Annotated in this window: 195 protein-coding genes (2 of these 195 cut by a window edge); 124 read left to right on the top strand and 71 right to left on the bottom strand. The window is 61.5% G+C overall.

The features are described 5' to 3' along the window. The 3 genes in view from F0M18_RS02970 to F0M18_RS02960 are tightly spaced (at most 16 nt apart) and all read right to left on the bottom strand, a layout consistent with a single transcriptional unit that may run on beyond the window. Positions 1-848, bottom strand: partial view of a sensor histidine kinase gene (locus tag F0M18_RS02970; protein WP_149609879.1) — the 5' portion only. Its footprint begins 682 nt before the window's first position; the window shows 848 of its 1,530 coding nt (coding positions 1-848); it begins with the start codon at positions 846-848; its stop codon lies beyond the left edge, outside the window. 16 nt (positions 849-864) lie between these two features. After that, on the bottom strand, positions 865-1,236 hold the full coding sequence (locus tag F0M18_RS02965; protein WP_149609878.1) for a response regulator: 372 nt from the start codon (positions 1,234-1,236) through the stop codon (positions 865-867). Beyond that, the gene (locus F0M18_RS02960) at positions 1,233-2,678 is read right to left on the bottom strand and encodes an adenylate/guanylate cyclase domain-containing protein (protein WP_149609877.1); all 1,446 of its coding nucleotides are present in this window, start codon (positions 2,676-2,678) and stop codon (positions 1,233-1,235) included. Before F0M18_RS02960 ends, F0M18_RS02965 begins: the two co-directional genes overlap by 4 nt. A 187-nt stretch (positions 2,679-2,865) precedes the next feature. Between F0M18_RS02960 and F0M18_RS02955 the strand changes: the two genes are divergently transcribed. Then, positions 2,866-3,513 (top strand): Crp/Fnr family transcriptional regulator, encoded by a 648-nt coding sequence (locus F0M18_RS02955; protein ID WP_149609876.1) that lies wholly within the window; start codon positions 2,866-2,868, stop codon positions 3,511-3,513. Positions 3,514-3,558: 45 nt separating this feature from the next. On the opposite strand, the gene xseA is transcribed toward F0M18_RS02955, so the two are convergent. After that, the gene (xseA, locus tag F0M18_RS02950; protein WP_149609875.1) at positions 3,559-4,932 is read right to left on the bottom strand and encodes an exodeoxyribonuclease VII large subunit; all 1,374 of its coding nucleotides are present in this window, start codon (positions 4,930-4,932) and stop codon (positions 3,559-3,561) included. Between the two features lie 82 nt (positions 4,933-5,014). Here xseA and guaB point away from each other — a divergent pair, with 82 nt between their 5' ends. The 3 genes from guaB (at position 5,015) to F0M18_RS02935 (ending at position 10,917) form a co-directional block, all read left to right on the top strand. Next, positions 5,015-6,484 carry an IMP dehydrogenase gene (gene guaB, locus F0M18_RS02945; protein ID WP_149609874.1) on the top strand — a complete coding sequence of 490 codons (1,470 nt, stop codon included), beginning with the start codon at positions 5,015-5,017 and terminating at the stop codon, positions 6,482-6,484. A 162-nt stretch (positions 6,485-6,646) separates the two neighbouring features. After that, positions 6,647-8,224, top strand: a complete 1,578-nt coding sequence (gene guaA / locus F0M18_RS02940; RefSeq protein WP_149609873.1) for a glutamine-hydrolyzing GMP synthase — start codon at positions 6,647-6,649, stop codon at positions 8,222-8,224. A gap of 332 nt (positions 8,225-8,556) precedes the next feature. Further along, positions 8,557-10,917, top strand: coding sequence for a TonB-dependent receptor (locus F0M18_RS02935; RefSeq protein ID WP_149609872.1), 2,361 nt, complete (start codon positions 8,557-8,559; stop codon positions 10,915-10,917). A gap of 93 nt (positions 10,918-11,010) precedes the next feature. Here F0M18_RS02935 and F0M18_RS02930 read toward each other — a convergent pair whose 3' ends face one another. Beyond that, complete coding sequence (locus F0M18_RS02930; RefSeq protein WP_149609871.1) at positions 11,011-12,192, bottom strand: acyl-CoA dehydrogenase family protein; 1,182 nt, start codon at positions 12,190-12,192, stop codon at positions 11,011-11,013. A 242-nt stretch (positions 12,193-12,434) separates the two neighbouring features. On the opposite strand from F0M18_RS02930, the gene tadA reads away from it, so the two are divergent. Then, positions 12,435-12,893, top strand: a complete 459-nt coding sequence (gene tadA, locus F0M18_RS02925) for a tRNA adenosine(34) deaminase TadA (protein WP_149609870.1) — start codon at positions 12,435-12,437, stop codon at positions 12,891-12,893. 28 nt (positions 12,894-12,921) lie between these two features. Here tadA and mltF read toward each other — a convergent pair whose 3' ends face one another. Beyond that, positions 12,922-14,349, bottom strand: a complete 1,428-nt coding sequence (gene mltF / locus F0M18_RS02920) for a membrane-bound lytic murein transglycosylase MltF (protein WP_149609869.1) — start codon at positions 14,347-14,349, stop codon at positions 12,922-12,924. A gap of 142 nt (positions 14,350-14,491) precedes the next feature. On the opposite strand from mltF, the gene purL reads away from it, so the two are divergent. Then, positions 14,492-18,388: a phosphoribosylformylglycinamidine synthase gene (purL, locus tag F0M18_RS02915; protein ID WP_149609868.1), complete on the top strand. Its 3,897-nt coding sequence runs from the start codon at positions 14,492-14,494 to the stop codon at positions 18,386-18,388. A gap of 6 nt (positions 18,389-18,394) precedes the next feature. Here purL and F0M18_RS02910 read toward each other — a convergent pair whose 3' ends face one another. Beyond that, positions 18,395-21,043 carry an NHL repeat-containing protein gene (locus F0M18_RS02910; RefSeq protein WP_188109564.1) on the bottom strand — a complete coding sequence of 883 codons (2,649 nt, stop codon included), beginning with the start codon at positions 21,041-21,043 and terminating at the stop codon, positions 18,395-18,397. A gap of 302 nt (positions 21,044-21,345) precedes the next feature. Here F0M18_RS02910 and secD point away from each other — a divergent pair, with 302 nt between their 5' ends. Further along, positions 21,346-23,223 carry a protein translocase subunit SecD gene (gene secD / locus F0M18_RS02905; RefSeq protein ID WP_149609866.1) on the top strand — a complete coding sequence of 626 codons (1,878 nt, stop codon included), beginning with the start codon at positions 21,346-21,348 and terminating at the stop codon, positions 23,221-23,223. Then, the gene (gene secF / locus F0M18_RS02900) at positions 23,223-24,137 is read left to right on the top strand and encodes a protein translocase subunit SecF (RefSeq protein ID WP_149609865.1); all 915 of its coding nucleotides are present in this window, start codon (positions 23,223-23,225) and stop codon (positions 24,135-24,137) included. Before secD ends, secF begins: the two co-directional genes overlap by 1 nt. A gap of 139 nt (positions 24,138-24,276) precedes the next feature. Here the strand turns inward: secF and F0M18_RS02895 are convergent, their stop codons facing one another. Next, complete coding sequence (locus F0M18_RS02895; protein ID WP_149609864.1) at positions 24,277-25,071, bottom strand: inositol monophosphatase family protein; 795 nt, start codon at positions 25,069-25,071, stop codon at positions 24,277-24,279. Between the two features lie 135 nt (positions 25,072-25,206). On the opposite strand from F0M18_RS02895, the gene trmJ reads away from it, so the two are divergent. The 28 genes from trmJ to F0M18_RS02755 all read left to right on the top strand — a co-directional run bounded on the left by trmJ (position 25,207) and on the right by F0M18_RS02755 (position 49,202). Next, the gene (gene trmJ, locus F0M18_RS02890; RefSeq protein ID WP_149609863.1) at positions 25,207-25,998 is read left to right on the top strand and encodes a tRNA (cytosine(32)/uridine(32)-2'-O)-methyltransferase TrmJ; all 792 of its coding nucleotides are present in this window, start codon (positions 25,207-25,209) and stop codon (positions 25,996-25,998) included. Between the two features lie 76 nt (positions 25,999-26,074). Next, positions 26,075-26,548, top strand: coding sequence for a Fe-S cluster assembly transcriptional regulator IscR (gene iscR / locus F0M18_RS02885; RefSeq protein WP_149609862.1), 474 nt, complete (start codon positions 26,075-26,077; stop codon positions 26,546-26,548). Between the two features lie 24 nt (positions 26,549-26,572). Next, positions 26,573-27,787 (top strand): IscS subfamily cysteine desulfurase, encoded by a 1,215-nt coding sequence (locus tag F0M18_RS02880; protein ID WP_149609861.1) that lies wholly within the window; start codon positions 26,573-26,575, stop codon positions 27,785-27,787. Between the two features lie 10 nt (positions 27,788-27,797). Further along, a complete protein-coding gene (gene iscU / locus F0M18_RS02875; protein WP_149609860.1) occupies positions 27,798-28,184 on the top strand; it encodes a Fe-S cluster assembly scaffold IscU in 387 nt (128 codons plus the stop codon). Continuing rightward, a complete protein-coding gene (gene iscA, locus F0M18_RS02870; protein ID WP_149609859.1) occupies positions 28,184-28,507 on the top strand; it encodes an iron-sulfur cluster assembly protein IscA in 324 nt (107 codons plus the stop codon). Before iscU ends, iscA begins: the two co-directional genes overlap by 1 nt. A gap of 28 nt (positions 28,508-28,535) precedes the next feature. Further along, the gene (gene hscB / locus F0M18_RS02865; protein ID WP_188109563.1) at positions 28,536-29,075 is read left to right on the top strand and encodes a Fe-S protein assembly co-chaperone HscB; all 540 of its coding nucleotides are present in this window, start codon (positions 28,536-28,538) and stop codon (positions 29,073-29,075) included. After that, a complete protein-coding gene (hscA, locus tag F0M18_RS02860) occupies positions 29,075-30,955 on the top strand; it encodes a Fe-S protein assembly chaperone HscA (protein WP_149609857.1) in 1,881 nt (626 codons plus the stop codon). The genes hscB and hscA overlap by 1 nt, the downstream gene beginning before the upstream one ends. Further along, entirely contained in the window at positions 30,952-31,290 is a 339-nt protein-coding gene (fdx, locus tag F0M18_RS02855; RefSeq protein ID WP_149609856.1) for an ISC system 2Fe-2S type ferredoxin, read from the top strand. The genes hscA and fdx overlap by 4 nt, the downstream gene beginning before the upstream one ends. Positions 31,291-31,304: 14 nt before the next feature. Continuing rightward, entirely contained in the window at positions 31,305-31,499 is a 195-nt protein-coding gene (iscX, locus tag F0M18_RS02850; RefSeq protein ID WP_149609855.1) for a Fe-S cluster assembly protein IscX, read from the top strand. Between the two features lie 199 nt (positions 31,500-31,698). Then, a complete protein-coding gene (ndk, locus tag F0M18_RS02845; RefSeq protein ID WP_149609854.1) occupies positions 31,699-32,124 on the top strand; it encodes a nucleoside-diphosphate kinase in 426 nt (141 codons plus the stop codon). Positions 32,125-32,133: 9 nt separating this feature from the next. Next, positions 32,134-33,291 carry a 23S rRNA (adenine(2503)-C(2))-methyltransferase RlmN gene (gene rlmN, locus F0M18_RS02840; RefSeq protein WP_149609853.1) on the top strand — a complete coding sequence of 386 codons (1,158 nt, stop codon included), beginning with the start codon at positions 32,134-32,136 and terminating at the stop codon, positions 33,289-33,291. Positions 33,292-33,313: 22 nt separating this feature from the next. Beyond that, complete coding sequence (pilW, locus tag F0M18_RS02835) at positions 33,314-34,078, top strand: type IV pilus biogenesis/stability protein PilW (protein ID WP_149609852.1); 765 nt, start codon at positions 33,314-33,316, stop codon at positions 34,076-34,078. 1 nt (position 34,079) lies between these two features. Next, entirely contained in the window at positions 34,080-34,568 is a 489-nt protein-coding gene (locus tag F0M18_RS02830) for a helix-turn-helix domain-containing protein (RefSeq protein WP_188109562.1), read from the top strand. Further along, entirely contained in the window at positions 34,558-35,688 is a 1,131-nt protein-coding gene (gene ispG, locus F0M18_RS02825; protein ID WP_149609850.1) for a flavodoxin-dependent (E)-4-hydroxy-3-methylbut-2-enyl-diphosphate synthase, read from the top strand. Before F0M18_RS02830 ends, ispG begins: the two co-directional genes overlap by 11 nt. 25 nt (positions 35,689-35,713) lie before the next feature. Next, complete coding sequence (hisS, locus tag F0M18_RS02820; protein WP_149609849.1) at positions 35,714-37,006, top strand: histidine--tRNA ligase; 1,293 nt, start codon at positions 35,714-35,716, stop codon at positions 37,004-37,006. A gap of 19 nt (positions 37,007-37,025) precedes the next feature. Next, positions 37,026-37,763 carry a YfgM family protein gene (locus F0M18_RS02815; RefSeq protein ID WP_149609848.1) on the top strand — a complete coding sequence of 246 codons (738 nt, stop codon included), beginning with the start codon at positions 37,026-37,028 and terminating at the stop codon, positions 37,761-37,763. A 3-nt stretch (positions 37,764-37,766) separates the two neighbouring features. Continuing rightward, entirely contained in the window at positions 37,767-38,939 is a 1,173-nt protein-coding gene (gene bamB / locus F0M18_RS02810; protein ID WP_149609847.1) for an outer membrane protein assembly factor BamB, read from the top strand. Beyond that, positions 38,939-40,354 carry a ribosome biogenesis GTPase Der gene (gene der, locus F0M18_RS02805; protein ID WP_149609846.1) on the top strand — a complete coding sequence of 472 codons (1,416 nt, stop codon included), beginning with the start codon at positions 38,939-38,941 and terminating at the stop codon, positions 40,352-40,354. Before bamB ends, der begins: the two co-directional genes overlap by 1 nt. 164 nt (positions 40,355-40,518) lie before the next feature. Then, positions 40,519-43,074, top strand: a complete 2,556-nt coding sequence (locus F0M18_RS02800; protein ID WP_149609845.1) for a hypothetical protein — start codon at positions 40,519-40,521, stop codon at positions 43,072-43,074. Positions 43,075-43,092: 18 nt separating this feature from the next. After that, positions 43,093-43,473, top strand: a complete 381-nt coding sequence (locus F0M18_RS02795) for a group III truncated hemoglobin (RefSeq protein WP_149609844.1) — start codon at positions 43,093-43,095, stop codon at positions 43,471-43,473. A 124-nt stretch (positions 43,474-43,597) separates the two neighbouring features. Beyond that, the gene (locus F0M18_RS02790; RefSeq protein WP_149609843.1) at positions 43,598-43,795 is read left to right on the top strand and encodes a hypothetical protein; all 198 of its coding nucleotides are present in this window, start codon (positions 43,598-43,600) and stop codon (positions 43,793-43,795) included. A gap of 9 nt (positions 43,796-43,804) precedes the next feature. Continuing rightward, positions 43,805-44,113 (top strand): hypothetical protein, encoded by a 309-nt coding sequence (locus F0M18_RS02785; RefSeq protein WP_149609842.1) that lies wholly within the window; start codon positions 43,805-43,807, stop codon positions 44,111-44,113. Beyond that, positions 44,114-44,926 (top strand): GIN domain-containing protein, encoded by an 813-nt coding sequence (locus F0M18_RS02780; protein ID WP_149609841.1) that lies wholly within the window; start codon positions 44,114-44,116, stop codon positions 44,924-44,926. A 14-nt stretch (positions 44,927-44,940) separates the two neighbouring features. Then, positions 44,941-45,315 (top strand): GntR family transcriptional regulator, encoded by a 375-nt coding sequence (locus tag F0M18_RS02775; protein WP_149609840.1) that lies wholly within the window; start codon positions 44,941-44,943, stop codon positions 45,313-45,315. Further along, positions 45,312-46,169: an ABC transporter ATP-binding protein gene (locus F0M18_RS02770; RefSeq protein ID WP_149609839.1), complete on the top strand. Its 858-nt coding sequence runs from the start codon at positions 45,312-45,314 to the stop codon at positions 46,167-46,169. Before F0M18_RS02775 ends, F0M18_RS02770 begins: the two co-directional genes overlap by 4 nt. Next, positions 46,166-47,248 carry a hypothetical protein gene (locus F0M18_RS02765; RefSeq protein ID WP_149609838.1) on the top strand — a complete coding sequence of 361 codons (1,083 nt, stop codon included), beginning with the start codon at positions 46,166-46,168 and terminating at the stop codon, positions 47,246-47,248. The genes F0M18_RS02770 and F0M18_RS02765 overlap by 4 nt, the downstream gene beginning before the upstream one ends. Beyond that, positions 47,238-48,482: an Nramp family divalent metal transporter gene (locus F0M18_RS02760; RefSeq protein ID WP_188109561.1), complete on the top strand. Its 1,245-nt coding sequence runs from the start codon at positions 47,238-47,240 to the stop codon at positions 48,480-48,482. Before F0M18_RS02765 ends, F0M18_RS02760 begins: the two co-directional genes overlap by 11 nt. Positions 48,483-48,686: 204 nt before the next feature. Further along, a complete protein-coding gene (locus F0M18_RS02755) occupies positions 48,687-49,202 on the top strand; it encodes a nuclear transport factor 2 family protein (RefSeq protein WP_149609837.1) in 516 nt (171 codons plus the stop codon). Positions 49,203-49,332: 130 nt separating this feature from the next. Here F0M18_RS02755 and F0M18_RS02750 read toward each other — a convergent pair whose 3' ends face one another. After that, positions 49,333-51,318 carry an SDR family oxidoreductase gene (locus tag F0M18_RS02750; protein WP_149609836.1) on the bottom strand — a complete coding sequence of 662 codons (1,986 nt, stop codon included), beginning with the start codon at positions 51,316-51,318 and terminating at the stop codon, positions 49,333-49,335. Positions 51,319-51,476: 158 nt separating this feature from the next. Here F0M18_RS02750 and F0M18_RS02745 point away from each other — a divergent pair, with 158 nt between their 5' ends. Next, positions 51,477-52,196: a dienelactone hydrolase family protein gene (locus tag F0M18_RS02745; RefSeq protein WP_149609835.1), complete on the top strand. Its 720-nt coding sequence runs from the start codon at positions 51,477-51,479 to the stop codon at positions 52,194-52,196. A gap of 18 nt (positions 52,197-52,214) precedes the next feature. Here the strand turns inward: F0M18_RS02745 and F0M18_RS02740 are convergent, their stop codons facing one another. Beyond that, positions 52,215-53,282, bottom strand: coding sequence for an AraC family transcriptional regulator (locus tag F0M18_RS02740; protein WP_149609834.1), 1,068 nt, complete (start codon positions 53,280-53,282; stop codon positions 52,215-52,217). A 164-nt stretch (positions 53,283-53,446) separates the two neighbouring features. Between F0M18_RS02740 and F0M18_RS02735 the strand changes: the two genes are divergently transcribed. From F0M18_RS02735 to F0M18_RS02705, 7 genes are all read left to right on the top strand, one after another. Then, complete coding sequence (locus tag F0M18_RS02735; RefSeq protein WP_149609833.1) at positions 53,447-55,126, top strand: class I adenylate-forming enzyme family protein; 1,680 nt, start codon at positions 53,447-53,449, stop codon at positions 55,124-55,126. Between the two features lie 652 nt (positions 55,127-55,778). Beyond that, positions 55,779-57,374, top strand: a complete 1,596-nt coding sequence (locus F0M18_RS02730) for an isocitrate lyase (RefSeq protein WP_149609832.1) — start codon at positions 55,779-55,781, stop codon at positions 57,372-57,374. A gap of 122 nt (positions 57,375-57,496) precedes the next feature. Next, positions 57,497-57,874, top strand: a complete 378-nt coding sequence (locus tag F0M18_RS02725) for a hypothetical protein (protein WP_149609831.1) — start codon at positions 57,497-57,499, stop codon at positions 57,872-57,874. Positions 57,875-57,994: 120 nt separating this feature from the next. Further along, positions 57,995-59,308 carry a TolC family protein gene (locus tag F0M18_RS02720; RefSeq protein WP_223177890.1) on the top strand — a complete coding sequence of 438 codons (1,314 nt, stop codon included), beginning with the start codon at positions 57,995-57,997 and terminating at the stop codon, positions 59,306-59,308. Next, on the top strand, positions 59,305-60,795 hold the full coding sequence (locus F0M18_RS02715) for an efflux RND transporter periplasmic adaptor subunit (RefSeq protein WP_149609830.1): 1,491 nt from the start codon (positions 59,305-59,307) through the stop codon (positions 60,793-60,795). Before F0M18_RS02720 ends, F0M18_RS02715 begins: the two co-directional genes overlap by 4 nt. Next, a complete protein-coding gene (locus tag F0M18_RS02710) occupies positions 60,792-63,905 on the top strand; it encodes an efflux RND transporter permease subunit (RefSeq protein ID WP_149609829.1) in 3,114 nt (1,037 codons plus the stop codon). The genes F0M18_RS02715 and F0M18_RS02710 overlap by 4 nt, the downstream gene beginning before the upstream one ends. Before the next feature lie 158 nt (positions 63,906-64,063). After that, entirely contained in the window at positions 64,064-65,635 is a 1,572-nt protein-coding gene (locus F0M18_RS02705) for a thioredoxin family protein (protein WP_149609828.1), read from the top strand. Here the strand turns inward: F0M18_RS02705 and F0M18_RS02700 are convergent. After that, positions 65,628-66,329: a LolA family protein gene (locus tag F0M18_RS02700; protein WP_149609827.1), complete on the bottom strand. Its 702-nt coding sequence runs from the start codon at positions 66,327-66,329 to the stop codon at positions 65,628-65,630. The genes F0M18_RS02705 and F0M18_RS02700 overlap by 8 nt on opposite strands. A gap of 74 nt (positions 66,330-66,403) precedes the next feature. Next, on the bottom strand, positions 66,404-67,285 hold the full coding sequence (locus F0M18_RS02695) for an AraC family transcriptional regulator (protein ID WP_149609826.1): 882 nt from the start codon (positions 67,283-67,285) through the stop codon (positions 66,404-66,406). 133 nt (positions 67,286-67,418) lie between these two features. Here F0M18_RS02695 and F0M18_RS02690 point away from each other — a divergent pair, with 133 nt between their 5' ends. From F0M18_RS02690 to F0M18_RS02650, 9 genes are all read left to right on the top strand, one after another. Continuing rightward, complete coding sequence (locus F0M18_RS02690) at positions 67,419-68,915, top strand: CoA-acylating methylmalonate-semialdehyde dehydrogenase (RefSeq protein ID WP_149609825.1); 1,497 nt, start codon at positions 67,419-67,421, stop codon at positions 68,913-68,915. Between the two features lie 173 nt (positions 68,916-69,088). Next, positions 69,089-70,249, top strand: coding sequence for an acyl-CoA dehydrogenase family protein (locus tag F0M18_RS02685; protein ID WP_149609824.1), 1,161 nt, complete (start codon positions 69,089-69,091; stop codon positions 70,247-70,249). Further along, entirely contained in the window at positions 70,246-71,034 is a 789-nt protein-coding gene (locus F0M18_RS02680; RefSeq protein ID WP_149609823.1) for an enoyl-CoA hydratase, read from the top strand. The genes F0M18_RS02685 and F0M18_RS02680 overlap by 4 nt, the downstream gene beginning before the upstream one ends. Next, on the top strand, positions 71,034-72,146 hold the full coding sequence (locus F0M18_RS02675; protein WP_188109560.1) for an enoyl-CoA hydratase/isomerase family protein: 1,113 nt from the start codon (positions 71,034-71,036) through the stop codon (positions 72,144-72,146). Before F0M18_RS02680 ends, F0M18_RS02675 begins: the two co-directional genes overlap by 1 nt. Before the next feature lie 239 nt (positions 72,147-72,385). Further along, positions 72,386-73,270 carry a 3-hydroxyisobutyrate dehydrogenase gene (gene mmsB / locus F0M18_RS02670; protein WP_149609821.1) on the top strand — a complete coding sequence of 295 codons (885 nt, stop codon included), beginning with the start codon at positions 72,386-72,388 and terminating at the stop codon, positions 73,268-73,270. Positions 73,271-73,466: 196 nt separating this feature from the next. After that, positions 73,467-75,038, top strand: coding sequence for a winged helix-turn-helix domain-containing tetratricopeptide repeat protein (locus tag F0M18_RS02665; RefSeq protein ID WP_149609820.1), 1,572 nt, complete (start codon positions 73,467-73,469; stop codon positions 75,036-75,038). A gap of 103 nt (positions 75,039-75,141) precedes the next feature. Continuing rightward, positions 75,142-75,609, top strand: a complete 468-nt coding sequence (locus tag F0M18_RS02660; RefSeq protein WP_149609819.1) for a GFA family protein — start codon at positions 75,142-75,144, stop codon at positions 75,607-75,609. Positions 75,610-75,626: 17 nt separating this feature from the next. Continuing rightward, positions 75,627-76,445, top strand: coding sequence for an alpha/beta fold hydrolase (locus F0M18_RS02655; protein ID WP_188109559.1), 819 nt, complete (start codon positions 75,627-75,629; stop codon positions 76,443-76,445). Between the two features lie 18 nt (positions 76,446-76,463). Then, positions 76,464-77,231, top strand: a complete 768-nt coding sequence (locus F0M18_RS02650; protein WP_149609817.1) for a methyltransferase family protein — start codon at positions 76,464-76,466, stop codon at positions 77,229-77,231. Between the two features lie 36 nt (positions 77,232-77,267). Here the strand turns inward: F0M18_RS02650 and F0M18_RS02645 are convergent, their stop codons facing one another. Together F0M18_RS02645 and F0M18_RS02640 are read right to left on the bottom strand one after the other, a co-directional pair. Further along, entirely contained in the window at positions 77,268-77,939 is a 672-nt protein-coding gene (locus F0M18_RS02645) for a glutathione S-transferase family protein (RefSeq protein WP_149609816.1), read from the bottom strand. Positions 77,940-78,061: 122 nt separating this feature from the next. Then, positions 78,062-79,033: an integron integrase gene (locus F0M18_RS02640; RefSeq protein WP_149609815.1), complete on the bottom strand. Its 972-nt coding sequence runs from the start codon at positions 79,031-79,033 to the stop codon at positions 78,062-78,064. 337 nt (positions 79,034-79,370) lie between these two features. Here F0M18_RS02640 and F0M18_RS02635 point away from each other — a divergent pair, with 337 nt between their 5' ends. From F0M18_RS02635 to F0M18_RS02615, 5 genes are all read left to right on the top strand, one after another. Then, positions 79,371-79,769 (top strand): hypothetical protein, encoded by a 399-nt coding sequence (locus F0M18_RS02635; protein ID WP_149609814.1) that lies wholly within the window; start codon positions 79,371-79,373, stop codon positions 79,767-79,769. A 410-nt stretch (positions 79,770-80,179) separates the two neighbouring features. After that, positions 80,180-80,686, top strand: coding sequence for an HNH endonuclease (locus F0M18_RS02630; protein WP_149609813.1), 507 nt, complete (start codon positions 80,180-80,182; stop codon positions 80,684-80,686). Between the two features lie 91 nt (positions 80,687-80,777). Next, complete coding sequence (locus F0M18_RS02625; RefSeq protein WP_149609812.1) at positions 80,778-81,242, top strand: GFA family protein; 465 nt, start codon at positions 80,778-80,780, stop codon at positions 81,240-81,242. Positions 81,243-81,367: 125 nt separating this feature from the next. Further along, entirely contained in the window at positions 81,368-81,757 is a 390-nt protein-coding gene (locus tag F0M18_RS02620; RefSeq protein WP_149609811.1) for a DUF2306 domain-containing protein, read from the top strand. Between the two features lie 118 nt (positions 81,758-81,875). After that, the gene (locus tag F0M18_RS02615; RefSeq protein WP_149609810.1) at positions 81,876-82,265 is read left to right on the top strand and encodes a RidA family protein; all 390 of its coding nucleotides are present in this window, start codon (positions 81,876-81,878) and stop codon (positions 82,263-82,265) included. A 206-nt stretch (positions 82,266-82,471) separates the two neighbouring features. Here F0M18_RS02615 and F0M18_RS02610 read toward each other — a convergent pair whose 3' ends face one another. The 4 genes from F0M18_RS02610 to F0M18_RS02595 all read right to left on the bottom strand — a co-directional run bounded on the left by F0M18_RS02610 (position 82,472) and on the right by F0M18_RS02595 (position 86,067). Continuing rightward, the gene (locus tag F0M18_RS02610) at positions 82,472-83,101 is read right to left on the bottom strand and encodes a MarC family protein (protein ID WP_149609809.1); all 630 of its coding nucleotides are present in this window, start codon (positions 83,099-83,101) and stop codon (positions 82,472-82,474) included. A gap of 228 nt (positions 83,102-83,329) precedes the next feature. Continuing rightward, positions 83,330-83,779, bottom strand: a complete 450-nt coding sequence (locus tag F0M18_RS02605) for a cupin domain-containing protein (RefSeq protein ID WP_223177889.1) — start codon at positions 83,777-83,779, stop codon at positions 83,330-83,332. Between the two features lie 130 nt (positions 83,780-83,909). Further along, positions 83,910-84,413 (bottom strand): carboxymuconolactone decarboxylase family protein, encoded by a 504-nt coding sequence (locus F0M18_RS02600; protein WP_149609808.1) that lies wholly within the window; start codon positions 84,411-84,413, stop codon positions 83,910-83,912. A gap of 226 nt (positions 84,414-84,639) precedes the next feature. Beyond that, complete coding sequence (locus tag F0M18_RS02595; protein ID WP_149609807.1) at positions 84,640-86,067, bottom strand: wax ester/triacylglycerol synthase family O-acyltransferase; 1,428 nt, start codon at positions 86,065-86,067, stop codon at positions 84,640-84,642. A gap of 349 nt (positions 86,068-86,416) precedes the next feature. Here F0M18_RS02595 and recA point away from each other — a divergent pair, with 349 nt between their 5' ends. Together recA and F0M18_RS02585 are read left to right on the top strand one after the other, a co-directional pair. After that, a complete protein-coding gene (recA, locus tag F0M18_RS02590) occupies positions 86,417-87,460 on the top strand; it encodes a recombinase RecA (protein WP_149609806.1) in 1,044 nt (347 codons plus the stop codon). A gap of 94 nt (positions 87,461-87,554) precedes the next feature. Further along, a complete protein-coding gene (locus F0M18_RS02585; protein WP_149609805.1) occupies positions 87,555-88,046 on the top strand; it encodes a regulatory protein RecX in 492 nt (163 codons plus the stop codon). A gap of 99 nt (positions 88,047-88,145) precedes the next feature. Here F0M18_RS02585 and F0M18_RS02580 read toward each other — a convergent pair whose 3' ends face one another. Beyond that, positions 88,146-89,024, bottom strand: coding sequence for a LysR family transcriptional regulator (locus tag F0M18_RS02580; protein WP_149609804.1), 879 nt, complete (start codon positions 89,022-89,024; stop codon positions 88,146-88,148). Between the two features lie 86 nt (positions 89,025-89,110). Here F0M18_RS02580 and F0M18_RS02575 point away from each other — a divergent pair, with 86 nt between their 5' ends. Genes F0M18_RS02575 through F0M18_RS02550 form a run of 6 tightly spaced genes read left to right on the top strand, consistent with a single transcriptional unit; the run spans position 89,111 to position 97,685 of the window. Continuing rightward, complete coding sequence (locus tag F0M18_RS02575) at positions 89,111-90,298, top strand: MFS transporter (protein WP_149609803.1); 1,188 nt, start codon at positions 89,111-89,113, stop codon at positions 90,296-90,298. A gap of 16 nt (positions 90,299-90,314) precedes the next feature. Next, entirely contained in the window at positions 90,315-91,940 is a 1,626-nt protein-coding gene (locus F0M18_RS02570; protein WP_149609802.1) for a M1 family metallopeptidase, read from the top strand. Next, positions 91,940-93,367, top strand: coding sequence for an amidase (locus F0M18_RS02565; RefSeq protein WP_188109558.1), 1,428 nt, complete (start codon positions 91,940-91,942; stop codon positions 93,365-93,367). Before F0M18_RS02570 ends, F0M18_RS02565 begins: the two co-directional genes overlap by 1 nt. Before the next feature lie 45 nt (positions 93,368-93,412). After that, positions 93,413-94,819, top strand: coding sequence for a Na+/H+ antiporter NhaC family protein (locus F0M18_RS02560; protein WP_149609800.1), 1,407 nt, complete (start codon positions 93,413-93,415; stop codon positions 94,817-94,819). A 5-nt stretch (positions 94,820-94,824) separates the two neighbouring features. After that, positions 94,825-96,108, top strand: coding sequence for an amidohydrolase (locus tag F0M18_RS02555; protein WP_149610109.1), 1,284 nt, complete (start codon positions 94,825-94,827; stop codon positions 96,106-96,108). Positions 96,109-96,110: 2 nt separating this feature from the next. Continuing rightward, on the top strand, positions 96,111-97,685 hold the full coding sequence (locus F0M18_RS02550; protein WP_149609799.1) for a tetratricopeptide repeat-containing sulfotransferase family protein: 1,575 nt from the start codon (positions 96,111-96,113) through the stop codon (positions 97,683-97,685). A 56-nt stretch (positions 97,686-97,741) separates the two neighbouring features. Here the strand turns inward: F0M18_RS02550 and F0M18_RS02545 are convergent, their stop codons facing one another. Beyond that, positions 97,742-100,060: a TonB-dependent receptor gene (locus tag F0M18_RS02545; RefSeq protein ID WP_149609798.1), complete on the bottom strand. Its 2,319-nt coding sequence runs from the start codon at positions 100,058-100,060 to the stop codon at positions 97,742-97,744. Between the two features lie 102 nt (positions 100,061-100,162). Next, positions 100,163-101,191 carry a S66 peptidase family protein gene (locus F0M18_RS02540; RefSeq protein ID WP_223177887.1) on the bottom strand — a complete coding sequence of 343 codons (1,029 nt, stop codon included), beginning with the start codon at positions 101,189-101,191 and terminating at the stop codon, positions 100,163-100,165. A 65-nt stretch (positions 101,192-101,256) separates the two neighbouring features. Here F0M18_RS02540 and F0M18_RS02535 point away from each other — a divergent pair, with 65 nt between their 5' ends. From F0M18_RS02535 to F0M18_RS02495, 9 genes are all read left to right on the top strand, one after another. Beyond that, complete coding sequence (locus tag F0M18_RS02535) at positions 101,257-101,919, top strand: M15 family metallopeptidase (protein WP_188109557.1); 663 nt, start codon at positions 101,257-101,259, stop codon at positions 101,917-101,919. 161 nt (positions 101,920-102,080) lie between these two features. Further along, a complete protein-coding gene (locus F0M18_RS02530) occupies positions 102,081-102,794 on the top strand; it encodes an SDR family NAD(P)-dependent oxidoreductase (protein ID WP_188109556.1) in 714 nt (237 codons plus the stop codon). An 87-nt stretch (positions 102,795-102,881) separates the two neighbouring features. Continuing rightward, positions 102,882-103,853, top strand: coding sequence for an autotransporter outer membrane beta-barrel domain-containing protein (locus F0M18_RS02525; protein WP_149609794.1), 972 nt, complete (start codon positions 102,882-102,884; stop codon positions 103,851-103,853). Further along, on the top strand, positions 103,853-104,242 hold the full coding sequence (locus F0M18_RS02520; protein WP_149609793.1) for a hypothetical protein: 390 nt from the start codon (positions 103,853-103,855) through the stop codon (positions 104,240-104,242). Before F0M18_RS02525 ends, F0M18_RS02520 begins: the two co-directional genes overlap by 1 nt. Before the next feature lie 118 nt (positions 104,243-104,360). Further along, positions 104,361-105,059 (top strand): Crp/Fnr family transcriptional regulator, encoded by a 699-nt coding sequence (locus F0M18_RS02515; protein WP_149609792.1) that lies wholly within the window; start codon positions 104,361-104,363, stop codon positions 105,057-105,059. Between the two features lie 123 nt (positions 105,060-105,182). Beyond that, entirely contained in the window at positions 105,183-105,992 is an 810-nt protein-coding gene (locus F0M18_RS02510) for an acetoacetate decarboxylase family protein (protein WP_262500802.1), read from the top strand. After that, positions 105,992-107,182 carry a 3-hydroxyacyl-CoA dehydrogenase NAD-binding domain-containing protein gene (locus F0M18_RS02505; RefSeq protein ID WP_149609791.1) on the top strand — a complete coding sequence of 397 codons (1,191 nt, stop codon included), beginning with the start codon at positions 105,992-105,994 and terminating at the stop codon, positions 107,180-107,182. The genes F0M18_RS02510 and F0M18_RS02505 overlap by 1 nt, the downstream gene beginning before the upstream one ends. Further along, positions 107,175-108,008: an SDR family oxidoreductase gene (locus F0M18_RS02500; protein WP_262500801.1), complete on the top strand. Its 834-nt coding sequence runs from the start codon at positions 107,175-107,177 to the stop codon at positions 108,006-108,008. Before F0M18_RS02505 ends, F0M18_RS02500 begins: the two co-directional genes overlap by 8 nt. Further along, entirely contained in the window at positions 108,001-109,422 is a 1,422-nt protein-coding gene (locus tag F0M18_RS02495) for an MFS transporter (RefSeq protein ID WP_149609790.1), read from the top strand. The genes F0M18_RS02500 and F0M18_RS02495 overlap by 8 nt, the downstream gene beginning before the upstream one ends. A gap of 18 nt (positions 109,423-109,440) precedes the next feature. Here the strand turns inward: F0M18_RS02495 and F0M18_RS02490 are convergent, their stop codons facing one another. Further along, entirely contained in the window at positions 109,441-111,801 is a 2,361-nt protein-coding gene (locus tag F0M18_RS02490; RefSeq protein WP_149609789.1) for a TonB-dependent receptor, read from the bottom strand. Positions 111,802-112,093: 292 nt separating this feature from the next. Here F0M18_RS02490 and F0M18_RS02485 point away from each other — a divergent pair, with 292 nt between their 5' ends. Further along, positions 112,094-113,128 carry a medium chain dehydrogenase/reductase family protein gene (locus F0M18_RS02485; protein WP_149609788.1) on the top strand — a complete coding sequence of 345 codons (1,035 nt, stop codon included), beginning with the start codon at positions 112,094-112,096 and terminating at the stop codon, positions 113,126-113,128. A gap of 209 nt (positions 113,129-113,337) precedes the next feature. Here F0M18_RS02485 and F0M18_RS02480 read toward each other — a convergent pair whose 3' ends face one another. From F0M18_RS02480 to F0M18_RS02465, 4 genes are all read right to left on the bottom strand, one after another. Beyond that, positions 113,338-114,375 carry an ABC transporter ATP-binding protein gene (locus tag F0M18_RS02480; protein ID WP_149609787.1) on the bottom strand — a complete coding sequence of 346 codons (1,038 nt, stop codon included), beginning with the start codon at positions 114,373-114,375 and terminating at the stop codon, positions 113,338-113,340. A gap of 1 nt (position 114,376) precedes the next feature. After that, entirely contained in the window at positions 114,377-116,044 is a 1,668-nt protein-coding gene (locus F0M18_RS02475; protein WP_223177886.1) for an ABC transporter permease, read from the bottom strand. Beyond that, complete coding sequence (locus F0M18_RS02470; RefSeq protein WP_149610105.1) at positions 116,035-117,090, bottom strand: Fe(3+) ABC transporter substrate-binding protein; 1,056 nt, start codon at positions 117,088-117,090, stop codon at positions 116,035-116,037. Before F0M18_RS02470 ends, F0M18_RS02475 begins: the two co-directional genes overlap by 10 nt. A gap of 108 nt (positions 117,091-117,198) precedes the next feature. Continuing rightward, positions 117,199-118,305: a glutathione S-transferase family protein gene (locus tag F0M18_RS02465; protein ID WP_149609786.1), complete on the bottom strand. Its 1,107-nt coding sequence runs from the start codon at positions 118,303-118,305 to the stop codon at positions 117,199-117,201. 78 nt (positions 118,306-118,383) lie between these two features. On the opposite strand from F0M18_RS02465, the gene F0M18_RS02460 reads away from it, so the two are divergent. Continuing rightward, entirely contained in the window at positions 118,384-119,262 is an 879-nt protein-coding gene (locus F0M18_RS02460) for a LysR family transcriptional regulator (RefSeq protein WP_149609785.1), read from the top strand. Positions 119,263-119,388: 126 nt separating this feature from the next. Beyond that, a complete protein-coding gene (locus F0M18_RS02455) occupies positions 119,389-120,360 on the top strand; it encodes a glutathione S-transferase family protein (protein WP_149609784.1) in 972 nt (323 codons plus the stop codon). 121 nt (positions 120,361-120,481) lie between these two features. On the opposite strand, the gene F0M18_RS02450 is transcribed toward F0M18_RS02455, so the two are convergent. Beyond that, a complete protein-coding gene (locus F0M18_RS02450; protein WP_149609783.1) occupies positions 120,482-122,974 on the bottom strand; it encodes a penicillin acylase family protein in 2,493 nt (830 codons plus the stop codon). Between the two features lie 56 nt (positions 122,975-123,030). Next, positions 123,031-124,530 (bottom strand): alpha/beta hydrolase domain-containing protein, encoded by a 1,500-nt coding sequence (locus F0M18_RS02445; protein ID WP_223177885.1) that lies wholly within the window; start codon positions 124,528-124,530, stop codon positions 123,031-123,033. 149 nt (positions 124,531-124,679) lie between these two features. On the opposite strand from F0M18_RS02445, the gene F0M18_RS02440 reads away from it, so the two are divergent. The 6 genes from F0M18_RS02440 (at position 124,680) to F0M18_RS02415 (ending at position 129,745) form a co-directional block, all read left to right on the top strand. Continuing rightward, positions 124,680-125,252 (top strand): SOUL family heme-binding protein, encoded by a 573-nt coding sequence (locus tag F0M18_RS02440; protein ID WP_223177884.1) that lies wholly within the window; start codon positions 124,680-124,682, stop codon positions 125,250-125,252. Positions 125,253-125,267: 15 nt separating this feature from the next. Continuing rightward, complete coding sequence (locus F0M18_RS02435; RefSeq protein WP_223177883.1) at positions 125,268-126,179, top strand: TIGR01777 family oxidoreductase; 912 nt, start codon at positions 125,268-125,270, stop codon at positions 126,177-126,179. 98 nt (positions 126,180-126,277) lie between these two features. Then, entirely contained in the window at positions 126,278-126,961 is a 684-nt protein-coding gene (folE, locus tag F0M18_RS02430) for a GTP cyclohydrolase I FolE (protein ID WP_149609782.1), read from the top strand. Between the two features lie 27 nt (positions 126,962-126,988). Continuing rightward, on the top strand, positions 126,989-127,234 hold the full coding sequence (locus F0M18_RS02425) for a YgaP family membrane protein (protein ID WP_149609781.1): 246 nt from the start codon (positions 126,989-126,991) through the stop codon (positions 127,232-127,234). 115 nt (positions 127,235-127,349) lie between these two features. Beyond that, positions 127,350-128,216, top strand: coding sequence for a formyltetrahydrofolate deformylase (purU, locus tag F0M18_RS02420; RefSeq protein ID WP_149609780.1), 867 nt, complete (start codon positions 127,350-127,352; stop codon positions 128,214-128,216). A gap of 125 nt (positions 128,217-128,341) precedes the next feature. After that, positions 128,342-129,745, top strand: coding sequence for an MBL fold metallo-hydrolase RNA specificity domain-containing protein (locus tag F0M18_RS02415; RefSeq protein ID WP_149609779.1), 1,404 nt, complete (start codon positions 128,342-128,344; stop codon positions 129,743-129,745). Here F0M18_RS02415 and F0M18_RS02410 read toward each other — a convergent pair. After that, positions 129,739-130,902: an MFS transporter gene (locus tag F0M18_RS02410; protein ID WP_149609778.1), complete on the bottom strand. Its 1,164-nt coding sequence runs from the start codon at positions 130,900-130,902 to the stop codon at positions 129,739-129,741. The two genes, F0M18_RS02415 and F0M18_RS02410, sit on opposite strands and share 7 nt — an antisense overlap. Before the next feature lie 179 nt (positions 130,903-131,081). On the opposite strand from F0M18_RS02410, the gene F0M18_RS02405 reads away from it, so the two are divergent. Further along, positions 131,082-132,227, top strand: a complete 1,146-nt coding sequence (locus F0M18_RS02405; RefSeq protein ID WP_149609777.1) for a pectin acetylesterase-family hydrolase — start codon at positions 131,082-131,084, stop codon at positions 132,225-132,227. A gap of 47 nt (positions 132,228-132,274) precedes the next feature. Here F0M18_RS02405 and F0M18_RS02400 read toward each other — a convergent pair whose 3' ends face one another. Further along, positions 132,275-134,011, bottom strand: a complete 1,737-nt coding sequence (locus tag F0M18_RS02400; protein WP_149609776.1) for an N-acyl-D-amino-acid deacylase family protein — start codon at positions 134,009-134,011, stop codon at positions 132,275-132,277. A gap of 185 nt (positions 134,012-134,196) precedes the next feature. Here F0M18_RS02400 and F0M18_RS02395 point away from each other — a divergent pair, with 185 nt between their 5' ends. Beyond that, positions 134,197-134,967: a glucose 1-dehydrogenase gene (locus F0M18_RS02395; RefSeq protein WP_149609775.1), complete on the top strand. Its 771-nt coding sequence runs from the start codon at positions 134,197-134,199 to the stop codon at positions 134,965-134,967. A gap of 13 nt (positions 134,968-134,980) precedes the next feature. On the opposite strand, the gene F0M18_RS02390 is transcribed toward F0M18_RS02395, so the two are convergent. Next, a complete protein-coding gene (locus F0M18_RS02390; protein WP_149609774.1) occupies positions 134,981-136,657 on the bottom strand; it encodes a TonB-dependent receptor in 1,677 nt (558 codons plus the stop codon). Continuing rightward, a complete protein-coding gene (locus F0M18_RS02385) occupies positions 136,654-137,625 on the bottom strand; it encodes a heme-dependent oxidative N-demethylase family protein (protein ID WP_149609773.1) in 972 nt (323 codons plus the stop codon). Before F0M18_RS02385 ends, F0M18_RS02390 begins: the two co-directional genes overlap by 4 nt. A 190-nt stretch (positions 137,626-137,815) precedes the next feature. On the opposite strand from F0M18_RS02385, the gene F0M18_RS02380 reads away from it, so the two are divergent. Continuing rightward, positions 137,816-138,949: a hypothetical protein gene (locus F0M18_RS02380; protein ID WP_149609772.1), complete on the top strand. Its 1,134-nt coding sequence runs from the start codon at positions 137,816-137,818 to the stop codon at positions 138,947-138,949. An 18-nt stretch (positions 138,950-138,967) separates the two neighbouring features. Here the strand turns inward: F0M18_RS02380 and F0M18_RS02375 are convergent, their stop codons facing one another. Then, complete coding sequence (locus F0M18_RS02375; RefSeq protein ID WP_188109555.1) at positions 138,968-139,636, bottom strand: energy-coupling factor ABC transporter permease; 669 nt, start codon at positions 139,634-139,636, stop codon at positions 138,968-138,970. Positions 139,637-139,652: 16 nt separating this feature from the next. After that, a complete protein-coding gene (gene arfB, locus F0M18_RS02370) occupies positions 139,653-140,072 on the bottom strand; it encodes an alternative ribosome rescue aminoacyl-tRNA hydrolase ArfB (RefSeq protein WP_149609770.1) in 420 nt (139 codons plus the stop codon). Between the two features lie 263 nt (positions 140,073-140,335). On the opposite strand from arfB, the gene F0M18_RS02365 reads away from it, so the two are divergent. Next, a complete protein-coding gene (locus tag F0M18_RS02365; RefSeq protein ID WP_149609769.1) occupies positions 140,336-141,937 on the top strand; it encodes a sulfatase-like hydrolase/transferase in 1,602 nt (533 codons plus the stop codon). Between the two features lie 34 nt (positions 141,938-141,971). Here the strand turns inward: F0M18_RS02365 and recQ are convergent, their stop codons facing one another. Further along, on the bottom strand, positions 141,972-143,774 hold the full coding sequence (gene recQ, locus F0M18_RS02360) for a DNA helicase RecQ (RefSeq protein WP_149609768.1): 1,803 nt from the start codon (positions 143,772-143,774) through the stop codon (positions 141,972-141,974). Positions 143,775-143,938: 164 nt separating this feature from the next. Here recQ and F0M18_RS02355 point away from each other — a divergent pair, with 164 nt between their 5' ends. After that, positions 143,939-145,105 (top strand): hypothetical protein, encoded by a 1,167-nt coding sequence (locus tag F0M18_RS02355; protein ID WP_149609767.1) that lies wholly within the window; start codon positions 143,939-143,941, stop codon positions 145,103-145,105. Between the two features lie 105 nt (positions 145,106-145,210). On the opposite strand, the gene F0M18_RS02350 is transcribed toward F0M18_RS02355, so the two are convergent. After that, positions 145,211-145,888, bottom strand: a complete 678-nt coding sequence (locus F0M18_RS02350; protein WP_188109554.1) for a response regulator transcription factor — start codon at positions 145,886-145,888, stop codon at positions 145,211-145,213. 412 nt (positions 145,889-146,300) lie between these two features. On the opposite strand from F0M18_RS02350, the gene F0M18_RS02345 reads away from it, so the two are divergent. Together F0M18_RS02345 and F0M18_RS02340 are read left to right on the top strand one after the other, a co-directional pair. Next, on the top strand, positions 146,301-146,990 hold the full coding sequence (locus tag F0M18_RS02345) for a YccT family protein (RefSeq protein WP_149609766.1): 690 nt from the start codon (positions 146,301-146,303) through the stop codon (positions 146,988-146,990). A gap of 165 nt (positions 146,991-147,155) precedes the next feature. After that, the gene (locus tag F0M18_RS02340; RefSeq protein WP_149609765.1) at positions 147,156-148,142 is read left to right on the top strand and encodes a hypothetical protein; all 987 of its coding nucleotides are present in this window, start codon (positions 147,156-147,158) and stop codon (positions 148,140-148,142) included. 326 nt (positions 148,143-148,468) lie between these two features. Here the strand turns inward: F0M18_RS02340 and F0M18_RS02335 are convergent, their stop codons facing one another. Beyond that, on the bottom strand, positions 148,469-149,593 hold the full coding sequence (locus F0M18_RS02335) for a porin (protein ID WP_149609764.1): 1,125 nt from the start codon (positions 149,591-149,593) through the stop codon (positions 148,469-148,471). A 606-nt stretch (positions 149,594-150,199) separates the two neighbouring features. Here F0M18_RS02335 and F0M18_RS02330 point away from each other — a divergent pair. From F0M18_RS02330 to F0M18_RS02305, 6 genes are all read left to right on the top strand, one after another. Then, positions 150,200-150,469, top strand: a complete 270-nt coding sequence (locus F0M18_RS02330; protein WP_149609763.1) for a DUF4212 domain-containing protein — start codon at positions 150,200-150,202, stop codon at positions 150,467-150,469. Between the two features lie 11 nt (positions 150,470-150,480). Then, positions 150,481-152,217: a sodium:solute symporter family protein gene (locus tag F0M18_RS02325; protein WP_149609762.1), complete on the top strand. Its 1,737-nt coding sequence runs from the start codon at positions 150,481-150,483 to the stop codon at positions 152,215-152,217. A gap of 193 nt (positions 152,218-152,410) precedes the next feature. Beyond that, a complete protein-coding gene (locus tag F0M18_RS02320; protein ID WP_149609761.1) occupies positions 152,411-152,875 on the top strand; it encodes a hypothetical protein in 465 nt (154 codons plus the stop codon). An 8-nt stretch (positions 152,876-152,883) separates the two neighbouring features. After that, entirely contained in the window at positions 152,884-154,791 is a 1,908-nt protein-coding gene (locus F0M18_RS02315) for a DUF294 nucleotidyltransferase-like domain-containing protein (protein WP_149609760.1), read from the top strand. Beyond that, positions 154,791-155,459 carry an exonuclease domain-containing protein gene (locus F0M18_RS02310; RefSeq protein WP_149609759.1) on the top strand — a complete coding sequence of 223 codons (669 nt, stop codon included), beginning with the start codon at positions 154,791-154,793 and terminating at the stop codon, positions 155,457-155,459. Before F0M18_RS02315 ends, F0M18_RS02310 begins: the two co-directional genes overlap by 1 nt. 182 nt (positions 155,460-155,641) lie before the next feature. Beyond that, on the top strand, positions 155,642-157,693 hold the full coding sequence (locus F0M18_RS02305) for a glycoside hydrolase family 2 protein (protein WP_262500812.1): 2,052 nt from the start codon (positions 155,642-155,644) through the stop codon (positions 157,691-157,693). 33 nt (positions 157,694-157,726) lie between these two features. On the opposite strand, the gene F0M18_RS02300 is transcribed toward F0M18_RS02305, so the two are convergent. Beyond that, entirely contained in the window at positions 157,727-158,503 is a 777-nt protein-coding gene (locus F0M18_RS02300; RefSeq protein WP_149609757.1) for an NAD(P)-dependent oxidoreductase, read from the bottom strand. After that, entirely contained in the window at positions 158,500-159,099 is a 600-nt protein-coding gene (locus F0M18_RS02295; protein WP_149609756.1) for a TetR/AcrR family transcriptional regulator, read from the bottom strand. The genes F0M18_RS02300 and F0M18_RS02295 overlap by 4 nt, the downstream gene beginning before the upstream one ends. A 115-nt stretch (positions 159,100-159,214) precedes the next feature. Between F0M18_RS02295 and F0M18_RS02290 the strand changes: the two genes are divergently transcribed. Together F0M18_RS02290 and F0M18_RS02285 are read left to right on the top strand one after the other, a co-directional pair. After that, entirely contained in the window at positions 159,215-161,215 is a 2,001-nt protein-coding gene (locus F0M18_RS02290) for an NADPH-dependent 2,4-dienoyl-CoA reductase (RefSeq protein WP_149610100.1), read from the top strand. 310 nt (positions 161,216-161,525) lie between these two features. Then, positions 161,526-162,062: a PadR family transcriptional regulator gene (locus F0M18_RS02285; protein ID WP_149609755.1), complete on the top strand. Its 537-nt coding sequence runs from the start codon at positions 161,526-161,528 to the stop codon at positions 162,060-162,062. Here F0M18_RS02285 and F0M18_RS02280 read toward each other — a convergent pair. From F0M18_RS02280 to F0M18_RS02250, 7 genes are all read right to left on the bottom strand, one after another. Next, positions 162,059-163,363, bottom strand: coding sequence for a serine hydrolase domain-containing protein (locus F0M18_RS02280; RefSeq protein ID WP_149609754.1), 1,305 nt, complete (start codon positions 163,361-163,363; stop codon positions 162,059-162,061). The two genes, F0M18_RS02285 and F0M18_RS02280, sit on opposite strands and share 4 nt — an antisense overlap. Before the next feature lie 67 nt (positions 163,364-163,430). After that, positions 163,431-164,837, bottom strand: coding sequence for a hypothetical protein (locus tag F0M18_RS02275; protein WP_149609753.1), 1,407 nt, complete (start codon positions 164,835-164,837; stop codon positions 163,431-163,433). Beyond that, positions 164,834-165,937, bottom strand: a complete 1,104-nt coding sequence (locus F0M18_RS02270; protein ID WP_149609752.1) for a hypothetical protein — start codon at positions 165,935-165,937, stop codon at positions 164,834-164,836. The genes F0M18_RS02275 and F0M18_RS02270 overlap by 4 nt, the downstream gene beginning before the upstream one ends. 102 nt (positions 165,938-166,039) lie before the next feature. After that, entirely contained in the window at positions 166,040-167,272 is a 1,233-nt protein-coding gene (locus F0M18_RS02265) for an HD-GYP domain-containing protein (RefSeq protein WP_149609751.1), read from the bottom strand. Between the two features lie 107 nt (positions 167,273-167,379). After that, complete coding sequence (locus tag F0M18_RS02260; RefSeq protein ID WP_149609750.1) at positions 167,380-168,294, bottom strand: DMT family transporter; 915 nt, start codon at positions 168,292-168,294, stop codon at positions 167,380-167,382. After that, on the bottom strand, positions 168,291-169,751 hold the full coding sequence (locus tag F0M18_RS02255; RefSeq protein ID WP_149609749.1) for a M48 family metalloprotease: 1,461 nt from the start codon (positions 169,749-169,751) through the stop codon (positions 168,291-168,293). Before F0M18_RS02255 ends, F0M18_RS02260 begins: the two co-directional genes overlap by 4 nt. Before the next feature lie 39 nt (positions 169,752-169,790). Then, complete coding sequence (locus F0M18_RS02250) at positions 169,791-172,040, bottom strand: patatin-like phospholipase family protein (protein WP_149609748.1); 2,250 nt, start codon at positions 172,038-172,040, stop codon at positions 169,791-169,793. A 225-nt stretch (positions 172,041-172,265) separates the two neighbouring features. On the opposite strand from F0M18_RS02250, the gene F0M18_RS02245 reads away from it, so the two are divergent. Both F0M18_RS02245 and F0M18_RS02240 read left to right on the top strand, forming a co-directional pair. Continuing rightward, complete coding sequence (locus F0M18_RS02245; RefSeq protein ID WP_149609747.1) at positions 172,266-173,996, top strand: ExeA family protein; 1,731 nt, start codon at positions 172,266-172,268, stop codon at positions 173,994-173,996. A gap of 3 nt (positions 173,997-173,999) precedes the next feature. Then, a complete protein-coding gene (locus F0M18_RS02240) occupies positions 174,000-174,878 on the top strand; it encodes a general secretion pathway protein GspB (protein WP_149609746.1) in 879 nt (292 codons plus the stop codon). Here F0M18_RS02240 and F0M18_RS02235 read toward each other — a convergent pair. Next, positions 174,868-176,298: an alkaline phosphatase gene (locus tag F0M18_RS02235; RefSeq protein ID WP_149609745.1), complete on the bottom strand. Its 1,431-nt coding sequence runs from the start codon at positions 176,296-176,298 to the stop codon at positions 174,868-174,870. The two genes, F0M18_RS02240 and F0M18_RS02235, sit on opposite strands and share 11 nt — an antisense overlap. 257 nt (positions 176,299-176,555) lie before the next feature. On the opposite strand from F0M18_RS02235, the gene F0M18_RS02230 reads away from it, so the two are divergent. The 3 genes from F0M18_RS02230 (at position 176,556) to F0M18_RS02220 (ending at position 179,323) form a co-directional block, all read left to right on the top strand. Next, the gene (locus F0M18_RS02230; protein WP_149609744.1) at positions 176,556-176,894 is read left to right on the top strand and encodes a P-II family nitrogen regulator; all 339 of its coding nucleotides are present in this window, start codon (positions 176,556-176,558) and stop codon (positions 176,892-176,894) included. Between the two features lie 14 nt (positions 176,895-176,908). Then, positions 176,909-178,213 carry an ammonium transporter gene (locus tag F0M18_RS02225; protein ID WP_149609743.1) on the top strand — a complete coding sequence of 435 codons (1,305 nt, stop codon included), beginning with the start codon at positions 176,909-176,911 and terminating at the stop codon, positions 178,211-178,213. A 129-nt stretch (positions 178,214-178,342) separates the two neighbouring features. Beyond that, on the top strand, positions 178,343-179,323 hold the full coding sequence (locus F0M18_RS02220) for an alpha/beta fold hydrolase (RefSeq protein WP_149609742.1): 981 nt from the start codon (positions 178,343-178,345) through the stop codon (positions 179,321-179,323). Positions 179,324-179,337: 14 nt separating this feature from the next. Here F0M18_RS02220 and F0M18_RS02215 read toward each other — a convergent pair whose 3' ends face one another. Beyond that, positions 179,338-180,846 (bottom strand): Ppx/GppA phosphatase family protein, encoded by a 1,509-nt coding sequence (locus tag F0M18_RS02215; RefSeq protein WP_149609741.1) that lies wholly within the window; start codon positions 180,844-180,846, stop codon positions 179,338-179,340. 90 nt (positions 180,847-180,936) lie between these two features. Next, the gene (locus F0M18_RS02210) at positions 180,937-183,006 is read right to left on the bottom strand and encodes a DUF3604 domain-containing protein (protein WP_149609740.1); all 2,070 of its coding nucleotides are present in this window, start codon (positions 183,004-183,006) and stop codon (positions 180,937-180,939) included. A gap of 183 nt (positions 183,007-183,189) precedes the next feature. Here F0M18_RS02210 and F0M18_RS02205 point away from each other — a divergent pair, with 183 nt between their 5' ends. Continuing rightward, the gene (locus F0M18_RS02205) at positions 183,190-183,582 is read left to right on the top strand and encodes a DUF805 domain-containing protein (RefSeq protein WP_149609739.1); all 393 of its coding nucleotides are present in this window, start codon (positions 183,190-183,192) and stop codon (positions 183,580-183,582) included. Between the two features lie 55 nt (positions 183,583-183,637). Then, the gene (locus F0M18_RS02200; RefSeq protein WP_149609738.1) at positions 183,638-184,039 is read left to right on the top strand and encodes a hypothetical protein; all 402 of its coding nucleotides are present in this window, start codon (positions 183,638-183,640) and stop codon (positions 184,037-184,039) included. A gap of 32 nt (positions 184,040-184,071) precedes the next feature. Here F0M18_RS02200 and alr read toward each other — a convergent pair whose 3' ends face one another. From alr to F0M18_RS02165, 7 genes are all read right to left on the bottom strand, one after another. Further along, a complete protein-coding gene (gene alr, locus F0M18_RS02195) occupies positions 184,072-185,157 on the bottom strand; it encodes an alanine racemase (RefSeq protein WP_149609737.1) in 1,086 nt (361 codons plus the stop codon). Beyond that, the gene (locus F0M18_RS02190; RefSeq protein WP_149609736.1) at positions 185,157-186,014 is read right to left on the bottom strand and encodes a D-amino acid aminotransferase; all 858 of its coding nucleotides are present in this window, start codon (positions 186,012-186,014) and stop codon (positions 185,157-185,159) included. The genes alr and F0M18_RS02190 overlap by 1 nt, the downstream gene beginning before the upstream one ends. Before the next feature lie 67 nt (positions 186,015-186,081). Then, positions 186,082-186,927: a DUF4392 domain-containing protein gene (locus tag F0M18_RS02185; RefSeq protein WP_149609735.1), complete on the bottom strand. Its 846-nt coding sequence runs from the start codon at positions 186,925-186,927 to the stop codon at positions 186,082-186,084. Continuing rightward, the gene (locus F0M18_RS02180) at positions 186,924-187,862 is read right to left on the bottom strand and encodes a 5-oxoprolinase subunit C family protein (RefSeq protein WP_149609734.1); all 939 of its coding nucleotides are present in this window, start codon (positions 187,860-187,862) and stop codon (positions 186,924-186,926) included. The genes F0M18_RS02185 and F0M18_RS02180 overlap by 4 nt, the downstream gene beginning before the upstream one ends. Then, positions 187,859-188,536, bottom strand: a complete 678-nt coding sequence (pxpB, locus tag F0M18_RS02175) for a 5-oxoprolinase subunit PxpB (protein ID WP_149609733.1) — start codon at positions 188,534-188,536, stop codon at positions 187,859-187,861. Before pxpB ends, F0M18_RS02180 begins: the two co-directional genes overlap by 4 nt. After that, positions 188,536-189,270, bottom strand: coding sequence for a 5-oxoprolinase subunit PxpA (locus F0M18_RS02170; protein ID WP_149609732.1), 735 nt, complete (start codon positions 189,268-189,270; stop codon positions 188,536-188,538). Before F0M18_RS02170 ends, pxpB begins: the two co-directional genes overlap by 1 nt. Positions 189,271-189,288: 18 nt before the next feature. Continuing rightward, positions 189,289-190,074, bottom strand: a complete 786-nt coding sequence (locus F0M18_RS02165) for a putative hydro-lyase (RefSeq protein WP_149609731.1) — start codon at positions 190,072-190,074, stop codon at positions 189,289-189,291. A gap of 101 nt (positions 190,075-190,175) precedes the next feature. Here F0M18_RS02165 and F0M18_RS02160 point away from each other — a divergent pair, with 101 nt between their 5' ends. Both F0M18_RS02160 and F0M18_RS02155 read left to right on the top strand, forming a co-directional pair. Continuing rightward, on the top strand, positions 190,176-191,015 hold the full coding sequence (locus F0M18_RS02160; RefSeq protein ID WP_149609730.1) for an acyl-CoA thioesterase: 840 nt from the start codon (positions 190,176-190,178) through the stop codon (positions 191,013-191,015). Positions 191,016-191,084: 69 nt separating this feature from the next. Beyond that, positions 191,085-192,641, top strand: a complete 1,557-nt coding sequence (locus F0M18_RS02155) for an acyl-CoA synthetase (protein WP_149609729.1) — start codon at positions 191,085-191,087, stop codon at positions 192,639-192,641. A gap of 259 nt (positions 192,642-192,900) precedes the next feature. Here F0M18_RS02155 and F0M18_RS02150 read toward each other — a convergent pair whose 3' ends face one another. Further along, entirely contained in the window at positions 192,901-195,954 is a 3,054-nt protein-coding gene (locus F0M18_RS02150) for an efflux RND transporter permease subunit (RefSeq protein ID WP_149609728.1), read from the bottom strand. Further along, the gene (locus F0M18_RS02145) at positions 195,951-197,024 is read right to left on the bottom strand and encodes an efflux RND transporter periplasmic adaptor subunit (protein WP_149609727.1); all 1,074 of its coding nucleotides are present in this window, start codon (positions 197,022-197,024) and stop codon (positions 195,951-195,953) included. The genes F0M18_RS02150 and F0M18_RS02145 overlap by 4 nt, the downstream gene beginning before the upstream one ends. A gap of 264 nt (positions 197,025-197,288) precedes the next feature. Between F0M18_RS02145 and F0M18_RS02140 the strand changes: the two genes are divergently transcribed. Genes F0M18_RS02140 through F0M18_RS02125 form a run of 4 tightly spaced genes read left to right on the top strand, consistent with a single transcriptional unit; the run spans position 197,289 to position 202,462 of the window. Then, positions 197,289-198,959, top strand: a complete 1,671-nt coding sequence (locus tag F0M18_RS02140; RefSeq protein WP_149609726.1) for a DUF3336 domain-containing protein — start codon at positions 197,289-197,291, stop codon at positions 198,957-198,959. A 55-nt stretch (positions 198,960-199,014) separates the two neighbouring features. Next, on the top strand, positions 199,015-199,797 hold the full coding sequence (locus F0M18_RS02135) for a hypothetical protein (protein WP_149609725.1): 783 nt from the start codon (positions 199,015-199,017) through the stop codon (positions 199,795-199,797). A 4-nt stretch (positions 199,798-199,801) separates the two neighbouring features. Next, a complete protein-coding gene (locus F0M18_RS02130) occupies positions 199,802-202,000 on the top strand; it encodes a sodium-translocating pyrophosphatase (RefSeq protein ID WP_149609724.1) in 2,199 nt (732 codons plus the stop codon). A gap of 33 nt (positions 202,001-202,033) precedes the next feature. After that, positions 202,034-202,462: a CBS domain-containing protein gene (locus F0M18_RS02125; protein ID WP_262500800.1), complete on the top strand. Its 429-nt coding sequence runs from the start codon at positions 202,034-202,036 to the stop codon at positions 202,460-202,462. 3 nt (positions 202,463-202,465) lie between these two features. On the opposite strand, the gene F0M18_RS02120 is transcribed toward F0M18_RS02125, so the two are convergent. Continuing rightward, the gene (locus F0M18_RS02120; RefSeq protein WP_149609723.1) at positions 202,466-204,007 is read right to left on the bottom strand and encodes a long-chain-fatty-acid--CoA ligase; all 1,542 of its coding nucleotides are present in this window, start codon (positions 204,005-204,007) and stop codon (positions 202,466-202,468) included. Positions 204,008-204,203: 196 nt separating this feature from the next. Between F0M18_RS02120 and F0M18_RS02115 the strand changes: the two genes are divergently transcribed. Continuing rightward, entirely contained in the window at positions 204,204-205,181 is a 978-nt protein-coding gene (locus tag F0M18_RS02115; protein WP_149609722.1) for an LLM class flavin-dependent oxidoreductase, read from the top strand. Positions 205,182-205,203: 22 nt separating this feature from the next. Then, positions 205,204-206,097, top strand: coding sequence for an HpcH/HpaI aldolase/citrate lyase family protein (locus tag F0M18_RS02110; RefSeq protein WP_149609721.1), 894 nt, complete (start codon positions 205,204-205,206; stop codon positions 206,095-206,097). On the opposite strand, the gene F0M18_RS02105 is transcribed toward F0M18_RS02110, so the two are convergent. Continuing rightward, positions 206,076-206,891: an SDR family NAD(P)-dependent oxidoreductase gene (locus tag F0M18_RS02105; RefSeq protein ID WP_149609720.1), complete on the bottom strand. Its 816-nt coding sequence runs from the start codon at positions 206,889-206,891 to the stop codon at positions 206,076-206,078. The genes F0M18_RS02110 and F0M18_RS02105 overlap by 22 nt on opposite strands. Before the next feature lie 94 nt (positions 206,892-206,985). Next, positions 206,986-208,452 (bottom strand): flavin-containing monooxygenase, encoded by a 1,467-nt coding sequence (locus F0M18_RS02100; RefSeq protein WP_149609719.1) that lies wholly within the window; start codon positions 208,450-208,452, stop codon positions 206,986-206,988. A 188-nt stretch (positions 208,453-208,640) separates the two neighbouring features. Between F0M18_RS02100 and F0M18_RS02095 the strand changes: the two genes are divergently transcribed. Further along, positions 208,641-208,964: a hypothetical protein gene (locus F0M18_RS02095; protein ID WP_149609718.1), complete on the top strand. Its 324-nt coding sequence runs from the start codon at positions 208,641-208,643 to the stop codon at positions 208,962-208,964. A gap of 4 nt (positions 208,965-208,968) precedes the next feature. On the opposite strand, the gene F0M18_RS02090 is transcribed toward F0M18_RS02095, so the two are convergent. Further along, entirely contained in the window at positions 208,969-210,279 is a 1,311-nt protein-coding gene (locus F0M18_RS02090; protein ID WP_149609717.1) for a DUF2254 domain-containing protein, read from the bottom strand. Positions 210,280-210,429: 150 nt separating this feature from the next. On the opposite strand from F0M18_RS02090, the gene F0M18_RS02085 reads away from it, so the two are divergent. Both F0M18_RS02085 and F0M18_RS02080 read left to right on the top strand, forming a co-directional pair. Beyond that, the gene (locus F0M18_RS02085) at positions 210,430-211,398 is read left to right on the top strand and encodes an alpha/beta hydrolase (RefSeq protein ID WP_188109553.1); all 969 of its coding nucleotides are present in this window, start codon (positions 210,430-210,432) and stop codon (positions 211,396-211,398) included. Between the two features lie 3 nt (positions 211,399-211,401). Then, complete coding sequence (locus tag F0M18_RS02080) at positions 211,402-212,256, top strand: SDR family NAD(P)-dependent oxidoreductase (protein WP_223177882.1); 855 nt, start codon at positions 211,402-211,404, stop codon at positions 212,254-212,256. 5 nt (positions 212,257-212,261) lie between these two features. Here the strand turns inward: F0M18_RS02080 and F0M18_RS02075 are convergent, their stop codons facing one another. After that, positions 212,262-213,968, bottom strand: coding sequence for a class I adenylate-forming enzyme family protein (locus F0M18_RS02075; protein ID WP_149609714.1), 1,707 nt, complete (start codon positions 213,966-213,968; stop codon positions 212,262-212,264). 276 nt (positions 213,969-214,244) lie between these two features. Further along, positions 214,245-214,613, bottom strand: a complete 369-nt coding sequence (locus tag F0M18_RS02070; protein ID WP_149609713.1) for a hypothetical protein — start codon at positions 214,611-214,613, stop codon at positions 214,245-214,247. Between the two features lie 510 nt (positions 214,614-215,123). On the opposite strand from F0M18_RS02070, the gene F0M18_RS02065 reads away from it, so the two are divergent. The 3 genes from F0M18_RS02065 (at position 215,124) to F0M18_RS02055 (ending at position 217,892) form a co-directional block, all read left to right on the top strand. Further along, the gene (locus F0M18_RS02065; protein WP_149609712.1) at positions 215,124-216,143 is read left to right on the top strand and encodes an MBL fold metallo-hydrolase; all 1,020 of its coding nucleotides are present in this window, start codon (positions 215,124-215,126) and stop codon (positions 216,141-216,143) included. Between the two features lie 151 nt (positions 216,144-216,294). Then, positions 216,295-217,413, top strand: coding sequence for an alkene reductase (locus F0M18_RS02060; protein WP_149609711.1), 1,119 nt, complete (start codon positions 216,295-216,297; stop codon positions 217,411-217,413). Between the two features lie 59 nt (positions 217,414-217,472). Continuing rightward, positions 217,473-217,892 (top strand): nuclear transport factor 2 family protein, encoded by a 420-nt coding sequence (locus F0M18_RS02055; RefSeq protein WP_149609710.1) that lies wholly within the window; start codon positions 217,473-217,475, stop codon positions 217,890-217,892. Positions 217,893-217,973: 81 nt separating this feature from the next. Here the strand turns inward: F0M18_RS02055 and F0M18_RS02050 are convergent, their stop codons facing one another. Genes F0M18_RS02050 through F0M18_RS02035 form a run of 4 tightly spaced genes read right to left on the bottom strand, consistent with a single transcriptional unit; the run spans position 217,974 to position 221,910 of the window. Next, positions 217,974-218,843: an alpha/beta fold hydrolase gene (locus tag F0M18_RS02050; RefSeq protein ID WP_149609709.1), complete on the bottom strand. Its 870-nt coding sequence runs from the start codon at positions 218,841-218,843 to the stop codon at positions 217,974-217,976. A 7-nt stretch (positions 218,844-218,850) separates the two neighbouring features. Continuing rightward, positions 218,851-220,086, bottom strand: coding sequence for an acetyl-CoA C-acetyltransferase (locus F0M18_RS02045; RefSeq protein WP_149609708.1), 1,236 nt, complete (start codon positions 220,084-220,086; stop codon positions 218,851-218,853). An 11-nt stretch (positions 220,087-220,097) separates the two neighbouring features. Further along, the gene (locus F0M18_RS02040) at positions 220,098-220,868 is read right to left on the bottom strand and encodes a crotonase/enoyl-CoA hydratase family protein (protein ID WP_149609707.1); all 771 of its coding nucleotides are present in this window, start codon (positions 220,866-220,868) and stop codon (positions 220,098-220,100) included. A 22-nt stretch (positions 220,869-220,890) separates the two neighbouring features. Then, positions 220,891-221,910 carry a phosphotransferase gene (locus F0M18_RS02035; protein ID WP_149609706.1) on the bottom strand — a complete coding sequence of 340 codons (1,020 nt, stop codon included), beginning with the start codon at positions 221,908-221,910 and terminating at the stop codon, positions 220,891-220,893. Positions 221,911-222,093: 183 nt separating this feature from the next. Between F0M18_RS02035 and F0M18_RS02030 the strand changes: the two genes are divergently transcribed. Further along, positions 222,094-222,609: a SprT family zinc-dependent metalloprotease gene (locus tag F0M18_RS02030; protein WP_149609705.1), complete on the top strand. Its 516-nt coding sequence runs from the start codon at positions 222,094-222,096 to the stop codon at positions 222,607-222,609. 6 nt (positions 222,610-222,615) lie between these two features. On the opposite strand, the gene F0M18_RS02025 is transcribed toward F0M18_RS02030, so the two are convergent. The 3 genes from F0M18_RS02025 to F0M18_RS02015 form a co-directional block, all read right to left on the bottom strand. Further along, positions 222,616-225,423, bottom strand: a complete 2,808-nt coding sequence (locus F0M18_RS02025) for a DUF748 domain-containing protein (protein WP_149609704.1) — start codon at positions 225,421-225,423, stop codon at positions 222,616-222,618. A 168-nt stretch (positions 225,424-225,591) separates the two neighbouring features. Continuing rightward, entirely contained in the window at positions 225,592-226,599 is a 1,008-nt protein-coding gene (locus tag F0M18_RS02020) for an AraC family transcriptional regulator (RefSeq protein ID WP_149609703.1), read from the bottom strand. A 3-nt stretch (positions 226,600-226,602) separates the two neighbouring features. After that, positions 226,603-227,775, bottom strand: a complete 1,173-nt coding sequence (locus F0M18_RS02015) for a GGDEF domain-containing protein (RefSeq protein WP_149609702.1) — start codon at positions 227,773-227,775, stop codon at positions 226,603-226,605. A 127-nt stretch (positions 227,776-227,902) separates the two neighbouring features. Here F0M18_RS02015 and F0M18_RS02010 point away from each other — a divergent pair, with 127 nt between their 5' ends. The 3 genes in view from F0M18_RS02010 to F0M18_RS02000 are tightly spaced (at most 36 nt apart) and all read left to right on the top strand, a layout consistent with a single transcriptional unit that may run on beyond the window. Next, complete coding sequence (locus tag F0M18_RS02010; protein WP_149609701.1) at positions 227,903-229,078, top strand: acyl-CoA dehydrogenase family protein; 1,176 nt, start codon at positions 227,903-227,905, stop codon at positions 229,076-229,078. 36 nt (positions 229,079-229,114) lie between these two features. Then, entirely contained in the window at positions 229,115-229,888 is a 774-nt protein-coding gene (locus F0M18_RS02005) for an SDR family NAD(P)-dependent oxidoreductase (protein WP_149609700.1), read from the top strand. A 10-nt stretch (positions 229,889-229,898) separates the two neighbouring features. Next, positions 229,899-230,686, top strand: the 5' portion of a protein-coding gene (locus tag F0M18_RS02000) for a CaiB/BaiF CoA transferase family protein (RefSeq protein ID WP_149609699.1). 364 nt of this gene lie beyond the right edge of the window; only the first 788 of its 1,152 coding nucleotides appear in the window; the start codon lies at positions 229,899-229,901; the stop codon falls past the right edge of the window.

Below are 230,686 nucleotides of genomic sequence, written 5' to 3'. Positions count from 1 at the left end.
AGTTCGTGGGAAACATTGGCCAGGAAAATGCTTTTGGCGGCATTGGCCTCGTCTGCCGAGTCGCGCGCCTTGCTGACGTCATACATGGCATTGCGCAGCTTCTCTGACATTTCATTGAAGGCGTTGGCCAGGTCGCCCAGTTCGCCGCTGTCATCGATGTTGTCTATGCGGTAATTGAGGTCACCGCTACCGATGCGTTCTGTGCCTCGCTTGAGGTGCTTCAATGAGCGGTTGGTGTAGCGGACCAGGAAAAACCCGAGGATGGCGGTGAGGAAGATTGAGGCGATAAAACCGATAACCGTGATGCGGTCGGTCAGAGCGATGGTGCGGTCGATGATGTTGGCACGCTGTACAGAAATGAAGGCCTGGCGCTGCTCCAGTTCCTTCAGGTGTTCGCTGGTCTGCAGGTAGGGGACCGGGTCATTGACTTCGGAACCGAATTCCGGGTTGTTGTAGTTTTCATAAAACGCCATCCACTGGTCGAGCAATGTGTTGCTGCTTTCCTGCAGGCGATCGTAATGCAGGCGTGTCACATCGTGGCTGACGCGACCCAACTGGCGTATGCGTTGGCGAATGGCCTCGAGCTGCTCCCGGGCCTGCAGCAGTTCGCCCTCGTCCAGTTCATCGTCGGTGTTGTCCCTGATGGTATCCAGCACCAGGATGGTTTGCCGCTTGTCGTTCAGCAGTTGCTCTACCTCGGTGGACAGCTGGGCGGCTGTCACCGAGTTGCGGTAGGCCTCCATACTTTCGTTACGAGCGAAGCTGCCCCAGAAATGGGTGCCCACGTTGATCGAGAACAGGATCAGGATGGTGACCAGCGACAGCGTTAATCGACGGCGAAGGCTCATGGGGTTCCTGTGTCTCTCAATCGGGGTCGGTGAGTTTGGCTATCTTGATCAGCAGGCCGGGAAAATCCACCGGCTTGGTGGCGTAATCATCGCAGCCTGCCTCCAGTGCATTGAGCCGGTCGGCGTCTGATGCATGAGCGGTGAGGGCAATGATGGGAATATGGCTGATGGAGGCGTCTTCCCGGGCCTGGCGACAGGCGGTCCAGCCGTCCATGACGGGCAGGTTCATATCCATGAGCACCACTGCCGGCTGTTCGCTGCGCATCATGTCCAATGCCTGCTGGCCATCCCCTGCAGGAATGACCTCCAGCCCGGCCCGGTTGAGACGGCGCATCAACATGTCACGGTTGAGTTCGTTGTCTTCCACCAGCAGGATGACGCCGTTCACAGCTGCTCTCCCAGTACCGGATGGACGGTGAGCAGCTCATCGATGCCCTTGACCTTCAGTTCGCGGCCCGGGCCGGTGCGGTAATCCCCTTGCAGGGCCTCCAGGGTGCTGGCCGCGATCAGGATTTCCCCGCCATCACTGGCGTCTTCTATGCGAGAGGTGACATTCATGGGGTGACCGACGAATCCGTACTTGCTGCGGCGCTCGGAGCCGATGTTGCCGGCAATCACGTCGCCGGTGTTGAGCGCTATGCCGGTACTGATTTCCGGGAGGCCCTCCTCGCGATTGCGCCGATTGATATCGGCCATGGCATCCTGCATCGCCAGCGCGCAGCGCACGGCGCGGTCGGCGTCGTCGTCCCGTCGTTGCGGAGCACCGAAAACCGCGAGAATGGCATCGCCGATAAACTCATCGATGGTGCCCTGGTGGGCCATGATGATGTCGGTCATGGCGCCGAGGTAGCGGTTGATCAGGGTGACCACCTGGGCCGGGGCCAGCTGCTCACTGATAGTGGTGAAGCCGCGGATATCCGACATCATGATGGTGACCCGCCGCAGGTCTCCGCCGAGTTCGAGTCCCTCGGGGCGCTCGAGGATATCGGTGACGATCTCATCGGACAGGTAGCGGCCAAAGGTGGCACGGATAAACTTCTCGTTGCGCTCCAGCTGTTGCCGGTACAGCTCTTCGCGGTCGTGCCAGCGTTTGCGTTCTATCCCAGCCTTGATGCGCGCCTGTAGCAGGACAGGATTGAAGGGCTTGAACAGGTAGTCGTCGGCACCGGCTTCTATACACTCGATGATGCCATCCATGTCCTGGCGCCCGGAAATGACAATGACCGGCGTGGCCCGCCATTCCGGATGCTCCTTGATACGCCGCAACACTTCGTGCCCGTCCATATCCGGCATCATCAGGTCCAGCAGCACGACATCGACATCGGCCTGGTCGAGGGTTCGCAGCGCCTCTTCGCCGCCACTGGCAGTAACCACGATATGGCCGGACCGGGATAGATACCGCGCTGCGAGCTCCCGGTTCTCCTGCAGGTCATCCACCGCGAGAATGAAGCCGGGCTCCGAGGTGATGGTGCGGCGAGCGCGGGCAGGCTGGTCGGTGCTGGCTGATTCGTTGTTTGCGGAATCCACGGCTTTTAACAGCCGTGACAAGGCCGCATCGATATCGGGCTGTACTGTGCCCAGGTCCTCGCGCAGCATCTCGCTGTAGCCGCGAATCGCCGAAAGCACATTCATGACGTCATGGCGGTTGCTGTCGGGGTCGCGCAGCATCTCGTTGAGTTTGCCCGCGCCGTCAAACAGCTTCTCGAAATCGTCCCGGGAGTGTGCTTCCAGCTGCGCGCTCGCCGCGTTGTACTGCTCGCGCAACTCCGCCATGTTGCGCAGCAACAAGTCGCTCCACGGGGCGCTGGTTTGCCTGGGGCCTGAAGACACTGGGTGACGGTATCCTGATTTGATGCCAGCGCTGAGTATAACGGGGTCTAACCGGTTAGGGTATTGCGGCGTCAGTCTGCTGAGGCGGCGTTTTTTGCGCTCCGATGGTGCGCTTTTGTGAAAGTTTGGGTTACTATTGAGCGCACAGGTTCAGGGGCCAGGGCGGGCAAAGGGGTCAGGTGCACAGATGTTGCAGCAAGTAGAGATATTTCAGGGGCTTTCTCAGGAAGAACTGGATGCGCTCGCGGCAAGCAGTTCAAGCCGCTCTTTCCCGAAAAACACCGTGGTGATTCACGAAAATGATCCGGCGGACTCGCTGTTCATTATCGAAAGCGGCAAGGTAAAAGTTTACTGCTCTGACAAGAACGGCAAGGAATTCATCATGAATACCCAGGGCGCCGGGGATTATTTCGGTGAGCTGGCCCTGCTTGACGACTCCACCCGCTCGGCATCCGTGCGCACGGTAGAAAAATCCAGCTTCTGCATCATCTTCAAGGACGATTTCAATCGGGTGCTTGATGAGCATCCCAATATTGGTCGCCAGTTGATCAGGAACCTGGCCCAGCGGGTGCGCAAGCTCACCGCCGATGTGAAGAGCCTGGCGCTGCAGGATGTCTATGGCCGTGTTGCCAACGTGCTGATGGATCTGTCGGAAGAGCGTGGCGATGGCACGCTGTATATTCCTGAGAAGCTGACCCAGCAGGACATCGCTGACCGCGTGGGTGCCTCTCGCGAAATGGTTGCACGTATCCTCAAGGACCTCACCATCGGCGAGTACATTCGCTTTGAGGGGCGGCATATCATCATCAACACGCGGCTGCCCGCCAAATACTAGTTCCCCTGGCGTGCGCCTGGCGGGTATGCCAGTCGCCGTTGTCTGTCATTCCTCACTCGTTTCCGTATCGGTCACTGTGACCGACAGCTGGCCTCGCGCCAGCCGCGCCGTCAGGGTGTCGCCGACCTGCACATCTTCTGCCTGGGTGACCACGGCTCCGGAAGGCCTGCTGACAATGGCGTAACCACGGGACAGGGTGTTCAGTGGGCTCAGCGAGTCCAGCAGCCTGGCCAGATGCGTCAGCCGTTCCCGCCCCTCCAGCAGCCTCGTGCGCATGGTACCCTGTAGCCTGGTTTGCAGGGCCGTGAGTTCTTTCTGTGTTTGCTGGACGCGCTTGCCCGGATGACGGGCGAGAAACCGCGATTCGATCAGGCGCAGCTCGCCGCGCTTTTGCGCCAGCAGGTTGGCCTGGGCACGCAGCAGTCGCTGTTCAGCGCTGTCGAGGCGCTGCGATTGCTCCCGCAGCAGGGCGCCCGGGTGCTTGAGGCGCGCCCGCAGGTGGTTGATCCGCGTATAGCTGTCAGCCAGCCGGCGACGCATCTGGCGCACCAGTTCCGCCTCCAGCTGAAGCAGGCGCTGGCGTTGTTCCTGCTGGTCGGGGCTCAACATTTCCGCCGCTGCGGACGGCGTGGCGGCGCGCTGGTCTGCCGCCATGTCGGCGATGGTGAAGTCCACCTCATGGCCGACCGCTGATACGATCGGCAGGGTGCTGGCGGCGATGGCGCGTGCCACAATCTCCTCATTGAACGCCCACAGGTCTTCCATCGAACCGCCGCCCCGGCCGACGATCAGGGCGTCCAGCTGTATCTTGCCGTCTCGCTGCAGCTGGTTGGCCCGGGCGATCGCTGCGGCGATCTCACCGGCGGCGGCTTCGCCCTGAACCGCCACCGGAAAGATCGATACCTCGATGGCAGGACAGCGGCGCTGCAGCACCGTGAGGATGTCATGTATGGCGGCACCGGTCGGTGAGGTGACCACGCCGAGATGGGCGATATGCTCTGGCAAAGCGCGTTTGCGTGCGCTGTCGAACAGCCCTTCCGCGAGCAGTTTCGCCTTCAGTTTTTCGAAGGCTGCCTGCAGGGCACCGGCGCCCGCCAGTTCCATGTGTTCAACAATGAGCTGGAATTCTCCCCGCCCCTCGTACAGCGAGACTCGGCAGCGCAGGCGGATGTGGTCACCGTTTTCCGGCGCGAAGCGCACGCGCTGGTTGCGACCACGAAACATGGCGCAGCGCACCTGCGCGCTGCCGTCCTTGAGCGAAAAGTACCAGTGGCCCGATGACGGTACCGCCAGGTTGCTTATTTCCCCCTCTACCCAGACAAAGTCGAAGTGGCTCTCCAGCAGGTTGCGGGCCTGGCGGTTGAGCTGGCTGACGGTGAGCGCGACGGGTTGCGAGGCGTTGTGAAACGGGTTGGTCACAGTGAACTTCTATTTACTGGAGGCGAGCCGGAAAGCTATAATTGCACGTTTAATTTTAACCCGCCAGCCGGAGACGCCCCCAATGCTGCGTATCGCCCAGGAAGCCCTGACCTTCGATGATGTCCTGCTACTGCCAGGCTACTCGGAAGTCGTGGCGACAGACGTTTGCCTGAAGTCCCGGCTCACGCGTGAAATCGAGCTCAACATCCCGCTGGTCTCCGCGGCCATGGATACCGTGACGGAATCCCGTCTGGCGATCGCGATGGCCCAGGAAGGTGGCATCGGCATTATCCACAAGAGCATGTCCCTGGAGGATCAGGCCGAGCAGGTGCGCAAGGTGAAAAAGTTTGAAAGTGGCGTGGTCAAGGACCCCATCACTATTCAACAGTCAGCCACCATAGCCGAGCTGCTGGAGCTGACCGCATCGCACGGCATCTCCGGGGTGCCGGTGCTCAATGGCGAGGACCTGGTGGGGATCGTCACGCGCCGTGATCTGCGGTTCGAGTCAGACCACACCAAACTGGTGTCGGATATCATGACCCCCAGGGACCAACTGGTCACCGTGAAAGAGGGCGCCGGTGCCGAAGAGGTGCAGGGGCTCCTGCATCGCCATCGCATTGAGAAAATTCTCGTGGTCAATGACGCCTTCGACCTGAAAGGGATGATCACCGTCAAGGACTTCGACAAGGCAGAGAGCTTTCCCAACGCGTGCAAGGATTCCTACGGCCAATTGCGCGTTGGAGCGTCTGTCGGTACCAGCCCGGACACAGACGATCGTGTCGAGGCGCTGATCAACGCCGGAGTGGATGTGCTCGTTGTGGACACAGCGCACGGCCACTCGCGCAACGTGATCGACCGGGTACGCATGATCAAGGCGGCCTATCCCTTCATGCAGGTGATCGGGGGCAATATCGCCACCGCAGAGGCCGCCGTGGCACTCGCCGAAGCGGGCGCCGATGCCGTCAAAGTGGGGATCGGCCCCGGCTCCATCTGTACCACGCGGATTGTGACCGGCATCGGTGTGCCGCAGATTTCTGCCATTGCCAATGTGGCCGAGGCACTCGCACCAAGGGGCGTGCCACTGATAGCGGACGGCGGCATTCGCTTCTCTGGCGATATCGCCAAGGCCTTTGTTGCCGGGGCGCATTCGGTGATGATGGGCAGCATGTTCGCGGGCACCGAGGAAGCTCCAGGAGAGGTAGAGCTTTACCAGGGGCGAACGTACAAGGCCTATCGCGGCATGGGCTCACTGGGCGCCATGTCCAAGACCCAGGGCTCCTCGGACCGTTATTTCCAGGACGCCAGCAAAGGCGCTGAGAAACTCGTGCCAGAAGGTATTGAAGGGCGCGTGCCCTACAAAGGCCCGGTCACGGCTATCGTGCATCAGTTGATGGGCGGTGTAAGGTCTGCCATGGGCTACACCGGCAGCGCCGACATGGACACCATGCGCACGCGCCCCGAGTTCGTGCGAGTGACTGCTGCAGGCATGTCCGAGAGCCATGTGCACGATGTATCCATCACCAAGGAAGCCCCCAATTATCCGGTGCGGTAGAGATTTACCAGGGGCCTGCCGCCATTCCCGCGCGGGCGGTGGTCCGCCATGGCGGAATCCAGCGGCGTGTAGTCGAGTATTGTGGGCCCCAGCCTGCGAGGGCGCGATGAGGCCGAGGTCGAGTACGCAGTCCCGCAACAAGCATCCAATTCAGGAACAGACATGAGCGCAGATATCCACGCCCAGAAAATACTCATACTGGACTTTGGCTCCCAGTATACGCAGCTGATTGCGCGCCGCGTGCGCGAGGTCGGGGTATACAGCGAAATTCGCGCCTACGACATGAGCGAAGAGGAGATCCGCGAATACAATCCCCGCGGAATCATTCTCTCGGGTGGTCCGGAATCAGTGGCCGCAGATGCCTCACCGCGGGCTCCCAGCCTGGTATTTGAGCTGGGCGTGCCGGTGCTGGGAATTTGCTATGGCATGCAAACCATGGCGGAGCAGTTCGGTGGCAGGGTGCAGGGTTCGCCGGTGAGCGAATTCGGTTACGCACAGATACGGCAGGTTGGTAATGGTGGCTTGCTGCACGATATTCGCGACCACATTGACGATGCCGGCAATGCACTGCTCGATGTGTGGATGAGCCACGGAGACAAAGTGGTCGAGCTGCCACCGGATTTCGAGCTGATCGCAGAAACCGAAAGTTGCCCTATCGCCGGCATGGCGCACCGGGAGAAGCCGTTTTTTGGTATCCAATTTCACCCGGAAGTGACGCACACCCTGCAGGGCAAGCGCATTTTCGAGCATTTTGTACTGGAGCAGTGCGAGTGCAAAGCACTGTGGACGCCGGCCAATATTGTAGAGGATGCCATAGAGCGGGTACGCGCCACAGTGGGCGACGACAAGGTCCTGTTGGGGCTGTCCGGCGGCGTGGACTCCTCCGTGGTCGCGGCCCTGCTGCACCGGGCTATAGGCGACCAGCTTACCTGTGTGTTCGTTGACAACGGCCTGTTACGGCTGCACGAGGGTGACCATGTCATGGATATGTTCGCCCGCAATATGGGCGTCAAGGTGATCCGGGCTGATGCCGAAGAGCTGTTCCTCGGTAAGCTCAAGGGAGTGGCTGACCCGGAAGCAAAGCGCAAAGTCATCGGCAATACCTTCATCGAGGTGTTCGATGAGCAGGCCGCGAGCATACAGGACGTGAAGTGGCTGGCGCAGGGAACCATCTACCCTGACGTGATTGAATCTGCCGGCGCCAAGACCGGCAAGGCGCACGTGATCAAGTCCCATCACAACGTGGGTGGCCTGCCTGAGGATATGGAACTGGAGCTGGTGGAGCCGCTGCGCGAGCTGTTCAAGGACGAGGTGCGCCAGATCGGCCTGGAGCTGGGGCTGCCTTACGACATGGTGTACCGCCATCCCTTCCCCGGGCCGGGCCTCGGTGTGCGCATCCTGGGTGAAGTAAAGAAAGAGTACGCTGACCTGCTGCGTGAGGCAGATGCCATCTTTATCGAGGAACTGCGTAAGGAAGGCTGGTACGAGAAGACCAGCCAGGCCTTCGCCGTGTTCCTGCCAGTCAAATCGGTGGGCGTGGTGGGTGATGGCCGACGCTACGAATACGTGATCGCCCTGCGTGCAGTGGAAACCGTGGATTTCATGACCGCGCGCTGGGCACACCTGCCCTACGAGTTGCTGGAGCGGGCATCTAACCGGATTATCAACGAGATCTCCGGCGTATCGCGCGTCACCTACGATGTGAGCAGCAAGCCCCCGGCTACGATTGAATGGGAGTGACCTTCCCACGGAGTTGACCTCTTTTGCGCAAGACGGGAGGTTTGGCTCATGTGACGCAGCCAGTTTGAACTGGCACTGAGTCATTACAGGAAACCCACCGCGAGGCGTCTCGCGGTGGGTTTTTTGTTCTGTCCCGGGCGGCGGGGATTTCCCCGCCACTGCGCCGCTGCATTGGCGAGGTTGTGGGCATTGGCGCGCGCCCTGGGTTCTTTTTCAGCGTAATTATTTCGCTGTACGAATTTGCTGCCCCCTTGCTAGTCTTTTCACTCCGCAGGCGGGCGCGTAGCCGTGTCGTGCCTAATAAAAATAACAGCACAGTAGGGAAGTTAACCATGCAGCATTTCAACAGGACTGCGCTCGCGCTCTCAATAGCCGCGGTGTCGGCTGTCGCCAGCATGCCGGCATCCAGCCAGGCTCTCGAGGAAGTTGTGGTCACCGCAACCAAACGTGTCGAGGGCTTGCAGGATGTACCCATCGCCATCAGTGTGATGAGCGGCGAGGCCATTGAAGAGCGGGGCCTGAGCAGTCTTGAAGACCTCACCGTGTATATGCCCAATATCCATGTAGCAGAAGGTGGCGCAGGCACCCAGTTGTTCATCCGCGGTATCGGCTCGGGAATCAACTACGGTTTCGAGCAGTCGGTGGGTACCTTCATAGACGGGGTTTACTATGGTCGCGGCCGCAGTGCACGGGGCAAATTCCTGGATATTGAGCGTGTTGAGGTACTCAAGGGGCCCCAGTCAACGCTGTTTGGCAAGAATACTATCGCGGGCGCCATCAACATCACTACAGCACGGCCCACAGACGAGTTTGAGTCCTTCCTCGAGGTGGGTTATCGCACCGAGTTGGATGGATTTGGCATCACCGGCATGGTCTCTGGTCCGTTTACGGACAATCTGCGTGGACGCCTGGTGGCCAAGAAGTACGACGACGACGGTTATGTCGAGAACAAGGCAAAAGGCGGTGAAGATGGCCCCCAGCAGGACAACCTTTCAGTGCGTGGTGTTCTCGAATGGGACGCCACCCAGGATTTGAACTTCCTGTTGAAAGTTGAGCACAACACCAATGATGTGGATGGCCGGCAGCAGGTTATTTCGCTGGCCAGCCCCACAGCTACCGCCCTGTACCAGGGCTTTGGCGATCCCGGCTTCCGCGCGGGTTTTGATTACGAACAGTACGATCTCGGTTTTGAAGAGACTGGCCTGTTTGATGATACCGAGTCCAATGTTGCGCAACTGACTGTGGAATGGGCGCTGGGTGAGCATACGTTGCGCTCCATCACTGCCTACACCGAGTATGAATTCACCAATGAACTCGACACCGATTACAGTCCGTTGCGCTTTCTGAATCGCGGCCGGACCGAGGAGCATGAGCAGTTCAGCCAGGAACTGCTGTGGTCCTCACCCACAGGGGGCTTCGTCGAGTTTCTCGCCGGGGCCTATTACCAGACCGAGGAACTGAGTAACGACCGTCACACCTTCGTCGTGTTCAGCAACGTGCCACCTATTGAATCGCAGATCTTTTCCAACCCGGTACTGGCGCCGCTCAACCTGCCCTCTACCTCCATAGACGGCGATGGCAAGAACCAGTTTTCACAGGATACCGATTCCTGGTCTGTATTTACCGAGTTCACCTGGAATTTGACTGATACGCTGCGTTTAACCACCGGTATTCGATACTCAGAAGACGACAAGGACGTGGAGAAAGTCGGTACCCTGGATAATCTCAGCGGGCTGCTACCCGATCCGTTCTTTGCTTTCCTGTGGGGGCCTGCTGCCCTCAACCTGGGCACGGAACACGCTTACGAGAAGTCCCGCTCCGAGGATCACACCACTGGCAACGTCAACCTGCAATGGGATGCGACTGACGACATTATGCTTTACGCCAACTGGGCCAATGGCTACAAGGCCGGCGGGTTTGATGAGGATAACAGCCTTGGTCGCGAATTCGATGAGACCCTGGGCAGGGATGTTTCCACCTATGAGGACGAGGAGGTCGACTCATGGGAAGTGGGCGCCAAGATAATACTCATGGAAGGCCGGGGCCGGCTCAACATGGCCTATTTCCAGAGTGACTACGAGGATGTCCAGGTCAGCACCTTCGATGGCAACGCCGCGTTCGTGGTCGGTAATGCCGCGGAAACAGAAGTGGAGGGCTTCGAAGCGGATATCGAGTTTGCCGTGAGCGACGCCCTGGTGCTCAACGCGGCCGCGGCGTGGCTGGACGCGAACTACAAGTCGTTTAAAGATGCCGCCTGTAACGAAGACCAGTTCCTGGAGCAGATAGCGGAAACCGGCTCCAGGGCGGGTTGTACCCAGGACCTGTCCGGCAAGCCATTGCAGTTTGCACCTGAATACACGTTCAATCTTGGCGCGCGCTATGACACGGCGATCACTGATTCCCTGGACCTGGGTCTCGGCCTAGACTACCTGTGGTCAGATGAGGTGGTGGTGGCAAATGACCTTGATGAACACCTGATCCAGGACAGCTATGGCAAGTGGAATGCGCGTGTTTCACTCGCGTCCAGCGATGGCACCTGGATGGTTGCGCTGATCGGCAAAAACCTCGGGGACGAAAAAACGTTCACCTGGGGCAACGACGTGCCGCTGGCGAACTTCGGTTTCTCCAAGACCTACTTCAGGCATATTGACCCGCCACAGACCTTCGAGCTGATGGCTCGCTATAACTTCTGAGTGCGGGGCCGGTCATCTGGCCGGCCGAGCACAAGAGAAGCCCCAACCCTTCAGTGGGTTGGGTAAAGCCGGTTGTATGCTCCTGCCCGTGGCCTAGACAAACATGTCCTGGTTGTCGGCTCCCAGGCTGATGCTGCCGAGGTTGCGGGCAAAGGACGTCGGGTTGTTGGCCACATGCGCCCGTGCCGTGTGAATATCGAGGAAGCGTTGCTGTATTTCTGCGCCCTGGAATACGGATGACCCGCCGGCAGAAGAGAACAGGCTGTCGATGACTGCCATCGATTTCTCGATCACCAGTGAGGCCTGGTAGCGGTACTTGACCCGGTCCGTCACCTGCACCGTCTCGCCCGCGTTGACGAGCGCCATCATGTCATCAAAATTGCGGTACAGGATGCATTCCATCTCATCGATCGCATTCATCGCCGCGGCCACACGTTCCGTGGTACTGGTGTCGCCTGACAACTTGGTGGGGTCGCCGCTGGCCTTGCCGACTACGGTTTCGCAGTAGAGGTTTAAGCCCGCCCTGGCGGCACCGATGGCCGGCGTCGACACCACGCGAATAAAGGTCTGCGCCCACGGCAGGCGGTACAGGGGTGCGCTGCTGTCATCGATACCCGGGTTGTTGCCGGTGAAGCCATCTACCTGCTTGTGGGTGCGGTAGTCGGGGACGAAGACGTCCTCCACTTCGATGTCGTTGGAGCCGGTGCCCTGCAGCCCCATCGAGTGCCAGGTGTCGATGATGTTGTAGTCTGAGCGCGGTACCAGGAAGGTGCGATAGCCCTCGCCCGGGACGATCGCCCCGAGCAGGGCCCAGGTGCAATGATCGCAGCCAGAGCTCCAGCCCCAGCGGCCGCTCAGGCGGAAGCCGCCTTCTACTGTCTCTACCTTGCCCATCGGCGCGTATGAAGACGAGACCCGGGTGTGGATATCATCCCTCCAGACGTCCTGCTGGGCGCGTCGGTCCATCAGGGCGATCTGGAACGCGTGCACGGCGACAATGCCACTGGCCCAGGCCGTGGACATGCAGGCTTCGGCGATCTTGCACTGCATGCGGAAGAAATCCTGTGGATCGAGTTCATATCCGCCCCACTGCCGGGGCTGCAGGGCGAGGAAAAAGCCAGCTTCCTGCAGCTCGTTGATGCTTTCCTGGGGTACGCGGCGTTCCTGCCTGGCCTGCCCTGCTCGTTCCCGCAGTGCCGGGACCAATGCCTCTACAGCCGCTAACATGGCGGCAGCGCGATCGTGCTTGTTCTCTGTTTGTTGGATTGCATTCATCGTAAGTTCTCCCTGGATTACACGTTATAAGTGAAATACGGCGATGCAGACGCCCCGGTTTTAGCCCATTTGAGGTAAATTCATCGGTATCCGGGCAGGGGCGTCATGACGAGATCGCCTTGCTGGCGGGTCAGGGGCCGGCCAGCCCCTGCCGCTGCGGATTTCAGGGCCACGCAACTGTGCAGGGCAGTTGCTGTTATGCTCTTACCTTTTTTGGTGATGGTGTTTACGGAGGCGCTTACGTGTCATCGATAGCGGAGCACGAGCAGTGGATGCGACGTGCACTGGCATTGGCGGATCGTGCTGAAAACGAGGGCGAGGTGCCGATTGGTGCTGTGGTCGTGCGTGACGGGGAACTGCTTGGGGAAGGTTGGAACTCGGTCATTTCTCTGTCGGACCCCACGGCGCATGCCGAGATTGTCGCCATGCGCGACGCGGCCAGGATGGTGGGTAACTATCGCCTGCCGGGGGCCTCGATCTACGTCACCCTGGAACCGTGCACCATGTGCGCGGGTGCCATGATTCATGCGCGTATCGCCAGGCTGGTGTTTGCAGCGCGCGAGCCCAGAGCGGGGGTTGTCTGCAGTACCTGCGCGCTGCTGGACGAACCTCGCTACAACCACCGGGTCGAATGGCAGGAGGGCATACTGGGCCAGGAGAGTAGCCAGCGTCTGCGCGATTTCTTCCGCCGGCGCCGCTAGCCTGGCCTCTTGGCCGCTGCGTCGGGCCCTAAAGGGCTTTCAATTCAAGACCACGCATTGACCGCGGTAGCAAGGCCTGTGGCTGAATGGGCGCGATGGGTTGGCGCTGTGCGATATCCTGCCATTCCAGGATGCCGAGGTAGTGGCGGATATTCTGCACGTAGGTCACGGCCTCATTACCGCGGGCGTAACCGCGTTTCACGGTCTGGTAATACTTGCTGTTCTGCAGCAGTGGCAATGCCTCCATGACGTCGCTCCACAGGTGAGGGTCACCACCCCGGCGCTCGGTCAGCACCCGTGCATCCTCAAGATGACCGCGGCCGATGTTGTAGGCCGCCAGCGCCATATAGGTGCGGTCGGGCTCGTAAATATCGTCGGGCAGGCGGCGCTTGATCTGCTTGAAATAGCGGGCGCCGCCGCGCAGGCTTTGTCCGGGGTCGGTGCGGTTGGTGACGCCCATTTCGCGGGCCGTAGGCAGCGTTAGCATCATCATGCCGCGCACGCCCGTTGGCGATTGTGCCCGCGGGTTCCAGTGTGACTCCTGGTAGGCGATGGCCGCCAACAGGTGCCAGTCCATCTGGTATTCTGCAGCCACTTTGCGAATGAGGTCCTCGTAGCGGGGCAGCACCCGTTGCATATTGAGCGTAAAGGTGTGGGAGCCGATGCGGGAAATGATCCGGCTGTGCCCGAATTGCGCGTCGCGAATGGCTGCAATGGTGCCGTCTGCCTGCAGCTCGCCCAGAAATTCGTTGATCACCGCCAGCAGGCGGGTGTTGTCCCGGTCGGGGGGCAAGTACCACACCATATCCTGGCTCGAGCCCAGGTCGAAAGCGACTTTAAGGCGCGGGTACAGACGCTGTTGCACGGTGAATTCATTGGAATCGACGATAGCCAGCTCGACCTCGCCGGCATCGACCAGTTCGAGCAGCTCCATGGAGTCCACCTCTGCCACTTCACGCCAGGAAATCTCGGGGAAGCCCCCCTGCTTGAGCGCCTGTAAATAGCCGCTGTGATTGGAGCCGGCCAGCACCGCGATGGACATGTTACGCAGATCTGCGACTTCTCTCGGGCGGTAGTTCCCGGCCATGTAGATCACCTGCGGGCGCAACTGGTAATAGGGCACGCTATGTGGATAGCGGCTCTCCCAGTCCCCCGTGAGCGCAAGTCCGGCGGCGGCGAGGTCCGCATCGCCGCGGTCCAGTTTCACGAAGATTTCGTCGAGGCTGTAGGCGGGAACGATGTTCAGTTCCACACCGAGCCGGTCCGCCAGTCGCTGGGCCAGCGCGTACTCGAAGCCGGTGTCACCCTGCTTGTCGATGTACCAGGTGGTAGGGCTGTTGCGGCTCACCACAGTCAGGCGGCCGCTGTCCAGGACATGATCCAGGCTGTCACGCGGCTCACAGCCCGCCGCGAAGGGCAGCAGTATCAACAGCAGGCGACTGAGTAGGTTGCGCATAGCCGCATTCTAGCTAACCCGGAAACCCTTCGAACAGTGATAATTACCGTGGTGTCCGGGGGCAATTTCAGTTAACGGGCGACTGCCAGATACAGTACAATGGCGCCTCGTCGAACCACCCCCTCCTGGAGCAATCCACAGCATGCTTACCCTGCGCGGCGCACCGGCCCTTTCCGCTTTCCGTCTGGACAAGTTGTCACGGAAACTCACCGCTGTTCATCCCGATATCAAACTGTTGCACACTGAATTTATGCACTTTGCGGATGTCGCCGCACCCCTTGCTCCCGAGCGCGAGGCGGTCCTCGCCAGCCTGCTGGAATACGGGCCGACCATCAGCGAAGCCGGGCACGTGGCGAGCGCTGACAGCAGCTCCCTGTTGCTGGTGGTGCCCCGGCCAGGGACGATTTCGCCCTGGTCGAGCAAGGCCACTGATATCGCCCACAACTGCGGCCTCGACGAGGTAAAGCGCATCGAGCGTGGCGTGGCCTACCAGGTCTACCTGCCGCCCGCGCTGGAGCAGGACAGGCTGGACGCCGTCCTGGGATTGTTGCACGACCGTATGACGGAAACCGTGATCACCACGGTGGAGCAGGCGGAGCAGTTGTTCGTCGAGGCTTCCCCGGCGCCGATGATGTCGGTAGACATACTGGAAGGTGGGCGCGAGGCCCTGGAGCAGGCGGACCGCAGCCTCGGCCTGGCGCTTGCCGATGATGAAATCGACTACCTTGTGGACAGCTTTACCGCGCTGGGGCGCAACCCCAATGACGTGGAGCTGATGATGTTCGCGCAGGCGAATTCCGAGCACTGTCGCCACAAGATATTCAACGCCAGCTGGAGCATCGATGGTGAGGAGCAGCCGCTGTCGTTGTTCGGCATGATCCGCAACACCAATGAGCAGGGCGGTGAGAACGTGCTGTCCGCATACTCCGACAACGCCGCCGTGGTAGTGGGCCACAGGGCGGGGCGTTTCTATCCCGATCCCGAGGACTGTGAATACCGTTTCAGCCAGGAAAACATCCACCTGCTGATGAAGGTAGAAACCCACAACCACCCCACGGCGATTGCACCCTTTCCCGGCGCCGGTACCGGTTCCGGTGGCGAAATCCGGGACGAGGGCGCCGTGGGCCGCGGTTCCAAGCCCAAGGTGGGCTTGACCGGCTTTTCGGTTTCCAACCTGAATATTCCCGGCTGCGTGCAACCCTGGGAGAATGACTACGGCAGGCCCGGCCGTATCGTTTCCGCCCTGGACATCATGGTCGAAGGGCCGATAGGGGGCGCCGCGTTCAATAACGAATTCGGGCGACCCAATCTCTGCGGCTATTTCCGCAGCTTCGAGCTGGAGGCTAACGGCGCCGACGGTCGCGAGGTGCGCGGTTATCACAAGCCGATCATGATAGCGGGCGGCTATGGCAATATCCGGGAAGAGCACGTCGAAAAGGGCGAGTACAGTGCCGGCGCCAAACTGATCGTTCTCGGCGGGCCGGCCATGCTGATCGGTCTCGGTGGCGGCGCGGCCTCGTCCATGGCCAGCGGCCAGAGCGCCGAAGACCTGGATTTTGCCTCTGTGCAGCGCCAGAACCCGGAAATCGAACGCCGCTGTCAGGAGGTTATCGATCGCTGCTGGCAGCTGGGAGAGCAGAACCCGATCGCGTTCATACATGACGTTGGTGCGGGCGGCCTGTCCAATGCGTTTCCCGAGCTGGTAAAGGACGGCAACCGCGGCGGTCGCTTCGAGTTGCGCAATGTGCCCAACGACGAGCCCGGTATGTCGCCGCTGGAGATCTGGTGCAACGAGTCCCAGGAGCGTTACGTGATGGCGGTGGAGCCGCAGGACCTGGCCCGCTTCGAGGCGATCTGCCGTCGCGAGCGCTGTCCCTACGCGGTGGTGGGGGAGGCCACCGAGGCGATGCACCTGACACTCAGCGACGCCGAATTCGGCAACAAGCCGGTCGATCTGCCCATGTCAGTGCTGTTCGGCAAGCCGCCGCGCATGCATCGGGAAATTACCCGGCGCACCGTGGCGCAGGATGCGCTCAAGCTTGATGTGTCCGTAGACGAGGCCGTACATCGGGTGCTGCAGTTGCCCGGCGTGGCCAGCAAGAGCTTCCTCATCACCATTGGCGATCGCACCGTGACCGGCATGGTGGCCCGCGACCAGATGGTCGGTCCTTGGCAGGTGCCGGTGGCCGACTGTGCCGTGACGACGGTTTCCTACGATTCCTGTGCCGGTGAAGCCATGGCCATGGGCGAGCGCACACCCCTGGCGCTGCTGGACGGCCCGGCTTCTGGTCGCATGGCGGTAGCGGAGGCCTTGAGCAACATCGCCGCGGCACCCATCGCCGATATCCGTGACATCAAGCTGTCCGCCAACTGGATGTGCGCCGCGGGCTACGGCACCGAGGACGAGGCGCTGTATGACACAGTGCGCGCCGTGGGTATGGAATTCTGCCCGCAGTTGGGCATCACCATACCGGTGGGCAAGGATTCCATGTCCATGCGCACCACCTGGCAGGATGATGGCGAGAACAAGTCGGTCACAGCACCCATGTCGCTCATCGTGTCAGCCTTCTCGCCGGTCACCGATGCGCGCCTGGCAGTCACCCCCCAGCTGCAGCCGCAAGCGAGCGCCAGTCTGGTGCTGCTGGACCTGGGTCGCGGCGCCAATCGCCTCGGCGGTTCAGCTTTGGCGCAGACATTTGGCCAACTGGGGCAGTCAGTGCCGGACGTCGACAGCGGGGACCTGCGGCAGTTCTTCGAGCTGGTGCAGGAGTTCCTGCAGGCCGGCAAATTACTCGCTTATCACGACCGTTCTGACGGCGGGCTGCTGACCACGCTGGCGGAAATGGCCTTCGCCGGGCACTGCGGCCTGGAGGCCGATATCGCCGCGCTACCGGGAGACGACCTGGGCCGCCTGTTCAGCGAGGAAATAGGTGCCGTGCTGCAGCTGGCCGATGCGGATGTCGACAGGTTCTTACAGCGCGCCGCTGACCTGGGGCTGGGTGATTGCACCCATGTCATCGGGCGCGCCAGCGCAGATGACAGGCTGGTGATCAGGGACGGCGGGCGCCAGCTGGTGTCCAGCAAGCGAAGCGAGTTGCAGAAGCTGTGGGCGCGTACCAGTTACGAGATACAGGCGCTGCGCGACAACCCGGCTTGTGCCGAGGAGGAGTTCGCCCGTATTGACCTTGAAGACCCAGGCCTCTCCGCAAGCCTGAGCTTCGATCCTGCCGAGGATGTGGCCGCGCCCTTCATCAACACCGGCGTGCGCCCGTGCATCGCCGTACTGCGCGAGCAGGGCGTCAACGGTCACGTGGAAATGGCCGCCGCGTTTCATCGCGCCGGGTTTGCACCCTTCGATGTGCACATGAGTGACATTCTCGGCGGTCGTCATGATCTCGCTGATTTCAAGGGCCTGGTGGCCTGCGGCGGCTTTTCCTATGGTGACGTGCTCGGCGCCGGCGAAGGCTGGGCCAAGAGCATTCGCTTCAACGCTGCGGTTCGCGAGCAGTTCGCCACATTTTTTGCACGCGCCGACAGTTTCACCCTGGGCGTCTGCAATGGCTGCCAGATGGTGTCCACCCTGAAAGACCTCATTCCCGGCGCCGGGCACTGGCCGCGCTTCGTGCGGAACCGCTCAGAGCAGTTCGAGGCGCGCCTGGCCCTGGTACAGGTGCAGGAAAGCCCCTCAATCCTGCTGTCCGGTATGGCCGGGTCGCACCTGCCGATAGCGGTTGCCCACGGTGAAGGGCGCGCCGAGTTTTCAGGCGAACAGGCACTGGCCGACTGTGAAGCCAGCGGGACGGTGGCATTGCGCTACCTGGAGAACGACCTCAGTGTTGCCTCTCGCTACCCTGCCAATCCCAATGGCTCGCCCAACGGTATCACCGGGCTCTGCAGCGAGGACGGCAGGGTGACGATCATGATGCCGCATCCGGAGCGTGTGTTCCGTGCCGTGCAGTGCTCCTGGGCGCCCGACGAGTGGGGCGAGGAGGGCGGCTGGTTGCGCTTGTTCCGCAACGCCAGGACCTGGCTTGGCTGAGTATTCTCAGGGCCAGAATCCGGCCCTGGGTTCAAGCAGTGTCACCTGTTCGCGCAGCCCCGTGGCAATGGCGATCCTGCCACTGTTTGGGTCTATGGCAATGCCGCGGAAGTTCTGGTGGCGTCCCGGGTGCATCTCGCATGCCGGGGCGGTTTCCAGCCCGTCGTAGATCACGCCACTGATATTCCCCGAGGAGCTATCGGTTTCCAGCAGCCTGCGCCAGCTGGCGAGGTCGACATAGCCGATGGTGGAGCGGGCGTGTTTGCCGGGCACGGCACATTCATAGGCCAGGGTGAACCAGAGCCGGTCCCTCAGCCGGTCCAGTGCGAGTGAGTGCAGCTTGCTGTGGCGACCCAGGTAGGGCACGCTGATTTCGCTGAATTCACCGCTGGATTTGTCGAAGCGGAGAATGTGACGTGAGGCATATTCGCCGACATAGACGGCATCCGTGGTGACCTGCAGGTCCCATGGGAAGCCGCCCAGCTTGCCGATACTGTCATATGCGTCGAGATGGTCTTCACTGAACCGGCGCAGGATAAAGCCGGATTCTCCGGTGGCATCATAGCTGCCCAGGAACTGGCCGCTGGCGTCGGTGAACCAGATCAAACCCGCATCGGGGTCAGCTTCCAGGTGAGCGATTTTTATCGGCCTTTCGTGGGAGGGTAGCGGCAGTTTTTCCACGCAGCCATCCTGTTCCGGCGAATGACCGTCGGCACAGTACTGCATCGGCTGTGACTGCATGGCGTTGGCATCCTCCACGGTGAGCAGGTTGTCGCAGAGCCGGGGGTCGGGGACAAACGAGGACAGGTAGGCCTGGTCCTCACTCAACAGCCCGCGGCTTTCAGCCACCCAGATCCTGCCCATGAGCCCCGTAACACCGATCACCTGGTTGTCGCCCCGGCCGTCAACGTCGTCTGCAGGCATGGTATAGACACAGAAGCGGTCATCGTAGGGGGTGGTCGGGCTTCCTGCGGTTTCGGGGTTGAAGGCAATGACGCGTGAGAGATTCGGCAACTGGCGCAGCGGGTCGCTGAGCAGCGAGCCCCCCTGGGTCAACCAGATCTTGTTGTCGATAAGGGTGATCTTTTCCGCCAGTGAGGTAATCGAGCTGCGGCCCCACCACATGGCCCCCCAGTTGAAGGTGAAGGGTTTGCTGGGTGGAAAGGCGCTGCCCGGTGGTTGGTCGGCCATGCTTGCGCCAGCGGTATGGCGGGGCATTGGCAGACCCAGTATCTCCACCTCCCCCAGCACTGAAACACGTTCCAGGCTGTTGGAGTATTCCTTCAGCAGCCAGGCCGCGCCCTCGGTGTCGAAAGCAATATCCAGCGCCTGCCCCTTGCTGCGGGAGGCCAGTGCTGTGGCGGGGTAGAAATCGTCGGTGTAGGGCCTGGCCAGTACCCAGTCCATGGGTGCGCCCACACTGATGGTCATCAAATCGCCGGGCTGTGTGATGCTGTAAGCCAGCAGGTCTCCTGCTGCCACTTCTGAGACCGGGCCACTTTGCAGGTAGTGTACTTCGCCTGTGGCCGGTGCGAGCACGGAAATCATCGGGCTTTTGTCGGCTGGAAAAAGGCGCCCGATTTCCTCCCCCTCGCGGTAATTGCCCTCGCGCCGGCGCCAGAAAGCGCCACTCTTTTCAGCGGGCACGGCGTTGCGACGATTGGAACACGGTCCCTGCGGCAATAAGCATGAGTCGAGGCTGATGTGATGGTCACCCACGGTAAGCCGGGTGCCTTCTATCGTGAAAGCCGTCCCCTCTACCGGCATCACCTCCTGCGGCAACAGGGTGGCGGAAGAAAGCATACGGGCATCGCCGGACTGATTCGTAAACGATATCTCCAGCGGCTCGCCTGGCGGCACCGTCAGGTTGCGGTAACTGGTGAAGCTGTCATACCCGGCGCGGAAACCAACGCTGACGGGCGGGCTGCAGAACTTGCCAGTGCTGCCAGCAGGCAGGTGGCAACTGCGCAGACTGTAGACGTATTCCTGCTCCGCCTGGAAAGTGCCGGCCCCGATCGCATACTCCGCGCCCACGCCCGCAGGCGGGTAGCGTTCGGGCAGCCAGCCCACGGTGGCGTGGGGGCGCACCTCTACCCAGAACCCTGTCGGGCTGCCGATGGCTGCGGAGTCGCTATCGGGGGCGGTCCACGTAAGCACCTGGCCTTGCGGACGCAAGAGGTCGACGAAACCGCCACCGGCGGTCACCTGTGGGACAGCCGGCGGTGCCACGTTCACCTCAGTGCCGGCGTGGAACGATGCGTTATCGCCGATCACGGCCAGCACCCAGCGGTAAGTGCCACCTTGTTCGACCGTTACCGTGGTCGAGCAGGTGCTGTCGGGCTCATCGGGGCATCGCGCCGGCTGTGCGCCGGGGTCGCGGTAGCTCGGGTCCGTGTCGCTATAGAGGTAGACGCTGGCCCCGGGGGTGCCGACTCGCCATTCCAGGCGTATGCTGTTTGCATTGAAGACGCTCGCCCGGAAGCAGGGCGGGGCTGACGACGCGCTGCCTTCCGGCACCATCGGAGCGCACTCCCAGGCACTGTCGCTGAAGCTCTCCAGGTAAACCAGGCCCGAGGCAGCTACCGCGAGGGCACAGGTCAGTGCTGTCAGCAGTCCCGACCGTGTCTTGCCTGTGCTGGTTCCCTGGCTTGCCATCATGCTTTTCCCTGGCGACCGATTTCAGCCCGGTCACCTATTCTGCGCGACGAATACCTAGTACAAACTATATTTCATATCGCCGCCCCTTGCCCTGCGTATCCGTGTTTCCTTGACTTCCGTCAACTCAATATCGCGAGCACGCCGGGAAGCGGGAGGACTATTGTGCAGCCGCAGGTTGAATATCGCCGCAGGAGCCCCCATCACCACTACAAGCGACCTTGTGGCGAGGGTGCGAATGCTTATAATGACGCCTTTTCCGAAACGGGCCCGCCGCCCGATTCCCCTGATGAGCTAGTTACATGCTGAACAAATATCCGCTGTGGAAATATCTGCTGGTGCTTTTCATTCTTGCACTGGGGGCTTTCTACGCTGCACCCAACCTGTACAAGCCTGACCCTGCCCTGCAGATCACCGGTGAAAGCAGCGCGCAACTGATCGACCAGTCCATGCTGGCGCGCGCCGAGAAAGCGCTCGACGAAGCCGGCATTGAATACTTTGGCGAGGTGATTGACGCCGACGGGCGCAATGCCCTGATTCGCCTGCGCGATGCCGAAACGCAGTTGCAAAGCCAGGCTCTGGTGTCGCGCGCGTTGGGTGATGGCTTTATTGTCGCCCTGAACCTTGCCCCGACTACTCCGGACTGGCTCAGCGATTTTGGTGCGCAGCCGGTCAAACTGGGTCTGGACTTGCGCGGCGGCGTGCACTTCAAGCTGGAAGTGGACGTGGATGCGGCCGTGGAACGGCGTATGGAGTACTACTTTAACGCCAGCAAGCGAGCCCTGCGTGAGGCGCGCATTCGCGGCTTCGTCAATCTCGATGACAAGGGCCGCCTGGAGACCAAATTCAGGAGCGAGGACCTGCGCGAGCAGGCCCGTGACATCATCTCCGAAAATCATCCCGAGCTGATTCTCGACCGCGTGGATGAGGAAGACAGTTGGAACCTGTACGCGGTCATGTCTGAGGCGACCCGTGATGAGATCGCCGAATATGCAGTGAGCCAGAACCTGACCACGCTGCGCAATCGTGTGAATGAACTGGGCGTATCCGAACCCCTGGTGCAGCGGCAGGGCAAGAATCGCATCGTGGTGGAGCTGGCGGGTATCCAGGACACCGCGGAAGCCAAGCGCATACTAGGTAAGGTGGCCAACCTCGAGTTCCGTATGGTTGCCAGGCTGGAGGCGGCGCCTTCCGAAAAGCAGCGTTTTGAGTATCGCAGCCCTGATCGCGCGGGCATGAGTGAATGGCTGGAACGTGACGTGATCCTTACCGGTGAGCGGGTAGCCAATGCCCAGGCCAGTTTCGACCAGAATGGTCGCCCCAATGTGCAGATCAGCCTCGACAGCGAGGGTGGCATGCTGATGAGCCGTGCCACCCGGGATAACGTCGGGCGACGCATGGGCGTCCTGTTTATCGAGCGCAAGTACCGCACGCGCTATGAAGTGCAGGAAGATGGCAGCGAGATTGCGATCAAGGACCCATACGACGAGAAGAAGCTGCTGACGGCGCCGGTTATCCAGTCGGCCCTGGGTGCACAGTTCCAGATCACCGGCCTGGACAGCCCCATGGAGTCCTCGGAACTGGCGCTGATGCTGCGCGCCGGAGCGCTCGCCGCACCGATCTCCTTCGTGGAGGAGCGTACGGTCGGCCCTTCACTGGGTGCTGAGAATATCCGTCTTGGCGTTAAATCGGTGCAGATCGGCCTGGCACTGGTGGTGGTATTCATGATTCTTTACTACCGGGTGTTCGGCGTGGCGGCAGTGATTGCGCTGACCTGCAACCTGGTACTCATGCTCGCCTTCATGTCCATTATCGGGGCGACGCTGACGCTACCGGGCATCGCCGGCATCGTGCTGACGGTGGGCATGGCGGTGGACGCGAACGTGTTGATCTTCTCGCGAATACGCGAGGAGCTCAGCAACGGCCTGTCACCCCAGATGGCCATCCATTCCGGCTTTGAGCGCGCCGTGGCCACAATTCTCGACGCCAATATCACCACCTTGATCGTGGCAGTGATCCTCTACGCTGTCGGTACCGGTCCGATCAAGGGCTTCGCGGTGACACTTTCGGTCGGCATCGTTACCTCGATGTTTACCGCCATTATGGGCACCCGGGCCCTGGTTAACCTGATTTACGGTGGCCGACGTGTGCAGAGTCTGTCGATCGGAGGAGGTCACTGATGAAAACAATCGACTTTATGGGGCAGCGCAAGCTGGCCCTGGCGTTCTCCACCGTATTGCTGCTGGTCGCCATCGGTTCGCTGGCCGTGAAGCAGCTCAACTGGGGCCTGGATTTTACCGGTGGCACCCTGGTTGAAGTGAACTACAGTGAAACAGCAGACCTCAATGCCATTCGCCAGACGCTGGATGCCGAAGGCTACGCCGGCGCCATCGTGGTGAGCTTTGGCACCGATCGCGATGTCTTGATTCGCCTGCCCCAGGGCTATTCCGACGACGAGGGCGCCGAGCTGCTGGATAAGCTGCAGGATGCTTACAGCGGGACCGTGGAACTGCGCCGTATCGAGTTTGTCGGTCCCCAGGTGGGCGATGAACTGCGCGAGCAGGGCGGATTGGCGATGTTGCTGGCGCTGGGCCTGGTGATGATCTATATCGCCTTCCGCTTCCAGTTCAAGTTCGCCCTGGGCGCGGTGGTGGCGCTGATTCACGACGTGCTGATAGTGCTGGGTTGTTTCTCCGTGCTCGGCATAGAGTTCGACCTGACCGTGCTGGCTGCGCTGCTGGCGGTAATCGGTTATTCGCTCAACGACACCATCGTGGTGTCGGACCGGATCCGGGAGAACTTCCGCAAGCTGCGCAAGGTCGAGCCGGTAGAAGTGATCAACATCTCCCTGTCGGAAACCCTTGGTCGAACTCTGGTGACATCCTTGACCACCATGTTGGTGCTGGTCGCACTGGCGCTGTTTGGCGGGGAGATGATCAATGCCTTTGCCGTGGCACTGTTGATCGGTGTGGTGGTTGGTACCTACTCATCCATCTATGTGGCCGCCAATACGCTGCTGATCATGGGGGTGAACAAGGAAGACCTGATGATCCCGGTGAAGGAAGGCGCCGAACAGGAAGAGATTCTGCCCTAGCTACAGAGCCTCCGGAAACCCCCTTTTTTGTCATCCCCGCGAAGGCGGGGATCCAGGTAGGTGGCTGATTTTTCTGGATTCCCGCCTTCGCGGGAATGACAATTCAATGTACATACACGTGTTTCCGGACGGGCACTAGCTAGCCCAGCAGCGGCCGTGTTGCCTGTAGCACCGCCTTGAAACACTTGGGGTTACCGCAGACGATGTTGCCTGACTCCAGGTAGTTGTCCGAGGCGTCGATGTCCGCCACCAGCCCGCCTGCTTCTTTTACCAGCAGGGCACCGGCGGCGATATCCCATTTCTCCAGACCGATTTCCCAGAAGCCGTCCAGCCGGCCGGCAGCCACATAGGCCAGGTCGAGGGCCGCTGCGCCTCCCCGGCGAATGCCGGCACATTGCCCGGCGAGTACCTCTATGGATTTGGCGTACGCTTCCAGGCGTTCATCGCAGTGCCCCTTGAACGGTATTCCGGTGCCGAGCAGGGCGCCATCGAGGCTGGTGCGCTTGCTCACGCGCATGCGTCGCCCGTTGAGCTGGGCGCCGCGGCCCCTGGAGGCGGTGAATTCCTCCCTGCGTACCGGGTCAACGATCACCGCATGTTCCAGCTTGCCCTTGTGCAGGCAGGCAATGGAAATGGCGTAGTGGGGAATGCCGCGGGCGAAATTGGTGGTGCCGTCCAGCGGGTCGATGATCCACTGGTAATCCGCGTCAGCGTTGCCGGTAAGGCCCGTTTCCTCGCCGAGGATGGCGTGGTCGGGATAGGCCTTTTGCAGGTGATAGATGATCTCCTGTTCGGCATTGATATCGACCTCGCTGACGAAGTCGTTGACACCCTTGGCGACCACATCGATGCGGTCGAGATCATCCGAGGCGCGCACGACATTCTCGCCTGCCTTGCGGGCGGCGCGCAGCGCAATATTGGTCATCGGTTCCATGGTGTCTTCCTGAGGATGGTGCGGGCGCGCGATTATAGAGCAAAGGGGCTGACAACACTATCCAGCGTGTGCCGAATCACCACCGCCCAAGGAAAATCTGCTAAACTTCGCGCCCCCGACAGGCGCCAATCCAGCATGAATCTCGACAATATCCGCATCGTTCTCGTTAACACCAGCCACCCCGGCAACATCGGTGGTGTCGCTCGCGCCATGAAAAATATGGGCCTGTCACGCCTTTACCTGGTGGCGCCGCGCCAGTTTCCGGATGAGCAGGCCAGCTGGCGCGCGGCATCTGCCGGTGACGTACTCGATGCTGCCGTGGTCACGGCGACCCTGGATGAGGCCATAGCTGACTGCCAGTTCGTGGTGGGCACCAGTGCCCGCGGGCGGCGCATCCCCTGGCCGCTGCAGGACCCACGCAGTTGTGCCCGGCGCATGGCCAGTGCCTCCGCAACGGAGCAGGTCGCGGTATTGTTCGGGCGCGAGGATCGTGGTCTCACCAATGAAGAATTGCAGCTGTGCAACCTGCACCTGAATATTCCCACTTCTGCCGATTACAGCTCGCTCAACCTCGCCATGGCGGTGCAGGTGGTTTGCTACGAGTTGCGCATGCTGCTTGACGCCGGGCAGTTGCCCGCCAGCGAGGATGACGAGTGGGACGCGCCCTTTGCCACCCGCGACAACATGGAGCGCTTCTACCAGCATCTTGAGCAGACGCTGGTGGACGTGGAATTCCTGGATCCGGCGGCGCCGCGGCAGTTGATGACGCGCCTGCGCCGGCTGTACAGCCGGGTCAGGCTGGATGAGATGGAGTTGAATATCCTCCGCGGCATCCTCACCGAGACCCAGAAATGGGTGCGCAAGGCGCAGCCACAAGACGTTTCCGGCGCTTCCGGGGCAGAGGATTACACGCCAAAAACCAAGTAAATTGGTTGGTTTTATAGTTGACCAAAATAGTCGGTTATTGCATACTGCCCGTATAGTAATTGCAGGGGCAAAAACCATGCGACTGACGACCAAAGGGCGCTACGCCGTAACCGCAATGCTGGACCTGGCCTTACACGGCCACGACGGCCCGGTCAGCCTGGCTGATATATCCGGAAGACAGGCTATTTCCCTGTCCTACCTGGAGCAACTGTTTGCCAAGCTGCGACGTAACAACCTGGTAACCAGCGTACGCGGCCCTGGCGGTGGCTATCGCCTGAGTCGTGACCTGGGAGAGATTTATGTCGCCCAGATAGTGGACGCGGTCAACGAGGCGGTGGACGCCACCGGTTGTGGTGGCACCAGCAACTGCCAGCAGGGCGAAGTGTGCCTGACCCACCACCTGTGGTGTGATCTCAGTGAGCAGATTCACAACTTCCTGAGTCAGATCAGCCTGGCAAACCTGGTTGAAAGACGGGAAGTACAACATATATCCAGGCGGCAGGACGCCCGGGCAGGTCAGGAAGAGGCCCTGGTGCTGAGCCAGGCCTGAAAGCGGTAACGGAGCAAAGTAACGATGCAAAAGCCGATTTATCTGGATTATCTGGCGACCACGCCGGTCGATCCGCGCGTAGTGGAAAAAATGACTCACTGCCTGTCAGTCGAGGGCAATTTTGGCAATCCCGCTTCGCGGTCCCATCTTTATGGCTGGAAGGCGGAAGAAGCGGTGGAAACAGCGCGGCGCCAGGTCGCCGACCTGCTGCATGCGGACCCGCGGGAAATCGTCTGGACATCGGGCGCTACCGAGTCGGACAACCTCGCCATCAAGGGCGTGGCGCACTTCTACAGCAAGAAGGGCAAGCACATAGTGACCTCCAAGATCGAGCACAAGGCGGTGCTGGACACCTGCCGCCAGCTCGAGCGCGAAGGTTACGAGGTAACGTACCTTGACCCCGACAGTCATGGATTGATCACCCCGGAGGCGATCGGCGCGGCCCTGCGCGAGGACACTATCCTGGTGAGTATCATGCACGCCAACAACGAAATCGGCACGGTGAATGACATCGGCGGTATCGGCGCGGTGACGCGTGCAGCCGGCGTGCTGTTTCACTGTGACGCGGCGCAAAGTGCCGGCAAGATCGAAATCGACGTCAACGCCATGAATGTGGACCTGATGTCCCTGTCGGGCCACAAGATGTACGGCCCCAAGGGCGTCGGCGCGCTGTATGTGCGCCGCAAGCCGCGCGTGCGCCTCGAGGCGCAGATGCACGGTGGTGGTCACGAGCGCGGTATGCGCTCGGGCACCCTGGCCACCCACCAGATCGTGGGTATGGGAGAAGCGGCCAGGATCGCAACAGAGGAAATGGCGCAGGAAGCAGAGCGCCTCATGGCCCTGCGCCAGCGCTTCTGGGATGGCATCAAGGACATCGAAGAGGTGCACGTCAACGGTGACATGGACCAGCGCCTGCCGGGTGCAATCAACGTCAGTATCGCCTTTGTGGAAGGCGAGTCGCTGATTATGTCCCTGAAGGACCTGGCGATTTCCAGCGGCTCTGCCTGTACGTCTGCGAGCCTTGAGCCGTCTTACGTGCTGCGGGCCCTGGGATTGAACGATGAACTGGCGCACAGTTCACTGCGTTTCAGTTTCGGCCGCTTCACCACCGAAGAAGATGTAGACACGGCTGTGGCGCAATTGCGCGGCGCAGTCGGTAAATTGAGGGAGCTGTCGCCCCTCTGGGATATGTACCAGGATGGTGTTGACCTGAATACCATCGAGTGGGCAGCGCACTAGGAGAGTAATCATGGCTTACAGTGAAAAGGTTCTGGATCATTACGAAAACCCGCGCAATGTCGGCAAACTCGATGCCGCTGATGATCACGTGGGTACGGGTATGGTGGGCGCACCCGCATGCGGTGACGTCATGCGCCTGCAGATCAAGGTCAACGACGAGGGCATCATCGAAGACGCCAAGTTCAAGACCTATGGCTGCGGCTCTGCCATTGCCTCAAGTTCCCTGCTGACGGAGTGGGTCAAGGGCAAGAACCTCGACGAGGCAGCGGAGATCAAGAACACACAAATTGCAGAAGAGCTGGCTTTGCCGCCGGTCAAGATACACTGCAGCGTGCTGGCGGAAGACGCCATCAAAGCGGCGGTCAAGGACCTGCGCGAGAAGCGGGGGGAAGCTTGATGGCAGTGACCATCACCGATGCTGCTGCCCGACACGTGGCCTCCCAGTTGGAGAGCCGCGGCAGGGGGTTGGGGGTGCGCCTTGGCGTCACCACCTCCGGCTGTTCGGGTATGGCTTACGTGCTGGAGTTTGTCGATGAGCCCGCGCCGGAGGACAGTGTCTTTGAAGCGCACGGGGTAAAGGTCTTTGTCGATCCGAAAAGCCTGGTCTACCTCGAGGGAACCGAGCTGGACTTCGAGCGCGAGGGGCTCAACGAAGGGCTGGTATTCCGCAACCCGAATGTCTCGGCAGAATGCGGTTGCGGAGAGAGTTTCACCGTATAATCCCGCCCTCCTGATTCGGGCCAGAGCCATGTCTTCCCCCAATTTCTCCCAGAACTATTTCGAGCTTTTCGATTTGCCTGTGCAGTTCAGTGTCGACACTGAACTGCTCGGCCAGCGCTATCGACAGCTGCAGCAGGAACTGCACCCCGATCGTTTCGCAGCGGCCGCAGGGCATGAGCAACGCGTGGCGGTACAGTACTCTGCTCTGGTCAACGAAGCCTACGCCACTCTGCGATCGCCGCTGAAGCGCGCGTTGTACCTGCTGGAACTGGGCGGTATGAGTGAGCAGGAGGTCAGTGCGCAGCAGCTCGACGGCGGATTCCTGATGGAGCAGATGGAACTGCGCGAGAAACTCGAGTCGTTGCACGACCTGGTGGATCCGGACACGGTGCTCGAACACCTGGTCAGCGAAATCTCCGGAGATATCACCACGCACCAGGCGGAATTTGCGTCCGCATACCAACAATCCGACCTGTCCGCCGCAGCCAGCGCATGCGTGAAAATGCAGTACCTGCAAAAGCTGTTGCAGGAAGCAGAGCAGGTCGAAGCCGACTTGATGGAAAGCTGATGGCGTTAATGCAAATAGCCGAACCCGGCCAGTCACCCGTACCGCACCAGACCAGGCTTGCGGTGGGGATTGACCTGGGTACCACCAATTCCCTGGTGGCTACAGTGCGCGGTGGGCGTGCAGAGGTTCTGCCAGACGCCGAGGCAGCGGTCATGCTGCCTTCGGTGGTCAATTACACGCAGCCCGGCCAGGTGCAGGTGGGCGCCAGTGCCCTGGCCATGGCCAGTCAGCACCCCGGTGATACCCTGGTCTCGGTGAAGCGCTTTATGGGGCGCGGCCGGGCAGATGCCCAGCAGGAGGCCGAGCGCTCCCACTACCGGCTGGCCGGGGGTGATGAGGGCATGGTGCGCTTCCTTACGGCGTCCGGCGAGGTCAGTCCGGTGCAGGCCTCGGCTGCCATTCTTTCCGTTTTGCAGCAGCGCGCCACTGAGACCCTTGGCGGTGACATCGAAGGCGCGGTGATTACTGTGCCGGCCTACTTTGACGATGCGCAGCGCCAGGCCACCAAGGATGCTGCCACGCTGGCCGGTTTGCCGGTGCTGCGCCTGCTGAATGAGCCCACCGCGGCGGCGGTGGCATATGGCCTCGACGCCCAGGAAGAGGGCGTGATTGCGGTCTATGACCTGGGCGGTGGCACCTTCGATATCTCCATACTGCGGCTGCATCGCGGCGTTTTTGAAGTGCTGGCCACCGGTGGCGATACAGCCCTGGGTGGGGATGATTTCGATGCCGCAGTCGCCGGCTGGGCCCTGCAGCAAAGCGAATTACCGGCAGTGGAACCGGGCCAGTACCGGGCCCTGCACAGCCTGGCGCGTAAGGCCAAGGAGCGGCTCTCCAGTGAATCCAGTGTGACCTTGTCTCTGGAAACCATCATCCCGGGTGCAGAGCCACTGACCCTGAGCCGGGAGCAGTTTGAAGAGCTGATCCAGCCCCTGGTCAAGCGCACCCTGCGCGCCTGCCGTCGCTGCCTGCGTGATGCCGACGTGGGTGAGGTGGACGAGGTCGTCATGGTGGGTGGTTCGACGCGGGTGCCGCTGGTGCGCGAAGCCGCTTCCGCGTTCTTCCAGCGCGAGCCGCTAACGGATATCGACCCGGACCAGGTGGTGGCGGTGGGGGCTGCCATCCAGGCCGACATCCTGGTGGGCAATCGCCCGGAGGGCGACCTGCTGCTGCTGGACGTGATCCCGCTGTCACTGGGCCTGGAAACCATGGGCGGACTGGTGGAAAAAATCGTGCCCCGCAATACCACCATTCCGGTCACCCGGGCCCAGGAATTCACCACCTACAAGGATGGCCAGACGGCGCTCGCTGTACATGTGGTGCAGGGAGAGCGGGAACTGGTCAGTGACTGCCGCTCCCTGGCGCGCTTTGAATTGCGCGGCATTCCGCCCATGGTCGCGGGCGCCGCGAGAATCCTGGTGACCTTCCAGGTCGATGCAGACGGCCTGTTGCACGTCTCGGCCAGGGAGCAGGCCACAGGCGTGGAGAGCAGTGTCACCGTCAAGCCCTCTTTCGGCCTCAGTGACGAACAGATTACCGAGATGCTGCAGGCCTCATTCAGCCATGCCGCAGACGACAAGGCGGCGCGCCAGCTGGCCGAGTTGCGTGTCGATGCCAATCAGTTGCTCGACGGCCTGGATGCGGCGCTGGCCGCCGATGGCGCGGAACTGCTCAATGAAGCGGAGTGCGAGGCGCTGCATGCACGCATGAATGCACTGCGCGACGCGGTCGCGGGTGAGGACGGCAACCTGGTGCGTCGGTTAACCGAAGAGCTCGGGCGCGCCAGCGAAGCATTTGCCGCACGGCGAATGGACAAGAGCATCAAGCAGGCCTTGTCGGGCGTCAGCCTGCAAGAGCTGGATCAGGAGGTAAGCCAATGACCCGTATAGTGGTCCTGCCCAATGAGAACCTGTGCCCGGAAGGCGCCGTTATCGAAGCGGAGCCGGGTGAAAGCGTCTGTCGGGCGCTGCTGCGCAACGACATCGAGATCGAGCATGCCTGCGAGATGTCGTGTGCCTGCACCACTTGCCATGTGATCGTGCGCGAGGGCTATGACTCCATGGAGGAGCCCGACGAACTGGAGGACGACTACCTGGACAAGGCCTGGGGCCTGGAGCCTGATTCGCGCCTGTCCTGCCAGGCAATCGTGGACGATGAAGACCTGGTGATCGAGATACCACGCTACACTATCAATATGGTGTCAGAACGGCACTGAGCGGAGTGAAGAGCATGCGCTGGACAGATATAAACGATATTGCCATTGAGCTCTGTGAGGCACATCCCGAGGTGGACCCGCTGAGCGTCAATTTTGTCGATCTGCGGGCCTGGGTGCTGGCTTTGCCTGAGTTCGACGACGACCCCAATCACAGCGGTGAGAAGATTCTGGAGGCGATACAGGCCGCCTGGATCGAAGAACGGGACTGATTTCCCGGGAAATATCCCCCATGCCCCCGGGGTGGTGAAAAACACCACTGTTATTACGCCCCGGGCCGCGCCTTCAGGGTGAAACGCCCTCCTAAAATCCGTATAATTGCGCGGTTTTACCTGCGCCTGCCCAGGTGGCCCGTTGCTGACGGTTCACCGGCCCGGCGTTTATTCAAGCAATGTAACTGGAGACCCTCCCATGGCAGTAGAACGCACCCTGTCCATCATCAAGCCAGATGCCGTAGGCAAGGACATCATCGGCAAGATTTACTCGCGCTTTGAAAGCAACGGCCTGCGCATTGTTGCGGCCAAAATGCTGCGTCTCTCCGACGTGGTTGCGGGGGGCTTCTACGCAGAGCACCGCGAACGCCCATTCTTCAAGGACCTGGTCGAATTCATGACTTCGGGCCCGGTCGTGGTGCAGGTGCTGGAAGGCGAGGGCGCCATTGCCAAGAACCGCGAACTGATGGGGGCCACCAACCCGCAGGAAGCGGCCGAGGGCACTATCCGTGCCGATTTCGCCTCCAGCATCGACGCCAACGCGGTGCACGGCTCTGATTCGCCAGCATCTGCTGAGCGCGAGATCGCCTACTTCTTCGCTGCCAGCGAAATCTGCGAGCGCTAGAGAAGACCCGTGAGCCGTGTGATTGCCACTTCCGCTGCACTGCCCCAGCAGGAGCCCGCCCGGGTAAACCTGCTGGGCATGCCGCTGGCCGCCATGGAACAGTATTTCCTCGATATCGGGGAAAAGAAGTTCCGTGCGCGGCAACTGCTGAAGTGGATCCATCATCACGGCGTAACCGACTTCGATGCGATGACGAATCTCGGCAAGGGGCTGCGCGAGCGGCTCAGGACTGAAGCCGAGGTTCGCGCTCCTGAAATCGTCAGCCAGCATGATTCCAGTGACGGTACCCGCAAGTGGGCGATCCGCGTCGATGGTGGTGGCCTGGTGGAAACGGTGCTGATACCCGATGGCAATCGCGCCACGCTCTGTGTTTCCTCGCAGGTGGGTTGCAGCCTGGACTGCAGTTTTTGCTCTACCGGCAAGCAGGGCTTCCAGCGCGACCTGTCTGCCGCGGAAATTATCGGCCAGGTCTGGCTGGCGATTAAATCCTACGATGCCTTCCAGTCCGGCAAGGGCCGGGTGGTAACCAACGTGGTAATGATGGGTATGGGTGAGCCCCTGCTCAATTATGACAACGTGGTCGCCGCCATGGACCTGATGATGGAAGACAATGCCTATGGCATATCCAAGCGCCGCGTCACCCTGAGTACTTCCGGTGTGGTGCCTGCGCTCGACGAACTGGCGAAAGTGAGCGAGGTCTCACTGGCGATTTCGCTGCATGCGCCCAACGATGCGTTGCGCAATGAACTGGTGCCGATCAACCGCAAGTACCCGATTGCCAGGCTGCTCGAGAGCGCCCGCAACTACATCGATGCCCAGAAAGACAGCAAGCGCGTGGTCACGGTGGAGTACACCCTGATCGCCGGTGTGAATGACCAGCGTGAACACGCCCTGGAACTGGTGGAACTGTTGCGCGATTTCCCCTGCAAGATCAACCTGATTCCATTCAATACTTTTTCCCAGTCAGACTACCAGCGCCCCAGCGGCAATGCCGTGTCGCGGTTCTGGCAAGTGCTGGTGGATGCAGGATATATTGTTACCGTGCGCACCACCCGGGGTGACGACATTGACGCCGCCTGTGGCCAGCTCGTCGGTCAGGTTGTCGACCGCACCCGGCGCAGTGAACGCTATCGCGAGGCGGCACAGAATAAGGAAAACAACCTGTGAAAGAGGTAAACCAGTGACTGCTATGGGGCAAAAAGTACGCCTGCTGTGGGCCGGTCTGGTAGTGCTGCTACTCGGTGGCTGCATCACCACGACTGACAGTGTGTTTACCGAAAAGGCGGACCCCCAGGTGGCATTGGAACGCCGCGTGGAACTGGCTCGCAAGTACATTGGCGAGGGTAACTGGGATGATGCCAAGCGCAACCTGAAACTCGCATACGAGATCAACCCGGATGAAGCTGAAGTGCATGAAGCCTTTGCCCTCGTCTACCAGAGCACGGGTGAATTTGAGCTCGCCGAGGAAAGCTACAAGGAAGCCATCAGGCTGGACAAGAACTTTTCCCGCGCGCGCAACAACTACGCCGCATTCCTGTACTCACAGCAGCGCTACGCGGAAGCAGCCACGCAACTCGAGTTCGTAGTGCAGGACACCCTGTACAAGGCGCGCCCCCGCGCGTTTGTGAACCTCGGGCTATGCCGCCTGCAGCTGTTTGATTCCCAGGGCGCGGAAGAAGCGTTTCGCCGCGCCCTGACCATGGATCGCACCAACAGTATCGCCCTGCTGGAACTCGCGCAGTTGCGCTACGACGCCGGCGATGCCAAGACGGCCGTGCGCTACTACGACACCTATCGCACCGTGGTCCGGCAGCAGTCTGCCCGCGGCCTGTGGCTGGGAATACGGCTGGCCAGGGAAACCGGTAACCGCGACGCTGAGGGCAGTTATGCCCTGGCCCTGGCGAATCTCTACCCCGATTCTCCGGAATACGAGGCCTACCAGCGGGACAAGTGACGTGAGCGGTGATGCCCCAGCACAGGTCGATGCTTTCATCACGCCCGGCGCGTTGTTGCGTCGTGCGCGCCTGTCAACGAGTTTGACGGAACGTGAAGTAGAGGACCTGCTCAATCTGATGCCCGGGTATGTGGGGATTCTTGAGCGGGACGACTACCAGTCGCTGCGCAGCCCCGCCTTCGCGCGCGGCTATGTGCGCGCCTATGGCCAGCTGATGAAGCTCGATGAGGCTGAATTGCTGCGCGCTTTTGATGAACAGCGCGAGCACTGGGAACAGGAAAAGAAACGTGTGGAAACCCGCCCGTTGCAGTTGCAGCGTACTGGAGCCGGCGTCGTCATCGGCCTGTTGATATTACTGCTGCTGTTTTTCGGGCTGTGGTGGTGGCAGGGCCGCGGAGAGACTGCAGCCACGCTGGACAACGCTGCGGAGAAGGCTGCAGAGAAGGCTGCGATTGCGGCCCCGGTAGAGCAGGTGAGCAATGAAAACTGAGTCCCCGATCAAGCGCCGGGCTTCCCGGCAGATTTTTGTTGGTGATGTCGCGGTTGGCGGTGATGCGCCAATCAGTGTGCAAAGCATGACCAATACCGAGACCTGCGATGTGGAGGCCACGGTCGCCCAGATCACGGCGATAGCCGATGCCGGCGCAGATATCGTGCGGGTTTCCGTGCCCAGCATGGATGCGGCGGAAGCCTTTCGGCAGATCCGCGCCCGGGTCGATGTGCCACTGGTGGCGGATATTCATTTCGATCACAAAATTGCCCTGCAGGTAGCTGAATACGGCGTTGATTGCCTGCGCATCAATCCCGGCAACATCGGCCGCGACGACAAGGTGCGCGAGGTTATTAACAGTGCCCGGGACAAAGGCATCCCCATCCGTATCGGTGTCAATGCCGGTTCGCTGGGGAAGGACCTGCAGCGCAAATACGGGGAGCCCACTGCAGAGGCGCTGGTGGAATCGGCGTTGCGCCACGTGGATATCCTGGACAAGCACAACTATCCCGATTTCAAGGTCAGCGTGAAGGCTTCTGAAGTCTTTATGGCGGTGGATGCGTACCGGCTGCTGGCGAAACAGATCGAGCAGCCCCTGCACCTCGGGATTACCGAAGCCGGTGGCCTGCGCGGGGGCACGGTGAAGTCAGCGGTGGGCCTGGGTATGCTACTGATGGACGGGATTGGCGATACTATCCGTATCTCCCTCGCTGCCGACCCGGTAGAAGAAGTGAAAGTGGGTTTTGAGATACTCAAGAGTCTCAAGCTGCGCAGCAATGGTATCAACTTCATTGCCTGCCCCAGTTGTTCGCGGCAGAACTTTGACGTGGTGGCAACCATGAACACGCTGGAGCAGCGCCTTGAGGACGTGCGCACGCACATGGACGTGGCGGTGATCGGCTGTATCGTCAATGGCCCCGGCGAGGCGCGGGAAGCGGACGTCGGCCTGACCGGCGCCACGCCCAGCAACCTGATCTATGTAGACGGTGAGCCCGACCACAAGATCAGCAACGAAGATTTCATCGATCACCTCGAGCAGGTGATTCGCGACAAGGCTGCGCGACTGGAGCAGCAGCGGGCTGAGGAAGCCGAGAAACTGATCCTCAAGACATCGGCCTGACCTGGCCACGGAAAATGGAGCAAGTGTGAGTAATATCCGAGCAATTCGCGGGATGAACGATCTCCTGCCGGATGAGACGACAATCTGGCAGTCTGTAGAAACGGCTGTGCGCGAGCTCGTCGCCAGCTATGGCTATGCCGAGATCCGTATGCCGATCGTCGAGCATACCGAGCTGTTCAAGCGCTCCATTGGCGAGGTGACGGATATTGTCGAAAAGGAAATGTATACCTTCGACGATCGCAACGGCGAGAGCATGACCCTGCGTCCGGAAGGGACTGCCGGCTGCGTGCGCGCAGCCATCCAGAACGGTCTGCTGACGACGTCCCGCCGGCTCTGGTATGCCGGCCCCATGTTCCGCTATGAGCGCCCACAAAAGGGCCGTCAGCGCCAGTTCCACCAGGTTGGTGTAGAGGCGTTTGGTGTGGCCACGCCCGACATGGACGCAGAGGTCATCCTGCTCAGTGCGCGGCTGTGGCGGCAACTGGGCGTGGCAGACAGCGTCGAACTGCAGCTCAATTCCATCGGCAGCCTGGAAGCCAGGGCTGCTTACCGCGATGCGCTGGTCGCTTACCTGCAGCAACACCACGAGGCGCTGGACGAGGACAGTCAGCGCAGGCTGCAGAGCAACCCGTTGCGCATTCTGGACAGCAAGAACCCCGAGACCCAGGCACTGCTCAATGGTGCGCCTGCGCTGGGCGACTACCTGGATGAGGAGTCACGCTCTGACTACGCGCGCCTGAAGGAATTACTCGATGCGGCGGGCGTTGCCTACACAGAAAACCCGCGCCTGGTGCGCGGGCTCGATTACTACAACAAGACCGTATTCGAATGGGTCACCGACCGTCTCGGCGCCCAGGGCACGGTCTGTGCCGGTGGTCGCTACGACGGGTTGGTGGCGCAACTCGGTGGCAAACCGGTGCCCGCGATTGGCTTTGCCATGGGCATGGAACGGCTGGTACTGCTGCTGGAGGCCTGCGACCGCCTGCCGCTGACCGAGCCGGAGGCGGATATTTACGTGGTCAGCTTCGGAGCCCCCGCCCAGCGCGTGGCCATGGCGGCGTCAGAGCGCTTGCGTGATACCTTTGCTGGCCTCAGAATCGTGCAGCACAACGGCGGCGGCAGTTTCAAGAGCCAGATGAAGAAGGCAGACAAGAGCGGCGCTCGCTTTGCGCTGATCTGGGGCGAGGACGAAGTGGCCGCCGGCACAGTCACCCTCAAGGCACTGCGCAGTGAAGATGAACAACAGCCGGCCCAGCAGTCGGTCGCCAGCGAGGCGCTGGCGGACACCTTGCGGGCACTGCTCGCAACCGGGAATTGAGTGAGAGGATAGGGTAAACGTGGAACAGTATCGCACGGAAGAAGAACAGGTAGAGGCACTGAAAAAGTGGTGGGAAGAAAATGGCCGCTCCACAATCGTTGCCGTCATTGTCGCCCTGGGTCTCGGCTTCGGCTGGCAGGGTTGGCAAAAATACCAGGAAGGCGAGGGCGAGTCCGCGTCCATGAGCTACCAGAATATGGTGCAGATGCTGTCTACCGGCGAGGCCGAGAGTGCGCGCGCGCTCGCCGAGGAAATCAAGCTGGAGTACAGCCGTACCACCTACGCGCAGTTTGCGGCCCTGCACCTGGCGCGGCTGGCAGTCACCGATGGCGACCTGGCTACCGCCGAGGCGGAGTTGCGCTGGGTTCTTGGCCGCGCTGACAAAGGCTCCGATACGATGCAACTTGCGCAACTGCGGCTGGCTCGCGTGCTCGCTGCTGCCGGCGATCCGCAGCAGGCGCTGACCATACTGCAGAGCGCCGACCCGGGCAGTTATGCAGCGGCTTACCAGGTGGCAACGGGCGACGTGCTGCTCATGCTGGAGCGCGACGACGAGGCGCGCGCCGCCTATGACTCAGCCCTGTCGCTGGCATCCCGTGCTGAGGGCCAGGTCAATATGGCGGTACTGCAGCAGAAACTGCAGAGCCTGAGCCAGGTGCCTCCCCGTGAAATCGATATCGCGGCGTCAGCCGGCGAAAGTGAGGCCGCCCCCGAGGCGCCATCCGCTGACGCCGACACCGTGCCGGGAGAGGAGTGAGCTATGCGTCCATTGCAGTGGCTGACAGGCCTGTTGCTGGTGCTCAGTATCACCGGCTGCAGCACGATATCCGGCTGGTTCGAGGTGGACGATGAAGATCCCACTGCACCGGTGGACCTTATTGATATCGAACAGACCGTCAAGATCAAGAAACTGTGGTCCACCGGCGTCGGTGATGGCCAGGGTGATGGCTTATACAAACTGCAGCCGGTGATGGCGGGGGATATCATTTATGCTGCGGGGGCCGATGGCGAGGTAAAAGCCGTTGATCGCCTGCGCGGCAAGACCCTGTGGGACACGGAACTCGAGACCGGTTTGTCCGGCGGCGTGGGCCGCTACGAAGACGCCTTGCTGTTGGGCAGTTCTGACGGCTTCGTACTCAAGGTGTCTGCGGAAGACGGGGAGTTGCTGTGGTCGACCCGTTTGCAGGGAGAGGTGCTGGCGCCGCCGCAGAGCAATGGCCGGGTAGTGGTCGCCCAGACCTATGATGGCAAGCTGCAGGGGCTGGATTTTGAGACCGGTGAAAAGCTATGGACCTACGACAGCGATGTGCCTGTGCTGACCATCCGTGGTACCAGCGCCCCCCTGGTCAACGGCGACACTGTCTATGCCGGCTTTGCCAATGGCCGCGTGATTGCTTTCAATATTGATACCGGCGGTGTGCTGTGGGAAGTGCGGGTTGCCATTTCACAGGGGCGCTCGGAAATCGAGCGCATTGTCGATGTAGATGGCGCCATGGCGCTGATCGGCAATGAACTCTACGCCGCCAGCTACCAGGGCCGCGTGGTGGCGATTGATGTGTCGGCCGGGCGCAAAATCTGGCAGAAGGATGTCTCCTCCTTCTCCGGCGTCTCCCAGGGCTTCGGTAACGTCTATGTAACCGATGACAATGGCACCGTCAGCGCCTACCTGCGCAACGGCCAGGGCCTGCGCTGGCAGCAGGACGCCTTGGGCTACCGGGAATTGTCGCGCCCGACCCCGGTGAGCAGCTATCTCGCCGTGGTCGACTTCGAGGGCTACCTGCACCTGATGTCCCAGGTGGATGGTGAATTCGTGGGTCGCGTGAAAGTCGGTGGTGGTGGCGCCCGCGCCAATATGCTCACCGACGGCAACAAGCTCTATGTATTCACCAATGACGGTGACCTGGTGGCCTACGAGATTACCGCCAGGGACTGATGATACCCGTGATCGCCCTGGTCGGGCGCCCCAATGTCGGTAAATCCACGCTGTTCAACCAGCTCACTCGCAGTCGCGATGCGCTGGTGGCCAACTTTCCGGGGCTGACCCGGGACCGCAAGTACGGCGAGGCGCGCCTGGGCGATCGACCCTTTGTCGTGATCGATACCGGCGGCATCAGTGGCGACGAGCACGGCATTGACAGCGAGATGGCAGAGCAATCGCTGGTGGCCATCGAAGAAGCCGATGCGGTGCTGTTCATGGTCGATGCAAGGGAGGGGCTTAATGCGGCCGACCAGGCCCTGGCCCGCCATCTCCGGCAGAGCAACAAATCCTTCCACCTCGTGGTCAACAAGATAGACGGTCTCGATGCCGATGTGGCGGTAAGCGATTTCTATGCCCTGGGCGTGGAGTCGATGCACGCTATCGCCGCCAGTCACGGTCGCGGCGTGCGCGCCATGATCACCGAAGTCCTGCAGCCCTTCCCCGCGGAAGCAAGCAGCGAAGCGGACGACGCCTTTCCCAACAGCACACGGGTCGCAATTGTCGGGCGTCCCAACGTGGGTAAATCAACGCTGGTAAACCGCTTGCTGGGAGAGGATCGCGTGGTGGTCTATGACCAGCCCGGTACCACGCGCGACAGCATTTATATTGATTTCCAGCGTGGCGAGCGCGACTACACCCTGATCGATACCGCCGGCGTCCGCCGCCGCAAGAACGTCAAGCAGGTGGTGGAGAAGTTTTCCATCGTGAAAACCCTGAAGGCGGTGGATGATGCCCACGTGGTGGTACTGGTGATGGATGCCCACGAGGGCATTGTCGACCAGGACATGCACCTGCTGGGCCATTGTATCGAGGCGGGGCGCGGCCTGGTGCTGGCGGTAAACAAGTGGGACGGGGTCGAGCCGGACCAGCGCGACTGGATCAAGAACGAACTGGGTCGCCGTCTCGCTTTTGCCGATTATGCGGATATCCACTTTATTTCCGCGCTGCATGGCACCGGCGTGGGCCACCTTTACAAGTCTATCGATGCGGCCTTTGAATCAGCGACACGCAAACTCTCTACCAACGCACTGACCCGGATTCTCGAGGGTGCGGTGTTCGATCACTCCCCGCCCATGATCAATGGCCGCCGTATCAAGTTGCGCTACGCGCATGCGGGCGGCCAGAACCCGCCGCTGATCGTGATACATGGCAACCAGACCGGTAAAGTCCCCAACAGCTATGCGCGGTACCTGGAAAAAGTGTATCGCCGGGAATTGAAACTGGTGGGCACCCCGGTGCGCATTGAGTTTCGTACCGCGGAAAACCCCTACGCCGACAAGCGCAACAAACTCACCCAGCGCCAGGTCCAGCGCAAGCGCCGCATGATGGCGCATGTGAAGAAAGCCAAGAACAAGAAGAAGAAAAAGTAAAAAGCTGGCTAACACTATAATAATAGGGTTATTTGGTAATTCGTCAGGATTTTAGATGCTGCGACAAGCCTGACGCGCGGTTATTATGCGTTAGCATAACGAGTACCAAATCCAGGGGCATGATGACGTTTTCTCTTCGAAGCCAGTTGGCTGTTGCTGCAGCCATGCTGATTCTTTGTATTGCAGCGGGCGATGTTTTCGCCGAGGGCAGCCGGTCTCTTTATCCCGCTTCCTATCCTTCAGGTAATCGCGCCGAGGGTGCCCGGGCCGACATGGACCTGCAGGGCTCCCAGTTTTACGTCAATCGCGTGCGCAGGCAGACATTCCTGTATGTCTACGCCCAGGCCGGTGAATACATCCTTCTCGGTTCCAGCAACATAGGCCTCGCCTCCGGTCATGGCGGCGATATCAATGTCTACGATCCGCAGGATTTCGGCTTGCCGGGAAATGAGACTGTGCCCGCGTCTGCCGACTTTACCTGTTCTGGTGGGCGCGCGGACGGAAATCAGGCAGGGCAGTTTTTCGGTCCCGGTATCGGCGAGATTGTGACTCGCGCAGAGGAGTTGGCCGGGCCTAACAGCGCGGACAATTCTGTTCAGGTGGCGAACGGCTACCGGCCCTGCGCCTACCTGGCGCCGGCAACAGGCATCTATGGCGTTCTCTTCACCCCGGGCACTGGCGGTGGGGCGCCCAACGGCAACGTCGGCAGCGTGCCACACAGCAGTGACGCGGTGGCAGCCTGGGAGGTGGCGGTGCGCGAGGCTGCGGACAGCGTGATCGACCAGGATGGCAGACTGTTCACCTATGCCTTCAACGGTTACACGGGGGGCAACAACCGACCGGTCTTCTCCACGCTGTATTACGTCACCGGAGATGGCTATCGCTACCGCCAGGACCTGCAGGGGCTGGACCCCAACGGTTATGCACTCTACGCCAACACCTTCGGTTTCCTCGACGACAACCAGCCGCTGTACAAAACCCTGCGCGGTGACAACTTCAACGTCAGCAACCTGCCCCTCGGTGTGACCGCACAGGCCGCAGAGTACCCGATATTTTTCAGTGACATAAGCCCGGGCAGTGCCGCCGAAGCGGAGGCGGAGCGTGTGCTGGCGGCGCTGAATATTCCATTGGTGCCGCCCTCGCCGCAGATCAGCGATGTCTCCTTCGCCGGTAACCTCGGTGGCGCGGTAGCGTCCCAGGGCGTGGGCGGGGTGTTCTCTTTCGAAACCAGCGATACGGTGAGCTACCAGATTATCATCAGTCGCGATGGCACTGACTTTGATCCGGCCAATCCACAGAATCGCCTGCTCACCGGGATCGCCTATTCCGGAGCGCACCAGGTGGACTGGAACGGGCTGGACAATAGCCTGCAACCATTTCCCGCCAGCCCAACGCCCTACCGTTACCGCGCCTTTGGTCGCAACGGTGAGGTGCATTTCCCCATTATTGACGCCGAGAACAACGGTATTCCCGGCAGTAGTGCCGTGCCGGGAGGTGGACCGGTGATTACCCGGCTCAACGGCGCCAACCCGGGCGACACCACCGTGTTTTTCGATGACCGCGGCTATATCACGCAGTCAGGCCAGACTGTGGGTGTGCTCAACGGTACCCTGTGTGACCCGGCTACGCCCACCTATGATCCGCCGGATGCGGCGAACCCGCCAGTCAGCCTGACCGGCGTGGACTCGAGCCTGATCCCCGGTTACCGGCTCTGGGAAAATGGCGGTAACGCCAACGCCGATTGTGGCCAGGGTGCCGGTTGGGGGGATGCCAAGGCCGTCAACCTGTGGACCTATTTCCTGACCCCCGAGAGTAGTCGGGAACTGGAAATTCGCGCCTTTGCCCTGGATGTGGCGACCTCGGTGGTCATTACCGATACCGCCGAGGCGGGTGGGCTGGTGCAGGGTACTTTCAGCTTCGCCAACGTCGGTACCGGTAGCGCTGACGTCCAGTACACAATGCAATTGAGCCCTGGCCTGGCCGGTGTCAGTTTTTCCAACCTGCCCGGGACTGCTGCCTATGATTCCGCTACCGGCGAGGTCACCTTCAGCGGATTTCCGGCGGCGCTGGCCCCCGGCGCGCTGCTTGATGGCCTGATTTTCAGCTACACAGCGCCGGCTTCTGGCGTGGTTGATGTCAGCACCGGCATCACTACCAGCACGGGCGTGGACGAAGTCCCGGCCAACAACCAGTCGGCCGCGAGCACGGGCGTGGGCAATGTCGATGTCGCCACAGACATAACCGGTATTCCCGCAACCGTGGCGCAGGGCGAGACGGTCACCGGCTCGGTACTGTTTTCCAACCGGGGGACCAGTGACGCCCCGGGCGTCACCTACAGCCTGCGTATCGGTGACGGTGGCAATCGCCCTGATGCGGTGCTGTTCACCAGCCTGCCCAATGGGGTCAGCGCGTCCTACGACAGCAGCGATGGCGTAGTCAGCCTCAGCGGCTTGCCCGGGGCATTGCAAATCGGCCAGGTGCTCTCGCTGAGCTTCAGTTTCGAGGCAGCTAACGCGGGCGAGGTCATCGTGCTGTCCGATGTCGCCACCACCGGTCTGGACGCGGTACCCGACAACAACAGCGCACAGCGCAACACACGGGTCGAACTGCGCGCAGGCGTCGCACACGGGGTGGCCACGTTCGGCCCCGGCGTGGTGCCGGTCCTGGCCCTGGCGCTGCTGTTGCTGGCTCGCCGCGGCCTGCAGCGCTGCCAGCAATAGGCTAAGCTGCAAGGCGCCATGCAAGATCTCTGCTGTGACCTCGACACCCGCGAGCATATCGAGACTTTTATCGACCGCTTCTACGCCCGGGTGCTCGAGGACCCCCAACTGGCCCCCATCTTTCTCGATGTGGCGCAAATAGACCTTGATGTGCACCTGCCACACATCAAGGATTACTGGTGCAAGTTGCTGCTTGGAGAGCAGGGCTACCGTCGCCATACCATGAATATCCACCGTGCCCTGCATGCGCAGCGCGCCCTGGAACGGGCTGATTTCGAGCGCTGGCTGACCCTTTTCCACGACACGCTGGACCGGCACTATGCTGGCCCATACACGGAAAAGGCACACCGTATTGCGGCGGCGATCGCGGAAAATATGCAGAAAACGCTGCCGTCCTGATTGCTAGAAAACCACTTAACTATCTGAAATAAAACAGGAAATATTTTTTCTGTGATTTGTACTTGCCGTTTCCCGGTTTAGTGTTATAGTTATGCATAACACCATATCAATGAGAGTGCATAACATGAGCATCAAGCCGAGACGAAATGTGTTGATACACAGTGATGAAAGGGTGCTGGTTTACGCCGGTCTGTTCTTCATCTGCGCGGTACTCGCAGCGCTCGGTGTGGGCGCCCTGGCTTTCTGGTGCTTCCTGCCTGCAGCTGTGTTGATGGAATGCCTGTCGGCGGTCGCACCACAGCAGCAGAGCAGGCGGTTATAGGAGGTGGGTATGATGGCGCGATTGGGCCTGGCAATGCTGATCAGCCTGCTCGCCTCGGTATTTGCCGGCGGTGCGCTCGCTGCTGCAGACATGTCGCCGACAAAGGCCCACTATTGTCTGGACACGGCGCCGGTGCACAGCGAGGATACGCCATCGTCGGCTTCCCCGGGTGGGGTGTCCCTGCGCGGCCTGCTGGCGACGGCGGGCATCGGCCTGCTGAGCCTGTTGTTTCTGCTGCCCATCGCGTGGCTGTGTGAACAACTGATGCAACGCGGCAGGCCCGCGGGCAAATCCATACAAACTGCGAGGGTCGGGTGAATGATGTGGCGAATCACGACAATGATGCTGCTGGCAGCCTGGAGTGTGTTGGCAAGGGCTGAGACGCTTCGGGTTTCTGATCTGGATGTGTCGAAAGTGCAGGTGCTCGGCAGCATAGAGGTAGAGATCAGCCAGGGCGACCAGAACCTGCTGCTGGTGAGGGCGGATCCGGAGCTGTTGTCGATGCGGCCTTTCTATGCCCAGGGCGACACCCTGGTGCTGGGCGCCTCCCGCGAGCATCCCGCGGAGGATTTCTCCAGCGTGAAGTACAAACTGACCCTGGTAGAGCTCGCTGACCTGCGCCTCAGCGGCAGTGGCGATGTATTCGTGCGGCCTTTCCAGGTAAGGGACTTCAGGGTCACGGTCGAGGGCTCAGGTGATGTCAAAATATTCTCCCTGGTCGCGGATACCGCGCGGCTCAACGTTGCCGGTTCCGGTGATATCCAGCTGGCAGAACTGACCGCTGACGCTGTTGGCGCAATGGTTTCCGGTTCCGGTGACATCGACATCGGCGACATCACCACCGAGGACGTAAAGGCCACTATCAGCGGTTCAGGTGATGTCGCGGTCAAGCGCTCGCACAGACCGGTGAAGACCGCGGAACTGAATGTGGTGGGTAATGGAGAAATCGATTTCGCTGCCATGGCGATCGCTGCCGCAGAGATCAACATCATCGGCTCCGGCGATGCCCGTGTAGGGGACGTCGAGCAACTGCAAGCCAATATCATTGGCAGTGGCGACACCTACTACGCAGGCGACCCGCAAGTTGACAGTTTTGTGTTGGGCTCTGGCGACCTCAATCGCCAGCGCTGAACGGGAGAGCAATCTTGACCGTCGAGTGGAACGACAAACAGCCCATCTATCGCCAGCTGCGTGACATGGTGGCTGAGCGCATCATGGACGGCAGTTTCCCCGAGGGTGAGGCGGTCCCCTCGGTGCGCCAGGTTGCGGCGGACTACCAGATCAATCACCTCACTGTCGGCAAGGCCTACCAGGAGCTGGTGGATGCCGAGTTGCTGGAGAAGCGCAGGGGCCTGGGCATGTTCGTCAAGTCCGGCGCGCGCGCTGCGCTGACCCGGGATGAAAAGCAACAGTTTGTGGAGCAGGAATTACCGGCTTTCCTTGAGCGGGCCGCGGTGCTGGGCATGACGGCGCGGGAACTTGCGGACCTGCTGCTGGAGAAAGGGGGAGAGGACGAATGAGCAATCTTGTGGAAGTCAGGGGGCTGTCGCGCAGCTTCGGTGACCTGCGGGCTGTCGACAATATCGACTTCACCGTGCCATCCGGCTGCGTGCTGGGCCTGATCGGCCCCAATGGCGCCGGTAAAACCACGTTGTTGCGCTCCCTGCTGGGGCTGAGTGCCTACCAGGGCGAAGTGCAGGTTTTGGGCAAGGACCCGCGGTCACAGCGGGCGCAGTTGATGGAAGAAGTCTGTTTTATTGCTGATACCGCCGTGCTGCCGCGCTGGATGAAGGTATCTGAAGTGCTGGACTACGCCGCCGGGGTGCACCCGCGTTTTTCCCGCGATCGCGCCGAGGCCTTGCTGCGTGATACTGAGGTGCAGCTGTCACGTCGTATTCGCGACCTGTCAAAAGGCATGATGGTGCAGGTGCACCTGGCCCTGGTCATGGCGATTGACGCGCGCCTGCTGGTGCTGGACGAGCCCACACTCGGCCTGGACATCCTGTTCCGCAAGCGTTTCTACGAGCAACTCATTGGCGATTATTTTGACCAGGAACGGACTATTATCATCTCCACCCACCAGGTGGACGAGGTGCAGCACATACTGACCGACGTGATGTTCCTGAACCACGGAAAGCGCGTGCTGGCTTGCTCCATGGAACAGATCGAGGCGCAGTTTGTGCAGCTCAATGCCGTAGGTGAAAACGCGGTGAAGGCTGAAGGTATCCCGCACCTGGGAGCGCACAGCATACTGGGCGGCAAGGCCATTATTTATGAGGGCATCGACAGGGCGTCGCTGGCGCCACTGGGTGAACTGCGCACGCCATCCGTTGCTGACCTGTTCGTGGCTATGATGGGGGGGGATCAATCATGACCGCTATGCGCACACAGCGATGGCTGGCGATGGTGCAAAAGGAATTGCGGGAGTACCGGCTGTCACTGCTGTGGACGCCAGTCATAATCGCCCTGGTGCTGACAGTGCTGATGTTGCTCAGCGTACTCCTGGCCAACCGTATTTCCGCCATGGGCGATGCCTTCTTCGAAGTAGTGATGACCGGAGAAATGGAGATCAGCCCCGTGATCACTATCGACCTGGATAGCGAAGACGCTGACGGGGTCATCCTGCCCGACACTGCGGCGCCCGCGGCGAGCGACGGCACCGGCGGGCTGGTGGTCGAGCGGCTTGAGGAGCCGCTACCTGATGAGGAATGGAATTTTTCCCGCGAGTGGCGGTTCGAGCCGCGCGGCAAAGACAGGCCCGAGTATGAAATCGAGCAGATCGGCAGCCTGAATCCTGCGCTTAACGTGATGCACGGCTTTATGCTGATCGTGCTGATTTTCATTAGCGCCCATTACCTGCTGGGCTCCCTGTTCACCGACCGCAAGGATCGCTCCATCCTGTTCTGGAGATCCATGCCGGTGTCGGAATGGGAAGAGGTGTTGGTGCGACTGGGTGTTGCCCTGGTCGTCGCACCGGCGATTTACATCGCGGTGTCGTTGCTACTGCAGATGGCATTCGTGCTGCTGGCGATGTTGCTGATGTGGCGTATGGATATGGACCCTTTCGTTACCGTGCTCGGCAATATTCGCTATGCAGACCTGCTGCTGCACCTGTTGGGTGGGTGGCTGATGACAGCGTTATGGCTGGCCCCGGCTTATGCCTGGCTGATGCTGGCCTCTGCGTGGGCCCGGCGCTCCCCGTTTATGCTGGCGGTGGTGCCGCTGGTTGGACTGGTCGTGGTGGAGCGGATACTGTTCGGCACCGGTTTTGTCCCCGGCGCTATCATGAATCATGCACCGGATTTCGTCGGTGGCAGGGTGGAGTCGGGTTTCTCCCTGAATCCCGCCTACTGGCAGCAGTTTGACCTGTTCAGCCTGCTGTGCGGGCTGGTATTCGCGGCGGGTGCCGTGGTTGCCTGTGTTTACCTGCGGCGCTATCGCTTTGAACTCTGACCCGGCAGCCAGCGCGACATCGCGGCGTGGCCTGTTCGGGCCCGGTCTGCTGGTGGCGGCGGCCTTTATCGGTCCCGGGACTGTCACCACTGCGAGTATAGCCGGCGCCAGTTTCGGCTATGCGCTGCTGTGGGCGCTGCTGTTTTCCGTGCTGGCCACGATGGTGTTGCAGGAAATGTGTGTGCGCCTGGGTCTGGTCACCCGCAAGGGCCTTGCCGAGGCCATGCGCGAGGCATTTGCCGGGCACTGGTATGGACCGGCAGCGGCGCTGCTGGTGGTGGCCGCCATTGGCTTTGGTAATGCCGCCTATGAGGCGGGCAACATTACCGGCGCATCGATCGGCCTGCAGGCGATAACCGGGATCAATGCATCGATCTGGTCGCTGTTCGTGGGCCTTGTTGCCGCCGCCCTGCTGGCGAGCGGGCGTTACCGGGTGATTGAACGTGCCCTGGTCGCCATGGTCCTGGTCATGAGCGCTGTTTTCCTGTTCACCTTCCTGATGGTGCGCCCGTCGCTGGATGTGTTGCTGTCCGGCCTGCTGCGGCCGACGCTCCCCGAGGGCTCGTTGCTGACCGCCATCGCCCTGGTCGGCACCACGGTAGTGCCCTACAACCTGTTCCTGCATGCCAGCGCCGTGCGCGAGAAATGGCCCGCCGGAGACCAGGTGGAGCAATCGCTGCGGTCGGCGCGGCTGGACAGTGGCCTGTCCATCGGGCTCGGTGGCTTTATCACGCTGGCCATTATGAGTACCTCGGCGGCCGCATTTTTCGCCACCGGGGGCGAGGTATCCGCCGCGACCATTGCGCAGCAACTGGAGCCGGTATTGGGGCCCGCCGCTCGCTACCTGTTTGCCCTGGGGCTGTTCGCTGCCGGCCTATCCAGCGCCGTGGCCGCGCCGCTGGCCGCGGCGTGGGCGGTATGCGGGACGATGGGCTGGGAGCAAGACGTTTCCGCGCGCCGCTTCCGCCTGGTCTGGCTGCTGGTGCTGGCAGCCGGCACCATTGTCGCCGTGATCGGCGCGCGTCCACTCACTGCTATCCTGTTCGCCCAGGCCGCCAACGGTTTCCTGTTGCCCATATGCGCTATTTTCCTGCTCCTGGTGATGAACCGCTCCGATCGGCTGGGAACATTCCGCAACGGCCTGCTGAGCAATGTGCTCGGCGGTGCGGTAGTGCTGGTGACGCTGGGTCTGGGAGGACTCAAGTTACTGCAGGTGTTCGGCGTCGCCGGCTGATTGCGCTCTGCCCGGGGCGAGTGCCTGGTCCGGCGTCGAGCCCGGGTTGCGTTCAGGTGGTCACCAGGCTGCTCTGTCGTCTGGATTTTGCCTTTGCGCATGCCGCCTGGACTTGCATAATCCAGTTTTCGGTGTTGAACAGGGCCATTGCCTCAGGGCAGGCAACTCCCGGTCCCGGCGCCAAACCTTAACCGGGGCACAGGCATGTCAGACACAAGAACGGAACATTTTATTTCCAGGCTGGAGATTCACGACGTGCTCTGCCGTTATTGCCGGGGGCTGGATCGTATGGATAAAGCCCTGGCTTATTCGGTCTGGCATGCAGATGGCACGGCGCATTACCACGATATGTATACGGGCAGCGGGCGTGGGTTCGTGGATTGGGTATGGGACGCGCACGCCGCGATGGAGAGGCACTCGCACCAGCTGGGCAACTCCCTGGTCAACCTCGACGGCGACAGTGCAAGCAGTGAAACCTATGTCACGGTAGTGCTGTGGACGCGGCCCGATGACCAGGGGCGACAGCAGGAAATTACCGCTCGAGGCCGGTACCTGGATGCCTGGTCCAGGCGCGATGGCCGCTGGGCCATTGATCACCGTGAGCACATTCTTGATATGCAGACAGTCGCTGAGCTCCGTGCCGGCCAGGTCAGTGTTGTGTCTGCACGAGACCGGACTGACCCGTCTTACCAGCTGTTTCCTGGGCCGGTAGTTTCGTGATGCCTTAGCTGGCGGGTGCCGCCAGCGGGGCAACAAATGCCCGCTGTCGCCGGGTGCGAAATGCGGCTCGGTCAAGCGTCGCTTAAACAGGTAAACCGCCCCCGGGGGGCGGTCACGCATCACGGCAGGATCAGAAGTGCACGCCCTTCATCAGCGCAGCCAGTGCTACCTGCTCATTGGACACCTGCACCTGCTCGGGTTTCTTGTCGCCCCTGGCGGCGGCGGAATCGTTGAACATACGGAAGACGATATTCATCACGACTTCTGAAATCCTCGGTGCGAGGGCATTCTGCACCTGCAGGAAGATTCCCATGTTGGTGGCGATACGCTTGGGCTTCTTGATCACGGCTTCCACCACCATGTCAGTCGCCTCGTCCGGTGTCAGCACGGGCATGGAGTTATAGACCGTGGTCGCCTCGATCATGGGGGTGCGTACCAGCGGCATATTAATGGTGGTAAAGCGCACGTTGCGATCGGAGAATTCCACCGCGGCGGCGCGGGTCCAGGCATCCAGTGCAGACTTGGATGCTACGTAGGCGGAGAAGCGCGGGCTGGGGGTGAGCGCGGCGATGGAGGACATGTTGATGACATGACCCTGCTGGCGTTCGCTCATGGAGGGCAGCAGTGCCATGGTCAGGCGCACGGCGCCGAAGTAGTTCACCTGCATGGTGCGCTCGAAATCGTGGAAACGGTCGTAGGAGAGTTCCAGGGAGCGGCGAATAGAGCGCCCTGCGTTATTGATCAGTATGTCCACGTGACCGTGCCTGGCCAGCACCTCTGCGGCGAGGCGATCGCAATCTTCCAGGTTGGAGACGTCTGCCTGGTAGATGCTGGCCACGCCGCCCAGTGCGGCAATCTCTGCCGCCGTTTCCTCTAACTTGTCTGCCGAGCGGGCCACCAGCAGGACGTGCGCACCGGCCTCCGCCAGGCGCAGTGCGGAGTGCCTGCCGATGCCCGATGAGGCGCCGGTAATCAGCACGATCTTGCCGCCCACGTTGCCCTCAAGGGAGTGGTCGACGAACAGGTCGGGGTCGAGATTGCGCTCCCAGTAATCCCAGATCACCGGTGCGTAGTCGCGCAGGTCCGGGCACTTGATGCCACTGCCCTTGAGGGCGCGCTCGGTGTCGCGATTGTCGTAACGCGTGGGATAGTTGGTAAACATCATCACCGAGTCCGGCAGGCCCATGTCTGCCAGCAGGGTGTTGATGACGCGCTTGATCGGCGGCAGGTTGGCCAGGGTTTCGCGCACGAAGCGGGGGATGAAGCCGAACATGCGCGCGTCGAGGCGCATGCTGAAGCGGGGCGCATGGCCGGCGTCGGCGAAGATGTTCATCATGTTGCCCATGCTGTGGTGCTCGGGGTCAGTGAGGTGGAAGGCGCGTCCGTCCAGGTCGCCCTGGTGGGCGATATGGTCCATGGCGTCCACCACGTAGTCCACGGGTACCACGTTGAACTTGCCGCCCTCTATGCCGATCAGCGGAAACCACGGTGGCAGGACGTTGCGGATTTTCTGCAGGCTCTTGAAAAAGTAGTAGGCGCCGTCGATCTTGTCGATTTCACCGGTTTTGGAGTGGCCCACCACCATGCCGGGGCGGTAAACACGCCAGGGTATGCTGCACTCGTTGCGCACCACCGCCTCCGAATCGTGCTTGGTGGCGAAGTAGGGGTGCTCCATATTCTCTGCTTCTTCGAACATATCTTCGCGCCAGGTGCCCTCGTACAAGCCGCCGGCGGCGATGGAGCTGACGTGCTGGAAACAACCTGCACCGAGGGCCTCGGCAAGTTGCACGGCGTTGCGGGTGCCGTCGATATTGGTGGCGATCTGCGCTTCCGCGGAGGCTTTCAGGTCGTAGATGGCGGCGAAGTGACAGAAGTGCTGAATGCGGCCCTTGATTTCGGCAACTGTATCCGCGTCCAGTCCGAGCAAAGGTGCGCAGAGGTCGCCGGTGACCGGGATCAGGCGCTCTGCCTGGTCACCCATGCGGGCCTGCAGGTCTTCGAATTTGTGCTCCGAGCCCTTGCGCGTCAGCACATAGATATCCCCATCGCGCTGCTTCAGTTTGTCGATGAAAAACCGCCCGAGAAAACCGGTACCGCCAGTGATGAAGTAAGCCATGATGTCGCTCCTGTTGCTGTTGTTCACGATAGCTGACAGTTTAGTGGCGGCGCCGCCGCCCACAATTGCGGGGTTTTGCAAAACACAGGTGCAGAAATTTTCAGCGATCCTGAACGCTGTGCGATACTGGCGACCAGCGCACGGGGAGGGCAGTAAAAATGGGCATTGAGGCCAGAGAACTGGTTTACCGCAGTAACGGCACCGAGCACCGGGGCTACCTGGCGTGGGATGACAACGCGTCCTCGCCGCGCCCTGCCGTGCTGATCGCGCACACCTGGGCCGGTCGGGGGGAATTTGAGGAGACCAGGGCCAGGCAATTGGCGGAAGCGGGCTTTGTTGCCCTCGTCGCGGACCTTTACGGCAATGGTCAACGCGGCGCCGGGCCGGAAGAGAATGCGCAACTCATGGCGCCGCTGATGGACGACCGGGCCGAGTTACAGGCGCGCATGACAGCCGGCCTGGAGGCGGTAAGGTCTCTGCCGGAGGTCGACGAGCAGCGCGTTGCCGCAATGGGATACTGCTTCGGCGGGCTCTGCGTACTGGACCTGGCGCGCACCGGTGCTGATATCCGCGGCGTGGTCAGTTTTCACGGCCTGTTCAAGCCCGCGGACAACCTGCCGTCCCCACAGATCAGCGCGAAAGTGCTGTGCCTGCACGGGTATGATGACCCCATGGCGACTCCTGACGCCATATTGGCCCTGGCGGATGAGTTGACCGCCGCGGGCGCGGACTGGCAGGTTCACGCCTACGGCAGCACCGTACACGCATTCACCAATCCGGCGGCCAACGACCCCGAACGCGGTACGGTTTACAGCCCGATTGCCGACCAGCGCGCTTGGCGCGCGCTGCAGAATTTCCTCGATGAAGTACTGGACTAGCCTGAAAATACGCCGCAATTACCCGCGCTGGTCGCGGTATTCCTGCGGGGTCATCCCGGTCCATTTCTTGAAGGCGCGATGGAAGGTGCTGGCGTCCGAGAACCCCAGCAGTTCTGACAGTTCGGCCGCGGTGTGGTCGTCGCTGTCAAGGTAACGCTCGGCGGCCTCGCGACGACACTGATCCTTTAACTGCTGGTATGAGGTGTCTTCCTCACGCAGCCGGCGGTGCAGCGTTGGCGTGGTCATAGTGAGCCGCTCAGCCATGTCCTGCAGGCCTGGCAGTGGGCGGCTGAAATCGCTGCCGATGAGATTGCGAATACGCTGGGACAGGCTGCTCTCCCCGGCACGGATGCGAAACAGCTCGGCGGGGTAGGTGGCCAGCATCGCTTCCAGCGACGCCTCGCTCTGGACGATGGGAAAGGACAGATAGCGCCGGTTGAAGATAAGTGCGTTACGGCTGGCGCCAAACTGTATCGGTTGCCCGAAAATTTGCTGGTAAGCGTTGGTTGCGTCCGCGGCCTGTGTCATCTCAATCGCGTCGATGTCGATGTAACACCCGGTGAACCAGCCACAAACCCGGTGCCAGTTGGCCATGGACAGGATGCGTCCGGTAAGCCCGGGTAGCCAGTGCAACTGCTCCATGTCGAAATTTTCCGGTGCAGCCAGTGCCCGCTCGCTCGCCTCATCGAATACAAAGCGGCATACCACCTGCTCACCTGCGGGTTCGATCGCAAAGCGTTCGCCCGAGGATTGCAGTCGGCGAAAGTAGATTGCCGCCCGCTGTAAGGCCTCGCCGAGGTCGCGGGAATGCAGCATGGCCTGGAACATCATGCGGTAAGCGCTGAAACTGCGAATGGCGTCTGCGTCGTCCCGGGTGGCAGGCAGTTGATCCTGTATATGATGTACCAGTCGCATGAACAGGCGGCCATAGTCTTCCGCGGAGATGCGGGCGTCCGACCGGGCGGATTCCTCCAGCAGCACCAGCGGCAGGTTCAGTGCCTGCAGTTCCCGGCGCAGTTCTGCCGCGTCCATGGGTGCCATGCGAAGCAGCGATTGAGCGTGGCGCAGCGGGATTGTGTCTGCCATGGGATGAACTCCTGAACTGTACACATTCTAACCGAGGGGCATACGTGGGCAAGCGCGCCCATTTGGTGCAAAATCGCGCCAGTCTCATATGCAAAATCCTGCTGATGTCGCGCTCTTTCGGCGCGACTACAATGCAATAACACTCAGCTTCCGGGGGAATCCTCATGACTGGCCTGAAACAGGAATTCGACGCGGCAATCGCACAACTGACGGGGGAGGGGGCGCCCTACCAGGTGATCACCGGAGAAGATGGCGGCCGCTATTACAAAGACGCACCGGCCAACCTGCGCGAGGCCCTTGCCGCGGGGCGGAATCACGGTGATCGTGAATTCCTGATCTACGAGGGGGAGCGGCGCAGTTTCAACCAGCTTATGGATGAGGCCGACGCCATGGGCGCCGCACTGCAGGCAGCGGGCATCGGCAAGGGCGACAGGGTGGCGCTGGCGATGCGCAACTATCCCGAGTGGATGGCCGCGTTTATTGCCATTACCGCCATCGGTGCCGTGGTGGTGCCGGTGAACAGTTGGGGGCAGCCTGCCGATATCGCCTATACGGTGGAAGATGCCGGTGCCACTCTGGTGATTTGTGACCAGCAGCGTTACGACGGTGTGGCGCAGATGATGAAGGACAAGGGCATACGCACACTGGTGGCGCGCCCCACTGATGCCGAAAACCCGGATAGCCTCGCGCGATTTGTGGCAGATTTTGCCGGCAAGTCACCTGACCCGGTGGATATCGACGCGGAAGACATCGCCCTGATCATGTACACCTCCGGTACCAGCGGCAAACCCAAGGGCGCGGTGTCCACCCACCGCGCGATCTGTCAGGCGATCTACAACATGGAGTGTGCGGCCATCGCGGCTGCCATGACTAATGGTGACTTGATTACCCGCATGCTGGAGGCGGGCAACGAACCCACCTCGCTATTGGCGGTGCCGCTGTTTCACGTTAGCGGCTGCCATGCCCAGTTCCTGCTCAACCTGCGCGGCGGCCGTCGCATCGTGATGATGTACAAGTGGGACGTGGACAGGGCGCTGCGCTATATCGAAGAGGAGCGCATTACCACTGTGGCAGCGGCACCCTCCATGGTGCTCGACCTGCTGGAGTCGCCCGGATTTGACACCGCCGACACCAGCAGCCTGTTTTCGGTTGGACTTGGCGGCGCCGCCACGCCGCCCCGGGTGGGCGCCTTGTTACGCGAGAAGGTGCCGGCCAATTTCAGTGGCACCGGTTATGGCATGACCGAGACCAACGCCCAAGGTGCCTCGCTTACCGGTAAGGCATTTCATGAGAAGCGCGGCACGGCCGGCTTCCCGCACCCGATTGTGGATATCCGTATTTGCGACGACGCGGGCGAGGAAGTGCCCCAGGGCCAGACCGGCGAGATATGGGTGCGCAGCGTGGCCAACATTCGAGAGTACTGGAATCGTCCCGATGCCAATGCGTCGGACTTTCGCGATGGCTGGCTGAAAACCGGCGACGTGGGCTACCTCGACGAGGACGGCTTCCTGTGCCTGGCGGACCGTGTTAAGGACATGATTATCCGCGGGGGTGAGAACATCTACCCGGCAGAGATCGAGAACGAGCTACTGGAACACGATGCCGTCAAGGAAGTGGCGGCCCTGGGCCTGCCGCACGAGCGCTGGGGCGAGGAGGTCGCCGTGGTGGTGCACCTGCATCCCGGCGCGGAGCTGTCCGAGGAGGAACTCGTCGAATTCGCCCGCGCACGCCTGGCGCCTTACAAAGTCCCTACTCGAGTATTTTTCTCCGAGCAGCCACTGCCGCGCAACGCGACCAACAAGCTGCTCAAGCGGGAGTTGAAGGAGTCTTTGCTGGCGGCTTGATTGCACTGGTTGTTGCTCCCAATGCGCCGGCCCTGCGCCGGGTATGTTGCGGGAGTGGGTGCAGGTTTCTGCGGCTGCGGTTTTAGATGAGCCGGCCCTGCGCCGGGGTAGGCCGCGGGAACGGCCACAAGCTCCGGCGCTTACGCCGGCTGCCGCGTAACTCGGCAGCGGTTGCTGTTCGCAACCGCTAGGCGGCCTCGGACATCCACGGCAGAAAACCCCGGCGAACGCGCCTGCGCAAAAAGCGGTGGCCTGATTATTCCCGCAGCCTACCCCGGCACAGGGCCTCTATCGAAGTGATCAGCAAGTTCGATTCTGGCCCGCCAATTGTGCGCTGGGTCAAGGCGCCATTGCAGGCGTGTGGGTAGCCCGGACCTCCTGGAAATGTCCGAGCACATGGATGGGCCGGCCGGCGCTCCGGGAGGCCAAACTGGCAGGAAGCCGCTGTTGCGGTTTCCGGGAGGTCCGGGCTATCCGCGCGCCGGGCCGGCGGAAGCGCAGTTCGGTAGATTTATGGATTGCTCTGATGAATACCAAATATCTTTGCCATTTATTTCATTTATGCCCCCGCGAGGACTAATATTCGCCTCACTGACTGGCCGACCCCCGCGTCGCCTGGCATTTTCGTCCCCACACAATCAGAGGTAGGATCATGTCCACATACCAGAATGACATCTCCGATATCGCCCAGCTGCGCGAAAAGAACGGCAGCGCCTGGGATGCTATCAGCCCCGAATACGCCGCCCGCATGCGCCTCCAGAACCGCTTCAAGACCGGCCTGGATATCGCCCGCTACACCGCAGGCATCATGCGCAAGGACATGGCCGAGTATGACGCTGACACCAGCCAATACACGCAGTCGCTGGGTTGCTGGCACGGCTTTATTGGCCAACAGAAGCTGATCGCCATCAAAAAGCACTTCGGCAACACCAACAAGAAGTACCTGTACCTCTCCGGCTGGATGATTGCCGCCCTGCGCAGCGAATTCGGCCCGCTGCCTGACCAGTCCATGCACGAGAAGACTTCCGTACCCGGCCTGATTGAAGAGTTGTACACCTTCCTGCGCCAGGCAGATGCCCGTGAGCTGGGCGGCCTGTTCCGCGCCCTGGACGATGCCCGTGAAGCCGGTGACGAAGTCAAGGCCCAGGACGTGCAGAACCAGATCGACAACTTCCAGACCCACGTGGTACCCATCATCGCTGACATCGACGCCGGTTTCGGTAACGCGGAAGCGACTTACCTGCTGGCCAAGAAGATGATCGAAGCCGGTGCCTGTGCCATCCAGATCGAAAACCAGGTGTCTGACGAGAAGCAGTGTGGCCACCAGGACGGCAAAGTGACCGTGCCGCACGAAGACTTCCTCGCCAAGATCCGCGCCGTACGTTACGCCTTCCTTGAGCTGGGCGTGGACGATGGCGTCATCGTGGCGCGTACCGACTCCCTGGGTGCTGGCCTGACCAAGCAGATCGCCGTGACTCACGAGCCGGGCGATCTGGGCGACCAGTACAACAGCTTCCTGGATTGCGAAGAAGTAGACCTGGCCGACATGAACAACGGCGACGTGGTACTGAACCGCGACGGCAAGCTGCTGCGTCCCAAGCGCCTGCCTTCCAACCTGTTCCAGTTCCGCAAGGGTACAGGCGAAGACCGCTGCGTGCTGGATTGCATCACTTCGCTGCAGAACGGTGCAGACCTGCTGTGGATCGAAACCGAGAAGCCCCACGTCGGCCAGATCGGCGGCATGGTAAACCGCATCCGCGAAGTCATCCCCAATGCCAAGCTGGTTTACAACAACAGCCCGTCCTTCAACTGGACACTGAACTTCCGCCAGCAGGTATTCGACGCATGGAGTGAAGAAGGCAAGGACGTTTCTGCCTACGATCGCGCTAACCTGATGAGCGTTGAATACGATGAGAGCGACCTGGCTGCCGAGGCGGACAACCGCATTCGCACCTTCCAGGCTGACGCTGCGCGCGAAGCGGGTATCTTCCACCACCTGATCACCCTGCCGACTTACCACACCGCGGCCCTGTCTACTGACAACCTGGCCAAGGAGTACTTCGGTGATGCCGGCATGCTGGGCTACGTAGAAGGTGTTCAGCGCAAGGAAATCCGCCAGGGTATCGCCTGCGTCAAGCACCAGAACATGGCGGGCTCTGACATGGGTGACGACCACAAGGAATACTTCGCCGGTGAAGCCGCGCTGAAGGCCGGTGGTAAAGACAACACCATGAACCAGTTCGGCTGAGTTCACTAGGTGTAAACAGGAAGGGCGGGTTTTTACCCGCCCTTTTTTTATGCCTGCCTGAACTTGACCTGCACCCAACTGCAGGGTGTATGCTTGAAGAGTCGTATCACTGGAAGCTTCGAGTGTCCCGGATCGCAGTGAAATCACTGGCGCTGATTTGTGCTTTGACCCTGTGCTTGCAGGGCGTCACGGGTGTATCCATGCCGTGCACGACATCAACTCCGGTGAATCAGCCAGAGATGTCTCACCATGCCCACCATGATGCCGCCACTGCGGCTGAGACGCTTCACGCCGGACACGCTGTCGACGACAGCGCCACGGCAACAAGCTGCTGTGACGGCGGCTACTGCAGCCAGGGCGGCTGTGTTTCCCTGGTGGCACTTCTGCAGACCGCACTGGCGGTGGCCGGGCAGCCATTGCGCCCGGAACTGACTGCGGCACCCTCGCCACACCTCACCGGCACGCTTTCCACTCCCTATCGTCCCCCGGCCCTGGCCTGACACAGGACAGGTGCGCCCGCCGTACTCACGCGCGCGCACTGCAAGGCTAATTTTCCCCGGGTAATTGTCACTGCCTTCGTGTTTTGACGGCGCGGCATGCCCTGTAGAGGACGGTAAAACATGAAGACTTTTTTTGTGCTGCTGCGCCGCATAGCGCTCGGCGCCGCCATCGGCACCTTGCCGCTGGCGCCCGCCCAGGCGGCGCTGGAGCTGTCGGCTGCAATCGCCAGTGCCCAGTCGCAGGACCCCTGGCTTGCCGGTAGCGAACTGCGCGAACGGGCGCTGCTTGCGAATGGCACCGCGTCATCGAGCCTGCCGGATCCGATGCTCAGTGTGGGCTTCGCCAACCTGCCCACAGACACTTTAGATTTCGACCAGGAACCCATGACCCAGTTCAAGGTGGGTGTGTCGCAGGTTTTTCCACGCGGCGACAGTCGGGCGTTGAGTGCCGAAAGATTCCGGCACCTGGGCTCAGCGCAGCCTCACCAGCGCGCTGACCGTCGGGCGCGGATTGCGCTGGAGGTCACCCGTGAGTGGTTGCTGGCGTACAGGGCCAGCGCGTCCATTGCGCTTATCGAGCGCGACCGTGACCTGTTCGAGCAACTGCTGGAGGTGGTCGAGGCCAGTTATACATCGGCCCTGGGTCGCACCCGGCAGCAGGACCTCATACGCGCGCAACTGGAATTGACGCGTCTGGACGAACGGCTCTCGCGCCTGAATGAACAGCAGCAAATCTCGCTGTCGCGCCTGCTGCAGTGGGTGTCGCCGCTCGAGCAGGGTCCGGCGTTGAGTTTTGCGATGGCCGAGCGCCCGGACATCGCGCTGCCCGAGGGGGCGATCAAGCCCGAGTCGCTGGATGCGAACAGCCTGGGGCGACTGCTGAGTGGCCACCCGTCGGTGCTCGCTGTCGACGCGCGGGTAGCGGCCAGCGCGACCGGGATTGCCATCGCCGAGCAGGGTTACCGACCGCAGTGGCGCGTGGATGCCAGTTACGGCTATCGCGACGACGACCCGCTGCACGGGGACCGCGCGGATTTCTTTTCCGTAGGGCTTGCTCTGGACATGCCGCTGTTCACTGAAAAGCGCCAGGACCAGAACGTGCGCTCCGCGGTCGCGTCGACCGAGGCCCTGCGCACGGAGCGAACCCTGTTGTTGCGACGCCTCTACGCCAGCTTCGAGACCGAGCGCAAGCGCCTGGCCGTACTGGAGGAGCGCCGGCAGCTTTACCGGGGGCGCTTACTGCGCGAGATGCGCGAGCAGGCCGAGGCATCCCTTTCGGCATACACCAACGATGACGGTGACTTCGCGGAGGTGGTGCGCGCCCGCATCGCCGAACTCAATGCCAATATCGAGGCTCTGGACATCGAGGTGCAGAGGTTGATGAGTATCAGTCAGCTCAATTACCTGATGGCTGGCGCAGGAGCGGAGACATGAACATTTTCGTGAAGCAATTCGCCGTGCTGGCCGTTGGGGCGGCAATCGGGGGCGGCGCGGTGTGGCTGTGGCCCGGCCACGCGCCTGGCGATGGCGGTGGCCAGCACGACACCGACGGCAGTGGCGGCGAGCCGCTGTATTGGGTTGCCCCCATGGATCCCAGCTATCGGCGGGATGGTCCGGGCAAGTCGCCAATGGGGATGGACCTGGTGCCGGTGTATGCCAATGACGCGGCGGGACCCGTGTCGCCGGGAATCGTGTCGCCGGGCACCGTGTCGATCGCCCCCGAAGTGGTGAACAACCTCGGTGTGCGCAGCGTCAAAGTGCGCGAGGCGCCGTTGGCGGGCGAGATTCGCACGGTGGGTTACGTGCGTTACGACGAGGACCGGCTCATCCACATCCACCCCAGGGTGGAGGGCTGGATAGAGCGTTTGTTCGTCAAGGCCAGCGGTGACCCGGTGAGCAGGGACCAGCCGCTATACGAGCTGTATTCGCCCCAGCTGGTGGCCGCGCAGGAGGAACTCGTACTGGCGCTGAGGCGCAGTAATACGGTGCTGCTGAAGGCGGCCGAGGACCGTTTGCGCGCGCTGCAGGTGGCGCCGGAAACGATCGCGGCGCTCAAGCGCGATGGCCAGGTCCGCCAGACGGTGACTTTCCGGGCGCCCCAGGACGGCGTCATCGACAACCTGAACATCCGCGAGGGCTTCTTTGTCGGTCCATCGACCACGCTGATGTCGATTGGCGCCCTGGACGAGGTCTGGGTGGAGGCCGAGGTGTTCGAGCGCCAGGTTGACCAGGTGGCGGTCGGGCAACCGGTGACCATGACACTGGATTTCCTGCCGGGGCGTCGGTGGCGCGGGCGGGTGGACTACCTGTACCCGTCACTGGACGAGGGCACGCGCACGCTGCGCGTGCGGCTGCGCTTTCCCAATCCACAGCGGGAGCTGCGGCCCAATATGTTCGCCCAGGTGGTGATCGAAACCGACCCGGGCACGCCGACCCTGCTGGTGCCCCGCGAGGCGGTAATTCGCCTTGGGGATCGCGACCGGGTCGTGCGGGACCTGGGCGGCGGCCGCTACCGCTCCGTGCCGGTCAGGCTGGGCCGCCTGGGCGCGCGCCACTACGAAGTGCTTTCCGGGCTGGACGCGGGAGATCGAGTGGTGACCTCAGCGCAGTTCCTGATCGATTCCGAGTCGAGTCGCCAGGCGGCGCTGCAGCGCATGGGGGATGCGCCGCAAAAGCCACCCCAGAGCGCCCGGGTCTCGGGCACCGTGGTCGAGATGGCGGCTGACCGGCGGTTGGTGACCATCGATCGTGGTGCGATCGCCAAGTGGCGTCGGCCCCCCGCGCGGGTGACCTTCATCGTCGACGCTGCGGTTGATCTCGCCCGCCTGCCACAGGGTGGCGAGGTGGAATTCACCTTCGTGATTGAGGATGGCGAGTTTGTGCTGACCCGTGTTCACGAAGCCGGGGAGGGTGAGCCATGATAGCCGGCCTCATACGCTGGTCGATCCACAACCGCTTTCTGGTCCTGCTGGCCACGCTGGTGCTGGTGGCCGCCGGACTCTACTCGGTGCGTCACACACCGGTGGATGCAATTCCGGACCTTTCGGATGTGCAGGTGATCGTGAAAACCAGCTATCCCGGGCAGGCGCCGCAGGTCGTGGAGGACCAGGTGACCTATCCGCTGACCACGGCCATGTTGTCCGTGCCGGGCGCCGTCACGGTGCGCGGTTTCTCGTTTTTCGGTGATTCCTATGTCTACGTCATCTTCGATGACGATACCGATATGTACTGGGCCCGCTCCAGGGTATTGGAGTACCTGAGCCAGGTGGCGCCATCGCTGCCCGAGAGCGCGCGGCCGCAACTGGGGCCCGACGCGACCGGGGTGGGCTGGGTGTACATTTACTCCCTGGTCGATCGCAGTGGCCGACACGACCTCAGTGAACTGCGCAGCCTGCAGGACTGGTTTCTGAAATACGAACTGCAATCGGTGCCCGGTGTTGCAGAGGTCGCCACGGTCGGCGGCATGGTGCGGCAGTACCAGGTGCGAGTGAACCCCGACCGCTTGCGCGCCTATGGCTTGCCACTTGCACAGGTGGCCGCGGCCATTCGCAGGGCCAACCAGGAGGTCGGTGCCTCCGTGATCGAGATGGCCGAGGCCGAGTATATGGTGCGCACGTCTGGCTACCTGCGCGGTCTCGACGATCTGTCCAGCGTGACCCTGGGGGCTAACGCGCAGGGTACGCCGCTGCTACTCGGTGATATTGCCGACATCACCACGGGCCCGCAAATGCGCCGCGGCGTCGCCGACCTGAATGGCGAGGGCGAGGCTGTCGGTGGGATTGTCGTCATGCGCTACGGTGAGAATGCGCGCCAGACTATCGATGGCGTTCGCCAGCGACTGGCCCAGCTCAGGGCCAGCCTGCCCGCAGGCGTGGAGGTGGTCACGGTGTACGACCGCTCGGGCCTGATCGACCGCGCCGTGGCCAACCTGTGGCGAAAAGTAGGGGAGGAACTGCTGCTGGTTGCGCTGATCTGCCTGCTGTTCCTGTTCCATGTGCGCAGTTCGCTGGTCGCGATCGTGAGCCTGCCCATCGGCATTCTCGCCGCTTTCGTGGTCATGCACCTGCAGGGGCTGAACGCCAATATCATGTCCCTGGGCGGCATTGCCATTGCCATCGGCGCGATGATCGACGGCGCGATCGTCATGGTAGAAAACCTGCATCGACACCTCGAACGCCCCGGCGCTGCCGAGCGCGACCGCTGGGCGATCGTCTCCGAGGCGGCGGTGGAGGTGGGGCCGGCACTGTTTTTCAGCCTGTTGATTATTACCGTCAGCTTCCTGCCGGTGTTCACCTTGCAGGCCCAGGAGGGGCGCATGTTTTCGCCGCTGGCCTTCACCAAGACCTACGCCATGGCCTCGGCGGCAGCCCTGGCGGTCACCCTGGTGCCGGTGTTGATGGGCTACTTCATCCGCGGCCGTATTCGCTCCGAGCGGGACAATCCCGGCAGTCGGGCCTTGCTGGCCGTGTTCCGACCCACCCTTGAGGCTGCACTGCGGGCACCGCGGCTGACCCTGGCACTTGCCGTGCTGGCGCTGCTCAGTGGGCTGTGGCCGCTGTCGCGCATCGGCAGTGAGTTCATTCCACCACTGGACGAGGGTGACCTGATGTATATGCCCACCACCTATCCCGGTATATCCATAGGCAAGGCGCGCGAGCTGCTGCAGCAGACCAACAAGCTGATTCGCACGGTGCCGGAAGTGGAGAGCGTATTTGGCAAGGTCGGGCGCGCCGAGACCGCCACGGACCCGGCGCCGCTGACCATGATCGAGACGTTCATACAATTCAAGCCCCGCGACCAGTGGCGCGACGGTATCGGCCCCGAGGAACTGCGACGGGAACTGGAGCAGCGTGTGCAGGTGCCCGGGCTCACCAATGCCTGGGTGATGCCGATCAAGACGCGTATCGATATGCTCGCCACCGGGATCAAGACCCCGGTGGGCGTGAAAGTGGCGGGCCCCGACCTGGCGGTGATTGAAGGCATCGGCCAGCGCCTGGAGGAGGTGCTGGCCGCTGTGCCGGGCACGGCCTCGGTCTACTCAGAGCGCGTGGCGGGTGGGCGCTATATCGTGGTTGACATAGAGCGCGTGCGTGCGGCCCGCTACGGCCTCAGTGTAGCGGATGTGCAGCAGGTGGTGGCGATGGCCGTGGGCGGCATGAATGTGACCAACACCATCGAGGGGCTGGAACGCTACCCGGTCAACCTGCGGTATCCGCATCAGTACCGGGATTCACCCGAGCAACTGGCACTGTTGCCCATCGTGACGCCCGCAGGTGCGCGGCTGGCCCTGGGTGATGTGGCCGACATACGTGTGGAGTCAGGTCCGCCGGGGATCAAGAGTGAAAACGCGCGTATCAACGGCTGGACCTTCGTGGATATCGACGGGGTCGACCTGGGGCGCTACGTAGACAGCGCCAGGGCGGCCGTGGCGCGGCAGGTCGAGTTACCCCCGGGCTACTCCATCGCCTGGTCCGGCCAGTTTGAGTATATGGAACGTGCCAAGCAGCGCCTGGCCTACGTGGTGCCGCTAACGCTGATGATTATCGTGGTGCTTTTATATCTGGCTTTTCGGCGCTGGGAACCGGTGTTGCTACTGGTGGCTTCACTGCCCCTGGCGCTCGTCGGCAGTCTCTGGCTGATGTATATCCTGGGCTACAATCTGTCGGTGGCCGCCGGGGTGGGCATGATCGCCCTGGCCGGGGTGGCCGTGGAAACCGGGGTCATCATGCTGGTCTACCTGGAGCAGGCGGCAGCCTCGTTCGACGACGACACCGGTGACCTGGCGTCGGCCATTGTCGAGGGGGCCAGCAAGCGGGTCAGGCCCGTGGTGATGACCGCCAGCGCGACTATTATCGGTCTGCTGCCGGTGCTGCTGGGCAGCGGGACGGGGTCCGAGGTGATGAGTCGTCTGGCCGCTCCCGTGGTGGGCGGTATGGTTACCGCCGTGCTGCTCACACTGCTGGTACTGCCGGTGACTTACCTGCTCTGGCACCGCCGCGCACGCACGAGGGGCGATGACTCCGGTGATTGAGGACAGCATTGCGAGCCCGTTATGCCGGCTTCACCACGGTACCCGGTATCAGGGTTGGTGCATGCCCGCGCTTTCCTTTGTGCCGTCGCCATATATTATGGTGGCTTCAGCGTCGTCTGCGACGCGCTAGTTGGGTAGCCGATGTGCAAGGCAGTGCATTGATCAGGATTGCGAAGCTGTGGCTGGCGGTGCTGGTTTTGACCGCCTGCAGCGGTGAGCGCGAGCACGCTGTGGTCGAGGCGGAGATGGACAGGGAGCAGCCGGCCACGATCGACTGGATCGACGGCAGCGTGGAAGAGGCCTTTGCCGCGGCTGCGCGCGAGGGCAAGCCGCTGTTCCTCTACTGGGGCGCCGAGTGGTGTCCGCCCTGTCACGAACTGAAGGCCACCATTTTCCAGCGGCCCGAGTTCATTCGCCAGTCCCGGCAGTTCATCATGGTGTATCTCGATGGCGACAGCGAACGCGCACAGCAGTATGCGGAGCGCTTCTCGGTCATGGGCTATCCCACCGTGATCATCTTCGATACCGCCGGCACCGAGCTCACCCGGATTCCGGGCGGGATGAATATCCAGCAGTATGTCGGGGTCCTCGACCTGGCTCTGAATGCGATGCGCCCGGTGGCGACGCTGCTGGAGGACCTTAGCGAGGGCAAATCGTTATCCGCGGCAGACTGGAAGCTGCTGGCGTACTATTCCTGGTGGCAGGATCGCGGCCATGCACTGGGCGATGAAACCCTGGAGCAGGTCGCCCCCCTGCTGGCGGCGTCCTGTCCGGCGGAACTGGCGGTGGAGAAAAGCCTCTTGCAGATGCTCGCCGTACAGGCGTGGCTGGTCGACGCGGATCGCGATGAGGACCAGGCCGCGCAGCATCGCGCCACGGTGGACCGCGTGCTGGCGGACGCGCGTCTGGCGCAGGAAAACCTGGGTAGTTTCATGATGGCGGGCGACGTCATGGTCGAGTACTTGTCCATGGGAGACGAGAATGCGCTGGCTGCAGCGATCCAGGGCCTGCTGCGCGGGGTGATCGACGACCCCCGCATGCCGGTGTTGACCCGGATCGATGCCCTGCAGGGCTGGGTCGCGGTGTCACTGGCGGCGTCGGCGCCTGATGCAGGCCTGGCGCCTGAGTCCCAGGCCTGGTTGCGGCAGCAGTTGACCGCAGTGAGGTCGACGCTCGACAGTTATCAGTTGCACGCGGGACTGAACGGTATCTGGCAGGCTTATTACCACGCGGGGATGCCGGAGCAGGCACGGGCAAGCCTGGAGGAGGGTATCCGGCTGTCCGACCAACCTTACTACTTCATGGCGGATCTTGCGTATTTTGAAACGCAACTGGGTAACGGGGAATCGGCTATGTCGTGGTACCAGCAGGCCTGGCAGGCGGCGGAGGGACCCGCCACCCGGCAACAGTGGGGTGTGAACTACCTGGAGGCACTGGTGACCTTCGCGCCGGAAGATGGCGCCGCGATCAGCGGCACCGCGCGTCTGCTGCTGGAGGAACTAAGCGGGCAGCGCGATGCCATCCATCAACGCACGGCACGCGAGCTGCGGGAAATGAGCCGCCTGCTGCTGGCATGGGCCGGGGAGGCACCGCAGGAAGAGGCGCGCCAGCAGGCCCTGGCCTCGCTGCGGGAGCAGATGCGTGATATCTGTGAGCCCCTGGAGACCCGCCCCGATGTCTGCGACAGCTTTCTGGTTGCCGTCGCAGCACCGGGTGACAACGCTACTTGATTTTCTGCTTGTCGGTGCCGCGGGGCCACTTGGTGCTGAACAGGTCGGGGTTCAGCTGCAGGTTGCGCGCCACGTGCGTAAAGGTGAGGGTGATTTCCTCGCCCCTGGAGCTGGCGGTGAACACCTGCTGTGACGGCGTCCACGAGGACTGGTCTATCCACAGTTGCGCCTTGCCCATTACGGCGCGCGCCTTTTCACTTTCCGGGGTCAGTTCCAGGCCCAGGGTGCGGCTGTCGCCCACATCGCGCTCACCGAGTGAGGTCAGCAGGTAATCGTCTTTCAGGTCCTTGCCGCTGTCGGTGAAGCCTAAACGCATAAAGGGTTCTATGCGGTCCTTGTGCCGCGACAGCGAGTAAATCTCCACGCGTTTCTCATCCGGGTGGTGGATGTACAGGGTACTCTTCTCTACCAGGTAGGTGCGCGGTGACGGCGCATCGGTATCAAGGCGTATCTTGCCTTTTCGGTCCATGAATATGGTGCCTTTTTCACGGCTCAGTTCGGTGCCGCCCAGGTCGCGACGCACGACTTCCACGCGCGCCATGGCGCTCTGGAAATCATCGGCCTGGCGATCCACCTGCTTCAGCGCGTCATCGAGCTCCCATTTGATGGCGGGGCCCTCGGCCGAGGTCGTATTGGCGGCCAGTGCCACGCTGGCCACAGCCGCCAGGCCGAGTGTTCTCAGATAGTGCTTCATCTTGTTCTCCTTGTTTGCGAAAAACGAACGCCGTTTACTGCGCCTGATTATAGCGCCTGTCCACAGCCGCGGGTTTATTTGCGCAGCGAGGCCCGGTAGCCGCGCGGCGAACTGCCCAGGGTCTTGCGAAACAGGCGTGAAAAATACAGGGGGTCATCGTAGCCCACGCGCAGGGCGATTTCACCCACACCGAGGTCGGTGGCGTCCAGCAGGTGGCAGGCATGTTCCATTTTCATATTGAGAAAGTGTTTGATGGGTGAATACCCGGTGAGTTGCTTGTAGCGATTGGAAAAATGGTACTTGGACATATTGGCCACGGCCGCCAGTCGCTCCAGTGTTACCGGCTGGTCAATGTGTTCCAGCATATAGGCCTGCACGTGATCGAGTTCAAAGCCCGATTGCAGGCGCCCGGCATGGGCGCTGATTTCCATCGACATTTGCGTCACCAGGTGGCGCAGGTGATTGGCGGCGTTGATGAAAGCGCGCGTGGAATACCCGGTGCGACGCACTTCCAGCAGGCTGGTGAAGGCGCCGATAAGCAGTGGCGATACGCCGGCATCCGCCAGCGGGCGCCCCTCGCGATAGCCCAGGTATTGCATCAGTACGCCGGTACTGGCGCCCTGGAAGTGCACCCAGTAGAGCGTCCACGGGTCACCTGCGGCGGCTTCGTAGGCGTGGGTGAGTCCCTGCGGCAGCAGCATGATATGCCCGGGTTGGACCTCTCCCTGCCAGTCTCCCGCCGTGAGCCGGCCGGCCCCGGCAGTGCAATATAGCAACAGATTGTCGTCGTGGCGTTCGCGCACCATGTGGTGTCCGCTGGCAGCGGGATAGTAGCCCATCGCCGTGGGGTAGCAGTCCTTGGTCAGGGGGTGACGCGCCAGTTTTTCCACCATAAAGGCGGGTGTGAGGAAGCGGATGCCCTGGTCCGGAAGCGGCCATTGTGAGGGTTTGCTCATGCTGCGGGATCATCCCTTGAATGAATGCTGATAGCAATATAGTCCATAAACTTAGCAATTTCGTCAATGTGCAGCTGCCGGGGCCGGTGCTAGTTTAGGTGCCTGATTTTTGTTCAACCGACAGGTGACAACCATGACCAAGCAAGTCCCGCTTTTTATCAACGGTGAATTCGTGCACAGCAGTGCCAGCGAAAAGATGCCCGTGACCAATCCCGCCAACCAGCAGCTCCTGGCGGAGGTGCCTTTTGCCACCAGCGAGGAGGTGGACGCTGCAGTGGCCTGTGCCGTGGAGACCTTCAAAACCTGGAAGGACACGCCGGTCATGGAACGCTGTCGCCTGATGATGCGCTACTGCAACCTGCTCAAGGAGCACCATGACGAGCTGGGTGAATTGCTGGCCCAGGACACCGGCAAGACCTTTGAAGACGCCAAGGGCGATGTCTGGCGCGGCATAGAGGTGGTGGAGCAGGCGGCCAATACCGGTTCCAACATGATGGGCGAGACGGTGGAAAATGTCGCCAACGGCATCGACACCTACAGCTACGTGCAGCCCATCGGGGTGGTCGCCGGTATCACCCCGTTCAACTTTCCCGCCATGATTCCCCTGTGGATGTACCCGCTGGCCATCGCCTGCGGCAATACGTTCATCCTCAAGCCTTCCGAGCAGGACCCGCTGACGCCAGTGCGCCTGGTGGAGTTGTTCGTTGAAGCCGGCGCCCCCAAGGGCGTATTGAACATGGTGCACGGTGGCGCCGAGCAGGTGGACCAGATATTGAATCATCCGGACATCAAGGCGATCTCCTTCGTGGGTTCTTCCCGCGTGGGCGAGCATATCTATCGCACCGGCACCGCCGCCGGCAAGCGCGTGCAGTGCATGATGGGCGCCAAGAACCACATGGTGGTGATGCCGGATGCGGACAAGAACGCGACTCTCAATGCGCTGGTGGGCGCCTCCGCCGGTGCCGCCGGGCAACGTTGCATGGCCATCTCCGTGGCCGTGTTTGTCGGTGAGTCAAAGGACTGGGTCGAGGAACTTGCGGAGCGCATGGCCACCGCCCAGCCGGGTGCGTGGAACGACGCCAATGCCGCCTATGGCCCGATCATCTCCAGGACCGCGCACCAGCGTGTGATCAGCCTGATCAACAAGGGCAAGGAAGAGGGGGCGAACTGCCTGCTCGACGGTTCCGAGTGCAGCGTGGAAGGTTTACCCGACGGCAACTGGGTCGGGCCGACACTGTTCGCCGACGTCACCCCGGAGATGTCCATTTACAAGGAAGAGATATTTGGCCCCGTGCTGTGCTGCATGAGCGTGGATACCCTGGACGAGGCGATAGAGCTGATCAACCGGCTGGAAGTCGGTAACGGCACCTCTATCTTCACCCAGTCTGGTGGCGCGGCACGCAAGTACCAGCACGAAATACTGGTGGGCCAGGTGGGTATCAACATTCCCATTCCGGTGCCGCTGCCGATGTTCTCGTTCACCGGTTGGCGCGGCTCCTTCCGTGGCGACCTGCACGCCTATGGCAAGCAGGCGGTGCGCTTCTACACCGAGACCAAGACCATCACCGCCAAGTGGACCCACGTGGAAGACACCAGCAAGCAGCCGAACATGAGCATCAACCTGCGCTGAGAATGCGTGCTGCCTGAATCGACACTGTAGGAGCGGCTGTAGGAGCGGCTACAGCCGCGAACATCCTGCAGGCTGAACGGCTTATCGCGGCTGTAGCCGCTCCTACAGATAGCTTCGTCCGTTGGGCTGAGCAAGAGCTTTGACAGAGCAATGAGAGAACAGGAGGAAAGCAGTTGGATTTTTCCCTGAACGAAGACCAGAAAGCGTTTGTTGAGAGCGCGCGCGCATTTGCCGAGGGCGTGCTGGCACCCAATGCCGCGAGATGGGACGAAGAGGCGATCTTCCCCAAGGAGGCACTGGCGCAGGCGGGTGAGCTCGGGTTTATGGGCATGTACACACCGGAAGCGGCCGGAGGCCTGGGCATGAGTCGGCTCGATGCCAGCCTGATCGTGGAAGAGCTGTCCAAGGGTTGTACTGCCACCGCGGCGTTCCTGACCATCCACAATATGGCCACCAACATGATCGGCAAGTACTGCACCGAGCAGGTGATCGATGCCTGGTGTCCGGAGCTGGTGATGGGCAGCAAGCTGGCCTCCTATTGCCTGACGGAACCGGGTGCCGGTTCCGATGCCGCCTCACTGCGTTCCACAGCCGTGCGCGAGGGTGACGAGTACGTGATTAACGGTGCCAAGGTGTTTATTTCCGGTGCCGGTGATACCGACGTGCTGGTGGTGATGCTGCGTACCGGCGGCTCCGGGCCCAAGGGCATCTCCGCGATGCTGGTCCCCGCCGATGCCGAGGGTGTTACCTACGGGAAAAAAGAGGACAAGATGGGCTGGAACGCACAGCCCACGCGCATGGTCAGCTTCGACAACGTGCGCGTGCCGGTGGCTAATCGCCTCGGTGAGGAAGGGCAGGGCTTTGCTATTGCCATGGAAGGCCTGGACGGCGGCCGCATTAACATCGCCACCTGTTCCATTGGCACCGCGCAGCAGGCCCTGGAAGAAGCGGTTGCCTATGTGCAGGAGCGCAAGCAGTTCGATACCGCCATCGCCGATTTCCAGGCCACGCAGTTCAAGCTGGCCGATATGCTGACGGAGCTGGTGGCGGCGCGACAGATGGTGCGCCTGGCCGCGAGCAAACTCGACCACAAGGATAGCCAGGCCTCTACCTACTGCGCCATGGCCAAGCGCTTCGCCACCGACGTGGGCTTCAACGTCTGCAACGATGCCCTGCAACTGTACGGCGGTTACGGCTATATCAAGGAATACCCCATGGAGCGGCACGTGCGCGACACCCGCGTGCACCAGATCCTGGAGGGGACTAACGAGATCATGCGAGTCATCATTTCACGCCGCCTGCTGATGGACGGTGCACTGGAGGTAATCAAATGAGCCTGAGTCAATCTGACAAGATCAAGGTAGAAATCCGCGGCCACACAGCCCTGGTAACCATCGATAATCCCGCCGCCAATACCTGGGACGAGGAGAGCCTGCCCGCGCTGGCCGACCTGGTGGAGAAACTCAACCAGGACAGCAATGTCTACGCACTGGTATTGACCGGAGCCGGAGACAAGTTCTTCTCCGCCGGCGCCGACCTCAAGCTGTTTGCCGACGGTGACCCCGCTACGGCCGGGCGCATGGCCGGTTTTTTCGGCCAGGCATTTGAAACTCTGGCGGACTTCCGCGGCGTGTCTGTGGCTGCGGTGAATGGCTTTGCCATGGGCGGCGGCCTGGAAGTGGCCATGGCCTGTGACATCCGCATTGCCGAGGAGCAGGCGCAAATGGCATTGCCGGAAGCGCGTGTGGGCCTGCTGCCCTGCGCCGGTGGCACCCAGCGCCTGACCCAGCTGGTGGGGCTGGGCTGGGCCAAAAAAATCATTCTTTGTGGAGAGCGGATCAAGGCCGCGACGGCACTGGAGATCGGCCTGGTGGAGGAAGTGGTACCCACTGGTACCGCCCTGGAGCGTGCCCTGGCCCTGGCGGAGCAGGTGGGCGAGCAGAGCCCCACCTCGGTTGCCGCCTGCAAGCGCCTGATCCACGCCGCACGGGATATTACTATCGCCGGCGGCCTGGCGGACGAGCGCACCGAGTTCGTTGAACTGTTCTCCACCGAGGACCAGCGCGAAGGCGTGAATGCGTTCCTGGAGAAGCGCAAGCCCGAGTGGAAGAACCGCTGATGAGCGCGCCGGTTCTGTTTGCAGAGTTGCCCGCTGCCGCGGGCAAGGTCGGGCGTATTACACTCAGTGTGGAATCGACCCTGAATTCCCTGACGCTGGAAATGGTGGACCTGTTGCAGGCACAGCTCGACGCCTGGGCTGAGGATGACGACATCGCCGCCGTGTTTGTCGAGGGCGCCGGCGAGAAGGCGTTTTGTGCGGGCGGCGATGTGCAGGCGCTGTACCGCTCTGCCACCGAAACACCGGGTGGGCCCTGCGAGTATGCCGAGGCGTTCTTCGCCCGCGAATATCGCATGAATTACACCCTGCACACCTACGCCAAGCCGCTGCTCTGTTGGGGCCACGGTATCGTCATGGGCGGCGGGCTGGGGGTGATGGCGGGTTGCTCGCACCGGGTGGTGACCGAGCGCACGCGTATCGCCATGCCGGAAATCACCATTGCCCTGTTCCCCGATGTCGGTGGCAGCTGGTTTCTTAACCACGCCCCCGGTAAAACCGGTGAATTCCTTGCGCTGACCGGCGCCTCTATCAATGCCGCCGACGCGATCTACATCGGCATCGCCGACCGTTTTATCGGCAGCGAACACAAACAGGCAGTGATCGATGCGCTGCTGGCGCAGCAGTGGAGCGCCAGCGCAGAGGGGAACCATGCCCTGGTGCGACATGCGCTGCGACCCTTCGCCGAGCGCAGCCTGTCGGCCTCGCCGGCAGGGCAGGTGGAGCCTCACGCGGCGACGATTGCCCAGCTGCTGGACGGCGACGACGTGCACGACATTATCGACCGCATCACCGGGCAGGAAACCGATGATCCCTGGCTGGCCAAGGCGCGGGATGGTCTGGCCCACGGATCCAGCCTGGCGGCGTTATGGATTCACCGGCAGCTGTGGGAAACCCGCCACGCGGGGCTGGCCGAGGTGTTCCAGTCGGAAATTCAGCTGGCCACCAATGTCGTGCGTCACCCGGAGTTTGCCGAGGGTGTGCGCGCCTTGTTGATCGACAAGGATCGCAACCCGGCGTGGCAGTACCCATGTTCGAGGGATGTACCGCAGTCAGTGATAGACGCGTTCTTTACCGCGCCCTGGGACGAAAACCCCCTCGCGGACCTGGCCTGAGACCGGCCCCGCGGGCTTGCGACGTGCGATCCATCGCGTCGAGACCGCCCCCGTAGGAGCGGCTACAGCCGCGATCCCTGGCGGAAAAACCGCCCCGTAGGAGCGGCTACAGCCGCGATCGCTGGCCAAAAAGATCACCCCGTAGGAGCGGCTACAGCCGCGAAGTAAACGGGCGAAAAGATAGCCCCCGAAGCGGCCAGAGCCGCGTTCGTGGACAATGAATAACAGGAGACCAGAATATGTCCTCAGTAGCATTTATCGGCCTAGGCAACATGGGCGCACCCATGGCAAAAAACCTCCTGGCCGCCGGCCACGAGGTCACCGTATTCGACCTGGTGCCAGCAGCCTGCGCAGACCTGCAGCAGGCCGGCGCGGCGGTGGCCGACTCTGCGAGCGCTGCGGCGCACGGCAAGGACTACGTCATTTCCATGCTGCCCGCCGGCAAGCATGTCGCCGCCACCTACCTCGGCGACGACGGCCTGCTGGCGCAACTCGACAGCACGACCACCTTGCTGGATTGCAGCACCATCGATGCCGCCACCGCGCGCGAGGTTGGCGAGGCGGCTGCGGCACAGGGTATCGGCTTCATGGATTCACCCGTGTCCGGTGGCGTCGCCGCGGCGGCGGCCGGTACCCTGGCCTTCATGTGCGGCGGCAGCGCCGAGACTTTCGAGAAGGCCAGAATTATCCTCGCGGCGATGGGCAAGAACATTTTCCACGCCGGCCCCGCCGGTGCCGGCCAGGTCGCCAAGGGCTGCAACAACATGCTGCTGGCCATTCACATGATCGGCACCTGCGAGGCACTGGAGATGGGCGTACGCAACGGGCTGGACCCGAAGGTACTCTCCGAGATCATGCTGGCCAGTTCAGGTCGCAACTGGTCGCTGGAGGTGTACAACCCCTATCCCGGCGTGATGGAAACCGCACCGGCCAGCAACGACTACAAGCCAGGCTTTATGGTGGACCTGATGGTGAAGGACCTTGGCCTGGCCCTGGAAATCGCCGAGCAGTCCGGCGTGGACAACCAGCTCGGTAAGCTGGCACGCGCCATCTACGAACAGCACCAGGGCGAGGGCAACGGCCAGCGCGACTTCTCCTCGGTACTGGAACAGTTAAAGGCCTGAGGCGTCGATCAGGGCACCATCGTCATGGTCAATACCGTCGCGAGCAGCTGACCTGTCTTCATGGCGTGCACCCGTTTTGAGGAGATTGCTGGACGATAGCCCACCCGGGCTGACAGGGATTATGCCCTGAGGTGTTTGCATCGCGTAGCTGCTACTATTCTGCAATAACCCCAGCGATCATACTCATGGCACTCTCATGATTTACAGGTTTGAGAGCTATACCCTGAACACCGGCACGCTCGCGCTGTTGCGAGAGGGCGAGCCGGTGGATGTCGAGCCACAGGTGTTTGCCGTGCTGCAGGCATTGATTGAGAACCGCGACCGCGCGATCAGCAAGGAAGAACTGGTGGCAATGGTCTGGAGGGGCAGGGTGGTCTCAGATGCCGCCATCTCCAGTCGCATAAAGAGCGCGCGTCAGGCTGTCGGGGACGACGGCAGGCAGCAGAGGCTGATCAAGACGATTCACAGCTTCGGCTTCAAGTTTGTCGCCGATGTGTGCCAGGCGCAAGCGCTTACCCCATCCAGCAACGAAGCGCTCCAGGAGCCTGCCGATCAACCCCGGGACCGGCGGGCCTCGCTTGTCGTATTACCCCTCGAAGTGCACGGCAAAACGCGGGAGGACGATGTCCTGGCAAGTGGTATAACCCACGATATCATCACCAGCCTGTCGCGACTCCACTGGTTGAAAGTCATCGCCAGGGCCAGCGCGTTCCGGCTGGCGAATTCTCAGCTCGGAAACGAAGACCTGCACCGCCTCTTTGATATCGATTATTGCCTCTGTGGATATGTTGAACTGGTGACTGGGCGACTCAGGTTACACATGCAGTTGATCGATGCGCGAGCCAACACGGTGTTGTGGGCTGACAGCCTCGCCGGCTCGCAGGACGATCTCCATGGGCTGCGCCTGAGTATTGTCAGTAAAGCCATTAACCTGCTGGAATTGAAGCTGTCCGACCTAGAAGCCAGGCGTGCGCAACTGACTTCACCTGAGAACCTCGACGCGTGGCGTTCCTATCACCTGGCGACATCTCACCTGTACCGTTTCAACCAGGCCGACAACCAGATTGCCGTGGAGCTCTTCAACCGGGCGGTGCAGCTGGAGCCCGGTTTTGCGCGAGGCCATGCGGGTTTGTCCGCAGCGGAGTTCCAGAACGCCTTCAATCGCTATCCCGGCACGGATACTGCCAGATCCAGGAAGGCGGCGCTAAGCGCAGCAGAAAAAAGCATTGAGCTGGACCAGATGGACCCGCTGGCCAATTTCGTGATGGGCCGATGCCACTGGCTCAGCGGTGATCCCGGCAGCAGCGTAGGCTGGTTGGAGCGTGCCATTGCCCTCAATCCCAACTACGCCCAGGGCTACTACGCCCACGGTCTCGCCTGCCTGATGGCGGATGATGCCATGCGCGGTTATGACGACGCCCGGGCCGCCGAGGCATTGAGCCCACTGGATCCGTTTATGTACGGTTTCTACGGCATCCGCGCTTTCTCACACATCGCAGACGGTGACGATGAAAACGCCCGACGCTGGGCCGAGAGCGCGGCACGTCAGCCCGGCGCTATTGTCGTTATGGACCTGGTGGCTGCCGCCGGGTGCCAGCTGGCGGGCCAGCAGGATAGCGCGCTCGACTGGCTGCAACGCGCCAGGCAGCGCAAGCCCGATATCGACATCGACTACCTGTTCCAGGCCCTGCCTTTCGCCGAGGGCAGCGTCAGGCAGCGTATACAGGACGCCCTTTCCCAGTTGGGTCTTGAGCATACCAACGACTGAATCTGCAGGTTTCCCCAGACTTTCTGCAAGTTATTGCCTCGCGTATCTGCGCTAATTGCATCTGCAAGCACTACGAGTGCGATTCAGATACGGGAGGTCTCTCATGACACGTACAGCTCAATGCTCCTGCGGAGCGTTACAAATCACCACTGACGGCGACCCAGAAATCACCATGGCGTGCAATTGCACCAACTGCCAGCGGCGAACGGGGTCTGCATTTGGCGTCGTCGCCTACTTTGAACGCAGCAAGGTCCTGGCGCGGCGTGGCGAAGGGCGGCAATTCACCCACCTGAGTGACAGCAAGCGCAGGCTCGAGCGCACCTTCTGTCCCCATTGCGGTTCTACCGTGCACTGGCAGGCGGAACTGTTCCCCGGAATGATCGGCGTGGCGGTGGGCTGTTTCAATGAGCAGGATTTTCCCGCACCCAATATCGCCGCCTGGCATAACTCGAAGCTGGATTGGGTAGAGTTCCCCTGCGACTGGATGCGCCTGCCGGAACAGGATCCCGGCCAGGCGCTGGCAGAGGGGGCCGAAGACCCGGTAGCGGCACGGGAGCCAGTGTCATGCTGAAGGCAGGCGACCTCCGTTTGGTAACAAACGCTCCGCTTCTCGCCATCCATGGTTCTGCCGCTACCGGCAGGCAATGGGACAGTTTGCGAGACCAGATTGGTGAGGCGCGTGCGGTGCTGGCGCCGGATCTCCCTGGCTACGGTGACAACCTCAATCCTCTTCCCGGCAAACAGGTGGGGCTGGGTGCCCGGGCGCAGCCCCTGGTGGATTTGCTGGCTAGCTTGTCATACCCGGTGCATGTGGTAGCGCACAGCTTTGGCGCAGCCATCGCGCTGGAACTGGTGCGCACCTTACCGGGGGCCGTGCGCAGCCTGTGGCTGTACGAACCCGTGGTGCCGAGCCTGCTGCAAACGGCAGGAACGGAGCGCGACCTGGCCCTGCGTTCGGATCTCGCCTGCCTCGCGGACATGCTGGACCGGGCCAATGCTGGTGTGGCTATGGCGGCCTTCATCGATTTCTGGCATGGCGGCGCCTGCTGGCAGCATCTATCGGCCAGCCGACAGGCGCTGCTGGCGATGCAGGCCAACGTTGTTCTCCAGGACTTTCGTGAGGCGTTTGCGCACCCGCTGCCCGGCACAGCACTTCGTCGTTTTTCCGCTCCGGCACACATCGTCGCGGGTGGGGATGCGACAGTCCACGCAACCCGCATGGCAGCGCTGCTCGCGGAGCTGCTGCCGAACAGTAGCCGTTCCAGTATGGCAGGCATGGGGCACATGGGGCCGTGTACGCATCCGGAGACTGTCAATGCTGCCATTAGGGCGTGGCTTGACCACGCTGAGAATCACCAACCGCAAACCTTGCCGGTAGAACATAGCCCGGCATCGGTGAACGTCTGATCTAACAGGAGTTACGCTATGAAATATGTAAAGTTCGGTTATAGCCTCGGAGTCTACAGTGCCTTTCTGGGCATATTCACCTACCTCGTGCTGTTCATTGGCGCGGGGCCGTTGGCCGAGTTTCTGCCCGCGCTGGCCGCGTTGAAGTCGGTTGATAGTGGTCCCGCAATACTCTCGCTACCGCTTGTCCCGGCGGTAGTGAACAATATCGTCCTTTTGCTGGCCTTTGCGATACAACACAGCGTCATGGCACGCAAAGAGTTCAAGGCGCTGATAGCGGGCCTGGTGCCCGATGACATGGAGCGCAGCACCTACGTGCTGATGACCTGCCTGGTGCTGCTGTGGATATATCTGGCGTGGATGCCGATGCCCACACTCGTCTGGGAGGCGTATGGCACGATTTCCCACGTGCTGTTGGTTGTATTCCTGGCGGGGGCCGGCCTGGTGCTGTGGTCAACGTTCATGATCAGCCACTGGCAGTTGTTTGGTCTGTCACAGGCGTGGCACAGCCTGATGGGTACGCAACCGCCGCAGGAAGAATTCACTGAGCCGGCGCTCTACAAGTATTCTCGCCACCCGATGTACCTCGGTGTGCTGATGGTGCTGTGGGCAACGCCGGTGATGTCGGTCGGTCATTTACTGATGGCAGCGATATGGTCTGTCTACGTCTTCGTGGGGATAGGCTACGAAGAGCGCGATCTCCTCGAACGCTTCGGAGACCGCTACAGTGACTACATGGCGCGCGTCCCGCAACTGCTGCCCCTGGGCAGGCGCCAGCGGGATTAGCGGTGTGAGCCTGAACTAGAATAGTGTTCTGGGCCCTCAGCGTGGGGACAACTTGAAGCGGTCACTGTCGGCAAAGGCCGCCTTGAAACCGGGCCTGGCGGTGAGAGTTTCCAGGTAGCGAGAGAAGCTGTCACCGCCGCACAGCCCGTAGAGCCTGGCCCAGATGACGTTGTGGCCCATAACACAGTCCGCTGCACTGAAATCTTCCCCGGCGATGTAGCCGCCGCCATTCAGGCGGGCCTCGAGTTGGGGCTCCACTTCCTTGGCTATTTTCTCCATGTATCGGTCGATTGTGCCCTCATCGCGCGCCTCCTGCGGCAGGAGGTCGCGATTCATCCTGATCTGCCAGAGCATCATGTCGAACCAGGACGCTCCGAAGTGCAGCATTTGCAGGTAGTCCGCGCGCTCGGCGGAGTAGGTTGCAGGGGGCGGGGCCAGGCGTCGCTCTGGGTAGCTATCCGCCAGCAGCGCCACGATGGCGCCGCTTTCAATCATGGTGAATACGCTGCCGTCGGAGTGTGTGATCTCCAGCACGGGTACCGCGTGATTGGGATTGCGTTTGAGAAAGTCTGGCTGGTATTGCTGGCCCTCGTACAGGCGCATCGTTTCCAACTCGAACGCGTCGTCCACCAGTTCGTGCAGTAGCCACTTCACACGCGCACTGCGCGACATGGGGAAGTGATAGAGTTTCAGGTGAGTGATGTGCACGTGCATCCCCTTGTTGTTTCACGATCGCCTGCCGAAGACAGGTCTGCTTCCAAGCGTAGACGGAAAGGCGGGTTTTCGCCTGCAGTGCATCTACATACCTGAGATGTGGACTCATTCTTTCTTCACTGTTCTGAGCTGTTGGCACGCTGCCCCAAAACATGGGTATAGATTTCCGTCGTTTTTACATCATTGTGGCCGAGTAACTTCTGCATGGTACGCAGGTCGTAGACTTTCTGGAGCAGTCGTGTGGCGAAGCTGTGACGAAAGGTATGACATTTCACGGGTTTGGTTATTCCCGCTTTTAGGCGTGCTTTCATGACATGTTTACGTAGCGCTGTGTGGTGTAGATGGTGTCGACGCATGACACCTGTTCGAGGACAGGCTCCGATACGAGTAGAAGGGAACAAAAACTGCCAGCCAAGCTCGAAGGCGGCTCGGGGATTTTTTTGGGCAAGCGCATTGGGTAGGTAGACCTCGCCAAATCCGTCTTCAATGTCTCGTGTGTGTAGCTTCTGTACCTCCGCGATCTGGCGCTGAAGAGGCACCAGCAGGGTTGTGGGTAGCAGTGTTGTTCGATCTTTATCACCTTTGCCGGAACGAACTGTGAGTGTATTCAGCTCGAAGTCAATGTCTTTGATTCGCAGATTCAGTAGTTCGCTCTGCCGAAGGCCTGCACCGTAGAGCAATGACACCATCAAATGGTATTTGCCATCCAGACAAGTCAGAATACCGTTTACTTCACCATGGCTGAGTACTACTGGCAGGCGCCGACGTTGACGTGCTTTTTCAAAAGCCAAAGGTTCAAGGTCAACCTTCAGGAATTTCCGATACAGGTAGATAAGCGCATTAAGTGCTATTCGCTGGGTGGCAGGCGAGCAATTCCGTTGGCTCCCAAGATGGCTGAGAAATACATTTATGTCATCCGCTCCCATCTGTGCAGGATGACGTTTGTTGTGGAAGATAATGTAGCGCTTGATCCAGTGTAGATATGTTTTCTCTGTCTGAAATGCATATCCTTTATCGCGAAGATCTTGCTGTATCTGGTGAACGAAGCGCTGAGACCGTTGAGGGGTAGCGGGGCGAATATCATCCATGAAGCCTACCTTGTATCTAGACTGTATATACATACAGTAAATCCATGTATGGATATTGCAAGCCGTTTTTCAGGGGACCCCGGCCAAGAGTAATGCCCATAGAGCCATATGTTGTTGATTAACAATGATTTATTCGAGGCGTGCTACGTGCTTTACGGTCAATTATGATGGCTCAGGCACCGAAAATATGGCTATTGTTTTCCGCTCTTTTGGGGTAACGTTTTTTAACTCATTGATAGAAAGGGACTTTTAGCCAATGTTTCCCCCTCATTCTTCTACATACTGGGCCCATGTCATTTTTAGACCTGTCTATATACTTAGCTGTTAAAGGGAAAGAATGAGCACCGAACACTTACCGACAGTCGTTAGCAGCACTATCGTTGCCATTGTGATACTGGTCATGTTGAGATGGATTGTAAGATCAAGCACTGAAACTAACTCAGATCGAGCAAGCAATTACCTTGTTATTTTGCTCGGTATAGTAGTGGGGTGGGTACTGGGTGCTTTAGTAGCACCATTCAATACTGATGAGGCGATGGTTTTTAAAGGTCTTGGCCAGGCAATAACGCTATTTTTTTCGGGCTACGTTCTAAGCAAACTGGACAGATTCACCGAAGAAAAGCTATTCGGGGTGAATGCAAAGCCAGACGCTTGGATAAAAATGGGGCTGTTCCTGGTATCGATGTTGTTATCTGCTGTTTATGTCTATTCGATTCGATACTACCTAAATGTTTAGCTTTCCCTTTAACAAGTCAAGGCTGCAAGGGCGCTTCGCGCCGGGACGCGCTAACGCACGCCTCAGCTTGAAGCGTTAACGGTACGCTTGTGCAGCCAGCAGGATCGTGAGATAAACTAGAGAAAATGATGCAGGGAAAAGGACGTTCTCTCGTGCAAAAGCGCTTCAGAAAAATTTCACCAGACCAGGAAGGTACATGTTTCTTATTGCGCTTAGCTTTCCTTGCTTATAACCAAAAAACGTTCCCGCGGAAACGTCACCAATCATTATTGTCCAGTATCTGTCCGTACCCTGGGTGTCTATTGGACCATCGCGTCCCATTAACAAGTAGCGCCAGTGCGACCCTGGCGGGGCCGGACGCAAAAACCGCAGCGCGGTTTCCGCGCCACTGCGGCAGGCGTTAGAGAGCCATGCCAACTAAGCCCCTAGATCGACTAATGTTTGCACAAGGCGGCCTGTGTTTCTTTTGCAATGAAAAGTTGCCGAAGGCAGAGGCAAGCGTCGAGCATCTAGTGCCGTCCTCCAGGGCCGGCAGTAATAGCGATGATAATTGTGTTGCGTGCTGCAAGGCAGTAAATGCTTTGCTTGGCAGCATGTCTCTGAAGGAGAAAATTAGGGTTGTATTGAACCAGAAGGGAAATTTTAAGTGTCCGAACGGAGTTGGTGGAGCCAAGCCAAAGACGAAAGCCCCTTCCACCAAAATAAGTAACTTGTCCAATGAGACCCTGGACGCCATTGTGAAGAACCTCAAATCCAGAGGAAATGCTAGGCCACGTAAAGTTAAGACCCTCTCGTCCACCATAAAGTCACTACCGCAGCTTAAACTTAATGATCAGCAGGTAAAATCAGTCATTGAGCATCTTTCTTCAACTGGAAAAATTGTGGTTACGGACGAAAAGGTAACTTACAAGCTATGAGCAAAAGGCTCTCTAACAAGTACGGCCAGCAGGACGCAAGTACCGCGCCCCCTGCCGTAGGCGTTAAATGCCATAGTTCGGAGATACACACATGAAAGTAGCATCATGTCAGTGCGGACAATTGACTGCCGCCTGTCCCGACGAGCACTTGTTTCAGATTCAATGTGGCTGCGTAGATTGTCAAAGACGTACTGGAACGCCGTCCAGCTTTAACGCTTATTACAAAGCGAGCCAGGTAAAAATAGCTGGAGAGCAGAAAGTCTATACGCGCGGTACACTTTCTGGTAGCTCGATGACGTTCCACTTCTGTCCTAATTGTGGCAGCACCGTAATAGCTGAAACGCCATCAATCAATGCGGTCTTTGAGGAGGATCTTTACGAGATTCCTGTAGGGTGCTTCTTTGATTCTAACTTTGCAGCTCCGGATGTCGCTGTTTGGACGTGCGACTTACATGATTGGTTTCCAGCTGCAGCCCCAAAAGATTTCCAGATGGAAGAACAACAGAGTTCTTTAGAAGAAATCAAAGAAACATTCAAAATGTTGGGGGTCCTCTAGCAACATCAACTTGGGGTAGCGCGCAGATGCCATCTAACAAGTCAATCAACTACGCGCCTTCGGCGCCGGACAGCCTAAAAGCGGCTTCGCTGCAGGCTGCCGGTTTTTGAGGCGTTAGGTGATTCATGGCTTATATGCACCTAGTTTATTTGCACCTATTCACGGTAGTCCCTTGCATATTCATTGGTGCATTTTTACTTTTTTCAACTAAAGGGACGCCCATACACAAGTCGCTCGGCAAGATTTACATGGCCCTCATGGTGTTCACAGCAATACTTGCTTTGTTTATGCCTGCTTTTGTAGGGCCAACCCTATTCTCACACTTTGGTCTGCTTCATCTGTTAAGCGTAGTGGTTCTGTTTTCCGTCGCATCCGCCCTTGCAGCAATACGCCGTGGTGACATTTCATCGCATAGGAAGCATATGATCGGACTCTATATTGGAGGTATCCTCATTGCGGGATCATTCACGCTTATGCCCGGGAGAACCATTCACACTTGGATATTTGGTGGTTAGCAAAACACCTAAGAAGTTACGGCAAAATCGCCGCGTCGTGGCTGGGCAGCCCAAGCTTCGGTTCGGCTGCCTGTGCGCAAGGCGATAGATGCCCCATAACTTAGAGGAATTCTCAACAATGACAATTAAGAAGAAAACCTATCGAAATGGCCCCTTCAAAGATTTTATTGCACAAGGTACCCAAGTTGGAAACGTGCTTTACCTGGCGGGGCAGGTGGGGATAAACGATAGCGGAAATGTTCCAGCTAACATTGCAGAACAGACAGCTATTGCTTACGCAAATATGAAACATGTTTTATCCCAGTTCGGGGCGGATCTTGAAAATGTTGTCGATGAAACGTTTTTCGTTACAGACATAAGTGAATTGATGGAGAACGTAGAAGCCGTCTACGGCGAAAGAGAATCTGCATACGGAGGCATGCCCGAAGTTAGCCAAACAGTTGTTCAGGTAGGCGCACTTGTTCAACCGGAATTAAAGATTGAAATTAAATGCATCGCTCATCTGTAAAGAGGCATCTAACAAGGCGCTCAACACGTTCCCTTCGGTTACTGGGACATTAACGCGGCGGCGATTCGCGATAAACGTCTCTTCTGAGGCGGAAGCCGATGGTCTGGATTCTCAGATACTCGGGTGCCGGGAGTGACGTTCAGAAAGCCGCTGTGTTGGCATGCCGTCTGAAGCCACAGTGTCGACTTGCCTGCCAGAGAGGTAAATTATTGCATGAGTGCCGCAACGAAATCACTCGTGCGCAGGCCTACCATGACCATCTGTGTGCCGATCACTGCAATGATCAGCCCCATAAGCCGGGTCACCATGGTCAGCCCCGCATTACCTATGATGCCGATCAAGCCCTGGCCGAAAATGAAGCAGAAGAATGTCACAACGCACAGGAGGGCAAAGGTAGCAACGGTGGTGGAGATGGCTACCCAGTCACCGGAGGCTGAATAGTTCATGGCGGTAGCAATCGTGCCAGGGCCGGCGAGAATCGGCACCGCCAGCGGCGAGTAAGCCACATTCACATCGACCGGTTCATTAGGTGCCGCATGCAGTGTGGACGAGCCGCCATGTAACATCTGGTAACCAATGATGAACAGCAGGATGCCTCCCGTGATGCGCAGGGCTGGCAAGGTGATATCGAAGAGATGGAATATCGTTTTTCCCGCCAGTGCGAAGATTGCTACGATGGCGAACGATGTCAATAAGGCCCTCAGGGCAATGGCAACCTGGGTGCTTTTCGGCTGCTCCGCCGTCAGTCCGACAAAGATGGCCGTGTTGGCGATCGGGTTCATGATGGCGAAGAACCCCATCAGCACCGCCAGGAAGTGCGCGCTCAGCTCATTCAAGAAGAAAGACCTCTGGTATTCAAAACAGGGCAACAAGAAGCATATTACGTTGTCATGGTGTCGCGTCAATGCGCTTTGCCATAAAGCACCGCGTAGCCCATTACATGCGTCAGATTGACCAGGCAGGCACTTGCTACCCGGCACGTCGGAGACTTGGCGCTCGATTGCCGAAGGTTCCCAAACAGAAGCAGACATCCTGGAGGCTATGGGAGTGGGTCGCTGTGCCGCTTACTGAAGGCTTTCAAGTTGGGCAGCATATAGCCCTTTGAAGTCCTCCCAGCCCAGGGAGGCGACAACATTGTGATCGTCGTCCAGAACCTCGTAGCAAGAGCCGCCGCCGCTGCGAATGCTGAACAGTACAAGGACGTCTGTGTCACCACCGCCTTCGCGATGGGGCTCAACGTCAGCCGGGCTGGCGGTGTAGCGTCCCGCGGGTCGGACGTCTTTCAGGGTGCCATCGGCTGCGTACAATCGATGCTCACCACTGAGGACCAACATATAGTTCGGCGCGGTATGCCGGTGCAGAAAAACCTTTTGATTAGCGGACATCTTGATGAGGACGTCGACGATTTTATTGTCTTCATCCAGGCTCATGACAAAGAAGGACAGGTGTTGTTCTATCGGTAGTTGCTGCCAGACAATGTTTGCCTGGTCCAGCTCTTGAAACGACATAGCCATATCGGCCTCCTTTGCAGAATCCATTACCTGGTGTTTACGCGAAACTGTCACCGCGAGGCAATAGCGAGCACGCCCAGATGACAGGCCCGATACAGTTTCTGCCCGGGCCAAGCGTGGCTTGAAAACGCGCTCAGCCCATCCTGTATAAATCGATTGCTGCCTGCTCATTGGCGAGGCCTGCGAACAGGGACGCGTCTGCCTCGATGCCGGTGCCGTCAACAAGACGATTCATCATGTTGAACATGCCGCATATCAGGCACGAATCGACGATAGCCTGCTCGGCCCAGCCCGCAGCGAGCACGTCGGACCGGTCTGCCGGGCTGACTTTTGACGGCGACTCGGTCAGCTTCTTCACCAGCCTGAAGACTGGCTTGAGATTGTCACCTATCGGAGCCGATTCGATGTCACCTACCAGGGCATCGAGCAGCTCACTGTCTACGCCGAGCGCCTCCGCCACGGCCCGGTGGGAACCGTAACAGAATGCGCAGGCGTTGAGTGCGGGGGTGTAGGCCGCGATCAGTTCTCTCTCGGCGACGGTAAACGGAGACTGGATGTCGCGCATCACGGTCTGGTGCAAGGCAATCACTGATTGCATGTGTTCTGGATAGGATCGAACGAGGGTCCCAAATTCCATTGTGCGTGTCTCCTGCAAACAAGCTGGTGATACCTGATCCTAACAGCTGGATGAAATTTATGAGAGCGAACATTGTTCACCTTCGCCCCGTAGCGGTTATTCATGAACTCTCTTCGCCCGAATTGCATCAGTACATATAGCCTGGCTCGGCCGTCTGCCACACTGTTGTAGCAATGACCGGACGGGTATCAAGCGCCTGCGCGAAGTATTGATTGAGCGCTCCCCTTCAGCCAGCCTCGTCAGCGGCTCCGCCCTGTGTTTCCGCCAGTTCAATCAGCGTGTCCAGTTCGCGGGTGAAATAGTCGAACAGCTTCCAGCCGTCCGGAAGCACGGACTTGTCCGCGAAAATGCACAGGTTGGCCTTGCCGCAGTAGGACCACATGGTGAGATTCAGGGAGGTGCCGTCGAACACCTGCCCGGTGGAGAACCAGTTGCTGACCCGGGTCGGGCCGAGGTACAGCGGCTGCCGCGGCCCGGGCACGTTGGACAGCAGCGCATTGCCGAAGATGCCCACGCGACCCTCGCGGCTGCGCACCCACCAGCTGATCAGCCGGGTCAGCCATTCCGGCGCCAGCGACACCAGGGAGTTGATGTCGGCGCCGTCTGAGGCGGCGATGTGTTCCTTGGTTTCCGCGCAGCTCCGGTGAGTCGCCTGCATGCGCGCGACGGGGTCGGCGATCTCGGTATGCAGCCAGGTGTAGTCTGCGGTCGCGAAGTTGCCCTGGATGTCCATGCCGGGAGGGCGTTTCTTGGACACCGGGATGCCGCCCACCAGCGGGCCGCTGTCTACCGCGTACTGCATCTCCTTGAGCAGGCTGCGCAGGGCGCCGGCGCTGCAACTGATGAACACGTCATTAATTGTGGCGCCGGGCAGGATGGCGCGGGCGCGCTGCATGCGCTCAAGCGGGATGGAGTCGCAAACCAGGGTGCGGCCATGGCTGACGCTGCGGTTCAGCGGTGTCCACGGCATGTTGGAAATGTTTGGATGCGGCGGGCGGCCCGATGCCTCGCGCTCTTTGCTCAGCCGGCGAATCTTGCGTACCCCGGTGATAGCATGGGGAATGCCTTTGGCCAGGATGAGGGGCAGGGCACAGGCGCCGGTCAGCAGGCGCATGGGCCAGGCGGGAATTTTCCCCGGTGCCCAGGGGGGCGGCTCCGGGTCCTCATCCCGGTTCGGCTCGGCATTGAAGAAGCGCATCATGGCATTGGAGGCGCCGGCACCATCGAAGTAGGCGTGATGCACCAGGGTCACCAGCGCCACCTTGCCGTCCTCGAGCCCTTCCACCACCCAGGTGATCCACAGCGGCCGGCTGCGATCCAGCTGGTAGGCATAGGCCGCGGACATGAACTCGCACAGGGCACGCTGGTCCCCCGGCGCGGGGCAGGCGACGTGGCGCAGGTGGTAGTCGAGGTTGAAGTCCGGGTCCTCCGCCCACAGCGGGTAGGCCAGCCCCAGCGGGCTGTGCACGTAGCGCCAGCGAAACGGCGGGATACGGTGCAGGCGGCGGCGCACGCGCTCGCGGTAGATGTCGAAGCTCCAGGCCTCCGGGTGTTCGCTGGGGTCGAGGATGGCGATCTTGAAGGTATGCATGTAGGCACGCGGTGTCTCCAGCGCGAGGAAAAATGCATCGGCTCCGCCCATTCGTCTTATCATTGTTATCGGCCCCTGTTGCTGTCAGCTATCGAGCACGGAAAGCTGCGTCCAGTGATATTGTTTAAGCGTAGACGGAACTGGCGAATTCGCCCATGTTAAGGGTGGGTGCGCTTGCCACGGCAGCTTTATCCAGGTCTGATCAGGCGCTAATCAGCGCGCTACGGCCTAACCAGGTCGAGACCTGCCTGCCTGGGCTACAGGTGCCGGTGCTGGCGGAAATTAATGGCTTTTGGGGCTTGCATTTCGATTTCAAAGCACTGAGTATATATACAGTAGTTTTACTGTATAGCCAGTTACATAAACCAGACGGACGTGAACAGTGGTCAAGAAGAGTAAAGGGAGCAAGACGATGGATGCCAATAAAGAAAAAGCACTCGAGGCGGCACTGACCCAGATCGAACGCCAGTTCGGCAAGGGCACGGTGATGCGCATGGGCGACCAGGAGCCCGTGGCGATTCCCGCGATTTCCACCGGTTCACTGGGCCTCGATATTGCCCTCGGCATCGGTGGCCTGCCCAAGGGGCGCATCTGTGAAATTTACGGGCCGGAATCCTCCGGTAAAACCACACTGACCCTGCAGGTGATCGCCGAAGCTCAGAAAGCCGGCGGCACCGCGGCCTTTATCGACGCCGAGCATGCACTGGACCCGCAGTACGCAGAGAAACTGGGCGTACAGATGGACGAACTGATCATGTCCCAGCCGGACACTGGCGAACAGGCGCTGGAAGTGGCCGAGATGCTGGTACGCTCCGGTGCGGTAGACGTCCTGGTGGTGGACTCGGTGGCGGCACTGACGCCCAAGGCGGAAATCGAAGGCGAGATGGGCGACTCCCACGTGGGCCTGCAGGCGCGCCTGCTGTCCCAGGCCATGCGCAAGCTCACCGCCGCGATCAAGCAGACCAACTGCCTGGTGATTTTTATCAACCAGATTCGCATGAAGATTGGCGTGATGTTCGGCTCCCCGGAAACCACCACCGGCGGTAACGCGCTCAAGTTCTACTCCTCCGTACGCCTGGACATCCGTCGTATTGGCGCGGTGAAGGATGGCGACGAGGTCGTGGGCAACGAGACCCGGGTGAAAGTCGTCAAGAACAAGGTGTCTCCGCCGTTCAAGCAGGCCGAGTTCCAGATCATGTACGGCAAGGGCATTTACCACATGGGCGAGGTCATCGACTGGGGTGTGAAGCTCAACCTGGTGGACAAGTCCGGCGCCTGGTACGCCTACAAGGGTGACAAGATCGGCCAGGGCAAGGCCAATGCCTCCAAGTTCCTTGAAGACAACCCTGCCGTGGCGAACGAAATCGAGTCCGCCATTCGCGCCCAGACCCTGAATGTCGGCAAGCCGGAAGCGGCGCCTGAACAGGCCGCAGAGGCGGAACAGGAGCAGGAATAATCCTGCTCAATGCCTGAATCTTTTCTGATTTTTCCCACGAGGCGCCGGGGCTCCACTTATCCCACTCTCGGCCCCGGCGCCTCTTTCTTTTTTCATGTCTGATTCCCTGCTTCAAAACGATCCCCATGCGGGCGACTTCGCCGAGCTAACTGCGGTGAACCCCGTTGATGTGCGCACCAAAGCCATGGACCTGCTGGCGCGGCGCGAGCACTCCCGCAGTGAACTCAAGCAGAAGCTGCTCAAGCGCTTCGGTGATGGCGACCTGATAGACCAGCAGCTTGATGTGCTGGCCGAGGAGAATTTGCAGTCAGATGCGCGCTATGCTGAAAGCTTTGTTCGCCAGCGATTTAATCGTGGTCATGGGCCGCTGAGGATTCGCCGGGAAATGCGGCAGAAAGGAATTCCCGATGCGGACATAGAAGCCGCCATGAAATCCGAAGATTACGACTGGTATTCAAGCGCGCAGTCTGTCCTGGAGCGGAAGTTTGGTGTCGAGCCAGCGGTCGACATAAAGGACAAGGCTCGCCGCGATCGGTTTATGCAGTATCGCGGGTTTAGTGCTGAACATTATGCTGATTATATCTAGCGCTTGCGTGGCCGGGAATCAGGTCTTTTGCATGTGCGCATGGGTCGCTCCCTGCAACACGCAATAGCACTGCTAGTACCCGTCACTTGGGTTTGGCGGTTACACGCCCGATAGTCTATCCAGCAGCCAACGCCCCGCGGTGCCCAGTTGTCTGCTGCGGTGCCACACAAGATCCACAGCACAGGTGTATGGCACTGACTGGTAAAGTGAGCCCAGTTGTACCAGTTGCGCAGACGCCGGATGACTTCCCAGCATGTGTGCAGGAATCTGCGCCCAGCCGAAGCCACCTATTACCAGATCAATCAGGCAGTTGTAGTCGTTAACGTAGATGCGCCTGTGGCTGATTTCACTGTCCTGCTGCCTGGCGCCTTCTTCCGCGGTGGTGATCCTGACGTGGCAGTGCTGCATAAGTTCCTCCTCCGACACCGGATGCAACTGGGCCAGCGGATGGGAGGCGCCACAAACGGTCAGGAATTCCGATGAGCCGATGCCACGCAGATGGAACTCTTCAGGGTAGTCCTCGGTGCTGCGCATGATGGCGAGATCAGCCTGGTTGTTCAGTACCAGTTGGCCGGGGCCGGTGTGCGCACGCACCAGTAACACCAGGTGAGTCGACGGAAACTGCGCAACGAATTCAGTAATGACCGGGTGCAGCTTCCGGATCGGGTACATGGCGTCATCGACGGCCAGTGTGAGGTTGCTCTCCACCCCCGCGCTGAGGCCGTGGGCTTTCACTTCTACAACCTCGACACTTTGTAGAACGGCTTTGGCCTCCCGGATGATGGCATGCCCCTCTTCAGTCAGGCGCGGGCTTCTGGAACTGCGGTCGAACAAGGTCAGGCCCAGGTCAATCTCGAGATTCTGTACCAGGGCGCTCACGGATGACTGTGCCTTGCCGAGTTTGCGTGCGGCAGCCGAAAAAGACCCTAACTCGGCGGCTGTGACGAAGGCCTTGAGTTGCTCGAATTGGACGCTCATATAGTTAAATCCGATAGGTTATAACTGTTTTTTACAGGAACAGACATTAGAATCCAAGTGTCACGGTAACCAGGCTGGCCTGACCCATGCATTCAACTGATGACCCCCGGGTCATAGAGGCGGTGGTACACGATGTACAGCGGCTACCCGCTTTGGTAGCCATGTTGCCTGTCGCCATGATGGGCGCTGCCGTGCTCACCTTGCTGCCACTTTGGGTCGGTACCCTTAGCGAGGGACTGGGCTTTACCCAGCAGCAGGTGGGTTTTCTTGCGTCCGCGGATATGGTGGGCATCTTCATAACCAGTACCAGCGCGGTTCTGTGGGTCCGCCATTGGCCCTGGCGTTGGGTGGTGCTGTTGGGGCTGACCTTGTTCCTGATTGGTAACGTGGGCAGCATGTACAGCAGGGACTTTGCCCACCTCTACGGTTTGAGAGTGGTTGCCGGCCTCGGTTGTGGTGCTGCCTATGCGGTGGCCCTGGCGGCGCTGGGCGATACCCGCAATCCGGATTGGTCCTTTGGCCTGATGGTCACGGCCCAGGTCGCATTCGGTTTTATCGGTTTCGAAGTGCTGCCGGGTTTGATCGAGGCACAGGGCCTCAATGCCTTTTTTCTTTACCTCAATGCCTGGTTGATCCTGGCGCTATTACTGAGCGCCGTCTTGTTCCCGCGGGCAGGCGCGCCGGTCAGGGACGGTGTCGCGCTCCGGTTCCGCGACATCGGCGGCCTGGCCGGGGCCGCATTCTTCGGTACGGTCATACTTTATATCGCTATTTCCGCGGTGTGGGGTTACATGGAGCGTATGGGTGTGGGGGCGGAGCTGGCGTCCAGCCGGGTCAGTGAAATCATCGGCTGGGGCTATTTGATCAGCATACTGGGCTCGATTGCGGCGCCCGCGGTGAGCCAGAAAGTTGGCCGTACCGCCGCAATGCTGCTGGCCCTGGTGGTAATGCTCTGCACTTTCGCCGGCCTGGGTATGATGGAACAGGGTAATGCACTCTGGACCTATATCGCGTCTACCGTTGTGTTCCAGTTTTTCTGGAGTTTCGTATTGCCACCGTTGATGGCTACCTTCAACGCGGTCGACGAGTCCGGCAGGTTCATCGTGCTGTGCTCACCGGCGTTCAAGATCGGAGAAATTATCGGTCCACCCATGGCCGCATTCTGGATCGTGGACAGCCAGTACCAGCCGGTTCTCTGGCTGGGTGGCGTGTGCGCGGTGATTGGCATCGGTCTGTTGGTGCTGGTCGACCAGCGCGCCCGGGTGGCGACGTGAGTCGGGGCTGACAGCGGTGATTCTGTGCAAGCTGCCAGTATGGCGACTATTCCTGTCCGGCTTTGTCTGCGGCCTGCTTTCCGTGGCTTCCGCGGCCCAGGTCCGGAATGACGACGGGACACCCGGTCCGGACTACTGGCAGCAATGGGTGGATTACGATATTGAGGTCGAACTCAATCCGGCAAACCATGTGTTGTCCGGTACGGGGCGCATGCGCTACCACAATGAGTCGCCGGTAGCCTTGCCTGTAATTTGGCTGCAGCTCGACCAGAATCGCTTTCGACCGGGCTCTCTGTCGCTGCAAAAGGGAAAGACAGTCGAACAGGCAACACTCGACTATTTGCGTGAGGCAGATCCGGGTATACGCAATTTGCGGGTTCGCGACCAGGACGGCCGTACCTTGCAAGTTGAATTGCAAGACACCTACGCCCGGGTTGAGCTCGCGGAGGCGCTTGCTTCGGGCGCGTCGATCGAATTGCAGCTGGAGTGGCAACTCAACCTGCTCGATCGCAGCCTGGTAAAGGCCCGCTCCGGATACGAACAACTGCCGGGCGGTGAAGCGATCCACCTGGCAGCCCAGTGGTTTCCGCGGGCAGCGGTATTCCACGATGACGGCTGGCACCTCGACCCCTTCCTGGGACAGGGAGAGTTTTCACTGGAGTTCGGCAATTACCGCGTGGCCATCACGGTTCCCGCAGATCATGTGGTGGCGGCTACCGGCGAACTGCTGAATGCAGACTCAGTCCTCGCGAAGGAAGAACACCGTAGATTGCTGTCGGCGCGCGCCGGCCACCCGGAGGTGGTCAGTACCCCGGGGCGGGAGGGGCAGGGTCGGCGACGTTGGGAGTTCCGGGCTGAGGGCGTGCGCGATTTCACATTTGCCACTTCAGCCAGCTTTTACTGGCAAGCCTCCGCCGTAACCCTTGGCGAACACCGGGTGTTGACCCAGGTGTTCTACCCCAGGGCAGGACAGCACCTCTGGGGGCGCTACGGTCTCGACGCCATCGCACATACCCTGCGCGAATTCAGTGCTCGCCTGTTTCCCTATCCCTGGCCGGTGGCAAGTATGGTCAACATCGCGGGCCTGGGTATGGAGTACCCGATGCTGGGCACCAATGCAGAGCGCGGCATGGGTGAGAACGCCCGCTGGGATATGATTGGCGGCGTCATCCACGAGGTTGGCCACAACTGGTTTCCCATGAGTGTCAACTCCAATGAGCGCCGCTATGCCTGGCTCGACGAAGGCCTGGTCAGTTTTGTCGAGTACCACGTGGAAAAGTCCTGGGACGAAGACTTCCTGATCATCTACGGTGAACCGGAGAATCTCGAGCGCTACCGTGGTAAGGCCTACCAGCAGCCACTGATGACGCCGGCGGACGAGCTGACCCACCGCATTGATAACGCCTATGACTACGCCGCTGCCGCACTCAATATCCTGCGCCGGGATGTGCTCGGCCCACAACTGTTTGATCGGGCATTTGCCCACTACGCCAACAGCTGGAAATTCAAACGCGCAACAGCGGAGGATTTTTTCCGCGCCATGGAAGCGGGCAGCGGACGTGATCTCAGTGCTTTCTGGGAAGAATGGTTCTACAGCGTACAGCGCGATTGCGAAAGCCGGGTGCACGAGGGGTGCCGATAATGTCCGACGATCTGTGTTACGCCTCGGCAACGGAACTTCTGGCCGCATTCCGCCGTGGCGAGCTGTCGCCACTGGAAGTGCTGGAGGCGCAGATAGCGCGCCGTGACGCGGTCAATAGCGAGATCAACGCATTGGCGTTCACCTTCGACGAGGAGGCGCTTGCGGCTGCCCGCAAGGCAGAACAGGCCTATACGCAGGGTACTGCCCGGGCGTTGGAGGGCCTTACCTGCGCTATCAAGGATGAAACGTACATCGCCGGCCAGGTGACGACCAATGGCTCGTTGCTGCTGCGCGACGCCGTGGCGACAACCACAGACCCGGTGCCAGAGCGCCTGCTCGCGGCTGGCGCGATTGTGCACCAGCGCACCTGCACGCCGGAATTCTCAGTGGCATCGTATACCTGGTCGCGCCTGTGGGGTGTGACCCGCAACCCCTGGAACAGGGAATACACTCCCGGCGGTTCCACCGGCGGTGGCGCGGCGTCACTGGCAGCGGGCATGACCACGCTGTCCAATGGCACCGATATCGGCGGTTCCATACGCATTCCAGCCAGCCAGTGTGGCCTGGTGGGTTTCAAGGCGAGCTACGGGAGGGTGCCGGAGATATTCCCCTATAACATTGATCCCTACTGCCACCACGGGGTACTGGCGCGCAATGTGCCCGATCTTGCACTGGCCTATGACTGCGTCGCCGGCCCGCATCTGTGCGACATCGCCTCGCAACTGCCGCGCGAATCGGCAGTGGAGCCGGTGCAGGATTTATGCGGCGTGACACTTGGCTACTCACTGGATCTTGGCTTCTATGAACTGGATGCCTGCGTGCGTAGCAATACCCTGGACACATTGGCCAGGCTGGCAGACGCCGGTGCAACGCTGATAGAGGTCGATATCCAACTTGGCGACTGGGTTATCGAGATGGCACGCACGCACCAGGGATTCCTGATGGGCACGATGCTGCGGCAGAATTATGGTGCTCCCGAGCAGGCCGAGCAACTGTGTGACTACACGCGATGGCACCTGGAACACACTGGCGATGTCACACCGGAACAGGTACGTTGGGCGAACGAGCGGGCCAATCATATCTGGGCACAGCTGGGTCCGGTGCTGGCGAAAGTCGATGGCTTTATCTGCCCCACTGTTGCCAGCCCCGAGATCGCCGCTGATTTCGACTACAGTCGCGATCAGTGTGTGATCAGTGGTAAGCCAGTGGATGCCAACAAGGGATGGTTCCTTACTTATCCCTTCAACGCGGTCGGGCGCTGCCCGGTCCTCTCCATGCCCACGGGGTTCAGCGCGCGGGGCGTGCCCACCGGCATGCAGCTGGTGGGATCGCCTTATCGCGATCGGCAACTGATGGCCCTGGCTGCCGCCTGTGAGCGCGCGCTGCCGCGCTGGTTTGGAGTAGACCGCAGACCGGCCCTGGGTTGATATCGGTGTTTGCCCTGAAACGGAAACCACAAGGAGTAAGCGATAGTGTATGAGCCGGGCTGGACGTCCCTGTTGCCACCGCTGCTGGCAATCGGACTGGCACTGACCACGCGCCAGGTCTTCCTGGCCCTGTTCGGTGGTATCTGGCTGGGCTCGGTTTTGCTGGCGGGTGGGGATATCCTCGCCGGCCTCGCCGCCGCCATCGAATCGCTGGTAGCGGTGCTGGGCAATGCCGGCGATGCCCGGGTCATCATGTTCACCCTGGTGATAGGTGGCTTGATTGCCACGGTGGAGGCCAGCGGCGGGGTCAGCGGATTTATCGCCTGGCTGGAGCGACGCCGCTGGGTCAATGATGGCCGGCGTGCGCAGTGGCTGCCGTTCTTCACCGGTATCCTGATTTTCATAGAATCCAATATCACCATCCTGGTGGCCGGGTCTGTCGCTCGCCCGCTGGTAGACCGCTACCGGGTGGCCCGGGAGAAGCTCGCTTATATTGTGGATTCCACCTCCGCCCCGATTTGTATTTTAATCCCGCTTAACGCCTGGGGTGCCTTCAATCTCAGCTTGTTGGACAACGTCGGCGTGGAACAGCCTTTGCAGGTGTTCCTGTCCTCGATCCCACTCAACCTGTACGCCATCCTGGCGGTTATCCTGACCGCCCTGGTAATCGCATTCGGCTGGGATATCGGCCCGATGAAGGCGGCCCAGCGCCGCACCGGGAGTGGCCGCTTGCACTGGAAAGAACCGTCGGAGGAAACAGAGACTATGGACTCGCCCCGGCTTGGTGCGCAGCCGGGCCGGGCGGTGAACATGGTTCTGCCCATGCTGGTCATGGTGTTGTTCATGCCGCTGGGCTTGTGGATCACCGGCGAGGGCGAGCTGGCCCGGGGGTCGGGATCGACAAGTGTGCTGTGGGCGGTACTGGCCGCGCTTGCCACCAGCTGGGCGCTGCTGTTGTCGCAGCGTGCCATGGGCATAGATCGGTTGATGCAGCTGTTCCTGAAAGGGGCGGCGGCGCTGCTGCCGATGGCGCTGATCCTGCTGTTTGCACTCGCCCTGGGTGGCGTCGCCCGGGAACTGGGCACGGGCCAATATGTGGCGGATCTGGTGCCTCGTGATATCACACCCTCGCTGATGCTACCGGCAGTGTTTTTCTGTTCCGCATTTATCGCCTTTTCGGTTGGTTCCAGTTGGGGTACGTTTGCCATTATGATCCCCATCGCCATTCCCGCCGCCGCCGCTTTGGGTCTGCCGCCAGCGCCTTTTCTTGCCGCGGTACTGTCGGGCGGTGTGTTTGGTGATCACGCCTCGCCGATCAGTGACACCACGGTAATTTCGTCGATGGCGACGGGGACCGATCACATTGAACATGTCCGCACGCAACTGCCTTACGCCTTGCTGGCCGGCGCGGCGGCGGCGCTGGGTTTTGCCGTTATGGGAGCTACGCTTTGAACAAGATGATACTGCTGCTTTGCCTGGCGCTTTTTGTTGGTACGGTCAGTGCAGACCCGTCGCCACAGATCGCAGAACGGGCGCTGGCGATCGAGCAACAGGTCATTGACTGGCGCCATGACTTTCACCGGCATCCCGAGTTGGGTAACCGAGAGTTTCGCACTGCTGGCATTGTCGCGGAGCACCTCAAGACTCTCGGCTACGAAGTGCGCACGGGTGTGGCCCACACCGGTGTTGTGGGCGTGCTGCGGGGCGGAAAATCCGGCCCCGTGATTGCGCTGCGCGCCGATATGGATGCCTTGCCGGTGACCGAGAAGACCGGCCTGCCCTATGCCTCCACCGCAACGGCGCAGTGGGCGGGTGAGACCGTGGGGGTGATGCATGCCTGCGGTCACGACGCCCATGTCGCCATGCTGATGGGCGCTGCGACGCTGTTTGCTGAGTTGCGCGATGAACTACCGGGTACAGTGGTGTTGATTTTCCAGCCGGCGGAAGAGGGCGTGCCCCCGGGAGAGACTGGCGGCGCCTACCAGATGGTGCAGGAGGGCGTGCTGGAAAACCCCGCGCCGGAGGCGATCATCGGTTTGCACGTGGCGCCTGACCCGTCGGGGCACATTACCTATACGCCAGGCGCGGCCCTGGCCAGCTCTGACCCACTGACCATAACGGTCAGGGGCGAGGGCGTGCACGGCGCCAGCCCCTGGCTGGGTGTTGATCCCATCGTCGCCGCGGCGCAGATCGTCATGGGCCTGCAAACCGTGGTCAGTCGACAGACTGACCTGGTGACCTCGCCGGCGGTCATTACCATCGGTTCCATTCACGGTGGCAACCGGGGCAACGTGATCCCCGACGAAGTGGTTATGCGCGGCACCATTCGCACCCTGGACCCGGAGGTACGCACGCAAATTCACCAGCACATCCGTCGCACCGTCAGTGCGATAGCGTCCTCGGCCGGTGCCGAGGCGGAAGTGCATATCGACACGGAGGAGGGCTACCCTGTCACGGTTAACGACGACGCGCTCACTGCGGAGATGGTGGCGGTACTCAAACAGCGCTTTGGTGAAGACCGCGTCTATACCTATCCGCCCGTGACTGGTGCCGAAGATTTCAGTTTCTTCGCCGAGCGTATCCCCGGTTTCTACTTCTACCTGGGTATCGCGCCGCCGGGTCTGGACAAGGTCCCAGCCAATCACTCACCGCGCTTTGTTATTGATGATGCCGCGATGCGTACCGGTGTCGCGGCCCTGGTGGAGCTGGCCTATGCCTACCTGGAAAAACGCAGTCGCTGATCATGACGGGGTCTGCTGAGCGTCACCTGCGGCAATTGCAGCAACGAGTCAAGCTCAAGCAGTTTGACGCGGCCCTGTTATCTGCACGCAAGTACGCTGCAGCAGAGCCAGGCAATCCGGCAGCTCACTACTGGGAGGGCTACTGCCTTATGCGGCTGCGCAAACCGCAACAGGCTGAAACCCCATTGCGGAAGGCTCTGGCGATCGATGCACAGCATGCGGAAAGTCTCTCGCTGCTGGGCCGCTGTCTTATCGGCCAGGGCCGCCATCGTGACGCGCTGGAAACGGCCAGGCAAGCGGAGACTCTTGCGTCGGACAATGCCGAGGTATGGGACGCCATCGGTGTCGTCTACGGGCAATTACATGAGTACCAGGAGGCGGTGCGGATGTTTCGCCGGGTTCGCGAGCTGCGACCGGACAGTGCGCGCAACCTTTTCAACCTCGCAGGTATGTTGAATTTCTGCCACGAAATCGCTGAGTCCGAGGCCGTTTACCGCGAGGCCCTGCGTCTGGAGCCGACCCGGTTTCTCAGTTATTGGTCGCTGTCACAGATGAAAAAGCAGACAGCCGCAGACAACAATATCGCCTTGTTGCGAGCGCAACTGCAGCGTTATGCGTCTCACCCCGACGGCGGCTTGCACCTGAATCTGGCCCTGGCCAAGGAGCTGGAAGACCTCGGTGAGTATGCGCAGAGCTTCGAGTACCTGCAGGCCGGTATGGCCAACAAGCGCCGCCGGCTCAAGTACGACCTGGAGCAGGATCGCCGGCTGTTCACTACCTTACAGGACACCTTCAGTCCGGCCTTCTGCCAGCGGGAAACCGCGGCATCGGATAACGGTGAACCCATTTTCATCCTCGGTATGCCGCGCACCGGTACGACTTTACTCGAGCAGATTGTCGGGGCCCACACCGAGGTGTTCGCGGCGGGAGAACTGCAGAACTTTTTTGCCGCGTGGGTAGCCCAGGCACGGTCGCAGCTTGAGCGGGTGACCCCGCTGGCGACCATGGCATGCGGTGCGCAGCTGGATTTTGCGCGGCTCGGTGACGACTACGTCGCCAGTACACGACCGCGCACAGGCCACTCGATGCGTTTTATCGACAAGATGCCCAACAATTTTCTCTATCTCGGCGCGATCGCACTGGCACTGCCGCAGGCGAAAATACTGCACATGACGCGCCACCCCATGGACACCTGCTATTCCAATTACAAGCAATTGTTTGGGCGCAATGCCTGCCCCTACTCCTATACCCAGGAGGAAATGGCTGGCTATTACCTGCTGTATCGTGACCTGATGGCGCACTGGGAAAGCTGTTTCCCCGGGCGTATCTGTCGGGTGTCCTATGAACAGCTGGTGTCGGATACCGAGAACGAGGCGCGCCGGGTAATGGATTTTCTCGAGCTGGACTGGCAGGAGGATTGCCTGCAGTACCATCGCCTCAAACAGGCGGTGGGCACAGCCAGCACTGCGCAGGTGCGCCAGCCGGTGTATACCAGCTCGGTGCAGAAGTGGCGTTGTTACGAACAGCAGTTGCAGCCGATGCGGGATGTGCTGGTCGCCGCAGGCGTGGAAATCTGAGAGGCAAAAAAAGGGCCGCAGTTGCGGCCGCAAGAAAACTTGCTGTACTCCGCTTTCTAGAAATCGTAGGACAGTCGAATTCCCAGCGTACGGGGCCTGCCGGTGTAGATGCGATTGCGGAACTCGGCCGATGAGACCGAAGTCTCGTAGTCTTCATCAGTCAAATTGTCACCATACAGCGAAGCGGTCCAGTTGCTGCCATAGAGGGACAGTGCTGCGTCCAACAGGGTATAGCTGGAGAGCTCAGACAGGAAGTCGTTACCGGTAGCGACATCGTCGCGATAGGCCACGGCGGCATACCAGCCCCACTGCAGCCCGTTGTTCAACTGGTAATCGCCATTCAGCGCCAGGCTGGCCTGCCACTCGGGCTTGCCGTAGATGGCTTCGCCGTCTTCGAAGTAAGCGTTGTCGCCATCGGCCTCAATTTTGTTGTACGAGGCGGAGGCATCGAGACGCAGGGTTTCACCCAACATGGCCGACAGTTCCACTTCAGCGCCGATGCTCTCTGCATCGCCGGCATTGACGCGCTGGTCAATCGGCAGGGAAATGGAGTTACCCTGATCGTCGTCGACACTGCCGACGATGATCTGCATGTCTTCCCACTCAATGTAGTAGACCGCGCCGTTGAGGGTCATGCGGCCATCCATCAGGGTCGATTTCACACCGATTTCGTAGTTATTCAGGCTGTCGGGCTGGTAGAAACGCGCTTCCTCAAACAGCTTTTCAACTGCTTCGGAGTCGCTGGCCTGGCCGCCTGAAGCGGCGTTCGCGCCGCCGCGGCGGAAACCTTCCGAATAGGTGAAGTAGGTCAGCACGTCGTCGGAGAAGGTATAGGAGAGGTTGAGCTTGTAGAACTGGTCGTCAAAGTCGCCCTTCGAACTGTCGGAGAAACAGATGGAATCCGGGTCTGTCAGGCAGGGGTCACTGCGGTCGTCGAAGTCATCCAGGCCCTCATAAATCGGGTACCAGATAAACATATCGATTTCGTCTTCCATGTCGAAATGGCGTATGCCGAGGGTGACATCGAGGTTGTCGGTGGCGTGCCATGTGCCCTCGGCGTAGAAGGCCAGCTGCGAATAGTCACCCTCTGATTCCAGGTTGAAATCGTTTGGCGGCACACTGGTGCCTTCACCCCAGAAGAATTCGTTCAGGCCGGGGGTGTACTCCAGCAGGTTCCATTCGCGGTCCTGCTGGGTATAGAACGTACCCACGACCCAGTCGAAGGTCTCGCCGGTCGACTGCAGGCGCAGCTCTACGGTGTCTGTCTCGGTGGTGATTTCGTTCTCATTCCAGGCGTTGAAATCATCGAATTCAGGGTAGAAGCCGACATAGAGGCCTTCAAGGAAACGCGTGACGTCACCCTCGGTGTCGTAGTCGTCTTCATAGTGGGAGGCGTGGAAAGTGAGGTCGGCGAAATCCAGTGAACCACGCAGGTCGAAGCTCACCAGCTTGATATCGCGTTGCGAGGATTCGTCGTTGAAACCGGTGTGTGTGTCCTCATCGACAAAATCGGATTCAATAGGGTCGCCAAATACATCCGTTGACGGCCCCGAAAAGGCCTGGCGGCCATAACTTTCCTGATCCTGGGCAATGTAGGCGAGTTCCGCATCCCAGCTGTCATTGATCAGCCAGCGGGCGGCAACGCGGCCCATCCAGGTTTCTTCGGTGTTGTAGTTATCTTCGCTGATCTCCGGCAGGGCGCCCGAGGCAAGCTTGTCCGGGAAGGTGACGTAGTCGATAAAGCCTTTCTGGTCCAGGTAGTTGCCGACGGCTCTCAAGGCAAAATTGTCGCCTATAGGGATGTTCAGCATGAATTCAGTGTCGCTGCTGACACTGTCGGCGCCGTCGATGTCGTAGAGATTGGTGGCCACTTTTGCCCCAAAAGCGTCGGGATCCGGGCGATTGAGTATGTAGCGTACGGTGCCGCCCATGGCGCCGCCGCCATAGAGCGTGCCCTGCGGACCGCGCAGTACTTCCATGCGCTCAACATCCTTGATCCGCAGGTTGAGATTCTCCATCGGGGTCTCACCGACGTAGTAGGAGGTGGCCTCGGTGGTGAAGAAGTCGCTGGAACTCGCGCCCGGGGCGCCGATACCACGGATGCTCAGGGAATTGCGGAAACGGGCGCCGCCATCGATCACACTGACGCCGGCAATGCGCTTGGCCAGGTCTTCAGGTCGGGTGATGCCGGCCTCGATCAGGTCTTCCTGGGACAATGCCGACACGTTAAAAGGGATGTCCTGCACGCTTTCGGCGCGGCGGCTGGCGGTGACGATCACCTCCTCAAGCGCGCCCTCCTGGGCATTGACCAAAACCGGCGTAGGCAGCAGGACGGCAGTAGTAACGGCGAGACAAATCTTCCTTTTCTGGAACATAGCGGTGAGACCCCAAGCAGAACAGTGGTTGTAGCTTTGGCAAACTACTGCCCCATCTATGTTAGGTAAAGTTAAAAACTATCGCGTATGGCGATAGGTTGTTCAGGTCACGGCGGGCTCATTGAGAACCAGGGTGCCGGCAGTGGCGTCCATCGTGGCCGAGATGCCCACGGGCAGGGTGCTGTTGTGGTTCACGTGGCCGAACATGGCGCCGTAGTAGCAAGGTACACCCAGCGGCTCACAGTGCTGGCGCAGGATATCCATCAGTGAGAAATTGCCCAACCCGGGTTGCGGAGCCACACCGGTGAACTGTCCGAAAACGATACCTGCCAGCCGCTGAAGCTGGCCCGCCAGCGCCAGTTGCGTGAGCATTCTGTCGACGCGGTAGATGGCCTCGCCCACGTCCTCAAGAAACAGGATGCGGCCGTCAAAGGCGGGCAGGTAGGGTGTTCCCAGCAGCGCTGCGACGAGGGTGAGGTTGCCCCCGATCAATTTTCCACTGGCCAGGCCGCCGTTGATGGTGCGGGTGCGATTGTCCTTGGCGACCAGGTCAACGCCCCTGTCCTGCGGGTTGTTGTAGGCGAGTGGCTCGGCCTCAAACAGCAGTTGATGCATTGAGCGGTAGCTAAACTCGTTCCACTCCGACCAGGCATTCGGGCCGTGGAAGGTGACCAGGCCGGTGCGGGCGTGGATACCGTTGAGCAGACTGGTGATGTCCGAGTATCCCAGCAGGATTTTGGGGTTGCGGGCGATACTGCGGTAATCGAGCAGGGGCAGCAAGCGGCTCGCGCCCCAGCCTCCGGTTAGGGGAAAGATGGCTTTGATATCGGGGTCGGCAAATGCACGGTTCAGGTCCGCAGCCCTGTCGGCATCCGTCCCGGCGAGGTAGCCGAATCGATCCAGCACGTGCTTGCCAACATCGACTTGTAATCCCATCGCCTCCAGTGTTTCCACCGCAAGCTGCACGCGCAAGCGATCATAGTTGACCGTGGCCGGGGCCACCAGGGCGACCGCATCGCCCGCACGCAGGCGTGCTGGTTTGAGGTGATCCTGTGCGGCAAAAGTGGTAGCGGGTAGAGAGGCGAGGGCAGCTGTAGCACCTGCCCACTGGATCAGTTGCCTGCGATTCATTTGCATTTTGTCCACCGATTTTGTGAAAGCCCGTGACTCACGATACAGTAAACCAGATGAACGCCATGACTTCACGTTTGCCCCTGCTGTTGCTTGCTGTCGCCCTCGCGACTAATGGCGTAGAGCAGTCCCCACTCATAGATGTGGGCATCACCTTGCCCGGACTGGATGTGCGTATTCGCTACGCCAGTCATGACAACTTCACCGGCACCCGCGTAGACGGTTACGATGCGCCGCGTTGCCTGCTGACTGAGCCTGCCGCAGCGGCGCTGGCCCGCGTCGCGCAGGATGCCAGTGAGCTGGGCCTGCGCCTTGTGGTGTTTGACTGTTACCGTCCGCAGCGCGCAGTGGATCATTTTATGCGCTGGACAACTCTGCCAGACGACGCGGCGAGCCGGGCGGAATATTATCCCAACGTGGCAAAATCCGCGCTGGTGCCGGAGGGCTATATCGCTGAGAAATCCGGCCACTCTCGAGGCAGCACTATTGACCTGACGCTCGCCCGCGCCGACGGCGAACTTGTGGATATGGGTACACCCTGGGATTATTTTGATCCACTTTCCTGGACTGAGAGCCCGGCGGTATCGGCAGCGGCGAGGCTTAATCGTCTCCTGCTGCGAGATCTAATGGAGCGGCACGGCTTTCAAAATTATGCCCAGGAGTGGTGGCATTACACGCTGCGCAATGAGCCGATGCCGGACACTTACCTGGATATGCCCGTCAGGTAGTGACTTAAGGGCAAAGCCTGTCGGCATAGACTCACCAGTTTTGATGTTGGCTCGAAGCGTTCTGCCGCGGGCGTTGGGCTGTGTCTTGAGCGCAGAAAAGTGTTTATTCGCGGATCAGGCTGCCTGTATTCTCACCCACTGGCAGCTGTTGGAGAATGATCATGCAGAAACTGTGTTTACTGGTTGGGGGAAGTCGTGGCCTGGGCGCGGCCCTGCTGAAAAAATACCTGAATGAAAATTTCCAGGTGATCGAGTTCTCGCGCAGCGGCGAGGGTGAAGGCCATGTTGCGGTGGATCTCGGCTCGCGCGAAGCCGCCATCGGCGCCATTGACGAGGTGTTTGCAGAACAGAAAACCCGGTCGTGGGATGAAGTGCACCTGATTCTCAATGCTGCCGTGGTTGATCCGCTGGGGCCCTTGTCCGGCAGTGAACCTGAGGCCTGGTGGCGGCATATGGATATCAACTTCACCCTGCCCATTTCCATACTGGGCTGCCTGCAAAGGCATTTCCAGGGGGTGGAATGCCGGAAAGTCGCCGGGTTTGTCTCCTCGGGCCTGGCGGTGTCTGCGATGGATGGTTCCAGCCTGTACTGCGCAACCAAGGCGGGTGTTGAACACTTCATCAGGTCGATGGCGCTGGAACAGGCGCGGTTGCCGTTTCCCATTGAGTGCGCCAACCTGAATCCGGGCATCATGGATACCGGGATGCAGGCGGATATTCGGGAATCCAGTGCGGCAGAGTTGAGTCAGGTAAACATGTTCAGGGATTTCAAGGCGCACAATGCGTTGGTCGATCCGGGCATTGTTGCCAACAACGTTTTTGCCGTGCTGACGCAACCGTTTGAAAATGGCGGTCGGATTGATGTCTCAGGCTAGGCTTTGGCAGGTCGCCCGGCCCTCCGGTGCTGAATGCCTGTCGCGGTCACGTTATCAGCCAACAGGACCCACGGCATTACGCTGGGAATGAAGCCTGGAACGCAACGGAGTAACGTGCTGCTGCGCCGCTATCTGTCGGTGCTGGTCTGTCTGTTGTCCTGCAAAGTGCTGGCGCTGGAAGTGGATACTGACGATCTCCAGGTGATCACGGCGGAGAATATTCGCGAGTCAATGATTGCCTTCGTCAACGTTACCACCGGGCCCGGACTGGGCGGTGCCACCCTTCGGGTTGACCAGCGCAACCGCGAATCGGATCTGCTGCGTGGTGGCCTGGAGGTCGCGGGAGACTACACGCTCAAGGACACGGTCGCCGATTTTTACTGGGGTGGCGCGCTTGCCTATGGCGCACTGGATGACGAACTGGAGGCACTCGGTGTAGGTGGGCGCCGGCTCAGGCTGAACGTCGAGCGCAGTATCATCTCGCTGCGGGGAAGCGCCGGTTTCAATCTGCCGGTCAGCCAACACCTCACTGTGCGACCGTACCTTTCTGTTGCAGGCTCTCGACTGGAGACGAATACCCGTATCCAGGGGCCGGATGAGATCAACTTGCCCGAGATCTATCGCGACAGTAGCGTTGACGCATTGACGACTACCGCGAGCCTGGTGGCAGAATACGATCGCTGGCAGGGAACCCGCCGCGTGGAAATCAAGGGCCACTATAACCTCGCCTATACAGACACCTTCAATGCCTCGGACGCAGGGCTGGAAACCTGGGGTTGGAACAACACCCTGTTGCTCCGCTTCCGTTACAGTGACGCCTTGCCGCAGTCTACCCGGGGCAAGCCCTGGCGCTGGAATGCCTATGCCATTCATACCGAATTTTTCGATCTGGATGAGCGTGCCCTGGGATTCAACGCCTATCACGAGCTCGGTGTCGGCATCGATTACGAAATCAATATCCGGCCATTGAACTGGTTCGGTATGCGCTTTGTGGGGTTCAAGGTCGGTTACCTGTTCGGCGATGGCGTGGACGGCTTCTCAGTGGGGATTACCTTCTGATGCGCGTGCATGTTGCCAGGTACCTGCTGTTGCTTGCGCTGACCTTGTTGCAGGGCTGTGTGCAGCCCCATCTTGCCCGTTCCGACAGTGACCGCGCATTGCTGCTGAGTTCGCAACGCATTCTTCAACTCGATGGCGAGGCACCTGAAGATCCCTACCGTCTGCACCTGCCCCCAGGGCGCCATGTGGTGCATGTGCAGTACCGGACCTACAGTGCACATTTCAACTGCCGTTTTGAATGGGACGCGGTTAGCGGGCGGGTCTATGAAATCGTGGATCACAGCAGCCCCGAGCCCCTGGTGCTGTATCGATGGAGCCGCGCCAACGGGTTGTGGGCAGAGCGCAGCGAACCGATGTCGCCCGTTTGTGAGTCGTCGTCCGCGAAGTGAGCGTGGTTACTGTGCAGCTTGCGCAAGTCGCCGCTGCGCTCGCCCAGGCTGCATGGCGGTTCTACCTGCGTTACCAGTCGCCGTTTGATTTTCGATAAAAGTTACATAGGCTTAGTACATGCAAGATATCAATCCCAGGCAAGTTATCGAAAGTGGATCCTGGTTCCAGGGCCTGCCAGGGTCCGCCCTGGACCAGTTGGCGGCGGCCGCGGTAATTCGGGAATTGCCGGTTCTCAGCTATATCTACGAGCAGGGCTTGCCCACTCGAGAGATCTGCTGTCTCTTGTCGGGGCGAGTGAGGGTTTCGATTTCCAGCCCGAATGGCCAGGAATTTGCGCTGGTAGACCACGAGCAGGGTACATGGTTGGGTTTGCCGGCCCTGATGGGTGATCAGCAGCGCGTGATCGACGCTCGTGTAATTGAGTCCTCGCGCTTGCTGGTGTTGCCACGTGAGGTTGTGCTGGCGGTCGGTGATGAACACCCAGTGATGTATCGCAACCTGTTTTACCACAACCAGGAGATGTTGCGTGGCTTGCATGTCCTGATGGCAGGCATTCTTTTCTACCCGCTGCGGTCCAGGGTGGCGGGGCGCCTGCTCGACTTTGCCCGCGATCATGGTAAAGACACGGCGGAGGGGTTGCTGCTGGACATCAAGATTAGCCAGAGTGAGTTTGCCCGACTCTCACTCGGGTCCCGTCAAAGAGTCAACAAGGTATTTCGCGAATGGAGCGAGCGCGGCATTGTAATTACCCGCGATGAATATCTACTGATTCCCAGTATCGAAAACCTGGAGGGGGAAATAAGCCTGTTTGAGTAGGCAGTCACCTTGGTGACAGGTGGGTTTTCATTTCGACTGCTAGTCTCTTCATCGATAGTCAGCCCAATCGCCTGGCGGCGAGTGTTTGCTGGCTTAACCGATAAACAGACAGCGGTGAGCGCAATGTTTGAACTTGACCCCAGGGCGAGCTACATGATGCCTGCGCATTTTGGCCCACGACCTTTTTCGACAAAAGCATCAGGGTGGTACAGGGATGTCACCAGTATGGTGGTCTCCTTCGTGACTGACCGTGAGCAGTTGGGGCGCTATCTGCCGTCACCGTTTCGTGTGGCTGAGGAGGCAGTGGTCACCATCACTTATGCGTGCAATCGCCAGGTCGATTGGTTGGCTGGTAACGGCTACAACCTTGTTGCGGTCAGCGCAGCTGCTGATTTCATTGGCGAGCAAGAGACACTTTCCGGCGACTATGCACTGGTCATGTGGGAAAACCTGACGGATCCCATACTCACTGGGCGTGAACTACAGGGCATACCCAAAGTCTACGCTGACATCCAGGATCACACGGTCCTGCACGGTGATTGGCACACCAGCGCCAGTCATTTTGGGCACAAGTTCCTTGATCTTGACGTCAGCAATTTGCGAGACCCCAGCGAAGATGAAATTGCTGCCGATGCGGCCGCAAGGCTGGGTCGTGACAATCCCATGGCCTGGCGGCTTTATCCCGGCGTGGGCGGTTTTGGCGAGAGCATTAACGAGTACACAACCTTCCCCTCGGAGAATCGGATCACCGATGCCTGGGTAGGTGAGGGTGAGGCGCGCTGGCAACACCTTTCCTGGGAGCAGAATCCGACGCAGTTTCACATAATTAATGCACTGGCTGATCTCCCCGTGCTGGAATGGCGACCTGCTGTGGTGGTAAAAGGCAGCACCAATCTGGTCGTGGCTGAGAGATTGCCGCGGGTGATCAACTGATGACCGTACCGGGGATCAATACCGTCTGCTATGTAGGCGCCGGCACCATGGGTTGTTACAACTCTCTCGCGGCAGCTATCTCGGGTTACGACGTGGTCTTGCAGGATGTGAACCCCGAAACACTGGCAGGGGTTGGCCAGCGCCATCAAGAGTTTGCGGCAATGCTGGTCGGCGGTGGTTACTGTGGGCAGGATGCGATCCCGGCGGCGCTCGCGCGTGTGACGATCCAACCGGACCTGGCCCAGGCCGTAGCCGATGCAGACCTTGTCAGTGAATCAGTGTTTGAGCGACTCGATATAAAGCGGGATGTGCACGCAAAACTCGATAGCATGTGTTCGCCGCGTACGCTCATCACGACGAATTCTTCTATTTTGCAGGTATCGCAGATTGAAGACGTGCTGCAGCACGGTGAGCGTTTCGCAGCACTACACTCACACCTCGGGTCACCGCTGGTGGATATTGTGCCCGGTCCGCGCACGGACGCGGCCTGCGTGGAACTGTTGAGGCGCTATGTACTCAGTATCAGCGGCGTGCCGCTGGTGTTGAAAAAGGAGTATCCGGGTTACGTGCTCAATGCCATGCTGGGCCCGGTGCTGAGCGTGGCTCAATCGCTGGTGCTCGATGGGGGCGCGACCGTCGAAGACGTGGACCGCGCCTGGATGACCTCGCGCAGTGCCGTTATGGGGCCATTCGGCATGATCGATTTGTTCGGTATAAACCTTATTCACGATACCTGGGAGCAGCAAGAGCGCAGCCACTACCTGCCCGCGTTGCGAGAACAGGCGCTGGATTTTCTTGGTTCTTATATGAAGCAAGGCCATCTGGGCATGAAGAGCGGTCGGGGTTTTTACCGTTATCCGGAGCCTGCTTACCAGCGCCCCGAGTTTCTCTCCGAAGCGAGGGGGCTGGAAGATCTGGCGGCAGCGCTGGAGGTCGCCCTGATCGGCAATGCTGTTTTGATCGCAGCCGCAGGCGTGGCGGATGCAGAACAAGTCGATCAGGCCTGGCAAGCAGGTACTTATCTTAACAGTGGCCCGTTCGAGATTTTATCGTCGATGGGGTTCGAGGCATTCAGCCGGATGCTCTCGCGAGAAGTAGCAGGCGCCAGATTCAGTGACGTGGCTGCCGCACGCGTCAAGGATTATCTGGGGACAGAATTCGCCAGGACAGGAGGTTTTCACCATGTCTGAAAAGAGTCTGGATATCGCTTACCTGTTTTCGCTAACTGGCAAGGTGGCCCTGGTCACCGGCGGCTCGCGGGGCATAGGCTATATGATTGCCCAGGGCTTATTGCAGGCCGGGGCCAGGGTCTACATTACCGCTCGCAATGCTGGCTCATGTGAGGAGGCAGCGGAGTCACTCAGTGCCTATGGCCACTGTGTTGCCTTGCCCGGGGATGTAACGAGTGAGATAGGCCGCAAGTCAATTCTCGCCAGGTTGGGCGAGCGAGAGGCCTGTTTAAACATCCTGGTAAACAATGCGGGTACCGCCTGGGGTGATGTATACGAAAGTTACCCGCAAAGTGCCTTCGACAAGGTGATGCAGACCAACGTCGGGGCGATGTTCTGCTTTACACGGGATCTGACACCATTGCTGGAGAGAGCGGCGACTGATCGCGATCCCGCAAGGGTCATCAATATCGGCTCTATGGAAGGGCTACATATCCCTACAGTGCACGGTGTCGGCAACTATGCCTATACTGCCAGCAAGGCAGCGGTGCACCATCTTACACGACACCTCGCGGTCGAACTCGGGCAGCGGCAGATCACGGTAAACGCTGTTGCACCGGGCTTTTTTTCCAGCCGTATGACAGCTCACGTATTCGAGTCTGCCCGCGAACGGATTGAGGGTAACAGTCTGCTCGGCAGGGTAGGGGAGCCGGAAGAGATGGCGGGTATTGCCGTATACCTGGCTTCAAGAGCGGGTGCCTATACGCACGGCGCTGTCATCCCGGTTGACGGGGGCACCAGCGTCAACCATCAGCACGCCGCCACAACCGTTCCCACCAATGACTGAGCTCGGTTTTGGCAGGAAGCTCAGCTACGGTGTGGGTCAGCTATCAGATGGCATAAAGCAGTCTGCGTTTACCACCTTTCTATTTTTCTACTACAACCAGGTTTTGGGCCTGCCCGGCAGCCTGGCGGGCATGGCAGCGTTGCTGGCATTGGTTGTCGATGCAATAACGGACCCGATGGTGGGGCAACTTTCCGACCGCTTCCGGTCGCGCTGGGGCCGCCGGCACCCGTTCATGCTTGCAGGTGCCATTCCATTTGGCCTGGCGATGGTGCTCTTGTTCAGCCCGCCTGAGGGACTCTCTCAAATGGGACTGTTTTGCTGGATGCTCGGTGGGGCGGTCGCTGTTCGTCTCACGCTGACACTGTTTTTTGTGCCTCATTTGTCTCTTGGCGCGGAATTGGTGACGGATTATCACGGGCGAACGTCGCTGATTGGCTACCGTGTGTTTTTCACTTACGCCGGTATTCTCATGACCAGCGTCATCGGCTTTGCCGTGTTTTTCCCGCCTTCTGATGCATACAGCAACGGCATGCTCAATCGGGAGAGTTATCCTCATTTTGGTGTTTTCTGCGCCTTGACCGGTACTCTGGCAATGCTGGTCTCGACCTTCGGCACTCGGAAGGCGATCCCGTACCTTACCAGGCCGGTGAGCCGTCCTGGCGATGGCTCAGCCCTATGGGCGTTTGTCGAAGTATTTCGCACGCTAAGGCTTCACTCATTCAGGATACTGTTCCTGTCGGTTCTTGTATTCAGTACGCTGGCGGGTATTACCCAGACCCTGCTGATCTATGTCGCGACCTACGTGTTCGAGTTCCAACCTGGCCACCTCGCCGGGCTGGCAAGTTCTGTGTTGGTCGGTATTGTGTTTGCTTCGCCCGTTGCGCAGTACCTGTCACGCCGATATGACAAGAAAAGAGCACTGGCCACTTGCGTCATTCTGGGGGGGGTATTCGCATTTTCGCCGCAGATACTGTATTTCGGTGGGCTCCTGCCGATGATGAGCGCCTCGACCAAATTTGCGCTGATTTTCTGCTTGAACGGGATATCCCAGGTGTTCTTCATTGGCTATATCATTCTGCTGGACTCGATGCTCTCCGACAGTATCGACGAGCACGAGTTGGAGAGTGGCAGGCGTGAAGAAGGCCTGTTTTTTGCTGCGCGCTCCTTCGCCGCCAAGGCGAGCTATGGTCTTGGCAGCTTCTTTGCGGGCATTGGTCTTGACGTCATTCGCTTTCCACGTGAGGCGACACCAGAAACCGTCCCGCCTGAAGCTGTAATGCACCTGGCGATTTTCTCCGGGCCCATGATGTTGACGCTCTTTATAGCCACGGTACTGATTTCCAACCGCTATCCCATGAATGCCTCCCGTCATCGGCACATCATGGAGGGGATCGGGGCCAAAACTGCACCCTGATCCCCTTCGCCCTGGCGACTAGAAGCTGTATTGAACCTCCAGGCTATAGGTCCGCGGTGCGTTGGGGAAACCGACCACAGCGCCTGCAGAGTTGAGACGCTCCAGGCTCATGTAGGTTTCTTCCTCCGTCAGGTTACGTCCCGCCAGAATGACGCGCAGGTCCTGTGAAGGGCTGAACCAGGTAGCCATGGCGTCAACGCGGTAGTAGCTGTCGCCCAATGTAGCATCGGTATTGAAGGCATCGTACTGGCGCTCATCGACCCAGGAGTATGCGCCGGAAAGGACGAACTCACCGATTGACTGTGTCGGAATTGCATAGGCCGCGTTGAGGTAGACCTTGTTCTTGGGTGCCTGTGTCAGCGGGTTGCCAGACAAGTCCTGCTCATCACCCGGGCCATCGCCGGAAATGGTATCAATCTGGCCATCAAATTCGGTGTATTCACCGTCCAGGTAGCTGTAGTTTGCCATCAGTGTCAGATTCTCAGTGGCCAGCCAGGTCGCCTCAATCTCAAGTCCCTTGACCTCTGATTCACCGGCATTCACCAGTTGCTCCACCAGCAAGCCGTTGATGATGGTATTGGTCTGCACCTGCATGTCATCGTAGGTGTAGAAGAACGCTGCAGCATTCACGCGCAAGACATCGGCGAATGTGCCCTTGAATCCCAACTCGTACGAGAGGACGGTTTCCTCGTCAAAACTGCCGTCGGGTTGTACCGGTCCGAGATTGAATCCTCCCGCCTTGTAACCGTTGGCGATGCTGGCATACAACAGTATGTCGTCGTTTGGCGTGTAATCGAGCACCATGCGTCCGGATACATTGCTCCAGTCATCCTTGAGACGACGGTTAAATGTTTCCTGCTCGCGATCCAGGAAGCCGCAGCAATTCTCGGGGAAACCGTAGGCGTTCCACAATGGTTTCAAAGCATCGTAGGCAGAGACGCCCGGTGCGACGAACGCGACGCGGGGGTCGGCAATAATGGTCTGCGCCTCGTAGCCGTCCTTTTCATCCTCGGTGTATCGCACGCCCAGTGTCAGCTTCCACTCGGGATTGAAGGAGTAGTTCCCGTCAGCGTAGACCGCCTTTGACTCTGTCTCGAGGCTGGTAAACTGGTCCACCTGTCGCCTGCCCGGATTAAAGAACAGTTCCGCGGCAGGGTTGGTGGCGTCCGCAACCAGGATGGCGTACTCAAGCGGGTCGGCTGTTGGCGTGGAGGCGATGTAAGGCTGATCTTTGTCGCTTTCGTAGTAGTAGAAGCCGACCACCCATTGCAGTGCGCCGTCACTTGCGGACAACAGTTGAATTTCGTGGCTCTGGCTATCCTGGAACTGGCCGGAATACTCCAGGCCGCGGACATCGGGATTGGAGGTAAAGCCGAAGTCACCGTTTTCCGCCTCCCAGTCGTTTTCGCTGTAACTCCCAATGTACTTCAGTGTGACCGAAGAGAGGTCCCAGGTCAGGTGGGTTGCATACTTGTTGCTGCGGTAGTCGCGGGTGCGTAAAGCATCGTTGTAATCTACCTTGTAAGGATCCTTCAGTGTTGGGTTTTCCTTGTCCCAACCGAACTGCTCGCTCAGGAAGAACCCGTCCTGGGTGACTTGATCAGTGATATAGGGCGTGATCAGTGTGCCATTTGCGAGCAGCCCATTGCGGTAGTCGTCGGTTTCATCGCTGGCATAGCTGAACCAGATATTGAATGTGTCGCTGACATCCCAGCTGAGTTGCGCTCCCCAGCTGCGGTTGTCCTGGTCCCAGATGTCCTTGCCACTGATATTTTCGATATAGCCGTCGCGAGTCTGCTGCTTGGCGTAGACGCGATACCCCAGCGCATCGGTAATTGGCCCGGATGAAGACACGCCCCAGTCGAGTCGATCGTAATTCCCGATAGTGCCGCGTACCTGGTGTTCAAAGTTCTCCGTGGGTCGCTTGGAAATGATATTGATGGCGCCGCCGCTGGTATTGCGACCGAACAGGGTACCCTGAGGTCCACGTAGTACTTCTATGCGCTCCGTGGTGAGCGATGTGCTGCGATTCAGCTCGTTTAGCTCGGAAGAGTAGATCCCATCCCGGTACAGGCCAATGCCCGGTTCGGTGCCCAGTGTGTTGGTAACGCGACCTATACCGCGCAGAAACAGCCTCGACGGCTCTTCGCGCACGGACAGCGAAGGTACCAGGGCCTCGTAGTCGCCTGCGCTGGTAATGTTGAGATCGTCCAGGGCGTCTCCGCTGAGTGCGGTGATGGCGATGGAGGTGTCCTGCAAACCTGTTTCGCGCTTCTGCGCGGTGACGATAACCTCTTCCAGCATCGATTCGGCGACTACTGGCAGACTTGTGGTAGCTGCGCAAACAGCTGCGGCCATGATTCTGTGTTTGGTATTCATGCGGTTATTCCTGTTAAGTGATTATTGGTAACTCTGCCTTACACATGGAATATATCTGCAACGCCTTGAACCTCCTTGTCACCCAAGTGACAGGGTGGCCCGGGCAATAGTGCCGGGTTTTGTTCACCACCGCTGATGGCGAGCTGCATTTGGTAATCATGGAGGAGATGGCGGCATCGCCATGTCGCCGGATTGACTTCTTTAACTGCGCGGTGGTTTTGTGGCTGGACCGGGTGACGACCCAGGCTTTGCGCGATAAGGTGCATGGCTAAAATGATTAGGGAGCAGGCGTGTGAGCTATAACAGAGTGAATCTGAAAGCATTTGGCGGACCGGAGCAGTTGCAACTGGAAACAGTAGAGCAGCTGCCAGAGCCGGCGGCAGGCGAGGTGCGAGTAAAGGTGCTCACCGCCGGCACCGGGTTTACCGATACGATTATCCGTCAGGGGCAGTACGTGGGGGTGAAGGAAAAACCGCCGTTTACCCCGGGCTATGACTGGTTCGGCGTGGTGGACAAGCTCGGGTCCAACGTGAAGGGCCTGGCGGTGGGGCAGTACGTGGCCGATATGCCGGTAATTGGCGGCTACACCCAGTATCTCTGTGTTGATGCAGAGCGTGTGGTGCCGGCACCGGACGGCCTGGATCCGGCTGAGGCAGTGGCGATGATCCTGTCTTATACCACCGCCTACCAGATGCTGACCCGTATACGGGAGCTCAAGCCCGGCAGCACCTGCCTGGTGCATGCGGCCGGCGGGGCGGTGGGTACCGCGCTGCTGGAACTGGGACGCGAGATGGGGCTACAGATGTACGGCACCGCGTCGACGGCCAAGCATGAACTGGTGCGTGGCTTTGGTGCCACGCCTATTGATTATCGGCGGGAGGATTTTGTCGAACGCATTCTCGCGGATACCAATGGCCGGGGTGTCGACGCGGTGTTCGATACCATCGGCGGCAAGAACTGGTCGCGCTCTTACCGCTGTGTCGCGCGGGGTGGCATCCTGATCGCGTTCGGGGCGCTGCAGTTGACTACCGGCGAGGAGAAGGTGCCTTCGTTGCTGTGGGGCTTTTTCAAGCTCATGGCCGGTTGGCGTCTGATCCCCGATGGCCGCGCCTCGGTGTTCTACAACATCCAGACACGCCGGGAGAAACATCCCGAGGAGTTCAAAGAAGACGTCGCCGCCCTGTTTGGCATGCTGGTCGGGGGCAAACTCAAGCCCGCGATACAGGCAGTGGTGCCACTGCAGGAGGTGCAAGAGGTGCACCGGCAAATCGACGCCGCGGAGATCGCCGGCAAGGTGGTGCTGCGCTGCGCTGACGACACCTTGTAGGAGCGGCCACGGCCGCGATACCCAGGCGCGCGCCAAAACCCTCGCGGCTGTAGCCGCTCCTACGGATCCGGCAAAGCCCCTGCAGGAGCGGCCACGGCCGCGAACCCCAGGCGCGCGCCAAGACCCTCGCGGCTGTAGCCGCTCCTACGGATCCGGCAAAGCCGCTGTAGGAGCGGCTACAGCCGCGATCACCCGGAAGTACACTAGTTCTAAAGCAGCACAATATGACGCTGGTTGAAGCGCACCGGCAGGGCCTCACCCGTGGCCACGTCGACCTGGCTTGAGGCCAGGCATTGCACCTGCTGTCCATCCGGCAGGGCCAGCGTGTAGAGGAACTCGGCGCCGCGAAATGCACGCCGCAATACCGTCAGCTGCACGCGGCTTTGCGGGTCATAAACAACGTCTTCCGGCCGCACCAGTACCTGTACCAGCGCCCCGGGTTCAGGGTGCCCGGTCTCGCTGTCCGGGCTGAGGCCGATTTCGGGCAACCACTGTTTGTCATCCGCGGCGGTCAGTGTGAGCAGGGCGCCATCGCCGATAAAGGCGGCGGCAAACCGGGTCCTGGGGTGATGGTACAGGTTGTAGGCGGAGTCCGATTGCACGATCTCACCCTCGTTGAGCAGGGTGATGGAATCGGCCATGGCAAAGGCCTCGTGCTGGTCGTGTGTGACCAGTACCGCGGTGACGTTGCGCGCCTTCAGCAGTGCGCGTACCTCCACCGCCAGTGTCTCGCGCAGTGCGCTATCCAGGCTGGAGAAGGGTTCATCCAGGAGGATGATTTCCGGCTCCGGTGCCAGCGCCCTTGCCAGCGCCACGCGCTGCTGCTGTCCGCCCGACAACTCATGTGGGAAGCGGGCGTGGAAGTCACCCAGGCCAACCAGTTCAAGCAGTTCCTCGACGCGCCTGCGCCGCTCCCGGCGTGCCAGCGTGCGCAGCCCGAAGCCGACGTTGTCCTCGATGCTGAGGTGTGGAAACAGGGCAAAGTCCTGGAACACCATGCCCACGCGCCGCTGCTCCGGCGGGACATTGTGTGAGGGGCTCGAGATCAACTCACCGTGCAGGCTGATGCTGCCTGCGGACACCGGTTCAAAGCCGGCGATGGCACGCAACAAAGTGGTTTTGCCACAGCCGGAGGGGCCCAGCAGGCAGCCGATCTCTCCGGCGCCAAGGCCAAAGGATATGTCTTTTGCCGCGACGACATCGCCATAGTTGACGGACACGGACTGCAGCTCAAGTTGTCTCGGCATCTCATTCATTCCCGGCTCTGGCGCCGCGGTTAAGCAGGATAACAGGTAGCAGGCCGATCAGAACGATGGCAAGCGCGGGCGCGGCGGCGTCGACCAGGCGCTCATCAGAGGCCAGCTCGTAGGTGCGCACCGCCAGGGTGTTGAAATTGAAGGGGCGCAGGATCAGCGTTGCCGGCAGCTCCTTGAGCACATCGACGAACACCAGCAGCAGCGCCGAGAGCAGGCTGGCGCGCAGCATGGGCACATGCACGCGGCGCAGCACGGAGGCGGGGCTGGCGCCAAGGGAGCGCGCCGAGTCGTCGAGGCTGGGCCGGATGCGCGCCAGCCCGGCCTCAACCGATTGCAGCGACACCGCGAGAAAGCGCACCAGGTAGGCAAATACCAGTGCCGCCAGCGAACCACTGAGCAGCAGCCCGCTGGAAATACCGAAGTGTTCCCGCAGGAAGCCGTCTACCTGGTTGTCCAGCCAGGCAAACGGCACCAGCACGCCTACTGCGATCACGGTGCCGGGCACGGCATAGCCCATCGCCGCCGTGCGCACGGCAACCGTCTCCACGCGGTGCGGGTGCAGGCGTTTGCCGTAAGCCAGCAGCAGAGCCACCCCCAGGCAGCAGCAACTGGCCAGCGCTGCCAGCATGAAGGTGTTGCCCGCCAGCGCGAAGAATGCGGCATCGAACTGCGCGCTGCCGGGGCCGGCAGCCCACAGCAGTAACTGCGTTGCGGGCAAGGCGAAACCGGCCAGTACCACGCAGGCGGCCGCAGCCGTGCACACAATCTGCCGCCAGCCCTGCAGTTGTATGCGCGTTACCTGGCCGCGGGTGGCGGCGTGGTGGAAGCGCATACGCCCGCGTGAGCTGCGCTCGATTGCGAACAGGGTGAATACGAACAGCAACAGGAACGAGGACAGTTGTGCCGCGGTGTTGAGCTCCCCCAGTCCGTACCAGGTACGGAAAATGCCGGTGGTGAAGGCGCTGACGCCGAAATAGTCCACGGTGCCGAAGTCGGCCAGGGTTTCCATCAGCGCCAGGCTGACACCGCCGGCGATGGCGGGCCTGGCCATCGGCAGGCCCACGCTGAAAAAGGTTCTGCCGGCACCCAGCCCCAGGCTGCGACTGGCCTCCAGTAGGGCGGTGGACTGCGCGGCGAAGGCGGTGCGCGCCAGCAGGTAGACATAGGGGTAGAGCACCAGCGACAGCATGCAGATGGCGCCGCCCAGGGAGCGAATCTGCGGGAACCAGTAGTCCCCGTAACGCCAACCGAAACTGTCGCGCAGCCAGCTTTGCAAGGGCCCGGAAAAATCCAGCATGCCGGTGTAGGTGTAAGCGATGATGTAGGCGGGCATCGCCATGGGTAACAGCAGGGCCCAACTGAACAAACGGCGCCCGGGAAACTCACACATGGCCACCAGCCAGGCCATGGACACGCCCAGCAGGAAGGTGCCGGCACCCACGCCGGCCATGAGTAGCAGGGAATTCACGACGTAGTCCGACAGGACGGTTTCAATCAGGTGATGCCATACCGGGCTGAAGGGCAGTGCGAGACTGCCCAGGATGACCAGCACCGGCAGGCTCAACAGCAGCGCGGTGGCAACCAGTGCCAGGCGCCAGCGCGTCATCCGGGGGAGCTGCAACAGTGAGCGATTGGTGTGTGCGTCTGCACCTATTTCCAATTGGCGCGATCCATGGCCATCACTGCCTGCGCATTGAGGCGGCCGAGTTCGCTGGCGCTGACCTGGTCTGCCTTGAACTCGCCCCAGGACGCAAGCAGTTCGCTGCGTGCGACGCCTGCACGTGCCGGGTACTCGTTGTTGCTCTCGGCATACCAGCGCTGGCTGTCTTCACGGGCGAGGAACTCGATCAGCTTGATCGCCTCGGCGGGCTGCTTGCTGGCCGCGGTGACGCCGGCGCCGCTGACATTGATATGGGTGCCCCGGCCGGCCTGGTTAGGTCCATCCTGGTCCGGCCAGAAGATGCCGACCTGCTGCGCCGCGCTGCGCTGCCTGTCATCCCCGGAGTTGATCATGCCGCCAAGGTAGTAGCTGTTCACCAGGGCGAGGTCACATTGGCCGGCGGCAACAGCGGCAATCTGGTCGCGGTCGCCACCCTGCGGCGGGCGCGCGAAATTGGCGACAAAGCCCTTGAGCCAGGTATCGGTTTGCTCGGCGCCATCGGTGGCCAGCATGCCGGCCACCAGCGACTGGTTGTAGATATTCCCAGAGGAACGCACGCAGATGCGGCCTTTCCATTTGGGCTCCGCCAGCGCTGCATAGGTGCTCAGTTCTCCCGGCTGGACCCGATCCAGCGCGTAGACGATGGCGCGCGCTCGCACCGAGAGGCCATACCAGTAGCCCTCGGGGCTGCGCAGATTGGCCGGAATCGCGGCGTTCAGTTGCGTCGACTCCACCGCTTGCAGCACGCCGGCCTCCTGCGCCCGGTACAGACGCCCGGCGTCACTGGTGATCAGGACATCCGCAGGTGAGTTGCTGCCCTCACTGCGCAGCCGCGTCAGCAGTGCGTCCCCTTTCGCCGTCACCAGGTTAACTTTGGTGCCGGTCTCGGCGCTGTACTGGTCCAGCAGGGGTTTTATCAGCGCTTCCTTGCGCGCGGAATAGACATTGATTTCGCCTGCCGCAGCGGCGCCTGCGCCCAGTAGCAGGCCCGTGAGGATCGAGAAGAGGGCCAGGCCTGTAATGGTGCGTGGACGACGTATTTGCATCATGGTTCCTGCTTGGTCTGGTTTGAGAACGCTAATTATTCTCATTATTGGCGCGGGCGCAAGGGTAATTTGCCCGGCCGTTCTGTGCCGCCGATACCCGTGCACCGCTCAGGGCCCGGGCACATGATAAACCGGCAGCCCGCGGCCGAAGGGCACTTGCTGGTCCGGGTCATAACCGGAGCTGACCATCGCGTCCTGCCAAAGGGGCTGCCAGCACTGCTGCGCCTCCAGCAGGGGGCGCGCCAGTGCCGCGACCTCTTCAGGGAGCGCCCTGGCACGGTGTTGCAACCGTTCCAGGCACCAGACGCGGTATTGCGATACCGGCAGCCGGGTATAACTTGTGCCCTGCAGTGCCACCGAGTACTCGCGCTGTTGCCGCGCGTGGGCCGCGGCGTTGGCAACGAGGTTGGGCAGGTGGGTGGCACCGATCTCGGCAAGCAGCGGCAGCAGGTCATCCGGTATCCCGGTGACCAGCCCGGTACCGCAGGCAGAGCCGCGTGTGCGCCACAACCTGGCTGTCCAGGCGTACACCGCCGGCGCGCGTTCACGCATGATCATGGCCGGGTCGGGGTCATTGGCAAAGTGCCGGAACAGCGGCCCGGAGAGACCAAAGTCCGCCAGCGTCGGTCGCTCACCGAAGACGAAGGGCCGCTGGGTGAACACGCGCTCCAGTATGTCGAGTAAGCGCAGGTAGCCCTGTTCCACGTGCGCGCGGGTCTGTCTCGTGACGCCGTCCCCGTCGACAAAATATTTTTTCTGCCGCCGCCTGACCGACCAGCGTATCAGGACGCGGGGCAGCGGGGTGGTGGGTGCCATTTCATCGACAATGAGGTGCCCGAGCATGGCGCGGCCCGCGGCAAAGCTCCAGCGATAATGCATGGCGGGTCGCCACAGCCACTCGTCGGCATAGTCCTCGATCAGCCGGCAGACGAAATCCTGCAGCGGGTCGTCGGGATAGATACTGTGCCGGGGCCACTGGGTCTCCAGCCATTCGATCATCGGTGTGGAGTCGGTCATCCAGCGCCCGTCGGCCAGCTGTATGGCGGGCATTTGCCGGGCGCCTGTCGCCTCCGGGATGATGCGCTCGAAGTGCTCAGCGGTCATCGACTGGTAGCTAAAGGGTATCTCCTTGTAGCGCAGGTAGTTCTCCATCTTCCCGGTGAAGTAGGATACCTTCAGCCCGTAGAGAGTCATGGCGGGATGGGTTGTATTCATGTCGGGTACCGGTTGATGCGTTTTGCGTAGGCGCTAATCGCGTACACTCCCAGGCAGATAGGACAGGGTTTTATCATAATGAACAAGACCACGCTCGAACAATGGCGCATGCTGCAGGCGGTGGTGCGCCACGGCGGTTTTGCCCAGGCGGCCGCAGCCATCCACAAAAGCCAGTCCACGATCAACCACGCCGTACACAAGCTGGAGGACCTGTTGGGCCTGCCGCTGCTGGAGGTCGTTGGACGCAAGGCACAGCTCACCGAAGCCGGGGAATTGATGTTACGCCGGGCCGAGCAGTTGCTGGACCAGGCCGGCAAGCTGGAAGAGATCGCGGCCAGCCTGGCCTGTGGCACGGAAGCCGAGATACGCATCGCGGTGGATGCGATTTATCCGAATCGCTTCCTCGCCGATGCACTGCAGGCGCTGTCGCATGCCTACCCGCACACGCGTGTGCAATTGCTGGAAACGGTGTTGTCCGGGGGCAACGAGCGCCTGCTTGCCGGCGAAGTGGATCTGCTGGTCACCGGTGACGTGCCCGGCGGGTTTGTGGGGGAGCCCATGATGCGGGCCGAGTTCATCGCGGTCGCCCATCCCGAGCATCCGCTGCACCAGCTGGGCAGGGCGCCTGCACTGGCGGACCTGCAGCAGCAGCGCCAGATAGTGGTGCGGGATTCTGCCCAGGACAGCAGCACCGACTCGGGCTGGCTGGGTGCGGAGCAGCGCTGGACTGTAAGCCACGTGGCCACGTCCATCGAAATGATAGAGCGGGGTATGGGCTTCGCGTGGTTACCGGCGCTGCGAATCAGTGATGCGCTGGCGGCCGGGCGCCTGCAGCCGCTGGCGCTGGAGCAGGGGAGTGCGCGATATACCGAGGTCTACCTGGTGTATGCCGACAGGGACAGGGCCGGTCCCGCCACCCTGCACCTGGGTGAACTGCTGCTACAGGCCTGCCGGTAGCAGCATATAATTCTAATAAAACGAAACTAATAGCCAATAAAATGCGATTTTAATTCGCTTATTGCGAACATAAGGTATAGCCATTGCCGGGGAGGTTCCCCACCACAACAGCAAGGAGAGATGGCGATGGGTATGTTGGTAGACGGTCAGTGGCAGGACGTATGGTATGACACCGAGTCCACCGGGGGTTCTTTCAAGCGCGAGAGCGCGCGCTTTCGCAACTGGGTGACCGCTGACGGCGCCCCGGGGCCGGAAGGCGAGGGGGGCTTTGCCGCAGAGGCGGGGCGCTATCACCTGTATGTCTCCCTGGCCTGCCCCTGGGCGCACAGGACGCTGATCATGCGCGCACTCAAGGGCCTTGAAGATGCCATCGACGTATCTGTGGTTAGTCCGATCATGCTGGCAAATGGCTGGACCTTTAACCGGGATGAGGGCAGCACCGGCGACGCGCTGGCAGGGCGCGACTTCCACTACCAGGTGTACACAGATGCGGCCCCCGACTATACCGGCAGGGTGACCGTGCCGGTGCTCTGGGACAAGCAGCGCAATACCATTGTCAGTAATGAATCCTCGGAAATCATCCGCATGCTCAACAGCGCCTTCGATGGCATTACCGGTAATAAAGATGACTATTATCCGCAAGCCCTGCGCGAGGACATTGAGCGCTGGAACGAGCGCATCTACCCGCGCGTAAATAACGGCGTCTACCGCGCCGGTTTCGCCACCAGCCAGGCGGCCTACGAGGAGGCCTATGCGGAAGTGTTTGCCGAACTGGACGCACTCGATGCCCACCTGGCGAAGCAGCGCTTCCTGGTCGGTGACCAGCTCACCGAGGCGGATATCCGCCTGTTCACCACGCTGATCCGTTTCGACGCCGTGTACCACGGCCACTTCAAGTGCAACCGCCAGCGGCTTGAGGATTATGCGCACCTGCCGGGATACGTGCGGGATATCTTCCAGTTGCCGGGTGTGAGCGAGACCGTCGACTTCGACCATATCAAGACGCACTATTACGCCTCGCACGGCACCATCAATCCCACCGGTGTGGTGCCGCTGGGCCCGGACATCGACTTTACGCGCCCGCACCACCGCGGCTGATCAGCAGCACGCGGCGGAGTGCGACCGGCGCAGTGCAACTGCCTCATCGAGACTGCCACGGTGCGACGGTGAGAGACCGGGCCCTGGCGATAGGGCCCGGCAAGGACGTCGCGGTGCTGCGCTATTCCTCGATAATCAATGTCTCGCCGATCTGCGCGGCCTGGATATCCTGCTCGCAGAACGGGAAGCGCACCCAGCGCTTCTCGGCATAGAGCCTGCTCTGGTCGGCATAGTGGTCTGAGTCGGGGCGCACGCTCTGGGAGTGGGTCAGCATGGTGTCCGCTATGGGGCACTCGCTCTCGTCCCACGATACCACCTGTATGTAGGAGTTGCCCGCGCGCGGGTTCTTGTAGCCGCCCTCCTGCAGGCTGGCGCTGATGGCACCGAACACACCCATGGTGCCGGCGCCGCCGTGGATGGGCACCTGTTCGTTGTTGCGTTCGAGGAACTGTACCTCGCCCCAGGGCGCATCCAGCGGCACACCGGCCTCGTTCAGGCGCTGGTAGGCGTAAAGCAGCTTGTCGATGACCAGGTCGCGGTTGGCGGCGATGTCCGTGTCGATACCGGCGGGGGTGGTGATCGGCCTGGCCGGGTCGAAGTCCACTGCCCAGAACTCATCGCTGACAACCACATTCTGGAACTGGCTGCCGTACTCGTCGCGGATGCCGCTCCAGAATTCGGTAAACACCTGCGCGCCGCGGCTATCCACGTTCACGCGGCGGTCCCAGTTGCCCAGCACCTCGCAGGTCTCTGTGAGCATGGGCCCATTGGCGGGGTCGGCGTCGGGGCTGTTGAGGTAGTCGGCGCAGATCTGCAGCACATCGTCGAGCACCAGTTCGGCTGCGTGCACGCGGTTGCTGTACATCAGGCGTTTGAGCGTATCCGCGTCGAACAGGGGCGTCTCACTCAGTTCATCCTCGCCGGCCAGTCGGTCGGCAATCATGCTGTGGGTGATGCGCGTGCGCAGGAACTGCTGGTTGCCCTCGTGGCCCATCCAGCCAAACACGAAGGGAAAACCCTCCAGCGGCATGGTGGCATCGGTGAGCCAGTAACTGTTGTTGCTGTTGCCGGCGGTGCCGGTGCCGAGTATCTGCGGGTGCGCCTCGAGGCCGAACAGGTTGGTGCCTTCCGGGCTGTCAGCGTCTTCGCCCCATTCGCAATCCGAACGGCTGCCGTCGAGCCCGATCAGGGCGTTGGTGGTGACCGCGGCGATCAGCCCGCCGATACCGTTGAGGCATTCATCCAGCTTGGCCTGGTCCACGTGGGGCACGGCGCTGATCTGGCCATAGAACATATTACCGTGGCGGTCCGCCGCGAACTCATGGAACACCGGGTTGCCGATGTAGCGCAGCGCGGTCCGGTATTCCTCCATGTTGGTGGCCTGGGCTTTTTCCACCCACTGCTGCAGTGAGCGCAGGCCGGTGTCCAGGTTGCCGTCGCGCATGGTCATCAGTGTGCCCGCCGCCGTGGGCCAGCCACCCAGCGCCGGGTTGACGCCGGCCAGGTCGATGACCAGGCCGTACTGGGTGCTATAGAACGTGCGCTCGAGGGTTTCCAGGGAGCCGTCCTCCTGCAACTGCTGTGCCTGCACGGTGGTGGCGGTAATGTCGCGCATCTCGCCATCGTACTCGTACTGCATCGGGTCATCCGGGTTCAGCCGCACTTCATACAGGGTGAAGCGGGTAGCGTAGTCCACAGTGTGGGTCCAGGCGACATCCCGGGTGAAGCCGATGCCGATCCAGGGCAGGCCCTGCAGCGATGCGCCGGCGGCGTCGTATTCTCCCGGAATAGTCAGGTGCGCCTCGTACCAGCGGCCACTGCCGTTCCAGGGCTGGTGCGGGTTGCCCAGCAGCAGGCCGCCGCCATCCTGGGTGGCGTCACGGCCCGCGGCGATGGCGTTACTGCCTACCTCGGTAGGACGGATAGCGCGGCCCATGGCCAGCAGGTCCTGCGCCAGTCCGGCGCGCACGCCCAGCTGCGCCGCGCTGGCCGTCTGCATGGCGTCCGGACCCTGCACGCGCAGGATGGCGTCGCGCACGATGCCCTGGTCGGTGCTGGCCTGCAGGGCTATCTTGCGCAGGTACATCATCAGGTCGATACCGTCGAAGGCGTACACCCAGGGTTCATTGCGGCAGCCTGCTTCCCCTTCCGGCAGCGCATCCGTGCCGGTCTCATCGAGATAGCGGCTCATGCCCGCGGCGAAGCCGTCGATCAGGTCGCGGTCGCGCTGTGGCAGCTTGACGTAGAAGTTCTCGCTGAACTCGTCACGCGTGCCGTTGATGTAGCGCCACAGGAAATCATTGTCGATGCCGTCACCGGTCAGTTCCGCCCAGCGGCCACTGGCCAGCGCTACCTCGCGCATGGTGACGCAGTAGTTGTCCTGCGCGTAGGCATAGCCATAGCCGTATCCCAGGCTGCCCCAGTTGTCGGCCTTGATGTGGGGGATGCCGTATTCCGTGCGCCGGATTTCCGCGGAGAAGACCGGCTCGACCGGAGGCGGCACGGGGGGCTCGACAGGTGGCTCAGCCGGGCCATTACTGTCCGATGAGTCACTGCAGGCGGTGATAGCCAGGCTCAGCAGGGCGACTGCCGAGATACGGTGTAATGTGCGCATGGTGCGTCCTCGCGGTAGCTTGTCAGGTGTAAACCAGGTTGTTGTTATCGTGCTGTTCAGGGCGCCAGGGCATCCCACTGCAGTGCCGCCGCGGCCTTGATGCGCTCTGCATCCGGTGGCAGCAGGAAGCCCGCGGCGACGGCGTCATCGGTAGACTCGGCCACCGCGTCGACATAGCCCTGTTTGTCCACATAGAGCATGGCCATGGTGGCGGCATCGAACAGTTCCGTGGTGCCGAACAGGAAGCAGAAGCTGCCGCCCGCCTGGCCCTCGCCCGACAGGCGCGCCGCGGGAACATCCACGTAGGGTGTGCGGATGCCGCCCAGCACGTTGCCGTTGTCATCCAGTACAAAGGCGTCCTGGGTGTCGTTCAGGGCGAGTCGCTCGGCCTGCGGTGGTGCCACACCATCGCGCACCCAGGTGTTGAGCGCATCCAGGGCGGCGTTGAAGACCCAGGGGTGCGGTCCGTTGTTCAGCGGCACCGGGCAGGTCACCAGGCCTTCGGCGACGGCGTTCTCCTCCACCACGACAGCGAACTGCGGGTCGTCGCCTCGGTCGTCGAAGCCGATGAGGGTGGTGTAGGTGTCGGCGTGCGCCGTGCCGGTAACCTCCCAGAGGCGGAAGGTGTCGCTGTCATCCTGGCGGTCACTGACAAAGCCCAGGAACAGGATGTCGGTCTCGGTCTGGAAGTTCAGCACCGGCGCGTTGAGGTCGGTGCGGATGGTAACCACTTCCGGGGTGGGAATGGGCGTCTGCGGATCCTGTGCCAGGGCAGAGCTGCCGTCGCCGCGGCTGTGCACCAGGTAGCCGTCGAAGGCGTTGTACAGCGGGTGCACCGCGTTGATGTAGGTAGTGAGCCGGCTGGCGGACTGTGATTCACCCATGGCGATCAGGCGCTGGGGTGAAAGCCCTTCCAGCAGGTCTACATCCAGCGGATTGCGCAGGGCCTGTGCAACCTGGGAAAACATATCGTAGGAAAAACTGTCGCCCGGGTGCAGCAGTGACTCGTAACGTGGCGGGTTGATGGCCTTCAGGTGGAAAGGCACGATGCCGCGGTCGCTGCCTTCGATGCCAACAAACTGTGCCGATACGCCTACCCAGGCGTGGCCGTCGCGCAGGAGGCCGGTGCGACCGGCATTCCAGCTCGGGGCAATATCAAACCCGCTGGTCACGTTCAGCCACTCCACGAACACGGTGCCGCTGAACTCGGCGTCATTCTCGGGCCGGACCACGACAACCCGCGTCCGGTAGTCGGCTGTCTCCGCCGGCTCTGCGCTCCAGCGGCCATCACTGCCGAGTTCCTCGAGGTTAACGAAGGCCGTCGCCGTGCCGGAAAGGAAAAACTCGCGTGAGCGGTAACCGAGGTCAGCCAGCGGGAAATTGGTCAGCTGCAGGAAAAACTCGCCCTCGTCCGGTGGATTTTCTATTGCGGGATCAGCTATGGGAAGAAACGGATTGTTGTTTTGCGGAGGGCGGTCACTGCTGTCACTGCACCCGGTAAGGGCGACAAAAAACGTTACTAACAGTGTGGAAAAGAGAGCTTTGATGCTGCGCACTATGATTCATCCTTATTCTGGCACGTGACCGTAATATGCCCCGTGACCGCGCTAAAAGTCCAGCGACTCCCGGCCGTATCGAGGTGATCAGGCTGCTGGGCTGTTGCGTATATTGCTACGAACAAACGTCAGCGATGGAGTAACGCGTGATGAAATTTTTCGGTCTGGGTATGGGGGTGTTGATGAGTTTGATATTGGGCAGTGCTTCAGCAAACGCCATTGAAGAGCCCGAGTACGAGGTGGTCGAGCTGATTGGCGAGGTGGAGATCCGCGAGTATGCGCCCCGCATCGTCGCGGTGACCACGCTGGCGTCCAACAGTGATACTACCGGCGGCTTTCGCCGCCTGGCAGATTACATTTTCGGTGGCAACAGTGCAGGCAAATCGATCGCGATGACCGCTCCCGTCGAGGAAACCCTGGGGGTGCCGGAGCCGTTGATGGCCTTTACCATGCCGGCCGAGTACACCATGGCAGAGCTTCCCGAGCCCGACAATGAAGCCGTAACGCTGCGCGAAGTGGATGCACGCACGGTCGCGGTAACGCAATTCTCTGGTTGGGCCACGGCGGGAAGAGTGGCGCGTGCCGAACGTGAACTGCGCGAGGCCCTCGCGCAGCGGGATATCACTGTCACTGGCGCTGCTACACTGAATCAGTACAACCCGCCCTGGACGCTGCCGTTCCTGCGACGCAACGAAGTGATGGTGCCGGTGGCGACCCGATAACCGGAGAACAATACGATGATGAATTCGGCGGCATTTCCGCAACATGTGCTGGTCACCGGCGGCACAGGTTTTATTGGCCGGCACCTGGTGGCCGCCTGTGTGGAGAAAGGGGCCACGGTGACGGTGCTGAGCCGCAGCGAGCATGCCAGCGGTGACAAGGTGCGCTTCATTCGCTCGCTGGACGACTTCGCAGCCCCCGATGCGGCCTATTCGGTGATCAACCTGGCCGGTGAGCCGCTGAACAGCGGGCGCTGGAACGCGAAGCTGAAGGCCGAGTTGCGGCGCAGTCGCATCGACATGACCGGGCAACTGGTAAAGTGGATCAATCGCCAGACCCGGGCCCCGGACGCCCTGCTCAGCGGCTCCGCCGTGGGCTGGTACGGTCACCGCGGCGATGAACTGCTGACCGAAGTCTCCGAGCCGGGATCGGGGTTCAGCCACCAGCTGTGCGCGGACTGGGAGCGCGCCGCCAAAACCGATCTGCGCGAGGAGACCCGCTGCTGCATCGTGCGTATCGGCGTGGTGCTGGGCACTGAGGGTGGTTCCCTGCCGGAAATGTTGACGCCGGCGAAGCTGGGCCTTGGCGGGCCCATGGGCAGCGGCCAGCAGTGGTGGTCGTGGATTCACATTGACGACCTGGTGGCGATGATGCTGTGGTTGCTCGAGTATCCGTCCTATTCCGGCGTGTTCAACGGCACCGCGCCCAACCCCATGCGCCAGCGCGACATTGCCAGTGCGCTGGGCGATGTCATCAACCGTCCCGCCTTCATGCCCCTGCCGGGTTTTATGGCGCGGCTCATGCTCGGCGAGTTTGCCGACGAGATCCTGCTGCAGGGCCAGCGCGTTGAGCCCGCGCGCGTGCAGGCCATGGGTTTTGAATTTTCCCACCCGACTCTGGAGGGCGCATTGCAGGACCTGCTGCAATGATCCGCCGCCGGCGCGAGAGCGTACAAGTTTCTGAGTTTTGATATTCCAATGAATGCGTCGGCCCGGCCCGGCAAAACGACTGACAAACGAGAGCCCCTATGAAAACAGCAGTGATGGAATCGATAGCCAGCCCGGTACACGCCCTTTCCGAAGACGCGCGCAAGGTGCGCGATGCCCTGGTTGAGCACGGACTGGAAACCCCGATGTTGCGCAACGGCCTGACCCGTGACCAGAAAGTGGAAAGAATTCGCGAGGCCTTTGTCGATATCGCCCAGGCGCTGGAACTGGACCTGACTGATGACAGCCTCTGTGATACCCCCAATCGTATCGCCAAGATGTATGTCGACGAGATTTTCAGTGGCCTGGATTACAGCCGTTTCCCCAAGGCCACGGCAATCGACAACAAGATGGGCGTGGACGAGATGGTGCGCGTGGATGACATTACCCTGGTCAGCACCTGCGAGCATCACTTCATCACCATCGATGGCACTGCACGGGTGGCTTACATCCCCAAGGGGCGGGTAATCGGGCTGTCCAAGATTAACCGTATCGTGCGCTTCTTCGCCCAGCGCCCGCAGGTGCAGGAGCGCCTGACCAGGCAGGTGATGGTGGCGCTGCAGACCCTGCTCGGCACTGACGACGTGGCGGTGGTGATTGATGCGGCTCATTACTGTGTCAAGGCACGTGGCGTCATGGACGCGACGTCTTCCACGCGTACTTCGGCCCTGGGTGGCCAGTTCCGCCACGACGAGCGCCGTCGTTCGGAGTTCCTCGCCGGCTGAGCAGTACGGCGCTGAGGCATATGAATCATGATCGATCGCAATCTGGGCAACGCGGAACGGGTGATACGGTTGTTGCTGGGTATCGCCCTGGCGTTGTGGACCCTGAATCAGGACAAGATGAACGGCGTGGAATGGTTCGTCGCCGTGTGCTCTCTGTTCCTGATTCTTAACGGCATATTCTCGCGCTGTTACCTCTGGTACATCCTCGATCTGAATTCACACCGGGCAGATGAAGACCCCGAATGTATCCTGGAGGCGAATCGGGACATTTGACCCCGGCTCGCACCGGGGCGGGTTATACATCCCAGTCAATAGTCGCCTGCACTACCGGCGAACACAGCTTCGGTATTAGAATGGTGTCACCACTTTGCGTCGGCACCTTCATACCATGACCCCAAAACCCACTCTTTACACGCTGGTTATCTCCTGCCCCGACCAGGTTGGCCTGGTGGCCGCCGTGTCTGCTTTTGTTGCCGAACATCGCGGCTCGCTGGTCGAGTCGAATAACCACACCGATGTGCCGCAAAAATGGTTTTTCATGCGTAACGTCATTGACGCTTCCGCCATGGACCTGGACCTCAGGGCTTTGCAGGAAGCCTTCGCGCCACTTGCAGAACGTTACAACATGGAATGGTACCTGCGCGACAACCAGAGCCGGCGACGGGTGGTGATCCTGGCAAGCCATGCGTCACATTGCCTGGCCGATATCCTGCACCGCTGGCACAGTGGCGACCTCGACTGCGAAATACCCTGCGTCATTTCCAATCATGAGAACCTGCGCAGCATGGTGGAGTGGCACGGCATACCATTCCACCATGTACCGGTGCCGGTTGATGACAAAAGCGCGGCATTTGCCGCGGTGTCCGACATCGTTGAGCGCCACCGTGGCGAGACCATCGTGCTGGCGCGGTACATGCAGATCATCCCGCCGTCCCTGTGTGAGCGCTACGCGGGGCAACTGATCAATATCCACCACAGTTTCCTGCCTTCATTCATCGGCGCCAACCCCTACCAGAGGGCCTATGATCGTGGCGTCAAACTGATTGGTGCCACCTGTCACTACGTGACCGAGGACCTCGACGAGGGCCCGATCATCGAGCAGGATGTCGTGCGTGTAACCCACTCCTGCAGCAAGGATGACCTGGTGCGACTGGGGCGGGACGTGGAACGTTCCGTGCTGTCCAGGGGCCTGCGCTTTCATCTTGAAGACCGGGTTATCGTGCGCGGCAATAAGACCGTGGTATTCAATCCCTGACAGCTGTGCCCCGGGTTGGCGCCCGTTGACCCGGATCAGGCTTTACGCAGATCACAGCGCCGCGAGCTTGCCTGCCTTTTCCATACCCTGTTACGTTGAGTTGAGACACAACAGAGGAATTGCAGATGGCAACGATTACATTTCTCGGCGCCGCCCAGGAAGTCACCGGTTCCTGCCACATGCTGGAATCGCCGGCGCTGGGCAGGGTGCTGCTGGACTGCGGCATGCACCAGGGCGGGGATGCGGTAGAGCGCATACAGGATGAACAGTTCGCCTTCGACCCTTCCACTATCGATGCGGTGCTGCTATCCCATGCGCACCTCGATCACTCCGGTATGCTGCCAAAGCTTTACCACGAAGGTTTTCGCGGTGACATCCTCTGTACCCGGGCCACGGCAGAGTTGCTGAGTGTGATGCTGCACGACTCCGTAGGCCTGTACCTGCGTGACCTGGAGCGCACCAACATTCGCAATGCCCGTCGCGGCAAGCCGGCTGTGGAGCCGGTGTTCGACATGGAGGACGTGGAAGGCGTGCTCAAGCTGTGTCGCGGCTCTCTCTATGGCGAGCGTGTGGACTACGGCCCTGCAGGGGTGGTGTGCTTCCACGATGCCGGGCACATTCTCGGTTCGGCTATCGTCGAGGTGGTGCTCAATGAGCAGTCGCAGCAGAAAACGCTGGTTTTCTCTGGTGACCTGGGCAAGCGCGACTCGGTGTTGATGAACGAGCCTGCGACATTGCAGCAGGCCGATGTGGTGCTGATGGAGAGCACCTATGGCGACCGCGAACACCGCGATGAGGAAAGTTCACTGCAGCAGTTGCGGGACATCCTGCAACAAACCTGGCGGCGCGGGGGCAGCGTGATGATCCCTGCCTTTGCCGTGGGTCGAACCCAGGACATCCTGTTCCACCTCGGTTGCCTGCACTACCAGGGGGAGCTGGATAACTGGCAGGTGTTCCTCGACAGCCCCATGGCAATTGCGGTGACCCGGGTCTACGACCGCTGGCTGGACCTGCTCGATGGCGACGAGGTCCGCCACCTCAGCGACGTGCAGAAGACGTCGCTGGAAACCTTCCTGCCGACGCTGAATCTGGCTATCGACACCGAGGAGTCGATGGCGATCAACCGCATCAAGGGCGGCGCCATCATTATTGCCGGTTCCGGTATGTGCACCGGCGGGCGTATACGGCATCATTTCAAGCAGCGTATCTGGGACGATCGCAATACCGTGATTTTCACCGGCTACCAGGCCCAGGGCACGCTGGGCCGAATCCTGGTCGACGGCGCGAAGCGGGTGAAGCTGTTCAACGAGGAGTATGTGATCAAGGCGCAGATAGAAACACTCGGCGGTTTATCTGCGCACGCGGGACAGGGCGGGCTGCTGGACTGGATAGGCCACTTCCAGCCAGCACCGCGTACCCTGCTGGTGCATGGTGAATCGCGGGCGCTGGATGGGCTGCGCGAAGCCCTCTGGGATCAGCAGCAGCTGCGCGCAGAGATCCCCAGCCGCGGCCAGAGTATCGTTTACTGAGTCGCGCGATGCACAGCCAGCGCCGCGATCATCAGCGCGATGGGGCCGAGGCACAGTAACAGTATTGCCTGCCAGCTCAGCGCGCTGATGGCCCAGCCCGCGGACAATGAGGCCACCGCCTGGGTAGAGAATACAATGCCGTCATTGAGCGCCTGGGCCCGGTACTGTTCACCTTCCCGATGCGCGCGCGGCAGCAAAGCGGTGCCAGATATGAACAGGAAGTTCCAGCCGATGCCCAGCATCACCAGTTGCCCCCAGAAACCGAGCACCGACACGTCGACCAGGCCAATGATAATGGTGGCGCCATAGCACAACAGGCCCGCCAGCATCAGCCCGCGGATGGTCAGGGCGCGGAACAACCAGGCAGTGAGCAGCGAAGGCAGGAACATGGCGGCGATATGTGACTGTATGACCCACTTGGTGTCTTCCAGGCTGTGGCCATGATGCAGGTGCATGCTGATCGGCGTTGCGGTCATGACAAAGGACATGACCACGTAGGCCACGGCACCGCTGGTAATGGCGAGCACCAGGGTGGGGTTGGCCAGCATGGCCTTCCAGGGCCTGTGCGCACTGGTCTCAGGCTGGCTGAATTGCGGTGCCGGCGTGTACAGCAGCAGCAACGCTGCGCCGCCGACAAAACAGCCGATCCCCAGCAGAAAGGAACCGGCGTATTCCACCGCCAGCAGGTCCTTGCCGAGAACGGCCAGTTCGGGGCCGAGAAAGGCCGCCACGATACCGGCGCACATGATAATCGAGGCGGCCCTGGGGCCTTCGTCCAGTGGCACACATTCCATGGCGGCAAAGCGCACCTGCTGCAGTGCCGCATTGGTGACACCCAGCAAGAGTGCGCTGCAGCAGAACAGTGTGAAGTCGGCCCGGGCCAGCGCTGAGGCGGCGAGTGCACAAGCGGCCACGCCTATGGCGAGAAACAGCAGAAACGTTCGCTTGCGGCCGAGGCGCGCCATACCGCGAGCCGCCGGGAGTACCCCGAGGGCGGTGCCGATAACCATCAGGGCGATGGGCAGGGTGGCCCATTGCTCGGAGCTGGCCAGGCGCGCGCCGATAATGCTGCCTACCAGCATCATCATGGGTGTGCCGGACATGGCCACGGCGTTCACTGCCGCCAGCAGCCAGACCATCCTGAATCCTGTTTGCATCGGCGCAGCTTAGCGTATTGCAGGGTGCCTTGCCCCAATGCAGTGGCCACATGCGCTGCAATCTCGCATGCCGGCAATCCGGAATGCATTGAATTCCGTAACCTATCAGGGCAGACTGCGGGGCATCCGCATCAAACTTTAACAATAAAGCGGCGTTTAGTTGCCGCCAGGATTCCAACATGAAAAGTATCTCCACGCCGCGCCTGCGGTACGGTTCGCGCGCCAGCCTGATGGCAGCCGGTATATTGTCCCTGGGTTTGCTGGCAGGCTGCTCCGACAGCAGCGATCGCCCCAACAACCCGCCGCAACCCGAGCCGCAGCCGTTCCAGGAGCTGTACGACCAGGGTATTGACCGTTACATCGGCGAATACACACCCATGCTCTCGGAGGAAACCGACGGTATCGTGGATCACTCATTCGGCGCCGGCGACGGCCCCCTGTGCCTTGACGGGTCCGAGTACACCATGGCGACCCGCGATGCCGGTTCCGAGGACCTGATGATCTTCCTGCAGGGTGGTGGGGCTTGCTGGTCCGAGTTGTGCGCAGCCACACCGAATGCGTCACCCGGTATCCCGGAGAACGGCATCCTCGACCCCGAACGCCAGGACAACCCGGTCAGGGGCTATAACGTCGCCTACCTGCCGTACTGTGACGGCGGTATCTTCGCCAGCGACATCGATTACGATACCGACGGTGACGGCGAGGCCGATCGCTTCCAGCGTGGTCTGCACAATCTCTCCGCCGGGCTTGATGTGGCCGCGCGGACGTTCCCCAATCCCCGTCGTATTGTCTTGTCCGGATCCAGTGCCGGTGGTCTGGGCAGTACCTTCGCGCTGCCGCTGGTGCGCCTGCAGTACCCCGGCGTGCGTATTGATGTGATTAACGACGCTGGCGTTGGCGTTGGTCGCCCGGGTCAGCCTGACTATCTGGAATTGTTGTTCGACGACTGGAACGCGCGTGCCTTCATCCCGGAGAGCTGCGAAAACTGTATCCCCGAAGACGGTCACTTCAGCGATTACCATATCTGGCAAATGGACCAGGATCCCGACGTGCGCCGAGGCATGCTCAGCCACAGCGACGATCCCACCTTTGCCCTGGGTTTCCTGATGATCGGCTTCGATGCCTGGAAAGAAGCGCTGTATCCGGAAATGCAGCAGCTGGAAGATGCGCATCCCGAGCGCAGCAAGTACTGGATTCCGATCGCCACCGGGCACACCTTCCTGCAGTCTGATGAGATAGAACGCAGCGCCGGCGGTGTACCGCTGCTGGAGTGGATTCAGCTGATGCTGGATGATTCGCCGGACTGGCAGTCCGCACAGGACTGATAGCGACAGCTGTTAAATAAAACGGGCCCCGCGGGGCCCGTTTTCGTTCAGGCTGCTACGGGCGCCGCTCGCGTACCGCGAATCAGTTCGCCGGGAACGGCGCCGGTAGGCTCACCGTTTTCCATGATCACCTCGCCGCTGACGATGGTGGCCAGGTAGCCTTTGGCGCCCTGGAACATACGCCGGCCGCCGGCGGGCAGGTCAAAGATAATCTCCGGTGCTTCCAGCTGCAGGGCGTCGAAGTCAATCAGGTTGAGGTCCGCTTTCATGCCGACCTCCAGGGTGCCGCGATCCTCCAGGCCGACACAGCGGGCGGTTTCCATGGTCTGCATTTTCACCGCCTGTTCCAGCGCGAGGCGGTGGCCGCGCTGGCGGTCGCGCACGTAGAAGGAGAGCATCTGGGTGGGTACGCTGGCATCACAGAGCACGCCGCAGTGGGCGCCGGTGTCGGCCAGTGACAGCACGGTGCTCTCGTCTTCCAGCAACGCCATCTGGCGGCTCAGGTCGCCGGCGCTGTAGCCGAAGCAGGGGAAGTAGATCACGTTCTTGCCGTCGCGCTGCATCATCAGGTCATAGCAGAGCTCCTGGGGCGGTACACCCGCGGCAGCCGCGCGCGCGGCAATGCTGTCCTCGGGGGCCGGTTCGTAGTTGGGCGGGTTGCCGAGTTCGTAGAGCTTGTCATAGCCACCGATAATGGTGTCCATGAACTCGTCACCCATCAGTGGCAGGTCCTCCGCCAGTATCGCCGCCCGTACCTCCGGTTTGCGCAGCTCCGCCAGGCGCTCCTCGTGAGACAGTATCGACAGGGCGGCATAGTTGGCGTGAAAGCTGAACGGATTGATGGTGCCGTCCCATGACAGCAGGATGTTGACCGGCCTGGCGCCCACGTGGGGAATCAGCCGGGCGCCTTCTTTTGCCGCCTCGCGCACATAGTCCAGCTGGGCCTTGACCCGGGGCCAGTCAGCCTCCTCACGGAAGAACAGTACGAAGTTGATCTGGCACTGGTTGTCGATGGAGAGGCGTTTCATCCAGTCCATCTCCTGTTCCCAGTTGGTCCAGTCCGAGACCACGCCATAGATGCCCTTGCCGCCCAGTTCGCCTATCGCCTTGCCGATGCCCAGCAGTTCGTCTTCGTCAGCGTAGGTGCCGGGCATGGCCTGGTCTTCCCGCGTGGTGTGCAGTTCGGTGCGGGAGGTGGTGAAACCCAGCGCGCCGGCCTCTATACCTTCACGCACGATCGTGGCCATCTTGCTGATGTCTTCCGCTGTGGCTTTTTCATTGTTGGTGCCGCGGTCGCCCATGACATAGGTGCGCACCGCGCAGTGCGGTACCTGGGCGCCCACATCGATGGCGCGCGGGAAGCGCTCGACGGCGTCCAGGTATTCAGGGAATGACTCCCAGTCCCAGCTCACACCCTCATGCAGCGCCGAGCCGGGAATATCCTCCACGTCCTCCATGACCGCAATCAGCCGGTCGTGGGCGGCATCATTGGGCTCGCAGGGCGCGAAACCGACACCGCAGTTGCCCATAATCAAGGTGGTGATGCCGTGGTTGGCCGCCGGGCTGCACAGGGGGTCCCAGGTGGCCTGGCCGTCCATGTGCGAGTGCACGTCGACCCAGCCTGGCGTCAGCAGCTTGCCGTCCGCGTCGATGATTTTGCGGGCCTCGCCGTCGACCTCGCCTACGGCGGCGATCTTGCCGTCGCGGACTGCGAGGTTGCCGTGAAAAGCGGCGCGGCCGGTGCCGTCCACTATCTGTGCATTACGTATCAGCAGGTCGTACATGGTGTCACTCTCCTGTGCTTGTTGCCTGGGAGCTAAACAATACGCCGGGCAGGTACGAAATACACTACCGCGGCACCGTGGCAGCCCGCAGAAGTGCCTGCGCCCGGGGCTGGTCCAATCTGTTGGACTGGGTGACTGACGGAGGCCCTATATACTGCGGGGTTTTCAGCGAGGGAGATAAGCGTATGCAGCGTCTGGCAGGAAAAGTGGCCATTGTTACCGGGGGCGCCCGCGGCATGGGCGAAAGTACCGTGCGCCTGTTTGTTGAACAGGGTGCCAGGGTAGTCATTGGCGACATCCTCGAGGAAGAGGGCAGGGCGCTGGCGGAGGAGCTGGGTGACGCCGCGGTGTTCTGCCGGCAGGACGTGACCTCGGAAGCGGACTGGGAGCGCGCCGTTGCCGCGGCCCAGGCACTGGGGCCGCTGAATGTGCTGGTGAACAACGCGGGCATCCTGCACATGGCGTCTATTCTCGACACCACGCCGGAGGATTATATGCGCGTGGTCAAGGTCAACCAGCTCAGCGCATTCCTGGGTATCCGCGCGGTGATCAACCCGATGAAAGCCGCGGGCTGTGGCTCCATTATCAATGTGTCCTCTGTCGATGGCCTGCACTCATCGGCCGGCCTTAGCGCCTATTCCTCGACAAAGTGGGCCCTGCGTGGCCTGACCAAGTCCGCGGCCATTGAGCTGGGGCAGTACGGCATTCGCGTCAACACCGTACACCCGGGCGGTATCTATACCGAGATGGGCGGCAAGGGGGCGCTGTCGGAAGAGGATATGAACGCGTCCGTCTACAAGCACTTCCCGATTCCGCGCGTCGGCCAGCCGGAGGAGGTGGCGCAGGTGACCCTGTTCCTGGCCACAGACGAGGCGAGCTACAGTACCGGCTCGGAATTTGTCGCCGATGGCGGCTGGTTCGCCGGCATGCGCAGTCCGGGAATGCCCTGTTCCTGAGCCGGTGCCGGCGTCAGAGCCGGTAACTCAGGCGCAGCCCGAAGGAACGCGGGTAATCGGCGTAGGGGCCCGTCAGTTCGGGAGGGTCCGGTTGTCCGGCACTCTGCTCATCCGCCAGGTTGTCCACGTAGGCGGTGAGCCGCCACAGGCCATAGCCCGCGCTGATACTGGCGTCCCACTGGCGGGCACTGAGGTCCTGGCACGGGCAGGCCGCGTCGCTGTACAGGAATTGCAGCAGGGCCTCCATGGCAGCCCATCGCCACTGCCATCGCGCCGAGCCGAACAGCGCGAGCTGCTGGCGCGGACCAGGCAGGTGGCCATCGTTGTGCGCCCAACTGCCGCCCAGTGTCAGGGTGTCGTTAACTGCCCAGCTCGCCTCAGCCTCCAAACCGTGAGCGCTGCCCGCGCCCTGTGCAAACTGGTCGAGTTCATAGCGGAACAGTGACACTGCCGTCTGCAGGCGTTGTTGCAGGAAGTGCGCCCTGTGCCCGATCTCGAATGCCAGCAGCCGGTTGTCGGGGGTGGCGATGGCGCCTCCCTGTTCGCGTGGCCCGCTGCCATGGCCGGTGCTGGTGCTGGCATAGAACAGCTGGTCACGCCACTGGTAATCCAGGCTCACCCGCCAGTCCCAGTAGTCTGCGTCCGGCGCGCCCCACGGGGCCGCAGGATCCTGCCCTTGTTCGTCGCTGTAGCGCAGGCCGGCCTGCAACTCGAGCACAGGGGCCAGGGACCAGCGCAGATCGGTCCAGGCGGCAAGGCTGTCGCGCTCGGGTGCCCGCGGGCTGTCTGCCTGCTCGCGTTCGCTATCGCGGTAGACCAGGCCCGCATCGAAATTCACCGGCCCGGAGAGGTCCGAGTAGACTTGCACGGTATGGCTGCGGCCCCGCTCCTTCTCCTGGATACGGTCGCGGGAGTACCAGCTACCGAGGTACTTCACCCGGTAAGCGCCCAGCGCGACTTCGTTGACCAGCAGGGCGGTCTCCAGCCGCCCGTCCGCCGTGTCTGCGCTGCTGCCCTGTAGTGTCGAATACCAGAGATTATTCCAGTGATAACTAAACGCACCGCGCAGGTACTGGTTGTCGAGCGCACCGCCGTCCTGGCCCGGGGCCGCCGCCCGGACGCGTGAGCGGGCCAGTGTGGAGCCCGCCACGGACATGTAGAACTGGTCGGTGATCGGGCCGCGAATCAGGCCCTGCAGGGCGCGGTAGTCGTCGCTGCCCAGTTCTGCCACCACCTTGCTTTGCCAGGTCGGTGAGGGGGCAGCGCTGCGCAGGTTGATCACGCCGCCCAGCGCGTTGAAGCCTGAACGCATGCCCTGGGGGCCGCGAATGACCTCTACGCTTTCCAGGTCAAAGTAATTGGCGGCGTCGGTAAAGCCCAGATCGCCCACGTACACATCATCCAGGAATACCGCCACCGGCGATGATTGGGTGGCCCCCACGCCGCGAATGCGCAGTATGCTGCCGGCGCGATCACTGGCCAGTGCCGGCGCCCGCACCGACAATTCGCCGGCGCTGTCGACACCATAGCGATCCAGCTGCGTGCCGCTGAAGACACTGGTGGAAAGTGGTGCGTGCGCCAGCTGTGGTGCCGGTGCCGGCAGAATCACCTGTTCTTGCAGGGTGTGCGCCCAGACAAATTGTGGCAGCGCCAGGCAGGCCAGCGCGAGGTGCGGCCGGCGCCGGGTCATGCCTGCTGGTTCTCCTGGTGGTCGCGGCAAGCGGGCTTCTCTCCTTGCTTTTCGCGGTACCCCTCTCTGTACCCCTCTCTGTACCCCTCTTTGTACTTTTGCAATGCCGGTGCCAACTCGTCAAAGCCCTTGTAATGCTGCAGGGCCGGCGGGGTGTTCTCGATTGCCGCGAACAGCGCCGGCAGTGCCCCCTCAACTTCGTGGAGCATGTCCAGCGGGTGAATGCACACGCGGATGGTAAAGGCGATCGCGCCGGACTCCGGCAGGCGCACCAGCGTCTGGCGTTCGCTGCGGTAGAACAGGGGTGTATCGGCATCCACCTCGGGTTCGAGGTGCGGTAACTGGGCCAGGGCATCGTCTGCCTGCAGCGACCAGTTGAAGCGCACCACGGGGTGTTGCGCGCGCAGGTGGGAGAAAAAGCGCTCTATCCGGTCGCTCAGCGCATCGTGGAAGCCGGGAATGGGGTCGTGTATTGCCCGCATCGGCTGTTCGAACTTGTCAGCCAGGTACCAGTGGCTTGGACAGCACAGGCTGGCCGCGGTCAGCACATACTGGCCGGCCTCTTCCTGCATGATCACCAGGTCATCGGCAACGCACAGTGACGTCCGCCACAGGGTTTCGCCATCCTCTGCGCACGGCGACTCGGCCCCGCTGAGTTCCGCGTAAAAGTCGCCCGGCAGGCAGTGCAGTCCGCGGTCACGTGTCTCGTAGTGTGCGCTGTGGGCTTCCAGCAGGTGCTGGCGCAGCAGTGTACTGAGCTCCCGCTGTGCCGGCAGGGACCGAGCCGCGGCCCGGTACACCGCGTCACCGCGCTCGCGTCGCTGCGCCAGCTTGTGACGGTGGTAGCGGCCGATATCGGTGTCAGTCTCTATCCAGGGTGTTTCGCGCAGGGGTGACAGCCCCATCAACAGCACTTCGGGATTGGCCATATGCGGCAGGTAGCGGGGGCGTGCGTTGTCGTAGATCATTGGGCACAGTATAAGCGCCTGCGCGGGTGCTGCGCCACGCACGCCAGTTGTGCACGCCCGGCGGGGATGCACCAACTATGCAGACTCTGGTGAGGATTTCCGCGACAGAGTCTGTGCGGGTTCTGGCGGGGCTGGTGCCGGTTGTCTAGTCTAGGCGGGTACGCTGCCAAAAAAACAACAGGAGCAAGGTATGCTGTCCAAGTTCGATGACTACCCGATTCACCAGACCGCAGAGCCCGTTTTTCACACGGCGTCCAGTGATCGCTTTCACTACGATCGCTACTGGTACAACGCGCATGCCCTGGACGGCAGTTTCTATTTCGGTGTCGGGCTCTGTCGTTACCCCAACCTGGGTATCCTCGACGGCAGTCTCAGCCTGGCTATCGATGGCAGGCAGTATGCTTTCCATGGCTCCTGCCGGGCACCCCACGAACCCACCGACCTGAGCATAGGGCCCATGGCGTTACAGATACTCGAGCCCATGGGGCGCCATCGCCTGCTGATTGAGGAGAACGAGACCGGTATCTCCTGCGACCTGCTGTTTACCCCGCGCACCGCCTGCATCGAGGAGGGCCGGCAGACCCTGCGCAACGAACGCCACGTGGTGATGGACGCCACCCGGCTCGATCAGTTCGGCTTCTGGTCGGGCTGGATTCGTTACGACGGCAAGGAACTGAAAGTCGATGGCGCCACGACTTTCGGCCTCAAGGATCGTTCCTGGGGTATTCGCCCGGTGGGGGATGCCTATACCGGTGGTGCGCCGCTGTCCGAGTTCCAGGCCATTCATTTCAACTGGGTGCCGATTCACTGGGAAGACCAATGCAGCCTGGCCGGCTGGTTCGAGGACGGCGATGGGCAGCAGTGGCACACCGACCAGGGCTTTTTGCCGCATTATCCGGGTATGGAAGACATTCCCGGCACCAACGACCCCGCGGCACGCACCTGGCAGGGCAATGTGGAGCACAGCCTCAAGATGGCCCCGGGCACCCGGCGCGCATCTTCTGGAGTCATCACCATGCACGACCGTTCCGGCGAGAGCATGGAAATCAGCCTGGAACCGGTGTTGCTGCATCGTATGAAGGGGCTGGGATACCAGCACCCCGAGTGGGGGCACGGCAAGTGGCACGGTGAACTGGCCATTGCCGGCGAGAGCTGGACGGACAGCGACCTGGATCCACTGGCGCTGGAAAACCTGCATATACAGCAGGTTGTGGTTGCCCGCTGCGGCGACAAGGTTGGCCATGGTGTGCTGGAACAGCTGCACATCGGGCCCTCGCCCACGCACGGCTTCACCGACTGGTTCGACGGCGCGGCCCAGGGCTGACGCCCTGGCGGGGAGGGCTCAGCCTTCCCCCATGTACTTGTCCGAGTCGAAGGTTTTCACCGCCTCCGGGTTCAGCACCACGATCACGCTCAGTACCATGCCGTTGATGAAACCCTCCGGAAACATGACCAGGGTGATCATCGGCCAGTTTTCCAATGCGGCTGTCACCTGGGCCTGCTGTCCGACCAGTTCCAGCAGGAGCAGGCCGCTGGCCGCGAGACCCAGTGAGGACAGCGCCCCGCCACCAAAGCCCGCACCCAGCAGGTAGATGAACAGGTTGCTCTGCGGGCGTCGTCGCAACCAGTACACCAGCAAGCGTGACAGTGAGGCGGGTACCAGCACCGTTATCAGCCACGCCGCTGGCACCGCGGCCAGGGGTTGCGAGATCAGCAGCGCGTAAACACAGCTGGCCAGTGCGCCGAGCAGCAGGGTAAAACGCCAGCCAACCAGCAGGGTCACGGTGGTCACACCCATGAAGTGCAGCCACAGGCCATCGAACATGCGTACAGATATCAACCACAGGACAACCAGGAACAGCAGACTGGCGAACAGCAGGTGCTGCCGCAGGGGTACCTGCAGCATGGCGCGCCATTCGGCATAGCGCAGGCAGGGCAGCAGCACCGCGGCTGCCAGCGCCGCCAGCCACCAGGAAAGCGACTCGGGGATCAATGCGGCATCAACAAACACAGTAGCAGCGCCTGGCCTAATCCGTGACTTTGCCGCGCAGGTTCTTGACGCGCCCGCGCCGGGTTTTGCTGTCCATGCGCTTTTGTTGTGAGCTGCGGGTGGGTTTGGTCGCGCGCCGCGCTTTCTGCGTTACGGCCACGGAGCGAATCAGGTCGCCCAGGCGATCCAGCGCATCCGCGCGGTTTTTTTCCTGGCTGCGAAAGCGTTGCGCCTTGATCACGATGATGCCCTCTACGCTGATGCGGGAGTCACGCAGCTGGCACAGGCGCTGCTTGTAGAAATCCGGCAGTGAAGAGGCGTGGATATCGAATCGCAGGTGCACGGCCGACGCGACCTTGTTGACGTTCTGGCCGCCGGCACCCTGGGCCCGTATCGCCTGGATGTCGATCTCGCTCAACGGCAGGGTCACGTTGGAGGATATTTGCAGGGACTTCATGGCTGGGCACTCTGCCGGGAATGGGTTTACCGCCACCGCGGCCTCCGGGCCGCCGCTGCGCGCTGTGCTTGTGGCGCAATGATAACAATGAAATCGCGCGGCTGCTGCCTTGCCTGTGGTGTGCCAGGCAGCCGGTCACGGCGCGCCTTGCATAACAATTTGTGCCGGCGCGGTGATTTGTGCACAGCGCTGCCCCGGGGCAAGGTGCCGTGCCAGCAATGTGGCATACTTCGGGCGAAATTCGCACAGTTGATGGTAATCGTATGCGCATGCTGCTCATATCGCTGCTCTTGTTTCAGCCGTTGCTGGCAATCGCGGCGGGGAAACCGAATGTCATAATCATGGTGGCAGATGACCTTGGCTGGTCTGATGTCGGCTTTCACGGTGGCGACATTGACACTCCCTCGCTGGATCGCCTGGCAGCAGAGGGCGTCGAGCTCTCGCGGTTCTATACCATGCCGATCTGCTCGCCCACGCGAGCGGCACTGATGACCGGCCGGGACCCGATGCGCCTGGGCGTGGCCTATGCGGTCATCTGGCCCTGGTCCAATGCGGGCATACATCCCGATGAGCACTTTATGCCGGAGAGTTTCCTGGCTGCCGGCTACCAGACGGCGATGGTAGGCAAGTGGCACCTGGGTCACTCCCTGCAGGCCTACCACCCCAACGCGCGCGGGTTCCAGCACTTCTACGGCCACCTGCACACCGAGGTGGGATACTTCCCGCCCTTTGCCAATCAGGGCGGCAAGGACTTCCAGCAGAATGGCGTCTCCATCGAGCGCGACGGTTACGAGTCCTACATCCTCGCTGACGAGGTGTCGCGTTATATCCGCGAGCGTGAACGCGACCAGCCGTTTTTCATCTACATGCCGTTTATTGCCCCGCACACGCCACTGCAGGCACCTGAGGACCTGGTGCAGAAGTATGCGGACATGGAAGACAGGCGCGAACCCGCACGCAGCAAAAACACCGACCAGACGCGACTCATTGCCAGGCTCTCGGGGCAGCCCAGTGCCCGACCCATGTTCGCGGCGGTGGTGGAGGGCATGGACAGGGCGATCGGCACGGTGCTGGACACGCTGGACGAGGAGGGCATCGCCGATGACACCATAGTCTTGTTCTTCAGTGACAATGGCGGCGCCGCCTATGCCACGGGCGGGGCGGACAATGTGCCGCTGCGCGGTGGCAAGGGTGAGACCTGGGAGGGAGGCATTCGCGTGGTGTCCCTGCTGCGCTGGCCGCAGCGGCTGTCCGCCGGCGGCAAAATGGAGCAGATCATGAGCGCGATGGACGTGTTCCCGACCCTGGCCGAGGCCGCTGGAATCGAGACCCGCAATGAGCGCTTCGCCCTGGACGGACGCAGCATGTGGCCGGCGATCGCCCATGGCCAGCGCCAACCCAGGGAAGACCTGCTGTTCTTCGCCTCGGAAACGCCAATACGCGGCTCATTCATGCTCACGGCCTTCAACGAGCACTGGAAGCTGGTGCAGGAAGTGGAGCAGGGCCTGCTATCCGCCACCGTCAGCAACTACCTGTTCCGGATCGACGAGGATCCCAACGAATACAACAATCTCGCCGCGGAGTTTCCAGAGGTGGTGGCGGAACTGGCGCGAGAAATTCACTACTGGCGTACCTTGCACCCGGTAGCGGGGGCGCGCTCGGAACTGGTGCCGCCGCCGGGTTGGCGGGCACCGAAGGACTGGGCCACCTACCCGCGCTCGTTCGAGGACACCCAGGATGCGGCCGCGCCGGGTATGCCGCCGCCGCACGCACTGCAGCCGCTGGACTGGCAGCACGGCGAGGCCGGTCGCCTGATCTACAATTGCGCGCCCTACCGTTTCGCCGGGGGCGGCCTTTGTCGCTAGCCAGCGGGCAAGGGGTGCGGGCGCAGGATCGCGGCTAGCCCGTTGCCGCCAGGTGATTCTCGATCACCTCGATAAAGGCATCGCCGTACTTGTTGAGCTTGCGCTCGCCAACGCCGGTAAGGCGGCCGAACTGCACCGCATTGCGCGGCATCGCTGCGCACATTTCCTGTAGCGTGCGATCGTGGAAGATCACATAGGGCGGTACGCCCTGGTCCTCGGCCAGTAGCCTGCGTTTCTCGCGCAGGGCCTCCCACAGGCCGACGTCGATATCCTCGGGCAGTGCCGTGCGGGTTTGTTGCCGGGCGGTTTTGCGGGCGACATCGCGGCGCAGGTCTATGGTCTCGTCACCGCGCAGCAAGTCGCGGCATTTTTCCTCCAGGCACAGCGCGCCGAAGCGGTCCATGTCCACGCGCAGGTAACCACGCGCTACCAGCTGCCGGAACACGGAACGCCATTGGTTGGCATCCAGGTCCTTGCCCACGCCATAGGTGGGCAGCTGGTGGTGATCGTACTGGTAAATGCGCTCGGCTTCGCTACCGCGCAATACATCGATGAGGTGATTGACGCCAAAACGCTGCCCGGTGCGGTACACGGCAGACAGCGCCTTGCGTGCGGCTTCGGTGCCGTCCCAGGTGGTGACCGGCTCCAGGCAGTTGTCGCAGTTGCCGCAGGGTTGCGGCAGCTGGTCGCCAAAGTACGCCAGCAGGCTCTGGCGGCGGCAGGCGGTGATCTCACACAGCCCCAGCATGGCATTGAGCCGATGCTGCTCTGCGCGTTTGTGCGCCTCGCTGCCGTCCGAACCATCCACCATCTGCCGCAGTTTTATCACGTCCTGCAGGCCGTACAACATCCACGCGTTGGCAGGGGCGCCGTCGCGGCCGGCGCGACCGGTTTCCTGGTAGTAGGCCTCCACCGTCTTGGGCATGTCGAGGTGGGCGACAAAGCGCACATCCGGCTTGTCGATGCCCATGCCGAAGGCAATGGTGGCAACCATGATAATGCCTTCCTCGCGCAGGAAACGGGCCTGGTAGTCAGCGCGGATGTCGCTGTCGAGCCCGGCATGGTAGGGCAGGGCATTGAAGCCCTGCTCCTGCAGCCAGAATGCCACGTCCTCGGTTTTCCTGCGCGACAGGCAATAGACAATGCCGGCGTCGTGGGGGTGTTCCTCTTTGAGAAACCGCAGCAGCTGTTGCCTGGCATTGTGTTTGAGCGTGATGCGATAGCGGATGTTGGGGCGGTCGAACCCGGCGATGAAGCGTTCGGCTGCCGCCAGGTCCAGGCGCAGTGCTATCTCTTCACGGGTGCGCTCGTCCGCCGTGGCGGTCAGGGCGATGCGCGGCACGTCCGCAAAGCGTTGGTGCAACAGGTCAAGTTGCAGGTAATCGGCGCGGAAATCGTGACCCCACTGGGACACACAGTGGGCCTCGTCGATGGCAAACAGTGCGACCTGTGAACGCGCCAGCAGTGCCAGCGTCCGTTCCTGGGTCAGCCGTTCCGGTGCAATGTAGAGCAGGTCCAGTTCACCGGACTGCAGCGCTGTCTCCACTGCTGCGGCCTCGGCGGGGCCCAGTGTCGAGTTGAGGAAGCTCGCCCTCACACCCAGCTGGCGCAGGGCGTTGACCTGGTCCTGCATCAGGGCGATCAGCGGGGAGATGACCACCCCGCAGCCGGGACGGGCGAGCGCGGGAATCTGGTAACACAGGGATTTACCGCCACCGGTGGGCATGAGCACCAGCGCATCCCGGCCGGCGATGACCGTGTCAATAATGGCGTCCTGGGGCGGACGGAAGGACTCGTAACCGAATACGGTCTGCAGGATCTGGCTGGCGGATTTCATGGCGCGGCAGTATACCCTATCAGGGGCGCCGGTTCGGCCTGCTGGCGTGAAACAGCCTGTCGCCAGCGCTGGACTGGCAGCGTCGCTATCCTGAGCTACTATGGAAGTGGGCGAATCATCCCTTAGCGGGGATCCATTTACTTTTTCTTAATCAGGGAATGACGATGAAAAATACTCGCAAACTGCTGCTCGCAACCGCCGCGTGCGCCGCTTCGGCTCCGGCGCTGGCAGATCTGAGCTACTCACAGAAGATCATCGTGGAGGGCGGCGGCGCCATGTCCATGTTCTCGTCCGAGGGCACTGTGATCAATCACCTGGCGGGTGACAAATCCCGCAGTGAGACGCAGATGAACATGAAGTCGCGGCTGGCCCGCCTCGCCGCGGGCAGCGGCAACAGCGTCACCATTGTGCGCCTGGACAAGGCACTGACCTGGAACCTGCAGCCGGAAGACCAGCAGTACCAGGAAGTCACGTTTGCCCAGGCCAGGGCGCAACTTGCCAAGGCCATGGATGCGATGGAACAGTCCGGAGGCGGTGTGTTGCCGGTCAGCGAAGACGGTTGCCAGTGGAGTGATGGCAAGGTGGAAGTGGACAAGACCGGCGAAAAGGAAAAGATCACCGGTATCAAGACGCGCAAGCACGTTATCCGCATGCGCCAGTCCTGCACCGACCCGCAAAGCGGCAAAACCTGTGATATGACCTGGGTAATGGAGACCTGGCTGGCCAGTCGTGTGCCCGGCGAGAAAGAGGTGCGCGCCTTCCAGAAACGTTACCTGGACGCCATGGGGCTGGGGGATGCGGCGCAACACATGCAGGGTCCGGCCCAGGCCATGCTCGGTATGTTCGGTGATAACTGGGAGACAGTGGTCGACGAGCTGCAGGACATCAAGGGCTATCCGCTGCGTACGGTGATGCAGATGGGCATGGGTGGCGAGCAGTGCACAACGGCATCCGGGCAGCCGATCGCCATGGACCAGGTGTGGGCGGATGCCTCCACCTCAGCCTACAACGCGGCACTGGACCAGGCCGGGTATGAAGCGGGCAGCGCTGCCGGCCAGGCGGTGGGTGAATCCCTTGGCGGCAGCATCGCCGGCAGGATCGGAGGTGCCGCGGTCGGCGCCGCGGCAGGCGAGTTGATCGGTGGCTTCACCGGTATGTTCAAGAAGGATAAAAAACCGGTGGAGGCCGAGCCGGCGCAGCCTGTAACTGATGGCAACAAGCAGGTGACACTCTTCCGCATCAGCACCGAAGTAACCAACTGGAGCGAAGTGACCGTGCCGCCGGAGCGTTTCGAAGTCCCGGCAGGGTGGACCAAAGTCAAGGGGCCGTAGCGGTAAACTGACTACTGCCCCTGCACAAGGCCGGCCCCAGGAAACATGTCACATCTTCATCCCCGGCTGCACGGGGATGACAAACTGGGTGTTTCCTGATGCTCGCTATCTGGGTGGTTCTACCAGGTCCTGGGGCGTTTCTACGGACAGGCTGCCCAGGGCCAGTACCGCCTGGGTGCGGGAGTGTACCCCCAGCTTGCGAAAAATTTCCGTCATGTGAGCCTTGATGGTGGCCTCCTTGACGTTCAGTTCGTAGGCGATCTGTTTGTTCAGCAAGCCCTCAACCAGCATGGAGGCGACCCTGAACTGCTGTGGCGTGAGACTGGCCAGGGCGTCAGCTACATCAAGGGACTGCAGGCTCGCACCGGAGGCATTGGCGTCGAGACCCGGATGCAGGCCGCGCGCGCCCGCCATGACCTTGCCTATGCAGTCTTCCATATCAGCCACATCGGCCGATTTTGACAGGAAGCCGGCAGCGCCGTGGTCGATGGCTCGCCGCACCGTCTCCGGATGCGAGTTGGCCGAGATCATGATCACCGGTGTTGAGGGGTGCTGGCCGATAAACCAGGACAGTGCCGAGAAACCCAAAGCCCCCGGCATATGCAGGTCGAGCAGCAACAGCTCGATGTCCGGATGTTGATCGACCTGCTGCTGCAACTCGGCGACGCTGGCCGCCTGGTAGAGCGTGGCCTGTGGATACAACTGGGCAATTACCTGTTGTAGTGCACCACGAAACAGCGGGTGGTCGTCCGCCACCAGGATAGATTGAACTGCAGAACTCAATGGTCTTTATCCGTTGTTGTTATCAGGTCTATTCTGGCGATACAGCGAGAGCGTGTAAAGGGGCAGGAAATCGGCTCGTAGAAGCCCCTGCGCCCTGGTCTGTCAGGTGTTGCGGATTGCGGGCGCGGTTTGCGGTATGACAGGCAAAAAAAACCGGGCCAAAAGCCCGGTTGAACACAGTGACCCAAGTGGGTCTGTGGGGGTGAGAAACACGGTACCCAGTGTAAGGAAGCGCCGTGTACTTGCCATTGGACTTTGGTCCATGCGCCGCGTGCTAGCGGCGGCCGCGGTGCGCAGGTAAGCTAGTGTATCGGCGTGATTCCTGCACGGCTGCGTGAGACCGCAGGTGCAGGAGATCACGCCGGCGCTGCTTCGATAAATTTAACAATAGCCGTGTTCGCAAGGAGAAAGAATGAAACCACTGCTAGCTGCCATAACCGGTATCGGTCTGTTCGCATCGTCGTCACTGTTTGCTGCCAGCCTTAACATCCCCATGGCCTTCGAGTACCTGGCGGTGGATGGTCAGCAGGTCAAGAGAAGTGTCGTCATGCACAAGTCCAGGCTGGACCTGTCGCAGGGACAGCACGAAATCGCCTTGCGCTATAGCGATATGGTGGAAGCCAATGCCATGGAAACACCGGAAAGCGTGAAGTCACCGGCTTTTATTATCACCCTCGACGCGGTTGAGGATGTTGATTACTTCCTCACCACGGCGGATGGCAAACCGGTAAGAAACGCCAAAGAGTTTGCCAGGGCGCCCGACGTGAAAATTATCCGCAAGGACGGTGGGCAGGTTGACTACACGCTCACCCATACCCGGATCACGGACAAGGATTTCGCCACGCACCTGTATGGGCAGGAGGCGCAGCCGGCCAAACCTGCCGTTGTCGCCACCACCGCGCCTACCACGGCGATGGCGGCAGCAGCGCCCACGGAACCGTCGCAGTTGCAGTCTGCACCCGTTGCGGCGGCCGCTGCGTCGGCGGGCGTGGAGGCAGGGGAAAGCAATGCCTCACCGGAGCAGATGCTGCGTCTCTGGTGGCAACGCGCTGACGAGCAGACGCGCCGGGACTTCCTGGCCTGGGCGATAAAGCAGCTCTGAGACAGGCGTGCCGAAGGGCTCTCGCTATCACGCCGGCCTCGCTGTGCCGGCCTGGTGGTTGCGCCTAAAATGAATGCCCCAGCCAGGCGCGGGTGAACGGCAGGGTGGTTCTTTCAAGCCGAAACAGTGTTTTCCGCGCGCTCTCCGCCAGAGAGGAATTAGCCGATGCGTAAATCACTGTTGCTGTTCTCAACCGCCTTGCTCGCCGCGTGCAAGATCAACATGCCGGTCAGTGATGATGGCCGTGTTGTCAGTCTCTCCGGCGCCCGTGACTGTGGGCCCGGTGAAACCTGTGAGTTCGACGTCTCGGACACCTTCTTCGAGGAGACATTCACCGCCGTGCCGGGGGCAGGGCAGGTGTTCCTGGGCTGGCGCAAGCGCGATCGGGGGCTTTGCGGCGGCACCGCCGCGCCCTGTGAGCTGAGTACCTCGGCGTTTGCGGGCGACGCAGCATTGGCCGGGCTGCTGGCCTCGGATGAGACCTTTTTTCTGCAACCGGTGTTCGCACCCACTGGCGGGCCTTCCTTTAATGTACGCTATTGCGAAGTGCTGATCGGCAGGGCTGTGGATGACGGTTTTGAAGCAGAGGTCTGGGGTTCACAGAGCCTGAACGATTGCCCGGAGGCCAAGGTGCGGGCACTCGATCCTGTCGCGATAGCCCGAGAGAATGATGCCGAATGGGCCAATATCAACGGGCCCCGCTACTGGGTTATCGACAACCTGCAGTTGACCAGCATACCGCCGGGGTTTCGCGCGCCTGAGGACATACGCCGGGAATTTGGCGGCATCGAGATGCGCCTGATCACCTCAGTGCGCCTGTCAGGCGTGCAGGGCCTGCTGGCGGCGGGCGGCTACCAGGTCGCGGAGGTGGCGCGAGGCACACTGTTTACCTTCGTCAAGGGGCGACGCGTTTACGAGCTCGAAGATCCTGCCGGCAGCCGCTACCTCATGCAGTCCTTCAGCCAGGCGGTGAAGCAGCGCCAGGATATCACCGAACTCGCGGATCTCGGCAGCCGGCTGCAACTGCCGCCGGGCTGGCGCTTTCGCAGCTATATTCTCGATGAAGCGCTGCAGTTACCCAGCGTGGACGGCATAGCGCGGGTGGTCACCGATAACCTCGAAAATACCTACCAGTTGCTTCCTGAACAGTAAGGCTTTGCCCGGGAAGACCGTGCCGCGCGTCCTGGGGCATTCGCTGCTATCACCTCACCCGATAATGCGGGGTGGGCTCTCCCTGGCTCCCGGGGACGTCTATGCAGAGTTGGGTGATTATCCCCAGCCGCGTCCCCTCCGCCTTCCCTGGCTCCCGGGGACGCTTGCCCGAAAATCGGTTCCAATCCCGACCGCGTCCCCTCCGCCACACCCGATACGGCGGGGTGGGCTCTCCCTGGCTCCCGGGGACGTACCGTACATCCTGTACATAAAAAAGGGTGTCAGCCTTTTATGGCTGACACCCTTTGTGTTGTGGTGGGTTCGGTTTAGATGCCGAACTTGGCGGACAACTGGAAGTAGTTGGAATCGCCGTTCTCGGCGTCGCCGCCATCGGAGATGTCGAAGTTACCCAGTTCAACACCGACGGAGAGTGCAGGGGTCAGCTGGCGAATCAGGTTGACGCCCCAGTGAGCACGCTCGAAGTCAGTGGTGTCGGTTTCCGCATAACCGTAGTAAGCGGTGCTGCGCCAGTTGTCGCTCCACAGGTGACGGTAGGCCACGGTGAAGGCGGTGGTTTCTTCCACTTCATACTGGCCGTTGGAATCCAGCACGATGTCGCGCACCATGCCTGCACCCACGTAACGACCTGATTCACCGAAGTTCACCTGGAAGCGGATGTCATCGCGGCCGATGTTGATCTTGCCGCCGATGTTGCCGGCCAGCGCTGATTCGTCGATCGCCCTGCGACCTGCTTCATTGGCGTCGCCTTCGAGCGTGCGATACAGAGCGCTGAACTGCACTTCACCCCAGTCGCCGGAGAAAGCGTAAGCTGCCACGAGGTCAGGGTATTTAGCGTCGGAATCAACGGTGGCCGGGTTGTTGCCGCCACCATTGCCGCCGGCATCCAGATAGTCGTTACCCCAGGTTTCGGGGTTCTCAATGGCGAACTTGAAACCGCCAACGGTATAACGAATCTGTGGCTGGCGTACGAACACTTCACCGACGATCGGGCCGCCGAAGTCCAGTGCGTCCATCCATGCTGCCATCGGCGTGAACGTGGACCAGTATTGGCCCGCCATCCAGCCCTTGTACTTCACAAACGCGTGGCGCAGGCGCGGATTGGTGCTGTTGGTGGCGACCTCGTTACCGTCACCACCGTAAAAGTCCATTTCGATAAAGGCTGTCACGTCACCATGCACGTACTTGGTGTTGAAACGGGTTTCGCTGACGGTCATGCCGAACTTCGAAGTATCTTCGAATCCCGGGTTGTTGCCACGCCAGTAGTCCTGGTACTTCACATCGCCGTCGACGTAGCGAGCATCGGCCTTGATATAACCACCAAAGGTGATCTGGTCACCGTTCTCGAGGTTGAATTCATAACCGGCAAATGCCTGCGATGCGGTGCACAGGCCTACGGCAGCAGCCAGGGTTTTCATTTTTATGGTGTTCATGACAGTCTCCATGTGTTGTCGGATAACACGCACAGACTCTGTTGTTTTAGGTCCAAAACCAATTGGACCTTAGTCTAAACGCGGAAAAATCACACAACCCGGCAGCGTATAAAAGGTGCTGCCGGCTTGTCTCGCAGCGTCGGGCTATAAAAGCAGCGTGACACGAAACGCCGGGAAACCTGTCGGCGCCTCTCACAGCCAGTCGATAACCGGCCTCGGCCCAAAGCGCCGGTTGCGTGTGGATTCGGGCGGTGCAGCTGCACCGTAATCAGGCCGGCGGTGCGCCGGGGTATCCGCTGAGTGAGTGAGCTTTTCGATCGAAGGGGATACCCCGGCGCATCGACGGCCGGCAGCCGATTCACCAGCCCGCGAAGCGCCGCTACGCCTGACATCGTAATTCGAAACACTCCTGGCCCCGTGCGTCAGCTCCGACGCACCCGAAGCCCGCGTAGACCAATGTCTAATACCCCCGTTGACGATGGCAGTGTCAGTATGCGGCAACGTGTTCTTAGCTGTGGATAGACCAAGGTCTAAGAGTATGGATCGACCCGGCGGAGTAACATCTGCCAGGCATGAAACGATAACAACACCGATAGGAGGTGTGTGATGTCCCCACTAAATGAAGAGCAGGCCAAGGAGTACTGGCGCCGCAACCTGTCATTGATGATCAGGTGCCTGGTGGTCTGGTTTGTCGTCAGCTACGGCTTCGGCATTATCCTGGTCGATGTGCTGAACCAGATCCAGATAGGTGGTTACAAGCTTGGGTTCTGGTTTGCCCAGCAGGGTTCAATCTACGTGTTTGTAGCATTGATTTTTTACTACGCCAAGAAAATGGGCGACCTGGACCGTGAGTTCGGTGTCGAAGAAGAAGAATAGGGAGCTCTGACATGGATCTGCAAACATTAACGTACATTGTGGTGGGCTTTACCTTTGCCCTCTACATTGGAATCGCAATCTGGGCCCGTGCGGGCTCTACCAAGGACTTCTACGTCGCCGGGGGCGGTATCAACCCCATACAGAACGGTATGGCCACAGCGGCTGACTGGATGTCCGCAGCCTCGTTTATCTCCATGGCGGGCCTGATCGCCCTGAGCTATGGCGGCTACGGTGGTTCGGTGTTCCTGATGGGCTGGACCGGTGGCTACGTGATCCTCGCCATGTTGCTTGCGCCTTACCTGCGTAAGTATGGCAAGTTCACCGTGCCCGAGTTTATCGGCGACCGATTCTACTCCAACTCGGCGCGAGCCGTGGCGGTTATCTGCCTGATCATCTGTTCCGTTACCTATGTAATCGGCCAGATGAAAGGTGTGGGTGTGGCGTTCTCCCGCTTCCTGGAAGTGGATTATGACACCGGCCTGTACGTGGGTATGACTATCGTGTTCTTTTACGCCGTACTCGGCGGCATGAAGGGTATCACCTACACCCAGATTGCCCAGTACTGCGTATTGATCCTGGCGTACACCATTCCTGCCATCTTCATCAGCCTGCAGTTGACCGGCAACCCGCTGCCGCAGCTCGGCCTGGGTAGCACCCTGGTTGGCACTGACGTATACCTGCTGGACAAGCTGGATATGGTCGTCACTGACCTGGGCTTCAAGGAGTACACCACCAACGTGCGCCTGAGCGGCATCAACATGTTCGCCTACACCCTGTCGCTGATGATCGGTACCGCGGGCCTGCCCCACGTGATTATCCGCTTCTTCACCGTGCCGAAGGTCAGGGACGCGCGTTCCTCCGCTGGTTGGGCACTGGTCTTCATTGCGATCCTCTACACCACTGCTCCCGCAGTTGCTGGTATGGCTCGCCTGAACCTGATGCAGACCCTGGAGCCTTCACCTGGCCAATACCTGGCGATCGATGAGCGTCCCCAGTGGTTCAAGAACTGGGAGAAAACAGGTCTGCTGGCGTACGAAGACAAGAACGGTGACGGTCGTATCCAGTACTCCGCGGACAAAGAAACCAACGAGATGGTCAAGATCGACAACGACATCATGGTGCTGGCCAACCCTGAAATTGCCAAGCTGCCCAACTGGGTAATTGCACTGGTGGCTGCCGGTGGTCTCGCTGCCGCCCTGTCCACTGCGGCGGGTTTGCTACTGGCGATCTCGTCGGCAATCTCGCATGACTTGCTCAAGGGTATGTTAACGCCGAATATCAGTGAGAAAGCGGAGCTGAACGCATCCCGGATAGCCATGGCCTTTGCCATCGCCGGGGCGGGTTATCTAGGCTTGAATCCACCAGGGTTCGCGGCGGGTACCGTGGCACTGGCCTTCGGCCTGGCGGCGTCCTCGATCTTCCCGGCACTGATGATGGGTATCTTCTCCAAGGGTATTACCAAGGAAGGCGCCATAGCCGGCATGATCGGCGGCATCGGTGTCACCCTGTTCTACGTGTTCCAGCACAAGGGCATCATGTTCATCCCGGGTACTGCCTGGGTGCAGCCTGGCGGTGAGAACTGGTTCCTCGGAATCGAGCCCAACGCCTTTGGCTGTGTTGGCGCCATCGTGAACTTCGTGGTCGCCTTCGCGGTATCCAAGGTCACTGCTGCACCGCCCGAGCGCGTGCAGGAGCTGGTGGAGCACATCCGCGTACCGGTTGGTGCGGGTGAAGCCACTGGCCACTGATCCAGTCGTCCTGACTCGGGAGGCATCGCTTGCGATGCCTCCCTTTTTTATTTGTCACTTTTGCCCAATCGCCATTTGCCTGTATTTCAAGAAAGTGGCGATCGTGCAACAGTGATGGGGAGGGGGCATAGCATTCGCATTGCTATGATTACTGCTCCGTGAAGACATCACCGTAGAGGGAAAATAACGCAACATGTTTACCAACAAGCACGTCATTATCGCCATGATCGTGGCGCCTATCCTGGCGGTACTCGCCTGGTTTGCCGTGGGTCAGCTCACGGGAGAGCAGCCGCATGTCGCCGAACCCGGGCAGTCCTACCCGCTGGTGGAGAAGAGTAACTGCCGCTATGAAAGCGGCGCTTGCGATCTTGAGAATGAAGACTTCAGGTTGCGCCTGACCCTGCAGGATGGCGTAACCGGCCCCGAATTCCTGTTGACCTCGTCCCATACCCTGGAGGGTGTGGTATTGTCAGTGGGCGCAGCCGATGCGGAAGCCCAACCGGCGCCGATGCGTGCGTCCGACGGCCAGGGCCTGCAGTGGCGTATCGTCCTTGGCGAGAAACCGACGCCCGACCAGCGCATACGCCTGGTGGCGCGGGCGGCCGGCAGTAGCTATTTCGCCGAAGCTTCAACGACCTTCCTGCAGCCCAGTAAATGACCCCTGACATGAGTACAGAGAACAACCAGCAGACCGCCGCCGAAGACCGCAATGAAAACAGGTATCCGGGGCTGGATACACCGGAACTGGTGACGGTAGCGGAATTTATCCAGCAAACTTTGCCGTTCAACGAATTGCCAGAGGAAATACTGTACCCGGTTATCTCGCGCATCGTGATCCAGTATCACTGCCAGGGTGACGCCTTCGATGCCCGGACGCCCGAGCGCGGGCTGCGTATCCTGCGTAGCGGTGCCGTGGAATTGCGCGACAGCGATAACAAACTGCTGGATCGGCTCGGTGAAGGAGAGAGTTTCCACATCGCCGGGCTGAACGCCGAGCGTGGTGAAGTGATTGCCACGGTGATAGAGGACGCGCTGTTCTACTTTGTGCCTGACGAGGTCTATCGCGAGCTGCGTGAAGCCGATCGCGGCTTTGACCGCTACTTCTCCGGACAGCGTAACCGACGGCTGCGCCGGGCGGCACGCTACCAGCCGGAACCCAATACCATGATGCAGGAAGTGCGCACGGTTATGAGTTCCAACCTGCTCACGGTGGCGCCATCCTGTACCGTGCAGGACGCGGCAAAGGCCATGGCGGAGCGACGTGTTTCCTCTGCCTTCGTGGTAGAGGATGACGTGCTGCTGGGCATCGTGACTGACCGCGACCTGCGGGTGCGTTTTGTCGCGGCGGGTTTGCCGTTTGATACCCCTGTCAGCCAGATCATGACGCCGGACCTCGAGTGGGTGGATGGCTCGGAAACCATCTTCGCCACCACCCTGTTGATGACGCAGCGGCGGTTTCACCACCTGCCGGTGAAAATCAACGGCGTCACCAAGGGCATCGTGACTACCTCGGACCTTATCCTGGCCAAGCAGGATGATCCAGTGTACCTGGTGCAGCATATTTCGCGGCAACACGACGTCGACAGCATTAAGGAACTGGTCTCCGGCATGGCCAACCTGATGGTGCAGTGGGTCAACTCCGGCATGCTGGCACAGCAGGTCAGCCAGGTGTTAACCGCCATATCCGACGCCATCACCATCCGCCTGATCCAGCTGGCGGAAGAAAAGTTTGGTCCTGCGCCGGTGCCCTGGTGCTGGACCGGGTTTGGCTCCCAGGCGCGTGCCGAACAACTGCTCGGCGCCGACCAGGACAATGGCCTGGTCATTGACGACAGCGTTACCGCGGAACAACTGCCCTGGTTCCGCCAGGTGGCTGATTTTGTTTGCGATGGCCTCGATCACGTGGGCTACGTGTACTGCCCGGGCGGGATCATGGCCAAGAACGACGAGTGGCGCCAGCCCCTGGCCAGGTGGCAGGACACAGTGCGTAAATGGGCCCGGGCGCCGACCCCGGATGCGGTGATGCGCGTGAGTATTTTCTTCGACATCCGCTGCATCTACGGCGACTGCAAGCTGGCCGAGAAACTCCAGGAAACCATGCTCGACCAGGCGTCGCGCAATTCCATATTCCTTGCCGCCCTGGCTGCCAACGTGCTCGATACCAAGCCGCCGCTGGGGATCTTCCGCCGCTTTGTGGTGGACCGCGATGGCGAGCACCGTTCCGAGCTCGACCTGAAGAAGCGCGGCGTATTGCCGGTGACCGAGATCGTGCGCCTGCACGCGCTGGCGCACAAGATTACAGCGGTGAACACGGACGAGCGCCTCAAGGCCCTGGCCGCAGAAAAGCACCTGACAATCGCCGGTAGCCGCAACCTGGCCGATGCCCTGCACTTCATCCAGCAGTTGCGCATCAAGCACCAGTGCGAGCAGATTACCCGCGCTGAAAAGGTGTCCAATTTTGTTAATCCCCGTGACCTGGCCAAGATGGCAAAGGAGCAGCTGCGCGATGCATTCACCATTATCGATGAAGCCCAGTCCTCGGTGCGGCAAACCTACCGAGCGGGAATGGGCTGATGTGGCGGCTGCGGTTACGGCGCCTGATGTATCAGCGCCGGATTGCAGGCACGGCGCTGCAGCGCTGCTGGCAGGCGCCCTTGCCATCCACTTCGAGCGACTGGCGGGCGGTGTCTTTCCTGGTGGCGGATGCGGAGATGTCTTCCCTGGACGCCAACACCGGTGAGCTGCTAAGCGTCGGCTGGGTAGTGGTGGAACAGGGCGGGATCATGCTCAGTAGCGCCCAGCACCACCTGATAAAGGCGGAAAACTCCGTCGGCCAGAGCGCCACCATTCACAACCTGCGCGATCACGACCTGCTGGATGCCGACACCAAGGACAGGGTGCTCGGTGAATTCCTGCAGGTGGCCGCGGGCAAGGTGCTGGTGTTTCACAACGCCGCGCTGGACATGGCTTTCCTCAACAAGATCAGTCGACGTGAATTCGACGCGCCTATCATGATGCCGGTGGTGGATACGCTGCTGCAGGAAGAGAAGCTGTTGCGGCGCCGGGACAAGCCCATCAAGCCGGGCGAACTGCGCTTGCAGGCCTGCCGTGACCGCTACGGCCTACCGCATTTTCACGGGCACAATGCGCTGCTGGACGCGCTGTCTACCGCTGAGTTGCTTATTGCCCTGGCTTCCCGTCGCAGTGCCGGCCAGTCACTGACTCTCGGCCAGTTACTTTAAACCGGGGTTTTGCCTCCCCGGTCTCGCCACCAGGGCGCCATCAGTCCGGTGTCGGTGTCCGTGAGATACAGCATGGGCCTGGGTGAGCGCAGCCGGTTCTCGCGCACGGCTGGACAGTGTTCACGCCTTGAAGCAAGCTAACGTTCTCATTCGGTCAAATAACAACGGGAAACCGACTCGTGATGCATATTTTCCGGCTTTTGATTCTATTCGCCAGTGCGGCACTGCTGGCTGCATGTGACCCGGCGCCAAGCCACTACACAAGCCTGGAGGCCAATGCGGCGTGCAGTGTCAGCTCAGAGCATGCGGGTGAACACGAGGAAAACCCGCTGTTTCAGCCCCTGGAGCGGCAACCTGCAGGCCCGCTCAGCCCGCTGCTGAACAGTGTCAGAAACCGCACCGTCACCTCCCTGAACGGGGAATGGAATTTCATCGTCGATCAGTTGGGTGTCGGTGATGCCAGCCCCTTGCTGCGCGGTGGTGTTGGCGAAGATGCCGACTACCTGCCCTACGAACTGCTCGAGTACAGTTTCGCCGGTGGTGACACGCTGACAGTGCCGGGCGACTGGAACAGCCAGCAGGACTCGCTGTTCTGGTACCGCGGTATCGTCTGGTACCAGCGCGACTTTGAGTACGCGCGAGCCCAGGGCAAGCGCCTGTTCCTGTATTTTGGCGGCGCCAATTTTGCCAAGGACGTGTACCTGAATGGTCGGCTGATTGCGCGCCACAAAGGTGGCTTCACACCCTTCAACAGTGAAATAACCGAGCACCTGCGCCCGGGACGCAACAGTCTCGTGGTCAAGGTCGACAGCATGAGCAGCGCCGCCGAAGTGCCAACGGAGTACAACGACTGGATGAACTACGGGGGCATAACCCGCGATGTCCTGCTGGTGGAAACGCCGGAGACGTTTGTGCGCAACTTCAAGCTGCAGCTGCGCCCGGGCAGTCTCGACACCCTGCAGGGCTGGGTGCAACTGGATGGCGCCAGCGCGGGGCAGCGCGTACGCCTGGAAATACCGGAAGCCGATATCGCGCGCAGCTTTCGCGTTGACCGTCTCGGGCGCGCCGAGTTTGAGTTCGAGGCCGAGGTGGGGCTCTGGTCTCCGGAACAGCCGCGTTTGTACGACGTGGCGTGGTCGACTGAAGCTGACACCTTGCGTGACCAGGTGGGATTCCGCACTGTCGAGACGCGTGGTGAGGACATACTGCTGAACGGCGAGCCGATTTTCCTGCGTGGTATCTCCCTGCACGAGGAGTCACTGTTGCGCCCGGGGCGGGCACACAGCAAGGCTGACGCCGAGGCCGTGATTGAGCGGCTGGTGGCGCTTAACGCCAATTTCGTGCGCCTGGCCCACTACCCGCACAACGAGCACATGGTGCGCGCCGCAGATCGCGCCGGCATGCTGGTCTGGGCCGAACTACCGGTTTACCACAATATCACCTTTGCTGACCCCTGCACCCTGACCAGCGCCAAAAAACAATACAGTGAACTGATAGCGCGGGACCACAACCGCGCCGCGGTGATTCTCTGGAGCCTGGGTAACGAAACGCCGGAAACGCCTGCGCGAGACGCTTTCTTTGAAGCGATGGCTGAGCATGTGCGCGGCGAAGATAATACCCGCCTGCTTACAGCCGCGTTGCTCGGTTTCGGTGGTATGGAGGCCGTGGGCAAGTATATCGGCACCCTGCTCGCCGCCAGGGACAGCAAGCTGGTGGCCTTCTTCACTGACCCGGAGCCGGTCACGATGACGATTGATGACCCGCTGGGCGATATCGTCGACGTGATTGGCTACAACGAATACCTGGGCTGGTATATGTCCGGCATGATCGCCGATGCGCTGCGCGAGCGCGGCATGGAGGTCAGCGAGGCCGACGTGCGCGAGCTGATGCTGACGGAAATGGTGCGCTTCACCATTGATACGGATTTCGACAAGCCGCTGGTGATCAGCGAATTCGGCGCTGGCGCCAAGGCTGGCATGCGCGGCGGGCCGCTGCATGTGTGGAGCGAAGACTACCAGGCGCGCGTCTACCGGCAACAGTTGAAGATGCTGCAGAACAGCCCTGCATTGCGCGGCATTTCGCCCTGGATTCTCAAGGATTTTCGCGCACCCTATCGGCTCAACACGCACAAGCAGGACTACTGGAACCGCAAGGGCCTGTTGTCTGAAACGGGGCAGGAAAAACTTGCGTTCGAGGTGCTCAGCGAGCACTACGCAGAGCGCATGCAGGAGTGAAATTGCGGGCCAACAGATAGCGGGCCGCGCCAGTCACCGGCTGTAAACGAAAGGCGCGCGACGGTGGTAGTCCGCTGTTTCCAGTTGCTCCAGCACGAATTCGGCCAGCTCGGCCGCCCGCAGCCGGAATGTGGCCGGCGTCGCCAGTGACACTATCGCCGGCTGTACATAGGGGCCCGACTCGATGAGTGGGCAGCGCACCACCGTCCACTGCAGGTCACTGTCTGCGAGCAACTGGTATTCCGCCTGTTTGTCACGGAGTATTTCCGGGTAGCGGATTTTCACCAGCTGCCGCATCCACCAGCCGGTGGCATTACGATCATCGCCGGGGGCCGCGACGCCCGCCCCGGACACCACCAGGTAGCGGGTAAGGCCGTGTCGCTGCATTGCCGTTATGAGTTTGCCGGTCACGGCGGAGCTGATACCTTTCGCCGCCGCGCCGTCGGCGGGTACCGGCCCGATGGCGCTGATTACGGCATCGGCACCTTGCAACAGTGAGTCCAGCACCGCAGGGTCACGTGCATCGCCCTCTATCACCGTCACCCGGTCACCGAGGTAGGCCAGTTTTTGCGGGGAGCGTGACAGCACCCGCAGCGGGTAGCCTCGCGCCAGTGCCTCGCGCAGCAGGTAGCTGCCGGCCAGGCCGGTGCCACCCAGCAAAGCAATGGTGCGTGGGCGCTCGATGGCTTGTTCGGCGGCGCGGATTGCGTCCGCTGAGAGGCGTTGCTGGGGCAGCGCACAGCCGCTGGCCAGGAGGCTGGTCAGCAACAGCAGTAGCGCTACGCGCAGCCCACCGCGGGGAGTTGTCATGGCACCTGCAGCTCGCGCCAGAACATGCTTCCCGCCTGATCGCACATGGGGCCCATGGTGGCGGTGTCGAGATAGATGCCGTCTATCAGCAGCCGGCACATGCCATGCAGGGTACTCCAGGTCACCTGGGCATAACGCAGGGCATCCAGCGTCGGGCTGATGCGCTGCTGGTCCTGCCACGCGCGCACCTGGGCCACGTAGAACCGAAACGAACTGTGGGCCTCATCCTGCAGCGCGCTGCTGATGTGCCCGGATTTCCACAACTGGCTGCCGAACATCAGGTCATAATACTCAGCGTTGTTCACGGCGAATTCCAGGTAGTTGCGCACGAACTGCTGCAAGCGCTGTTCCGACAAGGCCGCACTTTCGATGCGCAAGACGCCGACAAAGCGCCGAAAACCTTCCTCGGCGATGGCGCAAAGCAATTGCTGTTTATCTGCGAAGTGATGATAGGGCGCCGTGCGTGAAACACCCGCCCGCGCCGCCAGGGCGCGCATGGACAGTCCTTTCTCGCCTTCTTCCCGCAGCAGGCCCGCGGCCTGGTCCAGCAGGGTGCGTCGCAGGTCGCCGTGGTGATAGGTGGATTTTTCTGCCATGGGTGCAATTTACCGCGCAATCTTGACAGTGTCAAAATCCCTCGCTAAAGTAATCTGAAAGTAACTTGACGCCGTCTAGATTGAGGAGAGATACGTGACTGCCTACCCGAAACTGATGCAGCCCCTGGACCTTGGCTTCACCACCCTGCGCAACCGTGCCCTCATGGGTTCCATGCATACCGGACTGGAAGAGGCGCCGGATGGCCACAAGCGCATGGCCGCGTTCTTTGCCGAGCGCGCTCGCGGCGGTGTGGGCCTGATAGTGACCGGGGGCTTCGGACCCAACAAGCGCGCGGCCACCCATGAACACACCAGGATGCTGTGGAGCGAGGAAGACTGCGCGGACCACCGTGTGATCACCGATGCCGTGCATGCGGAGGGCGGCAAGATCTGCATGCAGATACTGCATACGGGGCGCTACGCCTTCAATGAAAACCCGATTGCACCGTCGGCGATACAGGCGCCGATCAACGTGTTCAAACCCAAGGCTGCGAGCGAAGACGAAATCGAGCAGCAGATCGAGGATTTCGTGCGCACCTCGGTACTGGCGCAGAAAGCGGGTTACGACGGCGTGGAGATCATGGGATCGGAGGGCTACTTCCTCAACCAGTTCCTCGCCCGGCGCACCAACCAGCGCGATGACGAGTGGGGCGGCAGTTACGAGAACCGCATGCGCCTGCCGGTGGAAGTCGTGCGCAGGGTGCGCGCCGCCGTGGGCGAGGAATTCATTATCATTTATCGGCTGTCGATGCTCGACCTGGTGGAGGGCGGCAGCAACACTGAAGAAATTGTGCGGCTGGGCAAGGCCGTGGAGCAGGCCGGGGCCACCATTATCAATACCGGCATAGGCTGGCACGAGGCGCGCATTCCGACCATCGCCACCAAGGTACCACGGGCTGCCTTTACCTGGGTGACCCGGCGCTTCCGCGAGGAACTGAGCGTGCCGGTGGTGACCTCCAACCGTATCAATACCCCGGAAGTGGCGGAAGAAGTGTTGCAGCGCGGGGATGCCGACATGGTTTCCATGGCGCGGCCATTCCTGGCTGATGCCGATTTCGTAGCCAAGGCAGCAGCGGGCCGCGCCGATGAAATCAATACCTGCATCGGCTGTAACCAGGCCTGCCTCGACCATGTGTTTTCCGGCAAGATGACCAGTTGCCTGGTCAACCCGCGGGCCTGTCATGAAACCGAGCTGGTGATTGAGCCGACCAGCCAGCCAAAGCAACTCGCGGTAGTGGGTGCCGGCCCGGCGGGTCTGGCCTTTGCTACCACCGCAGCGCAGCGGGGCCACCACGTGACCCTGTTTGACGCGGCCAGTGAGATAGGCGGGCAGTTCAACATCGCCAAACTCATACCGGGCAAGGAAGAGTTCTATGAGACCCTGCGTTATTTCAAGCGCCAGATTGAATTGACCGGTGTGGAGTTGAAACTGGACACGCCCGTGGATGCGAACACCCTGCGCGAGGGCGGCTTCGATGAGGTGGTGCTGGCCACAGGCATCACACCGCGCACGCCCGATATCGAAGGTATCCAGCATCCCATGGTGCTCAGTTACCTGGATGTATTGCGTGACCACAAGCCGGTTGGCGAAAGCGTTGCCATCATTGGCGCCGGCGGTATTGGCTTCGACGTGGCCGAGTACCTCACCCACGGTGAGGCCTCGCCCGCTACCGATATCGCGCAGTTCATGCGCGAGTGGGGTGTGGATATGACCTTGCAGGCCCGCGGTGGCATCGAGGGCGTTGCCGCGGTTGTGGAGCCCTCACCGCGCCAGGTCAGTCTGCTGCAGCGCAAGGCCAGCAAGGTCGGCGGTGGTCTCGGCAAGACCACCGGCTGGATTCATCGCCTCGGCCTGGAAAAGAAAGGCGTCCAGATGATGCCGGGCTGCCAGTACGACCGCATTGATGATGCTGGCCTGCATATCACGGTCAATGGCGAGCAAAAGCTGTTGCCGGTGGATAACGTGGTGATCTGCGCGGGCCAGGATCCGCGCCGTGAACTGCTCGACGGGCTGGAAGGGGTGACCACACACCTGATTGGCGGCGCCGACGTGGCGGCGGAACTCGACGCTAAACGTGCTATCGACCAGGGCACGCGGCTGGCCGCTGCGCTCTGATTGGTTCGCCGCCATGCCCCGACGTGTCTCCGTGGCCGCCAAAGACAGGATATTTGCGTGCTGGCCGGCCGCCGCGCCGTCGGGATATCCCCTTCGATCGGAAAGCGCACTCACTCAGCAGATACCCCGAGGCCACGCCGGCCCCGGTCGGCTCCCCGGTGCCAGGCCGGATCGTCAGCGACGCGACAGCATATTCTGGTAGTGACGGGGTGGGGGCTTCTGGGGAGAAGCTGCTGCAATTTTTTGCATGCTTCGCCAAAGCGACTATGCTGTTAGCTAATCCCCATGCAAAATAAGTGTGTATTGAATCATGGCTCTGGCCCAGGCAATCATGACCTCTCTGCTGGATGCCGACCTCTCCGGGTCGGAATTAGCCCGCGACTTCGAGAAGTCCATGGGCTTTTTCTGGCAGGCATCGCACCAGCAGATTTACCAGGAACTGCGCAAGCTGTCGCAGAAAGGCTGGCTCAACAAGCGGGAAGTTAACCAGACAGGCAAACCCAACAAGATACTCTACGGCCTTACCCTCGCCGGCAGGAAAGCGTTGGCGGACTGGGTATACGGCCCCACCCGGGTGCAGCCCACCAAGGACGAGTTGCTGCTGAAGCTGTACAACCTGAGCGAGGAAAATGCCGAGCACCTGATTGGCGAGATCACCCAGAGGCGAGAGGAAGTGATGCAGCGCCTGTACCTTTACGAGACCATCCGCCGGCGCCACTACGCCGATCCGGCGGCTTTGCCAGTGCGCCACAAGGGCGTGTACCTGGCGCTGGAATCAGGCATACACCAGGGCGAGCAGTTCCTTGCCTGGTGTGACCAGGCCCTGGAGCTGCTGGCGACGGTTTAGGCGGGGGCGTTCAGGAAGTCCAGGGAATCCTCGCGCATGTCGCGCACGATCGGACAGTGTCTGGCGATGCTGAACAGCAGGCGGGGCAGGGCTGCCATATGGCTGCCCAGCACCGGTTTGCCACTGTTCAGAATGGCCACGGAAATATCGCGCTGCGGGTCTGCCCAGCAAAATACATTGGACAGACCCAGGTGCCCGTAGGCGTAGTGACTGTCTTTGCCGTAGATGCCCGCCGGGCTGCCGCCCAGCATGAATCCGGGGCTGTAGCGCATGGGCACTTTCAATGACGCGTCAATTTCCGCCTTGCCCGCCTCCTGTATGGCGCGGTGCACGGTCAGCGGCTGCATGATCTGCTGACCCTGCCAGCGGCCGTAGTCGAGCAGCATCTGGAAGAAGCGGCTGGACTCTTCTGCGGTGGCGTAAATATTGCCGGCCGGCAGTACCGCCTGCATGAATTGCTCGGTGTTGGTCAGCGGAATAACCTCATTGTAATCCAGGCCCAGGGCATTCTTGAGCACCGGCGCCAATGGGCCCAGCGGCAGGCCGGTAAAGCGATTTTCCGCGGCCCTGGGCATATCCCGTTTGGTCAGTCCGTAGCGGAAGTACCGCATGCCCATCGGCTTGCGAATATACCGGTCGAGATATTGCTGCGCCGTCAGGCCGGTGGTGCGACGAATCAGTTCATCGATGATAAAACCGCCGGTGATGGCGTGGTAGGCCGAGGTACGCCCGAGGTGGTCAATGGGGTCCGCGGCGCAGATCGCTGCAACGGCGGCCTCGCGATCAAACAGCAGTGATGTGTCTACCTCTTCACCGAGGCCCGGCACACCGGCGCGGTGCGCCAGCAACTGGTAGATGGTGATATAGCCCTTGCCGTTGGCCGCAAACTCCGGGATGTAATAGCTGACCGGGTCCAGCAGGTGAATTTTTCCCTGCTCTGCCAACAGGTGCACCAACATTGCGCTGACGGCCTTGGAGGCAGAGAACAGGCAGATCGGTGTATTCAGGTCGCCCACCACCGCGTCTTTGCTGCTGGCATCGCCGCTTTGATAACCGATGCTGCGATTGAGGACGATCTGGCCGCGACGCCGCACACACAGGCTGAACATGGGGTGCATGCCCTTGCGATACAGTTTGACGGCATCCTGCCAGATGGCGTCAACTTCCCGTTGCGACAGCTCGGCCAGCTCTGGCGAGACCTCGTTGCGCTCATCTACCCGGGTAATTTCATCGAGATCCGCGGGAAGCGGGGTGGCGTTGAATCGCGCCTGCACGCGCTGGCGAACAAATCGCAGGGTCATAGACAGATCTCCGTTGCTATCCCGCGTCTAGGGTAGGGGAAATGCCCCTTGCATAAAAGGATTATATTTAGCCTGCAGCGGCAGGGGATGCGGCGCCGTTTGCCTTGGCGCTACCCTGGGTGCGGTTGGCCAGCAGGGTGAACACGGCCAGGCTGAAGAAGCCCAAGGCCGGCATCAATTGCAGGGCGACGCGGTTGAGCGAAGTGAATTGCACGGCACCTACCGCGTTCTTGGTAAACAGGTAGAGCGCCAGGTAGAGCAGCAGTGCCGATACGACGACTGCAGCCACTGGCAGCGCAGCGCGTGCAAATAGCGGCACGGCGGCCAGGGCGGCGAGTGCGATATAGGCCAGCACATGCCAGTTAGCATGCACCAGGAAACTGAGGTAGATCGACAGCCAGCTGTCGGGGCGATAGCGAATCCGGGTCTCTGCCAGCGAGTGTCCGGCAATTTCCAGGTCTGCGGGCATCAGCCAGATTGCCAGCACCAGCAGTAGTGCCAACACGGCCAGTACCATCAGGCCCCGGCGTATGCCAACCAGTACCAGCAGGATGCCCGGGAACAGCGTCAGGAACCAGTAAAAGCCCTCGTTCTTGATCAGCATGCAACCAGCACCACAGAGCAGCGCCAGCAACAACTGGAAGGCGGAACGCTGCTGGCTCCAGTTATAGAGCGCGGCAACCGCGCCCAGATAGCAACATGCCATCAGTGCATCGGCGTAACCGGCCAGGGCAATGTGAATGTTCAGGTAGGGCATCGACAGCACCATGTAGGTTGCGCCGATGGCCACAGCCGCGCTCGCGCCGGCAAGTCTCGCCTGGCTGTAGAAGACCAGGCCGGTGGCCGCCCAGATCACCAGCCAGGGCAGGTTAACCAGGCTCTCATGCCAGCTGCCTAAGGCTGTTGCTGTCCACGCCTGCAGGAGTGGCGTGGCGATGGGGTAGTCGGGGTGCATGTTGGTGTAGACGCCGCTGCCGCCCAGCTCCAGCCACTGCTGCAGGCTGACATAGGGCGCCACGGCGCCCAGCTCAAAGAACACCCGGGCTTGCTTGGTCCAGTGCTGCTTGGCATCCCAGGAGGTAACCGGGCGTGTACCGAGTTCCAGACCGAGGCTCAGCAGCCGTGCCGCCAGCAGTGCCAGGCACAGGCCTATGAAGAGGTATTGCCAGCGGGACAGGGGCAGTTCCGCTCGCGGTTGTACAATGGCGGGCCCGGATCGCCAACTGGCTGGTGCTAAGAGCCCCGCGGCACACAGCAGTAGCGCAACTGCGCCGATACTGTACAGCGAGAAGGGCAGGCCGATAACGCTGAGCAGGCGCATGATCAGGGTGGTGGCCAGCATACCGAGCGCGGCACTGTAACCGGCCAGCAGCCAGTTGCGGGCGGGAGTCTCCAGGGGCACCAGTCGATGTAGCCAGATCCACGCCGGCGCGACGGTCAGTAGCAGTGCCAGCAATAGCTGCAGTGTGATCATTCCTTCACCTCCAGCAGCAGGCCGACATTGTCCACCAGGCGCTCATGCACAGCCACGTCTTCGCCGCTGGGCAGGCGAACGAGTCCCAGACCGCGGTTGTAGAGCAGACGGGAACCGCCGACGACAAGAATATAATCACCCTGCCGCAGGTAGCGCTTCTCCGGTAATTCAATGCCGCGCCGGTTCCAGTAGGTATTCAACGGCGACATATAGTACGCGGCGCGCATGCCGTCGCTGTCGGACAGGCTGGCGATGAATACGCGCGCGTCTTCCCGGTTGATCTGCTCAGCGGCGCGTGCGGCGAAGCGGGCGATCAACGCATCCTCTGAAACCAGCGGCTTGCGCTCGCTGTCCACGCCCGCGTAGCGATCCCGGGTCACTTCCAGTTGCTGCCAGAGACGCCACTGCCACAGGCCGTCCAGCACCAGCCAGCCGCAGAAAACCAGCAGTGCGATCACCGTCCACCGCGCCCGGCGACGGCGCAGCAGCAGGTAGCAGGCGAGGAGCAGCGCGATGCCCGCCGCAATTACCGGTGCGGGGAAGGGGCCCACGTTAAAGTCGCGGGTGCCGGTGTAGACGTTGATGTCGCGTGGAATCCACGGGCGGAAGACCAGCCAGCTGGCTACCGTATCAGATAATTTGTCGCTCCAGCGGGGCAGACTGATACGAATATCGCGCAGCGTGACCTCGGCATTTGGCGCTACCAGGAACCCGAACTGCAAATGTTCAACCCTGCCTTCCCAGCCCGCTACCGTGTTCAGTTCGATGAAGGGTGTGGGGTTGCCGTAATTGACGAAGCCGTGCTGCAGCAGTTGCCCGGCGCCCTCGGGTTGCCAGAGCAGGTAGATTTCTGCCGGCGGTTGTCCGCCGAAGCGAAAGCGCACGCGCTGGTTTGGATCGAGCTCGAGATTGGCGGCGGGCACTCGCAGCAGTACCTGCCCCTGTTCGTTGGCCAAAACGGTCAGGCCATCATCTGTGTTGACGATTTCACCCAGGTCCACGGTGAACCGGGTATAGGCGACGTCCTCAGCCTGGGCTGGCGAGAATGTACAGACAAACAACAGCGCCAGTAGCAAAGTGTGTGTGATTTGCGCTAGCAAGAAAGGGCTCCGCTGCCAGGTTTCCTGAGGTTATTTAGTTGCTTACGGGAGTGTTCAGTGGGCTGAGGATAACATGGTTGCGTGTCGAAATTGTAGCGGGAGCTAGAACTGGTAGCGCGCGATATCGATGTCGTGGGCGCCTGGCTCAAGGCTGCGGGCAATGGAAATCGGTTTATCCTGGTAGGGCGTCTGGGTATCCTGCAGGTCGACGATTTTCGGGCGTGGATAGGGCTTCTTTTTCCGGTCCAGCACCAGGATCACCTTGGGCAGCAGCCGGCGTTTACGGCTTTCGGCCACTACGATACCCACTTCGCCTGATGTCAGTTCGACGATAGTACCCGCCGGGTAGATGCCGATGGCCTGAATGAAGGCTTCGACCAACTCGGCCTGGAAGTGCTTGTCACGTTGCTCGTACAGGACCTTGATGGCATCTGCCGGCGCGCGCGCAGTGGCATAGGAACGATTGGAGGTGACAGCGTCGTAGGTGTCGACGATGCCGGCAATGCGCGCAAACGGCGGAATCTGGTCGCCTTTAAGTCCGCGCGGATAGCCACTGCCATCGTGGCGCTCGTGGTGAAAGCCCACCATGTCGAGTATGTCCTGGTTGATAATGCCGCTCTTTTTCACCAGGTGAACGCCGTGGGCAACGTGATGGCGCATCTCCCGGGTTTCCTCTTCCGTGAGTGCACGATTGGCACGCAGCAATTCCGGGTCGACCAGCAACTTGCCTACATCCATGAGCATGGCCCCGGTTGCCAGGGAGCGCAGGTCCCGTTTGTGCAGGCCGATCTGGCGGCCCAGGGCAACGGCCCAGATGGCCACACTGAGTGAGTGCTGGTAGCTGTATTCGTCGTGTTGTTTCAGTCGTCCGAGCCACAGGCAGGCGTCCGGGTTGCGGCTGATACTGCCGACGATCGGGTCGGCCGCGGTTTTCAGGCGGATGGCGTCGAGTTTGCCGCTCTCGGCAGCCTTGTCGAAGATATCGGTGATGTCATGCAGCAGGCTGTTCAGGGCGCGTGTAGCGCGGGGGTGCTCTTCTTTCCACTCGGCCTGGTCCGAGTAGACCTGCAGCGTGCGGCCCTTGAAAATTTCCGGCAGCGGCACGCGCGGGCGTTCGCCCTGGGCCCGGCGCTGGAGTTTGGCGCTCACATAGACGCACTTGTGGATATCTACCCACACGTACTCGCAATAGTCGCGCACACGCTCTATGTCGGAGTCCGATTGCAGCAGGAAACCCTGGGTCAGGAAAGGAGTGCCCAACCAGTCCCGGTCAAGCCCGCTGACAAACATTCCCTTGGTGAGGTCCGTAGTGGGGACCTTCACAGTCTGGAGCATATACCCGCCTGTAAAAAGTAATAGCCGCTCATAGCAAAAATACCCCATCGTGTGGGTGCTGTCTGAAAAAACTGCACTTTTTTACAATTTCCCGGACGGGGCGAATTTCATGCTTTCTGGCTTCCCTGGCCCGATGCGGCCGGACCTGGCGAGGCGTTACCTGGGGCAGGCGTCCTTGCCAGGGCAATGGTCAGCAGGCCACCGGCGATCACCAGGGCGCTGCCCAGTACGGACCAGAAGTCGGGGACCTGTCCCCACAACAGCCAGCCCCAGCCCGCGGCGAGTACGACGGCAAGATAATTTACCGGTGCGATAGCATGAGCCGGCGCCATGGCATAGGCGCGCGTGTAGAGCCGCAGCGTAAGGTAGATGGTGATGCCGATATACAGCATGGCCGCCCATTCCTGCCAGCGCAGGCCGCGGAAGTCGGCGACGCTGAACGGCGCCACGCACAGGAGCGAGAGCAGGAAGTAGTAGAAGAGGATGCGCGAGGCCGGTTCCGTGCGCGCCAGCCGGTGCGTCGCCACCATTGACACGGCGAGACACAAGGCGGAGATAAATCCGCCGGCATGCCACCAACTCAAGCCCGCTGGTGACGGTCTCAGGATCACCGCCACGCCGGCGAAGCCGATGACGAGGGGCAGCCAGGCGCTCGCTGCGATGCTTTCCCGGTTCCACAACCAGACCACCAGGGGCACACTCAGCGGGGCGCTCTGGCGGAGCAGCACGGCATCAACCATGGGGATATGTTCCAGTGCCGCGTAAAACAGGTAGAAGCCCAGTACGCCCGCGGCACCGCGAAACAGGTGCAGGCCCATGCGCTGGCTGCGCAGGTTGGCCAGCCCCGGGCGCAGGGTGATGCGCAGGCAAAGCAGCAGGCAGACGGCATATTGCACCGTGACGATAGCCTCGGTGCTGGCGCGGGCGGAGGCGAACTTGGTGGCTACGGCGGCGGTGCTGGCAATGATGACCATCAGCAGGGAGATATAGATTGCCTGCCGGGTGCGCTGCGCCTGTGTCATTCCCGGGGTTGGTAGCGCTCGGTGCGCGCATATTTCATCAGCTCACCGTTGCCGCGGTATTGCGTTGTCACACCGTTGATGGCGGCCAGCAGATCCGGCGACCAGGTGGTGTTTACACGCCCTGCGAAGCTGGCCAGCGACTCGCCCGGTTGCATGGTTGCCACACGCAAGCGCGAGCCACCGGTGCCGTTGCGCTCCTGGTCCGTCAGCGGTCGCATGCTCATTACCGCAGCGCGCAGGGCGCCCTGGAAATGTGCCAGCCCCATTCCCATGAACGTGAAGCTTTGTTGGGGTGTCTGCAGGAACACATAGAACAGGCTGATGGCTTCCTCACCCGAGGTGTCGTCATAGCGCACCAGGTGAGCCGGCCAGCCCTGGAGTGTGAAAGCACGGCTCACGTCTGGAGACAGGCCGGCGCGCTCGCGCATGCGCGTCACCAGGGCTGCTGCATAGCCCTCAGGCGAGAACTCTCCCGCGTTGGAGCCCAGTGCCAGGTAGGCGCCTTGCTCGGGTTCCATCGCACCCACGAAGCGGGGTGTATTGAGTGTTTCCCATGCGCTGGGGAAATCGACGGCAAAGTTCATGTCCGCGCTGAGAAAGCGCTGCCCGCGGAATACCCCCTGTTGGGGATTCTGCTGGCCCCACCACAGGCCGTCGAGGTAGCCGAGGAATTGTGTCCTGTCAGCCAGTGGCGGGGTTATTGTCGGCTGTAACTGACTGGCCAGGTTGTTGATGTCCGCCACCCGCTGCGGGGTGGTGGGGTGGCTGTCGAGGTAGTTTTTTTCGTGCTGCTCACCGGTCAACAGGAACACGCTGCGTTCAATGCCTTCCAGGGCGCTGGCCAGCGCCACCGGCTCATAGCCCGCCCTGGCGGCCAGCCGCATGCCGACCTGGTCTGCTTCACTCTCCTGGCCGCGCGAATAGGAAGAGAGATACACATTGCCGGCGAATTCAATTGGGCTGTTGATCATGTTGCCGAGGTCTTCGCTGACAACGCCTACCGCCCTCCCGGGCAGGGTCAGCAGCCCTGTACCAATGGCGCGGCCAGCCTGGCGCACGTGATGGCGCTGGGTGACGTGGCTGATTTCATGCGCCAGCACGCCCGCCAGCTCCGCCTCGCTATTGGTTTGTGCGAGCAAACCGCGGGAAACATAGATGTAGCCGCCGGGAGTGGCGAAGGCGTTGGGTTCGAACTGGTCGACAATGTCGAAGCGGAACTGGTAAGGCGTCTCCCCGAGGGCCTGCACCAGGCGCTGCCCGACGGTGTCGAGATAGCGCTGCAGGGCCGGGTCGTCGTAGAGACCAATCTGGTCTGCAACCTGTTGTGACATGGCGGCGCCGGCTTCCTGTTCCATCTCGGGTGACACCACCGAGGTGACGCAGGCGCTCAGCAGCAGTGCGCCGGCCGCCAGCGAAAGCCGTTTCATGCAGGTTTTTACGGGAAGTCGATGTGGCATGGCAGAGTTTCCTTTTGTGTTCAGAACTGGGGCGCTGGCTCAGCGCCCCATCAGCAGCTGGTTGTTGAGGAACGGCCAGCCAATTGCCAGGTACAGGGCATCGCGCGAGCCCTCGGAGCGACCATAGGCAATGTAGATGGGACCGACGGGCGTATCCAGCGCCAGGTAGAGACTGCCCGCATTGGCGAAATCGCTGGTGCTGACATCGGCGCGATCAGACCACACGTTCCCGCCCTCGATGGAGACGCCGACGTAGGTAGGCACGTCGATCGGCAGCACGCTGTTGGCCGTGAGGCGGCGCTGGTACTGGGCCATGGCAAATGCCATCTGGCGTCCGGAGAGCAGGTTGTGGCTCAGCCCCGACAGGTTAAACAGTCCGCCCAGCTGGTAGGCGTTCTGTGGCTCGTTGCTCGCATCGATGGATTGCCCGGTGCGAGCGGTCAGGATCAGCGTGTTGCGCTGGTCTGCACCCCAGCTGATGGCGCCCAGGGCGGAGGCGTGCCAGCGCTCGAAGTCGTTATCCGCCCCCACTTCATCGCGCATCAGCTGGTATTCGGCGTTGGCAAAACCGCCCTGGGTGGGGAAGAAGGGGTTGTCCAGTGAATCGTAGCGCAGGCCCAGCAACATGCCGCCCTCGTCGAAACGGGACTCGGGCAGGGACCCTCCCACTTCGATATCGGCGACATACTCACCGACATTGCGGAACAGCCCCATGCTGACCTGGCTGTTATCGAACAGGTTTGCGCCGGCGTTGAATTGCCCGGAAAAGCGGCGCACGCGCCAGCTGCCAAGAGTGGACTCGAAATCGAAATCCGGGTTGATATTGGTCACGTCGTAATCGTGATAGTGCAGCTGCGGCAGCAGGAAAAAACGTGACTGCAGGTCCAGAGGCATGTAGAACTCGCCGCCGAGAAGAATATTGTCGCCCACCTGCGCCCGCGCATACAGTTCGCCGCCCAGGTCGGTGACGCCCTCCCAGATGGCACTGGCGCCAATGTTGATCTCGCTGCCGCCCTCAAAATCACTGACCAGGTTGATGCCAAATTTGAGCTGGTCGTCGCCCCAGGTTTTGGCCTGCGCATTGATCTCCAGCACGCTCTCGCCACCCGGTTCGCCGACCACGTCATAGTCGATAATCTGCCAGTGGCCAAGGGTATAGATCTGAGCGATATCCTCGCGCAGCTGCTCCGTATCCAGCGGCTCGTCCACCTGCTGGCGCAGGCGCACGCGAATCAGATCGTCGCGCAACAAACTGTCGTTGTTGATGACGATGCGATCAATTACCGGCGTCGCCGGCGCCGGCCGGTCGCGGCTGGCCAGGTAGGACGCCCACTCTGCATTGTTCAGTGCCAGCGGGGCGAGCTGTTCCCGCAGCGCCATGGTGGCCTGGTAGCCGCGCTCGTAGATTTCCTGCGTCCGCTCGAAGTCGAGCATGCCGATACCAGTGAGATCGGGACTGATGAGAATGTCCTCGTCGGTGAGCGTGGCCAGTTGCTCGAGAGAATTCCTGCGGGTAAGGAAGCCCAGCATCTGGTCGGTTACGCCCAGTACGCTGTTGATTTCGTCGCGGCCGCGCAGGGGAGTGCCGATATCGACTACCAGGAGGCGGTCCGCACCCATGTCGCGTCCCACCTGCACCGGTATGTTCATGGCCAGGCCGCCGTCAACAAGTAACCTGCCATCGTGCTCCACCGGTGCCAGCAGCGCCGGCAGCGACATGCTTGCGCGCATGGCGGTGACGATATTGCCTTCGCTGAAGACATAGGCATCGCCGGTCTCGATGTCGGTGGCTACGGCCCGGTAGGGGGTAGGCAGTTCATCAAAGTTGCGCACATGTTCTGCTTCTAAGGTCAGCCGCTTGATGATCTGACGCACCTGCTGGCCCTGCACCAGGCCCAGAGGGATGGATATCTGTCCACCCTGGAATGACAGGCTGACGGAGGTGGGGTAATCGTAATCGTCGCTCTTGCGCCGCTGTGGCAGTTCGCTGCGATCCAGTGAATCGGCGAAGGCGTCTTCCCAGGCCATGTTGTCCACAACCTCTTTCAGCTGCGCACTGTCCATGCCGATGGCGTAAAGCCCGCCTACCAGTGCTCCCATGCTGGTGCCCGCCACCGCGTGGATGGGAACCTGCATCTCCTCGAGGGCGGTGATGGCGCCCACATGGGCGATGCCGCGCGCGCCGCCCCCCGCCAGCACCAGGTTGATTCTATCGCCGCTGGCGAAGGCGGGTGGCGGTGCGAGCGCAAGTGCCAGTACAAGGGAGAAAAGTCGCGAGATGCGTTGCATGTGAGGTTCCAGGGTTCAGCTCGGGCGATTATCCCAGCCGTGGGATGGCAGGTCTATCTCTGTTGTTGGCGGTTAGCCGGGCAGCGCGATGATGTGGTCGCTGAGGTGGCTTGCTGCCTCCCGTTTTTCTCGCTGCAGCAGGCGGGAAACGGGTGGAAAAGAAAAGCAGCACAGCATACCGGGAATCGTTCAAGTAAACACAGCGTTGATGCATAATGAGGGCACATGTATCAACAATACTTTGGCCTCAGCGAGGCCCCGTTCTCCATCGCCGTGAACCCGCGCTACCTGTTTATGAGTGCGCGGCATCGCGATGCCCTCGCGCACCTGTTGTACGGGGTCGGCGCGGGCGGTGGTTTTATCCTGCTCACCGGCGAGGTCGGCACCGGCAAAACCACGCTCAACCGCTGCCTGCTGGAACAGTTGCCGCACGATACCGACGTCGCCATTATTCTCAACCCGGCGCTGAATGCCATGGAACTGCTGGCCACGGTTTGTGATGAGTTGGGGGTGGCCTACAACACCGAACAGCACACCCTGAAGAGTCTCACAGATGCCCTGCACCGCTTCCTGCTGGATAACTATGAACAGGGGCGCAAGACAGTATTGATGATCGACGAGGCCCAGCACCTCGATTTCGATGTGCTGGAACAGATTCGCCTGTTGACCAACCTCGAAACCCACAGCGAGAAGCTGCTGCAGATCATACTGATCGGGCAGCCAGAGCTGGCGCAGATGCTGGCGCGGCCGGAACTGCGCCAGCTGAACCAGCGCATCACTGCGCGCTACAATCTCGAACCGCTCAACTTGGCGGAAACCGGCGCCTATATCCAGCATCGGCTGCAGGTGGCCGGCATGACCCCGGACCGACAGATTTTTCCGCCCGCGGTGGTGCGCGGTATCTACCGGCACACGCACGGCGTACCGCGCCTGATCAATGTGCTCTGCGATCGAATCCTGCTGGGCGCATACGGGCGCAACAAACAACGCGCCGACCGCGCCACCCTGCGTGATGCCGCCCGCGAGGTGCTGGGCGAGGACCGCCGGCGACATGCCGCGCGCTGGCCCTGGGCCCTGGCGGCCCTGGTCCTGATCGGCTGTGGCATCGCCTGGTGGGTGCTCGATCTGCAGCAGGAACCGACAGCCACGGCGATGCCTGAAGTCGTTGCCCCGGCACCCGCTCCGGCTGAGCAACCTGCTGCGGTGGCGACAGCCCCGGCGGCGGCTGCAAGCGCTGCGGTCACGGCGGAGCAGCCGGCCACGCTGGCTGGGGCAGAAGCGCCTGTTCCACAGGTAGCAGTGCCCGATGCCGATCCGGCGGGGATGGCCGCGACGCCGGCAACGCCGCTGGCATGGCTGCAACCGCCACAGCAGGCTCAGGCGCAGCTCTGGGCACTCTACAGCGACCTGCCCGTGCCGGCGGAACTGTGTGCCGACCCGGCCGGGCGAATTGCCTGTGTTGAAGGTGAAGCGGCTACCTGGGATGAACTGGCGGCCCTGTCCCAGCCGCTGCTGCTCGACATGGTGACGCCGGAGCGCTTTGCGGCGGCCACCCTGTTGCTGGGAATAGAGGGACGGCGCGCGTGGGTGGCCCTGGACGCCGGCGTCAGTGAAGTCGCGCTGGCGGACCTCGCGCCGCTCTGGACCGGCGGTTACCGCCACCTGTGGCAGGTCCCTGTCGGTTTTGAACGCCCGCTGGCGCAGGGTGATTCCGGCCCGGCGGTGGCTGCGGTCGCACTGTTGTTCGCGCAGCTCGACCAGCAGTCCAGGCCGTTGACCGATACCCGCTTCAATGCGGCACTGAAACAGCGGGTGATCCTGTTCCAGCGGGCCAATGGCCTCGAGGACGATGGTGTGGTGGGTGTGCAGACCTTGCTGAAACTGAATGCGGCGCTGGGGATAGACGTCAACGCCGAGCAGGCGCGCGCGCGATTTGCCCGGGCGGGGGAGGGCTGAGCCATGTCATTGATACTGGATGCGCTGAACCGTTCGCGTGATGACAACAGCGGCATGCCCGACCTGGCCACGCGCCATGATTATGCCTCCGGGACCCCGGGCCGGCGCTGGCTGGTGTTTGTATTGAGCGTGGCACTGATTGGCTGTTTGCTGCTCATTCTGTGGCTGTTCTGGGATCGCGGGCAGGAGCAGCCTCCGGCCCAGGCCAATGTATCGCTCCCGGCCACGGTCGGTGCACAGCCGGCTGCGCAGCAACCGCCGCCGCAGGAGCAGGCGATTACGCAAGCGCCGGTCACGGTTGCTGCAGAGCCAGCCCCCGCGCAACCGGCGGTTGCGGTGCAGTCGGTGGTGGTCGACTCGCCGGAGGCGACAGCGGATAGTGCCGCCGCCAGTGCAACGGAGGCGGGCGCAGACCCCGTCGCAGACCCTGCGGTGAGCGCGTTGTATACATCGCAGCCGGATGCGGTTGCGCAGGCGCCCGCGGCGAGTACAGCCCCCGCCAGGGTGTTACCCGCGGAGACTGCCCCGGCAGCGGCCCCGCAGCGGGCGCCCGCGCAGGAGCAGGCGGTTGATATCGAGCAGATGGTGCGCAAGGCCGAAAGCGAACTCGCAGACGCCAGGCTGGAGGAGCACCCGGCGCCATTCGTCAGCGAGCTCTCCCAGCAAACCAAGGACAATATCCCATCGGTTTACTACCAGCGGCACGAGTATTCAGGCCAGGCCGGGCAGTCGCGGGTGGTGCTCAACGGCAAAACCCTGCAGAAAGGTGGCAGCCCCGCCGCCGGAATGCGGGTGGAAGAAATACTCTCCGATTCGGTGGTGCTCGACTACCGCGGCACGCAGTTCCGCCTGCGCGCACTCAACAGCTGGGTTAATCTCTAGCCGCCGGTAGCTCCAGGTAGGCGGCCATAATCCGGAACAGGTCAGGCTGGGCAATGAAGCCCGGCAAACGGCCCTTGCCCTCGGCGTTGGCCAGCACCGGCACCGCCGCACCCGTATGTTCTTCCCTGCTGAAACTGGTGGTGGCGTAATTGACCGCCATGTACCCGCCTTCCGGTGTTTCGATACGGGCCAGGTAGCCCGGCGTGTAGATGGGCACTGGAACTCTGTCGTACAGGCTGACGTAGGGGATCAACTGTGCCGCATGGGTGTGATCGGCCGTGACCAGTACCAGGGTGTGCGGATGCTGCCTGGCGAAAGCCAGCGCGCTACCCAGGGCCTCGTCCAGTTGCGCCACTTCACCGATGGAACCACAGGGATTGCGCCTGTGCGCCTGCTTGTCAATGGACGCTGATTCCACCATCAGGAAGAAGCCCCTGTCATTGTCGGCAGAGAGGTGGCGCAGGGCGATCCCGGTCATCTCCTGCAGGCTGGGTGTGCCGGCGAAAGCCGGGTTGGGTTCACAGACCATCGTCGGTGGCAGGCTGACGTCCCCGAGATAGGGATGCAGGCGATTCAGCAGGCTGGGTTTGGGCAACTCGGCGATGCGCCCGCCTTCTCCCTGCAGGCGTACCGGCAGGTGCCCGCTGGCAAAAATCCCCAGCAAACGCGCGCCGGGTTGGCTGGCCAGCAACTGCTGCCGCGTACTCACGCTGGTAAAACCCTTGTCGACGGCCAGTTCCAGTACGCTGCCCGGGCCGGTTTCTGACGCTACGGTGAAGTGCTTGCGACCACCGCCCAGCAGGACATGCAAACCTGATTGCGCCAGCTGCTCGGAGATCGCCCCCGGCCCGCCATTGCGCATGGCATCCGCGGGGCAGCCGCCGAGTTCGATATCCTTGTAGGGGGTCGCTTGCACCACGCGTTCCACGTTATCCGGATTTTCACAGAGGCGTTCACTGATGTGTGCGGCAAAGGCCGCGGGCGTGGCATCGGTGACGCTGGCGGTGCTGACCAGCCCGGTGCGATAGCCTGCCGCAGCGGCCAGCTCGACAATGGTGGGGAGATCTTCATCGCTGCCGGCGCTGGTGGCAATGCGCCCGCGGCTGGTGACTGCGCCGGTGGCCATGCTGGTGGCGGTATTGGCTGAGTCCGCCACGTACATGGGTTGGCCCGCGCCCCGGTCCTCGATGGTGAGCACCTGGGCGGCACTGCGTACAGGCAGTGTGTCCATCAGCAAGCGCCCGCGCGCACCCCGGAGATAGTTACGGGCAATAGCCAGCTGCTGCTCGCCCATGCCGTCCCCGATGAGCAGGATGATGTTTCGCGGCTGCCCGGTCCCGCTGCCGGCGGCGTGGCTGGTGCCCGGGCCGAGGCTTGCCAACAGGGCTGCCGTGCATATCGCTAGAGTGAGTGGCTTCATCTTTTCTATCCGAGGCTGATGAGACAGGAGGGGCAATTGTTAGCATGATGCGCGCGCAGATGCATCTGCGATATCCGGTCACGAGGGCGATATATGGGCGGATCGCCGGACCAGCGCAGCCAAAAGGGAGGCTGGGTGCTTAAGTTTTGGTCGCCGTTGTGGCACGATCGGTCAACTTTCGCAGCTGCGTATGGTGCGACAGTGCATGGCAGGGCTCTCGGGTCCCTGCCTGACAATAATTAACCGGGGAATAATCTATGAAGATGCTGATAGCCATCATCAAGCCATTCAAGCTTGATGACGTGCGCGAGGCCCTGCAACAGGTCGGGATCGACGGCATGACGGTGGAAGATGTCAAAGGCTTCGGCCGCCAGAAAGGGCACACGGAGTTGTACCGGGGTGCTGAATACGTGGTCGAGTTTCAACCCAAGGTGAAAATCCAGATCGCGGTCAGCGATGCTGAGCTGGCGTCTGCGATTGAGGCCGTTTGCGCTGCCGCAGCCACTGGCAAGGTAGGTGATGGCAAGATCTTTGTAACACCTCTCGAAGAGAGCCTGCGCATACGCACCGGCGAGACCGGCGACCAGGCGCTATGAATACGGAGAAAATAATGAAGTCAATTTCACGACTGGCGCTGCCGGTTTGTCTCATGCTGGCGCCGGCCCTGGCCAGCGCACAGGAGCTCAACCAGGCTGACACCGCCTGGATACTGACGTCTACGGCGCTGGTGTTGTTTATGACTATTCCCGGCCTGTCGCTGTTTTACGCCGGACTGGTGCGGGTGAAAAACGTGCTGTCGGTGTTGATGCAGTGCTTCGCGCTGACCTGCCTGATGTCGCTATTGTGGTTTGCAGTGGGCTACACCCTCGCCTTTGGCTCCGACGGCGTCGAGCAGGGGCCTTTCATCGGTGACCTCGGTAACCTGTTTCTCGCCGGTATGACCATGGACAGCCTCAACGGCGGCATTCCCGCGATCCTGTTCGTCATGTTCCAGATGACCTTCGCCATCATCACCCCGGCGCTGATCGTTGGCGGTTTCGCTGAGCGCATGCGCTTTTCCGCCATGTTGCTGTTCAGCTCGATCTGGCTGCTGGTGGTCTACGCGCCGATCTGTCACTGGGTCTGGGGTGGCGGCTGGCTTGGCAACATGGGCCTGCAGGATTTCGCTGGCGGCACCGTGGTGCATATCACCGCAGCGGTGGCGGCACTGGTCGCGGCGTTGATGCTGGGGCCGCGCCGCGGCTTCGGCACTGTGGCGATGCCGCCGCACAACCTCACCCTGACCGTGATGGGTGCCGGTATGCTCTGGGTCGGCTGGTTCGGTTTCAATGCCGGGTCCGCGGTGGCTGCCGACAACAGCGCCGCCATGGCCATGCTGGTAACGCACCTGTCGGCATCCGCCGGTTCGCTGGCGTGGATGGCAATGGAATGGATCCGCCACGGCAAGCCCTCTGTACTCGGCATCGTCACCGGCATGGTGGCGGGCCTGGGCACTATCACGCCTGCCTCCGGCTCCGTGGGTCCCGCAGCGGCGGTGCTCATCGGGCTCACCGCCGGTGTGGTGTGCTACTTTGCCACTAACTGGATCAAGAACAAGCTGCGCATCGATGACAGCCTGGACGTGTTCCCGGTGCACGGTGTGGGCGGTATTCTCGGTACCCTGCTTGCCGGGGTGTTCTGTTCCACCCAGCTGGGTTTGTTCAGCGGCAACGGCTTCTCTGACGGTGTCGACAGCATTGGCGGACAGCTGATGGTGCAGGCCACCGGCGTGGTGAGCACATTTGTCTATACGGCTGTCGTCAGCTGGCTGATACTGAAGCTGGTAGACGTCCTGGTGGGGCTGCGTGTGGATTCCGACCAGGAAACCCAGGGTCTCGACCTCGTGCTGCACGACGAACGCGGCTACGACCTCTGAGGTCACACTTGTGCTAGTGTGAGGCTGCCGCCGTGGCGCCGGTATTGACTCCGGCGCGACCGCTGCCGCCTTGCCCTGCATCCACGCAGTGGCAGACGTTTACCGGTTAGACGATCAAGCGGGTAGCCTATGCAGTGGACACATCACCACGCCGTGATCAACGGCATCAACATGCATTATGTAGAGCAGGGTGAGGGTATGCCGGTGGTGCTGTGCCACGGGTTTCCTCACCTGTGGTTCAGCTGGCACCGGCAGATACCGGCGCTGGCGGCTGCCGGATACCGGGTCATTGCGCCGGATATGCGTGGCATGGGCCAGACCGATGCGCCGGCGGCTCCCGAGGCCTATGGCGTGGATGCCATCACTGCTGACCTGGTGGGGCTGCTCGATCATCTCGGCATAGAGAGCGCCGTCTTCGCGGGCCTGGATTTCGGCGCCTTTGCCATTTACGACCTGGCGCTGCGTCATCCGCAACGGGTGCTCGCCGTTGTCGGGCTCGAGAACCCCGCTGCGCCGCACAATCCGGATGAGCCGCCCCTGAGTGAGTACCGGCGCATCGGCGAGCAGCACTTCCTGCACATCGAGTACTTTCGCGAACCGCCGCGCGCAGACCTGGAACTGGCGGCAAATCCAAGGCGCTTCCTGCACCAGGTTTTTCACACGCTCAGTGGCGCGGGCAATTATTTCGACTGTTTCCAGTCTCCGCCGGGTACCAGCTATATGGATGCCATGGCGGAACCGCCGCCCTTACCCTGGCCCTGGTTGTCGGAACTGGAGATGGAGTTTTTTGTCAGCGAGTACAGTCGCACCGGGTTTACCGGGGGGCTCAACTGGTATCGCGCGATGGACATCAAATGGCGCGATCGCAAACCCTTTGAAGGTGTACAGAGTGCGGTGCCGGCGTATTTTCTCGGCAGTGAACACGATGTCGACCTGGAAGGCTTTCACGGCGAAGACCCCGTGGGCCTGATGCGCGCCATCTTTCCCGATCTGCGGGCGGTGCGCATGATACCGGGGGCCGGGCATATGGTGCAGTTGGAGGCGTCTGCCGCGGTGAATGAAATCCTGCTGGATTTCCTCGCCGATGTTGGCGCGCGCGCGGCCAGCTGACACCGGGCCCCGAATCAGGAGAAGCTCAACTCGACACCCAGTTTCCCCAAATAGGACTGCTCCTGCTCCAGTTCGCTCAGGGTCAGTGGATGCGCTTCGAGCCAACCCTCGGGGAAGCCCAGGGCAAGTGACTTCTTTTCCGCCTGCACGCCGAAGTCGGGCAGTTGCTCGAGTGGCTCCACGTACTTGAAGCGCACAGCCAGGCGAATGATGACCAGGAGATAGTGCAGGCGCTTGCGCTCGCTCTTGGGCAACTCCTCCAACAGGTCACTGGACAATTTGCCGCGCTGGCCCTGCGACAGGATGGCCAGGGTTTCCTGCTCCTGCTGTGAGAAGCCGGGCAGGTCGGCATTGCGCAGCAGGTAGGCGGAGTGCCGATTGAAGTGTTTGTGGGAAATGGCCATGCCGATTTCGTGCGTACGCGCAGTCCAGTGCAGCAGTTCCCAGTCCTCGTTCTGCAGGCCCCAGGGACCCTGCGTGGCCGAGAAGAAAGTGCGACAGCGTCGCTCCACGACTGCCGCGGTATCCTCGTCTGCGGAATAGCGCTGCACCAGCGCATTCACCGTGCGTTCGCGCACGTCCTCATGGCTCAGGCGCCCCATCAGGTCGTAGATAACGCCCTCGCGCAGCGCCCCCTTGGAGGTGCGCATATGTTCGATGCCCAGGGTGTCGAACAGGGCGCTGGTGATGGCCACACCGGGCACGATCACGTTGCGCCGGTTTTCGGAGAGACCTTCAAGGTTGATGTCGTCGAAGCGCTCGAACCCCAGGAGTTTCTTCTCCAGTTTGCTGAGCGCCTTGCGGGTGATACCGTCATCGCTCCAGCCATTCTGGATAACGATGGCCTCAATCGCGTTGAGCGTGCCGGAAGAGCCCACGCATTCGGCCCAGTGGCCGGAATGGTATCGGTGGCGGATATGCGAGGTTTCGACCCGCGCGCAGTTGTAAGCGCGTCGATAGTTCTGTGCGTTGATCAGGTCGTCGGCAAAACAGTCCCGGGCGTAGGACACGCAGCCCATCTGCAGGCTCTCCAGTTGCCTTGGTTCGAAGCGCTCGCCAACAATGAGTTCCGTGCTGCCGCCACCGATGTCGATCACCAGGCGCGAGTTGGCGTCATCAGCCAGCGTGTGCGCGACACCGAGGTAAACCAGGCGTGCCTCTTCGCGGCCGTAGATGACGTCCACGCGACTGCGCAAAATCTCGTTTGCCGGCATCGTGAATTCCATGCGGTTGTGCGCCTGGCGCAGGGCATTGGTGCCAACGGCGCGAATTTTCGAGGGTTCAACACTGTCCAGTAACTGCGCAAACCGGGACAGGCAGTCCAGGCCGCGTTGGATGGCTTCTGCAGACAGCCTGTCGTTTTCCAGGCCGGCCCCCAGCTGTACTTTCTCTGCGAGTACCTCAATGGGACGCATCTCGCCGTGCTCGATGCGGGCGACGATGAGGTGGAAGGAGTTGCTGCCGAGGTCGACGGCGGCGAGTAGGCTGCCATCGGGCAGGGAGTCCTGTTGGTCTGCGGCCAAGTTGAGCGTGTCCTTGTGTGTGCGCCGGGGCCCTATGGTAATGGATTAGTGGCCCGTACGCATATGGACGCGGCGCAATCGATGTTCAACCTAACCTTCACCCTGGTCAGCGTAGTACCACACCGGCGAGGTCCAGGCGCGCTCCTGTATCTGCCACGGCAGCCCCGGGTCTGTGCAGCTGGGCGGGCGCTCCGCCTCGGCAAGGCGAATACAGTCCCAGCGGCTCCAGCGGCAGCTGGGGTTTTCCAGCACGCGGGCATAGTACACCGCGTCTTGTGCCGGATCGAAATCGGGATCCTGCCAGCTGGCGCAGAGTTGGTTATAGCCGCTGCCACTGACGGCGCAGGTATCGCGATCGACGCTGGCGCCGTTGCCGGTATCTCCGGCCACATCGTAGACCGCCTGGTGGGTGCGCCCGGCAGCGTCCACCCAGGACTTGATGACCTGGATACGCTGCAACAGGCCCGCGCCCGGGTCACGACTGGCGCTGGCCAGGAACACCGGCGCCGCGGAGCCTGCTGGCGGCGGTGGCAGCTGCGCGCCCATGGGCACGCCATGCGCGTAGGCCCTGGCGATGAGATCCGGCGACTCGCAATCGAGAGCCTGCTGATCCCACCCGGCAAACAGGCGCGGGGTGATGCGGGGCCCACTGATGCCGAAGGTTTCCCGCCTGCGCATGGCATCGAACAGTGCGCTGCGGCTGTTTTCACGTGCATAGACGCCGGCCAGTCCGCCCGGGTTGTAACGCACGGGGGAGCCCTTGCCGATACCCCCGGGCACTTCCCTGCTGCCCTGGAGGCGACTGAGTACGTTGCGATCAATGCCGTGGGAGCCGAGATAGTTGTCTTCAGCCTCAGCGGCAGGCAGGCCGTTGTGGGTATCGGTTGCGGCAATGATGCCCATGGCAAACGGGTTGACGCCGAGCTCCCGGCGCTCCCTCAGGCCGGCTGCGAGCGCGTAGCGCACAAAGTTGTAGCGTGACGTGCATCCGCTCAGCAGCATGCCGCCACTGCCGACTGCCTCGCCACAGTCCTCGATTTGCTCTGCTGCCGGGCGCAGCTTCTCGAAGTCGCAGAACTCGTCGGCAGCGCCCATCACGCTGGCAATGCCGTTGCGGCATTCCGAATCGCCCTTGGTTTGCATGATTTCCGCCAGCGGTTCCAGTTCCGCCCTGAGTTCGGCCTGTTGCCGGCGCGTTGCCGGGTCCAGGTCACGATTGCTGTAGGGGTACCACATGCGGCCGGAACTCCAGTTGCTGTTGTGCGGAATTGCCAGTACATCACACCGGGGATCCCCATCGATACAGGTTTGCTTCAGCCACGCCCACAGGTCTTCCGGTGTTGCTGCGTCTTTCGCGCCAACGGCTGCCTGCGGCACGGCCGCTGACCGGAAGATAACATTGCGGTGCAGGTTGGAAGACTCTTCTGCCAGCGTGTACTCGTAAGCGTGCAGCGTGGTGAAGCGGCAGTCGCCGCTGCGATCCTGCCAGCGCTCCGTGCTGAGCTGGTTCTCGCGCCAGACGCGGGCCGCCTGCTCGCGGCAGCCGCTGCCGTCTGCGCCGCATATCCCGGCCGAGCGATCGCGGCCGAATATCGCCAGCGTTGCCAACCGCAGTATGGGTTGCATGTCCGCCGCCGCCGGCACGCGCACGTCGCCGCGGTAAAGCCGGCACACGAGACTGCCGAAGGCCTCGCTGTCTGCGCTGTAACACAGGCGCACCTCGCCCAGTGACTCGGCGTGATCAGTGACGGCCATGAAGTCCAGCGGCCTGTCCAGCCCTATGCCGGGCGGCTCGAAGCCGGCAGCGTCGCCGCGCAGGCGCAGCGGCATGCGCTCGCCGCGAGCAAAGCGATAGGCATCATCGGCGCTGGCCAGGGTGCCGAAGGCGGTGGCGTCATAGGAGGCGGCTGTGTGCACATGCAGGGCGCCAAAAAACGCCGCCGGATACTCTGTGCGGTTGCGGCAGGGCGCCGGTGCCGGCAGGTCCCTGGTGGCAACTGACACGGTGGCCGCTTGCTGCCATCGCGCGGGGTCAGCGCTGTCTGTCGCCACCCTGGCGAATTCGTGGCGCAGCCACAGTGCAGCGGCTACAGCGCTCAACAGCATTGCTGCAACAAGCCAGAGCAGGGCGCGGGCCAGGCGCGGGAGTGTCAAAGTCATGACCGGAATTAAAACAGCTTTGCGCGGGCCTGCAAACCAGCGCGACCGGAAGGCTGGAGGGGTGAGTGCGGTTCAGGGTGAGTGGGGCTGGCGGTCATGCTGTCCGATCTATGGTGCCTGCAATTGACGGCGCAATGCAGCTCACGTAACGTTATCTCATCTTTTTTACAGGATGCCCGTCGCATGACGTTTACTCAATCAGTCCGCTCAGTCATTTCAAAGTATGCCGTGTTTGCGGGTCGCGCCTCGCGTTCGGAATATTGGTACTGGATCCTTGGCCTTGTCCTGGTCAGTATTGTGCTGTCGATCGTGGAGGGCGCACTGGTGGCCCCATTGCTGGGCTTCGAGCCCTTTGCAGAGGAAGCCGGGCAGCCGCTGAACTGGCTGTTTTCCCTGATCATTTTTATCCCGACGCTGGCGGTCGCCGCGCGAAGACTTCACGACATGGGTCGCTCCGGTTGGTGGTTGCTCATCCAGATCATCCCCATTATCGGAGCGCTGGTGTTGTTGTGGTGGTTAACCCGCCCCAGCGATGCGGGTGAAAACGCCTATGGCGCAGCGCCCGCTGCGGCCTGATCCTTGACGCCGGACTGAACCCATACAGCGCCTTGCATGTAGAGGAGAAATTATCATGCGTGTTTTATTTTTGAGCCTTGTTTTCTGCAGCCTTGTCGCCTGCGGTACCACTGACTCGAGTCTGCAGCAGCAGGGTCGCAGCCAGGCCTACATCATCGGCTTTCACGATGGCCGTCACAGCGGTATGCAGGAAGCAGGTAACGACTTCGAGCAGTACATCAAGGATGTCGAGCGTTTCGAGTCGGACGCGGAGTACCGTGATGGCTGGCTAGCCGGCGAGGCAGAGGGCAAAAAACTCCAGCAACAGGCGACCGCCGTGGGTGAGGCCGCCGGCGGCGCCTACTCTGGCTACCGCGTTGGCGAGGAGGTGGATAAAGCCCAACCGCATCCGAAGAAAATCGCCAAAGACGCCATGAAAGGCGTGGACACAGAGGCATTGAAATCTCTCGAGAAGTAGCAGCGGACCCGGGTTCCTGTGACTGACTGCAATCAGCTTGCCAGGACCACCCTCGGCGTCCGCGCCGGCATTCTCGTGGTCAGTTCATAGCCGATGGTATCGGCACAGGCGGCCACTTCACTGGCGGCGAGGCCCTGGCCCCACAGCACCACCTCATCGCCGATGTTCACGCCCTCGAGCTCGGTCACGTCAACGGTAATCATGTCCATGGACACGCGCCCGGCGAGCGGCGCCCGTTGCCCGTTGACCAGCACCGGGGTGCCGTTGCCGGCCAGGCGCGGATAGCCATCACCGTAACCTATGCTGACCGTGGCAATGCGTGACGTGCGCTGCGCTGTCCAGGTCGCGCCGTAGCCCACGGTTTCACCGCATTCGATTTCGCGCACCGAGATAACCGACGATACCAGCGTCATCACCGGGCGCAGTGCCTCGGCATTGGGATGTGGCGCCGCCAGCGGCGAGTTGCCGTAGAGCATGTAGCCTGGCCTGATCCAGTCGTAACAGGAATCCGGCCAGGCCAGTACACCGGCAGAATTTGCCGCGCTGCGCGGTCCCTGCAGCCCGGCGCTCACGGCCTCGAACTGTGCCAGTTGCCGCCGGGTCATGGGATTGTCGGGCTCGTCGGCGCAGGCAAAATGCGTGCAGGTAACCACCTCGCCCCGGCGATTCGGGCAGGCCAGCAGGCGCTGGTGAAATGTCGCCGCCTGTTGCGGCGCCACGCCCAGGCGGTGCATGCCGGTATCCACCTTGAGCCAGCAGGTCACCGGTTGCGACAGCGAAGCCTGCTCCAGCCACTGCATCTGTCGTTCGTTGTCTATCATCACCCAGAGATTCTGGGCCGCAGCTACCTGTAATTCGTCTGCGCTGAACCACCCCTCCAGCAGGAGGATCGGGGACACGACGCCGGCCTCGCGCAACTCCAGCGCTTCCTCGATACAGGCCACCGCCAGCGCGTCGGTGTGCGGGTCCAGTGCCCGGGCAATGGTGACCGCGCCATGGCCGTAAGCGTTGGCCTTGACTACGCACATGACGCGTGACCCGGGCGCCAGTTGCCGCGCCAGGCCGAGGTTGTGGCGCAAGGCATCGAGGTCCAGCCTGGCCTGGTTTGCGCGACTCATCAGAAATCGAACTTGTGACGGCTGTACAGGGTTTGCGCTGCGAGCCACACGTCCCCGATGCTGCCATCGCCCACTGGCTTGCCGTCGATCTCGATGACCGGTGCGATTTCCTTGGAGGAACTGGTAATCCACACTTCATCCGCGCTATGCAGTTCATCGCGCGTGACCACGCGCTCCTGCACCGGGATGCTGCCATCGCGGCGCAGTATCTCCAGCAGCATCAGGCGGGTGATACCGGGCAGCTTCTGGTGGTCCAGCAGCGGCGTGGCGACGATGCCATGGCGCACCACGAACACGTTACAGGCGGCGGCCTCGGTGATCTCGCCCTGCTGGTTGTAGAGAATGGTTTCCGAGTGCCCGCGGGAGTGGCCATGCTGGTAGTGCATGACGTTGCCGAGCAGGGCGGTGGACTTGATATTGCAGCGCTTCCAGCGCAGGTCCTCCGCCGTGGAGACGGTGTAGGGCGTGGCCGCGGCCTTGTCGGGCTGCGGCGCCGGCGGGATCTCGAAGGCGAAGGCATACATCGTCGGGGTAATCCCCTCGGGATAGGCGTGATGACGCCGGGTATCTGCGCCGCGGCTGACATGGTAGTAAATGCCCAGGTTGCCGCCGCCGTTGCGCGCGATGAGTTCGCGTGCGACCTCGCGCCAGGCGTCCCGGTCGACTTGCAACTTGATCTCGATCGCGTCGAGGCCGTCCTGCATTCTGGCCATGTGCGGTGCGAAACCGACGAGTTGGCCATCATAGGACGGGACAACCTCGTAGATGCCGTCACCGAACAGGAAGCCGCGGTCCATCGGCGAAATACGGGCTGCTTCCATCGGCATGTACTCGCCGTTCAGGTAAACCGTGCTCATAGTGATTGCTCTTTCCTTTCCGTTGCTACACCCGGTTACGGGTGCTGTCCAATGCTTATGTTGCGCGCTAGTCGCTGCTGTCAAAACCGGTTAGCTGGCGCAGTTCCTCGATGACCTGTTGGCCGTGTCCGGCGTCGAGTCCATCCTCTGTCAGTGTGTTTTCACGGGTGACACCGTCCACGCTGCCCCGGGCTGAAAGATAGCCGAGTATGGCCAGCGGTGACACTTCCGCCAGCAGGTCGCGTTGCGCCCACAGGCCGAGCAGCGCGATCAGGCCGTAGGCCCCCCAGTTGGATACGTCTGCCACCAGCAATTCGTCACAGCCGGTAACCGCAGGCGTGATGTCCAGGCCGCTGATGGCATCACGAATGTTGCCCATGCCGATCTCGTTGCCGCCGTCGCCGATGGCGATGGTGGGGCACTGTGCCTGCTGGAGATACGGGTCGAAAAAGGCACTGCGTGGGGTGATGTCCTCGCCACGCATATTGTAGTAGCGCCCGTCGGCGCTGAGGCCGGGGCGTTCAATCGACACCACCACCGCCGGCTGCAGTTGCGCGAGCTTGTCGCTGGCCTCGCGCTCCGCGGCGGCAAGGTCACGAGCCTGCAGTTGCAGTACGCGGTAGTCCTCGAGCAGGTGCTGGCTCAGTGGCGCACCGCAGGCCAGGACGGGTTTTGCGCCCAGTGTCTCCATGGCCTTGTACAGTGCGATGGCGCCCACCGGCCCGTCTGTCTCGAAAGTTTCGCTAACAGGAAAGCCGGTACCAATCAGCACGGTGCCCCGATTGCGAAACAGGTGCTGCGCGGCACGCAGGTAATAACCGGGTTGCAGCGCTGCCCGTGCGGTCTGCATGTGTCGCGGGTTGCGCGCCACCAGTACCTGTTCGATGGCTGTGCTCAATTGCAGTTCTGTCATGGTGCCCACTCCGGCAGTCTTTGTCTGCACATCAGGCTGTGCGCGAGGTGCAGCGCGTTATGCGCGGCGTGCGGTGTAATGGGCGCAAAGTGTACCCGCCCGCCCGGCCGCAACTGGGCCAACTGGCCGCAGTCCAGTGACAGCGCGGCGCCGATTTTCGGGTAGCCGCCAATGGTCTGGCGATCATTGAGCAGCACAATGGGTTGTCCGTCCGCGGGAATCTGGATCGCCCCGAAGCAGATGCCCTCGGAGAGGATGCCGTCGATATCACATTCTATCGCCGGCCCTTCCAGGCGATAGCCCATGCGGTCACAGCGTGCGCTGACGTGGTAGGCGTGGCTGAAAAACCGGCGCTGCTGGTAGCGGCTGAAAAATTTCTGCTGGTAGCCGGGAATGACGCGCACGGTAACGATATCGTGGTAGTGCGGTTGCTGCTCCCGGGGCAGATAGCGCAGGTGGCGCTGGTGTACCGTGGGGCAGGGCAGTGAATCACCCGCGCCGAGCTTGTCACCGTGTAATCCGCCTATGCCTTCACGCATCACGGTGGCGCTGCTGCCGAAGTGCGGCGCGACGCTGAAGCCCTCGGCAACGCCCAGGTAAGCCCGGCTGCCTTTCTCTGCGAAGCCCATGGACAGCACGTCGCCGGCGCGAACAGGCAACACCCGCCATTGCTCGGCGGGTTCGCCATTGATACGCAGTCCCATGTCGGCACCGGTGAGGCAGACGAAGGTATCAGTCTCGGCTGTGAGTTCCGCGCCGCCGAAGCTGATTTCCACTGCAGTCGAGCCGGGCGGGTTCTGTAACAGGCGATTGCAGTAGTCAAACGCCTGCGGGTCCAGCGGGCCGCCGTTGGTCAGGCCGATGCGGTGCTGCCCGAAACGCCCACCATCCTGCAGCAGCGCGAGGATGCCCGGCTGCTCGACGCGCAGGCTCACAGCTCACCCCCGAGCTCGAGAAAACGCGCGCGACTGACCGGTTCAAAGCGCACCCGGTCACCTACCGATACCGGCATGGTCGGCTCCGCACTGGGGTCGAACATGCGGGTAGGGCAGCGCCCGATCAGGTTCCAGCCCCCCGGGGAGACGGCGGGATAAACCGCGGTCTGTCTGTCGGCAATAGCCACCGCTCCGCGCGGCACTTTTTGTCTCGGGGTGGCCAGTCGCGGTGCGGCAATGCGCGCGTCCACCTCGCCCAGGTAGGCGAAGCCGGGCGCGAAACCAATCGCGTAGACCCGGTATTCGCAATCACTGTGCAGCGCGATGACCTGCTCAATACCCAGCCCGGCGTTCTCAGCCAGCGATGCCAGGTCCGCGCCGGCCTCGGGGTCATAGTAAACCGGCAGTACCACCAGCTTGCCCTCACCGGCCGCCACGGCATCGAGGGTGGCAACGCACTCGCGCACCTTGTGGCTTACCGCAAGATGGTCGGTACGTAATGGGTCGTAGATGATCAGCAGCGAGGCGTAAGAGGGCACGAGGTCAACCAGGTCGGCGCCAAGCACATGCTCTACGGCCTGGGCGGCAGCCTGCACGCGCGCGGATACCTCGGCACTGGCGGTGTCGCCAAGATAGAGTATGAGGGCATTCTCGCCGGCGCTGTGCAGTTCCACTAGCCCCTGCCTTTAACCAGCGCGCGTATTTCGCGAATAGCCTGCACGCCCTCGGGGTTGTCGCCGTGCACGCACAGGGTATCGGCAGCCAGTGGCAGTGTATGGCCACTTACCGTGGTAAGGCTGCCCTGGTCGCACAGCTGCGCGACCTGCGCCAGCATCTTCTCGCGGCTGTGTACCGCGCCGGGCAGCCGCCGCGACAGCAAGCGGCCGTTGTCGTCATAACAGCGGTCGGCGAAGGCTTCGAACAGGAGTTCCAGACCCAGCGCCGCCGCCTCCTCGCGATGCGCGTCGGCTTCCGGTGTGGCCTGCAGCATCAAACTGAGAGGTCGGTGGTAGGCGGCAATGCTCTGCATGATGGCGCCGCGCACCTCGGCACTGGCCATCATGTCGTTGTAGAGGGCGCCATGGGGCTTGACGTAGTGCAGCGTCATGCCGGCGCTGGCGGCCATGCCATCGAGCGCGGCTACCTGGTACTGCAGGCAGGCGATGATTTCATCGGCGCTGAGTTGCATGGAGCGCCGGCCGAAGCCTACCAGGTCGGGGTAGGCGGGGTGGGCGCCTACGCTGACACCGTGCACCGCTGCCAGTGCCAGGGTGCGCTGTATGGTCAATGGGTCGCCGCCGTGAAAACCACAGGCCACATTGGCCTGGTCGATATGCGGCATCACCTCTGCATCCAGCCCCATGGTCCAGCTGCCATAGCTTTCGCCCAGATCACAGTTCAAGTACATCGGTGTATCACCTGCCCGTTACAGTATTGCCAGTTGGCTGTTACGCAGATCCGAGACCAGCATGTGCCCCGGGCTATGGGTTATGGCGAAGGGCGGTCGCGCCGCCTCCAGGGCCACCTGGGGCGTGACACCGCAGGCCCAGAATACGGGCAGTTCATCCTTTGCCACGGTAACGGCGTCGCCGTAGTCAGGCCGCGCCAGTGACTCAATGCCGATCAGCGCCGGGTCGCCCAGGTGTATCGGGGCCCCGTGCACCTGGGGAAAACGCGTACAAATCTGTACCGCGCGTATCGCATCCCGCGCCTTGAAGGGTCGCATGCTGACTACCATCTTGCCGTGGAAGGGGCCGGCCGCCGCACAGTCTATATCGGTGCGGTACATGGGCACATTGACGCCCTCGCTGACGTTGCGCACTTCCAGGCCATCGGCCAGCAGCGCTTCTTCAAAAGAAAATGAACAGCCCAGTGCAAAAGTCACCAGGTCCTCACGCCATAGCCCGGTGATGTCCGTGACTTCATCGCTGCAGACACCATCATGGAAGACGCGATAGCTTGGCACATCGCTGCGTATGTCAATATCCCCCAAAAGTGGTAAGGCTGTGTCGCCGGCTGTTGCGGACACTGCCAGCAGCGGGCAGGGCCGGGGGTTGGCCTGGCAGAAGCGCAGGAAATCGCCAGCCCATTCTGCCGGCAGGATGGTGAGGTTGCACTGCACGTAACCGGGAGCAAGGCCGGAGGTGTTGCCGGTAAACTCGCCGCTGCGGATTGCCCGGCGCAGGGCGGCGGGGGTAAGGTCTGGACGCATCGATTATCCTGATAGCAGAAATTGATCGCTTAAGTTTGGCACAGAATGGGTTTTCTGGATAATGGCGGCTCGCCTGACAGGGATACAGCAGAAGAGGAAGCATGCTCGAGCAGTTATTGGACATAATGGCACTGGAAACACTGGCCGAGGATCGCTTTCGCGGCCGCAACATGCACCCGCGCGGTTTCCGCATCTATGGTGGGCAGGTGCTGGCACAGGCCGTCTGTGCGGCACAGAAGACGGTAGACGAAGATCGCGTGGTGCACTCCCAGCACGCGTATTTCCTGCGCCCCGGGGACTGCGCCGAGCCGGTTGTCTACGAGGTCGAGCGCGCACGTGACGGCGGCAGTTTCACCTCCCGGCGAGTGGTCGCCCTGCAGAAGGGGCGGCCGATCCTGGTGTCTTCGATGTCATTCCAGCGCCCGGAAGAGGGTTACGAGTACCAGCCGGACCTGCCCGCGGTGACGCCGCCGGAGGAACTGCCCACAGAACGCCAGCGCGCCATTGAAGACGGCACCCTGGACGAGGACTTCATGATTACCACGGGTGAGGACCTGGATGTGCGCATGGTGCACCCGATCGACTGGCGCAACCCGCAACAGGCCGATGGTGAACTCTGCAACTGGATGAAAACCACCGGCCCGGTGGCCGACGACCCGGCCCTGCATCTGTCCCTGCTGACCTACATGTCCGACACCATGGTACTTGACGCGGGGCTTATACAACACGGTCGCTCCTGGATGGAGGGCGGCCTGCAGATCGCGAGCCTGGATCATGCCATCTGGTTTCACGCGCCCTGCCGGGCCGATGAGTGGCTGCTGCACACCGCTGACCTCGAGCGCAACAGCGGTGGCCGAACCCTGGTTCGTGGCCGCTTTTTCACCCGCGAGGGTGTACACGTGGCAACGGTGATGCAGCAGGGTCTGATGCGCACGCGCTGAGCAGTTGCGTTGTTACCGGAGACCTTATAATGTCGAAGGCATAAGCCACTATCCTTGCAGGAGCGCATCATGCCGCATCCCCGCCACACAGCAGAAACCTATCCGCACAAACCCGCCATTATCATGGGCGACTCCGGGGAGATGGTGACCTACCGTCAACTGGATGAGCGCTCCAACCAGGGTGCACAGCTGTTCCGTTCGCTGGGTTTACAGGCTGGCGACCATATCGCCCTGATGATGGAGAACAATGCCCGCTTCCTGGAAATCTGCTGGGCAGCGCAGCGCGCAGGACTCATCTATACGCCGATCTCCAGTCACCTGAAGCGCGAAGAGACCGCCTACATCATTGATAATTGCGGCGCGCAGCTTTTCATCGGCTCGCATGAGCTGGCGGAAGTGGCGCAGGACATGCTCGAAGCGGCCAGTGGTGCCAGTCACTTCTACATGGTTGGCGGCATTATCGACGGTTATGAATCCTGGGAGGAGGCCACGGACGCACAGCCGGCAGAGCGTATTGCCGACGAGAACAACGGCGTGCCCATGCTGTACTCCTCGGGAACCACCGGCAAGCCCAAGGGCGTGTTCGTACCACCCACCAGCGACGACGTGGATGCCCCCCACCCGATGGCGATGACCCTGGGTGTTGCCTTCGGGTTTGCAGAGGAAACGGTGTACCTGTCCCCGGCGCCGCTGTATCACGCCGCGCCGCTGCACTACAACATGATGAACCTGTATCAGGGCGGCACGTCAGTGATCATGGAGCGTTTCGATCCCGAGCGCGCACTGGCGCTGATAGAAGAACACCGTGCCACGCACAGCCAATGGGTGCCGATCATGTTCATCCGCATGTTGAAGCTGCCGCAGGAGGTGCGCGAACGCTACGACGTCAGCTCCATGCAGTTCGCTATCCATGCGGCGGCGCCATGCCCCATAGAGGTGAAGGAAAAAATGATCGACTGGTGGGGGCCGGTGATCGTGGAATATTACGCTGCAAGTGAGGGCATCGGCGCCACCATTATCGACTCGGACGACTGGCTGCAACACAAGGGCTCGGTGGGCCGGGCGCTGGCCGGCGAGATACATATCGTCGATGACGATGGCAACGAGTTGCCGCCCGGAGAGACCGGTACAATCTATTTCAGTGGCGAACAGGCGCGCTTCGAATACCACAAAGAGTCAGAGAAAACCGCGGGTGCATACAACGAGCGCGGCTGGGCCACGACCGGTGATGTCGGCTACGTCGACGAGGAGGGTTATCTTTACCTCACCGATCGCAAGCACTACATGATTATTTCCGGCGGCGTGAACATTTATCCCCAGGAGATCGAAAACGTGCTGGTGGGGCATGACAAGATCGCCGATGTCGCCGTGTTCGGGGTGCCCTGTGATGAATTCGGTGAAAAAGTGCAGGCCGTGGTGGAGCCCATGAACTGGGCCGATGCCACTGACGAGACCGCCATCGAGATCATGGAGTGGTTGCGCGAACGCATCTCCCACATCAAGCTGCCCAAGGCCCTGGATTTTCATCCCAAGCTGCCGCGCCTCGACAATGGCAAGCTCTACAAGCGCCACCTGATGGAAGAGTACAAGGGCGGCGCCAGGGCCAACGACAAGCCGGAAGAGTGATCACGGGCCGGGGTTTGGAATCTCGCCACGCTGGTGCCGACTGGCTTTTGCGACGCTGTCGTGCGATTAGCCAGTGCGGCTCCGGAAGCTCCGCATCGAGTTATCCCGGCCAGGCGGCAGCAGTTGAAAACATTGTTAAAGCCTATGCCGTAAGCCGTCATCCCCGCGCAGGCGGGGATCCAGTGATATCTCCGTGTTTTCTGGATCCCCCGATGGGGGACCACCGCCTGAGCAGGTACAGGTCTGGTCCGGACTCTCTCTAGTTACCAGTCAATGCCGCCTGTTGCGACGCCGCATCGCGGCGCTTGCCACGGCGGCTGAAGGGCAGGTAGAACACCGGTACCACGAACAGCGTGAACAGGGTGCCCACCAGCATGCCGGCACTGATTACCAGGCCGATGCTGAAACGGCTGTTGGCGCCGGCGCCACTGGCGATCACCAGTGGCCACACGCCCAGCACGGTGGCGAAGGTCGTCATCAGGATGGGACGCAGGCGCTGCGCGGCAGACTGCAGCACCGCTTCGCGCCGTGCCATGCCAGTCAGCGCCAGTTTGTTGGCGAACTCCACTATCAGTATCCCGTGTTTGCTGATCAGCCCGATCAGGGTCAGCAGGCCGATCTGTGTATAGATGTTGAGCGTGGCGAAGCCCATTGCAATGGGCACCATGGCGCCAAAAATGGACAGGGGCACCGTTACCAGCACCACCAGGGGATCACGGAAGCTGTTGAACTGCGCGGACAGCACCAGGAAGATCAGCATCATCGACAACGTAAACAGCAGCGGGAAGGACGCGGTTTCCTGGACGAAGCGACGCGACGCGCCGGTGTAGCCCTCGCGGAAGCCGCTGGGTGCGACTTCATTCAGGGTTTGCTCGAGGAATTCAAGCCCCGCACCCAGGCTGTTGGGTGGCATGATAATGCCTTCGATAGTGGTGCTGTTGAGCTGCTGGTACTGGGTCAGGCTGTTGGGTTCTACCCTGGTCTCCAGCGACACCAGCGTGGACAGGGGCACCATTTCGCCGCTGCTGGTGCGCAGGTAGTAGTGCTCCAGTTCCTCGCGGGCGAGCCGTGACTCCCTTTGCGCCTGCGGTATCACCTTGTAACTGCGTCCATCCAGGGTGAAGCGATTGGTCTCGGCCTCGCCCAGCATCACCGCCAGGGTCTCGCCGATCGCCTGCATGGATACCCCTAACCTGGCGGCGCCCTCGCGATCCACGTGCACCACGATTTCAGGCCGGTTGAAGTCCAGGCTCTGGGTGACAAAGGCAAACAGTCCCGATTCCCTTGCCGCCGCCAGCAGCGCATCACCGACGCGTTTTACTTCATCGTAGCCGGCGGTTGACGCCACCACGAAGCTGACCGGGAGTCCGGCATCGGCCCCGGGCAGGGCCGGCGTGGCGAAGGCAAACAACTCCATACCCGCGACCCGGCCGAGTTTTTGCTGCAGTTCAGCTTGTACTTCCTGCTGCGTGCGTTCGCGCTCGTCCCAGGGAAAGAGGGTGATGCCGCCGAAGCTGCCGTCCTGTTGAATGACCTGCCAGGAATGACTGAATTCGGGGATGCTGCGCCAGATGTCGACGACTTCTGCCAGGTAGTGGTCGGAGTACGCCACGTTGGTGTGGCGCGGGGCGTTGCCGACCACGAACACGCCACCACTGTCCTCATCGGGCGCCAGCTCCTGCTGGGCCAGGGCGAACAGCACCGGCAGGCTGGCCAGCAGGCAGGTCGCCAGCAGCAGTACCGCGCCACGGTTGGCCAGGCAGCGGTCAAGCAGGCGCTGGTAACGCGCCACCAGCTTGTCAAAGCGGTGATCCAGCCAGGTGGCAAAACGGCCCTGGTTGTCGGCATCCTTGAGCACGCGCGAACACATCATGGGGCTCAGCGTCAGCGCTACCACCCCGGAAACCAGCACGGCACCGCCCAGGGTGAGGGCGAATTCACTGAACAGTGCCCCGGTGAGCCCGCCGATAAAGGCAATCGGCGCGTATACCGCGGCGAGCGTCAGGCTCATGGCTACCACCGGTAGCGCCACTTCCCGCGCCCCGGTCAGGGCAGCCTGCATGGGCGTGGCGCCCAGTTCGATGTGCCGATGCACGTTCTCCACTACCACGATGGCATCATCGACCACCAGGCCGATGGCGATAACCATGGCCAGCAGGGTCAGCAGGTTGAGGGTGAAGCCCAGGCTGTAGATCATGAACACCACGCCGATCAGTGACAGGGGAATGACCACCAGGGGAATCAGCACCACTCGCAGGGAGCCGAGGAACAGGTAGATCACCAGGATGACGATCACCGCGGCCTCAATGAGTGTGGTGATCACCTCGCCGAGGGCTTCATCGATCACCACGCTGCCATCCCAGTCCAGCAGCATTTCCATGTCTGCCGGCAGGCTGGCTTCAATCCTGGGCAGAATGGCATGTACGGCCCGGGAGACGTCCAGCGGATTGGCGTCGGGCGCTGGCGTGATTGACATGAACACCGCGTCGCGTCCGCTGGACAGGGTTTTTAACTGCGTGGTTTCGGCATCCAGCGCGACCTCGGCAACGTCACCCAGGCGCACGCGCTGGTCGCCCACCTGGCGCACCACCAGGTCGCGAAAATCCTGTTCCGTCTGCATGTCCGTGCGCGCATCCACCGTCACGCGGACCAGGTTGCTTTCTGTGGATCCGGCCGCGCTGATGAAGTTATCGCGACTGATGGCGGCGTGTACGTCTGTGGCGGTAACACCCAGCGCGGCCATCTTTACCGGGTCCAGCCAGACCCGCATGGCCAGCCGCAGGGCGAAGACTTCGGCTTTGCCCACGCCGGGCAGGGTAGCGATTTCCGGCTGCACGCTGCGCAGCATGAAATCTGTTACCTGGTGCATGCTCATCTGCTCGCTGTAGAAGCCCAGGTACATCATGGCATCGGTGCTGGCGGCCGAAGTGATGACCGGGTCCTCGATGCCGCGGGGCAATTCCCCGCGCGCTTCATTGACCTTGGCAATGACCTCGTTGAGCACATCGGTGCTGCTCTCGCCCAGCTGCACGTGCACGGTAATAAAGGACTCGCCGGGATTGCTGTCGGAGACCATGTACTCGACGCCGCGGGCGCCGGCGATACGCAGCTGCAGCGGGTCGGTGACGAAACCCTGCACGGTACGCGCGCTGGCGCCCGGGTAGTAGGTGGTGACGTAGATAACGCTGCGTTCCAGTTCCGGAAACTCGCGAATGCCGACGCGAAACGCAGAGGCCGTGCCCAGCAGCAGTAGCAGGCTGCTGACCACGATAGCCAGCACCGGGCGCTGGATGAATGTGTCGGTAAGCTTCACTGCGTAAACGCCGCGGGACTGGTCTCGGCGACGATGCGGGCGCCGCGATAAAGCTTGTTCTGGCCGACGCTGGCGACCCGTTCCCCTGCCTGCAGGCCACTGCGTATGGCAATGCGTCCCGCGCGAACCTCGCCGGTCTGGACTACACGCGGTGTGACCAGTAAGCCCTGTTCATCCTCTTCCACGACGAACACGGTGTCGCCCTGGATCGAGTAACTGACCGCCGTCTCCGGCAGCGTCACCACCTGGCTTGCCTGCTGCAAATCGATCACCAACTGGGCGAACATGCCCGGCAGCAGCGCGTCACTTCCGGGCAGGCTGGCTCGCAGCGCCAGGTTGCGGGTACCCGGGTCTACGGTTACGTCGATCGCCTGCAGCGTGGCGCTGAAACTGCGCTCGCTGGATGCGGTTTGCACGCTTACCGGCAGGCCGGCACGCAGCTGCGGAAAGTGCCTTGCAGGCACGGAGAAGTTCACCTCCAGCTCACTGAGGTCCTGCAGGGTGGAGATGGGCGTGCCGGTCTGGATGTAGTCGCCGCGCTTGACTTCGATAATGCCCACGGTGCCTGCGAATGGCGCGACGATGCGTTTGTTGTCCAACTGCGCCTCGATTTCAGCAAGGCTGGCGATGGCTGCGTCCAGGTCTGCCCGCGAGCGATCGTACTGGCTTTGCGGTATCGACTGCTGCTCGATAAGGCTGGCGTCGCGCTGGTAGAGCTGCTGTGCCAGCACCAGGTTGGCCCGGGCGCGCTGCCGGCTGGCCTGCTCGATGCTGTCATTCAGGGTCAGTAGCAGCTGACCGGCCTCAACACGCTGCCCGGACTCGATGTCGATGGCGATGATCTCACCGGCTGTCTCAGTAGCCAGGTTAACGCCGCGCGCCGCGCGCAGGGTGCCCACGGCGCGCAGGGTGGATGGCCAGGATTCCTCCCTCGCCGTGGCAACGGCCACCGTGACCGGAGGCGGCGTGAAATCCGTCCCGGCGAGGATGGAGAATTTATTGTACAGATAGCCGGATATGCCGCCGAAAATAACCAGCAGCAGCACGGCGACAGTCAGGTAGGCGCGCAAAACAAACCCCGCTTTTACGAGTTGGCGAGGGCAGTGTATGCGCTTTCTGGCTGTTATGCATCCTGTGTATATCGGGGCTGGCTTTTATGCCGGTTTTCCCGGGGGAATTACGCCAGGCCGCCCGGGCTCTGGGCTAGTTACGGCCTTGTTGACGGAGATCATGGCTCGATGTGATCACTGCTCACTAAGCTCTGGGTATCGATAGGTAATTGCTTTATGCTTGTGGCAAATCCATGAGGATTGGCCAAGCAAGAGAGGTATTGAGTGCGTAAGTCCCGCAAGCTGAAACAGCTGGTAAAACAAATGAACCAGGCCGGCAGCTATGCCGAATGGGTGGAAGCGGCCGTCGCTCATGACGACCTGTCAGGTGCCCGGCGCTGGCGCGAGGTGGACCAGACCAGCCAGTACGATTACGGCCAGATCCGTATGCGCCTCGATCGTTTGCGCAGCCTGCGCGCACGCCAGGACGATCACGGGCTACTTTACACCCTGAACGAGGGCATTCACGGCAACATGGGTGGCATGGGTCGCGCCAGCCTGTATCGCCGCGCGCACTTCGGCACCAAGGTGCTGATCGAGCAGTACATCGATGAGATTGACGACGCCCTGCGTTACCTGGCGGAACTGCCGCCGGACAAGATCCATCCGCAGGAAAAGCTGGACTTCTTCTACCGCGCCAACATCTGCTTTGGTCGCTCCGCGCTGATGCTGTCCGGTGGTGGCGCACTGGGTTTTTATCACCTTGGTGTGGTCAAGGTGATGCTGGAAGAGAAGTTGCTGCCGCGGGTGATTTCCGGGTCCAGCGCCGGCGCCATCATGGCTGCCGTGCTGGGCACGCACACCGACAAGGAAATGGAGCATTTCTACGAACCCGCCAACGTGCACTTCGAGGCGGAGAAGGAGGCCAGCGTCTTCTCCAAGATGTTTTTTGGCACCAACCCGCAAATCGACGTGGGCGACCTGGAGCGGCTGATCGCGCGCATGGTGCCGGATATGACGTTCCAGGAGGCCTATGAAAAAACCGGTCGCCAGATCAGTATTTCCGTGGCCCCGGCAGAGCCGCACCAGCGCTCGCGCCTGCTCAACGCGATCACCTCTCCGAACGTCCTGTTGCGCTCGGCAGTGATGGCCTCGGCGGCGGTGCCCGGCGTCTTTCCGCCGGTGACCTTGATGGCGCGCAACATGCACGGCGAGGCGCAGGAGTACCTGCCGACACGCAAGTGGGTAGACGGCTCCATTGCCGACGACCTGCCGGCGAAGCGACTGTCGCGCCTGTACAGCACCAACCACTACATCGTCAGCATGGTGAACCCCATCGTCACGCCGTTCCTCGATTCAGAGAACGAGCGCAGTGCCTTGTCCCGTGCCCTCGGGGGGCTGGGTATCGGTATCGGTCGCGAAGTACTGAATTTCTATCGCGGCATGGTGCAGCAGGACGGCGACAACTGGCCGCGCTTCAACATGTTGATGAACACCGTGCATGCGCTGATGGACCAGGAATACAGCGGCGACATCAACGTGGTGCCGAGCTTCCGGTGGTACAACCCGGCCAAGTTACTATCGCACCTGTCAGAGCAGGACCTCATCGCGCTGATGGAAGGCGGCGAACACTCCACCTATCCGCAGCTTGAGCAGATTCGGCTGTGTACCCGTATCAGTCGCACCATGGAAGAGATACTCAATCGCTTTGAATCCGGCGATTTGCTGGAACAGGCGCAGAACGTCAAGCGGCCGCGCTCATCGCGGCGCAGACCACCACCGACGCGGACGGATCGGGCGGCCATGCGCGAACAGCGCGCCGGTGAAAACGCCACCGAACAGAAACCCACGCGGCGCAAGCGTACGCCGGCAAACAAGAAAAAGCCTGCTGCCAAGGCCAAAGCCAAGGCGACCGCCGGCGAGGGGGGCAGCGGGGGTGCCAGACAGGCAGCCTGATCAGGCGCACTGATAGATCCGGCGGACAGGGTTAAACCCTCCGGGAGGGGTAGTAATGGGGGATACACGCTTATACCTGAGCCTCATTCCGCAGGCGCTGGTGGCATCGATGTTGAATCCGGAAGAATTTGGCTACTACTACGCCACCGGCAAGCAAGCGCATACCCATGGCGAAGCCATATTCTTCGAGGTTGACCCGGACTGGCGCTCGGAAGACTTTCCTTTTCACGTGATGACGGAAAAATGCGTACCGGGTCCCGGCGGTGAACCCAAGGAGTCGGTATACCTCGGTATTTATCGCGTGTTGTCGCGGGTGCCGGTCAGGGCACTGGGTAATCTCTACCTGGTGACTTCGGACGGGCTGTCGCTGGAACTCCAGCGCCAGCCGCACAGCGAAGCCGGGCGCGATGAATTGCACTTGTACCAGGAGTTCTGCCCGATTACGCCGATGGTAGCCAGCCGTCTCAATCCGCGCCAGTTCTGCCAGTTCATCACCGATACCTCCCAGCCGATTCATGTGCCGCGCATTGTGTTCTCGGAACTGCGTCTCGACGGGCTGGCACAGGATCCGGTGCAGGGCGATGCCCATGATCTGCCCTATCACAACCTGCAGCATTTGCGTGACTGCCTGCAACAGATCAAGGCTACCCACAAGGACACCAAGCTGGTCACCAAGCAATCGACCGAAGGCGTCATGTACCGCATGGTAAAGGGCGGTTTTTACGTTGGCGACCAGCATGATTTCGCTTACTACCCGTATCCCTCGCTGGACCTGCTGGAAACCAGCCATCGCAGCTGGTGGCGCTCGGCCCAGGCCGGCGGCAGCTTCTGGAGATAGCCCCATGCTGACTGAACCGGTGTTCTGGCTCGCTCCCGCGGGTGTGCTGGCAGGCGTGGTGTTTGCCGTGCTGTTTTATCGTGACATGCTGCGCCAGGATGCGGGCAGTGCACAGATGCAGCGTATTGGCGGTCATGTGCAGCGCGGCGCCATGGCCTACCTGGCGCAGCAGTACCGCATCATGTTGCTGGTGTTTCTGATACTGGCGGCCCTGTTTGCCACGCTCGCTTTCGGGCTCGATGTGCAAAGCCGCTACCTGCCAGTGCTGTTTCTGGCCGGGGGGCTGTTCTCCGCGCTGGCAGGCTACGTGGGCATGCAAACCGCGACCCGCGCCTCGGTGCGCACGGCTGCCGCCGCCCGCTATTCCCTCGCTGCGTCCCTGCGCGTGGCTTTTCGCAGCGGCGCGGTCATGGGCCTGGCAGTCGTATCACTGGGCCTGGGCAATGTGGTTGCCTGGTTCCTGTTCGCCACCACCTTCATGCCTGCAGCGCGGGGTGAGGGCGCTGGCCTGGTGCTGGTCACGACCACCGGCTTGTCGTTCGGCATGGGCGCGTCATTGCAGGCCCTGTTCGCGCGGGTGGGCGGGGGTATCTACACCAAGGCCGCCGACGTTGGTGCGGACCTGGTGGGCAAGCTGGAACGGGGCATTCCCGAGGATGATCCGCGCAACCCCGCTGTCATCGCCGACAACGTGGGTGACAACGTCGGCGACGTGGCGGGTATGGGCGCCGACCTGTTCGAATCCTACTGCGGCTCCCTGCTGGCCGCTGCGGCACTGGGTGCCGCGGCCTGGTCGCAGGACCCGGCAATGCAGCTGAAAGCGATTATCGCGCCGCTGGCCATAGCCGGTCTGGGTATCCTGCTGTCGGTATGTGGGGTTTTCCTGGTGACGACAAAAGAGGGCGCCGGACAGAAACAGTTGCTGAGCTCGCTGTCGCGCGGAATCAATGCCAGCGCAGCGCTGATCGTGCTCGCCAGTGCGGGGGTGCTGCACCTGCTGGGCGTCGCCAATGCCTGGGGCCTGTGGGGCGCGGTCGTGGCCGGCCTGGTCACCGGTATGGTGGTTGGCCGCGCTACCGAGTACGCCACATCGCCGGGTTACGCGCCCACGCGCAAGGTTGCCGCCCAGGCTGAGGGCGGTGCCGCCACCACCCTGATTGCCGGTCTTGGCACGGGGATGCAGTCCACGGCAATTCCGGTACTGGCGGTAGCTGTGGGGACACTGCTGGCTTTCCTCTGTGCCAGCGGGTTTGATCTCAACCAGCTGAACCAGGGCCTGTATGGTGTGGCCATCGCGGCGGTGGGTATGCTGTCGACACTCGGTATCACCCTGGCCAGTGATGCCTACGGCCCCATTGCCGACAACGCCGGGGGCAATGCCGAGATGTGCGAGTTGGGACCGGAAGTGCGCGAGCGCACCGACGCCCTGGATTCGCTGGGCAATACCACGGCGGCTACCGGCAAAGGTTTTGCGATAGGTTCTGCTGCGTTGACGGCACTGGCACTGATCGCCTCCTACATCGAGGTGGTGCGACTTGAATTACTGCGTCGCGGAGAAACGCTGCTGACGCTGGATGGGGGGCGGAGCGTGCCGCTGGCGGAAGCCAGCCTGCAGGACTTCATGGCGCACTACAACGTCACGCTGCTGAACCCGGTGGTACTGGCGGCCATGTTCATTGGCGCCATGGCGGCGTTTGTGTTCAGCGGCATGACTATACAGGCGGTGGGCCGTGCCGCTGCGGCCATGGTGGAAGAAGTGCGCCGCCAGTTCCGCGAGGATCCCGGCATCCTGCGTGGCGACAGCGAGCCGGACTACGCCCGCTGCGTGGAGATCTCCACCCTGGGCGCGCAGCGCGAGATGATTGCCCCGGCGTTGCTGGCAGTCATGGTGCCGGTGCTGACCGGCCTGCTGCTTGGCGTGGCCGGCGTGATCGGGCTGCTTGCCGGCGGCCTCGCCGCGGGCTTCGTGCTGGCGGTGTTCCTGTCCAATGCCGGGGGAGCCTGGGACAACGCCAAGAAGTATGTGGAGGAGGGGCACCATGGCGGCAAGAACTCGCGCGCACACCAGGCTGCGGTGATTGGTGATACGGTGGGTGATCCGCTCAAGGACACCGCCGGGCCCAGTCTGAATATCCTGGTCAAGCTGATGAGTATCGTGGCGATTGTCATGGCAGGGGTGACGGTGGGCTTCAGCCTGCTATAGTAGTAGCGTAACGTTCAAGACAAGGATATTTCCATGCCAGCACCGAGTACTATCCGCGATTGCATGCGTCGCAATCCGCTGACCATTCATCACGATGCCAACCTCGTGCAGGCGATCGAGATGATCGTCGAGTACAAGTTGACCGGTCTCACGGTGACTGACAACGATGGCAAGGCAGTGGGCATTCTCTCCGAACTTGATTGCATCAAGGCGGTATTGAACGCGCTGTACAACGACGGTGACCCGGAGTACACCCTGGTCAGGGAAGCCATGAGTACCGATCTGTCCACCTGCTCGCCCGGTGACGGCATCGTCGAGGTCGCCCAGGCCATGCTCGATACACGACAGCGTCGACGTCCCGTGCTCGAGAACGGCAAACTCGTGGGCCAGGTGAGCAGCAGCAATATACTCTGGGCGCTGATGGAGCACTCGCGTCGCAAAACCCTGGGTGCACGCAAATAGGCTTCAGCCGATGTTGCGCTCCACGTCTTCCCAGTAGGGCTGGCGCAGAATTTTCTTGAGAATCTTGCCGGAAGGGTTGCGCGGCAGTTCCTCTACTACCTGCATTTGCCGGGGTATCTTGTAGCCCGCGATGCGCTCACGGCAGAAGTCAATGAGCTGTTCCAGCTGCAAAGCCTGCCCCGGTTTCAGTACCACGAATGCCAGTAAGGATTCGCCGTACTTGTCATCGGGAACGCCGATGACAGCGACGTCTGCCACGGCATCGTGCTGGGCGATGGCGTTCTCCACTTCCACCGGGTAGATGTTTTCGCCACCGCTCACCACCATGTCCTTGATACGATCCTTGAGGTAGAGGTAGCCCTCCGTATCCAGGTAGCCGGCGTCGCCGGTGTGTACCCAACCGTCGGTCAGGCTCGCGGCGGTGGCCTCAGGTAGATTGTAGTAGTGCTGCATGACGGTATCGGAGCGTAACCAGATTTCACCAATTTCACCCGCAGGCAATTCCTCGCCGTTACGGTCCATTACTTTGACCTCGGCACCCACAGAGGGTCGTCCGCAGGAGCGCAGCAACTCGGGCTTGCCGGCCAGCGCCTTGCGATGATCGTCGGCAGAGAGGTTGATCACGGTGCCCGTGGTTTCGGTCATGCCGTACATCTGGATGAAATCACACTCAAACACCGCCAGCGCGCGGCGCAAGATGCTTTCCGAGATCGGTGAAGCGCCGTAGAAGACCTGGTTCAGGTTGGAAAAATCCCTGCCCTCGATGTCGGGCAGCTGCAAAATCGCCATGATCATGGCCGGTACCATGAACACGTTGCTGACCGGGTATTGCTCAATGTCATCGACAAACTGCTGCGGATCGAAGCTGCGGTGCAGCAGGGTGTGCAAGCCTTTATAAATACTGAACACCATGGAACCCATGCCGCCAATGTGGAACAGCGGTGCACAAATGATGGCCGCCATGCCGGCACTGGCCCTGAGCGGTGCCGCGGTGTCGTTCATGGTACACAGGGACAGCAGGTTGAAGTGGCTGATCACCACTCCTTTCGGATTTCCGGTGGTGCCACTGGTATACAGCTGTAACAGCGCGTCCTGTGCTGATACCGACCTGGACGGGGGCTCTGTGGATTGCTGCGCCAGCCACGCATCGAACTCTGCGCCCTGGGTGAGCACGGCAAGGTCTGTGCCGACCTGCTCGCGCAGGGTAGACAGCTTGTCCTCGGTGCCGGCCAGCGCCAGCAGTACGCGGGTCTCCGCATCGCTGATCACAAAAGCCAGTTCCGCGGGCGCAAGGCGGTGATTGAGCGACACCGCGACGGCCCCGATGCGGCTAGACGCCATCACCAGCAGCAGGTGCTCGAGACTGTTCTCGCCAAGTATGGCCACGCGCTGACCCTTGTCCACGCCAAGTGCCAGCAGCCCGTTGGCGAGGCGCTTGCTGCGCTGGGCCACCTCGCCGAAATCGGTGGTGATACCATGCTGGGTGATGCAGGGCAGGTCCGGCTGGTTGCGCGCATAGTAGTCGAGAAAATTGTGAATGATCATGGTTGTTGGTATCCGTTTATTGGCATTCGGGCTGGAACCCACTGCTGGGTATTCTGCGCCAGCGCGACGGCTTTGGCCAATCCTGTTGCCCGGCGTGGCCAGTCACTGGCAAGATGCCTGCCACTGACCTGATGCCCCCTGTTTTCTGCTACGCTAGTGCGCACATGCACTCTGCCCCGGTACTCGCGATACGACTGTGAAACTCTCTGTACTCGATCAATCCCTGGCGCGTTCGCCTGATGAGGTGCCCGAGGCCCTGCAGGAAACGCTGCGCATGGCACAGTGGTGTGAGCAGCTTGGTTATGAGCGCTTCTGGGTATCCGAGCACCACGCTTTTCCCGCGGTCGCCGGCAGCGCGCCCGAGGTTTTGATCGCGGCACTGGGCGCGGCCACAAAACGTATTCGCCTGGGTTCCGGGGGCATCATGTTGCCCCATTACAGCGCCTATAAAGTTGCGGAAGTATTTTCGCTGTTGGCAAACCTCTACCCCGGGCGCATCGACCTCGGTGTGGGCAGGGCGCCCGGTGCCGATATGTCCACGGCAGTGGCGCTGGCCACGGACGGCAGGCCAAAATTCGCGCGTTTCCCCGAACTGGTCGCAGAACTCAGTCACTACCTCTGGGACGAGGGCGCCATCCCGGTGGTGAGCCCGGCGCCACCGCACGACCTGCCACTGTGGATGCTTGGCTCCAGCCCGGACAGCGCGGTACTCGCCGCTGAGCGCGGTCTGCCCTACGCGCTGGGCCTGTTTATCAACCCGCAGGCGGACAACCGGCTCACTGCCCTGTACCGGCAGCGCTTCCAGCCCGGGTTGCTACAGCAACAGCCCTATGTACTCCTCGCCATGAGTGTCTTTTGTGCCGACTCGGAGGCGCAGGCGCGGGCCCTGCAGCTGACTCATGACCTCAACCTGTACCGTTTTTTCACCGGCCAGTCGGATGGCAGCGCGTTAACACCGCAGCAGGCACTGGCCTATTCGCTGGGGCCGCAGGAGAGGGCGTTTATCGCCAGTCGCGACAGCAGCCGTGCGGTGGGTACGCCGGCGCAGGTACGGGAGCAGGTCCGCCGCCTTGCCGAGGCGCACCAGGCTGATGAAGTCATGGCGGTGACCAACATGTACTACTATGAAGACAGGAAGCGCTCTTTTGAGCTGCTCAAGCATGCTTTTGACTAGTTTGCCAACACAAGGAAACGCCATGCCAGCACCATCTCCCTACAGGCCGCGTCGCTCGTGCCTGTTCATGCCGGGTGCCAACGCGCGGGCGCTGGAAAAGGCGCAATCCCTGCCGGCGGATACCCTGATACTCGATCTCGAGGACGCCGTGGCACCGGATGCCAAGGCCGGGGCGAGGGCGGCGGTGCTGGCCGCCGTCAGCGAGCGGCGCTTCGGCTCGCGCGAAGTGCTGATCCGGGTAAACAGCCTGGATTCGCCCTGGGGCCGTGACGACCTGGCTATGGCCGTAAGCGCCGCACCTGACGGCATTGTGGTACCCAAGGTGACCTGTGCTGAGCAGGTTGAAAAACTGGATAACGCACTGTCAAAGGCCGGTGCTGCGACGGACCTGGCGCTGTGGCTGATGGTGGAAATGCCACGCGCGGTGCTGGATATTCGCGATATCGCCGCCGTGGCGGGGTCGACCCGGTTGCGGGGGTTTATCCTGGGCCTGAACGACCTGGCACTGGAAACCCATGCGGTGGCCACGGCGGATCGCGTTGCCTTTCAGTACGTCCTCTCAGCCGTGGTGTTGGCGGCGCGTGCGCACGGCCTGCTGGCGATAGACAGCGTGTACAACGATTTCAGGGACGAGGCCGGTCTCGCGCAGCAGTGCGAACAGGCGCGGGTACTGGGCTTTGACGGTAAATCCCTGATCCACCCCGCGCAACTGGAAGTCGCCAATCGCGTATTTTCTCCTCACCCGGAGGCGGTGAGCCACGCGCGTGCGGTTATCCAGGCCTTCTCGTTACCGGAGAATAGCGGCAAGGGTGTCATACAGGTAAACGGCAAGATGACAGAGCTGCTGCACCTGCAGGAGGCGCAGCGGCTGGTTGCCATCAGCGAGGCGATTGCTCAGTCCACCACGGGCGGGTAAGGCATACCGAACATGGTTGCCGCGGCGCTGCTCATGTTGTCGATCAGTTCCCGTCGATCGCCGCCACGAGCAAACTCAGCCAGCATCCTGCCCGCCTCGCCGACAACATGAATGGGCGTTGCCCCCAGTGCTGCAAGCCCTTCCTCAGCGACCTCCGCAGATGACAGGGAGGGCAGGGTCGACATGTCGGCACCGGCCCTGGCCATAGCCGGTGTGTCGGTGGCGCCGATCACCAGCGACAGTACGTCCACGCCGAAGGGTTCCAGTTCGGCCCACAGGGATTCGGCAAAACCGATGTCAAAGGCCTTGCTGGCAGCATAGGTGGCGATGTAGGCGCTGCCACAGAAAGCCGAGAGTGAACTCAGCAGGATGATGCCGCCGCGGCCGCGCGTGCGCATCCTGCCACCGAGCAGGTGGCACAGGGTAGCGGGCCCCGCGCAGTTCAGCGCAATCATCTGCAATGCGCGATGCAGTGGCGCATCGTGGAACAGCTCCAGGCCATGGGAAGCGCCGGCATTGTAGATCAGCATGCCGATGTCCAGGTCAGCGGTCAGGCTGTCGATGCGCTGTTCGAGGTCATCACATGACAAGTCCATGGCTGCGGTCTTTACCTGCACAGGAAAGGCCTGCTCCAGTTCACGGCGTGCGTCCAGCAGTGGTTGTTCCCGGCGTGCCAGCAGCAGCAGGTTGATGCCCTCGCTGGCGAGCCTGCGCGCAAACTCGAGGCCGATGCCCTCGCTGCCGCCGGCGATCAGCGCCCAGGGGCCGTATTGTTGTTCCAGGGAAGATGGCATGTAATTTCTCCTGTTGTTCAAGGCACTGGGCCAGGGCAGAAACCGCCCAGCTGGGCAGCGCTGTTGCCCCGGTCCAGAGCGCGCTGTGTGATGTTTATTCTGTCGTCAGCTGGTAGTGACGCCACTCGGGCTCGCGCATCATGCTCACGAACTTTGAGAAGCTCCAGGGCCAGCTCGCGGGAATGCCCTCGGCGTCCAGGTACCAGCTCTGGCAACCACCGGTGTACCAGATCGTTTTCTTGGCGGCAGCCACACGCTCGCTGTCAAACGCTTCCATGGCGTCGCGTGTTGGCGAAATGGCGCGGTACTCGCCGCTGCGCAGGCGTTCCAGCAACTGCTCGATGTAGCGCCACTGGATCTCCGCGATTTCGATGAGTGAAAAATTGCCTACCGGGCCATTGGGTCCGTTGAGCATGAAAAAATTGGGGAAGTCCGGCATGGCCACCGCGAGGTAGGCCACCGGCCTTTTGGCCCACAGTGTTTCCAGATCGAGGCCATCGCGGCCGTGGATTCGCATCGGGCGCATGAACTGGTCTGCCCTGAAACCGGTGGCCAGGGCGATGACGTCCAGTTCGTGCAGGCAGCCATCCCCGGTGCGGATGCCCCCGGGCTCAATGCACCGGATATCACTGCGCACCAGGTGTGCATTGGGGCGCTGGATCGCCTGGTAGTAATCGGGCGAAAAAATCAGCCGCTTGCAGAACGGCTCATGATCGGGTGTCAGCTGCTCGCGCAGCGTGGCATCGTGAACGCCTTGCTGCAGGTTTTCGCGGCAGGCGGTGCTCATGGCGATCGCCACTTCCGAGTCGGGGTTGGTCAGCGCCTGGGTATAGGCGTCTACCGAGGCCGCGTAGCCTTCAAAATCCATGGTCCGGTTGAGCAGTTCGGGGTCGGCGCGAAACGCGGCCCGCTCCTGCTCGGGAAAGTATCCGTTTTCCACCGGCATTATCCACTGCGGCGTACGCACGAAGTGGCTTACAGCAACGCCGGCGGCGCTCAGCTCGGAGACGATCTGTACCCCGGTCGAGCCCATGCCCACAATGCCCACGCGTTTACCGGCGAGCGGGACCGAATGATCCCAGCGGGCGCTGTGGAACAGCGCGCCGCGAAATGTGTCCATGCCGGGAATTTCGGGCCAGCTGGGGTGATGCAGTACCCCGGTGGCGGCGATGACCACGTCTGCGCTGTCGCGGCTGCCGTCGGCCAGCTCCAGGTGCCAACGCTGATCACGGTAGCTGGCGGCAACCACCTCGGTATTGAAGCGGATGCTCTCACGCACGTGATAGCTGTCGGTCACACGTTCGAAATAGGCCTGTATCTCGCCTCCGGGCGGTAGGTGTCGCGTCCAGTCGGGGTTGCGTTCAAAGCTGTAGGTATAGTGATGGGAGGGCACATCACAGGTAAGGCCGGGGTAGGTATTCTCCCGCCAGGTGCCGCCAATGCGGTCGGCTTTTTCGTAGACAATGACGTCGGTATAGCCCGCCTGTTGCAGCTTGATCGCCGCCAGGATGCCGGACATGCCGGCTCCAATCACCACGACTCGCAAGGTAGTCTTTGCCATGATTCAACTCGCGCGTTGCCCCATACTCGGCGTCCAGTGTACTGCAAGCCTGCTGGTGTTGTAGTTCAGCCAGTAATACTGATTCCCGGCGCGCACTGTTTCGCTCAAGTGGCTATTGTTGGGGCATTGACCCGTCGGGAAAGATTTCCCGTATCATGAAACAAGCGGACTGTAGCGGTGCGGGTGCAATGTACGACGACCAATTCAGATGGGGGCCACTGGCGCGAGGCGCTTATATCGCCATGCTGTGGCTGACAATTCTTGTTGGCTGGCACTACTCGCATCTGCTCGGCTGGTACGTGGCGCTGTTGATTTTTCTCGGCCTGGTACTGCGCCCGCTGCTGATCGCAACCGGCCTGGCGCAATACCTCGCCGACGTGCGTGAGTCCATGCTCGAGTCGCACTGGGAAAAGCGTAACGAAAGGCGGCGAATGGAAATCACCCGTTCGGAACGGGACAAGCAGTACCGCTATCGCCGCACCAAAGACCCGCGCCTGCCGCGAAACTGGTAGCTCGCTACCTGTTACAGGTGCGTTGCAATTTCCGGTAGCGGTGGTTCAGGGTGCGCTGGTCATGGGCAACGTACTGGTCACGGTTGATGGTATCCAGCAGGCAATCTCCCTCCTCCGCAATCAGTGCCAGCCGATCGGGCCTGCGCGTGACCGCGGCGAGCCGCTCCAGTGATTCCAGTAGATTGACCAGCACGGGTACGTTCTCTCGCGAGCACTGGCGCACGGGTGCGTAGAAGGCGCGCACCAGGCCGCGCAAATCGGACAGGCGAGCCATGATGCGCGGTGTCGACTGCGCATCCACAAATACCGTGCCGGGCAGATCGCTGTCGATGATTTCAGACAGCGCCTTGCTGTACCAGTCGATGCAGGTGATCGCGGTACCGGGGTCGTTTATACCCGGAGACAGTGCCCGGTTGATAAGCTGGTTCAACTGGGTGATGGGGTACTCGGGGTCCTGTATCGGTGTGCGCACCGGACCGGTGCTGATGAAGCGCTGCTGGAATTCCAGCAGGTCGTCCGCATTCGCGTCCGCTGCCCGCCCGAAAACCGCAGCCACACAGCTCCCCTGCAACAGGAAATCGCCGGCCCTGACGCGCAGGAGCACGCAGTAGTCGCGGTCCACGCACCACTCCAGGATGCCCTGGTAGTCGATAGCCTGTACATAGCCACTCTGCGCTGAGCCAATGCTGCACCTGCTCTGTCCCCGGGCTCGCCTGCGCCATGCGGCGGTATCACGGGAGCGACGTTCGGGTCGTTCCGGTGTCGCCAGGTCATGCAGGGCCTGGCTGAGATCGCGGCCCAGGCGCTGGATTATCTGGTCCGCCTGCAAGTCTGTCGCCGTGTTGTGGATGAAGGCGATAAACGCAATCAGCGATAGCAGGGTCAGTAGCAGTGCCCCGCTCAGGGTATAGCCCGGCGTTTCTGCTACCCGGTAGCTGGACATGGCGAGCAGGCAGTACAGGCTGGTGCCGATGAACAGGCCCATGGAAATCTTGGCGTGACTGTCGCTGAGGTATTGGCGCAGTAGCTTCGGCCCGTACTGCCCCGAGGTCAGCGTAAGTGCCACCATGGTAACGGAGAACACCACGCCACCAATGCCCAGGAGGGCGCCGGCGATGGTTGCCAGCACCTGCCTGGCAGCCGTTACCGGAATGCTCGCCTGCTGGAAGAACCATTGCGGCGGAGAGAGGTTGTTGTCTGCCCAGGATAGCGCCAGACCGGAGGCGAGACAGATTGCGCACAGCACCAGCGGGATGAACCAGATGCTGGTGGCAATGCGCTCGCGAAGCTGTGGGACGATATGATGCAGGGTCAATCCTGTTGCCGTATTGGGGCAAGGGCTAAGTCAACGGTGCTTTTAGTCTACACGCTGGATCGCACAGCGCCACCATCGCAGGGCTGTTGCAGGGTCGCGGCCCGCGTTATGCTAGCGCGCAATCTATTGCGACCCGAGCCCACGAGGACTATGCCCCACAAGTATCCCACGCACCCTGACTATGCCAGGATCCCGGTATTCAATTTCCGCTTCAACCGGCTGATGGTGGCCCTGATGAATGCCTTTGTGGCCCTGAGCCGATGGCGCGTGGCCAGGCAGTCGCCGGAGGGTCTCGCGGTCAGTCGTGTGGCGATATTCGGCACTGGCGGGCGGCAGATCCCCGGCATACTCTATCGCCCGGAGTCCGTGTCGGGCGCGGTGCCGCTGTTGCTCTATTTCCACGGTGGCGCCTTCGCCCTGACGTACGCGGCCAATCACCTGACAATGTGCCAGAGCTACGCTTTGCGCAGCGGCTGCGCGGTACTGCTGGTGGACTACCGACTGGCACCGGCGCACCCCTGGCCGGCGCCCTTCGATGATTGTTATGACAGCCTGCTGTGGGCACGCCAGTCGGCGCAGGAACTGGCAATCGATCCCCGGCGTATCGTCGTCGGCGGTGACAGCGCGGGTGGCGCCCTGGCAGCGGGCGTTGCACAGAAAGCGCTGGACCAGGGCGAAGTACTGTCGGGGCAGATGCTGGTGTACCCGGTGACGGACAGTCGCTGTAACACGCAAAGCGTACAGGAATTCGATGATGCGCCGCTGTGGAACAGCATCTCCACCCGGCGCATGTGGCAAGCGTACCTGCCGGGGGGCGATCACCAGCAACCACCCGAGTACGCGGCACCGGGTTTGCGCCAGGACCTTGGCGGCCTGCCGCCCGCCTATGTGGAAACTGCCGAGTTCGACCCCTTGCGCGACGAGGGGGAGCACTATGCCCGCGCGCTGCAGGCAGCCGGGGTGCCGGTGGAGATGAACGCAACGCAGGGTACCATTCACGGTTACGAACTGGCCGCTGAAAACCCGATAGTCAAAGACGCCATGGACAGGCGCTGCGCTTTTCTCAGCGCCTGTTTTCAGCGGCCGGATAGCATCGATTCGACAGGCAGTGAGGCATAGTCCATGAGTGCAGACATGGCAACATTGGCGGGCGGCGTAGCCGTAATCACTGGCGCCGGTTCGGGCATCGGCGAGGCGCTGGCCCGGCTGGCGGCAAAAACCGGGATGCAGGTGGTACTGGCTGATGTGGCAACGGCGCGGATCGATGCGGTTGCCGCGCAGATCGTCGCCGACGGCGGCACCGCGCTGGCGGTGACGGCCGACGTCAGTGATCCCGCATCGATGGATGCACTGGCTGCAACCACCCGGGATGCATTCGGTGACGTGCGCCTGCTGGTAAACAACGCCGGCGTGGAGACGCTGGGCTTTGCCTGGGAGCTGTCCGCCGAGGACTGGGCGCGAACACTGGGCGTGAATATCCAGGGTGTGGTCAATGGGGTGCGTGCCTTCGCGCCGGCGATGATAGCTGCGGGAGAACAGGCGTTCATCGCCAATACCGCGTCTGTTGGTGCGCTCGGCATCATGCCCGTGCAGACGCCCTATATCATGAGCAAGCATGCGGTGCTGGCGTTCAGCGAGTGCCTGCGCCTGGAGATGGAACTGAAGCAGGCGCCGATCAGCGTATCGGTGGTACTTCCCGGGCCCGTGCATACACGTATTTTTACCGACTCACTGGGCGCTGGGGATGCTGTCAGCCAGTATCATCGTCAACAGATGGAGGGCATGCTGGCAGCCAATGGCATCAGCAGTGCAGAGGCGGCATCAAGGATCCTGCCGCAGGTCGCCGCCGGCGATTTCTGGGTGTCCACCGATGCGGAGATGACACGGGCCTACGCAGCGGGTCGCGCGCAGGCCCTGCTGGATCTGCAGCCGCCCGCGCTGGCGCCCGAACTGGCGGCCTCGCTACAGGCGGAGTGATCACTTCAGCCGGCCTGCGCTGTGTCCAGTTCGCTCTGCAGGGCCTTTTTCAGGAATTTGCCGCTGGCATTGCGGGGCAGGGGAGCATCCAGTATCCAGATGTAGCGCGGTATCTTGAATGCGGCCATGTGCTCGCGGGCGAACTCGCGCAATGCCTCCGGGCTGAGCGTCGCACCGGGTCGGGGGTAGACAGCGGCGCCCACTTCCTCGCCGAGGCGCTCATCCGGCACTGAGAACACCGCCGCTTCCTGCACCGCCTCGTGGCGAAACAGCACGTTCTCTACCTCGCTGCAGTAGACGTTTTCCCCGCCGCGCAGCACCATGTCCTTGGCCCTGTCCACCAGGTAGAGAAAACCGTCGCTGTCGAGGTAGCCGATATCCCCCGTGTGCAGCCAGCCGTCGATTATGGTCTCGGCGGTGGCTTCCGCGCGATTCAGGTAGCCCTTGATCAACTGCGACCCCCTGATGCACACCTGGCCGACCTCGCCGGTGGGCAGGGCGATACCTTCGGCATCGCGGATCTCGACATCGTATATCGGTAATAGCGGTCCGCAGCTGGTGGGCTTGTCGGCCAGGAAGTGGCCCATGGACGCGGCGATAATTCCGCAGGTCTCAGTCATCCCGTAACCCTGGTTGGCAACGCGCCCCAGGTTTTCAATCTTGCCGATCAAATCAGGCTGTACCGCGGCACCACCGCCGCCGAAACCGATAACGGTGGATGTGTCGTAGTCCTTGAAGGACGGGTGCAGGACCAGCTCACGTGTCATTGCCGGCACACTGGAAATAGCGCGAATTTGCTCGCGCTCGATCAAGCGCAGTGCTTCCTCGGCATCCCACTTGTACATGAATACCAGTTTGCCCCCGGCCAGGGTGACCGGTTGGGCCGCGCAATTGTTGGCGGTCACGTGGAACAGTGGCGTGCCCAGCAGCTGCGCCGGCGGCAGCTCCTGTGCGCCTGCCGCCTGTGAAGTGGCGGCCGATTCTGCTTGCGCTTTCTGTACCAGGCCTCCCTGGGTCAGGTTGACATACAACATGCTCATCACGTTGTTGCAGCAGCCCCGGTGGGTAAGCTGTGCCCCCTTCGGTTGACCGGTGGTGCCGGAAGTGTAGAACACGCAGGCGTCGTCATCGGGGTCGATGTCTGCCGCCGGCATCTCGGGGGCGCTGGCCAATACCTCGGACCAGGGCGTGGCCCATGATGGTGCGGCGTCACCGCAGCGCACCGCGGCCGCGCGCAGTTCGGGGAACTGGTCGCGGATCTCGGCGAGGCGTTGCATGCGTTCTGCATCGCCGATAATGACCTTGGCGGCGGAGTCGTTGAGTGCGTAGGCCATTTCGCCGGCGACCCACCACGCGTTCATGCCCACGACCACGGCACCCATCGAAGTAATGGCCCAGTACGAGAGCATCCACTCGGGGTAGTTGCGCATGGCAATGGCTACACGGTCGTGTTCACGCACACCCTGCAGGTGCAACCAGTTGGCGATTCGGGAGACTGCTTCGTGTGCCTCGGCGTAAGTCCAGCGTTCGTCGTTGTAGACCAGGTAGTCTTTTTCTGCGTGCCCCGCGGTTGCTGCCCACAGCTGGCCCAGGTCTGCGGGTGCATTGCGCCAGACCCTGACGGGCGCGCCGCGAACGTCTATCTCGGTGGTTTCAAACATCTGTCCGGCCGCCATCAATTGTTCACCGGCTGCCTTCAGCGCATCGGACATGGTGCTGTTCTCCCTGTTATTGGTCTGCGGATGTCAGCATCGGGCGGGCAGGAACACGCCTGGCCGCCCGTTGATTGTCAGCAGGTAGTGTAACGATTTGCGGCCTCGCCGTAAGCGTTTTTTAGCCCTGTATGCAGGCCGCGATGCGGGCAGGCGCTGTCACGTCGCGGAGGGCTTGGTGGGCTGAAGGTCAGGAATGCGCACTGCAGGTGCCGGACGCTGAGCGCCAATACGCTACCCGCCCGAAGCGGGCCGGCACTGGGGTGTGGCAGCCGATCAGGCGGTGCGCTGGGGTGGGGTGATTTCCTTTGCAGGAGATGTGGGAGGGCTTTCCGAATCCTGCTCGGCTGCTGGTGCAGAGGTCGTCGGGATCAGGCGAAGAAACGGTGCCGGCGCCTGCTCTGGCTGGCTGCCCGCGCCCTGTGCCGTGCTCTCGTCGGAGTGGCTTGATGACGGTTTCTCGGCCTGGGCCGCTGTGCGTCGTGCTACCACGCCGAAGCCCAGGACCAGGGCTACCAGCAGCAGGCCCAGTTCGGCCAGCAGGCCGGCGGAAACCGACACTCCACCCTCCGCGGCCAGCAACTCTGTGCTGAGCGGCATCATGGCTGTTGTCAGCGCCCATCTGAGGGCGTTAGTGGTTGTCATCGTCGCTCCCGGCGAAAACACGTTTTGCTTTGACACAGAGTTTTCTGCGCCTCTTATAAACATCATTGCACTCGTGGTCGATATCGTCCCGGGATTTGCTTCAGTCTTTGAACCAGTTCACACAACACCGACCCTGTTTTTGACGCAGGTCACAGCTTGCGGTTGCCTGGTGACGCTGTGCCTGCCCAGAACCATGCACGACGGGTCCGGAAGTACTGGGTAGCCAGGGAAATTCAGTTGCTTGATTTAGGTACGCAGCCAAACTCGCAACGCGCTGCGCTGTATGGCAATTCCCGTTGCGGATTGAATATTTGTACTGCGTGAGCAGGCAGCGGCAGTCGCAAATGGCTACCGCACGAGTTGATGCCGCAGTGATGCTGACAATTCAGCACGCCGGCAGCAGTGCTATGCTAACACGGAAGTGGGTCGGCTCTTCGCTATTGGCGGAAAGCACTGCCATTAACGGCAAAGGGAAGTAGTTGCGGTGATCATAGATAGAGGGTGTAGGGCATGACGCGCAGGTCCTTGCTGGCCGCAGCGGGTACGATAGTGGCCCTGGCGTTGTCGGTGGTGTTGTACATGCTGAATACCTATGTGCCGCTGCCCCTGGATGCTGACTGGGAGCCGCTTCCCGAGGCTGTAGGGGATGACGCGGCGGTGACCGTGCGTTTCAGCGGCACTGCAACCCTGCTGGTCAGTGACGGCAGCACTGCGTGGATGGTGGATGGATGGTTTACGCGCCCCGGCCCCCTGCGGCTGGCCTTCGGGAAAATTGCTCCCGATGCGGAGGCCATCAGTTATGGCCTGGCTGCCAATGCAGTGCAATCGCTGGCGGCCGTAATTCCCGTGCATTCCCACTACGACCACGCCATGGATGCCCCGGAAGTGGCGCGCAGGACCGGGGCAATACTGATGGGTTCAGAGTCGACAGCCAATATCGGCCGGGGCTGGGGCCTCCCGGAGTCACAGATCCAGGTGCTGGTGAGCGGCCAGGCGCAGGCGATCGGCCAGTTCCGGGTGACAGCATTCGAATCCAGTCACTTCCAGTTTGCCGACCCCGCCCTGCGTGAACGCGCGCTGGGGAATCCGCATATCAGGGCGCCGCTGGTGCCGCCGGTTTCGGCTTTCGACTACCGGCTCGGTAAGGCTTATGTACTGCATGTACAGCATCCGGCTGGTAACTTTCTCATCGTCGGCAGTGCCGGTTACCGAGAGGGCGCGCTGAAGGGATTGCAGGCCGATACGGTTTTTCTCGGTATCGGTGGCCTGGGCTCGCAAACAGAGGGCTATCGCCGGGCCTACTGGCGCGAGACCGTGGCGGCGGTGGGGGCGCGGCGGGTGATCCCCATTCACTTCGACAGCCTGACCGCACCGCTGGATGCACCGCTGCGCGGGCCCTTGCGGGCCATGGCGTTTCTGTCCGGTGACGCCGGACAGACACTGGCTTTCCTGCAGGCAAAAGAGCAGGGAGACGGCGCTGTGCGTTTTCGTGTGCTGCCACGGTACACGCCGGTAAGGCTTTACCCGTGACCGCTACCTGGCCGGTAAGCCTATCTATACCCAGTGCGCCCGGAGGCGGTGCGGGCTGGTATCACCGCGGCATCCGGCTGAGAATGTACGGCAACAGGCGGCTGCTTCACTGCCGGGCGCCGCAACATAATAAACCGTATCGGATATTGCCATGAGTTCGGATACCCGCCTTGAGCAACTGTTTACCCCGCTGACCCTGGGTGACGTCGAACTGTCCAATCGAGTAGTGATGGCGCCCATGACGCGGGCCCGTTTACCTGACCGTGTGCCCGATGCTTCCACGGTGACCTATTATGCGCAGCGCGCTGGCGCGGGCATGCTGGTCACCGAAGCCACAACCGTATCCAGCCAGGGCAATGGCTCGGTGTCGACGCCGGGAATCTACAATGCTGCACAGCTGGCGGGCTGGCAGCGCGTAACCCGGGCGGTGCACGAGCGCGGTGGCAAGATTGCCTTGCAGCTCTGGCACACCGGTCGGGTGTCACATGCGAGCATGCAGCCGGATAACGCTGCGCCGGTATCGGCCTCCGCTATCGCCGGGGAAGTAGTCACCTTTACCGCAAACGGATTCGAGCCCACCACGCCGCCGCGGGCGCTGGCCTTGCAGGAATTGCCCGGGATTGTTGAGCAGTTTGTGCAGGCCGCGCGCAACGCCATGACGGCGGGTTTCGACGCGGTTGAGATCCATGCCGGTAGTGGCTACCTGCTGGACCAGTTCCTGCGCGATGGCTGCAACCGGCGCGACGACGAATACGGCGGATCGATTGCCAATCGCTGCCGGCTGGTGCTGGAGATCGTCGATGCGGTCATTGCAGCGATTGGTGCGGGTCGCACGGGTGTGCGTATCTCGCCAATGTTGGTTACGTGGGATTGTCGCGACAGCGCCCCCGCGGCGCTGTTTACCCATCTGGCCGGCGAGCTCGGCAAACGCGATATTGCTTTCCTGCATGTTCTCGAGCGCAATGACGCCTCCATCGCCGTCAGTGCTGATGACGCTACCGACGACAATGAAGCAGGGGTACGGCAGATTCGTACGGCGTTCACGGGTAACTACATTGCCAACGGCTGTTATTCCGGTGACAGCGCGGACGCAGCGATCGGCTCCGGATATGCCTGCGCAGTCAGTTTTGGCCGCGACTTCATTTCCAACCCGGACCTGGCCGAGCGCCTGCGAGCGGGAGCGCCCCTTAACCCCCCGGCTGACCCCATAGATTATTACGGTGATGGCGGCGACAAGGGCTATATCGATTTTCCGCTGATGGGCGGGTAGGCGTGTTGTCCGGGCGCAATGCCGGCACACAAGGTGCAGTGATAGGGAGGATTCGGTAAATGGCAGAACAGGAACACCTGGCCGTGGCGGCCAATATGAAATCCATAGAATATGCGATGGCGGGGGACAAGGCTGCCTGGCTGGCCCTGTATGCGGACGACGCCGTGGTCTGTGACCCGGTTGGCGTCTCGCCGATGGATCCCACCGGGCAGGGGCATCGCGGCAAGGCGGCGATCGAGCAGTTCTGGGACACGGTGATTGGCCCGGCCACGTTGCACATCACTCCGCAGCGACGCTGGATCAGCGGCGCGCATACCTGCTGTGTGCACCAGGTGGCTCGCAACGACCTCGGCGATGGAAAGTTCACCGACTGCGATATGCTCGCTGTCTACACGGTCAATGAGGAGGGCCTCATTACCGCCATGTCCGCACACTGGGATTTTGATGCCATGATGGCGCAGTTGAGCGCGTTGGCCTGACATCCTCGTGGCCCCTGCCGCAGCCCCCACGGCAGGGGCCGCGGTTGCCGGGCGCGGTAGCCTGGTCAGGCCGTCGCCGGCTCAGGAATCCAGGGCCGCGCGGATGTGCCGGGCAACCAGGCCGCTGTCCTGCATCGGTATGAAGTGGTTCAGTTGCGGGTAGTAATGGTCCGTGCAATCCGGTATCGCCTCGGCCAGCGCCGGCCAGGTGGGCGAGGCGGAGAGATCGTTGATACTCACACCGGTGTATTTGGCTCGAAGGAGCGTCGTCGGGGTAGTGATGCGAGGCAGGTCCTGGTGCACGGCATCGCTCATGGCCTGGCTGATATAGACGGAGGCTTCGTTGATCGGGTCACAGGCCAGTTGGCGGTAGCCGTCTTCGTCCGCCGGGGTCAGGGCGTAGTCGCAGTAGTCTCGCAGTACCTGTGGTTCCCAGGTGTTGAACGGTTCCCGGTCGTGAAAGCGGTTGAACATTTCATCGGCGTCGCGCCAGCGGTTCTTGCGCCTCGACACTGGATGATCCGTGGCGTCGATAGAGGCGGCTACTGCGCGGGCTGCCGCATAGTCCTCGGGCGATACGATCACCGGATCAACCAGCACCAGGTGGCGGAACCGTTCCGGGTGCGCCGCCGCAGCCCGGGCAATCATATAGCCGCCGATCGAGTGTCCGACCCCGATCACCCGGTGCAGGTCAAGGCGCTCGACCAGTACGTTGATATCCTGTGCGATAACCTCCCAGTCGACGTCACCGATGCTGCCGCTCCTGCCGTGAAAGCGCAGGTCAACGGCGTAGGCGTGATGCCCGGGCAGTTGTTTCACCACTTGCGTCCAGCAGCGGCTATGAAAGCCCGACGCGTGCAGCAGTAATATCGGGTCGCCCTGGCCCGGCCATTCCAGTACCGCCAGTTCCACCTCGCCTACATCCAGGCTGTACTCCAGAGGCTGGTCCATTGGTGGATCAGATCCGCTCGATGATCACCGCCGGGGCCATGCCGCCTGCCGCGCACATGGTGATGAGGGCGAACTGCTTGTCCTGTCGTTCCAGTTCGTCCAGCGCCGTATTGATCAGCAGCGAGCCGGTGGCCCCGATGGGGTGGCCCAGGGCCATCGCGCCGCCGTTGACGTTGACCTTGTCACGGTCCAGGTCCAGGTCGCGCATGAACTTTTCAGACACCACGGCGAAGGCTTCGTTGATTTCCCAGATGTCGATATCACCTACCTCGAGTCCGGCCTTGGCCAGTACTTTGCGGGCGGCGGGTACCGGGGCATTGAGCATCAGCGTGGGGCAGTCGCCCTGGTTGGCCATGGCGCGAATGCGGGCCCGTGGCGTCCAGCCCTGGCCGCGGGCATAGTCCGGCGAAGCCAGCAGCAGGGCGCCGGCGCCGTCGACGACACCGGAGGAGTTACCGGCGTGGTGGACATGGGTGATCTCAAGGCCGGGATACTTCTGCTGCACCAGCTGTCGGTAAGTGGTGCCGGCCTCGTCCAGTGGATAGTCGGCGACTGCGGCAAAGGCGGGCTGCAACTCAGCCAGGCCTTCCAGTGTGGTCTGCGGGCGCGGGAATTCTTCCTGGTCCAGCACCAGGTTGCCATCCGCATCATGTACCGGCACCAGACTGCGGTTGAAGCGGCCCTCGGCAATGGCACGGGCGGCTTTCTGCTGGGTTTCGAAGGCCTGTCGGTCCAGATCCTCGCGGGAGATGCCCTCCAGCGTGGCAATGGCGTCAGCGCACACGCCCTGGTGAGGCTGGGGGTGCAGGGCGCGCAGGGCCATGTTGCCGTTGTCCAGGAACATGGCCGGGGTGGAGCCTTCCTCACCATAGGTGGACATCATCTCGGCGCCGCCGCCGATCACCACGTCCTCGGACCCGGAGAGGATATTCATGGCCGCCAGGTTCACCGAAGTGATGCCGGAGCCGCAGAAGCGATCCAGGGTGACGCCGGAGGAGCTGATGTCGTAGCCCGCTTCCAGTGCCGCCATGCGCGCCAGGTCGCCGGACTGGCGACCACGCTGGGAACTGGTGCCGAATATGATGTCGCCCACGGCAGCGGTATCGAGATCATTGCGCTCGCGCAGTGCCGACAGCACCACTGCACCCAGGTGCTGGGGGTGCTGGTCAGCCAGTGCGCCCTTGCCTTTCTTGCCAATACCGCGGGGTGTGCGGCAGGCGTCGATAATCCATGCTTCGTTCATGTTGTGGGCTCCTATTTACCTTTCCAGTTGGGTGCGCGCTTCTCGGCGAAGGCCGTGGCGCCCTCGATAGCGTCTTCGCTGGTGAAGATCGGCATCACGATGGCCTGTTGTTGCTGCCACATGTCGTCGCGGGTCCAGTCCGTAGACTCGTTGATCACCTGCTTGCTCAGCTTCACCGCCAGGGGCCCGTTGGCGGCGATGCTGGCGGCCAGTTCCCTGGCGCCCTCCAGCGCTGAACCGGCGGGTACGGTACGATTGATCAGGCCAAGCTGCAGTGCGCGCTCGGCGTCGATGAAGTCACCGGTAAGCGCCATTTCCATGGCGATGCGCGGCGGAATCTGGCGCGGCAGGCGGATCAGTCCGCCCGCAGCTGCGGCCAGGCCACGCTTGGCCTCTGGAATGCCAAAGCGGGCGTTCTCTGCCGCCACCACGAGGTCGCAGCTGATCATGGTTTCGAGCCCGCCGGCGAGGGCAAAGCCCTCGACCGCGGCAATCAGCGGCTTTTGTGGTGGCGCCTCGACGAAACCGGCGAATCCGCGGCCTTCAACGATGGGCAGCTCACCGGTTACGAACGCTTTCAGGTCCATACCGGCACAGAAGGTGCCGCCGGCTCCGGTGAGTATAGCCACGCGGATGTCATCATTGCTGTCGAGTTCATCCATGGCTTCCGCCACGGCTTCCGCCATGGCCCGGTTGACCGCGTTCTTGGCGCCGGGGCGGTTCAGGGTCAGGGTCATGACGCCATCGGCGACGTCGACCAGTACGGGCTTTTCTTCAGACATATTGTGCTCCATTGGTGCGGGATTAATCGATCAGCGAGGTGGCGAGTTCCGCCAGTGGTTTTACCAGTGCGCCCTTGGCGCGGGCTTCGGGGCTGGATGCGTTGCCCTGTTCCGCGCGCTTGAGCACACCCTGCAGGATGGCGGCGAGGCGGAACATGGAAAACACGATGTAGAAATTCCAGTTATCGATACCATCGCGCCCGGTGCGTTCGCAGTAGCGGGCTATGTACTCTTCGTCCGTGGGAATTCCCAGGGCGCCGCGATCGACACCGGCCATGCCGGCGATGCCACCCGCACCGGGCAACATCCAGGCCATGCACTGGTTGGCCAGGTCCGCCAGCGGGTTGCCCAGGGTAGACAGTTCCCAGTCCAGCAGTGCGATGGCGCGAGGCTCGGTGGCGTGAAACATCAGGTTGTCCAGGCGATAGTCACCGTGCACCAGGCTCACGCGTCCGTCGTCTTCGGGCATGTTGGCAGGCAGGTAGTCCATGAGTTTTTCCATGGCCGGGATGTTTTCCGTCTCGGAGGCGCGGTACTGCTTGCTCCAGCGACTGAACTGGCGCTCGAAATAGTTGCCCGGGCGCCCGTAGTCGGACAGGCCCACAGCGTCGACATCCACGTTGTGAAGTGCGGCCATAGTGCTGTTCATGCTGTCGAAAATAGCCGCCCGTTCGGCGTTGCTGCTGGCCTCGGGCAGGGTCGGGTCCCAGAGGATGCGGCCCTCCAGGTATTCCATCACGTAGAACATGGAACCGATAACGGACTCGTCCTCACACAGGACATAAGTTTGCGGTACCGGCACCTCGGTGTCGCGCAGCGCCGAGATCACCCGGAACTCGCGGTCCACGGCATGGGCGGACTTCAGCAACTCGCCCGGCGGTTTGCGCCGCAGCACATAGTGCTGGTTCCCGGCAGTGAGCTTGAAAGTCGGATTGGATTGCCCCCCGGCGAACTTCTCGGCGGTGAGCGTACCGGCAAAGCCCGGGATGTGCTCGGTGAGGTATTCGCTAAGCTTGCTGGTGTCGAGGTCCTGTGTGCTCATTATGCTCTCGTGTTGCGTTGCCGGTTGCCGCAGATGCAGGGCGCCGGCATGGGGGCTTGAGTCTGTGGCTTGGGCTGTTGACTGCCAATGACACAGTGAGACAAAAAAATAGACCAAAGGTGACAGTCTGTCAGATGCCGTTCTGGTAACATCGCCAAAGTGATCTCATGACGGTGTCCCAGGGTGATCGAACCTATCGATGAAACACAGCGCCAGCAGGTGCTGGCACACACGGAGTACTACATTGCCAGCGCTGAAACCGTGCTACAGCGCTCCTTCGAGCGCATCCCGGTGCTGTTTGACCTGAGCGGGACCACCGCGGGGATGTTTCGCGCCTGCGGGCGCCAGCGCGAGATTCGCTACAACCCGTGGATATTCGCCAAGTACTGGCAGGTAAACCTGGAAAGTACCGTGCCGCACGAGGTGGCGCACTACGTTGTGCACGAAGTCTACGGTGCCGGAAAGGTAAAACCGCATGGCGAGGAATGGCGGGCGCTGATGCACTATTTCGAGGCCGACGCTGAAGTCACATTCAAGCTGGATTTGGCGGATATTCCCCAGCGGCGCCAGCGCCGGCATCCCTACCGCTGTGACTGCCGTGACCACGAGGTTTCCTCGACCCGCCACAACCGCATGTGCAAGGGCACCGGGGTCTACCTTTGCCGCTACTGCAACAGCCGCCTGGTCTACGCCCCCTGAGCCCGGTCAGGGCTCGAGGTCGAGCACCACACCGCTGAATACCTGGGCCTCCATGTCCAGTTCCGCGGACTGCTCGATCACGGCCCGGTCCGCCGGCATGCCCAGTTCATTCACCAGGTAGTCCTTGCTGGCCACTGCGCGGGCCTGGGTCAGCTGGCGCAATTGCTCGGCACTGATGTTGATACTGGCAAGCACTGCCTCGTAGCGCTGGTTGAAGCTGGTTTCGCCGACATCGGCGCCCAGGGCTGCATATTTCTTCTCTACCGCCTGCAGGTAGTCCGCGTTGCGCTCAGCCAGCGCCTGGGCCGACAGTCCGTTATCCAGCAGTTCCTGCTCCAGTGCGGCCTTCTGCAGCGCGCGCGTGTCCGGGTCCAGGTTGAGCTGGCCGCTGATGACGAGGGTCAGGCCCGGGCGCTGCGACAGCGCTTCATACAATATGCCGAGTTTCTTTTTGGAGGCGTCATTGAGCTCGGCACTGCCGCTGGGAATACCCACCCTTTGCAGGTCGTCCTCGGTGCCAACCAGGCTGCCAAGAAGCGCGAAGGGCGCGGTCACGGCCTTGGTAATCAGGTTCATCACCGCCCCGGCGATGACGCTGCCAAGGGCAAACTCGGGGTTGTCCACGTCACCCTCTACCGGGATCTGCAGGTCGATTACGCCACTCATGTCGGTCAGCAGGGCCAGTGCCAGGTCCAGTGGCAGGTCGACGGCCTTGTCGCTGTCTACCGCCTCGCCGAGTTTCAGCTGGTCGATGAGTATCTTGTTGTCGCCTTCCAGGTGGTTGTTGTCGAGGCTGTAGGCGAGGTCGAGGTTCAGCAGGCCGCGCTCGATTTCCCTGCCGGCGTAGGTGCCCGAGTAAGGGGTCAGCAACACCATGTCGACACCGGTGAAGACCAGCTGCAAATTCAGCCCGGGCGGCTCGTCAAAGGGCGCCGCGGTGCCATTGAGGGTAACGGGCGCATAACCGTCTACTGAGCCCTTGATGTCCACACTGGTGTTGCTGCCGGGCGCTGAACTGATGTCGGTGATCTCACCGTTGACATCGCCGATCACGGTGCGGAAAGGTATGGGCAGGCTTTCGTCCATAAAGTCGATGGCACTTTCGGTCACCAGGATTTCCGGTATGTTGACCTGCCAGGGACGATCCAGCTCCAGGTCATGGGCGATTTCTTCCGCCCGGTCCCCCAGCTCCTCCTGCCAGACCTTGGAAGCGTTGATGCTGCCGTCCTTCATGATGTGCACGCGGCCTTCGTAATTGTGTATCAGCAGCTTGCGCATGAAGACCGTGCGTTCTGAGAGATCGACCTCTAATGCCTCCCAGCGCACACTGTCCCAGCGCGTTATGGCGTCTTCAGCGCCTTCGATCTTGCCCGCGAAGTTGGTGACAGCGCCGTCGACTTCCACCAGCACAGGCATGAACTCTGCCAGGCTCAGCGCGCCGGTCACATCCAGCTGCCCATCGGTAAGGGTGGCTTTCAGTGCCTTGGGGAGGTTGGGGTTGAACCAGGGCAGGGGCAGCGTCTGCAACTGGTAACTGAACTCGCCAGCTCCGCTGTCCAGGTTCAGGGCGCCGCTTATCTGTAGTTGGGTGGTGTCGTTCACGGCGAGCGAAAGCGACAGGGGGCTGTCATCCCGCGGCGGCCAGGCAATATTGCTGGCGCTGGCAGTGAGGGGGGACAGCACTACCGTCGGCGGGTCGGTGTACTCGGAGCGCCAGCTGACATAGCTGTTTTGCAGCGCGAAGTCGTCGAGCGATGCGCTCCAGGCGGGGGTATCATCATCGGCTGCAGGTTCCGGGCTGGTCGCGGGCAGTTTGTCGGTGGCGAACAGGTGCAGCAGGCTGACCTGCTCACCTTCACTCCAGCCGGCCACGTTGAGGCCGTCCACGGTGACACCGCTGATGTGGACCCGCTGCCCGGCGCCGTTCACGCTGATGCCAGCCACCTCCAGCTGATCCATGACGACAGCCGTATCCGCTAGCGAATCCGGGGCCTGGGGCGCAATATCCAGTGACAACAGGCTGACGCGTCCATTGTCCACCTGGTAGTCGAGGCCATCGCCCCAGCTTACCGTGTAGTCTCCGGCCACGTTCAGCAGGCCGCGACGCAACTCGAAGTGCAGCCAGGGTTCGGCGAAGCGCCACAGTGGCACCAGGCTCAGGTCGCTCACGCGCAGCCTGCCCTCGCTGCGGGCCTGGGGTATGGAGACCGTGCCAGACCATTCCAGCTCGCCGCCGCTCTCATCGCGTGCCAGTACGCGGTAGGGCTTACCCTCCTCAATGACCGTGGACAGATCGGTAACGGCGATATCGATGCCGTCATAGTGCGTTTGGAAGGGCTCATCCCGCGCCTCGTCGCTGATATCGATGCGCTCGGCGGTGAACACCAGCAGATCGATGGTGATTGCGGGTATGGTGGTCTCACTCGCCTCCGCGGTGTCCTCCGATGGTGGCGGCAGCAGGTCGGAAAAGTTGTAGGTGTCAGTGTCGGTGCGGCGTAGTTGCAGGCGCAGGCCGCGAACGCCCACCCCGTCCAGCACCACGCCGGGGCGGGTCAGGCTGGCGAGCGACAGGTCGACGTTGGCCCGGTCGACACCGGCGAAGGCGCTGCCGTCCGGTTCGCTGAGGCTGGCGCCACGAATCTCGGCATTGAAGGTGAAGGGGTTGAACAATATGAGGTCGGTGCGCAGTTCGCGCCCGTAATTCTCCTCCACGTAGCGCGGCGCCATGAAATTGACAGCGGGCATTAACAACAGGACGACAACAAGGACATAGGCGACGTAGATCGCCAGCAGTACCCGAACAACTTTCCCCAACACGTGCGCTCCTTGGTGGCTTGTGCAGACTAACTATAGTTCAAAAGCGGCCGATGCAAACCCATCACATGACCGCCTGCCGTGTTCGCAGTCTGTGTATACGTGGTGGGGAAGGCAGTGGTGCTCTGCGCGCGCCCGCAGGGCGATAAACTGGTGATGGCGGGACGCCTACAGGCCCTTGCGATAGGTATAGGGGGTGACGCCGGTCCAGCCCTTGAACGCGCGGATGAAGGCCGAGGATTCCGAAAAGCCGGCGCGATGGGCGATTTCCTCGATGGACAGTCCCTGCTTGCCCAGGAAGTGCAGGGCGGTATCCCGCCGCACCTGGCTTTTGACTTCCTTGAAGGTGGTGCCCTCTGCGGATAGCCGACGCCTAAGTGTCTGCGGGTGCACATCCAGCATGGCGGCGACATCGTTGAGTTCAGGCATGTCCATCAGGTTCTGGTGCACGGCTTCACGGACCTGCGCTGTCCAGCTGTTCTGGTCATAGGTCTGGGTCAACAGCATCAGCGTCGGATGGCGCAGGAAATGGCGCAGGGTCTGTTCAGTCTGGGTAACACGGCGGTCCAGCAGTGCGCTGGAAAACACCAGCTGTGAATGTGCCTGCTCGAACTCCATCGGATTGCCGAGGAACATGGCGCGATATTCGCGCAGCTGGGTTGCCGGCGGGTAGGCCAGCTGCGCACTCTGCAGCGGCAGGTGCTCCCGGATCAACCAGCTGAAAAAACGGTGGGCGTTGAACAGCATCAACTCCACCATGTACGGATCCGGTGACGCATGGTCATCTGCGGTGATCACCCTGATCAGGGCCGTCTCGTCGTCGACCATAAACTCGGGGTGCACACCGCACTCAAACAGCTGGAAGAAGCGGCAGTAGCGCGCCATCGCCTGCCCCAGGGTTTCGCAACCCATTACCGCGTGGCACATCATCGACCAGCAGCCAACGGGCATGGGCCGGGACGCGTAGCCCAGCGCCTCGTCGTTCATGGCCAGCATGGTATTGACCTGCAGGTCGGCGAAGCGCTCAACGGAGACGCGGGCATCGTCCTCCAGCAGCAGGCGCGGTGATATGCGGCTGTGCCGCAACAGGCTGATCGGTTCCAGCCCCCGTGCCACGGCGTTCTTCAGCACTGCGCGAGCGAAGTAGACGGAGATGGAAACATCGCGCGTGGACACCGTTCAGCCCACCTTGCCGGTATTGCTCAGGTGCATTGTGTTCGGCTCCACGGAGGCCACGCGATTGCGGCCGCTGCGCTTGGCCAGGTACATCGCGCGATCGGATTCCCGGCACAGTTCGTCCAGGGTGATATTGCCACGCAGCGACGCGACGCCAAGGCTGACAGTTATCGGTATGCGCTGCTGATCGACAAGCAGCGGGCGCTCGCCCAGCGCATTGCAGATACGCTCGGCGAGCACACGTGCGGATGCCAGGTCGGTGTCGGGCAGGACCAGCACGAATTCCTCGCCGCCAATCCGTGCTACCGCGTCACTGGACCGGCTGAGCCGGTCCAGGGTGGCGGCCACTTCACGCAGCACGTAGTCGCCGGCCTCGTGACCGAAGCTGTCGTTAACATTCTGGAAGTGGTCGATGTCGACCATGATCGCGGCGGTCTCGATGTCTTCACGATTGGCCTTGGCCAGGCTGATGCGCAGGGTATCGCCGAGGCCGCGGCGGTTGAGCAGGCCGGTCATCGGGTCTTCCGTGGCCAGGTGCGACAAATGCTGCTGGTACTCGAACAGTACGCTGGTAAGAAACCCCACCACGAGCAGGGCAAAGCACCAGACATAGGCGCCAAAGGTGATTACACGAGCCAGTCGCATGTCATCGCCGACCAGCAACTGGTAATGGGCCACGGGAACCGCGACCACGACCAGCGCGGCAGCGCCGGCAATAATCGCATCGCCCACGTTACGCTTGGACAGGGCCCGTCGACCACAGAGCAGGCCCGTGGCAGCAAAGAACAGGCCTGACAGGCCGCTCTGTGTCAGGTACATGGCTTTGGGTAACAGGAAGAAAACACTCAGGCAGCCCAGCAGGCAGGCAATGCCCAGGGCGATGCGCCCGCGAGGGTCGCGTGCGCGCTGTCCCGCAGCGAGGAACAGCAGGTAGCTGTTGAGGATGGCTGCCACAGCCGGCACATCGACGGCCATGGGCATGCCGGTGTTCTGCTGCAGGCTGAAGGCAATCCAGCCCAGCAGGGTGGCCATAAAATACACGGTGAACAGCCCGACGCCAGCCGGAGGCGTGACGGAGTCGCTCAACACGTAGGTCACCAGCAGCTGTGCCAGGGTCAGCAGGAACAGCAGCCCCAGCAGCAATACAGCCCAGTTTTCTGGAAAAATGTCTACCATGCGCAGGTCGTATCAGTCCGCTGTCAGTTCCAGTCAATTAATTTGTCGGGGCCGGTCATTGTTGGCCGGGAGAGCGCTAACCATACTGACCGGCCTTCGATACAGCTAGATTTAGAGGTGTTCCCATATGCTGCCGAGAAACTTCACCGAGGAACAGAACATGTTCCGCGACGCTTACCGTAAATTCCTTGCCAGCGAGATTGTGCCACATATGGAGGCCTGGCGTGAGGCCGGAATAGTCGATCGTGAAGCTTTCCGCAAAGCGGGGGAGCAGGGCTTTCTCATGTTCTGGCCGGACGAGAAATACGGTGGGATCGGTGACTACGATATTCGCTACGACCAGATCATCATCGAGGAGACCACCTACGCGCGCGCCGGGGACTGGTTCGCCAACCTGCACAGCCGCCTGGTGGGTCCCTACCTGACGCGATTCGGCAGTGAAGAACAGTGCGAGCGTTTCCTGCCCGGGTGTGTCAGTGGCGAGACCATTCTCGCTATTGCCATGACCGAGCCCGATGCGGGGTCGGACCTGTCGGGCATGCGCTCAAACGCCGTGGAAAAGGACGATCACTGGGTGCTCAACGGTTCCAAGACGTTTATTTCCAATGGCATTAATGCCGACCTGGTCCTGGTGGCGGCAAAAACCGACCCGGAGAACAACCCCTACCACATGACCCTGTTCCTGGTGGAGCGAGGCATGGAGGGCTTCGAGCGCGGCCGCAACCTGAAGAAGATGGGGCTCAAGGGGCAGGACACGGCGGAGTTGTTTTTCAATGATGTAAAAGTACCGAAGGAAAACGTCCTCGGTGAGCCCGGCAAGGGCTTTGTTTACCTGATGGAGGGGCTCGCCGAAGAGCGCCTGCTGGGTATGATCGGGTACCTGGCGGCTGCGCAGCTGTCCTGGGACCTGACTGCCGATTACGTGCAGCAACGCAAGGCCTTCGGCAAGCCCATCAGTGCCTTCCAGAACACCCAGTTCAAGCTGGCTGAGCTGCGCACGGAACTGGATATCACACAAAACTATGTAGACCAGTGCGTCAGTGCATTCAATGCGGGACAGCTTACCGCGGTGGATGCTGCCAAGGGTAAACTGGCGACGTCCGAGCTTCAGGTCAAGGCAGCCCAGGTGGGCGTACAGATGCACGGTGGTCACGGCTACATGGACGAATACCCGATCAGCCGCCAGCTGACCGATGCGATGATTTCCCCCATCTACGCCGGCAGCTCCGAGGTGATGAAACTGATCATCAGCCGAGACTGCCTGGGGGATGACTACGTCCCCTTCAATACACGCAACTTCTGAATAAACACCAAACCATTTCGCAACAGGAGAACCAAAATGGATCTGAACGGAAAAGTAGCAATTGTCACCGGTGGCGCATCCGGCCTGGGCCAGGGCACCGTTGAAGCTTACGTGGCCAAGGGTATGAAGGTCGCGATTTTTGACCTCAATGCTGACCGCGCCCAGGCTGTGATTGACGACCTCGGTGCCGACAACGTCGCCTTCTGGAGCGTGAACGTGGCCGATGAGGAGAGCGTCAGGAACGCCGTTGCCGAGGTCGTGGAGAAATTTGGCGCCCTGCACGTGGTCAATAATTTTGCCGGCATCGGCAGCGCTGCCAAGACCTACGGCAAGAACGGCGTGTTCCCCATAGAACAATGGGACCCGGTGATCGCCATCAACCTGACCGGCACCTTCAACGTGTCCCGCTACGCCGCCGAGCAGATGTCCAAAAACGACACCATCAATGACGACGGCGGCCGTGGCGTCATCATCAACACCGCTTCCGTGGCCGGCTATGAGGGCCAGGTTGGTCAGGTTGCCTACTCCGCCACCAAGGGCGGTGTGATCGGCATGACAGTGCCCATGGCCCGCGACCTGGCCAGCTATGGCATTCGCGTCAACACGATCGTGCCCGGCCTGATTCACACGCCGTTGTTCGAGTCCCTGCCGGAAGCAGCTTACAAATCGCTCGAGGCCTCCGTGTGCTACCCGCAGCGCCTGGGCAAGCCTGCGGAAATTGCGCACCTGTCGGTATTTATCGCCGAGAACGATTACCTCAATGCAGAGTGCATCCGCCTGGACGGTGCCATCCGCATGCAGCCTCGCTAAGGAGCTCACTATGGGACCGTTGAACGGCTACACAGTTTTGGAACTGGCGGGCATCGGTCCCGCTCCAATGGGGGGTATGATCCTGGCGGATATGGGCGCGGAGGTCATCCGCATCGATCGTGCCGGAACCGTCGGCGGCGGGCAGATGAAGGACGTCAGTAACCGCGGCAAGAAGTCCGTGGCGCTGAACCTGAAAGATCCCGCAGGTGTGGAAACCCTGCTGCGCATGGTGGAAAACGCCGATGTGATTATCGACCCCATGCGCCCGGGTGTCTGCGAGAAACTGGGTATCGGGCCGGATGTGTGTTTGGAACGCAACCCGAAGATTATCTTCGCGCGCATGACTGGCTGGGGCCAGGACGGTCCGCTGGCACAGGCTGCCGGCCACGACATCAACTATATCTCCATCACCGGGGCCCTTTACGCGATGGGTCGCAAGGGCGAAAAGCCGGTGCCGCCGCTGAATCTCGTGGGTGACATGGGTGGCGGTGGCATGCTGATGGTGAACGGCATTCTCGCTGCGCTGCTGGAGACCGCGAACTCCGGCAAGGGCCAGGTCATTGACGCAGCCATGGTGGACGGCGCAGCCCAGCTGATGTGGATGTTCCACGGGTTTGAGGCCATGGGCATGTGGGACGCCAGCCAGCGCGAGAGCAACCTGCTCGACGGCGGCGCCTTTTTCTACGACACCTATGAATGCGCTGACGGTGAATACATTTCTATCGGTTCCATCGAGCCGCAATTCTATGCCCTGCTGAAAGAAAAGGCCGGCCTGTCGGATGAGGATTTCGCCGAGCA

This window comes from Pseudohalioglobus sediminis, from assembly GCF_008370495.1.
GTDB lineage: Bacteria > Pseudomonadota > Gammaproteobacteria > Pseudomonadales > Halieaceae > Halioglobus.
The sequence above is the reverse complement of the archived record's forward strand: the minus strand, read 5'-3'. Positions and strand labels throughout refer to the sequence as shown.

Coding starts and splice junctions, on each gene's coding strand:
- F0M18_RS02170 (WP_149609732.1), bottom strand. CDS start 189,270: ATGTACTTGAACTGTGATCTGGGCGAAAGCTATGGCAGCTGGACCATG.
- F0M18_RS02205 (WP_149609739.1), top strand. CDS start 183,190: ATGACGTTTACTCAATCAGTCCGCTCAGTCATTTCAAAGTATGCCGTG.
- F0M18_RS02190 (WP_149609736.1), bottom strand. CDS start 186,014: ATGAGCACGGTTTACCTGAACGGCGAGTACATGCCGATGGAAGCAGCC.
- F0M18_RS02450 (WP_149609783.1), bottom strand. CDS start 122,974: ATGCGCACATTACACCGTATCTCGGCAGTCGCCCTGCTGAGCCTGGCT.
- F0M18_RS02155 (WP_149609729.1), top strand. CDS start 191,085: ATGCCGCATCCCCGCCACACAGCAGAAACCTATCCGCACAAACCCGCC.
- guaB (WP_149609874.1), top strand. CDS start 5,015: ATGCTGCGTATCGCCCAGGAAGCCCTGACCTTCGATGATGTCCTGCTA.
- F0M18_RS02135 (WP_149609725.1), top strand. CDS start 199,015: ATGGGGGATACACGCTTATACCTGAGCCTCATTCCGCAGGCGCTGGTG.
- F0M18_RS02770 (WP_149609839.1), top strand. CDS start 45,312: ATGAGCAATCTTGTGGAAGTCAGGGGGCTGTCGCGCAGCTTCGGTGAC.
- F0M18_RS02330 (WP_149609763.1), top strand. CDS start 150,200: ATGTCCCCACTAAATGAAGAGCAGGCCAAGGAGTACTGGCGCCGCAAC.
- F0M18_RS02600 (WP_149609808.1), bottom strand. CDS start 84,413: ATGGAATTTGGGACCCTCGTTCGATCCTATCCAGAACACATGCAATCA.
- F0M18_RS02395 (WP_149609775.1), top strand. CDS start 134,197: ATGCAGCGTCTGGCAGGAAAAGTGGCCATTGTTACCGGGGGCGCCCGC.
- F0M18_RS02325 (WP_149609762.1), top strand. CDS start 150,481: ATGGATCTGCAAACATTAACGTACATTGTGGTGGGCTTTACCTTTGCC.
- F0M18_RS02545 (WP_149609798.1), bottom strand. CDS start 100,060: ATGTTCCAGAAAAGGAAGATTTGTCTCGCCGTTACTACTGCCGTCCTG.
- F0M18_RS02520 (WP_149609793.1), top strand. CDS start 103,853: ATGCGCGTGCATGTTGCCAGGTACCTGCTGTTGCTTGCGCTGACCTTG.
- F0M18_RS02415 (WP_149609779.1), top strand. CDS start 128,342: ATGGCAACGATTACATTTCTCGGCGCCGCCCAGGAAGTCACCGGTTCC.
- F0M18_RS02765 (WP_149609838.1), top strand. CDS start 46,166: ATGACCGCTATGCGCACACAGCGATGGCTGGCGATGGTGCAAAAGGAA.
- F0M18_RS02700 (WP_149609827.1), bottom strand. CDS start 66,329: ATGAAGCACTATCTGAGAACACTCGGCCTGGCGGCTGTGGCCAGCGTG.
- F0M18_RS02315 (WP_149609760.1), top strand. CDS start 152,884: ATGAGTACAGAGAACAACCAGCAGACCGCCGCCGAAGACCGCAATGAA.
- F0M18_RS02535 (WP_188109557.1), top strand. CDS start 101,257: ATGACTTCACGTTTGCCCCTGCTGTTGCTTGCTGTCGCCCTCGCGACT.
- F0M18_RS02245 (WP_149609747.1), top strand. CDS start 172,266: ATGTATCAACAATACTTTGGCCTCAGCGAGGCCCCGTTCTCCATCGCC.
- F0M18_RS02040 (WP_149609707.1), bottom strand. CDS start 220,868: ATGTCTGAAGAAAAGCCCGTACTGGTCGACGTCGCCGATGGCGTCATG.
- F0M18_RS02160 (WP_149609730.1), top strand. CDS start 190,176: ATGCTCGAGCAGTTATTGGACATAATGGCACTGGAAACACTGGCCGAG.
- F0M18_RS02790 (WP_149609843.1), top strand. CDS start 43,598: ATGAGCATCAAGCCGAGACGAAATGTGTTGATACACAGTGATGAAAGG.
- F0M18_RS02455 (WP_149609784.1), top strand. CDS start 119,389: ATGGGTATGTTGGTAGACGGTCAGTGGCAGGACGTATGGTATGACACC.
- fdx (WP_149609856.1), top strand. CDS start 30,952: ATGACCCGTATAGTGGTCCTGCCCAATGAGAACCTGTGCCCGGAAGGC.
- F0M18_RS02710 (WP_149609829.1), top strand. CDS start 60,792: ATGATAGCCGGCCTCATACGCTGGTCGATCCACAACCGCTTTCTGGTC.
- F0M18_RS02470 (WP_149610105.1), bottom strand. CDS start 117,090: ATGCAAATACGTCGTCCACGCACCATTACAGGCCTGGCCCTCTTCTCG.
- F0M18_RS02630 (WP_149609813.1), top strand. CDS start 80,180: ATGCCAACTAAGCCCCTAGATCGACTAATGTTTGCACAAGGCGGCCTG.
- F0M18_RS02355 (WP_149609767.1), top strand. CDS start 143,939: ATGAAAAATACTCGCAAACTGCTGCTCGCAACCGCCGCGTGCGCCGCT.
- F0M18_RS02525 (WP_149609794.1), top strand. CDS start 102,882: ATGAAGCCTGGAACGCAACGGAGTAACGTGCTGCTGCGCCGCTATCTG.
- F0M18_RS02255 (WP_149609749.1), bottom strand. CDS start 169,751: ATGCCACATCGACTTCCCGTAAAAACCTGCATGAAACGGCTTTCGCTG.
- F0M18_RS02260 (WP_149609750.1), bottom strand. CDS start 168,294: ATGACACAGGCGCAGCGCACCCGGCAGGCAATCTATATCTCCCTGCTG.
- F0M18_RS02105 (WP_149609720.1), bottom strand. CDS start 206,891: ATGCCATCTTCCCTGGAACAACAATACGGCCCCTGGGCGCTGATCGCC.
- F0M18_RS02005 (WP_149609700.1), top strand. CDS start 229,115: ATGGATCTGAACGGAAAAGTAGCAATTGTCACCGGTGGCGCATCCGGC.
- F0M18_RS02595 (WP_149609807.1), bottom strand. CDS start 86,067: ATGATAAGACGAATGGGCGGAGCCGATGCATTTTTCCTCGCGCTGGAG.
- bamB (WP_149609847.1), top strand. CDS start 37,767: ATGCGTCCATTGCAGTGGCTGACAGGCCTGTTGCTGGTGCTCAGTATC.
- F0M18_RS02740 (WP_149609834.1), bottom strand. CDS start 53,282: ATGGCAGACACAATCCCGCTGCGCCACGCTCAATCGCTGCTTCGCATG.
- F0M18_RS02635 (WP_149609814.1), top strand. CDS start 79,371: ATGAGCACCGAACACTTACCGACAGTCGTTAGCAGCACTATCGTTGCC.
- F0M18_RS02575 (WP_149609803.1), top strand. CDS start 89,111: ATGCATTCAACTGATGACCCCCGGGTCATAGAGGCGGTGGTACACGAT.
- F0M18_RS02665 (WP_149609820.1), top strand. CDS start 73,467: ATGATTTACAGGTTTGAGAGCTATACCCTGAACACCGGCACGCTCGCG.
- F0M18_RS02265 (WP_149609751.1), bottom strand. CDS start 167,272: ATGCTCCAGACTGTGAAGGTCCCCACTACGGACCTCACCAAGGGAATG.
- F0M18_RS02495 (WP_149609790.1), top strand. CDS start 108,001: ATGACTGAGCTCGGTTTTGGCAGGAAGCTCAGCTACGGTGTGGGTCAG.
- F0M18_RS02390 (WP_149609774.1), bottom strand. CDS start 136,657: ATGACCCGGCGCCGGCCGCACCTCGCGCTGGCCTGCCTGGCGCTGCCA.
- F0M18_RS02085 (WP_188109553.1), top strand. CDS start 210,430: ATGCCCCACAAGTATCCCACGCACCCTGACTATGCCAGGATCCCGGTA.
- F0M18_RS02310 (WP_149609759.1), top strand. CDS start 154,791: ATGTGGCGGCTGCGGTTACGGCGCCTGATGTATCAGCGCCGGATTGCA.
- F0M18_RS02785 (WP_149609842.1), top strand. CDS start 43,805: ATGATGGCGCGATTGGGCCTGGCAATGCTGATCAGCCTGCTCGCCTCG.
- F0M18_RS02930 (WP_149609871.1), bottom strand. CDS start 12,192: ATGAATGCAATCCAACAAACAGAGAACAAGCACGATCGCGCTGCCGCC.
- F0M18_RS02490 (WP_149609789.1), bottom strand. CDS start 111,801: ATGAATACCAAACACAGAATCATGGCCGCAGCTGTTTGCGCAGCTACC.
- secF (WP_149609865.1), top strand. CDS start 23,223: ATGAAAACAATCGACTTTATGGGGCAGCGCAAGCTGGCCCTGGCGTTC.
- hscA (WP_149609857.1), top strand. CDS start 29,075: ATGGCGTTAATGCAAATAGCCGAACCCGGCCAGTCACCCGTACCGCAC.
- der (WP_149609846.1), top strand. CDS start 38,939: ATGATACCCGTGATCGCCCTGGTCGGGCGCCCCAATGTCGGTAAATCC.
- F0M18_RS02075 (WP_149609714.1), bottom strand. CDS start 213,968: ATGTCCGATGCGCTGAAGGCAGCCGGTGAACAATTGATGGCGGCCGGA.
- F0M18_RS02080 (WP_223177882.1), top strand. CDS start 211,402: ATGAGTGCAGACATGGCAACATTGGCGGGCGGCGTAGCCGTAATCACT.
- F0M18_RS02130 (WP_149609724.1), top strand. CDS start 199,802: ATGCTGACTGAACCGGTGTTCTGGCTCGCTCCCGCGGGTGTGCTGGCA.
- recQ (WP_149609768.1), bottom strand. CDS start 143,774: ATGAAATCCGCCAGCCAGATCCTGCAGACCGTATTCGGTTACGAGTCC.
- F0M18_RS02165 (WP_149609731.1), bottom strand. CDS start 190,074: ATGCGTCCAGACCTTACCCCCGCCGCCCTGCGCCGGGCAATCCGCAGC.
- arfB (WP_149609770.1), bottom strand. CDS start 140,072: ATGAAGTCCCTGCAAATATCCTCCAACGTGACCCTGCCGTTGAGCGAG.
- pilW (WP_149609852.1), top strand. CDS start 33,314: ATGGGGCAAAAAGTACGCCTGCTGTGGGCCGGTCTGGTAGTGCTGCTA.
- F0M18_RS02715 (WP_149609830.1), top strand. CDS start 59,305: ATGAACATTTTCGTGAAGCAATTCGCCGTGCTGGCCGTTGGGGCGGCA.
- F0M18_RS02530 (WP_188109556.1), top strand. CDS start 102,081: ATGCAGAAACTGTGTTTACTGGTTGGGGGAAGTCGTGGCCTGGGCGCG.
- F0M18_RS02910 (WP_188109564.1), bottom strand. CDS start 21,043: ATGGCAAGCCAGGGAACCAGCACAGGCAAGACACGGTCGGGACTGCTG.
- F0M18_RS02120 (WP_149609723.1), bottom strand. CDS start 204,007: ATGATCATTCACAATTTTCTCGACTACTATGCGCGCAACCAGCCGGAC.
- F0M18_RS02035 (WP_149609706.1), bottom strand. CDS start 221,910: ATGAGCACACAGGACCTCGACACCAGCAAGCTTAGCGAATACCTCACC.
- F0M18_RS02745 (WP_149609835.1), top strand. CDS start 51,477: ATGGGCATTGAGGCCAGAGAACTGGTTTACCGCAGTAACGGCACCGAG.
- alr (WP_149609737.1), bottom strand. CDS start 185,157: ATGAGTCGCGCAAACCAGGCCAGGCTGGACCTCGATGCCTTGCGCCAC.
- F0M18_RS02230 (WP_149609744.1), top strand. CDS start 176,556: ATGAAGATGCTGATAGCCATCATCAAGCCATTCAAGCTTGATGACGTG.
- F0M18_RS02235 (WP_149609745.1), bottom strand. CDS start 176,298: ATGAAGCCACTCACTCTAGCGATATGCACGGCAGCCCTGTTGGCAAGC.
- F0M18_RS02070 (WP_149609713.1), bottom strand. CDS start 214,613: ATGACAACCACTAACGCCCTCAGATGGGCGCTGACAACAGCCATGATG.
- iscR (WP_149609862.1), top strand. CDS start 26,075: ATGCGACTGACGACCAAAGGGCGCTACGCCGTAACCGCAATGCTGGAC.
- F0M18_RS02650 (WP_149609817.1), top strand. CDS start 76,464: ATGAAATATGTAAAGTTCGGTTATAGCCTCGGAGTCTACAGTGCCTTT.
- F0M18_RS02055 (WP_149609710.1), top strand. CDS start 217,473: ATGGCAGAACAGGAACACCTGGCCGTGGCGGCCAATATGAAATCCATA.
- F0M18_RS02365 (WP_149609769.1), top strand. CDS start 140,336: ATGCGCATGCTGCTCATATCGCTGCTCTTGTTTCAGCCGTTGCTGGCA.
- F0M18_RS02615 (WP_149609810.1), top strand. CDS start 81,876: ATGACAATTAAGAAGAAAACCTATCGAAATGGCCCCTTCAAAGATTTT.
- F0M18_RS02750 (WP_149609836.1), bottom strand. CDS start 51,318: ATGGCTTACTTCATCACTGGCGGTACCGGTTTTCTCGGGCGGTTTTTC.
- iscU (WP_149609860.1), top strand. CDS start 27,798: ATGGCTTACAGTGAAAAGGTTCTGGATCATTACGAAAACCCGCGCAAT.
- F0M18_RS02605 (WP_223177889.1), bottom strand. CDS start 83,779: ATGGCTATGTCGTTTCAAGAGCTGGACCAGGCAAACATTGTCTGGCAG.
- F0M18_RS02340 (WP_149609765.1), top strand. CDS start 147,156: ATGCGTAAATCACTGTTGCTGTTCTCAACCGCCTTGCTCGCCGCGTGC.
- F0M18_RS02895 (WP_149609864.1), bottom strand. CDS start 25,071: ATGGAACCGATGACCAATATTGCGCTGCGCGCCGCCCGCAAGGCAGGC.
- iscX (WP_149609855.1), top strand. CDS start 31,305: ATGCGCTGGACAGATATAAACGATATTGCCATTGAGCTCTGTGAGGCA.
- F0M18_RS02400 (WP_149609776.1), bottom strand. CDS start 134,011: ATGTACGACCTGCTGATACGTAATGCACAGATAGTGGACGGCACCGGC.
- F0M18_RS02250 (WP_149609748.1), bottom strand. CDS start 172,040: ATGCAACGCATCTCGCGACTTTTCTCCCTTGTACTGGCACTTGCGCTC.
- F0M18_RS02550 (WP_149609799.1), top strand. CDS start 96,111: ATGACGGGGTCTGCTGAGCGTCACCTGCGGCAATTGCAGCAACGAGTC.
- mmsB (WP_149609821.1), top strand. CDS start 72,386: ATGTCCTCAGTAGCATTTATCGGCCTAGGCAACATGGGCGCACCCATG.
- F0M18_RS02695 (WP_149609826.1), bottom strand. CDS start 67,285: ATGAGCAAACCCTCACAATGGCCGCTTCCGGACCAGGGCATCCGCTTC.
- F0M18_RS02675 (WP_188109560.1), top strand. CDS start 71,034: ATGAGCGCGCCGGTTCTGTTTGCAGAGTTGCCCGCTGCCGCGGGCAAG.
- guaA (WP_149609873.1), top strand. CDS start 6,647: ATGAGCGCAGATATCCACGCCCAGAAAATACTCATACTGGACTTTGGC.
- F0M18_RS02100 (WP_149609719.1), bottom strand. CDS start 208,452: ATGGCAAAGACTACCTTGCGAGTCGTGGTGATTGGAGCCGGCATGTCC.
- F0M18_RS02795 (WP_149609844.1), top strand. CDS start 43,093: ATGCAAGATCTCTGCTGTGACCTCGACACCCGCGAGCATATCGAGACT.
- F0M18_RS02200 (WP_149609738.1), top strand. CDS start 183,638: ATGCGTGTTTTATTTTTGAGCCTTGTTTTCTGCAGCCTTGTCGCCTGC.
- F0M18_RS02050 (WP_149609709.1), bottom strand. CDS start 218,843: ATGGACCAGCCTCTGGAGTACAGCCTGGATGTAGGCGAGGTGGAACTG.
- F0M18_RS02505 (WP_149609791.1), top strand. CDS start 105,992: ATGACCGTACCGGGGATCAATACCGTCTGCTATGTAGGCGCCGGCACC.
- folE (WP_149609782.1), top strand. CDS start 126,278: ATGAAAACAGCAGTGATGGAATCGATAGCCAGCCCGGTACACGCCCTT.
- F0M18_RS02095 (WP_149609718.1), top strand. CDS start 208,641: ATGTACGACGACCAATTCAGATGGGGGCCACTGGCGCGAGGCGCTTAT.
- F0M18_RS02800 (WP_149609845.1), top strand. CDS start 40,519: ATGCTGATTCTTTGTATTGCAGCGGGCGATGTTTTCGCCGAGGGCAGC.
- F0M18_RS02210 (WP_149609740.1), bottom strand. CDS start 183,006: ATGACTTTGACACTCCCGCGCCTGGCCCGCGCCCTGCTCTGGCTTGTT.
- F0M18_RS02280 (WP_149609754.1), bottom strand. CDS start 163,363: ATGACCCTGCGATTTGTTCGCCAGCGCGTGCAGGCGCGATTCAACGCC.
- F0M18_RS02290 (WP_149610100.1), top strand. CDS start 159,215: ATGCAGCCCCTGGACCTTGGCTTCACCACCCTGCGCAACCGTGCCCTC.
- F0M18_RS02045 (WP_149609708.1), bottom strand. CDS start 220,086: ATGAACGAAGCATGGATTATCGACGCCTGCCGCACACCCCGCGGTATT.
- ndk (WP_149609854.1), top strand. CDS start 31,699: ATGGCAGTAGAACGCACCCTGTCCATCATCAAGCCAGATGCCGTAGGC.
- F0M18_RS02730 (WP_149609832.1), top strand. CDS start 55,779: ATGTCCACATACCAGAATGACATCTCCGATATCGCCCAGCTGCGCGAA.
- F0M18_RS02565 (WP_188109558.1), top strand. CDS start 91,940: ATGTCCGACGATCTGTGTTACGCCTCGGCAACGGAACTTCTGGCCGCA.
- F0M18_RS02555 (WP_149610109.1), top strand. CDS start 94,825: ATGATACTGCTGCTTTGCCTGGCGCTTTTTGTTGGTACGGTCAGTGCA.
- recA (WP_149609806.1), top strand. CDS start 86,417: ATGGATGCCAATAAAGAAAAAGCACTCGAGGCGGCACTGACCCAGATC.
- F0M18_RS02500 (WP_262500801.1), top strand. CDS start 107,175: ATGTCTGAAAAGAGTCTGGATATCGCTTACCTGTTTTCGCTAACTGGC.
- F0M18_RS02660 (WP_149609819.1), top strand. CDS start 75,142: ATGACACGTACAGCTCAATGCTCCTGCGGAGCGTTACAAATCACCACT.
- F0M18_RS02935 (WP_149609872.1), top strand. CDS start 8,557: ATGCAGCATTTCAACAGGACTGCGCTCGCGCTCTCAATAGCCGCGGTG.
- F0M18_RS02640 (WP_149609815.1), bottom strand. CDS start 79,033: ATGGATGATATTCGCCCCGCTACCCCTCAACGGTCTCAGCGCTTCGTT.
- F0M18_RS02010 (WP_149609701.1), top strand. CDS start 227,903: ATGCTGCCGAGAAACTTCACCGAGGAACAGAACATGTTCCGCGACGCT.
- F0M18_RS02720 (WP_223177890.1), top strand. CDS start 57,995: ATGAAGACTTTTTTTGTGCTGCTGCGCCGCATAGCGCTCGGCGCCGCC.
- F0M18_RS02305 (WP_262500812.1), top strand. CDS start 155,642: ATGCATATTTTCCGGCTTTTGATTCTATTCGCCAGTGCGGCACTGCTG.
- F0M18_RS02240 (WP_149609746.1), top strand. CDS start 174,000: ATGTCATTGATACTGGATGCGCTGAACCGTTCGCGTGATGACAACAGC.
- iscA (WP_149609859.1), top strand. CDS start 28,184: ATGGCAGTGACCATCACCGATGCTGCTGCCCGACACGTGGCCTCCCAG.
- purU (WP_149609780.1), top strand. CDS start 127,350: ATGACCCCAAAACCCACTCTTTACACGCTGGTTATCTCCTGCCCCGAC.
- F0M18_RS02735 (WP_149609833.1), top strand. CDS start 53,447: ATGACTGGCCTGAAACAGGAATTCGACGCGGCAATCGCACAACTGACG.
- F0M18_RS02320 (WP_149609761.1), top strand. CDS start 152,411: ATGTTTACCAACAAGCACGTCATTATCGCCATGATCGTGGCGCCTATC.
- F0M18_RS02580 (WP_149609804.1), bottom strand. CDS start 89,024: ATGAGCGTCCAATTCGAGCAACTCAAGGCCTTCGTCACAGCCGCCGAG.
- F0M18_RS02275 (WP_149609753.1), bottom strand. CDS start 164,837: ATGATCACACTGCAGCTATTGCTGGCACTGCTACTGACCGTCGCGCCG.
- F0M18_RS02110 (WP_149609721.1), top strand. CDS start 205,204: ATGCCAGCACCATCTCCCTACAGGCCGCGTCGCTCGTGCCTGTTCATG.
- F0M18_RS02225 (WP_149609743.1), top strand. CDS start 176,909: ATGAAGTCAATTTCACGACTGGCGCTGCCGGTTTGTCTCATGCTGGCG.
- F0M18_RS02510 (WP_262500802.1), top strand. CDS start 105,183: ATGTTTGAACTTGACCCCAGGGCGAGCTACATGATGCCTGCGCATTTT.
- F0M18_RS02955 (WP_149609876.1), top strand. CDS start 2,866: ATGTTGCAGCAAGTAGAGATATTTCAGGGGCTTTCTCAGGAAGAACTG.
- F0M18_RS02585 (WP_149609805.1), top strand. CDS start 87,555: ATGTCTGATTCCCTGCTTCAAAACGATCCCCATGCGGGCGACTTCGCC.
- F0M18_RS02345 (WP_149609766.1), top strand. CDS start 146,301: ATGAAACCACTGCTAGCTGCCATAACCGGTATCGGTCTGTTCGCATCG.
- F0M18_RS02465 (WP_149609786.1), bottom strand. CDS start 118,305: ATGAATACAACCCATCCCGCCATGACTCTCTACGGGCTGAAGGTATCC.
- F0M18_RS02295 (WP_149609756.1), bottom strand. CDS start 159,099: ATGGCAGAAAAATCCACCTATCACCACGGCGACCTGCGACGCACCCTG.
- F0M18_RS02185 (WP_149609735.1), bottom strand. CDS start 186,927: ATGACAGAACTGCAATTGAGCACAGCCATCGAACAGGTACTGGTGGCG.
- F0M18_RS02480 (WP_149609787.1), bottom strand. CDS start 114,375: ATGCCGAGACAACTTGAGCTGCAGTCCGTGTCCGTCAACTATGGCGAT.
- F0M18_RS02435 (WP_223177883.1), top strand. CDS start 125,268: ATGATGAATTCGGCGGCATTTCCGCAACATGTGCTGGTCACCGGCGGC.
- F0M18_RS02540 (WP_223177887.1), bottom strand. CDS start 101,191: ATGAATCGCAGGCAACTGATCCAGTGGGCAGGTGCTACAGCTGCCCTC.
- F0M18_RS02460 (WP_149609785.1), top strand. CDS start 118,384: ATGAACAAGACCACGCTCGAACAATGGCGCATGCTGCAGGCGGTGGTG.
- F0M18_RS02625 (WP_149609812.1), top strand. CDS start 80,778: ATGAAAGTAGCATCATGTCAGTGCGGACAATTGACTGCCGCCTGTCCC.
- mltF (WP_149609869.1), bottom strand. CDS start 14,349: ATGCGCAACCTACTCAGTCGCCTGCTGTTGATACTGCTGCCCTTCGCG.
- F0M18_RS02015 (WP_149609702.1), bottom strand. CDS start 227,775: ATGGTAGACATTTTTCCAGAAAACTGGGCTGTATTGCTGCTGGGGCTG.
- F0M18_RS02060 (WP_149609711.1), top strand. CDS start 216,295: ATGAGTTCGGATACCCGCCTTGAGCAACTGTTTACCCCGCTGACCCTG.
- secD (WP_149609866.1), top strand. CDS start 21,346: ATGCTGAACAAATATCCGCTGTGGAAATATCTGCTGGTGCTTTTCATT.
- F0M18_RS02880 (WP_149609861.1), top strand. CDS start 26,573: ATGCAAAAGCCGATTTATCTGGATTATCTGGCGACCACGCCGGTCGAT.
- purL (WP_149609868.1), top strand. CDS start 14,492: ATGCTTACCCTGCGCGGCGCACCGGCCCTTTCCGCTTTCCGTCTGGAC.
- F0M18_RS02755 (WP_149609837.1), top strand. CDS start 48,687: ATGTCAGACACAAGAACGGAACATTTTATTTCCAGGCTGGAGATTCAC.
- F0M18_RS02405 (WP_149609777.1), top strand. CDS start 131,082: ATGAAAAGTATCTCCACGCCGCGCCTGCGGTACGGTTCGCGCGCCAGC.
- ispG (WP_149609850.1), top strand. CDS start 34,558: ATGAAAACTGAGTCCCCGATCAAGCGCCGGGCTTCCCGGCAGATTTTT.
- F0M18_RS02335 (WP_149609764.1), bottom strand. CDS start 149,593: ATGAACACCATAAAAATGAAAACCCTGGCTGCTGCCGTAGGCCTGTGC.
- F0M18_RS02285 (WP_149609755.1), top strand. CDS start 161,526: ATGGCTCTGGCCCAGGCAATCATGACCTCTCTGCTGGATGCCGACCTC.
- F0M18_RS02440 (WP_223177884.1), top strand. CDS start 124,680: ATGAAATTTTTCGGTCTGGGTATGGGGGTGTTGATGAGTTTGATATTG.
- F0M18_RS02380 (WP_149609772.1), top strand. CDS start 137,816: ATGCTGTCCAAGTTCGATGACTACCCGATTCACCAGACCGCAGAGCCC.
- F0M18_RS02410 (WP_149609778.1), bottom strand. CDS start 130,902: ATGCAAACAGGATTCAGGATGGTCTGGCTGCTGGCGGCAGTGAACGCC.
- F0M18_RS02620 (WP_149609811.1), top strand. CDS start 81,368: ATGGCTTATATGCACCTAGTTTATTTGCACCTATTCACGGTAGTCCCT.
- F0M18_RS02690 (WP_149609825.1), top strand. CDS start 67,419: ATGACCAAGCAAGTCCCGCTTTTTATCAACGGTGAATTCGTGCACAGC.
- F0M18_RS02220 (WP_149609742.1), top strand. CDS start 178,343: ATGCAGTGGACACATCACCACGCCGTGATCAACGGCATCAACATGCAT.
- F0M18_RS02065 (WP_149609712.1), top strand. CDS start 215,124: ATGACGCGCAGGTCCTTGCTGGCCGCAGCGGGTACGATAGTGGCCCTG.
- F0M18_RS02515 (WP_149609792.1), top strand. CDS start 104,361: ATGCAAGATATCAATCCCAGGCAAGTTATCGAAAGTGGATCCTGGTTC.
- F0M18_RS02680 (WP_149609823.1), top strand. CDS start 70,246: ATGAGCCTGAGTCAATCTGACAAGATCAAGGTAGAAATCCGCGGCCAC.
- F0M18_RS02425 (WP_149609781.1), top strand. CDS start 126,989: ATGATCGATCGCAATCTGGGCAACGCGGAACGGGTGATACGGTTGTTG.
- hscB (WP_188109563.1), top strand. CDS start 28,536: ATGTCTTCCCCCAATTTCTCCCAGAACTATTTCGAGCTTTTCGATTTG.
- trmJ (WP_149609863.1), top strand. CDS start 25,207: ATGAATCTCGACAATATCCGCATCGTTCTCGTTAACACCAGCCACCCC.
- F0M18_RS02385 (WP_149609773.1), bottom strand. CDS start 137,625: ATGATCTACGACAACGCACGCCCCCGCTACCTGCCGCATATGGCCAAT.
- F0M18_RS02300 (WP_149609757.1), bottom strand. CDS start 158,503: ATGACAACTCCCCGCGGTGGGCTGCGCGTAGCGCTACTGCTGTTGCTG.
- F0M18_RS02780 (WP_149609841.1), top strand. CDS start 44,114: ATGATGTGGCGAATCACGACAATGATGCTGCTGGCAGCCTGGAGTGTG.
- F0M18_RS02125 (WP_262500800.1), top strand. CDS start 202,034: ATGCCAGCACCGAGTACTATCCGCGATTGCATGCGTCGCAATCCGCTG.